The 165024-nt window shown below is 65.1% G+C and carries 147 protein-coding genes, 2 tRNA genes and 1 other RNA gene (1 of these 150 only partly in view); 84 read left to right on the top strand and 66 right to left on the bottom strand.

From position 1 onward, the window contains the following. Positions 1 to 533, top strand: partial view of an NAD(+) diphosphatase gene (gene nudC / locus Q4G14_RS02520; protein WP_303360148.1) — the 3' portion only. It extends 412 nt beyond the left edge of the window; only the last 533 of its 945 coding nucleotides appear in the window; its start codon lies off the left edge, out of view; its stop codon occupies positions 531 to 533. A 231-nt stretch (positions 534 to 764) separates the two neighbouring features. Here nudC and ffs read toward each other — a convergent pair. Further along, positions 765 to 861: signal recognition particle sRNA small type (ffs, locus tag Q4G14_RS02525), an RNA gene on the bottom strand. A gap of 40 nt (positions 862 to 901) precedes the next feature. Then, a complete protein-coding gene (locus Q4G14_RS02530; RefSeq protein WP_368661292.1) occupies positions 902 to 2797 on the bottom strand; it encodes a bifunctional 2',3'-cyclic-nucleotide 2'-phosphodiesterase/3'-nucleotidase in 1896 nt (631 codons plus the stop codon). A gap of 399 nt (positions 2798 to 3196) precedes the next feature. Between Q4G14_RS02530 and Q4G14_RS02535 the strand changes: the two genes are divergently transcribed. Continuing rightward, positions 3197 to 3652, top strand: a complete 456-nt coding sequence (locus Q4G14_RS02535) for an SRPBCC family protein (protein ID WP_303360149.1) — start codon at positions 3197 to 3199, stop codon at positions 3650 to 3652. A 27-nt stretch (positions 3653 to 3679) separates the two neighbouring features. On the opposite strand, the gene Q4G14_RS02540 is transcribed toward Q4G14_RS02535, so the two are convergent. Further along, positions 3680 to 4537 carry a prephenate dehydratase gene (locus Q4G14_RS02540; RefSeq protein ID WP_303360150.1) on the bottom strand — a complete coding sequence of 286 codons (858 nt, stop codon included), beginning with the start codon at positions 4535 to 4537 and terminating at the stop codon, positions 3680 to 3682. A gap of 136 nt (positions 4538 to 4673) precedes the next feature. Here Q4G14_RS02540 and Q4G14_RS02545 point away from each other — a divergent pair, with 136 nt between their 5' ends. The 7 genes from Q4G14_RS02545 to Q4G14_RS02575 all read left to right on the top strand — a co-directional run bounded on the left by Q4G14_RS02545 (position 4674) and on the right by Q4G14_RS02575 (position 13559). Further along, on the top strand, positions 4674 to 5192 hold the full coding sequence (locus tag Q4G14_RS02545) for a cytochrome c family protein (RefSeq protein ID WP_303360151.1): 519 nt from the start codon (positions 4674 to 4676) through the stop codon (positions 5190 to 5192). 141 nt (positions 5193 to 5333) lie between these two features. Beyond that, positions 5334 to 7217 carry an extracellular solute-binding protein gene (locus tag Q4G14_RS02550; protein ID WP_303360152.1) on the top strand — a complete coding sequence of 628 codons (1884 nt, stop codon included), beginning with the start codon at positions 5334 to 5336 and terminating at the stop codon, positions 7215 to 7217. Positions 7218 to 7244: 27 nt separating this feature from the next. Continuing rightward, positions 7245 to 7988: a ribose-5-phosphate isomerase RpiA gene (gene rpiA, locus Q4G14_RS02555; RefSeq protein ID WP_303360153.1), complete on the top strand. Its 744-nt coding sequence runs from the start codon at positions 7245 to 7247 to the stop codon at positions 7986 to 7988. Further along, positions 7985 to 9364, top strand: a complete 1380-nt coding sequence (gorA, locus tag Q4G14_RS02560; protein WP_303360154.1) for a glutathione-disulfide reductase — start codon at positions 7985 to 7987, stop codon at positions 9362 to 9364. The genes rpiA and gorA overlap by 4 nt, the downstream gene beginning before the upstream one ends. 116 nt (positions 9365 to 9480) lie before the next feature. Continuing rightward, positions 9481 to 10692, top strand: a complete 1212-nt coding sequence (gene hflK, locus Q4G14_RS02565; protein ID WP_303360155.1) for an FtsH protease activity modulator HflK — start codon at positions 9481 to 9483, stop codon at positions 10690 to 10692. Continuing rightward, the gene (gene hflC, locus Q4G14_RS02570) at positions 10692 to 11834 is read left to right on the top strand and encodes a protease modulator HflC (protein ID WP_303360156.1); all 1143 of its coding nucleotides are present in this window, start codon (positions 10692 to 10694) and stop codon (positions 11832 to 11834) included. Before hflK ends, hflC begins: the two co-directional genes overlap by 1 nt. A gap of 357 nt (positions 11835 to 12191) precedes the next feature. Next, positions 12192 to 13559, top strand: a complete 1368-nt coding sequence (locus Q4G14_RS02575; RefSeq protein WP_303360290.1) for a Do family serine endopeptidase — start codon at positions 12192 to 12194, stop codon at positions 13557 to 13559. Between the two features lie 72 nt (positions 13560 to 13631). Here Q4G14_RS02575 and Q4G14_RS02580 read toward each other — a convergent pair whose 3' ends face one another. The 4 genes from Q4G14_RS02580 to Q4G14_RS02595 form a co-directional block, all read right to left on the bottom strand. After that, positions 13632 to 14609, bottom strand: a complete 978-nt coding sequence (locus Q4G14_RS02580) for a beta-ketoacyl-ACP synthase III (protein WP_303360157.1) — start codon at positions 14607 to 14609, stop codon at positions 13632 to 13634. After that, the gene (plsX, locus tag Q4G14_RS02585) at positions 14609 to 15730 is read right to left on the bottom strand and encodes a phosphate acyltransferase PlsX (RefSeq protein ID WP_303360158.1); all 1122 of its coding nucleotides are present in this window, start codon (positions 15728 to 15730) and stop codon (positions 14609 to 14611) included. The genes Q4G14_RS02580 and plsX overlap by 1 nt, the downstream gene beginning before the upstream one ends. A 22-nt stretch (positions 15731 to 15752) precedes the next feature. Further along, complete coding sequence (rpmF, locus tag Q4G14_RS02590; protein WP_303360159.1) at positions 15753 to 15959, bottom strand: 50S ribosomal protein L32; 207 nt, start codon at positions 15957 to 15959, stop codon at positions 15753 to 15755. A 118-nt stretch (positions 15960 to 16077) separates the two neighbouring features. Beyond that, positions 16078 to 16605, bottom strand: coding sequence for a DUF177 domain-containing protein (locus Q4G14_RS02595; protein ID WP_303360160.1), 528 nt, complete (start codon positions 16603 to 16605; stop codon positions 16078 to 16080). A gap of 105 nt (positions 16606 to 16710) precedes the next feature. Between Q4G14_RS02595 and Q4G14_RS02600 the strand changes: the two genes are divergently transcribed. After that, positions 16711 to 17157: an outer membrane protein assembly factor BamE gene (locus tag Q4G14_RS02600; protein ID WP_303360161.1), complete on the top strand. Its 447-nt coding sequence runs from the start codon at positions 16711 to 16713 to the stop codon at positions 17155 to 17157. Between the two features lie 87 nt (positions 17158 to 17244). Beyond that, a complete protein-coding gene (locus Q4G14_RS02605) occupies positions 17245 to 18912 on the top strand; it encodes a formate--tetrahydrofolate ligase (RefSeq protein WP_303360162.1) in 1668 nt (555 codons plus the stop codon). On the opposite strand, the gene Q4G14_RS02610 is transcribed toward Q4G14_RS02605, so the two are convergent. Next, positions 18868 to 19830, bottom strand: coding sequence for a LysR family transcriptional regulator (locus Q4G14_RS02610; protein WP_303360163.1), 963 nt, complete (start codon positions 19828 to 19830; stop codon positions 18868 to 18870). The genes Q4G14_RS02605 and Q4G14_RS02610 overlap by 45 nt on opposite strands. 133 nt (positions 19831 to 19963) lie before the next feature. Between Q4G14_RS02610 and Q4G14_RS02615 the strand changes: the two genes are divergently transcribed. Then, the gene (locus Q4G14_RS02615) at positions 19964 to 20893 is read left to right on the top strand and encodes a ring-cleaving dioxygenase (protein ID WP_303360164.1); all 930 of its coding nucleotides are present in this window, start codon (positions 19964 to 19966) and stop codon (positions 20891 to 20893) included. A 456-nt stretch (positions 20894 to 21349) separates the two neighbouring features. Here the strand turns inward: Q4G14_RS02615 and Q4G14_RS02620 are convergent, their stop codons facing one another. Beyond that, positions 21350 to 22873: a VOC family protein gene (locus Q4G14_RS02620; RefSeq protein WP_303360165.1), complete on the bottom strand. Its 1524-nt coding sequence runs from the start codon at positions 22871 to 22873 to the stop codon at positions 21350 to 21352. Between the two features lie 157 nt (positions 22874 to 23030). On the opposite strand from Q4G14_RS02620, the gene Q4G14_RS02625 reads away from it, so the two are divergent. The 3 genes from Q4G14_RS02625 (at position 23031) to purU (ending at position 25331) form a co-directional block, all read left to right on the top strand. Beyond that, positions 23031 to 23963, top strand: a complete 933-nt coding sequence (locus Q4G14_RS02625; RefSeq protein WP_303360166.1) for a pirin family protein — start codon at positions 23031 to 23033, stop codon at positions 23961 to 23963. A gap of 57 nt (positions 23964 to 24020) precedes the next feature. Next, positions 24021 to 24344, top strand: a complete 324-nt coding sequence (locus tag Q4G14_RS02630; protein ID WP_303360167.1) for a 2Fe-2S iron-sulfur cluster-binding protein — start codon at positions 24021 to 24023, stop codon at positions 24342 to 24344. A gap of 102 nt (positions 24345 to 24446) precedes the next feature. Continuing rightward, positions 24447 to 25331 carry a formyltetrahydrofolate deformylase gene (gene purU, locus Q4G14_RS02635; protein ID WP_303360168.1) on the top strand — a complete coding sequence of 295 codons (885 nt, stop codon included), beginning with the start codon at positions 24447 to 24449 and terminating at the stop codon, positions 25329 to 25331. Between the two features lie 51 nt (positions 25332 to 25382). On the opposite strand, the gene Q4G14_RS02640 is transcribed toward purU, so the two are convergent. The 5 genes from Q4G14_RS02640 to Q4G14_RS02660 all read right to left on the bottom strand — a co-directional run bounded on the left by Q4G14_RS02640 (position 25383) and on the right by Q4G14_RS02660 (position 30232). Further along, positions 25383 to 25931, bottom strand: a complete 549-nt coding sequence (locus tag Q4G14_RS02640) for a WHG domain-containing protein (RefSeq protein ID WP_303360169.1) — start codon at positions 25929 to 25931, stop codon at positions 25383 to 25385. Between the two features lie 165 nt (positions 25932 to 26096). After that, entirely contained in the window at positions 26097 to 26732 is a 636-nt protein-coding gene (locus Q4G14_RS02645) for a TetR/AcrR family transcriptional regulator (RefSeq protein WP_303360170.1), read from the bottom strand. Between the two features lie 55 nt (positions 26733 to 26787). Then, complete coding sequence (typA, locus tag Q4G14_RS02650; RefSeq protein ID WP_303360171.1) at positions 26788 to 28608, bottom strand: translational GTPase TypA; 1821 nt, start codon at positions 28606 to 28608, stop codon at positions 26788 to 26790. 314 nt (positions 28609 to 28922) lie between these two features. Then, positions 28923 to 29690, bottom strand: a complete 768-nt coding sequence (locus Q4G14_RS02655; RefSeq protein WP_303360172.1) for a hydroxypyruvate isomerase family protein — start codon at positions 29688 to 29690, stop codon at positions 28923 to 28925. After that, positions 29690 to 30232, bottom strand: coding sequence for a DUF1285 domain-containing protein (locus tag Q4G14_RS02660; RefSeq protein ID WP_303360173.1), 543 nt, complete (start codon positions 30230 to 30232; stop codon positions 29690 to 29692). Before Q4G14_RS02660 ends, Q4G14_RS02655 begins: the two co-directional genes overlap by 1 nt. Before the next feature lie 66 nt (positions 30233 to 30298). Here Q4G14_RS02660 and Q4G14_RS02665 point away from each other — a divergent pair, with 66 nt between their 5' ends. From Q4G14_RS02665 to lpxB, 8 genes are all read left to right on the top strand, one after another. Then, a complete protein-coding gene (locus tag Q4G14_RS02665) occupies positions 30299 to 31306 on the top strand; it encodes a MoxR family ATPase (RefSeq protein WP_303360174.1) in 1008 nt (335 codons plus the stop codon). After that, on the top strand, positions 31303 to 32163 hold the full coding sequence (locus Q4G14_RS02670) for a DUF58 domain-containing protein (RefSeq protein ID WP_303360175.1): 861 nt from the start codon (positions 31303 to 31305) through the stop codon (positions 32161 to 32163). Before Q4G14_RS02665 ends, Q4G14_RS02670 begins: the two co-directional genes overlap by 4 nt. A 4-nt stretch (positions 32164 to 32167) precedes the next feature. Further along, positions 32168 to 34954 (top strand): DUF4159 domain-containing protein, encoded by a 2787-nt coding sequence (locus Q4G14_RS02675; protein WP_303360176.1) that lies wholly within the window; start codon positions 32168 to 32170, stop codon positions 34952 to 34954. After that, on the top strand, positions 34951 to 37041 hold the full coding sequence (locus Q4G14_RS02680; RefSeq protein WP_303360177.1) for a hypothetical protein: 2091 nt from the start codon (positions 34951 to 34953) through the stop codon (positions 37039 to 37041). Before Q4G14_RS02675 ends, Q4G14_RS02680 begins: the two co-directional genes overlap by 4 nt. A 159-nt stretch (positions 37042 to 37200) precedes the next feature. Beyond that, positions 37201 to 37680 (top strand): 3-hydroxyacyl-ACP dehydratase FabZ, encoded by a 480-nt coding sequence (gene fabZ / locus Q4G14_RS02685; RefSeq protein ID WP_303360178.1) that lies wholly within the window; start codon positions 37201 to 37203, stop codon positions 37678 to 37680. Continuing rightward, positions 37673 to 38461, top strand: a complete 789-nt coding sequence (gene lpxA, locus Q4G14_RS02690; protein ID WP_303360179.1) for an acyl-ACP--UDP-N-acetylglucosamine O-acyltransferase — start codon at positions 37673 to 37675, stop codon at positions 38459 to 38461. Before fabZ ends, lpxA begins: the two co-directional genes overlap by 8 nt. After that, entirely contained in the window at positions 38458 to 39252 is a 795-nt protein-coding gene (locus Q4G14_RS02695; RefSeq protein WP_303360180.1) for an LpxI family protein, read from the top strand. Before lpxA ends, Q4G14_RS02695 begins: the two co-directional genes overlap by 4 nt. Before the next feature lie 64 nt (positions 39253 to 39316). Next, a complete protein-coding gene (gene lpxB / locus Q4G14_RS02700) occupies positions 39317 to 40477 on the top strand; it encodes a lipid-A-disaccharide synthase (protein ID WP_303360181.1) in 1161 nt (386 codons plus the stop codon). On the opposite strand, the gene Q4G14_RS02705 is transcribed toward lpxB, so the two are convergent. Further along, complete coding sequence (locus Q4G14_RS02705; RefSeq protein WP_303360182.1) at positions 40455 to 40802, bottom strand: RidA family protein; 348 nt, start codon at positions 40800 to 40802, stop codon at positions 40455 to 40457. The two genes, lpxB and Q4G14_RS02705, sit on opposite strands and share 23 nt — an antisense overlap. A gap of 1 nt (position 40803) precedes the next feature. Beyond that, positions 40804 to 41559: a sulfite exporter TauE/SafE family protein gene (locus Q4G14_RS02710; RefSeq protein WP_303360183.1), complete on the bottom strand. Its 756-nt coding sequence runs from the start codon at positions 41557 to 41559 to the stop codon at positions 40804 to 40806. Positions 41560 to 41655: 96 nt separating this feature from the next. On the opposite strand from Q4G14_RS02710, the gene Q4G14_RS02715 reads away from it, so the two are divergent. Then, positions 41656 to 42453, top strand: coding sequence for a TlpA disulfide reductase family protein (locus Q4G14_RS02715; RefSeq protein WP_303360184.1), 798 nt, complete (start codon positions 41656 to 41658; stop codon positions 42451 to 42453). A 49-nt stretch (positions 42454 to 42502) separates the two neighbouring features. Here Q4G14_RS02715 and Q4G14_RS02720 read toward each other — a convergent pair whose 3' ends face one another. From Q4G14_RS02720 to Q4G14_RS02730, 3 genes are all read right to left on the bottom strand, one after another. Beyond that, complete coding sequence (locus Q4G14_RS02720; RefSeq protein ID WP_303360185.1) at positions 42503 to 43030, bottom strand: VPLPA-CTERM sorting domain-containing protein; 528 nt, start codon at positions 43028 to 43030, stop codon at positions 42503 to 42505. A gap of 313 nt (positions 43031 to 43343) precedes the next feature. Then, positions 43344 to 44942 (bottom strand): VPLPA-CTERM-specific exosortase XrtD, encoded by a 1599-nt coding sequence (gene xrtD, locus Q4G14_RS02725; RefSeq protein ID WP_303360186.1) that lies wholly within the window; start codon positions 44940 to 44942, stop codon positions 43344 to 43346. 84 nt (positions 44943 to 45026) lie between these two features. Further along, positions 45027 to 45827, bottom strand: coding sequence for a WecB/TagA/CpsF family glycosyltransferase (locus tag Q4G14_RS02730; protein WP_303360187.1), 801 nt, complete (start codon positions 45825 to 45827; stop codon positions 45027 to 45029). Positions 45828 to 45956: 129 nt separating this feature from the next. Between Q4G14_RS02730 and Q4G14_RS02735 the strand changes: the two genes are divergently transcribed. Further along, entirely contained in the window at positions 45957 to 46802 is an 846-nt protein-coding gene (locus Q4G14_RS02735) for a glycosyltransferase family 2 protein (protein WP_303360188.1), read from the top strand. A 62-nt stretch (positions 46803 to 46864) separates the two neighbouring features. Beyond that, on the top strand, positions 46865 to 48133 hold the full coding sequence (locus tag Q4G14_RS02740; protein WP_303360189.1) for a glycosyltransferase: 1269 nt from the start codon (positions 46865 to 46867) through the stop codon (positions 48131 to 48133). A 256-nt stretch (positions 48134 to 48389) separates the two neighbouring features. Here Q4G14_RS02740 and Q4G14_RS02745 read toward each other — a convergent pair whose 3' ends face one another. Continuing rightward, the gene (locus Q4G14_RS02745) at positions 48390 to 49988 is read right to left on the bottom strand and encodes a hypothetical protein (protein WP_303360190.1); all 1599 of its coding nucleotides are present in this window, start codon (positions 49986 to 49988) and stop codon (positions 48390 to 48392) included. Positions 49989 to 50252: 264 nt separating this feature from the next. Here Q4G14_RS02745 and Q4G14_RS02750 point away from each other — a divergent pair, with 264 nt between their 5' ends. The 4 genes from Q4G14_RS02750 (at position 50253) to Q4G14_RS02765 (ending at position 57063) form a co-directional block, all read left to right on the top strand. Then, entirely contained in the window at positions 50253 to 53153 is a 2901-nt protein-coding gene (locus tag Q4G14_RS02750; protein WP_303360191.1) for a hypothetical protein, read from the top strand. A gap of 122 nt (positions 53154 to 53275) precedes the next feature. Further along, positions 53276 to 54661 (top strand): oligosaccharide flippase family protein, encoded by a 1386-nt coding sequence (locus Q4G14_RS02755; RefSeq protein WP_303360192.1) that lies wholly within the window; start codon positions 53276 to 53278, stop codon positions 54659 to 54661. 72 nt (positions 54662 to 54733) lie between these two features. Continuing rightward, complete coding sequence (locus Q4G14_RS02760; RefSeq protein WP_303360193.1) at positions 54734 to 56527, top strand: monovalent cation:proton antiporter-2 (CPA2) family protein; 1794 nt, start codon at positions 54734 to 54736, stop codon at positions 56525 to 56527. Then, positions 56524 to 57063, top strand: a complete 540-nt coding sequence (locus Q4G14_RS02765; protein ID WP_303360194.1) for an NADPH-dependent FMN reductase — start codon at positions 56524 to 56526, stop codon at positions 57061 to 57063. The genes Q4G14_RS02760 and Q4G14_RS02765 overlap by 4 nt, the downstream gene beginning before the upstream one ends. Before the next feature lie 10 nt (positions 57064 to 57073). On the opposite strand, the gene Q4G14_RS02770 is transcribed toward Q4G14_RS02765, so the two are convergent. Together Q4G14_RS02770 and Q4G14_RS02775 are read right to left on the bottom strand one after the other, a co-directional pair. Next, positions 57074 to 58012 carry a nucleoside hydrolase gene (locus tag Q4G14_RS02770; RefSeq protein ID WP_303360291.1) on the bottom strand — a complete coding sequence of 313 codons (939 nt, stop codon included), beginning with the start codon at positions 58010 to 58012 and terminating at the stop codon, positions 57074 to 57076. Between the two features lie 102 nt (positions 58013 to 58114). Next, positions 58115 to 59113 (bottom strand): Fe(3+) ABC transporter substrate-binding protein, encoded by a 999-nt coding sequence (locus Q4G14_RS02775; RefSeq protein WP_303360195.1) that lies wholly within the window; start codon positions 59111 to 59113, stop codon positions 58115 to 58117. A gap of 136 nt (positions 59114 to 59249) precedes the next feature. Between Q4G14_RS02775 and Q4G14_RS02780 the strand changes: the two genes are divergently transcribed. The 6 genes from Q4G14_RS02780 (at position 59250) to Q4G14_RS02805 (ending at position 67139) form a co-directional block, all read left to right on the top strand. Then, entirely contained in the window at positions 59250 to 61064 is a 1815-nt protein-coding gene (locus Q4G14_RS02780) for an ABC-F family ATP-binding cassette domain-containing protein (RefSeq protein WP_303360196.1), read from the top strand. A 262-nt stretch (positions 61065 to 61326) separates the two neighbouring features. After that, complete coding sequence (locus Q4G14_RS02785) at positions 61327 to 62388, top strand: CaiB/BaiF CoA-transferase family protein (protein WP_303360197.1); 1062 nt, start codon at positions 61327 to 61329, stop codon at positions 62386 to 62388. A gap of 82 nt (positions 62389 to 62470) precedes the next feature. After that, positions 62471 to 63355, top strand: coding sequence for an MBL fold metallo-hydrolase (locus tag Q4G14_RS02790; protein WP_303360198.1), 885 nt, complete (start codon positions 62471 to 62473; stop codon positions 63353 to 63355). A 6-nt stretch (positions 63356 to 63361) separates the two neighbouring features. Beyond that, positions 63362 to 65101: a SulP family inorganic anion transporter gene (locus Q4G14_RS02795; RefSeq protein ID WP_303360199.1), complete on the top strand. Its 1740-nt coding sequence runs from the start codon at positions 63362 to 63364 to the stop codon at positions 65099 to 65101. 38 nt (positions 65102 to 65139) lie between these two features. Continuing rightward, a complete protein-coding gene (locus tag Q4G14_RS02800; RefSeq protein ID WP_303360200.1) occupies positions 65140 to 65745 on the top strand; it encodes a nicotinate-nucleotide adenylyltransferase in 606 nt (201 codons plus the stop codon). Beyond that, positions 65742 to 67139, top strand: a complete 1398-nt coding sequence (locus Q4G14_RS02805) for a D-alanyl-D-alanine carboxypeptidase (RefSeq protein WP_303360201.1) — start codon at positions 65742 to 65744, stop codon at positions 67137 to 67139. Before Q4G14_RS02800 ends, Q4G14_RS02805 begins: the two co-directional genes overlap by 4 nt. On the opposite strand, the gene Q4G14_RS02810 is transcribed toward Q4G14_RS02805, so the two are convergent. Beyond that, positions 67134 to 67556, bottom strand: a complete 423-nt coding sequence (locus Q4G14_RS02810) for a tellurite resistance TerB family protein (protein ID WP_303360202.1) — start codon at positions 67554 to 67556, stop codon at positions 67134 to 67136. The two genes, Q4G14_RS02805 and Q4G14_RS02810, sit on opposite strands and share 6 nt — an antisense overlap. Before the next feature lie 85 nt (positions 67557 to 67641). On the opposite strand from Q4G14_RS02810, the gene Q4G14_RS02815 reads away from it, so the two are divergent. Further along, complete coding sequence (locus Q4G14_RS02815; RefSeq protein ID WP_303360203.1) at positions 67642 to 69225, top strand: lysine--tRNA ligase; 1584 nt, start codon at positions 67642 to 67644, stop codon at positions 69223 to 69225. A gap of 138 nt (positions 69226 to 69363) precedes the next feature. After that, positions 69364 to 71658, top strand: coding sequence for a glycosyl hydrolase family 28-related protein (locus Q4G14_RS02820; RefSeq protein ID WP_303360204.1), 2295 nt, complete (start codon positions 69364 to 69366; stop codon positions 71656 to 71658). 36 nt (positions 71659 to 71694) lie between these two features. Here the strand turns inward: Q4G14_RS02820 and Q4G14_RS02825 are convergent, their stop codons facing one another. Next, positions 71695 to 72177, bottom strand: coding sequence for a HugZ family protein (locus Q4G14_RS02825; protein ID WP_303360205.1), 483 nt, complete (start codon positions 72175 to 72177; stop codon positions 71695 to 71697). A gap of 86 nt (positions 72178 to 72263) precedes the next feature. On the opposite strand from Q4G14_RS02825, the gene Q4G14_RS02830 reads away from it, so the two are divergent. From Q4G14_RS02830 to Q4G14_RS02870, 9 genes are all read left to right on the top strand, one after another. Continuing rightward, on the top strand, positions 72264 to 73817 hold the full coding sequence (locus Q4G14_RS02830) for a SulP family inorganic anion transporter (protein ID WP_303360206.1): 1554 nt from the start codon (positions 72264 to 72266) through the stop codon (positions 73815 to 73817). A 209-nt stretch (positions 73818 to 74026) separates the two neighbouring features. Next, positions 74027 to 75952: an acetate--CoA ligase gene (gene acs, locus Q4G14_RS02835; RefSeq protein ID WP_303360292.1), complete on the top strand. Its 1926-nt coding sequence runs from the start codon at positions 74027 to 74029 to the stop codon at positions 75950 to 75952. 130 nt (positions 75953 to 76082) lie between these two features. Then, the gene (locus tag Q4G14_RS02840; protein ID WP_303360207.1) at positions 76083 to 76340 is read left to right on the top strand and encodes a DUF4212 domain-containing protein; all 258 of its coding nucleotides are present in this window, start codon (positions 76083 to 76085) and stop codon (positions 76338 to 76340) included. A 10-nt stretch (positions 76341 to 76350) separates the two neighbouring features. Continuing rightward, positions 76351 to 78165, top strand: a complete 1815-nt coding sequence (locus tag Q4G14_RS02845) for a sodium:solute symporter family protein (protein WP_303360208.1) — start codon at positions 76351 to 76353, stop codon at positions 78163 to 78165. Between the two features lie 78 nt (positions 78166 to 78243). Further along, a complete protein-coding gene (locus Q4G14_RS02850; protein ID WP_303360209.1) occupies positions 78244 to 80061 on the top strand; it encodes a DUF294 nucleotidyltransferase-like domain-containing protein in 1818 nt (605 codons plus the stop codon). Further along, positions 80058 to 80564, top strand: a complete 507-nt coding sequence (locus tag Q4G14_RS02855) for a hypothetical protein (protein WP_303360210.1) — start codon at positions 80058 to 80060, stop codon at positions 80562 to 80564. Before Q4G14_RS02850 ends, Q4G14_RS02855 begins: the two co-directional genes overlap by 4 nt. Positions 80565 to 80573: 9 nt before the next feature. Continuing rightward, a complete protein-coding gene (locus Q4G14_RS02860) occupies positions 80574 to 80948 on the top strand; it encodes a response regulator transcription factor (protein WP_303360211.1) in 375 nt (124 codons plus the stop codon). Further along, positions 80948 to 82927 (top strand): 3'-5' exonuclease, encoded by a 1980-nt coding sequence (locus tag Q4G14_RS02865; RefSeq protein ID WP_303360212.1) that lies wholly within the window; start codon positions 80948 to 80950, stop codon positions 82925 to 82927. The genes Q4G14_RS02860 and Q4G14_RS02865 overlap by 1 nt, the downstream gene beginning before the upstream one ends. A 63-nt stretch (positions 82928 to 82990) precedes the next feature. Then, positions 82991 to 85012 (top strand): M3 family metallopeptidase, encoded by a 2022-nt coding sequence (locus Q4G14_RS02870; protein ID WP_303360213.1) that lies wholly within the window; start codon positions 82991 to 82993, stop codon positions 85010 to 85012. Positions 85013 to 85124: 112 nt separating this feature from the next. Here Q4G14_RS02870 and Q4G14_RS02875 read toward each other — a convergent pair whose 3' ends face one another. From Q4G14_RS02875 to Q4G14_RS02915, 9 genes are all read right to left on the bottom strand, one after another. Further along, complete coding sequence (locus Q4G14_RS02875) at positions 85125 to 85385, bottom strand: hypothetical protein (protein WP_303360214.1); 261 nt, start codon at positions 85383 to 85385, stop codon at positions 85125 to 85127. A gap of 60 nt (positions 85386 to 85445) precedes the next feature. Continuing rightward, positions 85446 to 86144: a NapC/NirT family cytochrome c gene (locus Q4G14_RS02880; RefSeq protein WP_303360215.1), complete on the bottom strand. Its 699-nt coding sequence runs from the start codon at positions 86142 to 86144 to the stop codon at positions 85446 to 85448. Positions 86145 to 86160: 16 nt separating this feature from the next. Beyond that, positions 86161 to 86601 carry a nitrate reductase cytochrome c-type subunit gene (locus Q4G14_RS02885; RefSeq protein ID WP_303360216.1) on the bottom strand — a complete coding sequence of 147 codons (441 nt, stop codon included), beginning with the start codon at positions 86599 to 86601 and terminating at the stop codon, positions 86161 to 86163. A 19-nt stretch (positions 86602 to 86620) separates the two neighbouring features. Further along, on the bottom strand, positions 86621 to 87520 hold the full coding sequence (gene napH / locus Q4G14_RS02890) for a quinol dehydrogenase ferredoxin subunit NapH (protein ID WP_303360217.1): 900 nt from the start codon (positions 87518 to 87520) through the stop codon (positions 86621 to 86623). Continuing rightward, a complete protein-coding gene (napG, locus tag Q4G14_RS02895; RefSeq protein WP_303360218.1) occupies positions 87517 to 88362 on the bottom strand; it encodes a ferredoxin-type protein NapG in 846 nt (281 codons plus the stop codon). The genes napH and napG overlap by 4 nt, the downstream gene beginning before the upstream one ends. Before the next feature lie 30 nt (positions 88363 to 88392). Then, on the bottom strand, positions 88393 to 90885 hold the full coding sequence (gene napA / locus Q4G14_RS02900; protein WP_303360219.1) for a nitrate reductase catalytic subunit NapA: 2493 nt from the start codon (positions 90883 to 90885) through the stop codon (positions 88393 to 88395). After that, positions 90882 to 91175, bottom strand: a complete 294-nt coding sequence (locus tag Q4G14_RS02905) for a chaperone NapD (RefSeq protein ID WP_303360220.1) — start codon at positions 91173 to 91175, stop codon at positions 90882 to 90884. Before Q4G14_RS02905 ends, napA begins: the two co-directional genes overlap by 4 nt. Continuing rightward, on the bottom strand, positions 91172 to 91684 hold the full coding sequence (gene napF / locus Q4G14_RS02910; protein WP_303360221.1) for a ferredoxin-type protein NapF: 513 nt from the start codon (positions 91682 to 91684) through the stop codon (positions 91172 to 91174). Before napF ends, Q4G14_RS02905 begins: the two co-directional genes overlap by 4 nt. Before the next feature lie 209 nt (positions 91685 to 91893). Beyond that, positions 91894 to 92418, bottom strand: coding sequence for an SH3 domain-containing protein (locus Q4G14_RS02915; protein ID WP_303360293.1), 525 nt, complete (start codon positions 92416 to 92418; stop codon positions 91894 to 91896). Between the two features lie 198 nt (positions 92419 to 92616). Here Q4G14_RS02915 and Q4G14_RS02920 point away from each other — a divergent pair, with 198 nt between their 5' ends. From Q4G14_RS02920 to zapE, 3 genes are all read left to right on the top strand, one after another. Continuing rightward, positions 92617 to 93624, top strand: a complete 1008-nt coding sequence (locus Q4G14_RS02920) for a D-glycerate dehydrogenase (RefSeq protein ID WP_303360222.1) — start codon at positions 92617 to 92619, stop codon at positions 93622 to 93624. A 98-nt stretch (positions 93625 to 93722) separates the two neighbouring features. Continuing rightward, positions 93723 to 94334: a DUF6778 family protein gene (locus tag Q4G14_RS02925; protein WP_303360223.1), complete on the top strand. Its 612-nt coding sequence runs from the start codon at positions 93723 to 93725 to the stop codon at positions 94332 to 94334. Positions 94335 to 94408: 74 nt separating this feature from the next. Further along, complete coding sequence (gene zapE / locus Q4G14_RS02930; RefSeq protein ID WP_303360224.1) at positions 94409 to 95512, top strand: cell division protein ZapE; 1104 nt, start codon at positions 94409 to 94411, stop codon at positions 95510 to 95512. Between the two features lie 148 nt (positions 95513 to 95660). Here the strand turns inward: zapE and rpsD are convergent, their stop codons facing one another. From rpsD to thrS, 6 genes are all read right to left on the bottom strand, one after another. Beyond that, positions 95661 to 96281 (bottom strand): 30S ribosomal protein S4, encoded by a 621-nt coding sequence (rpsD, locus tag Q4G14_RS02935; protein ID WP_303360225.1) that lies wholly within the window; start codon positions 96279 to 96281, stop codon positions 95661 to 95663. 146 nt (positions 96282 to 96427) lie between these two features. Further along, entirely contained in the window at positions 96428 to 97618 is a 1191-nt protein-coding gene (locus tag Q4G14_RS02940) for a multidrug effflux MFS transporter (RefSeq protein WP_303360226.1), read from the bottom strand. Positions 97619 to 97953: 335 nt separating this feature from the next. Continuing rightward, on the bottom strand, positions 97954 to 98574 hold the full coding sequence (locus tag Q4G14_RS02945; RefSeq protein WP_303360227.1) for a DsbA family oxidoreductase: 621 nt from the start codon (positions 98572 to 98574) through the stop codon (positions 97954 to 97956). Continuing rightward, complete coding sequence (locus Q4G14_RS02950; protein WP_303360228.1) at positions 98571 to 100073, bottom strand: class I adenylate-forming enzyme family protein; 1503 nt, start codon at positions 100071 to 100073, stop codon at positions 98571 to 98573. The genes Q4G14_RS02945 and Q4G14_RS02950 overlap by 4 nt, the downstream gene beginning before the upstream one ends. Before the next feature lie 81 nt (positions 100074 to 100154). Then, positions 100155 to 100361, bottom strand: a complete 207-nt coding sequence (locus Q4G14_RS02955) for a cold-shock protein (RefSeq protein ID WP_303360229.1) — start codon at positions 100359 to 100361, stop codon at positions 100155 to 100157. 203 nt (positions 100362 to 100564) lie between these two features. Then, complete coding sequence (gene thrS / locus Q4G14_RS02960; RefSeq protein ID WP_303360294.1) at positions 100565 to 102514, bottom strand: threonine--tRNA ligase; 1950 nt, start codon at positions 102512 to 102514, stop codon at positions 100565 to 100567. 156 nt (positions 102515 to 102670) lie between these two features. On the opposite strand from thrS, the gene Q4G14_RS02965 reads away from it, so the two are divergent. Next, complete coding sequence (locus Q4G14_RS02965; protein WP_303360230.1) at positions 102671 to 103420, top strand: carboxylesterase; 750 nt, start codon at positions 102671 to 102673, stop codon at positions 103418 to 103420. A gap of 86 nt (positions 103421 to 103506) precedes the next feature. Here Q4G14_RS02965 and phaZ read toward each other — a convergent pair whose 3' ends face one another. Continuing rightward, on the bottom strand, positions 103507 to 104856 hold the full coding sequence (gene phaZ / locus Q4G14_RS02970; RefSeq protein WP_303360231.1) for a polyhydroxyalkanoate depolymerase: 1350 nt from the start codon (positions 104854 to 104856) through the stop codon (positions 103507 to 103509). Between the two features lie 475 nt (positions 104857 to 105331). On the opposite strand from phaZ, the gene Q4G14_RS02975 reads away from it, so the two are divergent. The 4 genes from Q4G14_RS02975 (at position 105332) to Q4G14_RS02990 (ending at position 108664) form a co-directional block, all read left to right on the top strand. Next, positions 105332 to 107071, top strand: coding sequence for an alpha/beta hydrolase (locus Q4G14_RS02975; RefSeq protein ID WP_303360232.1), 1740 nt, complete (start codon positions 105332 to 105334; stop codon positions 107069 to 107071). A gap of 171 nt (positions 107072 to 107242) precedes the next feature. Then, a complete protein-coding gene (locus tag Q4G14_RS02980; protein ID WP_303360233.1) occupies positions 107243 to 107707 on the top strand; it encodes a phasin family protein in 465 nt (154 codons plus the stop codon). A 210-nt stretch (positions 107708 to 107917) separates the two neighbouring features. Beyond that, complete coding sequence (gene phaR, locus Q4G14_RS02985; protein WP_303360234.1) at positions 107918 to 108520, top strand: polyhydroxyalkanoate synthesis repressor PhaR; 603 nt, start codon at positions 107918 to 107920, stop codon at positions 108518 to 108520. A gap of 54 nt (positions 108521 to 108574) precedes the next feature. Continuing rightward, positions 108575 to 108664 (top strand) — tRNA-Ser (locus Q4G14_RS02990). 117 nt (positions 108665 to 108781) lie between these two features. Here the strand turns inward: Q4G14_RS02990 and Q4G14_RS02995 are convergent. Then, positions 108782 to 109417: a TetR/AcrR family transcriptional regulator gene (locus Q4G14_RS02995; RefSeq protein WP_303360235.1), complete on the bottom strand. Its 636-nt coding sequence runs from the start codon at positions 109415 to 109417 to the stop codon at positions 108782 to 108784. A 148-nt stretch (positions 109418 to 109565) separates the two neighbouring features. On the opposite strand from Q4G14_RS02995, the gene hpbA reads away from it, so the two are divergent. Together hpbA and Q4G14_RS03005 are read left to right on the top strand one after the other, a co-directional pair. Further along, positions 109566 to 111602, top strand: a complete 2037-nt coding sequence (gene hpbA, locus Q4G14_RS03000) for an N-methyl-L-proline N-demethylase HpbA (RefSeq protein ID WP_303360236.1) — start codon at positions 109566 to 109568, stop codon at positions 111600 to 111602. Positions 111603 to 111653: 51 nt separating this feature from the next. Continuing rightward, entirely contained in the window at positions 111654 to 112706 is a 1053-nt protein-coding gene (locus tag Q4G14_RS03005; RefSeq protein WP_303360237.1) for a proline racemase family protein, read from the top strand. Positions 112707 to 112820: 114 nt separating this feature from the next. Here Q4G14_RS03005 and Q4G14_RS03010 read toward each other — a convergent pair whose 3' ends face one another. After that, positions 112821 to 113936, bottom strand: coding sequence for a TRAP transporter substrate-binding protein (locus tag Q4G14_RS03010; protein WP_303360295.1), 1116 nt, complete (start codon positions 113934 to 113936; stop codon positions 112821 to 112823). 318 nt (positions 113937 to 114254) lie between these two features. Here Q4G14_RS03010 and Q4G14_RS03015 point away from each other — a divergent pair, with 318 nt between their 5' ends. Continuing rightward, the gene (locus tag Q4G14_RS03015; RefSeq protein WP_303360238.1) at positions 114255 to 115700 is read left to right on the top strand and encodes a PLP-dependent aminotransferase family protein; all 1446 of its coding nucleotides are present in this window, start codon (positions 114255 to 114257) and stop codon (positions 115698 to 115700) included. Positions 115701 to 115734: 34 nt separating this feature from the next. Here Q4G14_RS03015 and eno read toward each other — a convergent pair whose 3' ends face one another. The 5 genes from eno to Q4G14_RS03040 all read right to left on the bottom strand — a co-directional run bounded on the left by eno (position 115735) and on the right by Q4G14_RS03040 (position 120460). Then, positions 115735 to 117009, bottom strand: a complete 1275-nt coding sequence (gene eno / locus Q4G14_RS03020; protein WP_303360239.1) for a phosphopyruvate hydratase — start codon at positions 117007 to 117009, stop codon at positions 115735 to 115737. Positions 117010 to 117077: 68 nt separating this feature from the next. Further along, positions 117078 to 117755, bottom strand: coding sequence for an endonuclease/exonuclease/phosphatase family protein (locus Q4G14_RS03025; RefSeq protein WP_303360240.1), 678 nt, complete (start codon positions 117753 to 117755; stop codon positions 117078 to 117080). Between the two features lie 64 nt (positions 117756 to 117819). Beyond that, on the bottom strand, positions 117820 to 119220 hold the full coding sequence (locus Q4G14_RS03030) for a YdiU family protein (RefSeq protein ID WP_303360241.1): 1401 nt from the start codon (positions 119218 to 119220) through the stop codon (positions 117820 to 117822). 97 nt (positions 119221 to 119317) lie between these two features. Beyond that, positions 119318 to 120025 carry an aquaporin gene (locus tag Q4G14_RS03035; RefSeq protein ID WP_303360242.1) on the bottom strand — a complete coding sequence of 236 codons (708 nt, stop codon included), beginning with the start codon at positions 120023 to 120025 and terminating at the stop codon, positions 119318 to 119320. 93 nt (positions 120026 to 120118) lie between these two features. Continuing rightward, a complete protein-coding gene (locus Q4G14_RS03040; RefSeq protein ID WP_303360243.1) occupies positions 120119 to 120460 on the bottom strand; it encodes a multidrug efflux SMR transporter in 342 nt (113 codons plus the stop codon). A 138-nt stretch (positions 120461 to 120598) separates the two neighbouring features. Here Q4G14_RS03040 and obgE point away from each other — a divergent pair, with 138 nt between their 5' ends. Together obgE and proB are read left to right on the top strand one after the other, a co-directional pair. Next, positions 120599 to 121633, top strand: coding sequence for a GTPase ObgE (gene obgE, locus Q4G14_RS03045; protein WP_303360244.1), 1035 nt, complete (start codon positions 120599 to 120601; stop codon positions 121631 to 121633). After that, positions 121621 to 122733 (top strand): glutamate 5-kinase, encoded by a 1113-nt coding sequence (proB, locus tag Q4G14_RS03050; RefSeq protein ID WP_303360245.1) that lies wholly within the window; start codon positions 121621 to 121623, stop codon positions 122731 to 122733. Before obgE ends, proB begins: the two co-directional genes overlap by 13 nt. A gap of 21 nt (positions 122734 to 122754) precedes the next feature. Here proB and Q4G14_RS03055 read toward each other — a convergent pair whose 3' ends face one another. Beyond that, entirely contained in the window at positions 122755 to 123651 is an 897-nt protein-coding gene (locus Q4G14_RS03055) for a 1-acyl-sn-glycerol-3-phosphate acyltransferase (RefSeq protein ID WP_303360246.1), read from the bottom strand. Between the two features lie 41 nt (positions 123652 to 123692). After that, positions 123693 to 126296: an aminopeptidase N gene (gene pepN / locus Q4G14_RS03060; protein ID WP_303360247.1), complete on the bottom strand. Its 2604-nt coding sequence runs from the start codon at positions 126294 to 126296 to the stop codon at positions 123693 to 123695. A gap of 151 nt (positions 126297 to 126447) precedes the next feature. On the opposite strand from pepN, the gene Q4G14_RS03065 reads away from it, so the two are divergent. The 7 genes from Q4G14_RS03065 (at position 126448) to Q4G14_RS03095 (ending at position 132926) form a co-directional block, all read left to right on the top strand. Then, positions 126448 to 127080, top strand: coding sequence for a hypothetical protein (locus Q4G14_RS03065; protein ID WP_303360248.1), 633 nt, complete (start codon positions 126448 to 126450; stop codon positions 127078 to 127080). An 86-nt stretch (positions 127081 to 127166) separates the two neighbouring features. Next, positions 127167 to 127853, top strand: coding sequence for a D-lyxose/D-mannose family sugar isomerase (locus tag Q4G14_RS03070; RefSeq protein WP_303360249.1), 687 nt, complete (start codon positions 127167 to 127169; stop codon positions 127851 to 127853). Positions 127854 to 127931: 78 nt separating this feature from the next. After that, positions 127932 to 129506 (top strand): Re/Si-specific NAD(P)(+) transhydrogenase subunit alpha, encoded by a 1575-nt coding sequence (locus Q4G14_RS03075; protein ID WP_303360250.1) that lies wholly within the window; start codon positions 127932 to 127934, stop codon positions 129504 to 129506. 9 nt (positions 129507 to 129515) lie between these two features. Next, entirely contained in the window at positions 129516 to 131024 is a 1509-nt protein-coding gene (locus Q4G14_RS03080) for an NAD(P)(+) transhydrogenase (Re/Si-specific) subunit beta (protein WP_303360251.1), read from the top strand. Positions 131025 to 131153: 129 nt separating this feature from the next. Next, a complete protein-coding gene (locus Q4G14_RS03085; RefSeq protein WP_303360252.1) occupies positions 131154 to 132446 on the top strand; it encodes a DUF3422 family protein in 1293 nt (430 codons plus the stop codon). Further along, positions 132447 to 132575 (top strand): hypothetical protein, encoded by a 129-nt coding sequence (locus Q4G14_RS03090; protein WP_303360253.1) that lies wholly within the window; start codon positions 132447 to 132449, stop codon positions 132573 to 132575. A gap of 9 nt (positions 132576 to 132584) precedes the next feature. Then, entirely contained in the window at positions 132585 to 132926 is a 342-nt protein-coding gene (locus Q4G14_RS03095) for an arsenate reductase family protein (RefSeq protein WP_303360254.1), read from the top strand. Between the two features lie 34 nt (positions 132927 to 132960). Here the strand turns inward: Q4G14_RS03095 and Q4G14_RS03100 are convergent, their stop codons facing one another. From Q4G14_RS03100 to Q4G14_RS03120, 5 genes are all read right to left on the bottom strand, one after another. Beyond that, positions 132961 to 133389 carry a TIGR01244 family sulfur transferase gene (locus tag Q4G14_RS03100; RefSeq protein WP_303360255.1) on the bottom strand — a complete coding sequence of 143 codons (429 nt, stop codon included), beginning with the start codon at positions 133387 to 133389 and terminating at the stop codon, positions 132961 to 132963. 48 nt (positions 133390 to 133437) lie between these two features. Continuing rightward, positions 133438 to 134136 (bottom strand): HAD-IA family hydrolase, encoded by a 699-nt coding sequence (locus tag Q4G14_RS03105; protein ID WP_303360256.1) that lies wholly within the window; start codon positions 134134 to 134136, stop codon positions 133438 to 133440. Continuing rightward, positions 134133 to 134810, bottom strand: coding sequence for a phosphoglycolate phosphatase (gene gph, locus Q4G14_RS03110; protein WP_303360257.1), 678 nt, complete (start codon positions 134808 to 134810; stop codon positions 134133 to 134135). Before gph ends, Q4G14_RS03105 begins: the two co-directional genes overlap by 4 nt. Beyond that, positions 134807 to 135361 (bottom strand): thioredoxin family protein, encoded by a 555-nt coding sequence (locus Q4G14_RS03115; protein ID WP_303360258.1) that lies wholly within the window; start codon positions 135359 to 135361, stop codon positions 134807 to 134809. The genes gph and Q4G14_RS03115 overlap by 4 nt, the downstream gene beginning before the upstream one ends. Positions 135362 to 135701: 340 nt before the next feature. Further along, a complete protein-coding gene (locus Q4G14_RS03120; protein WP_303360259.1) occupies positions 135702 to 135935 on the bottom strand; it encodes a hypothetical protein in 234 nt (77 codons plus the stop codon). Between the two features lie 130 nt (positions 135936 to 136065). Here Q4G14_RS03120 and Q4G14_RS03125 point away from each other — a divergent pair, with 130 nt between their 5' ends. The 3 genes from Q4G14_RS03125 to Q4G14_RS03135 are packed head-to-tail and all read left to right on the top strand — an operon-like array spanning position 136066 to position 139138. Next, positions 136066 to 137562 (top strand): UbiD family decarboxylase, encoded by a 1497-nt coding sequence (locus Q4G14_RS03125; protein ID WP_303360260.1) that lies wholly within the window; start codon positions 136066 to 136068, stop codon positions 137560 to 137562. Further along, entirely contained in the window at positions 137559 to 138116 is a 558-nt protein-coding gene (locus tag Q4G14_RS03130; protein ID WP_303360261.1) for a UbiX family flavin prenyltransferase, read from the top strand. The genes Q4G14_RS03125 and Q4G14_RS03130 overlap by 4 nt, the downstream gene beginning before the upstream one ends. Further along, a complete protein-coding gene (locus Q4G14_RS03135; protein ID WP_303360262.1) occupies positions 138113 to 139138 on the top strand; it encodes an NnrS family protein in 1026 nt (341 codons plus the stop codon). The genes Q4G14_RS03130 and Q4G14_RS03135 overlap by 4 nt, the downstream gene beginning before the upstream one ends. A 56-nt stretch (positions 139139 to 139194) precedes the next feature. Here the strand turns inward: Q4G14_RS03135 and Q4G14_RS03140 are convergent, their stop codons facing one another. The 5 genes from Q4G14_RS03140 to cobU form a co-directional block, all read right to left on the bottom strand. Then, entirely contained in the window at positions 139195 to 141249 is a 2055-nt protein-coding gene (locus tag Q4G14_RS03140) for a TRAP transporter large permease subunit (RefSeq protein WP_303360263.1), read from the bottom strand. Continuing rightward, the gene (locus tag Q4G14_RS03145; protein WP_303360264.1) at positions 141246 to 141899 is read right to left on the bottom strand and encodes a TRAP transporter small permease subunit; all 654 of its coding nucleotides are present in this window, start codon (positions 141897 to 141899) and stop codon (positions 141246 to 141248) included. The genes Q4G14_RS03140 and Q4G14_RS03145 overlap by 4 nt, the downstream gene beginning before the upstream one ends. A gap of 121 nt (positions 141900 to 142020) precedes the next feature. After that, a complete protein-coding gene (locus tag Q4G14_RS03150; RefSeq protein WP_303360265.1) occupies positions 142021 to 142788 on the bottom strand; it encodes an adenosylcobinamide-GDP ribazoletransferase in 768 nt (255 codons plus the stop codon). After that, complete coding sequence (cobT, locus tag Q4G14_RS03155) at positions 142781 to 143734, bottom strand: nicotinate-nucleotide--dimethylbenzimidazole phosphoribosyltransferase (protein WP_303360266.1); 954 nt, start codon at positions 143732 to 143734, stop codon at positions 142781 to 142783. The genes Q4G14_RS03150 and cobT overlap by 8 nt, the downstream gene beginning before the upstream one ends. After that, positions 143724 to 144257, bottom strand: coding sequence for a bifunctional adenosylcobinamide kinase/adenosylcobinamide-phosphate guanylyltransferase (cobU, locus tag Q4G14_RS03160; protein ID WP_303360267.1), 534 nt, complete (start codon positions 144255 to 144257; stop codon positions 143724 to 143726). The genes cobT and cobU overlap by 11 nt, the downstream gene beginning before the upstream one ends. Positions 144258 to 144384: 127 nt before the next feature. Here cobU and Q4G14_RS03165 point away from each other — a divergent pair, with 127 nt between their 5' ends. From Q4G14_RS03165 to Q4G14_RS03190, 6 genes are all read left to right on the top strand, one after another. Further along, complete coding sequence (locus Q4G14_RS03165; protein ID WP_303360268.1) at positions 144385 to 145986, top strand: peptide ABC transporter substrate-binding protein; 1602 nt, start codon at positions 144385 to 144387, stop codon at positions 145984 to 145986. Positions 145987 to 146063: 77 nt separating this feature from the next. After that, positions 146064 to 146987, top strand: coding sequence for an oligopeptide ABC transporter permease OppB (oppB, locus tag Q4G14_RS03170; RefSeq protein ID WP_303360269.1), 924 nt, complete (start codon positions 146064 to 146066; stop codon positions 146985 to 146987). Positions 146988 to 146997: 10 nt separating this feature from the next. Beyond that, a complete protein-coding gene (locus Q4G14_RS03175) occupies positions 146998 to 147924 on the top strand; it encodes an ABC transporter permease subunit (RefSeq protein WP_303360270.1) in 927 nt (308 codons plus the stop codon). 1 nt (position 147925) lies between these two features. Then, positions 147926 to 149026, top strand: a complete 1101-nt coding sequence (locus Q4G14_RS03180) for an oligopeptide/dipeptide ABC transporter ATP-binding protein (protein WP_303360271.1) — start codon at positions 147926 to 147928, stop codon at positions 149024 to 149026. Further along, positions 149023 to 150051: an oligopeptide/dipeptide ABC transporter ATP-binding protein gene (locus Q4G14_RS03185; protein WP_303360272.1), complete on the top strand. Its 1029-nt coding sequence runs from the start codon at positions 149023 to 149025 to the stop codon at positions 150049 to 150051. The genes Q4G14_RS03180 and Q4G14_RS03185 overlap by 4 nt, the downstream gene beginning before the upstream one ends. After that, positions 150052 to 151911, top strand: a complete 1860-nt coding sequence (locus Q4G14_RS03190) for an ABC transporter ATP-binding protein (protein ID WP_303360273.1) — start codon at positions 150052 to 150054, stop codon at positions 151909 to 151911. Between the two features lie 73 nt (positions 151912 to 151984). Here Q4G14_RS03190 and Q4G14_RS03195 read toward each other — a convergent pair. Both Q4G14_RS03195 and Q4G14_RS03200 read right to left on the bottom strand, forming a co-directional pair. Then, positions 151985 to 152068, bottom strand: a tRNA-Leu gene (locus Q4G14_RS03195). 73 nt (positions 152069 to 152141) lie between these two features. Further along, positions 152142 to 152705, bottom strand: coding sequence for a flavodoxin family protein (locus Q4G14_RS03200; RefSeq protein WP_303360274.1), 564 nt, complete (start codon positions 152703 to 152705; stop codon positions 152142 to 152144). Positions 152706 to 152794: 89 nt separating this feature from the next. Here Q4G14_RS03200 and Q4G14_RS03205 point away from each other — a divergent pair, with 89 nt between their 5' ends. Continuing rightward, positions 152795 to 153142, top strand: coding sequence for a helix-turn-helix domain-containing protein (locus Q4G14_RS03205; protein ID WP_303360275.1), 348 nt, complete (start codon positions 152795 to 152797; stop codon positions 153140 to 153142). A 3-nt stretch (positions 153143 to 153145) separates the two neighbouring features. Here Q4G14_RS03205 and lipA read toward each other — a convergent pair whose 3' ends face one another. Continuing rightward, complete coding sequence (gene lipA, locus Q4G14_RS03210) at positions 153146 to 154111, bottom strand: lipoyl synthase (RefSeq protein WP_303360296.1); 966 nt, start codon at positions 154109 to 154111, stop codon at positions 153146 to 153148. Between the two features lie 169 nt (positions 154112 to 154280). Between lipA and Q4G14_RS03215 the strand changes: the two genes are divergently transcribed. Next, positions 154281 to 154829 carry a peroxiredoxin gene (locus tag Q4G14_RS03215; protein WP_303360276.1) on the top strand — a complete coding sequence of 183 codons (549 nt, stop codon included), beginning with the start codon at positions 154281 to 154283 and terminating at the stop codon, positions 154827 to 154829. Positions 154830 to 154864: 35 nt separating this feature from the next. Here the strand turns inward: Q4G14_RS03215 and Q4G14_RS03220 are convergent, their stop codons facing one another. Next, positions 154865 to 155767, bottom strand: a complete 903-nt coding sequence (locus Q4G14_RS03220; protein WP_303360277.1) for a hydrogen peroxide-inducible genes activator — start codon at positions 155765 to 155767, stop codon at positions 154865 to 154867. 117 nt (positions 155768 to 155884) lie between these two features. After that, positions 155885 to 156997, bottom strand: a complete 1113-nt coding sequence (locus Q4G14_RS03225; RefSeq protein ID WP_303360278.1) for a DUF6456 domain-containing protein — start codon at positions 156995 to 156997, stop codon at positions 155885 to 155887. A 217-nt stretch (positions 156998 to 157214) separates the two neighbouring features. Here Q4G14_RS03225 and Q4G14_RS03230 point away from each other — a divergent pair, with 217 nt between their 5' ends. Then, complete coding sequence (locus Q4G14_RS03230; protein WP_303360279.1) at positions 157215 to 157625, top strand: DUF6477 family protein; 411 nt, start codon at positions 157215 to 157217, stop codon at positions 157623 to 157625. Here the strand turns inward: Q4G14_RS03230 and Q4G14_RS03235 are convergent. Continuing rightward, positions 157588 to 159180: a helicase HerA-like domain-containing protein gene (locus tag Q4G14_RS03235; RefSeq protein ID WP_303360280.1), complete on the bottom strand. Its 1593-nt coding sequence runs from the start codon at positions 159178 to 159180 to the stop codon at positions 157588 to 157590. The genes Q4G14_RS03230 and Q4G14_RS03235 overlap by 38 nt on opposite strands. Before the next feature lie 494 nt (positions 159181 to 159674). Between Q4G14_RS03235 and Q4G14_RS03240 the strand changes: the two genes are divergently transcribed. The 4 genes from Q4G14_RS03240 (at position 159675) to Q4G14_RS03255 (ending at position 162772) form a co-directional block, all read left to right on the top strand. Beyond that, entirely contained in the window at positions 159675 to 160583 is a 909-nt protein-coding gene (locus Q4G14_RS03240) for an invasion associated locus B family protein (protein WP_303360281.1), read from the top strand. Between the two features lie 117 nt (positions 160584 to 160700). Continuing rightward, complete coding sequence (locus tag Q4G14_RS03245) at positions 160701 to 160865, top strand: hypothetical protein (protein WP_303360282.1); 165 nt, start codon at positions 160701 to 160703, stop codon at positions 160863 to 160865. Further along, complete coding sequence (locus Q4G14_RS03250; protein ID WP_303360283.1) at positions 160866 to 162044, top strand: VWA domain-containing protein; 1179 nt, start codon at positions 160866 to 160868, stop codon at positions 162042 to 162044. It begins immediately after the preceding gene. A 77-nt stretch (positions 162045 to 162121) separates the two neighbouring features. Further along, the gene (locus Q4G14_RS03255) at positions 162122 to 162772 is read left to right on the top strand and encodes a sulfotransferase family protein (RefSeq protein ID WP_303360284.1); all 651 of its coding nucleotides are present in this window, start codon (positions 162122 to 162124) and stop codon (positions 162770 to 162772) included. 51 nt (positions 162773 to 162823) lie between these two features. On the opposite strand, the gene Q4G14_RS03260 is transcribed toward Q4G14_RS03255, so the two are convergent. Beyond that, positions 162824 to 164524, bottom strand: a complete 1701-nt coding sequence (locus Q4G14_RS03260; protein WP_303360285.1) for a calcium-binding protein — start codon at positions 164522 to 164524, stop codon at positions 162824 to 162826. A 159-nt stretch (positions 164525 to 164683) separates the two neighbouring features. Between Q4G14_RS03260 and Q4G14_RS03265 the strand changes: the two genes are divergently transcribed. After that, positions 164684 to 165001: a hypothetical protein gene (locus Q4G14_RS03265; protein WP_303360286.1), complete on the top strand. Its 318-nt coding sequence runs from the start codon at positions 164684 to 164686 to the stop codon at positions 164999 to 165001. The last annotated feature ends 23 nt before the right edge of the window (positions 165002 to 165024 follow it).

Genomic DNA, 165024 nt, shown 5'->3' on the forward strand with positions numbered 1-165024 from the left:
ATCGGTTCTGCGCCAATTGCGGTCAGCCCAGTCTGCCGGTGCAATCGGGGTGGCAGCGGCAATGCCCGGCCTGCAATGCCGGCCATTTCCCGCGCACAGATCCGGTGGCGATCATGCTGATCCGGCGTGGCGGGCGGGTGCTGGTCGGGCGGTCGCCCGGTTGGCCGGATCGCATGTATTCCTGCCTTGCGGGATTTATCGAGCCGGGCGAAACCATTCAGGCCGCCGTCCGGCGCGAGGTGAGCGAGGAAACAGGCATTGCCGTGGGCGCTGTGCGCTTTATCGCCAGCCAGCCCTGGCCCTATCCGTCGCAACTGATGCTGGGCTGCGTGGGCGAGGCGGAAACCGATGACATCACGCTGGACCCGGCCGAGCTGGAGGACGCGCGCTGGCTGGACCCTGACGAACTGGCGGCGATGGTTGCTGGCACCCACCCGGATATATCCGCGCCCCGGCAAGGCTCTATCGCGGGCTGGCTGTTGTCGCAGCAGGCGGCGGGGCTGATCGACGAGGGGGCGTTGCCTGTCGGTTGAGACCCTGACGATGGTGCGGCCGGTGGCAGTTTGGCGCGGGTGCGTCAGGTCAGGCAGGGGGCAGGTTCGGCCCGGTATCCGGGCGCCTTATGCGGGGTTCATCGCCCGCTATGCCGGTGCGATGTGATCGTCTGCACCCTATCCGCATGTTTGGCTGCCATGGTGTTTGCTGTGGTGCGGCAGTTCAACCGGGGCTGGCCCCAAAAATTCACCGCCAGAATGTGGGAAAAGGGTGAGAGGCTGGACAGCGACCCAAGCGGATCTCGTTACGGCTGCTACCTTCCGGTCCTGACCGGGTTGGCGAGGCACCTGCCCGCGCCAACCTCTCGCCGCATTAGATAGGCAATGCGGCGGGCGGTTGCAACCCGTTACAGAAACAGCCGCATCCGGGCAAAACCGTCATCCGTCATGGCGATATGGTCCAGCCGCAGGTCGCTTTGTTCAGTTACCTGCGGCAGGTGCGGCACGGCGTCGGGGCTGGTGTCGAACAGTGCGGTCGTGCCGGGCAGGGGCGCAAAGCGCCAGCCCTGGTCCGGCTGAATATTCAGCGCGCGGTTATGGGCGATATAGCGGCGCAGCACGTCGCGGGTCAGGGTGCGGCCACCCAGCACGATGTCGGCCCGCGCGGCAACCGGGCCATACAGACCGCACGCGGCCATGCGATAGGAATTGGTTGCCATCACAAAGCGGTCGTCCGCTGCGACGGGGCGGCCCTGATAACACAGGTTGCGCACCCGCCCGCCCGAGGGGGCCAGCATATCGCCAACCGGGGAAAAACGTGGCGGCGCGCTCAGGTCGATGTCCCATGTGATGCCGTCGATGACGTCAAAGTTATAGCTGGGGAAATCCTTGTCGATCAGCGGCGCGTCACGCTCGCCGGGGGTGATCTGGCGGAACTGACCGGCGGCGCGTTCAAGCCACTCGGTCAGGTCGCGGCCGGTCAGGGCGATGGCGCGGATGCGGTTGGGAAACAGATAGATGTCGGCCAGACTGCGCAAGGTCAGAGGCCCGGCGGGCACATCGGTGTAATGCGTCGGCCCGCCCCGCCCGCCCGCCCGAAACGGCGAGGCGGCGGACAGCACCGGCAGCCCGTCCCAACGGGTGCCGCGCAGCGCCCGCCGGACGTGCCAGCGTTGCGCGCGCTGCACCAGCTTGAGGGCGCGATCCGCGCCGATCAGCGAAAAAAAGCTGTTCAGCGGCTGATCCGTGCGCCCGATCCGGCGGCGATAATGGCGCAGCGCCGCGCGGTGCAGTGCCATGGCAGGCTGCGAGACTTCGGGCAGGGCGGGGGTGCGCGGCGCAACCTGTTCAGTCCGCACCTGAAACCCTGTCACCCGCCATGGCATGGCGACGACAGGGCGCGACAGTTCAAGGTCGATGATCCCCAGATGCGACCCGCCATAGCCCGCCATCACCGCCGGTTTGCCGTGCAAGGTGCCGCGCTGCGGGTCGATGCCGTCGCGGGCGGGGAATTGTGGGCCGGGAAAGACCTGATGCGTATGCCCGGCGATGATCGCGTCGATCCCCGGCACGGCGGCCAGTGCGGCGGCGACGTTATCGCTCATCGGGCGGGGCAGGGGCGTGCCGATGCCGCTGTGCGCCAGTGCGATCACCACATCGGCCCCGGCGGCGCGCAGCATCGGCACCTCGCGCAGGGCGCTGGTCAGAATATCCTCGCAGGTCATCTGGCCGGTCAGGCTGTCGTCCCAGTCGGCGGTTTGCGGCGGCAAAAAGCCGATGATCCCGATTCGCAGCGGCGCCTGCCGCCCGTCCGGGCCGGTGCAGTCGCGGTCGAGGATCAGCCAGCGCGGTATGTTCGACCAGCGCCGGAACCGGGCATTGGCAACGGTAAAGGGAAAACCCGCCTGCGCGATGGCGCGGCGCAGAAATGTCAGCCCATAGTTGAAATCATGGTTGCCAAGCGTCGCCGCGTCATAGCCAAGCGCATTCATCGCCGCGATGGCGGGGTGCGGCCCGTTGCCATTGCCGTTGGCGACCGTTGCGGCAAAATCGCCCAGGGCGCTGCCTTGCAGAAAGTCGCCGTTATCCAGCAGGATCGCATTGGGGTGTTCGCGCCGCCGCTGCTGAACCAGCCGGGCGGTGCGGGCCAGCCCGATCTGGTTGCTGGGCCTGTCGGCCAGATAGTTATACGGCAGCACATGCATGTGCAGATCCGTCGTCGCCATGATCCGCAACGACAAGCGCGTGGCCGTGCCATGCCCTGTCATTGCGTTGGTCATCAATCTGCTGCTCCCGTCGGCCATATCAGCATTCAGTTGCCCGATACGATGACAGGTTCAATGGTGATGTCATGTCCAGCCCGGAGTTCAGAGTTTCAAGCCGTTGTCATTCCACCGTTTCCGGGCGTAACACAACCCAGAATTGTTATCCGTTGTGATCCGGGTTATTCAAGGCGTCCCGCGCGCGGGGTGTGGAATTTCCCGATCCGTATTGTTTTTGCGCCACCGTTGCGCTCGCCCGCGCATGGTCGGACGGTTCGGTTCGGAATGCCAGCAAAAAATTTGCACATAATGAAGGGGGCGGGTCAGTTTCTTACGCCAGGGCCGAACTTGTCTATATTTCCAGTTGAAAAAACAGGCGCTGCTGTCCTATGCCCGGTGAAAATGCGCTGGCCGCTTCACTTTGTGCATTGAAAGGTAAAGATGAAATTCTCGACGCGAAAAGACGCCGACGTCCCTGCCGATCAGTTGTTCGCGGCTGTTACCGACTTTCCCCGGATGGAGCGGATGCTGATGCGTCGTGGTGTGGCGGTCGCGCGAATCGACCCGGCGCAGGAACCGGGCAACAGCATGGCCTGGCGCATCGCCTTTGACTGGCGGGCCAAGCGGCGCGAGGTGCGGCTGGATGTCGCGCGCTTTGATCGCCCCGAACAGGTCGGCATCACGGGAATGTCAGATCCGTTCGAGATGGTGATAAACATGACCATCGTCGCGCTCAGCCGCACGCGGTCGCGGCTGATCTTTGAAACCGACCTGCGCCCCCGCAACATGAAGTCGCGGCTGTTGTTGCAGACCGCCCGTCTGGGCAAGGCGCAGCTTGACCGCCGCTTTGCCCGCCGGGTCGGGGAATTCATCGACGAACTGATGCTGGCGGCCTGATCTGCGCCCTGCCGGGGCGCGGTGCCGTTATCCGGCGCGCTTTTCCAGCCGCAGCGGGTCTGCCGGATAGGTGCCCAGCACGTTCAGATAGTCGGTGAACCAGTCCAGTTCATCCAGCGCCAGCCGCACATTCGGGTCGTCGGGGTGGCCTTCGATGTCGGCATAGAACTGCGTCGCGGTGAAGTTGCCGTCCACCATATAGCTTTCCAGCTTGGTCATGTTGACGCCGTTGGTCGCAAAGCCGCCCATGGCCTTATACAGCGCGGCGGGGATGTTGCGGACGCGGAACACAAAGGTCGTCAGCATCCGGTCGGACCGGCGCGACAGATCGGGTTCGCGGCCCATAATCAGGAACCGCGTGGTGTTGTGGCCGTGATCCTCGATGTCGCGGGCCAGCACCTCCAGCCCATAGATGTCGGCGGCCAGCGCGCTGGCCATCACGCCCTCGCCGGGGGTGCGGTCGCGCGCCAGATCGGCGGCGGCTCCGGCGCTGTCGGCGGCGGCATCCGCCGTGATCCCGTGGCGCGACAGAAAGCCGCGGGCCTGCGGGATCAGCACCAGATGGGCGCGCACATGGCGGATGTCATCCAGCCGCGAACCGGGCAGACCCATCAGCGCGATACGCACCCGGACAAAGGCTTCGTCCACGATATGCAGCCCCGATTCCGGCAGCATGTGGTGAATGTCGGCCACGCGGCCATAGGTCGAGTTTTCCACCGGCAGCATGGCCAGATCGGCCTTTTTGCTGCGCACGGCCTCGATCACTTCTTCGAAGGTGCGGCAGGGCAGGGGCTCCATGTCGGGGCGGGCCTTCTGGCAGGCTTCGTGGCTGTAGGCGCCCGGTTCGCCCTGAAAGGCGATGCGGTTGGTCGGGGCAGAGGTCATGGCGTTCTCGTGTCGTGCTGTCGTGCCGGGGGCGTTGCCCGGAAATTTCGGCGTCGGCAGATAACTATACCTTGATCCCTGAAAGCGAAAGCGGATAGATACGGGCGACTTCCAAGGCAAAGGACGGGCTGGACCGATGTTCAATACGATGACCCTTACCAAGGCTGCGGGCGGGTTTTTGTCTGCCCTGCTGTTTCTGCTGCTGACAAGCTGGCTGGCCAGCGGGGTGTGGCATGTCGGCACGTCCGGCCATGGCGAGGATGTGGCACAGGCTTATTCGATTCCGGTCGATACCGGCGCCGCCGCCGAAGAAGCCCCTGCCGAAGAGGTGGACCTGACTGCACTGATCGCCGCCGCTGACGTGTCGCGGGGCGAGGCCGAGTTTCGCAAATGCCAGGCCTGCCACCGTCTTGACGGCACCGACGGCACCGGCCCGCATCTGAACGGCGTGGTCAACCGCGACAAGGCTGCGGTGGCCGGGTTCAACTATTCGTCGGCGGCAACCGATATGCCCGGCGTCTGGACCCCGGAAAACCTGTTCGCCTTCATCGAAAACCCGCGCGGCTATATGCCCGGCACCCGCATGGCCTTTGCCGGTATCCGCCCGGCCGAGGCGCGGGCGAACCTGATCGCCTATCTGGAAACGCAGAACTGATCTGCATTCGGGGCTGATCCGAATGACAGGGCGCGGCCTTCGGTCGCGCCTTTTATCGTTTCCGTTACAGGTTTCACGAAAACGCGGCTTGATCCTGTCGGGCAGGCCCCCTAGCCTCTGTGAAACCCTGCGGAGAATTTCATGCGTCTTGCCAGCCTGTTCGCGTCTGTGGCCTTTGCCGCCGTGCTTGGATCACCCCTTGCAGCGCAGGAACAGGTGCCGCCCGATACCACCGCCGCTGCGGATGATGTGATCCGCAGTCATGGCATCGGTATTTTCGACGAACTGCGCCTGCCTGCCGATTTTCAGCATCTGGCCTATGTGAACCCCGACGCGCCCAAAGGGGGCGAGATGTCGCAGTCGATTCCCAACTCCAGCGGGTTCGACAATTACAATCCGTTCACCTTTCGCGGGCGGGCCGCCGCGCTGTCCTCGATCATGTTCGAATCGATCCTGACCGGCACCGCCGATGAGGTGGGGGCGTCGTATTGCCTGCTGTGCGACTGGCTGGAATATCCCGAAAGCCGCGACTGGGTGATCTTTCACCTGCGCCCCGAGGCGCGTTTCAGCGATGGCACGCCGCTGACTGCGCAGGACGTGATGTTCAGCTATGAAACGCTGCGCGACAAGGGGCTGTCGTCGTTCCGGCAGGTGATCGCCCAGCAGATTTCCGGGGCCGAGGTGATCGACGATCACACCATCCGGTTTACGTTCAACGCCGATTACCCGCGCCGTGATGTGATTCAATCCGCCGGGGGGCTGCCTGTCTTCAGCCGCAAGGATTTCACCGACAACAGCCGCGATCTGGAACAGACCCAGACGCAGCCTTTTGTCGGCTCTGGTCCATATGTCTTTGACAATGCGGATATAAACCGCCGCGTTGTCTATCGCCGCAACCCGGATTACTGGGGGGCCGATCTGCCGATCAATCGCGGGCGGTTCAACTTTGACCGGCTGCGGATCGAATATTTCGCCGATTATGACGCCGCGTTCGAGGCGTTCAAGGCTGGCGAATACGGCTTCCGTCAAGAGGTCAGCAGCATCATCTGGGCCAACCGCTATGATTTTCCGGCGCTGAACAATGGATGGGTTGTCCGCGCGACCCTGCCCAATGGCAATGTCGCCTCGGGTCAGGCATGGGTGCTGAACTTGCGCCGCCCCGACTGGCAGGACATTCGCGTGCGTCAGGCCATCGGGCTGATGTTCAACTTTGAATGGTCGAACGACGCGCTGTTCTATGGCCTTTATCAGCGCGTGGACAGTTTCTGGGGCAACACCGATCTGGCGGCCAGCGGTGCGCCCTCGGCTCAGGAACGGGCGCTGCTGGAACCTGTCGCCGCCGATCTGCCCAACGATGTGCTGACCGCCGCCGCCGTGGTGCCCGGCACCAGCGGCGCGCGCCAGCTTGACCGGGCCAATCTGCGCCGCGCCGCCGCCTTGCTGGACGAAGCGGGCTGGCTGACCGGCCCTGACGGGCTGCGCCGCAATGCCGATGGCCGCACCCTGTCGCTGGAAATTCTGAACGACAGCCAGACGTTTGACCGCGTTATCAACCCCTTTGTCGAAAACCTGCGCGCGCTTGGCGTCAATGCCCGCAACACGCGGGTCGATAATGCCGAATACGAAAACCGCAAACGCGCGGCGCAGTTCGACATGATCAGCGGCCATCTGGGGCAAGACATGATTCCCGGCGCTGGTCTGCAACAATATTTCGGCTCGGCCTCGGTCGGGGATGTGTTCAACACCATGGGGCTGGCGAACAAATCCGTTGACAGCCTGATCGGCCATGTCGAACGCGCCGAAACGCGCGATGAGATGCTGACGGCGGTTCACGCGCTGGACCGGGCCTTGCGCAGCCTGCGGTTCTGGGTGCCGCAATGGTTCAACCCGAACTATCTGGTCGCCTATTACGATATGTATGAGCACCCCGAAAATCTGCCACCCTTTACCTTGGGCGAGATGGACTTCTGGTGGTTCAACGCAGAAAAGGCGGACCAACTGCGGCAGGCCGGTGCTCTGCGCTGAGCCGCACCCCTAGACCGGAGAAATCGGATGTCTGACCTGTCCCCCTCTGACGCCGCCAAGCTGGCGGCGGCCCGTGCGGCGATTGCCTTGGTTCAGGACGGCATGGCCGTCGGGCTGGGCACCGGATCGACCGCCAGCGTCATGGTGCGCGAACTGGCCACCCGTGTTCAGGCCGAAGGGCTGACCCTGCGCTGCGCCGCCACCTCGCAGGCGACGGCGGATCTGGCCACCAGCCTTGGCCTTGCGGTCGAGGCGCTGGACGACATCGGCCATCTGGATCTGACCATCGACGGTGCCGATGAGCTGGACCCCGACCTGAACCTGATTAAAGGCGGCGGCGGTGCGCATCTGCGCGAAAAGATCGTCGCCGCCTCTAGCGACCGCATGGTGGTGATCGCCGATCCGGCCAAGGTGGTCGAACAGCTTGGGGCCTTTCATCTGCCGGTCGAGGTGATCCGTTTCGGCTGGGAAACCACGCGCGAGCGGATCAAGACCACGCTGGACGCGATGGAACTGGACGGCCGCCCCATCCTGCTGCGGATGCGCGACGGCGCGCCTTTCCTGACGGATGAGGGAAACCACATCCTTGACCTCTCGCTTGAGGCGATTCCCGATGCGGTGGCGCTGAACCGGGCGCTGAATGCGATTCCGGGGGTGGTTGAAAACGGTTTATTCATAGGTTTGTGCGATCTGGCCCTGATCGGACAGCCGGATGGCGGCGTGGTGGAACTGGCCGCGTTCCGCGAAGATGAGACAGGGGAAGACGGATGAGCTTTGATTATGATCTGTTCGTGATCGGCGGCGGCTCGGGCGGGGTGCGCGCGGCCCGGATCGCGGCCAGCGAATATGGTGCCCGCGTCGCCTTGGCCGAGGAAAGCCGCATGGGCGGCACCTGCGTCATCCGCGGCTGTGTGCCGAAAAAGCTGATGATCTTTGCCGCCAGTGCCCCCGCCGCGGTGGCCGAGGCGCGCGGCTATGGCTGGCAGGGTGCCGGTGTCGGTGAATTCGATTGGGGCGCGTTTCGTGCCACGCTGGATGTCGAACTGAACCGGCTAGAGGCGATTTACACCGGCGGGCTGGATCGCGCCGGGGTGACGATCCACCATCAGCGCGCGCGTCTGGCCGATCACCACACGGTCGAACTGGCCGATGGCAGCCGCTTTACCGCCAAGCATATCCTGATCGCCGTGGGTGGCCGCCCCAGCCTGCCCGGCATTCCGGGGCAGGAACTGGGGCTGATCTCGGACGATCTGTTCCTGCTGGACAGCCTGCCGCGCCGTGCCTTGCTGGTGGGCGGCGGCTTTATCGCCTGCGAATTTGCCACCATTCTGGCCGGTCTGGGCAGTCAGACCACGCTGGCCTATCGCGGCGATGCCGTGCTGCGCGGCTTTGACCGCGAATTGCGTGAAATGGCGGGCGAACAGATCGCGGCGCTTGGCATTGATCTGCGCCTGAACAGCAATCCGTCGCGGCTGGATCGCAATGCCGATGGCAGCATTCGCGTGTCTTATCAGGACGGCGGCACGCAGGATGTGGACGCGGTGTTCTTTGCCACCGGCCGCGCCCCCTATACCGGCGATCTGGGGCTGGGCAATACCGGCGTTCACCTGCGCCCGAACGGCGCGATCGAGGTTGACGAGTGGTCGCAGACCGCCGTCCCGTCGATCTTTGCGGTGGGCGATGTGACCGACCGGGTGAACCTGACTCCGGTGGCGATCCGTGAAGGGCACAGCTTTGCCGATACCGTGTTCGGCGCCCGTCCGCGCAAGGTCAGCCACGATCCGGTTGCCAGCGCGGTCTATCTGCGCCCGCATGAAATCGGCACCATCGGCCTGACCGAGGAACAGGCCCGCGACCGTGGCCCGGTCGATGTCTATGCCGGCAAATTCCGGCCCATGCAGTCGATGTTCGCCGGCTCGGACGCGCGGGCGCTGATGAAGCTGCTGGTCGATCCCCGCGATGACAAGGTTCTGGGGTGCCATATTCTGGCCCCCAACGCGGGCGAAATGATCCAGTTGGCGGCGATTCCCATCACCATGGGCGCGACCAAGGCGCAGTTCGATGCCGCCATGGCCGTTCATCCGACGCTGGCCGAAGAACTGGTCACGATGCGCAGCCCGGCCCGACGCTGGCCTGCCGAGGAATAAAACGACGATCATTTGACTGACCCGGCGGGCCGTAAATGCCCGCCGAGGGTTGACATTTCATGTCCTGACACCAGTTTGCACAACAACAGTCAGGACCAGTGCAGAGAGGCGGAGGCATGGCAAATCAAGGCCCATGGGGCGGCGGCGGCGGTGGCAACAACGGTGACGATGATGATCGTCGCCCGCCAAACCGTCCTTGGGGCAATGACGAGCCGCCGCGCGGCTCGAACCGTCCGGGGCAGGGCGAACCGCAGGTTCCCGAAATCGAAGACCTGATGAAAAAAGGGCAGGAACGCCTGCGCGTCCTGATGGGCGGTGGCGGCAATGGCAACCAGCGCCGCACCGGCGGCGGGGGCAGCGGCGGGCCGCAACTGCCCGGCGGGCTGGGGCTGAACCGCTCGACCCTGGGGATTGCGGGGCTGGTGCTGCTGGCCCTGTGGGCTTTTGCCAGCTTTTACCGGGTGCAGACCAACGAACGCAGCGTCGAATTTCTGTTCGGCCGCGCGGTTGCGGTCGGCACCGAAGGTCTGAACTTTGCGCCGTGGCCCGTCGTCACGCATGAGGTGCTGCCGGTCACGAACGAACGGGTGACGGAAATCGGCACCGGGCGTCAGGGCGCGATGGACAGCGGGCTGATGCTGACCAGCGACCAGAACATCGTCGATATGGAATATCAGGTGGTCTGGAACATTTCCGACCCGGAAAAATACCTGTTCAATCTGGCCGATCCGCCCGACACGATCCGCGCCGTGGCCGAATCCGCCATGCGCGACATTATCGCCCGCTCGGAACTGGCGCCGATCCTGAACCGCGACCGGGGTGCCGTCGCCAGCGATCTGCAAGAGGCGGTTCAGCGCACGCTGGACGCCTATGACGCCGGGATTAACGTGATCCGCGTCAACCTCGACCGGGCCGACCCCCCGCGCGAGGTGATCGACAGCTTCCGCGAGGTGCAGGCCGCCCAGCAGGAACGCGACCGGCTGGAAAAAGAGGCTGACGCCTATGCCAACCGCGTTCTGGCCAGCGCACGCGGTGAGGCGGCGGCCCTTGTCGAAGGGGCCGAGGCTTATCGGGCCGAAGCCGTGAACACCGCCGAGGGTGAGGCGGCGCGTTTTAATTCGGTTTATGATGAATACGTCAAGGCACCCGATGTGACGCGGCGGCGGATGTATATGGAAACTATGGAAAAAGTTCTGGGTGACGTGAACAAGGTCATTCTGGATCAGGACAGCAGCAGTTCGCAAGGCGTCGTGCCTTATCTGCCGCTGGATCAACTGCGCCCGGCTGCGGCCAGTTCGGGTAACACGACCAGCGGAGGATCGAACTGATGGCACGCCGCAACTTTCTGACCGCGCTGGCGCTGCCGGCCCTGTTCGTCGTCGGTGCCGTCGCGATGGCCTCGATCTTCATCGTGGATGAACGCGAAAAGGCGCTGGTGCTGCGCCTTGGCCGGGTCGTCAACGTGCAAGAGGAGCCGGGCCTTGGCTTCAAGGTGCCGTTCCTTGACGATGTGGTGAAATACGACAGCCGCATCCTGGGCCTGCCGACCAACCCGCTGGAGGTCACGCCGCTGGACGACCGCCGCCTGGTCGTGGATGCCTTTGCCCGCTGGCGGATCACCGATGTCGTGCGCTTCCGTCAGGCCGTCGGCACCGGCGGCATTGACGCGGCGCTGACCCGGCTCGATCCTATCGTCAACGCCGCCATCCGCGAGGTGCTTGGCTCGGTTCCCTCGACCACGGTTCTGTCGGATGACCGCACCGTGCTGATGAACCAGATCCGCGACGAAGCGCGGCGCAACTCGGCCGGTCTGGGGGTCGAGGTGATCGACGTCCGCCTGACCCGCACGGATTTGCCCGAGCAGAACCTGAACGCCACCTATGCCCGGATGCGCGCCGAACGCGAACGCGAGGCCGCCGACGAAATCGCCCGCGGGGGCGAGGCGGCGCAGCGCGTCCGCGCCGCTGCTGACAGGACCGTGGTGGAACTGACCTCCGAGGCGCGCAAGCGGGCCGAGGTGGTGCGCGGTGAGGCTGACGCCGAACGCAACGCCATCTACGCCGCTGCCTTTGGCCGCGACCCGGAATTCTTTGCCTTCACCCGCTCGATGACCAGCTATGAACGCGCGATCCGGGGCAATAACAGCAGCATTGTCATGCAGCCCGACAGCGAATTTTTCAGCTATCTCAAGTCCGACGGCGCTGCGAATGCCAACCCGGCTCCGCCGCCTTCGGTCGAACAAAGCGATGCCGGTGCTGCGGTCAGTGATGACGAAGAACTGGTCACGCCGACGATAACCGACCGCGACGGGAACGAACTGGGGGCCGCCGCTGGCGTGCGCCTGACGCCCATGCCCGAAAGCCTGACGACCCCGCCCGAAGAAGGGCCTGCCGTCACGCTGCCCGACGACGGCGCTGCGGTCGAGGACGCGCCTGCGCCTGACGCCCAGGCCCCGGCGGAAACCAACTGACCAGTGCAGTGGGGGCGGGTTGTCTGATCCGCCCCTTTGCAACAATAATCACGATCAGTTCACCACCTGCGAGCGTGATTTATTTGCAACGACCCCCTACATCCGCGTCATATAATCAGGTTTTCCGCCCGCCGGAAACGGATGACATCTGAAGGATTCTCCCGAATGAAACGCCTTTTTCCCCGCTATCTTGTGACCGCATCCGGTCTGGCTTTGGCCCTTGGGCTGGGTGTCGCGGGGGCGCAGCAGGTGCAGGATACCACCTCTGACATCTCGCCCGAGGCGCAGCAGCACGCGCAGGATGCTGCAAACGCCAACCAGCCGCTGACCGCGCCCGATGCCCCTGTCGGGCATGTCATGCCCGACACCTTTGCGAATCTGGTCGAACGCGTTGCGCCTGCGGTGGTGAATATCACCACCACCGCCGTTGTCGCGGCGCCCACCGGACGCACTGGCCCCGGTTTCCCCGAAGGCAGTCCGTTTTCCGACCTGTTCCGCGATTTCGGTTTTCCGAACATGCCGCAAGGCCCCGAAGGGCGTCGCCAGATGCCGCAGCGGTCGAACGCGCTTGGCTCGGGTTTTGTGATTTCGGCGGATGGCCTGATCGTGACGAATAACCACGTCATCGACGGCGCCGATGCAATCGAGATCGAGTTCTATTCCGGCGAGCGTCTGCCCGCCACGGTCATCGGCACCGACCCGAACACCGATATTGCCGTGCTCAAGGTCGATGGCGGCGACAAGGCGCTGCCCTTCGTCAAATTCGGCGATTCCGATGCGGCGCGCGTTGGCGATTGGGTGCTGGCGCTTGGCAACCCGCTGGGGCAGGGCTTTTCGGCCTCGACCGGGATCGTCTCGGCGCGAAACCGTGAATTGTCAGGCACTTATGACGATTACCTGCAAACCGACGCGGCGATCAACCGGGGCAACTCGGGCGGGCCGCTGTTCAACCTGAACGGTGAGGTCGTGGGCGTGAACACCGCCATCCTGTCGCCCAGTGGCGGCTCGATCGGGATCGGCTTTTCGATGGCCTCGAATGTCGTGTCCAAGGTGGTCGATCAGTTGAGCGAATACGGCGAAACTCGGCGCGGCTGGCTGGGCGTCAAAATTCAGGACGTGACCACCGATATGGCCGAGGCCTTGGGCCTTGCCTCGCAAAGCGGTGCGATGGTGACGGATGTGCCCGACGGTCCCGCCAAGGATGCCGGGATGCGTGCGGGCGATGTCATCACCAGCTTTGCCGGTGGCGAAGTGTCCGACACGCGCGAACTGGTGCGCCGTGTCGCCGACGCCCCGGCGGGCGAAGCGGTCGAGGTCGTCGTTCAGCGCGAGGGGCAACCCGTTACCCTGTCGGTGACGCTGGGCCGCCGCGAACTGGCCGAGGGCACGGCCAGCGGCGATGTCGGCTCTGGTTCGGATACGCAATCCGAGATGCTGGGCATGACGGTCGTGCCGCTGACCCCTGAAATTGCTGCGGAATTGGGTGTCAGCCGCGATATGAAGGGGCTGGCGATCCAGTCGGTCGATCCTGCCGGAGCGGCGGCCGACCGGGGGCTGGCTGCGGGCGATGTGATTACCGAGGCGGGGCAGCAGCCTGTCGAAACGCTGTCCGACCTCGATGATCGCATCAGCGAGGCGCGCGATGCCGGGCGTCGTTCGGTGCTGTTGCTGATCCGCCGCGCGGGCGAGCCGCGCTTTGTCGCGCTGCCGGTGGATCAGGGCTGATCCGGGCAATCTGAAAAGCAAAAGCGCCGTGAAAGTCATCTTTCACGGCGCTTTTTGTTCAAACCGGGCGATTTACCAGCGCAGGACGACGCTGCCCCATGACAAACCGCCGCCAATCGCCTCGGTCACGATCAGGTCGCCGGGCTTGAAACGCCCCTCGCTATGCGCAACTGACAGCGCCAGCGGAATCGAGGCGGCCGAGGTATTGCCATGGTCGGCGACCGTCAGCACCACCTTGTCCATCGGCAGTTGCATTTTCTGCGCGGTGGCGCTGATGATGCGGCTGTTGGCCTGATGCGGCACCAGCCAGTCAACGTCGGCGGGCGTCAGACCGGCCTTGTCCAGCGCGGCATGGGCTGTTTTCGCCAGCTTTTCAACGGCATGGCGGAACACCAGATTGCCCTGCATCCGCAGACAACCCGAAGTGCCCGAAGTGCTGACCCCGCCATCGACATACAGAATATCGCGATAGCGCCCGTCGCTGTTCAGGTCCGAAGACAGGATGCCGCGATCCGCGTTCGTGCCGGGCTGGTCAGACGCCTCGATCACCACGGCACCGGCACCGTCACCGAACAGCACACAGGTGCCGCGGTCGGTCCAGTCCATGATGCGGGAATAGGTTTCGGCCCCGATCACCAGCACCCGTTCGGCCTGTCCGGTGCGGATCAGCCCATCGGCATTCGACAGCGCAAAGACGAAACCGGCGCAGACCGCCTGCACGTCATAGGCAAAGCCACGCTGCATCCCCAGACCGGCCTGCACCATGGTCGCGACGGCGGGGAAGGTCAGGTCGGGGGTGGTGGTGGCAACCACGATGGCGTCGATCTGGTCCGCCGTCATTCCGGCGTTGTCCAGCGCGGCGCGGGCGGCCCGGATGGCCAGATCGCTGGTGGTCTGCCCCTCGGCCGCAAAATGCCGACGCTCGATCCCGGTGCGGTCGCGGATCCAGGCGTCGCTGGTCTCCAGCGTTTTTTCGAAATGGCTGTTTTCGACCACGCGTTCAGGCAGATAGTGCCCCACACCCCGGATCACTGAACGCCGAATCGCCATCAAACCGCCCCGCCTTCTTTGTTGTTGTTGTCACCGGGCGGCAAGGACAGGGCAGCCCCTTGGGCCACCCGCGCCGCCAGCCGGTCCTGAAAGCCGGATCGCGCCAGTTGGAACGCCAGCTTGATCGCCGCCGAAACGCCGGTTGCGTCGGACGAGCCGTGCGATTTGACCACCGTGCCGTTCAGCCCCAGAAACACGCCGCCATTCACCCGGCGCGGGTCGATCCGCTTTTGCAGACGCTTGAGCGAACTCATCGCCAGAAGGGCCGCGAATTTCGACATGATCGAGTTGTTGAACGCCTCACGCAGGAAATCGCCGACCAGCTTGGCCGTGCCTTCGCCGGTCTTCAAGGCGATATTTCCGGTAAAACCGTCGGTTACGATCACGTCAGCGCGCGCGCCGGGCAGATCGCCGCCCTCGACAAAGCCGACATAATCGAACTTGGCCTGCGCTGCGGCCTTGCCGATCAGGTCATGCGCCTCTTTCAGCTCGGCGCGGCCCTTGTGTTCTTCGGTGCCCACGTTCAGCAGGCCGACGCGCGGGCTATCCAGCCCCAGCCCGTTGCGCGCGTAGGAGGCGCCCATCATCGCATATTGCAGCAGGTCGGGGGCATCGGCGCGAATGTCGGCGCCCACGTCCAGCATGACGTTAAAGCCCTGCGGATTGCGCGAGGGCCACAGGCAGGCGATGGCGGGCCGGTTCACGCCGGGCAGCTTGCGCAGCCGCAGCATCGACAGGGCCATCAGCGCGCCGGTATTGCCGCAACTGACCGCCACCGTCGCTTCGCCCGCGCGGACCGATTCGATGGCTGACCACATGCTGGTGCCCTGCGCGTTGCGGATCACCTGGCTGGGCTTGTCGTTCATGGTGACGACGCCCTGCGCGTCGCGGATGTCGCAGCGTTCGGCCAGCCCTTTGCGGCGGGCGACCAGACGCACCAGCTCGTCCTTGGGACCGTGCAGGATAAAGCGGATTTCCGGGTTCTTGCTGGCAGAGGCAGCCATCCCGGCGATCACTGCCGCCGGGCCACGGTCGCCGCCCATTGCGTCAACCGAAATCACCACGCTGCCCCCATTTCCGAGGGCGCGTGGTGCATCTGTCTTGCCAATTTCCGCCGACATCAGGCCGCTGACGCGCGCCGGATCAGGCGGCGTCGTCGTCCAGATCGACGTCGTTTGCCTGCGCGATCACTTCGCGGTCGGCATAGTGGCCGCAGGACGGGCAAACGTGGTGCGGACGTTTCAGTTCGCCGCAGTTCGGGCATTCGTTGGGGTTGCCAGCGACCAGCGCATCGTGCGAGCGGCGCATGTTGCGGCGCGAGCGGGTCACGCGATTCTGGGGGACAGCCATGTCTCAACCTCGGGTCTGATATTGCGGGCACCTACAGGCGGCCGCCATGAAAATTCGGAACGAACCGCGCCAATACGCCAAGAGCCGCCGCCATGCAAGGGGTTGCTGACGATTCGTCTTAGTCACGCGGCTTCAGCAGATCGGCCAGCCCGGCAAAGGGGCGTTGGCGATCTTCCTGTTCCGGCTGATCCGGTTCGGGGGCCGGGTCCAGCGCGGCGTCACCCGCGCGCGGATACAGCGGCAGGGCCAGCGACAGCGCCTCGGTCATGGCGGCACCGGCGTCGATATATTGGCCAAGCGGTTCGATGTCTTCGTCGGGAATCTGGGTTTCGGCCTCGTCCGGGGTGGTGGCGTGGGGCGAATACAGGATGCGCAGATTGTCGCTGATGGCGGTTTCCACGGGTTCCAGCGTGACAACGCAGGGCTGCACCACCCGCGCGTCGATCTGCGCTGTCAGCAGCCAGGCATCGCTGCCCTCGGGGCGGATGCGGCCGGTCATATGCAGCGCGGGCAGGCCCAGCAGGCCCAGTTCCTGCGCGATGGCGGCGCGCTGATCGGCATCGGGGCGCAGGTCGAAATCGGTATTGCCGCGCGGGTTCAGATGCGCCACCCGCAGCCGGTGGGAAAAAAACGTCGGGTCTGACATGCGATGGCCTTTCTGCGCAGCGGATCGAATTTCTTGAGCGCGGATGACGAGTTTGCTAAGCGGGGCGGGCGGCGTCAACCGTCGCAGGTAAGGGACGGAAAAAGAATGGCGACCTTTCGGCAGGTTCTGATCGTTGCGCTGCTGGCCTTGGCGGCCTGCGCGCCGGTTTATCGCAACCACGGCTATGTGCCCCCGCCCGAGGATCTTGAACAGGTCGTCGTGGGGCAGACCACGCAGGATATGCTGGATGCCACCATCGGGCGCCCCTCGGCGCAGGGGCTTCTGACCGGCTCGGGCTGGTATTACGTCGGGTCGCGCTGGCGCGATTTCGGCCCCACCCCCCCGCGCGAGGTAGATCGGCAGGTCGTTGCCATCAGCTTTGCCCCCAATGGCGTGGTGACGAATGTCGAACGCTTTGGGCTGGAACGCGGGCGCGTGGTGGTTCTGTCGCGCCGCGTGACCGAGGGCAGCATCACTCCGGTGTCGTTCATCGGTCAGTTGCTGGGCAATGTCGGCAACTTCCAGGCCAGCGATCTGCTGCGCGACGAATAAGCCAGATCGGGTGTCGCCTCGCCGCGCACCCGGTGCTATCCCTTGGGAAAACGGCGCAAATCGCGCCGCCAACCGGGAGAGAGGCTTATGCAGACCGACATCGAAATCGCCCGCGCGGCGGTCAAGCGTCCGATTGGCCAGATTGCCGCCCGGCTGGGTCTGGGGCCGGATCAGTTCCTGCCCTATGGCCATGACAAGGCCAAGATCACCCATGACGCGCTGACCGCGCTGCCCGATCATCAGGGGCGGCTGATTCTGGTCACGGCGATCAACCCCACCCCCGCGGGCGAGGGCAAGACCACCACCACCGTCGGTCTTGGCGATGCGCTGAACCGCATCGGCAAGCGCGCCACCATCTGCATCCGCGAGGCCAGCCTTGGCCCGAACTTCGGCATGAAGGGCGGTGCGGCGGGTGGCGGCATGGCGCAGATCGTCCCGATGGAGGACATGAATCTGCACTTCACCGGCGATTTTCACGCCATCACCAGCGCCCATAACCTGCTGTCGGCGATGATCGACAACCACATCTATTGGGGCAACACGCTGGACATCGACACGCGCCGGATCACATGGCGGCGGGTGGTGGATATGAACGATCGCGTGCTGCGTGACATTGCCGTGGGGCTTGGCGACGTTTCGAACGGCTTTGCCCGGCAGACCGGCTTTGACATTACCGTGGCGTCCGAAGTGATGGCGATTCTGTGTCTGGCCTCTGATCTGGCCGATTTGCAGGCGCGTCTGGGGCAGGTCGTCATCGGCTATACCCGCGACCGCGCGCCGGTGACGGCCCGCGACCTTGGGGCCGATGGCGCGATGACGGTGCTGCTGCGCGATGCGTTGCAACCCAATCTGGTGCAGACGCTGGAAAACAACCCGGCCTTTGTTCACGGCGGGCCGTTCGCCAATATCGCCCATGGCTGCAACTCGGTCATCGCCACCCGCGCCGCGCTGCGCCTGTCGGATTATGTCGTGACCGAGGCCGGATTCGGCGCCGATCTGGGCGCGCAAAAGTTTCTGGACATCAAATGCCGCAAGGCCGGGCTGACGCCCTCGGCCGTGGTTCTGGTGGCGACGGTGCGGGCGCTGAAAATGAACGGAGGCGTGGCGCGCGCCGATCTGGGCGCGGAAAACGTGGCGGCGGTGCGGGATGGCTGCGCCAATCTGGGGCGGCATATCGAAAACATGCAGGGCTATGGCCTGCCGGTGGTGGTGGCGATCAACCATTTCACCGCCGACACCGATGCCGAAATCGCCGCCGTGCAGGAATATTGCGCCGCGCTTGGGGTGCAGGCGGTGGTGTCACGCCACTGGGCCGAAGGCGGTGTCGGGGCCGAGGATCTGGCCCGCGCCGTCATCGCCGCCGCTGACAGTGATGCGGCGGATTTCCGGCTGCTTTATTCCGACGAGATGCCGCTGTGGGACAAGATCGAAACCATCGCCACCCGCATCTATCGCGCCGCCCGGATCGAGGCCGCGCCGGGCGTTCAGGCGCAGTTGCAGGCGTGGGAACAGGCAGGCCATGGCCAGTTGCCGGTCTGCATCGCCAAGACGCAATATTCCTTCAGCGCCGATCCCGACCTGCGCGGCGCGCCGGTTGGCCACACCATCCCCGTGCGCGAGGTGCGGCTGTCTGCCGGGGCCGGCTTTATCGTCGCCATCTGCGGCCAGATCATGACCATGCCCGGCCTGCCGCGCGTGCCTGCCGCCGAATCAATCCGGCTGAACGATCTGGGGCTGGTCGAGGGGCTGTTCTAGGCCAGGGTCCTGCCACGGCTTGCCGCCGTCCAGTTCCGCCACCAGATGATCGACAAAGCGGCGCAGCTTGGGCGGCATCGGCTCGACCGGGGGCCAGACGGCGGCAATCGGCAGCGTGCGGGCGCTGTAATCGGCCAGCACCGGCACCAGCCGCCCTTGGCGCAGCGGCTGCGCGGCGATAAAGCCGGGCAGCATGGCGATGCCCAGACCTGCCTCGGCCATGTCGCGCATCGCCTCGCCGTTGTTCAGCGACAGGCGGCTGTGAACCGGGGCCGCGATCATCCGGTCGCCCTGCCGGAACTGCCATGTCTGCGCGTTGGGAACATGAGAATAGCCGATGACCTGATGCCGTGACAGATCGGCCGGCATCGCCGGTGTGCCATAAGCGGCCAGATAATCCGGGCTGGCGCAGGCGATGATCCGATCCTCGCACAGCTTGCGCGCTTTCAGGGCACCGTCGCGGGCCTCGCCGATGCGGATGCCGACATCGAACCCCTCGCGCGGCAGATCGCGGGCGCGGTCGTCGTAATCGGCGATGATCTCCAGTTCCGGGTTGGCGGCGGCAAAGCGGGCGATGATCGGGCCAAGATACATGGTGCCAAAGCTCATCGGGGCGGCGATGCGCAGCGTGCCGCGCAAAGGGGCCGCGCCGTCCATGCCCCAGGCGGCGCTTTCCGCCGCAGCCGCCAGTTCCGCCAGCGCGGGCCGCAGCCGTTCAGCCAGCCGCTGCGCCGCCTCGGTCGGGGTGATGCGGCCCGCATTGCGCCGGAACAGCGCCGCCCCAAGCGCGGCTTCCAGATTGCCGATCCGCTTGCTGACCACCGATTTCGCCAGGTTCAGCCGCGCGGCAGCGGCGGTAACGGTGCCATGATCCAGCACGGCCAGAAAGGTTTGCAGGTCGCTCAGCTCGTATCGCATGATCGGTGGATAGAACCGATTGCAGCCAGACACAACGCCGCCGTTCGCGAAACGCGAATGCGGCGGTCGGGGCGCGCGGCCTCGTCACGGGGGCGGCAGATGCCATATCTGTCCCCAGCGAAAGGAGATCATCATGGATCTGACCGGCATTCACCACCTGACGGCCATCACCGCCGATGCCCCCGCGAACAAACGGTTCTATACCGAAACGCTGGGGCTGCGGCTGGTCAAAAAGACCGTCAATCAGGATGACACATCCGCCTATCACCTGTTCTATGCCGACGGGCTGGCCAGCCCCGGCACGGACCTGACCTTCTTCGACTGGCCGGTGGCGCGCGAACGCCGCGGCACGCATTCGATCAGCCGCACCGGCCTGCGCATCGACGAAGGCAGCTTTGATTTCTGGGCCGCGCGCCTGCGCGCCGCAGGGGTGCAGCCCGGCAGCACCGATGGCCGCGCCTCGCTGGATTTCGAGGATGGCGAAGGCCAGCGGTTCCGCTTGACCGCCGATCAGCCCGGCACGGCGAATCCGTGGGATCGCAGCCCGGTGCCCGCGCAGCATCAGATCAGAGGGCTGGGGCCGATCACCATATCCGTGCCCGAACTGGCCCCGACCGAGGCGATCCTGACCATCGTGATGAACATGCGCCGCACCCGCGATTACCCCAGCCCCGACGGGCAAGGGCAGGTGCATGTGTTCGAGATGGGGCAGGGTGGCCCGGCGGCGGAATTGCACGTCGCGGTTCAGCCCGGCCTGCCGATGGCGCGACAGGGCGCGGGCGCGGTGCATCACGTCGCCTTTCGCACGCCCGACCCGGTGGGGCTGACCGAATGGACGGAACGGGTGCGCGAATTCCGCATCCCCTCCTCGGGCGAGGTGGAGCGCTATTACTTCCGCAGCCTCTATTTCCGCGAACCCGGCGGCAACCTGTTCGAGATCGCAACCGATACCCCCGGCTTTACGGTCGATGAACCGCTGGAAACCCTGGGCGAGCGTCTGTCTCTGCCACCCTTCCTTGAGCCGCGCCGCGATCAGATCGAGACCAACCTGAAACCACTGTAACACCGCAAACAAAGAACAAGGCCGCCCCAGTCTCCGGGCGGCCTTGCTGCTTCCTGTTTGTGGTAAATACGCATCTTGGGGCGCGACCGGCGATCCCCAAAACCGCGCCGGGTCATCAACCGCCACCCTCGGCCCACGCCACCGACGCCGCCCGGTCCAAAGTCGCGCACCCATTCCCCATACGCCTGATCCAGCACATTTTTCAGCGCCCCGATAAGCGAGTGGTCCTATTCCGACACCACAAACATATGGCCATCGAATTTACCGATTTTTGCGCCAGGCCGGATGCGCCTCACCAAGGAAGGGCAGGTTGAACTGGCGCGGCTCTCTCGGCAAAGCGCGCCTTGCGGGGTGATCCGATGATGATGGTGATGCGCGGTTCCCCTTGTGACGATACGCAAAAGCCCGCGCGTTCGCGGCAAAACGAACGCGCGGGCCATGTCGTCCCGGATCGGGTCAGGAATGTTGCGCCAGCCAGTCCCGCGCGGCATCCAGATCGCCCGGCGACAGGTTGTGCCCGCCGGGCAGGCTGTGCGCCGTCAGCGCCACCCCGGCTCCGGTCAGGCTGCGTTCCAGCGGTGGTGCCAGATGCGCGAACGGATCGCCCGCGCCCGACAGCAGCAGCGCAGCGGCCCCTTGCAGATCGGCCTGCGGCGGCTGCTCCAGCACCTCGATCCCGCGCAGCAGGATCGCGCGCCGGGCCAGCCCCGGATGCAGCCGCATCGCCGCGCCCAGCAGGTTGGCGCCGTTGGAATAGCCCAGCCACACCGCCTGCGCCGGGTCGATACCATAGGCGCGCGGCAGTTCAGCGGCGAAACCGGCCAGGGCCGCCGCCTCGGCCATGATGTCGGCCTGATCGTAGGTCACGGCGTCAAAGCGGCGGAACCAGCGGTTGATGCCTTCCTCGGTTGAACGGCCACGCAGCCCCAGCAGGGTCGCGCGCGGCGCGATCCGGGCGGCCAGCGGCATCAGGTCGGCTTCCGATCCGCCGGTGCCATGCAGCAGCACCATCACCTGCCCGTCGGGGTCATCGGGCTGGTGAAAGCGGTGGATAAAGGGCAGGTCGCGCATGGGTCTCCTTTCCGCGCCCGGCAGGGCGAATTGCGGCAGCATCACCCGCAGATCGTCGGCGCGATGCTGATCGTGGGGTGGCATGAACAGACGGCTGCCCAAGTTTTCGGCAGGCTCGTCCACGGTAAAGCCGGGGCCATCGGTGGCGTATTCCGTCAGGATGCCCGCCGGATCGCGCGCATAGAGCGACAGGAAATAGCGCCGGTCATGCACGCTGGTCGTCGCCGCAGGGCCAAGTGTCTGCCGCATCTGCCGCACCGCATCGCCATCGCTGGCCCGAAAGGCCACATGGTCGATGATGCCGGTGCCGGGAATGCCGGGGAAATAGCCCGCGGCATCGCGCAGATCGACGGCATCCGTCGCCGACAGCATCCGCCGCACCGCCCCCTGAGCCTGCGCAAAGCGATAGCCGAACCGCGCGATGAACGCCTCGGTCGCCTGCGGCTGATCGGTCAGCAGCGTGACCCCGCGCAGCCGCGTCGGCGCCATCGGATCGGGCAGCGGCACGGCGGCGGGCAGATCGGCCCCCACCAGCTTGACGATGATGCCGTCCGGGTCTTTCAGACGCAGCACGGTTTCGCCAAACTCGCGCATGGGGCCAGTGACTGCCACCCCGGCCGCCATGGCGCGGGTCAGCCAGTCGCCGATGCGATCCGCCGGCACGGCCAGCGCGATCTCGGCCACCTGACCCAGGCCGGTGCGGCCCGGCGCGCCATCCTCCCACACCAGAAAGCTGAGCAGCGATCCGGGCGAGCCAAGCGCATCGCCATAGAACAGATGCAGCTGTTCCGCATCCTCGAACCCGCCGGTGCGCTTGACCAGCCGCAGGCCCAGAAAGCCCGCATAGAAATCGACATTGGCCTGCACGCGGCGGGTGATGGCAGTGACGTGATGGATGCCGGTGGTCATGGTGGCCCCCTTTCTGTTGCCCCTCATATGGCATCGCCACGCCACCGGCCCACAGCGCCGCGCGCTGACGCCGTGTTCGCGATTGGCGAACGCATCCGGCCTTGGCAGCGCAGGGTCGTGCGCCCTACATCGAGGGCAACAGACGAAAGGACATGACATGAGCTGGAACCCGGCCCTGACCCCCGGCAGCCCCGACGCGGTTCACCCCGAGGCGATCGAAACGCTGGTCATCCCCCGTGCCCGCGATCTGGGCGGGTTCGAGGTGCGCCGTGCCTTGCCCGCGCCACAGCGGCAGATGGTCGGCCCCTTCATCTTTTTCGATCAGATGGGTCCGGCGGAATTCCTGACCGAACAGGGCATCGACGTGCGCCCGCATCCGCATATCGGCCTTGGCACCGTCACGTATCTGTATCGCGGCGTGTTCCAGCATCAGGACAGCACCGGCGCGGATCAGGTGATCGTGCCCGGCGAGCTGAACTGGATGGTCGCGGGGCGCGGCGTCAGCCATTCCGAACGCTCGCCGCAATCGGCGCGCAAGGCCCCGCACAAGCTGTTCGGCATCCAGACATGGATCGCCCTTCCCGAATCGGCCGAGGATCGCGACCCGTTCTTTGAACACCACAGCGCGGATGCCTTGCCGCTGATACAGGCGCAGGGCGTTTCCGCGCGGCTGATCCTTGGCAATGCTTACGGCGAAACCGCCCCCGCCACCCTGTTCAGCGAGGCGTTCTATCTGGACGTGACGCTGGCCGCCAACGCCCGCTTTCCGCTGCCCGACGATCACGAGGATCGCGGCCTTTATGTGACCGAAGGCAGTATCACCGTGGCCGGACAGGATTTCGCCGCCGGTCAGATGGTGGTGTTCCGCCCCGGCGATGCGATCACGGTGGCCGCCGGTCCTGCGGGCGCGCGGCTGATGGCGCTTGGCGGGGCGACGCTGAACGGGCCGCGCCATATCTGGTGGAACTTTGTCGCCTCGTCAAAGGAACGGATCGACCACGCGAAAGAGGAATGGCGCGCCGGGCGTTGGGGGCAGGGGCTGTTCGACCTGCCGCAGAACGACCGCGACGAATTCATCCCGCTTCCCTGACCTTTTCTTTGCCCGCCGGATCGCCTATCTGACGGCGCGTAGCGAAAGGAGCCACGCATGGCGAAGATCACCTATATCGAGCATAACGGCACCCGTCACGACATCGAGGTCAAGCCGGGCATGACCGTGATGGAGGGCGCGCGTGACAATGGCGTTCCGGGGATCGAGGCCGATTGCGGCGGTGCCTGCGCCTGTTCTACCTGTCATGTCTATGTCGATGACGCCTGGCTGGACAAGCTGCCGCCGCGCGACGACATGGAATCCGACATGCTGGATTTCGCCTATGAACCCGACCCGGTGCGCTCGCGTCTGACCTGCCAGATCAAGGTGACGCCGGAACTGGATGGTCTGGTCGTGCAACTGCCCGAACGCCAGATCTGAAAATCTGACGTCGCCTTTGTGTGCAAAGCTGTCGCAGGCGCGGTTCAGGGCCGCGCCGCGTTACGCTAGCGTCCGGGCATCACTTTTGCGGGAACCCTTCTGATGACCGATCTGATCCTGACCGTCACCTGCCCGTCGCGCCGCGGCATCGTTGCGGCAATTGCGAATTTTCTGGCTGATAACGGGTGCAATATCACCGACTCAGCGCAGTTCGACGATGCCAACAACGGCATGTTCTTTATGCGCGTCAGCTTTCGGTCGGAAACCGGGGCGACGGCGGATCACCTGCGCGACATTTTCCCCGAGGTTGCCGCCCCCTTTGCGATGGAATGGGCAATCCACGAATCGTCGCAGCGCGCCCGCGTTCTGCTGATGGTGTCGAATTTCGGCCACTGCCTGAACGATCTGCTGTATCGCTGGCAGATCGGCGCGCTGCCGGTGGATATTGTCGGCGTGGTGTCGAACCACCTGACCTATCAAAAGGTTGTCGTGAATCACGATATCCCCTTCCACCACATCCGCGTCACCCCCGAAAACAAGCCCGAGGCCGAGGCCCGCCTGCTGGCGCTGGTCGAGGAAACGAAAACCGATCTGGTGGTGCTGGCGCGCTATATGCAGGTGCTGTCCGATACCCTGTGCCGCAAGATGGAAGGCCGGGTCATCAACATCCACCACTCGTTCCTGCCGTCCTTCAAGGGGGCGAACCCGTATAAGCAGGCGTATGAGCGCGGGGTCAAGCTGATCGGCGCGACGGCGCATTACGTCACCGCCGATCTGGACGAAGGCCCGATCATCGAACAGGATACGGTGCGCGTCACGCACGCCCAGTCGGCGGCGGATTACGTCACCCTTGGCCGCGATGTCGAGGCGCAGGTTCTGGCGCGCGCCATCCACGCCCATATCCACCACCGCGTGTTCCTGAATGTGGACCGCACCGTGGTCTTTCCGGCCAGCCCCGGCGGCTATGCCAGTGAACGGATGGGCTGATCCAGCCGCAAAAGGGCGGCGGGGCCAACCCGCCGTCCCGCCCGCATCAGGTCACTGTGGGCGCAGATTATCGACATAGTTATCCAGCGCCTGAAACAGCACGGCGTTGAAATCGCCGCCTTGATCGGCGTTTTCCGCCACAAAACGCGCCAGCGGGTTGAAATCGGCCACCCGCGCCAGACCGTAAACAAAGCTGAAACCAGACAGCACGGTCAGGGCGGGGTCCACGCCGGGGCGCAGATGGCCCATGTCGCGGGCGCGGGTCAGGATCTTGTCCAGCAAACGGAACAGCGCCAGAATCTGGCGCGTGATCTCGGGCCGGTCAGCAAGATGCAGCACCCGCGGATCGACCAGCAGCCGCAGTTGCTCTGGGTTTTCCAGCGCCCAATCCAGAAAGCCACGCGCAAGGGCAAGCGCCTGTTCCAGCGGCTGATCCTGATCGGCCTGCACCAGCCAGCGCACGCAACTGTCGCTGATAAGCGTCAGTGTTTCCTGCACAACGGTCAGGGTCGGCGTTTCCAGATCAGGATAAAAATCCGCCAACATTGCCGGGCTGACCTGTAATTTCCCGGCCAGTTGTTCCAGCGTCGGCTGAACCATGCGCGTTTCTTCGAACAGGTTCAGCAAAGCAGCGCTCGCCCGGCTTTGAAAATGTCGGCTATCCATACCCGGCCCAGTCATGCGGCAGAAAGTGTTAACGGCAAGATAACACGGATTTGTGCGCATTAAACCGCCGTGCGACGATAACTTCACGTCACGCAAGCGTTATTGCGTTCCGGCTTTCTGCGACATCGCATCCAGATAGAGATCAAAGGATTTGCGCGCGATTTCCTGCGGGTCGGATTCGGGATTGACGGCCCATTCTTCGAAATGTCCGTCAATACTCATCCGGGCAAGGCCATAGACCAGCGCGCGGCCGGTGACGGCCATGGTGTCCAGATCGGCGGTCGGGTTCAGCCTGCCCTGAGTTTGCGCCTCTTTTATGCTGCGATGCAGCAGGTCAAGGACCGAATCGTTCAGCCGTTTCAGCGCGGCCGAGTTGCTGATCGTGACCAGATTACGGTCGGCGGCCAGCAGGAATTCATGCGGGCGCTGCATCGCCCATTCCATGAACCCTTCGGCGATGGCGCGCAGGCGTTCCAGCGCGTCGCCGGTGTCGATGGCCACCGTCCGGCGCGAGATCGAATCCAGCAGATGCGTGATCGCCATATCCGCCAGCACGTCGATCATCGCCTTTTCGTCTGGCACAATCTCTCGGGCGACCGATTCGGGCAGGCCCGCCTCGGTCGCGATCTGGGCCATGGTCAGCGGGGTGTGACGATGCTGGTCGATCAGCCGCTCTGCTGCTTCGATAAGTTCGCGAATGCGGCTGCCGCCCTGAGGGATTGTATTGTCAGACATATCGTTAAGTTAGCAGAGTTTTTCCGCGCGATGAAACGGGATTCCGGCCAGTGGGTTAACCTTCGGCCCGAGCCTGCCGTTTACGCTCATGCGGGTCTAGGTGTCTTTTTCGCAGTCTGATGTTCTTGGGCGTGACCTCGACCAGTTCGTCATCGTCGATATAGGCGATGGCCTCTTCCAGCGACATCCGCACGGGCGGGGTCAGGCGCACGGCCTCGTCGCTGCCGGATGCGCGGACGTTGGTCAGCTTTTTGCCCTTGAGCGGGTTCACCTCAAGATCGTTATCGCGCGAATGTTCGCCGATAATCATGCCCTGATAGACCTGTTCCTGCGCGCCGATGAACATCTTGCCGCGTTCTTCCAGGTTCCACAGCGCATAGGCGACGGACACGCCGTCCTCCATCGAAATCAGCACGCCCTGACGGCGGCCCTGAATCGCGCCCTTGTAGGGTGCCCAGTCGTGGAAGATGCGGTTCAGCACGCCGTTGCCGCGCGTGTCGGTCATGAATTCGCCCTGATAGCCGATCAGCCCGCGCGACGGCACATGCGCGACGATACGGGTCTTGCCGTGGCCGGCGGGGCGCATCTCGACCAGATCGCCCTTGCGATTGCCGGTCAGCTTGTCGATGACCGCGCCGGTGTATTCGTCATCCACGTCGATGATGACTTCCTCGATCGGTTCCAGACGCTCGCCGCCTTCTTCGCGAAAGATCACGCGCGGGCGGCTGATCGACAGTTCGAACCCCTCGCGGCGCATGTTTTCGATCAGAACGCCCATCTGCAATTCGCCCCGGCCCGAGACGATAAAGGCGTCACCCCCCGGCGTGTCCTCGACCTTGATGGCGACGTTTGATTCGGCCTCTTTCATCAGCCGTTCGCGGATGACGCGGGACTGCACTTTGCTGCCATCGCGGCCCGCCAGCGGCGAATCGTTGATGCCAAAGGTGACGCTGATGGTCGGCGGGTCGATGGGCTGCGCGGGCAGGGCGGTTTCGACCTCGGGCGCGCAGAGCGTGTCGGCCACCGTCGCCTTGGCCATCCCGGCCAGCGTCACGATGTCGCCTGCCACCGCCTCGTCGATGGGTTGCTGGGTCAGGCCGCGGAAGGCCAGCACCTTGGAAATGCGGAACTGTTCGATCCGCTCGCCGTCGCGCGACAGCGCCTTGACGGTATCGCCCGCCTTGGCGCGCCCGGCCTCGACCCGGCCGGTCAGCAGGCGGCCCAGAAAGTTGTCGGCGGCCAGCGTCACCGCGATCATCTGGAACGGTTCGTCCGTGCGGGTCTGCTGAGCCGGGGCAGGGACGTGTTTCAGGATCAGATCGAACAGCGCCGACAGATCCTGACGCGGCCCGTCCAGCGATTCATCCGCCCAACCGCCGATGCCCGATGCGTAAAGATGCGGGAAATCAAGCTGTTCGTCGGTCGCGCCCAGGTTGGCGAACAGGTCGAACACCTCGTTCAGCGCGTTTTCCGGGTCGGCGGCGGGTTTATCGACCTTGTTCAGCACCACGATGGGGCGCAGCCCCAGTGCCAGTGCCTTCGAGGTCACGAATTTCGTCTGCGGCATCGGCCCTTCGGCGGCATCGACCAGCAGGCAGACGCCATCGACCATGGACAGGATGCGTTCCACCTCGCCGCCGAAATCGGCGTGGCCGGGGGTGTCCACGATGTTGATGCGGGTGCCTTTCCATTCGACCGAAGTGGCCTTGGCCAGAATGGTGATGCCGCGTTCGCGTTCGATGTCGTTGCTGTCCATCGCGCGTTCGGCGACGGCCTGATTTTCGCGGAAGCTGCCCGACTGTTGCAGCAGTTTATCGACCAGTGTGGTCTTGCCGTGGTCAACGTGGGCGATGATGGCGATGTTGCGAATGTCCATGGGGCCGTTCTGTCAGGTTGCGCGTTACCGCCCCCCTATAACAGCCAGCACCGGATCGCCAGCAACAATCGTGGCGGCGACCCGGCATCCGGGGCGATGGACCGGGCCGCCAGCGTCTGTTCTCAGCGCAGGCCGAGGAACGACAGGATAAACAGCACAACCACAACGAGGCCGACGATATAGATGATCGAGTTCATGGCCTTTCCTTCCTTAATGTCTTCCCGGCGCTGCGTCATGCAGCGTCTTGACGGGTCTGAAGCGGTAACACACGGAACGCCATCCGGTTCCCGATTTTGTGAAGGGCCGGCGTCTTTTCAGACGTTTGCGGCCTTTTTCAGCCAGCCCAGCCCGGCTTCGGTCATGGTTTTCGGGGTATATTCGGCGCTGACCCAGCCGCGATAATCCGATCCATCCACCGCCGCGAAGAACGCGGCATAGTCCAGCCCGCCGCCGTCAAGCGGCTCATTGCGGTCCGGCACCCCGGCGATCTGGATGTGGCGGATCAGCGGGCGATGCGCCGAAAATGCCGCCACCGCGTCGCCGGTGATAAGCTGCGCGTGATAGGCGTCGAATTGCAGCCCAAGGTTCGGCGCGCCCAGATCGGTGATGATCCGCGCCGCCAGATCGTAATCCGACAGGAAATAGCCGGGCATCGCGGTCTGGCTGATCGGCTCGATGGTCAGGCTGGCGTGCGGGGCGCGGTTGGCGGCCCAGTCCAGATTGGCGCGGAAGGTGTCCAGCGCCTCATCGCCCTGGGCCTTGCCCGCCATGACGTGGATGTGGCGCGCGCTCAGCGCCTCGGCAAAGCGCAGGGCGCGGTCGAAATCGCGGCGAAAGCGGTCTTCCATCCCCGGCTGGGCGGCGAATCCGCGCGGCCCGCCCGCCCAGTTCGGCGGCGGGCAGTTCAGCAGCACGAAATCCAGTTCGTTCTGCCGCGCAGCGCGGGCCAGATCGCGCGGGGCCAGATCATAGGGAAACAGCATCTCGACACCCTGAAACCCGGCATCCCGCGCGGCGGCAAAGCGTGCCAGCACGGGCAATTCGGTGAACAGCATCGTCAGATTGGCGGCAAAACGCGGCATTACGGCTCCAATGGAAAGAAAGCTCCGGCCGAGGTGACGCCCATGCGCCCGTCCGGTCCGGGGGTGGCGGCATCGGCCAGCCGGTAAAAGGTCTTGCGGTCGATCAGCGCGACCATGCCGCCGCGCACATGCACATAGGGGCGCGGCTCGCCCCCGTGCGATTCGACGGTGATCGGATTGGCGGCATCCGCCACGACCTGATCGCCGACATTGGTGGTAAAGGTGATCGCGTCGCCAATATCGGCATCCGTGGCGACAAAGGGCGCGTCCACCACGCGGATGCCCACCTTTTCGACCGGAGTCACCAGATAATGCCGGTCGCCCTCGCGTTTCAGGATGGTGGAAAACAGCCGCACCATGGCCGGGCGGCCGATGGGGCTGCCTTCGTGCCACCATGTGCCGTCGGCGCGGATTTCCATGTCCATTTCGCCGCAATAGGGCGGATTCCACAGGTGAACCGGCGGCAGGCCGCCCTTGGCCGCCTTGCTTGCGGCGGCGGCAAGCCCTTCGGCGCTCACGCTTTTGTCAGGTTTATCGGCCATTCCCGGTGGTTGTCCGTTCTGCAACTGTTATAGCTAGGGGTGATACGACAGCGGGAAGGGCTTGTCATGGGTTCGCAGGAAAATCTGGTGGCCGACGTCACCGCACTGGCCGAGCGTCTGGCGCAGGCGCGCGCCAGCGTCGAACAGCGGTTCGTCGGGCAGCATGAGGTGGTGGAACAGGTTCTGGCGGCGATTCTGGCGGGCGGGCACGCGCTGCTGGTCGGTCAGCCGGGGCTGGGCAAGACGATGCTGGTCGATACGCTGGCCACCGTCATGGGGCTGGACAGTCAGCGCATCCAGTTCACCCCCGACCTGATGCCCGCCGATATTCTGGGGTCCGAGGTGCTGGATGTCACTGACTCGGGCGCCCGCGCGTTCCGCTTTATCGAGGGGCCGGTGTTCACGCAGCTGCTGATGGCGGATGAAATCAACCGCGCCAGCCCGCGCACGCAATCGGCGCTGTTGCAGGCGATGCAGGAACGGCAGGTGACGGTCGCGGGGCAGCACCGCGACCTTGGCCGCCCGTTCCATGTGCTGGCGACGCAGAACCCGATCGAACAAGAGGGCACCTATCCGCTGCCCGAGGCGCAGCTTGACCGCTTTTTGTTGCAGATCGACGTGGATTACCCCGACCGCGACACCGAACGCGGCATCCTGCTGGCCACCACCGGGCTGGACGAAGGCGCGGCGCATGCGGTGTTCGACGGGCCGGGGCTGATCGCAGCGCAGCGGCTGATCCGGCAGATGCCGGTTGGCGAAACCGTGGTGGACGCGATCCTCGATCTGGTGCGCGCCGCCCGCCCCGGCGCGGACGAGGCCGGGCCGTGGGTATCGGAATCGCTGATCTGGGGGCCGGGGCCGCGCGCGGCGCAGGCGCTGATGCTGGTGACGCGGGCGCGCGCGGTGCTGCATGGCCGCTTTGCCCCGGTGCTGGACGATGTGGCCGCGCTGGCCGCGCCGGTGCTGCGGCACCGCATGGCGCTGGGCTTTGCGGCGCGGGCGCGCGGGGAAACCGTGGATGCGATCATCGCCCGCCTGCTGGCGGGCCGCGCCGGGCTGACCCAGGCCGCATGAGCGTGAGCGCCGCCGATCTTCGTGCAAGGGCGGATGCCGCCTCGGCCCATCTGCCGCCGCTGATCCTGTCAGCGCAGCGGCTGGCGGCGCTGATCGCGCCCGGCGCGCATGGGCTGCGCCGCGCCGGTCCGGGCGAAGATTTCTGGCAATACCGCCCGGCGCAGCCCGGCGACACCGCCCGCAGCATCGACTGGCGCCGCTCGGCCCGGTCGGATGCCCGCTTTGTCCGTGACCGCGAGGCGCAGACGGCGCAGGCCGTGTCGCTGTGGGTTGCGGGCGGGCCGGGGATGGCGTGGTCGGGCGCGCCCGACCGGCCCACCAAACAGGCGCGGGCGCAGGTGCTGGCCCTGTCGCTGGCGCTGGTGCTGCTGCGCGGCGGCGAAAAGGTCGGGCTGGCGGGGGGCGATCCGGCGCGGGCCGGGCGCGCGCAGGGCGAGAGGCTGGCGCAGGAACTGCTGCTGCATCCCGCGACCGAGGCTCTGCCCGCCGAGGCCGCGCGCCCCGGTCAGCGGCTGGTGCTGATCGGCGATTTCCTGACCCCGGTGCAGCCGCTGCTGGATCTCATCGCCCGTGCCGCGGCCATGGGGCTGCGCGGCGTCGTGCTGCAAGTGCTGGACCCGGACGAGGAAACCTTTCCCTATGCCGGCTCGGTGCTGTTTCAGGCGCCGGGCGGGGCCGCGCGCCACGATACCCGCGATGCGGCGGGCCTGCGCGATGCCTATCTGGCGCGGCTGGCGCAGCGGCGGGCCGACATCCGCGCGGCCTGCGCAGCGGCGGGCTGGCGCTTTGGCACCCATGACACCGCTGCCGCACCGGCACAGGCGCTGATGTGGCTGTATCAGATGCTGGAGGAGTGATCGGGTGCTGATCCTTGGCCCGCTTGGCTTTGCCGCGCCGCTGATCCTGACCGCGCTGGTCGCCTTGCCTGCGCTGTGGCTGATCCTGCGCGCGCTGCCGCCATCACCCCGGCGGCAGGAATTTCCCGGCGCGGCGCTGCTGGCGGGGCTGACCGACCGGCACCCGGTGGCGCGGCGCACGCCGTGGTGGCTGTTGCTGCTGCGGCTGCTGGCGGTGGCGGCGCTGATCGTCGCTTTTGCCGGGCCGGTGTGGCAACCGCAGCCGCGCGACGCGCAAACCGGGCCGCTGCTGGTGGTGCTGGACGCCGGCTGGCCCGCTGCCCCCGACTGGCCGCAGCGGCAGGCCCGCGCCGAACGCGCCCTGACCGAGGCCGCCGCCGCAGGCCGGCCCGTCGCGCTGCTGATCGCCGATGGCGCGGCGGCGGGGCAGGGGCCGCTGGCCTTTCAGACCGGCAGCGATCTGCTGCCCGCCTTGCGCGCGGCACGGCCTGCGGCCTGGACGACCGCTCTGCCGGATGATGCCGATGCGGCGCTGTCCGCCACGCCGCCGGGGCAGTTGGCGACGCTGTGGATCAGCGACGGGCTGGATCATCCGAACCGCGCCGCCTGGCTGGCCGCGCTGACGGCGCGCGGGCCGGTGACGGTGGTGCCGCCCGCCGCGCCGGTGCTGTCGCTGACGCTGGAGGGCGGTCAGACCCCCGCGCTGATACTGCACAGCCTGACCGCCGGTCAGGTGCCGCAGGTCGAGGCGATCGGCCCTGACCCGCAAGGCACCCTGCGCGCGCTGGCCCGGCTGAACCCCGGCGATCCGGTGGCTCAAGGGCAACAGGGGCAGGGGCAGGGGCAGCGCCGCGCCGTGGCCATCGACCTGCCGCCGGAATTGCGCAACCGCATCACCCGCTATCAGATCGAGGGCGTGGCCCATGCGGGTGCGGTGGTGCTGGCCGATGACCGGCTGCGGCGGCACAAGGTGGCGCTGGTCGGCGATGCCGCAGGCGCGGCCGAGGGGCAGGAACTGCTGTCGCCGATGCACTATCTGCGCCGGGCACTGATCCCCGTGGCCGATGTGATCGAGGGCGGGCTGGCCGATGTGCTGGACGCCGCGCCCGATGTGATCGTGCTGGCCGATCAGGTCGGCCTGCCCGAAACCGGGCGGCTGGCGGAATGGGTGCAGGCGGGCGGGCTGCTGATCCGCTTTGCCGGGCCGCGCATGGCCGCCAGTGACCGGCTGGATGCCGAACCTCTGCTGCCCGTCGCGCTGCGCCCCGGCGGGCGCGATGTGGGTGGTGCGCTGTCATGGGGCGATCCGCGCGCCGTCGCGCCCTTTGCCGCCCAAGGGCTGTTCGCCGGGCTGACCCCGCCTGCCGAAGTCACCGTGCGCGCGCAACTGATCGCGCAGCCCTCGCCGGATCTGTCGTCGCGCACGATTGCGGCGCTGGTGGACGGCACCCCGCTGATAACCCGCATGGCCGAGGGGCAGGGGCAGGTGGTGCTGTTCCACGTCACCGCGAATGCGGAATGGTCGAACCTGCCGCTGTCGGGGCTGTTCGTGCAGATGCTGGATCGGCTGATCGGTTCGGCACGGGCCGCGCCCGGCGATGCGCCTGCGGCGGAGACGGCGGATTACTTGGTGCCGCAGGTGCTGCTGGACGGCTGGGGCCGCGCCAGCCCCGCCGCCGATCCGGTGCCGGTCGCGGCGCAGGATTTCGCGCGCGGGCCGGGGCCGGGGCAACCGGCGGGCATCTATGCGGCGGGCGAGCGCCGCGCGGCGCTGAACGCGGGCACGGCGCTGACCCCGGCGCTGTGGGATGGCGCGGCGATCGAGGATGCGGCGGCGCAATCGGGCCGCGCGCTGGCCGCGCCGCTGATCGCGCTGGCGGTGCTGCTGATGGTACTGGATGCGCTGGCCACCGCCGCGCTGTCGCGCCGCCGCCGTTCCGCCGCGACAACCACGGCGGCGGCGGCTGCGCTGCTGATGCTGCTGGCCGCATGGCCCGCCCCCCGCGCCATGGCGCAAGAGGTGCCGCCCGAAACCGCCCGCGCCGCCGATGAGGTCGCGCTGGCCTATGTGCTGACCGGGGACGAGGCCGTGGACGAGACCTCTTATCAGGGGCTGACCGGGCTGTCGCGCGTTCTGTCGCTGCGCACCTCGGTCGAGCCGGGCGCGCCGGTCGGCATTGATCTGGACAGCGACGATCTGTCGGTGCTGACCTTTCTTTACTGGCCGGTGACGGCTGGTCAGCCCGCGCCATCGCCCATGGCCTATTTGCGGCTGAACCACTTTCTGCGATCGGGCGGGATGATCCTGTTCGACACCCGCGACGGCGATGTGACTGGCGTGGGCGGGCCGGATGGCCGGGCCGATCTGGCCTCGTTGGCGGCGCCGCTGGATGTGCCGCCGCTGGCCCCGATCCCCGAAGATCATGTGCTGACCCGCAGCTTTTACCTGCTGCAAGGCTTTCCGGGCCGCTGGCAGGGCGCGCCGGTCTGGGCCGAAGCCCCGCCAGCCGGGGCCGAGGCGGATGAGGGGATGCCGTTCCGCAACCTGAACGACGGCGTGTCGCCGGTCATCATCGGCGGAAACTCCTGGGCCGAGGCATGGGCGCTGGACGATGAGGGGATGCCGGTGTTCCCCGTGGGGCGCGGCTATGAGGGCGAGCGTCAGCGCGAGATGGCCTTTCGGTTCGGCGTCAATCTGGTGATGTATGTGCTGACCGGCAATTACAAATCCGATCAGGTCCATGTTCCGGCCCTGCTGGACCGCCTGCGCATCGAGGAGATGCAGCGATGACCGCCCTGCGTTTCGACCCTGCCCTGCCATGGTGGCTGATCGCCGCGCTGGCGGCGCTTGCGCTGTTGGCGGCGGGGTTTGCGCTGTGGCGCGGCTTGCGCGGCTGGGGCTGGCGCGCGCTGGCCGGGCTGGCGGCGGCGGCGGCCTTGGCCGGGCCTGCGCTGGAAATCGGCACCCGCGCAGGGCTGAGCGACATCGTGATCCTGCTGGATGACCGCAGCGCCAGCCAGTCGCTGCCGGGGCGTGCGGCGCAGACCGATGCCGCCATCGAGGCGCTTGGCCGTCAGATCGCCGCGCTGCCCGATACGGAACTGCGCCGGGTGACGGTGGGCGATGACGGCGACGGCAGTCTGATCGGCACCGCGCTGACCCGCGCCATCGCGGCTGAACCGGAATCGCGCCTGGCCGGGGTGATCGCGGTGACGGACGGGCAGGCGCATGACGCCGCCATGATCCCGTCCGATGCGCCCGCGCCCGTGCATCTGCTGCTGACTGGCAACCCCGGCGATTGGGACCGGCGGCTGGTCATCGACGAGGCCCCGGCCTTTGGCCTGATCGGCGAACCCGCCACCATCCGCCTGCGGATCGAGGATCAGGGCGCCGTCCCCGCCGATGTGACGGCCCAGCCAGCGACACTGCGGATCAGCCTTGATGGCGGGGAAGAACAGGTCTTTGCCGTGCCGGTCGGCGCGCCGCTGGATCTGCCGGTCGTGCCTGCTCATGCCGGGCAAAACGTGGTTCAGATCGGCATCGACCCGCCCGAGGGGCAAGAGCTGACGGCGCTGAACAACTCGGCCGTGCTGTCGATCACCGGGGTGCGTGACCGGCTGCGGGTGCTGCTGGTGTCGGGGCAGCCTCATGCCGGGGAACGGACATGGCGTAACCTGCTGAAATCGGATGCGGGGGTGGACCTGATCCATTTCACCATCCTGCGCCCGCCGGATAAATTCGACGGAGTGCCGGTGGATGAACTGGCGCTGATCGCCTTTCCGACGCAGGAACTGTTCATGCAGCGGATCGACGATTTCGACCTGATTATCTTTGATCGCTATCGGGTGCAGGGCATTCTGCCCGCCGATTATTACGAAAACATCGCCCGCTATGTGGAACAGGGCGGCGCGATTCTGGTCGCCGCCGGGCCAGAGATGGCGGGCGTCGAAAGCCTGAACCTGTCGCCGCTGGGCCGTATCCTGCCCGCGCGGCCCACCGGGCGGGTGATCGACGCGCCTTTCCTGCCGCGCCTGACGGATGAGGGCGCGCGCCATCCGGTCACATCGGGCCTGCCGGGCGCGGTCGGCCCGGAGGATGCGCCTGCCGATCCATGGGGCCGCTGGCTGCGCATGGCCGATACCATCGTGTCGCGCGGGGTGGTGGCGATGACCGGCGCGGATGATCGCCCGCTGCTGGTCCTCGACCGTGTGGGGCAGGGGCGGGTGGCGCAGATGACCAGCGATCAGGTCTGGCTGTGGGGGCGCGGCTTTGAGGGCGGCGGTCCGCAACTGGAACTGCTGCGCCGCATCGCCCATTGGTCGATGCAGGAACCCGAACTGGACGAGGAAACCCTGCTGGCCGATGTCGGCACCGACCTGCGGGTGCGGCTGACCCGGCGTACGATGCAGGACACCGCCGGGCCGCTGCGCATCATCGGGCCAGAGGGGCTTGCGCTGGACCTGCCGCTGACGCCCGCCGGGCCGGGGCGCTTTGTGGCCGATTGGGTCGCGCCGGGGCCGGGGCTGTATCGGCTGGCTGACGGCGATCTGACGCGGGTGCTGGCGCTTGGCCCCGCCGCGCCGCGCGAGTTCGAACAGACGGTCGCCAGCGAGGCTTTGCTTGGCCCCCTGGCGCAGACCAGTGGCGGGGCGGTGATGCACCTGTCGGATGGCGTGCCCGATCTGCGAACCGTGCGCGCCGGGCGGCAGGCCTTTGGCGAAACCGCGCTTGGCCGCTGGATCGCCCTGACCCCGCGCGAGGCGGCAACGGTGACGGGCCTTGCCCGCCGGCCCCTGCTGCCCGGCTGGGTCTGGCTGGGGCTGATCGCTGGTCTGCTGATCGTCGGCTGGTTGGTTGAGGCGCGGCGGCGGGGCTGACGGATCGTGTAGCGCCCAAAGCCGGGGGCGCTTCGCCCCCCGGACCCCCAGAGGATATTTAGGGACCAAAGATGGGCTGCCGTCCGGTTCTGGATTACGCAACCTTGTCAACCCGACCTTTGGTTTGCTAGTCGGTTGGAAACGCGCGAAGGACGGATCATGGCCGATACAAAACCAACCCCCGCCCCCTATACCGAGGCCGATCTGGCCCTTATCAAGCGGATCATCCCGCATCGCTATCCGTTCCTGTTCATCGACAAGGTGCGCGACATCGTGCCTCATCAATCTGCGGTAGGGATCAAGAATGTCACCTGCAACGAGCCGCATTTTCAGGGGCATTTTCCAGCCGAGCCGGTGATGCCCGGCGTCACCATCATCGAGGCGATGGCGCAGACCTCGGCCGTGGTGGTGGGCATCAGCATGAACATCATCGACAAGCCGTTGTTGACCTATTTCATGGGGATCGACGCCTGCAAGTTCCGTCGCATGGTGGTGCCGGGCGATGTGCTGGAACTGCATGTCAATGCCAAGCGCGGCGGCGGCAAGATCTGGAAATTCGAGGGCCGGGCGCTGGTCGATGGGCAACTGGCCGCGCAGGCCGAGTTCACCGCGATGATGGCGCTGAAGGCCGATGACTGACGCCGTGATCCACCCCTCGGCCGTGATCGAGGACGGGGCCGTGATCGGCCCGGACTGCCAGATCGGGCCGTTCTGCGTGATCGGGCCGCAGGTTCGGCTGGGGCGTGGTGTGGTGCTGAAATCGCATGTGGTTCTGGCGGGCGATACGGTGATCGGCGACGAAACCACCGTGTTTCCCTTTGCCTGCATCGGTGAGGCGCCGCAGGATCTGAAGTTTCGAGGCGAGGACACGCGGCTGGAAATCGGTGCGCGCAACCGTATCCGCGAATATGTCACCATGAATCCGGGGACCGTGGGGGGCGGCGGGCTGACTCGTGTCGGCGATGACGGGCTGTTCATGGCCGGCAGCCATGTCGCCCATGACTGCCAGATCGGAGACCGGGTGATTCTGGTGAATAACGTCGCCGTCGCGGGCCATTGCGTGTTAGAGGACGACGTGATCGTGGGCGGTCTGTCCGGCGTGCATCAGTTCGTCCGCATCGGGCGCGGCGCGATGATCGGGGCGCTGTCGATGGTCACGGCGGATGTGATCCCGCATGGTCTGGTGCAGGGGCCGCGCGCGCATCTGGACGGGCTGAACCTCGTCGGTCTGAAACGGCGCGGTGCGGCGCGCTCTGACATTGCGGCGCTGCGCGATCTGCTGACCGCCCTGGGCAGCGGCAGTTTCCGGGAAAAGGCGCGCGGCGCGGCATCCGGCGACCTGACCCCGATGCAGCGCGAGGTGCTTGATTTCATCCTCGGCCCCTCGGATCGCAGCTTTCTGACGCCGCATCCGGGATGAGCGATATTGCCATCATCGCCGGGCAGGGGGGCCTGGCCCCCGATCTGGCCGCGCGGCTGCCCGGCGCGCCCGTCTATACGCTGGAGGGGTTCGCCCCGCCGATCCCGGCCACGCCCTTTCGGCTGGAGCGGCTGGTGCCGTTTCTGGATCATCTGAGCGATACGGGTATCACGCGGGTGATCTTTGCCGGTGCGGTGCAGCGCCCGCGCCTCGACCCCGAGATGTTTGACCCGCGCACCGCGCAACTGGTGCCGCGTATGCTGATGGCGATGCAATCGGGCGATGACGCGGCCTTGCGGGCGCTGCTGGACATCTTCGAGGAATCCGGCCTGACCATCTGCACGCTGCCCGACATCGCCCCCGATCTGGTGCCGGGGCCGGGCCTGCTGTGCGGCCAGCCTGCCCCGCAGGACAAGGCCGATGCCGAACGCGCCGCCGCCATTCTGAAAACAACCGGGCCGCTGGACATCGGGCAGGGCTGCGTCGTGACGGGCGGGCTGTGCCTTGCCATCGAAACCCTGCCGGGCACGCAGGCGATGCTGGAATTTGCGGCCCGCCATCAGGCGCTGCGCAAGACCCCGCGCGGCGGTGTGCTGTATAAGGCTCCGAAGCCGGGGCAAGACCGCCGGATCGACCTGCCGACCATCGGCCCTGATACCGTCGATCAGGCCGCTGCCGCCGGTCTGTCCGGCATCGCGTGGGAACCCTCTGGCGTGATCGTGCTGAACCGCGACGAAACGATCCGCCGCGCGGATGCTCAGGGGCTGTTTCTGTGGGCGCGGGCCGAATGATGGGCAACCCGCGTGCTTCCTGTTTGTCTAAATACGCATCTTCGGGCACCACAAGGCCACCGGCATGAGGTTTTTTCTGATCGCGGGCGAGCCGTCTGGCGATGCCTTGGGCGCGGCGCTGATGGCGGGGCTGCGCGATCTGTCGCCGGGCGCGGCCTTTGACGGGATCGGCGGGCCGCTGATGCAGGGGCAGGGGCTGACCAGCCGCTTTCCCATGCAGGAACTGACGTTGATGGGGTTGACCGAGGTGCTGCCCCGCTATTTCCACCTGAAACGCCGGATCGAGGAAACCGCGCAGGCGGTGGCGGCGGAGCGGCCCGCGGCGCTGATTACCATCGACAGTCCCGACTTTTGTCTGCGGGTGGCGCGGCGGGCGCGGGCGCTGTGGCCGGATTTGCGGGTGATCCACTATGTCGCGCCCTCGGTCTGGGCGTGGCGGCCGGGGCGGGCGGCAAAGATGGCGCCTGTCGTCGATCACGTTCTGGCGCTGCTGCCGTTCGAGCCGCCCTATATGCAGGCCGCCGGGATGAGCTGCGATTTCGTCGGCCACCCGATCGCCACGGCAACCCCGGCCAGCCCGGATCAGGCGCAGGCGTTTCGCGGGGCGCATGGCATTGCCGCAGATGCGCCGCTGGTCCTGTGCCTGCCCGGATCGCGCCGGGGCGAGATCGGGCGGCTGACCGCGCGGTTCGGCGAAACGCTGGGGCTGGTTGCGACGCAGGTGCCGGGGTTACGGGTGGTGCTGCCGACGCTGGATAATCTGCGCGCCGAAATCGAAACCCGCAGCCGCGACTGGCCGGTGCAGCCGCTGATCGTGACCGGGGCAGAGGACAAGGCGGCGGCCTTTGCGGCGGCGGATGCGGCGCTTGCGGCCTCGGGCACGGTGTCGCTGGAACTGGCGCTGAACGCGGTGCCGATGGTGATCGCCTATGACATGGCACCGATCAGCCGCTGGATCATCCTGCGTATGCTGCTGACCGATACGGTGACGCTGGTCAATCTGGTCAGCGAAACCCGTGCGGTGCCGGAATTCATCGCGGCGAACTGCCGCCCTGCGCCGATGGCGGATGCGCTGGTCGATCTGCTGCGCGACGGCCCGGCGCGGCAGGCGCAACTGGATGCCATGGCCCTGACCATGCAGCGGCTGGGCCAAGGGGGCGAGCCGCCCGGCCATCGGGCGGCCCGTTCGGTTCTGGCGGCGATTACTGCGCCGCAACCACGATGATTTCCACCTTGTAATCCGGCGTTGCCAGCGCCGATTCGCCGGTGGCGCGGGCGGGCGCATGGCCGGGGGCGACCCAGCCATCCCAGACGGCGTTCATTTCGGCGAAATCGGCCATATCGGCCATCCAGACCTGTGCGGTCAGAATGCGGGTCTTGTCGGTGCCCGCCTCGGCCAGCAGGCGGTCGATCTGGGCCAGAACCGCCTTGGTCTGGTCGGTGACGGATGTGCCCGGCTCTCCGACCTGACCGGCCAGATAGACGATGCCGTTGTGAATGACCGCCTGGCTCATCCGCTGGCCGGTCTCGATCCGTTTGATGTCGCTCATGTTATGCTCCGCTCCACAGGCGCCAAAAGAATATCGCTGTCATGCCGAATCCGACGGCGGCGATCAACAGGCGAAGCGCGGGCATCGGGATGCGCCGCGCCACCGGCGCGCCCATGGCACCGCCGATGATCGTGCCTGCCGACATGATCGCCGCCGGACCCCAGACGATCTGCCCGCCCGCTGCAAAGACGGCAAAGGCGATCACCGCCAGCGCAAAGGACAGCCAGCTTTTCAGCCCGTTCATCTGATGCAGGTCGGTCATGCCCCACATGGAAAACATCGCCAGCAGGATGATGCCCAACCCGCCGTTGAAATAGCCGCCATACACCGCCACCGGCAGCAGCGTGCCCAGCCCGAATGGCGCAACGGCGTGCCGCCAGCCCGCCGCCGCCTGCCGGATGCGCGGCCCGTTCATAAAGATCAGCGTCGCCGCCAGCAGCAGAAAGGGCACCAGCAGGGCAAACACCTTGTTCGAGCTGACCAGCAACAGGCCCGAGCCGACCGCCCCGCCGATCATCGTCCAGACCGTCACCCGCAACAGCGGCGCCTGCGAGATTGCGGCAATATCACGGCGAAAGCTGATGGTCGCGGCCAGATAGCCGGGCAGTGCCGCAACCGTGGTGGTGGCATTCGCGGCAACGGGCGGCACGCCGGTAAACACCAGCGCCGGAAAGGTGATAAAGGTGCCCCCGCCCGCGATGGCGTTCAGCACACCGCCCAGAACTCCGGCAATGAACAGCAGCAGAAAATCGGCCATGCGCCCCCCTTGATGCCCGCGATCAAGGCGACGGTTGGCGCGATTGTCAACGGGAGGGGGCTGGACTTTTGCCAGGACGCGGGCCAAGCGGGGGGTATGAACGCTGTTGCCCTTGGTCCGCTGGTCTTTTCCGCCGAACGCTTTACCGCCATCGCCGCGCTGGCGGTGTTCGTGCTGCTGTCAGAACTGCTGGCGCGGCGCGTCCACCCCCGGCTAAGCACCTGGGCGTGGCTGTCGGTGCTGGTTTTCGTGCTGGCGGCGCGGTTTGGCCATGTGCTTGAGTATATGGACACATTTTCCGCCCAACCGTGGCGCGCTCTGGCCTTGTGGCAGGGCGGGTTCAAGGTGTCGAACGGCATCGTCGCGATGATCGTGTTCACCTTTGTCTATCTGCGCCGCCACGGCAACCTGCTGCGCTGGACGGTGCCGCCCGCCGCCGCCGGGCTGGTGACGGCGGTGGCGCTGATCCTGTGGACCGGCGGCGTTCCCCCTGCGGTTTTGCCCGAAGAACAGTTCCAGACGCTGGATGGGCAGGGCCTGATCCCGGCCAGTCTGGTCGGTCAGCCGGTGGTGGTGAACCTGTGGGCGACGTGGTGCGGCCCGTGCCGGCGCGAAATGCCGATGATGGCGGATGTCGCGCGCGACAACTCTGACACGGTATTCCTGTTCGTCAACCAGCGCGAGGATGCCGCCCGGATCGCCACCTATCTGGCGACCGAGGGCATCAACCTGCCCAATGTGGTGCTGGATCGCCATGGGCGCTTTGGCCGCCATTATTCCTCTATCGGCCTGCCCGCGACGCTGTTTGTCGGGCGCGACGGGGTGCTGCGCGGCGTCCATGTGGGCGAGATTTCACAAGAACTGCTGCTGTCGCGCATGGCGGCGCTGGAATAACGAAAGGCGGCCATGACAGCCGCCCTTCCTTTTCGGGGTGGGGTTCGGATCAGGCCGATTTGCGCTTGCGACGGGCGGCAAAGCCCAATCCGCCAAGCGCCGTCACCAGCAGGCCAGCCGCAGCAGGCACCGGCACGGGGGCCGGGGCCATGGTGTCAAAGCTGACCTGAACGCCGACGCCATTCGTCAGGGCGTCGCCTGCCAGCACGTCGAACAGGATCGAAAAGCTTTCGCCCGCCTTCAGTGCAAAGCCAGACAAAAAGCCCCCGCCGAACGACACCAGACCGCTGTTATAAGGCGCGATGACCGTGCTTTCCGACGTGCCGACCAGCGTCGCGGTGATCTTGCCGACATCACTCGCCCCGCCAACGGCGCTGAGCGCGATCTGATCGACGGTCAGATCCTCGGACGCGGTATAGTCGTATTGGAACGACGTTCCCGGCGCCGACACGATGCCGCCGACGCTGAGATAGCTGTCATTGGCCACGATGGAGGTGGTCGCAGCCGAAGCCGCCGTCAGCGACGCCAGCGTTACCGCGCCGGCGACCGCAGCCGTCTTGAAGATAGAAGGAACCATTGAATTGCCCAATCTTGTTACAACAGTGGACAAGCCTGCGGCTGTCCAAGGTTAACCTAGGTTTGGGAAATTATTGCAGCAACGACAATGCGCGCGCTGCCAGATGCACAACAGAATAACGCCCCAAAACGGCACATTCCCGCCGGGCAACATTCTGCAAACAGGCATAAATCAGCCGCTGACGCACAGCGACTGAAAATTATGTGTGTTTAGACTATCCGATAAGACCGTTATGCGCAAGTCCCAGAATGAGGCAAAACAACCGGCTGCGGGTGCGAAGTGATCCGCCGCAGCCGGTGTGTGCAGCCAGCCCTTACGCTTCGGGGATATAACGCGGCAACAGCGGCAGGCTGTCTTTCAGCATTTGCTGAAGCCGCGCCTCGGCCTGCTGGTCGGTTTCGCCGTGATTGATCGGGGTGATGATCCGCACCAGCGCGCCATCGGTGCGCTGAATGGTGATCGCATCCCACAGCAGCCACATCTTGGCCGCGAAATCCCATGCGGTGCGGCGGCCATGCTGTTCGAACCAGTAATAGACCATCATTCGGGTGTTGCCCTGCTGGATGATCGCCCGGTTCAGGTTGAACGGCTGATCCAGCCCCAGTTGCGGCGCAATATCTTCGCGCTGAAGCCAGGCGATTTCCCAGCCAGAGCCGGGCAGGCAGATTTCAGGCGAATGGATGCCGCCCTTGGACTGATCGTAGTAATAGGCCGAAAAGAACTGCACCGGCGCGCTGGAATCGGGGTGGATATAAGACGCCGAGATATAGTCATCTGCCGCCAGCGACCGTGCGATGGCCGGGTCAAGCGGGGTCGGCCCGTCCGACCGCCATTCGCCGATGCGGGTCGGGAACAGCGTCAGCGGTGTGCGATCGACCTGAATGGTCTGCACTTCGGGGCGCATCTGAACCGCAACCGCCCCGGCGATCAGCAGCGCGGTGGCGGCGATCAGCGCCTTGGACGGTTCGATCAGGCGCAGGCGGCTGAATTGCGTGCCCAGACCGGCGGTGTTCAGATCCAGCGCGTCCACCAGGCTCAGCCGGTCGCGGCGCAGGAACAGCAGCACCCATGCCAGCAGGAACAGCATCAGCACACACAGCAGAAACACCACCCAGCCTTCGAAAAAGTGGGTAAAGCCTTCCAGATGTTCCAGCCCGACATAGTTCACGATCCAGCCCGCAAAGGCGATACGGACCGAGTTCATCAGCACCGTGATCGGCGCGGCGGCCAGCAGCAGCACGGCCTTGTGCCAGACCGGGCCGCGATACAGCACCGCAAAGATATAGCTGAACGACAGGATCGGGAACAGGTAACGCAGGCCGGAACAGGCCTCGGCCACATGCAGTTTGTAAACGCCAAGGTCGATGATATTGCCTTCAAGGAACACCGGCACGTCGATCAGGCGCAGGAAAAACACGCCCAGTTCCGACGAAATCAGCTGAAGCCAGGTGGACATCTTGAAATACAGCACACCCGGCAGCGGCAGCATATAGACCAGATGCAGCACCGGCGGCCAGAATGCCTTGCCCTGCGACCATCCAAAGGAAATCAGCAGAACGGCGCCAACCCACAGGATCAGCGCATAGGCCACCAGATCGTCGATCCCCGACAGGGTGCCAAGCGCGCCAAACAGCATCGCCACGATCAGCAGCACCACCCCCGGCCAGCGGTCCGTGACCGGGCCATCGCGGACGGGTTCCTCTTTAAGCTGGCGCAGGAACAGCAGCGCCGACAGCACCGGGATCAGCGGCCCGTGGCTGTATTCCGGCAACTGCCACGCACGCAGCAGCGCCGTCACCCCATCGCTGAAAAAGGCGAGGGCTGCGACGCAGGAAATGGCCAGCCAAAGCAGGCCGGGGCGCAGCCAATCAGACAGGGCAAAGCTGCTGCGGGGGGCGGTGGTCTCGGTCATCTGGGAACTTTTCCGGCACTCTGAAACGCGGACTATATAACCCTTTGGCCCGATAAAATACAGCGGCAAATCCTGAAAATGCGATCAAGTTTCCTTTTGTGCCGCCATCCGGCTGCGGCGCGCGCGCAAGGCCAGCCCCGGCAGAATCGCAAAGCAATCGGCATAGCGGCGCGCCAGCCTGCGCGGGTTGCTGGCCATGCGCCACGCCCATTCCATTGCAATCGACTGCACCCATTTCGGCGCGCGGACCTGACTGCCGGCAATGAAATCCAGCCCCGCCCCGACCGAGGCAAAGCCGCATTGCAGCGCGGATTGCGCGGCATAGGCGGCGAAAATTTCCTGTTTGGGCGCCCCAAGGGCCAGAAAGCACAGGCCGATATCCTGTTCGCGCAGCAGGTCGATGGCGTGATCCGCCGCAGGCCCCCGTGGATCGAATCCAAAGGGCGGCGCGTGACGCAGCGCGACGTTCAGGCCGGGATGAGCGGATTCCAGCCGCTGCGCCGTCAGCGCCAGCACCTCATCCGTCGATCCCAGCAGGCCGACCCGTGTGCCGGTCCGCGCGGCCAGCGCGGCCAGCGGCTGCACCAGCTCTGATCCGGGAATCAGCTCGACCTGCTGCCCGGCCAGCCGCGACAGCCAGATGATCGGATTGCCATCGGCGACGACATGGCTATGCGCCTGATAAGCCCCAAGAAAAGCGGCATCCTTGCGCAGCTTGACCAGATGATCCAGATTCAGCGTTGCCAGCGTAAAGCCCTGCCGCGCTGCCATTTTCTGTTCCAGATCGGCCAGCAAGCCCGCGCGCGTGGGGGCGGTGATATGGATGGATTCGGGCCGATTATTGGCAAAAACGGGAATCCGCACGGATTCTTGCCGCTGATTCATCACTTGGTTACCCTTGACGTTTACAGATCAACACAGACAGCAACTGCCTTGCATCCTCAGATAGCATGATCCATGGCAACGGAAAATATGTGTAACTGACGCATCGGCGGTAAAGTGAGGTTATGATAAATGGTCCCTGGTGCCCCTGATCTGACGGTGATTATCCCGGCCAGCAACGAACAGGATTACATCGACCCCTGTCTGGCCGCGCTGCTGGCGCAGGATCAGGCGGCGGGGCGGGTGCAGGTGATCGTCGCCGCCAATGCCTGCAAGGACGCGACCGAGGATAAAGTGCGCGGCTGGACCGGGCGCTTTGCGGATCGGGGCTGGGATCTGCGGCTGCTGTCGATTCCCGAACCGGGCAAGGTGAACGCGCTGAACCGGGCCGAGGCGGTGGCAGACCCGGCTGCGCCGCGCGTGTTTCTGGATGCCGACGTGATCTGCGAACCGGCGCTGTTGGGGCAGTTGCGCGATGCTTTGGCCGTGCCGCAGCCGCGATACGCGACCGGCACCTTGCAGGTTGCGCCTGCCCGCACCGGCACCACCCGGCGCTATGCCCGCATCTGGACGGAACTGCCCTTCGTCAAGGGCGGGGCGGTCGGTGCCGGGCTGTTTGCGATCAACGCTGCCGGGCGGGCGCGATGGGGGGCGTTTCCCGATATTATTTCCGATGACACCTTTGTGCGCCTGAACTTCACCCCGGATGAGCGGGTCGAGGTGCCCGCCCGCTATATCTGGCCCATGATCGAGGGGTTCGGGCCGCTGGTGCGTGTGCGGCGGCGGCAGGATGCCGGGGTCACGCAACTGGCCAAGCACTGGCCCGACCTGCTGCAAAACGAAGGCAAGGCCAGCGTCACCCCCGGCCTGCTGATGCGGCTGGGGCTGACCCGGCCTGCGTCGATGCTGACCTATCTGGCCGTCCACTTTGCCACCCGCATGGACCGTGGCGACGGCGGGTGGAGCAGGGGGCGCTAGGGTTGCGGGGCAGGTGGCAAAGGCGCTACAGCCCGTGCGTGTTCAGGTAAATGGTGGCCGCGATGACAGATCAGACCGAAACCCCGACAATCGCCTATCTGACCGGCGATTATCCCAAGGTGTCGCACACCTTTATCCAGCGCGAGGTCGCGGCGCTGCGGGATCTGGGGCTGGACATCCGCACCTGCTCGATCCGCCGCCCCCCCGCGCACGAGGTTGCGGGCGATGCCGAACAGGCCGAGCTGGCGCAGACCTTTTATGTGCTGTCGCAGGCCAAGCGTCCGCTGCGGCTGATCGGCGCGCATCTGGGCGCGCTGCGGCGCAATCCGGGCGGATGGGCGCGGGCCTTGGGTCTGGCGTGGCGCACCCGTTCGGCCGGGGTAAAGGCGGCGCTGTGGCAGATGTTCTATTTCCTCGAAGCGGGGGTTCTGGCCGATCACCTGCACCGCATTGGCGCGCGGCATCTGCATAATCACTTCATGGATTCAAGCTGTTCCGTGGCAATGCTCGCGTCGGAAATCAACGGCACGCCGTTCAGCTTTACCCTGCACGGCCCGACCGAACTGTATGAGCCGCACCGCTGGCGGCTGGATGAAAAGATCGCCCGCAGCGCCTTTTCTGCGTATATCAGCCATTTTGCGCGGTCGCAGGGGATGCTGTTTTCTGACCGCGACCACTGGAACCGGATGCGGATCGTGCATTGCGGCATCCAGCCCGAACGCTACGCCGGGCCGCGCGCGACGCCGCCGGGCAAGACGATGGTGTTTATCGGGCGGATGTCGGGGGTCAAAGGCGCGCCGTTGATGATCGAGGCGCTGGCCGCCCTGCTGCCGCAGCACCCCGATGCGCGGCTGGTGATGATCGGCGACGGGCCGGAACGCCCCGCGCTGGAAGCGCAGGCCCGCGCCTTGGGGCTTGGCGATGCGGTGACGTTTACCGGCACGCAGACGCAGGATCAGGTCGCCGCGCATCTTGCCAAGGCCGACCTGCTGGCGCTGCCCAGCTTTGCCGAAGGTGTGCCGGTTGTTCTGATGGAGGCGATGGCCGCAGGCTTGCCCGTCGTTTCAACCCGCATCGCAGGGATTGCCGAACTGATCGAGGATGGCGCATCGGGCTATCTGGTGCCGCCGGGCGATCTGGATTCGCTGGTTGAACGGCTGGATGCCCTGCTGAACGACCCGGAACTGCGGGGGCGTATGGGGCAGGTCGGCCGTGCCAAGGTCCGCGCCGACTATGCCATTACATCCGAAGCGGCCTGGCTGGCCGATCTGTTCCGGGGCAGTCTGGCAGGCGATCTGCCCGCGACCCTGCGTCCGCCTGTGGCTCGGTAACGGTCCGCGTCACGACAAATGCCCCGTGCGCACCCTGATTGCGCGGCGGCAACCCGCGGGCTGATGAAGCAGGCCCGCACGCGCGGGGGCGGCGCGACAAGCGAAAAGTGCCGGACGCGGCTGATCCGGATGCCCTTGGACGCGCGGGGGCAGCCTATGCCTCATGGTCGTTGATAAACTCGGCGTCTGAATGCCTGCGCGCATGGAAAACCGGACTGCTGCCGGTGAAAACTGCGCTGCGCCAACCTTGGCGCGCTCAGGCCACAGCCCTCCGCCCTCGTTCGGCACCGGCAACGGCTGCTGCGGCGCGACGGGATGGTGCGGCAACGCGCGAGGTAAACTCGACCCGCCCGGCCAGCGATCCGGCGATCAGCCATGTCAGCGGCGTGACGTTGGCATTGGGGATCGTGTCGATCATATTGGCGATCAGCATCAGCGACAGCGCCGCCGACGCTGTGTCAAGATCCCCCCGGCGCCGCCGCGCCAGCAACACGACCGGCAGGATCAGCAAGCCGTAATAAGACAGATAACCGACCCAACCGGACGACCCCAAGGCCATGATCCAGCCGCCATCGGTTACGCTGACGTCTTGCCCGGTTTCCTGATCGCGGACCCGGTTGCGACCCCAGCTGCCCCAGCCGAAAAGCGGGCGTTCATTGGCCTTGTCCAGCAGCATATCCTCATTGCGGATACGATAAGCCAGCGAGTCGGCGCGCTGTTCGTTAATGCTGCTCGACCATTCCAGCACGGTATCCAGCGGCACCAGCCCGGCGCTGCGCATCATCGGAAAGGTCAGGATGAACAGGCCGATCAGCGCCGCGACCATCAGTTGCAGGCGAACGCCGCCGAAGATGATAAACGGCAACAGCGCCACAGCAATGGCCGTCGCCCCCATGTTGCGGCTGATGAAGGTGATGAACAGCAGCCACATCAGCGTCAGCACCCAGCGGGTCGGGTTGCGCAGCGGATCGCGTGCCTGTTTCACCCCGCGTCGCGGTGCCGCCTGCCGCCCCGATGGTGCGGCGGGTTCCTGAACCGCTGTGGTGTTGTCGGTTGCGTCCAGCGCGGCGGGCCTGCGCCCGCGCCGCGTCTGCGATGCCTGCTTCAGCCGATCCGACGACACGCGCCACAGCGCCGCCGTGGCCAGACAGCACATCGCGCAGAAAATGCCGACCGCCAGCCCGTGCGACATGAACACCATCGGGCGATAGCCATCGCGCACATGCTGAACAAAGCTGTGCTGGTGATAGCCGTAAGTCAGCCGGTGCAACTGCGGGCTGAACCGGGCCTCCCACAGCATGAAGGCGGAATAGATCAGCACGGCGGTCACAAGGATGCGCAGAAAGGTGATCTGCGCCTCGGGCGTGCCCAGAAAGCGGCGGGCCAGAAAGAACGGGATCAGGGTCATGATCGCGTCCTGCATCAGTGAAAAGCCGTCGAACATGGACATCGGCAGCACTGTCACCGGGCCGACGCGGAACGCATCCATATTGGTAAAGGCGACGGCCAGCGGCGTCAGCACGAAGGTCAGCATCAGCATTAGAAAGACAGGATGCCGTTTGCGATGCGCCAGCTTGCCCGCCACCGTATCGCGCACCGTGCCTGCCGCCCGCACCGTTGCCCGCGCTGCACGGCGCATTTCGTCACGCGACCGGCCAAGCGCCAGCACCAGCGCGCAAAAGGCCGGCATGGTGGCTTTGTCCAGATCGGGCAGCAGGGGGATATTGATGACAAACCGCTGCGGCAGAAACATCTGGCCCAGCAAAAACGTCCAGATCAGCGCCGGAACAAGCTGCATCCGCCGGAACAGCAGGATGGCCACCAGCGGGTAGCTGAACAAGGCAATATAGACCATAAAGATAAACCCAAGCGCGACAATCGTGACGGCAGATGCCGTATCATGTCATCAAATCCCGTCAAGGCGAAGAGTTTGCCTGCAAATTTACGCGATTTTAAGCCACGGCAGGGCATGTTGCGGCAACAAACCGCCGCCGTGGCAAGACAGCGGCGGGTGACTATGCTAGGGCAGCGGGCGCATGACCAACCTGACAGAGAAGGTCTGATGGTGTTTTATTCTCGGTTGCGCGCGGCTGGTGTCTGGCGCGTTTTTTCCTTGCTGATGGTTGTTGCCGCAGGTGCGGCCTCGGCTGGTCCGGTGCGGTTTTCCGTCAGCGATCAGGCGGTTGCGCCCGCCGCGCGCGGGGTGACGGTGACAATCGACAGCGTGGGCGAGGGGTCGTCGTTTTTCCCCGGCGGCGATTTCGAACCGATCATCCATCGCGACTGGCTGTATGCTTCGGACGATTCGCCGGACGATCAGCCGGGGCAGATCGTGGTCGGCGCGCAGGATGTCAGCCGCTGGGATGTGCTGCGCGATGGCGCGCTGGATGGTGCTGATGTGCAGGTGCTGCGGATTGAAAACGGTCAGTTCCGCGAGGTGCGCAGCGGCACTCTGGCACCCGGCGGCCATGCGGTTTCCGGGTGGTTTCCGCTGACCACCGGCATCGTTTCGCTGCATCCCGGCCTGACCCGCGCAACCGTCAGGATCAACGATTGGGAACGCCCCGGCGTGCCGCGCTGGTTCACGGTGCGCGCCTATGACAACCGGGGCCGCCTGTCGGATTACGCCGTCCCCGCGCGGGTCGAGGTGCCGCAGGAACTGCAACAGCAAGCCAAGCGCGACGATGCCGACCGTCCGTCGCAGCCGCCGCCCTCGGTCGATGATCCGTCAGCCGACGCTGACCCGCGCGGGCCGCTTGCGCCCCAAGGGGTGACGGCGCAGATGGCCCCCGGCGCCGTTGTCAATCTGAATTGGGAACTGCCCGCCGATGACGACGACATCGTGGGAGTTGTGATCTATCAATCCTATGTCGCGCCTGAACAGATGCGCGGTTTCGGCCTGACCATGACCGACGCCACCTCGGGCGAGCCGGTGCGGCGCGGCGATCTGATCGTGCTGCGCAAGGTCATAGATCAGCCTGACCGCACCAAATTGTTGTCGGACCGGGTGTGGACGGCGGGTGTCGCCTCTGGCTGGCTGCGCCGCATGATGCCGGATTTCAACGACATGCCGGGCGACGCGTCATGGTCCTATCGCCCGCACGATCCCGACCCGGCGCGCGCATGGGGCGGGCGCAGTTATCTGCATGTCGAATTGCCGGGGCGGACGCGCTTTTCTTTTGGCGTTCATAATCACGCTGGCACGGAACAAAACTGGTATGAGGTGCTGCGCCCCGGCGTGGAATATACGGTTTCGGCACGGCTGCGCGGCCAGCGCGCCGGAAGTGCGCGGTTCCGCCTGCTGGGCACTGATTATCAAGATTTGCCTGCCCTGTCGTTGGACTACGGCACCGAATGGGCGAATGTCAGCGCCACCTTTACCGTGCCCGAGGTGCTGACCGGGGCGCGGCCCATCGGGCAGATGGTGCTGGCCTTTCAGGGGCCGGGCTGGGTCGATGTGGATGATGTGCGCGTTCATCGCAGCGACACGCCCTTTCTGGCGCTGAACGCCGATGAAAGCGCCGCCTTGCGCGATGCGGGTGTTTCGGCGCTGCGGTTTCACGGGATGGTGCGCACCGGCACCGATACCTATGATCTGCCCGCGCTGCTGCGCCGTGGCGGGTTCCGTCTGAAAAGCCGGCAAATGGCCGGGATGCCCGATTCTCTGGGCTGGGCGCAGGACGCGGCGGCGGACCCGTGGCTTCAGATCGAACCGCATCTGAGCGATGAGGAATGGCGCGGGCTGATCGAATATCTGGCCGCGCCCTTTGATCCGGCGACCGATGACCCGGCAGATAAGCCTTGGGCCGCGCTGCGGGTGGCGCAGGGACAGGCCGCGCCCTGGACCGATCAGTTCGACCGCCTGTATTTCGAGGTCGGCAACGAAACCTGGAACCCGATTTTCCGCCCTTGGGTCTTTCGCGGCATGACTGATGCGGCCACCGGCACCGACTATGATAACGGGCAGGTTTACGGCCTGTTTCAGGCGCGCATCGCGCAAATCCTGCGTTCCAGCCCGTGGTGGGATGCCGCCGGGCTGGAAGACAAGCTGGTCTTCGTGATCGGTGGCCGCGCGGGCTTTGATTTCACCACCAGCGCGGCATCGACCGCCGGGCCTGCCGATGCCGCGGATCTGCTGACCATTGCGGCCTATAACGGCGGCTGGGACGAAAACGAAGGCCCGCCACGGCGCAACCGGGCCAGCTTTGTGAACCTGCTGAATCAGGTGCTTCAGGTGGTGCCGCAGCGCATCGAGCAGATGTCCGGGGGGGCGGAAACGCTTGCTGCCCGAACCGGGCACCGTCCGCTGATCGGCACATACGAAGCCGGGCCGGGCTATGTCATGAACGGGTTGAACGGCGCCAGGCTGTCGGGCGAACAGCAGCAGGAACAGGAACAGGTGATGAAAAGCCGCGCCGCCGGAGTGGCGACGCTGGACACCTTTCTGATGCAACGGCAGTTGGGCATGACGGTGCAGAACTTCTTTACCTTTGGACCGGGCGAATATTGGCGCTCGCACCAGCAATGGTATAACGGCGGCGAACCCTATCCGGCGTGGAGCTTGCTGGCCGCAATGAACCGCCATGGCGCGGGCGAAATGTTGGCGGTAACGGCCTCGGGCGATATGCCGACGCAGCGTCTGCACAAGGCCGAAAGGCGCGCTGCCGTGCGCCGTGCGCCGCAGGTCGCCGTTTACGCCGCCCGGCAGGATGACCGGCTGACGGTCTTTGCCCTGTCGCGGCAGGTGCCCGACACGCCCGATGGCCGCGATGCCTGCACCCCGGTCGAGGTTGCCGTGCCCGTGACCCGCGCGCAATCGCTGCGTCTGATCCGCACCGGCGGGGCTTATGACGATAACTTCACCACCGGCCCCGCCCCGGTGATCGAGGATGTCGCGCTGGACCCGGCCCTGATCCGCGACGGGTTGCTGAGGATCGGCGGAGCCGACAGCGGCGCGCCGGACTGCGGGCTGCCGGGCGCGTCGGCCTATATCTATGTGATCGAGGGGGCCGCGCCGTGATCCTGCGCAGAGGTTCGCCCATCGTTCATACAGCTGTGCGATGGGCTATCGACTTTGTTCGGCAAAGGCGGCACAAGCTGCGCCGGAAAGCTGTTTTCCTATAGTTTGTGCGTTATCGTTTCATGCAGAATCCATCGTTCTTGCGCCGTCTGACCGGCGATTCCGGGTCTTTACGCGCGCGCAGCATCCGTGCTTCGGCCATTACGGCCGGCGGCATTTTCGCACAGCGCGGCCTGAGTCTGGTCAGCAACCTCATCATGACCCGCCTGCTGGTGCCCGAGGCGTTCGGCCTGATGGCGATGGTGGTTGTGGTGCATATTCTGGTCACGATGCTGTCCGACATCGGCATCCACCAAAGCATCATCCGGTCCGAACGCGGCGATCAACTGCATTTCCTGCGCGCGGCATGGTCGGTGCAGATCGTCCGAAGCACGCTGATTACGGCGGCGGTGGTGACGGCGGGCCTGGGTGTCGGGGTGCTGGGGCCGCGTCTGGCCGCGCCCGACAGCGTTTATGCCGATCCGCAACTGCCCTGGCTGATCGTGGTGTCGGCACTGGCGATGCTGTTCAAGGGCTTTGAATCGACCGGGATCGCGCTGGCCAAACGACGGCTGATGCTGGGCAAGATCACCCAGATCGAGATCGGCAATCAGATCATCGTCATCATCCTGATGGTGCTGCTGGCGCAATGGCAGGCCACGGTCTGGGTGCTGCTGCTGGGGATGATGCTGGGCGCGCTTCAGCGGATGATCTGGACCCATATCGCCTTTCGTGACACGCCGATGGGCTGGGTCTGGGATCGCGAGATCGCGGCGGATCTGTGGCAATTCGGGCGCTGGCTGATCGTGTCGTCTTTGTCAACCTTTGTCGTCAATCAGGGCGACCGGCTGATTTTGGGCGCTTTCTTGGATAAGACCACCTTCGGTATCTACGTCATCGCGGCGCTGTGGATCGACGCGGGCGCGAACCTGATTTCCATGGTCGGATCGCAGATCGCGCTGGCAGGGTTCGCCGAAAAGCTGCGCACCGCCCGCGATCAGTTCGCTCTGGTGTTCCGCAAGGTCATGCGCGTCTTTGCCGTGCTGGTCGTTGCCACATTTCTGGGCGGGTTCTTTATCGGCCCGCTGCTGATAAAGGTGCTGTATACCCCCGAATACCACGCGGCGGGCTGGATGGTTGCGCTGCTGTCGTTCCGCTTTCTGTGCGCGCGCACCACGCCCTATGCCATGTTCCTGCTGGCCGAAGGGCAAAGCCGCACCGTGGCCTTTGTCTCGATCGTCTCGGCGGCGATCATGATGCTGGGGCTGCCGCTGGTTCTGACACAGTTCGGGGTGACTGCGGCGATCACCATGATTGCGCTGGCACCGATCTGGGCCACGCCGCTGCTGGTCATGCAGGCGCGGCGGCGGATGCCCGACCTGCCGCCCTTTGGTTTGGAGCTGGCGCTGATCGCCGCCACGGTTGCTGTGGCGATTCTGGTAGCAGTGACGGGGCTTTATGGTGGCTAGGGGGCGCCGGATGCCCCCTTGCGGCCAGCCCGGAATTGGCGTCTGATAACGCAAACAACCGTGGGGACACAGATGGCAGAGGCAGCGGGGCTGGCCCATACAATCGGACCTTTCGTCGTTCTGATGGGCGCGGCGGTCACGGCCGTGCCGCTGTTCCGGCGGCTGGGGCTTGGGTCGGTGCTGGGGTATTTCGCGGCAGGTGCGCTGGTCGGGCCATCGGTCTTCGGGGTGTTTTCCGACCCCGCCTCGATCCTGCATTTCGCCGAACTGGGCGTGGTGATGTTCCTGTTCATCATCGGGCTTGAGCTGCGGCCGCAGACCTTATGGCGGATGCGTGGGCAGATTTTCGGCCTTGGGCTGGCGCAGGTCGTCACCTGCATCACGCTGCTGACTCTGGGCGGAATGCTGATCTTTGGCATGACGCCTGCCGTGGCCTTTGTCGGCGCATCGGGCTTTGTGCTGTCTTCGACGGCCGTCATCATGTCGATTTTGCAGGAACGCGGCGAAATCGCCAGTGTCGAGGGGCAGCGCGCCGTCTCGATCCTGCTGTTCGAGGATCTGATGATCGTGCCGCTGCTGGCCTTTGTCGCCATGCTGTCGCCCGTGACCAGCGGCGAAAGCGGGGCCGGCGGCATCCTGATCGCGCTCGGCGCCCTGGCGGCGCTGATTGCGGCGGGGCGATGGCTGCTGGACCCGTTCTTTGCGCTGCTGGCCCGCGTCCGCACGCGCGAGGTGCTGACGGCGGGCGCGCTGCTGGTCGTGCTGGGCGCGGCGCTGCTGATGGAGTGGGCGGGGCTGTCGATGGCCATGGGCGCGTTTATTGCAGGCGTCATGCTGTCGGGGTCGAGCTATCGCCACCAGATCGAAACCGATATCGAGCCGTTCCGCGGCCTGCTGATGGGCCTGTTCTTCATGGCCGTGGGCATGTCGCTGGATCTGCGCGTGGTTGCGCAAGACTGGCCGCTGCTGCTGGCGATGCTGCTTGCCGCCGTGATCGTCAAGGCCGCCGGGATCTATGGCGTGGCGCGGCTGTTCGGCTCGACCAACCGGGCGGCGCTGCACCGGACCTCGATGTTTGCGCAGGGCGGCGAGTTTGCCTTTGTGCTGTTTCTGGGCGCGGTGTCGGGGCAGGTCATCACCGAACACCAGAACGCGCTGTTTTCCAGCGTGGTGATCCTGTCGATGGCGCTGACGCCGCTGGTCCTGATCGCCGCCGACCGCCTGTTGAAGGCCGAGGCCCCCTTGATGGACGGCATCGACGCGCCGCGCGATCTGCACGGGCAGGTGCTGATGATCGGCTTTGGCCGCTTTGGGCAGATCGTGTCGCAGATGCTGCTGCGGCAGAACGTGGATGTGTCGGTGATCGAAACCGACCCCGATCTGATCCGCATCGCCAACGAAGCGTTCGGCTTCAAGATCTTCTACGGCGACGGCGCGCGGCTGGACATCCTGCACCATTCGGGCGCCAGCGATGCCGAGGTCATCATCGTCAGCATTGATGACAGCGCCACTGCCAGCCGCATCGCCGAACTGGTGCGGCACGAATTTCCCATGGCGCGGCTGCTGGTGCGATCCTATGACCGCCGCCACGCGGTTGAACTGATCCGTGCGGGCGTCGATTTCCAGATCCGCGAAACGCTGGAATCGGCGCTGGTCATGGGCGCGCAGGGCCTGCGCGAACTGGGCCTGTCCGAGGCCGAGATCACCCTGACCACCGAAGACATCCGCCGCCGCGACGCCGAACGCCTGACCATGCAGATACAGGGCGAGATGCGCGATGGCCTCGACCGTCTGGTCCGGCCCACGCCAGAACCGTTGACTGCCCCCCGCCCTCGTTCCACCCCCACGCAGGAGAACCCCGCATGACCACCATCCTCGGCCTGTCCGGCAGCCTGCGCCGCGCCTCGCTCAACACGGGCTTGCTGCGCGCGGCGGCTGAAACCGCGCCCGATCACGTCACCGTCGAAATCGGCTCGATCCGCGAGGTGCCGTTGTATGACGGCGATCTGGAATCCGCCCATGGCCTGCCCGCAGCGGTGCAGCAGTTGCAGAAACAACTGGGCGCGGCGGACGGGCTGTTGCTGGTGACGCCCGAATATAACAACGGCATTCCCGGCGTGTTCAAGAATGCGCTGGACTGGATGTCGCGCGGTCCGGGGCTGGATCTGTTCGCCGGAATGCCGGTGGCGGTGATCGGTGCCTCGCCCGGCGGGTTCGGCACGATCATGGCGCAGGATCACTGGCTGCCGGTGCTGCGCACATTGCGCACCCGCCCGTGGTTCGAAGGCCGGATGATGGTGTCGCGCGCAGGCAACCTGTTCGACGATGACGGCAACCTGACCGACGACAAAACGCGCGAGACCCTGGCCGGGTTCATCGCCGGTTTCGCCGCCAGCCTCTAGGTTGCGCGGCTCAGGGCAGGCGGGCGATCCGCTCGGTCAGCAGATCAAAGAAGCCCGCCGCATCCACATCGCGCATGAACAGCGCATTGGGCGCACGCTCGCTGACCCGCCACCAGTCGGCCACGGTCATGCCAAGGGTGAATTCGCCTCTGGTCTCGATCTCGACGTTGATCTCGCGCCCGGAAAACAGCTCGGGCCGTAACAGCCAGGCGATGGTGCAGGGGTCATGCAGGGGCGCGCCCTCGCTGCCATATTTCTCGCGGTCATAGCGTTCAAAGAAATCGGTCCAGCTTGCCACGGCAGGCCCGCAACGGTTGGACAGGGCGCGCATCCCCTCGACCCACGCCCGGTTGGTCAGCGCGGCATGGGTCACATCCAGCGGCATCACGACCAGCGGAACGCCCGCACCAAACACGATCGCGGCGGCCTCGGGATCGACATAGATGTTGAACTCGGCCGCAGGGGTGATGTTGCCCACCTCGAAATAGGCCCCGCCCATCAGCACGATCCGCTGAACCCGCGCCACAATATCCGGCGCACGCTGAAAGGCAGTGGCGATATTGGTCAGCGGCCCGATGGGCACCAGCGTAACCGTGCCCGCCGGCTCGCGCCGCAGCGTGTCGATGATAAAATCAACCGCATGCTGATCCTGCAAAGGCAAAGATGGCTCGGGCAGTTCGATCCCATCCAGCCCGGTCTTGCCGTGAACATGCTCTGCCGTGACCAGCCGCCGCTGCATCGGCGCATCGCATCCGGCAAAGACCGGCACATCCGCGCGCCCCGACAGCTCGACCACCTTGCGCGCATTCAGCGCCGTCAGCGGCAAAGGCACATTGCCCGCCACCGCCGTCACCCCCAGAACCTGCAACTCAGGCGAGGCCAACGCCAGCAGAATGGCCACCGCGTCATCCTGCCCCGGATCGGTGTCGATGATGATCTTTTGTGCCATGTCGTCCCTCATGAAAAAGGGCGCAGCCAGACCCGCGCCCATCTTTGGTCTTTAAATATCCTGGGGTCCGGGGCAAGGCCCCGGTCCGGCCGTGCCGCCGGATTAACCGTCGAAATTGACTTCCTCGATCAGCCGCAGCGCCTGCGGACGCAGGTTCGACACCTCGGGCAGGGCCAGAGCGTCGGGGGCGAAATCGCCCCAGCTTGCCACCAGATCCGAACGCGGCACGCCGTCGATCACCGGGAATTCATTGTTCGATTCGGCATAGATCCGCTGCGCCTCGGGGCTGACAAGGAACTGCATGAACTTCAGCGCCGCATCGCGGTTGGGGGCGGCCCTGGTCATGGCGACGCCGGAAACGTTCACATGCGTGCCGCCATCCTCAAAGGCCGGGAACACGATCCGCACCGATTCCGCCCACTCTTTCTGTTCGGGATCGTTCAGCATCACACCCATGTAATAGGTGTTGCCGATGCTGATGTCGCATTCGCCCGCCCAGATGGACTTGACCTGAGCGCGGTCGTTCCCCTCGGGCTTTTTCGCAAGGTTTCCGCGCAGGGCGGTCAGCCATTCGCGGGTCGCTTCTTCGCCGTGATGGGCCATATAGGCGGCGGTCAGGGCGATGTTGTAATCATTGCCGAAGGTGCGCGAACAGATGCGGCCCTGCCATTTCGGATCGGCCAGATCCTCATAGGTGGTGACGTCGCCATCGGCCACGCGATCCTTGCTGGCATAGACGATACGGGCGCGGGTGGTGACGCCGAACCATTCGTTATCGGCATCGCGCAGCCCCGCCGGGATCGCCTCCAGCGCCGGGTCTTGGACCGGCTGCAACAGCCCGGCATCCTTGATCTGCCCCAGCCGGGCAATATCGACGGTCAGAACGATGTCGGCGGGGGAACGGTCGCCTTCGGCCTGCAACCGCTCGACCATGCCCTGATTGATATAGGACGAATTAACCTTGATTCCGGTTTCGGCGGTGAACGCCTCGATCACCGGGTCGATCAGCATCGGCTGACGATGGGAATAGATGTTCAGCTCTTCAGCCAGCGCGGGCAGGGCGGTGCCGGCGATCAGGGCAGCAAGGACGACAGAACGCATGATTGACTCCTCCAGTCGGACACGGGCCGAATCTTGGCACCACGGGTCTTGGGCGTCAATGCCGACAAAAAAACTTTGGAATTATTCCGCACCGACCCGCATTGACCCCGCCGCGCCGCCGCGCTAACGCCCGGCCATGGCGCGCGCTCCCTTGTTACAACTGACCGGCATTTCGCTGACCTTCGGCGGCAATCCGGTTTTCGATGACCTGTCCTTGACCGTTCAGCAGGGCGACCGGGTGGCTTTGGTCGGGCGCAACGGCTCGGGCAAATCGACGCTGATGAAGGTGATGGCCGGGCTGGTCGAACCCGACAGCGGCGCGGTGGTGACGCCTGCGGGCACCAGCGTCGGCTATATGGAACAGGAACCCGACCTGTCGGGCTTTGCCACGCTGGGCGATTTCGCCCGTGCCGCTTTGCCCGAGGGTGAAGGCTATCGCGTTGAAATGGCGGCGGAAGGGCTGGGGTTCGACCCGTCTGCTCCGGTTGCCACGGCATCGGGCGGCGAACGGCGCCGCGCCGCACTGGCGCGGCTGCTGGCCGAGGCGCCCGACCTGATGCTGCTGGACGAACCGACCAACCATCTGGACATTCAGGCCATCGGCTGGCTGGAATCGCATCTGGCCGAAACCCGCGCCGCCTTTGTGCTTATCAGCCACGACCGTGCCTTTCTGCGGGCGCTGACCCGCGCGACGCTGTGGATCGACCGCGGCGAGGTGCGGCGTCAGGACAAGGGGTTCGACGGGTTCGAGGACTGGCGCGAAGAAACATGGGCCGCCGAGGACGAGGCCCGGCACAAGCTGGACCGCAAGATCAAGGCCGAGGCCCGCTGGGCGGTCGAGGGCATCAGCGCCCGGCGCAAGCGCAATCAGGGCCGCGTCCGCGCTCTGGCGGCGTTGCGGGCCGAACGCGCCAGCCAGATCCGGCGGCAGGGCGCTGCGGCGATGGCGCTGGACGCCGGGCCGCAATCGGGCAAGCGCGTGATCGAGGCCAAGGGTATCAGCAAGGCATTCGGCGACCGGGTGATCCTGCGCCCCTTTGACCTGCGCGTGCTGCGCGGCGACCGGGTGGCCTTCGTCGGCCCGAACGGGGCAGGAAAGACCACGCTTATCAAGATGTTGACGGGCGAAGTTGCGCCCGATACCGGCTCGGTCGTGCATGGCACAAACCTTGAAATCGCGGTCTTCGATCAGGCCCGCGCGGCGATTGATCCCTCGGTCAGCCTGTGGGATGCGCTGACCGGCGATCCCTCGATGCGGGTGTCGGGGCGGGCGGATCAGGTGATGGTGCGCGGCAATCCCCGCCATGTCGTTGGTTATCTGAAAGATTTTCTGTTCGACGAGGCGCAGGCCCGCGCGCCTGTCGGCAGCCTGTCGGGCGGCGAAAAGGCGCGGCTGCTGCTGGCGCGGATCATGGCGCGCCCCTCGAACCTGCTGGTGCTGGACGAACCGACCAACGATCTGGACGTGGAAACCCTTGATCTGCTGCAAGATATTCTGGGCGAATACCAAGGCACCGTGCTGCTGGTCAGCCACGACCGCGACTTTATCGACCGGGTGGCCGATACCACCGTCGCGATGGAAGGCGATGGCCGCGCCGTCATCTATCCCGGCGGGTGGAGCGATTACCGCGCCCAACGCCCTGCCGATGCGGCCACGCCCGTTGCCGCACCCGCCCCGGCAGGCGCGACCCCGACCGCCCCCCCCGCGCGCCCCAAACCCGCGCGCGAGGGGTTGAGCTTTACCGAAAAGCACCGGCTCGACGCGCTGCCGGCGATCATGGAACGGCTTGAGGCAGAAATCGCAAAATTGTCGGAATTTTTGTCCGACCCCGAGTTGTTCACCTCGGCCCCGGCGAAATTCGCCAAAGCATCCGAGGCTTTGGCCGAACGGCAGGCCGCGCTGGCCGCTGCCGAAGAAGAATGGCTGGAACTGGCTGAACGGGCAGATTGACCTCTGTTAAATCTATCGTAACATTTTCATGTCAGGCTAACCCAAACGGAGGGCTGATATGCTGATGATTTCTGTTCTTGCCACCGCTGGCCTGTTGCTGGTGCCTGTCATTTTGCCGCGCGTGCGCCCGCGCAGGCGTGCGCTGGTGCCGGGGCTGCGCCGCTGGCTGCACTGACCGGGGCCTTGCGCCCGGCCTGCCTCTGCCCCCAAACTGGCAGCGGCGCTGCGGAGCACGGCGAACCGCCGCCGGTAAGGGGGGCAGATGACGGTTCTGGATGGTTTGCGCGTGGTGGAAATCGCGGGCCTTGGCCCGACGCCATTCGCGGCGATGTGGCTGGCTGATCACGGGGCCGATGTGATCCGCATCACCCGCCCCGGCGCCCGGCATGTTCTGGGGCTGGACCGGGATGTGCTGGACCGGGGCCGCGACTGGCTGGAGCTGGACCTCAAATCCCCGGCAGGCTTGTCCACCGCCCGCGACCTGATCGCCCGCGCCGATGCCGTGATCGAGGGGATGCGCCCCGGCGTGATGGAACGGCTGGGCCTTGGGCCGGGGGATTTTCCCGACAATCCCCGGCTGGTTTACGGGCGGATGACCGGCTGGGGGCAGCACGGGCCTTTGGCGCATTCCGCCGGGCATGACCTGACCTATATCGCCATCACTGGTGCGCTGCACGCTATCGGCCCGGCGGATCATCCGGTGCCGCCGCTGAACCTGCTGGGCGATTTCGCGGGCGGCTCGATGTATCTGGTCGCGGGGATGCTGGCGGCGATCTGGCGCGCGCAGCGGACCGGGCAGGGGCAGGTGGTGGATGCGGCGATCAGCGATGGCGTGGCGCATCTGATGGCGATGATTTCCGGTATGAGGGCGGCGGGTGCGTGGCACGACCGGCGCGGCGCGAACCTGCTGGACGGGGCCGCGCCCTATTATACCGTCTATGAATGCGCCGACGGGCGGCATCTGGCCATCGGCGCGATCGAGCCGCAGTTCTGGGCCGAGTTGCTGCGCTATCTGGAAATCGACCCCGCCAGCCTGCCGGACCGCGCCGACGCGGGCAACTGGCCCGCGATCCGTGCGCGTCTGGCCGGGGTCATCGCCACCCGCCCGCGCGACGACTGGGCCGCGCTGTTCGAGGGCACCGATGCCTGCGCCGCCCCGGTTCTGTCGATGGACGAGGCGCCGCATCACCCGCATATGGCCGCGCGCGGCAGCTTTGCCGGGGCCGAACCCGCGCCCGCGCCACGCCTGTCGGCCAGCCCGGCGGTGCTGCGGCAGGGGCAGGCGATTGACGCCGCGCGGGCCTTGGCCCGCTGGCAGGGTTGACATATTGAATTTTGAATATGGTATAGAAAAGCCGAGGATAAATATTCCGAAAAACCGGGGCATTCAGGAACAAGAGGTCAGGATGAGCCGCTATCCCGTGAACATGAATCTTCACCCCGAGGTCAGCGGCTTTTTCGATCAGGCGACCAATACCATCAGCTATATCGTCAAAGACCCCGGCTCGGACGCTTGTGCGATTGTCGATTCGGTCATGGACATCGACTATGCCGCCGGGCGGATCACCCATGACCATGCCGACCAGTTGATCGCGGAGATTCAGGAACGCGGCCTGCGGGTCGAGTGGATCATCGAGACCCATGTCCACGCCGACCACCTGTCCGCCGCGCCCTATCTTCAGGATCGGCTGGGCGGCCGGATCGGTATTGGCGAGAACATCCTGATCGTGCAGGAAACTTTTGGCAAAATCTTTAACGAAGGGACCGGGTTTCAGCGCGACGGCAGCCAGTTCGACCGGCTGTTCGCCGATGGAGACAGCTATCAGATCGGCGGGATGAGCTGTTTCGTTATTCACACGCCCGGCCATACGCCGGCCTGTATGACTCATGTCATGGGGGACGCGGCCTTTGTGGGCGATACGCTGTTCATGCCCGATGGCGGCAGCGCGCGGGCCGATTTTCCGGGCGGCGATGCCGGGGTGCTGTATGACAGCATTCAAAAGGTGCTGGCGCTGCCCGACGACATGCGGCTGTTCATGTGCCACGATTATGGCCCCGAGGGGCGCGATTTCGCATGGGAAACCACCGTTGCTGCGCAAAAGGCCCATAACATCCATGTCGGCGGTGGCCGCGCCCGCGCGGATTTCGTGCAATTGCGTCAGTCGCGGGATGCCACGCTGGACATGCCGCGGCTGATCCTGCCCTCGTTGCAGGTGAACATGCGCGCGGGTGAGGTGCCGACGGATGCGGACGGGCGGCCCATGCTCAAGGTGCCGGTGAACGGGCTGTAGGCGGTAATGCGGGGGCTGTCGCGCTATCTGCCGGTGCTGGAATGGGGGCGGCGCTATGACCGGCGCAAGCTGGCGGGCGATCTGCTGGCGGCGCTGATCGTGACGATCATGCTGATCCCGCAGTCGCTGGCCTATGCGATGCTGGCGGGGCTGCCGCCGCAGGCGGGGATCTATGCCTCGATCCTGCCGATCATGCTGTATGCGCTGTTTGGCACCAGCCGGGCGCTGGCCGTGGGGCCGGTGGCGGTGGTGTCGCTGATGACGGCGGCGGCGGTGGGGCAGGTGGCGCAGGCCGGGACCATGGGCTATGCCGCCGCCGCACTGACGCTGGCGCTGTTGTCGGGGCTGATGCTGCTGGCTATGGGTCTGTTCCGGCTGGGTTTTCTGGCAAGCTTTCTGTCGCATCCGGTGATTGCGGGGTTCATCACGGCTTCGGGCATTCTGATCGCGGTGGGGCAGGTGCGGCATCTGCTGGGGATCGCGGGCGGAGGCCAGACCCTGCCCGAGATGCTGCCGCCGCTGTGGGCCAATCTGGGGCAGGCGAACCCGTGGACGGCGGCCATCGGCCTGCTGGCGCTGCTGTTTCTGGGCTGGGCGCGCAAGGGGGCGCGCCCCGCGCTGCGCCGCATCGGTCTGCCCGAGGTTCCGGCGCGTGTGCTGGCCCGCGCTGTGCCGGTTGTGGCGGTGGCGCTTGGCACGCTGGCGGTGGTGCTGTTCGATCTGGGTGCGCGCGGGGTTGCGGTGGTTGGCGCGGTGCCGCAGGGCCTGCCGCCGCTGACCCTGCCGGATCTGTCGCCCGCCCTGCTGGGGTCGCTGCTGCTGCCTGCGGCGCTGATTTCGGTGGTGGGCTTTGTCGAGTCGATCTCGGTTGCGCAGACGCTGGCGGCGCGGCGGCGCGAGAGGATCGACCCGGATCAGGAGCTGATCGGCCTTGGCATGGCCAATATCGGCGCGGGATTCACCGGCGGCTATCCGGTGACGGGGGGCTTTGCGCGCTCGGTGGTGAATGATGATGCGGGGGCGGAAACGCCGGCGGCGGGGGGCTTTGCTGCTGTGGGGCTGGCGATTGCGGCGCTGCTGCTGACGCCGCTGATCGCCGATCTGCCGGTGGCGGTTCTGGCGGCGACGATCATTGTTGCGGTGCTGGCGCTGGTGGATTTCGGCATTCTGCGCCGGGCGTGGCATTACAGCCGCGCCGATTTTGCCGCCGTTGCCGGAACGATTGTGGTGACGCTGATGCTGGGCGTGGAAACCGGGGTGATGGCCGGTGTGGGGCTGTCGATGGCGCTGCATCTGTTCAAGACCTCGCGCCCGCATATCGCCGAGGTGGGGCTGGTTCCCGGCACCCAGCATTTCCGCAATACGCTGCGCCACGAGGTGCTGACCAGCGCGCATCTGCTGACCATTCGCATCGACGAAAGCCTGTATTTCGCCAATGCCCGTTTTCTTGAGGATTACCTGCTGGATCGAGTGACCGCCGATTGCGGCATCCGGCATGTGGTGTTGATGTGTTCGGCGGTGAACGCCATCGACCTGTCGGCGCTGGAAAGCCTTGAGGCGCTGAATGCGCGGCTGGTTGAAATGGGCGTGACGCTGCATTTGTCCGAGGTGAAAGGCCCGGTCATGGACAAGCTGCGCCGCTCGCAATTTCTGGGGGAACTGTCGGGCCGTGTGTTCCTGTGTCAGTTCGATGCGATGCGGGCTTTGGTGCCCGAAGGTGCGTATTTGGGCAAACAGGAAGCCTGAGCTTTCCTTGGCGCTGCGGCTGTTTTAGACCCGGCGGCATGGACAGGGATTTTCCTTTTGCGCTGCGCGGGCAGCGGATCGGTTTGCTGGGCGGGTCGTTCGATCCCGCGCATGACGGGCATGTGCGGATCACCGAAGAAGCCCTGCGCCGTTTTGGGCTGGATCGGGTCTGGTGGCTGGTCAGCCCCGGCAATCCGCTAAAGCAGCGCGGGCCGGCGCCCTTGCCGCAGCGGGTGGCGGCGGCGCGGGCGATCATGCGCAATCCGCGGGTGACGGTGACGGGGATCGAGGCTGCTTTGGGCACGCAGATGACGGCGGATACCATTGCCGCCTTGCAGGCGCGTTATCCGGGGGTGCGTTTCGTGTGGCTGATGGGGGCTGACAATCTGGTGCAGTTCAGCCGCTGGGATCGCTGGCGCGAGATTGCGGCGCGGGTGCCGATTGGGGTGATTGCGCGCCCCGGATCGCGTTTGCGGGCGCGTCTGTCGCCTGCGGCGCAGATCATGGCGCGCTGGCGGCTGCCCGAATCGCAGGCGCGGCGGCTGGGGTCGGCCAAGGCGCCGGCCTGGGTGTTGGTGAATGTGCCGATGTCGAATCTGTCCTCGACCGCCATTCGGGCGCAGCGGCGCGGGGTCGTGACATGAGGCTGGGGCGGCGGGGTTTCCTGCTGGGGGCGGCTCTGCTGCCTTTGGCCGCGCGGGCCGAGGGGTTGGCGATGCGTCCCTTGCCGCGTCCGCTGCCGGGCAGCGCGGCGATCATCGGGCGCGCGGGGCTGGCCGGTGTGGTGGAATATGCCGTGCTGGATGCCATCAGCGGCGAGCTTCTGGACAGCAGCGGTCAGCAGGGCGCTGTGCCGCCGGCCAGCACGCTGAAATCGTTGACGGCGATGTATGCGCTGGATCGGCTGGGGGCGCAGCATCGGTTCCGCACGCGGGTCATTCGTGCGGGGGATATGCTGGTGCTGGCGGGCGGCGGTGATCCGCATCTGGATACGGACGGGCTGGATGCGCTGGCCGCCGATCTGGTGGCGGCGGGTGTGGACAGCCCGGCGCGCTTTGCTGTCTGGGGCGGGGGATTGCCGCGGCTGGCGCAGATCGCGCCGGGGCAGGCGCCGCATCTGCCCTATAACCCGGCGCTGTCGGGGGTGATGCTGAACTTTAACCGCGTGCATCTGGGATGGCGGCGCAGCGGGGCCGGGTATGACATGCAGGTGCAGGCCCGCGCCGCGCGGCATTCGCCCCGCGCCTATACCATCCGGGCCGAGGTGGCGGAGCAGCAGTCGGTGTTCCGCTATCTTGGTGAAGGCCCGCCCGAGCGGTGGCAGGTGTCGCGCGCCGCCCTTGGGCAGCAGGGCAGCCGCTGGTTGCCGGTGCGCTTGCCGGAACTGTATGCGGGCGACGTGTTTCAGACGCTGTGCCGGGCGCGCGGGCTGGTGCTGCCCGCGCCCGAGGTGATCGACGACCTGCCTGCCGGGGGGGCCGAGGTGGCGGGTCTCGACAGCGCGCCCCTGGTCGGGATCGTGCGGGATATGCTGCGCTTTTCCACCAATATCACTGCCGAGGCCATCGGGCTGGCGGCCAGCGGGGCGCAATCGCCCGAGGCCAGCGGGGCGGCGATGGCCGAATGGCTGCGCGGGCAGGGGGTTACGGGCGATCTGCGGTTTGCGGATCATTCCGGCCTGTCGGATGTCAGCCGCATCGCGCCGCTGACCATGGCGCGGGCCTTGGCCGGGCCGGGCCTGCGGTTGGGCTTGCCCGATCTGTTGCGCGACCGGCCGCTGGCCGACGATCTGGGGCGCGAGGCCGATCTGCCCGCCGCGCTGCGCGCCAAAACCGGGACGCTGAATTTCATCTCGAATCTGGCGGGTTATGCCGATGTGTCGCAGCGGGGCCGGGTGGTGTTCGCCATTGCCTGCGCCGATCCGGCGCGGCGTGCCAGTGCCGCCGGGCGTGAACAGGTGCCGGGCGTGGCGGCGTGGACCCGTTCCGCGAAACGGCTGCAACGCGACCTGATCGCGGGCTGGATGGCGCGGCTATAGCACGCGGTGACGGACCTGCGCCGACAGCTCGATCGCGGCGGCGTGGAGGCGCGGGATGTCCAGCTCGTGCCGGATTTCCAGCAGCATTTCGGCCTCGGTCTCGCCCAAAAGACCATCGGCGGCGGCAACGTCGCAGGCCAGCGCATAGGCGGTTTCATACAGCCGTTGCGGCAGGGCATCGCGGATCAGGCCGAACAGGGCGTCAAGGCCGTCTTCCTCTTCGAACAGGGTCAGAACGGTCTGGCTGACGGCGCGGATGCGGTCGGTATCATAGCTGGCAAAGACCGGCGCATGATCGACCATGCGCTGAATCGCCACCATTTCGGATGTGCGCATCGTCTCATCCGAAAAGGAAACGGCGACCATGACGGCCACCAGCGCGTCGCATTCGGAAAAACCGGGGTGTTCGAGGGTCATCAATCGCTCCTGCGTTTGGTGTGAAATTATTGACCATTGCGCGCCGTTTCAATAAGCCGCGCCGCAACACCCAAGGAGAAACGTGATGACCACCCTGCGCGATGCTGCGATGAAGTCGAAGGCCTGGCCGTTCGAGGAGGCGCGCCGGGTGCTGAAACGCTATGAAAAGAAAGACCCGGACAAGGGTTATGTGCTGTTCGAAACCGGCTATGGTCCGTCGGGGTTGCCGCATATCGGCACCTTTGGCGAGGTGGCGCGCACCACCATGATCCGCCGCGCCTTCCAGATCATCAGCGACATTCCGACCCGGCTGTTCTGTTTTTCCGACGATCTGGACGGGATGCGCAAGGTGCCCGACAATGTCCCGCAGCAGGACATGTTGCGCCAGCATTTGCAGGAACCGCTGACCTCGGTGCCCGATCCCTTTGGCGAATACCCCAGCTTTGGCGATCACAACAACGCCATGCTGCGGCGGTTTCTGGATACGTTCGGGTTCGAATATGAATTCTTCAGCGCGACCGAATTTTACCGTTCCGGCCAGTTCGATGAAACGCTGCTGAAGGCGGCGGAAAAATATGACGAGATCATGGCGGTGATGCTGGCCTCGCTGCGCGAGGAACGGCAGCAGACCTATTCCTGTTTCCTGCCGATTCACCCGGAAACCGGGCGGGTGCTGTATGTGCCGATCAAGCATGTGAACGCCAAAACCGGCGAGATCACCTTTGACGACGAAACCGGGCGCGAATGGGTGCTGCCGGTCACGGGTGGCAACGTCAAGCTGCAATGGAAGCCGGATTTCGGCGCGCGTTGGGCCGCGCTGGACGTCGATTTCGAGATGTATGGCAAGGATCACAGCACCAACACGCCGATCTATGACGGCATCTGCCGCATCCTGGGCGGGCGGGCGCCGGAACATTTCACCTATGAGCTGTTCCTTGACCAGCACGGGCAAAAGATCAGCAAATCCAAGGGCAACGGGCTGAGCATCGACGAATGGCTGACCTATGCGGCCACCGAAAGCCTGTCCTATTTCATGTATCAAAAGCCGAAAACGGCCAAGCGGATGTATTTCGATGTCATCCCCAAGGCGGTGGATGAATACCATCAGCAACTGCGCGCCTACCCGGATCAGACGCCAGAACAGCAACTGGCGAACCCGGTCTGGCATATTCACGGCGGCAATGTGCCGGCCAGCAATCTGGTGGTGCCGTTCCAGATGCTGCTGAATCTGGCCTCGGTCGCGGGGGCCAAGGACAAGGACGGGCTGTGGGGCTTTATCCGCCGCTATGCGCCCGAGGCCAGCCCGGAAACGCATCCCGATCTGGATCAGGCGGCGGGCTTTGCGCTGCGCTATTTCAACGATTTCGTCGCGCCGACGCGGCAGTTCCGTCTGCCGGACGATCAGGAACGCGCGGCCATTCAGGATCTGGCGGCGCGGCTGGCGGTCTGGGATGGCCCGGCCGACCCCGAGGCATTGCAGTCGATGGTCTTTGCCGTCGGCAAGGACCACGGGTTCGAGCCGCTGCGCGACTGGTTCGGGGCGCTGTATCAGGTGCTGCTGGGGGCGGATCAGGGGCCGCGCTTTGGCGGCTTCATCGCGCTGTATGGCGTGGATGAAACGCAGGCGTTGATTGCCAAGGCTTTGGCGGGTGATCTGGTAAAGGGCTGATCTGACAGGCGAAAACTGGCTGTTGCGCCGCCTTGTGTTGCAGGGCGCGCGCTGCATTCAGCGGTTGTTAACCTTTTGGCAACTATTTCTTCACGCATTGCGGGGGCCGCGGTCCCTTTGCTGCGTGGAGAGAGACGGATGAACATTGCCATCACCAACGGCCTGACCCTGATGCCACCGGATTTCAGCGCGGGGCTGAATGTCTGGTCGCGCACGACCGGCCGCCCCGGAACGCCGCTGTGGTCGGCGGCGACGAATGCGGCCATCGTGCCAGCCGATCAGGATTTCGGCACCTGCATGGAAATCATCAAGACGGAATCGGTGACGCGGCTGCGCTTTGTCGGGGAAACCCCCATGATTCCGGGGGTTTATCTGCGCATTTCCGCGCGGGTCAAGGCGGTGGCCGGGCCGCTGCCCAGTGTGCGCATCGGCGCATGGGCGGGGAACGGGTCGCGCGCGAATATCAGCAGCGTCACGCAGGTCGGCCCGGCGCGCGCGCTGACCGGCTATGGCCGCGTGGTCGAGGTCAGCGCGATTGTCGGCGTGGGCACCCGCCCCGGCGTTGACATGAGCTGGGGCACCAACGCCGTCTTTGGCCATTTCGGCATCGACCTGACCGGCGCGAACGGCGGCGCGGTGCGCATCGAATCGATCCGGGTCGAGGATGTGACGGCGGCCTTTGTGCCCAGCATGATCGACTGGGTGGACGTGCGCGACTATGGCGCGCGCGGCGACGGGGTGACGAACGACCGCGCGGCCTTTGTGGCGGCGGACCGGGCGACGCAGGGCGGCTCGATTCTGGTGCCCGAGGGGACGTATCTGATTAACAGTGACCTGTCGATCGGCTCGCCCATCCGGTTCAAGGGGCGGCTGAAGGCGCCGGTGCGGGCGCGCATCGTGTTCATGCAGAACTTTGATTTCCCGACCTATGCCGATGCCTTTGGCAGCGAAACGCTGGGGTTCAAAAAGGCGTTGCAGGCGCTGTTCGGCTATACCGACCATGTGTCGCTGGACCTGTGCGGCCGCCGCGTGGACCTGACCGAACCGATGCTGATGCACGAAATCATGCCGGGCCTGACCGCGTGGTCGAACCGCCGGGTGATCTGCAACGGTCAGATCATGGCCGCCGAAGGGGGCAAGTGGACGACCGGCGTGGCCACCAGTCAGGCGACCTATAACGTCAACGCGCCCTATCGGCTGAGCAACGTGGCGAATGTCGCCGCCATCGAGGTGGGCAGCCGTGTGAGCGGCAACGGCGTGGGCCGCGAGGTCTATGTTCAGGCCAAGGACGTCGCGCGCCGCACGCTGACGCTGTCGCAGCCGCTGTATGGCGGGGCGGGCACGCGCAGCTATCGCTTTGAACGCTATCGCTATCTGCTGGATTTTTCGGGGATGCAGGGCTTTGACCGGGTGAATTTCACCGACATCGAATTCCAGTGCAACGGTCTGTCCAGCGGCATCATGCTGGCCCCTACCGGGTCGATGTTCGCCATCCGCGACTGCTATATGACCCGCCCGCGCGACCGGGGCATCACCTCGATCGGGCGCGGTTGTCAGGATCTGCTGGTGGACCGCTGCCAGTTCCTGTCGAACGAGATGGACAAGCTGGCGCAGAACCGCAGCTCGGTTGCGATCAACGTCAACGCCAATGACGTCAAGATCCGCGACAACCGCTTTGTGCGCTTTGGGCATTTCATGGTGGCGAATGGCGGCGGCCATATCATCACCGGCAACCACTGGTTTCAGGGCGACGGCGCGGCGAACGGGCTGCGCTATGCCGGGCTGGTGCTGACGCTGGAAAACGTGCAGACGACGATCACCGGGAATTATGTCGATAACTCGTCCATCGAGTGGACGAACGAACATTCGGCCACGCCCGATTTCACCGGCAACCAGTTCAGCTTTGGCGGGCTGACCATTACCGGCAACACATTCTTGTGCAGCAACACCGCGTCGTGGTTCACCTGGCTGACGATCAAGCCCTATGGCAAGAACCACTTTATCCACGGGCTGACGGTTTCCAGCAACGTGTTCAAGGCGCTGGACGGCAATGTGGAACGGGTGGACCGGGTGGACACCACCTTTGCCGATCTGGATCACAATCAGGCGCGCAACGTGCATTTCACCGGCAACATGTTCAACGGCATCAACACCTATGTCGCCAACCCGCTGCTGATCCGGTATACCCAAAGCACCGCATCGGCGACATGGACCTTGCCCGCCGCGACCGGCCTGCCGTTCCAGGGCTGGACCAAGACGGTCGAGTCGGTGACGGCGGAAACCGCGATCACCAATGCCAGCAATGTGCAGGTGGCGGAAATGCCATGGGTGCGCAGCCGCGCGGGTAACAACAACCGCCGTATTCAGCTGAACTGGCGTTCGGCGGTCAAGGGGCGGGTTGCGGTTCTGGCGCGGATGGATTCGCCGCACTGATCTGTTCTTATTGCCAAAACAAGCGCCGCCGCAGGGTTATCCTTGCGGCGGTGTTGCCATATCGGCGGGTGTCAGCCGGAACGCCGCGCCAAAGCCCGCGTTCAGCAGCGCCGATTGCGGCGTCAGGTGCCAAAAGCGAAAGTCGGGCAGGTCGATGAACACCGCCGCGCGCGGATGCGCCGCCAGCCAGCGGGCGCGCATCTCGGGCGCGGCATCGTCAAGGCGGCGGGCGATCACCTGAACCGACAGGCGCGGATGGGTTAACGGATCGCCCTTGCCCGGCGGTGCCTCGACCAGCAGGGCGGCGCGGGGATCGGTGCCTAGCGCGCGGCTATGCACGGCAAGGCCGGACAACAGCGCCAGCGGCGCGCCATCCGGCCCGATCTGGCAGGCGATGCGCGACAGATGCGGATGGCCGCTGTCCGGGTCCAGCACGGCCAGAGTTGCGTGGCGCATATCGGCCAGCAGGTTGCGGGCAAGGTCGCGGGCGCTGTCGTCGGTCTGGCGGATCGGGTTCATGGCGCGATCCTGCGCGCAAGTCGGGGCGTTGACAAGACGGGGCGCGCGCGAAACTGTGGCGGCATTCCAAGCCCTGTGACAGCCCGATGTTCTATCGCCCCGCCATTCTGGACCTCCGCTTTCGCCGGGCCGACCTGTCGGCGGGCCTGACCGTTGCCATCGTCGCGCTGCCTTTGTCGATGGCGATTGCCATTGCCAGCGGCGTCGGGCCGGATCGCGGACTGGTGACGGCCATCGTCGGCGGGTTTCTGGTCAGCGCCATGGGCGGCACGCGGCATCAGATCGGCGGGCCGGCGGGGGCGTTCATCGTGCTGGTGTCGGCCTGCGTGGCGGCCATCGGCGTGCAGGGGCTGATTCTGGCCACGATGATGTCGGGGGTGATGCTGGCGCTGCTGGGGCTGTTCCGCATGGGCGGGACGATCCGCTATGTGCCCTATCCGGTCATCCTTGGCTTTACCGCCGCCATCGGCGTCATCATCCTGACCAGCCAGATGAAAGACCTGTTCGGCCTGCAATTGCCGGGCGCCGAGCCGGGGCCTCTGATCGAGAAAATCCCGGCGCTGCTGGCGGTGCGGGATACGGCCAGTTGGGCCAGCCTTGCCATTGCGCTGCTGACCATCGCGACGATCCTTGGCTGTCAAAGATGGGCGCCGCGCCTGCCGTCGCTGCTGATCGCGGTGGCCGTGGCGACGCTGGCCGGGCTGGCGTTGCCGGTGGAAACCGTGGCCGACAGGTTCGGCGCGCTGCCTGCCGGGCTGCCGATGCCCGAACTGCCCATGCTGTCGCCTGAAACGATGCGGGCGGCGCTGCCCTTTGCGATCAGCTTTACCCTGCTGGGCGCGATCGAATCGCTGCTGTCGGGGATCGTTGCGGATCAGATGGCCGGCACGCGGATGCGCGCGGATGATGAACTGATCGGGCAGGGGATCGCCAATATCGGCGTGGGGCTGTTCGGCGGGTTCTGCACCACCGGCACCATCGCCCGCACCGCGACGAATGTGCGCGCGGGATCGGCGGGGCCGGGGTCGGGGATGATCCACGCCGCTATCTTGCTGATAACGCTGATGATTGCTGCGCCTTTGGCCGGGGCGATTCCGCTGGCGGGCTTGGCGGGGCTGCTGACCGTCGTGGCGTGGAACATGGTCGAGATCCACGCCATCACCGCCCTTGCCCGGATCAGCCGCGGCGATGCGATCACCATGGCGGTGACATTCCTCGTGACCATCTTCCGCGACGTGACCGAGGGCATCATCATCGGCATGGCCCTGGGGGGGGCCGTGTTCATCGCCCGCATGGCGCAACTGTCGCAGGCCGTGCCGGGCGAGGGGTTCAGCGCGCGCGATCCCGATATTGTCACCTGCCATCTGGGCGGGCCGGTGTTCTTTGGCTCGGTCGCGCGGATGGAATCCCTGCTGCACCGGATCGTGGCGCGGCCGCGTCTGGTGGTGCTGGATATGAGCGGCGTCACCTTTCTGGACACGACCGGCGCGCAGATGATCGCCGATTTCAGCCGCCGCCTGTCGCAGCGCAAAACCGCGCTGGTGGTAACGGGCGCATCGCCACGGGTGCGCGCCACGCTGAGCGGCGATCTGACCTTTGCCGCCACCCCCGACGAGGCGCGGGCGATGACGGGGTTGTGAATAATTTACAGGTCGTCGCTGGTTTTCGTCAATAAATTTACAAAATTTTCCTTTCAAAAAAAGTGTTTACGCGCGCCGCCCCGGTGTGATTAACATGGTGCGAGGGATGTTGTTTCCGATTGCGATCTGCGCCGGATCGGAAACAATGGAAGGAGTTTCAGACGAGAGGAGGGGGTCTCGTGACCGATCAAGCTACTGAAAAGCATCCGATTCCGCCGGGTTTTGAAAACGCGCATATCTCGCCCGAGAAATACCGCGCGATGTATGACGAATCGATTGAAGATCCCGAAGGGTTCTGGGGCCGCGAAGGCAGGCGGCTGGACTGGATCGAGCCTTATACCAAGGTCAAGGACACCGATTTCACCTTTGGCAAGGTCAAGATCAAGTGGTTCGAGGATGGCGTTCTGAACGCCTGCTATAACTGCGTGGACCGGCATCTGGCCGACCGCGCGCTGCAAACGGCGATCATTTTCGAACCCGATGATCCCGCGACCCCGGCGCAGCATATCACCTATAAGGAACTGTCCGAAAAGGTGAACCGGATGGCCAACGTGCTGCTGTCGCAGGGCGTGATGCGCGGCGACCGGGTGGTGATCTATCTGCCGATGATCCCCGAGGCGGCCTATGCCATGCTGGCCTGCGCGCGGATCGGGGCGATCCACTCGATCGTCTTTGCCGGGTTCTCGCCCGATGCGCTGGCGAACCGGATCAACGATTCCGGGGCCAAGCTGGTCATCACCGCCGACACCGCCCCGCGCGGGGGCCGCCGCACGCCGCTGAAATCCAACACCGACGCCGCCTTGCTGCATTGCAGCGACAAGGTGCGCTGTCTGGTGGTCAAACACACCGGCGATCAGACGACATGGGTGCAGGGCCGCGACGTGGACGTGCTGTCCCTGATGGAGCAGGTCAGCCCCGAATGCCCGCCGCGCCCGATGGGGGCCGAAGACCCGCTGTTCATCCTTTACACCAGCGGTTCCACCGGCAAGCCCAAGGGCGTGGTGCATACCACCGGCGGCTATCTGGTCTATGCCTCGATGACGCATCAGCATGTCTTTGATTACAAGGACGGCGATGTGTTCTGGTGCACGGCGGATGTGGGCTGGGTCACGGGGCACAGCTATATCGTCTATGGTCCGCTGGCCAATGGCGCAACCACGGTGATGTTCGAGGGCGTGCCGACCTTCCCCGATGCGGGCCGCTTTTGGGAGGTTTGCGAAAAGCACGGCGTCACCCAGTTCTATACCGCGCCGACCGCCATCCGCTCGCTTATGGGCAAGGGCGAGGAATGGCCCGCCAAATACGACCTGTCCAGGCTGCGCGTGCTGGGTTCGGTGGGCGAGCCGATCAACCCCGAGGCCTGGGTCTGGTATGACAAGCACATCGGCAAGGGCAAATGCCCTATCGTCGATACCTTCTGGCAGACCGAAACCGGCGGGCACATGATTACCGCGCTGCCCGGCGCGACCGAAGCCAAGCCGGGGTCCGCGACCAACCCCTATTTCGGGGTCAAGCCGGTGGTGCTGGATGCGCAGACGGGCCGCAAGTTGCAGGAAACCGAAGCCGAGGGCGTGCTGTGTTTCAGCGACAGCTGGCCTGGACAGATGCGCACACTGTGGGGCGATCACGACCGCTTTCAAGAGGCGTATTTCCAGCAATACAAGGGCTATTACTTCAGCGGCGACGGCTGTCGGCGCGACAGTGACGGCTATTACTGGATCACCGGGCGGGTGGATGACGTCATCAACGTCAGCGGCCACCGCATGGGCACGGCCGAGGTGGAATCGGCGCTGGTCGCCCATGCCAAGGTCGCCGAGGCGGCTGTGGTCGGCTATCCGCATCCGATGAAGGGGCAGGGCATCTATGCCTATGTCACGCTGATGAACGATGTGGAACCGTCCGAGGAACTGCGCGCCGAACTGGTGAAATGGGTGCGCACCGAAATCGGCCCCATCGCCAGCCCGGACCTGATCCAGTGGTCGCCGGGCCTGCCCAAGACCCGTTCCGGCAAGATCATGCGCCGCATCCTGCGCAAGATCGCCGAGAATGATTTCGGCAGCCTTGGCGATACCTCGACGCTGGCTGAACCCGGTGTCGTGGACGAGCTGATCGAAAACCGGATGAACCGGGGCTGAAGCAAGACGGGGCGCCATCGTGCGCCCCTTTTTGCCCCGGCAAACGCACCCGGCAAACCGCCGCGCACCGGGTGCGACTGACCAGCGCGGCAGGGTGGGACATGTCTAAAAGGGAGGGAACCATAAAGACATGAGCGACAAGCATTCATCAAATGCCTATTGGCAGGCAAACGTGCGGATCATCTGGGTCTGCCTTGCCATCTGGGCACTGGTTTCGTTCGGCTTCGGGATTCTCCTGCGGCCGGTGTTGTCAGGTATTCCTGTGGGAGGCAGTGATCTTGGCTTCTGGTTCGCGCAGCAAGGCTCGATCCTGGTCTTTATCATCCTGATCTTCTGGTATGCGTGGCGGATGAACCGTCTCGACCGTGAACACGGCGTGGACGAATAAGGGGCGGATCATGGACCAATTTACGCTTAACCTGATCGTCATCGGGATTACCTTTGCGATCTATATCGGCATCGCCCTGTGGGCGCGGGCCGGTTCTACCGCCGAATTCTATGCCGCAAACCAGGGCGTTCATCCGGTGATGAACGGCATGGCGACGGGCGCGGACTGGATGTCGGCGGCCTCGTTCATCTCGATGGCGGGTCTGATTGCCTTTGTGGGCTATGACAACTCGTCCTATCTGATGGGCTGGACCGGCGGCTATGTGCTGTTGGCGCTGCTGCTGGCGCCTTACCTGCGCAAGTTCGGCAAGTTCACCGTGCCGGAATTCATCGCGGATCGTTTCTATTCGCAGACCGCGCGTCTGGTCGGGGTGATCTGTCTGATTACCATTTCGACCACCTACGTCATCGGCCAGATGACCGGCGTGGGCGTGACCTTTTCGCGCTATCTTGAAGTGTCGAACGCCACGGGTCTGTGGATCGGTGCGGGGCTGGTGTTCGCCTATGCGGTGCTGGGCGGCATGAAAGGCATCACCTATACGCAGGTGGCGCAATATGTCGTGCTGATTATCGCCTACACCATCCCGGCGGCGTTCATCTCGCTGCAACTGACCGGCAATCTGCTGCCGCAGCTGGGCCTGATCGGCACGCATACCGGGTCGGACATGCTGTTCCTGCAAAAGCTGGATCAGGTGGTGACGGATCTGGGCTTCCGGTCCTATACCGGGCACCATCTGGGCACGCTGAACATGCTGCTGTTCACGCTGTCGCTGATGATCGGCACCGCGGGTCTGCCGCATGTCATCATCCGCTTTTTCACCGTGCCGAAAGTGTCTGACGCGCGTTCGTCGGCTGGTTGGGCGCTGGTGTTCATCGCGCTGCTGTATACGGTCGCCCCGGCGGTCGGTTCCATGGCGCGCCTGAACCTGTCCTCGACCATGTGGCCGGGCGCGGAAACGGGTCAGACCTTCAGCCAGCCCGCCGTGTCGCTGGCCGACATCGAAACCGCGCCGCATCTGCAATGGATGCGCACCTGGCAGACCACCGGCCTGCTGGCGTGGGAAGACAAGAACGGCGACGGCATGATCCAGTATTACAACGAGGCAGGCGTGGCCAATTCGCCCGAGTTGCAGCGTGTGATCGAGGAACAGGGTCTGGTCGGCAACGAACTGACCACCGTCAACAACGACATCATGGTTCTGGCCAACCCGGAAATCGCCAACCTGCCGGGCTGGGTCATCGCCATCGTGGCGGCCGGTGCGCTGGCGGCGGCGCTGTCCACGGCGGCGGGTCTGCTGCTGGCGATTTCGTCGGCGGTGTCGCATGACCTGATCAAAAAGACGCTGAATCCGAACATCTCGGAAAAGCAGGAACTGCTGTATGCGCGGATCTCGATGGCGGTGGCCATTCTGATCGCCACGCTGCTGGGTCTGAACCCGCCGGGCTTTGCGGCGCAGACCGTGGCGCTGGCCTTCGGGATCGCGGCGGCTACGATCTTCCCGGCGCTGATGATGGGTATCTTCAGCAAGACCATCACCGGCAAGGGTGCGGTCTGGGGCATGATCGTCGGTCTGGTTTCGACCTGCGTCTATATCTTCATCTACAAGGGCTGGTTCTTTATCCCCGGCACCAACCAGCTTGAGGATATTCCGGCCAACTGGATCATGGGCGTCGGTCCGCAGTCCTTTGGTGCCATCGGCGCGCTGCTGAACTTTGTGGTCGCTTATCTGATCTCGAAGTCTGACAAGCCGGTGCCGCAGGATGTGCAAGACCTGATCGACTCGGTCCGCGTGCCGCGCGGCGCGGGTGCGGCGCAGTCGCACTGATCTGACAACCGCCGCGCCCCGGTGCAGGGGCGCGGCATCCGAAACGGGAACCGACCCGTGTTTGCGAAGGGGCAAGCGATGGAACAGATCACAGCCTTTATCGGAACGGTCCACCCCTATGACAGCCTGTCGCGGGACGAGCTGGCGCGCGTCGCCGGTTCCTTCAGCCGCAGGGATTATGCCGCCGGCGAACCGATTTATGCGCAGGGCGATCTGCTGCCCGGCCTGTATCTGATCGAAAGCGGGCAGATCGCCGTGACCGATGCAAATGGCGATTCCGTGTCGGAACTGGGGCCGCGCAACTCTTTTGGCGAACGCGGCCTGCTGCGTGACGGGGTGGCGGTGACGAATGCGACGGCGGCGACGGCCAGCACGGTTCTGATGCTGCCGCGCGACACGGTGCTGGAACTGATCGCCAGCACCCCGGCGGTGGCGCGGTTCTTTGACCGGGGCAAGGGGCCTGCCGATCGCGGCGCGCCGATTGCCACGCTGAAAGTGTCGGAACTGCTGGGTCAGGGCGAGGGCGGGCTGTCCTGTTCGCCCGATACCACGGTGGTTCAGGCGGCGCAGCAGATGCGCGATGCTCATGTCAGCAGCCTTGGCGTGACCGATGCGGGCGGGGCGCTGATCGGGATCGTCACGATCCGCGACATGTCGAACCGGGTGGTTGCCGACGGGATGGCGGGCGATACGCCGGTTCATGCGGTGATGACCGCCAATCCGATCACGCTGTCGCCCGCGTCGCTGGGCTATGACGTGCTGAACCTGATGCTGGAACGGCGCATCGGGCATCTGCCGGTGGTGGAAAGCGGCCGCTTTGTCGGGATGATTACCCAGACCGATCTGATGCGGGTGCAGGCGGTGTCGGCCTCGGTCCTGATCCGCGAGGTAGCGGATGCCCGCAACGTGGCCGAGATGGCTTCGGTCACGCGGCGCATCCCCGAATTGCTGCTGTCGCTGGTCGCCAGCCATCAGCGGCACGAAGTCATCACCCGGATGATAACCGACATCGCCGATGCGGTGACGCGCCGCCTGCTGCGGCTGGCCGAAGACCGGCTTGGCCCGCCGCCCGCCGCCTGGCTGTGGGCGGCCTGCGGGTCGCAGGGGCGGCAGGAACAGACCGGCGTTTCGGATCAGGATAATTGCCTGATTCTGGCCGAGGGGGCCGATGCCGATGATCCCTATTTCGCCGAACTGGCGCGGATCGTCAGCGACGGGTTGCATGAATGCGGCTATGTCTATTGCCCCGGCGATATGATGGCCACGAACCCGCGCTGGCGTCAGCCCTTGCCGGTGTGGCGCAGCTATTTCCGCGGCTGGATCGACAAGCCCTCGCCCGAGGCGCAGATGCTGGCCTCGGTCATGTTCGATCTGCGCGCCATCGGCGGCGATGCCAGCCTGCTGGACGGGCTGCACACGGAAACGCTGGATATGGCGGCGCGCAACTCGATCTTTGTGGCGCATATGGTGTCGAACTCGCTGAAACATCGCCCGCCGCTGGGGCTGATCGGCGGCTTTGCCACCGTCCGGTCCGGCGAGCATCGCAACGAAATCGACATGAAGATGAACGGCGTCGTGCCGATTACCGATCTGGCGCGGGTCTATGCCTTGCAGGGGCGGCTGACGGCGGTGAACACCCGCGCCCGGCTGGAGGCCGCGACCGAATCCGGGGTGGTGTCGCAGACCGGCGGGCGCGATCTGATCGCGGCCTATGACCTGATCCAGACCATGCGGCTGGAAGGGCAGGCGGCCGAGGTGCGCGCGGGCAAAAAGCCCGACAACTATCTGGCCCCGGCGGCGCTGCCCGATTTCGAACGCAGCCATCTGCGCGATGCCTTTGTGGTGGTGCGCGGGATGCAATCGGCCATTGGCCACGGCAAGGGGATGCTGGGATGAACAGTGCGGCTGACGGCATTGCCGCCGATATTCTGGGCGTGATCGGAATCGCCATCGGCACGGCGGCGCTGCTGTTTGCACTGATGCACGGGCTGCGCAAGGCCGGGGTCGATCTGCCGCGCTGGCTGCTGCCCGCCGGGATCGGCGCGGCGATGATCCTGTATTCCGTCTGGAACGATTACGCCTGGTATGGCCGCATGGTGGACCGTTTGCCGCCCGAAAGCGAAGTTCTGGTCAGCGGCAAGACCAGCTTTCCCTGGGCGCCGTGGTCCTATGTGGTGCCGATGACGGTGCGCTATGCGACGCTGGACCGGGGCAGCGTGACCACCGGCGATGATGGCGTGCGCCACGCGCAGATCACGCTGATCGAACGGCGCGGGCCGGGATATGTCATCCGGCAGGATTTCGATTGCGCGGGCGGGCGGATGCGTCTGCCGCAGGGGGAATGGCAGGCGGCTGCGCCGGAAGACCCGGCTTTTGCCGCCGTATGCAAGGGGGGATAGGGAAAAACCATGGCGCGCATCATGGTGATCGAGGATGAGGATAACATCGCCATCGCGCTGGATTATCTGCTCAGCCGCGAGGGGTATGACCATTCCCGGCTGGCGACCGGGGCGGGCGCGGTCGATGCCATCCGTGCCGAACGCCCCGATCTGGTGCTGCTGGATGTGATGCTGCCCGAGGTCTCGGGCTATCAGATCGTGCAGGATTTGCGGGCCGATCCCGATCTGAAATCGGTGCGGGTGCTGATGATGACCGCGCGCGGGTCGGTGGTGGAACGGCGCAAGGGGCTGGCGCTTGGGGCCGACGGGTTCATCGCCAAACCGTTCGAGCTGTCAGAACTGCGCGCCGAAATGACCCGGCTGCTGGAACAGGGGGCCGCCTGATGCTGACGCGCCTGTCGCTGCGGCTGCGCGTTCTGCTGATCTTTCTGGGCCTGTCGGCGGGCGTTGCGGCGATGTTTGCCCTTGGGCTGATGCTGGCCGGGAGGCGGCTGGCCGAGGCCAACCTTGGTTATCTGGGGCAAAAGGTGCCGGGGGCCTCGGCGGCGCTGACGGCGGCGGGCGTGGTTGGCGTCTTTGGCGCGGCGGTGCTGATCGTCGGGGTCTGGTATCTGTTCGATCGCAACGTCGCCAAGCCGATCGAAGCTCTGGCCGGGGGCCTTCGCACCGGCGCCGCCCCCGATCTTGAGGATTCGCGCTATCTGGCCGATCTTGGCCCCGCCGCCCGCGATGCCGCCGAGGCGCGCGCCCAACAGGCCGAGCGGCTGGCGGCGGCGATTCAGGAACATGCCTCTGATCTGGCACGCGAAAAGACCACGCTCGAGGCGATCCTGTCCGATTTCGGCGCGGGCGCGCTGATGACCGATGCCGCCGGGCGGGTGCTGTTCTATAACGCATCGGCGGCGCGGCTGCTGCCCGGTCTGGGGCTGGATCGCCCGCTGGACCGCTTTGTCCGCTCGGGCGCGGTCGATGCGGCGCGGGCGCGGCTGGCGGCGGGGGCCGAGGCGACCGATCTGACCTGCATCACCACGCGGGGCGACAGCCTGACCGGGCGGATGCGGGCGCTGGACGGGGCGATGCTGCTGATCCTGCGCGACCGTCCTGCCGACCGGCCCTTGTCGCGTTCGGCGCTGGAATCGCTGCGGCGGCATTCGGCGACCTTGGTGCCGATGCTGGAATCGCTGGACGGGCCGATCCCGCCCGCTCTGGCCAGTGCCTTGCGGGCCGAAGGGCAGGGGCTGGCCCGTGCCATGCGCGATCTGTCGCAAGCCATGGCCGAGGCGGCCCCGGTGGCGCGTGCCTCGCTGCGGGAACTGGCCACCGGGCTGGATCTGGCGGATGACACCCCCGCCGTCGATTTTCTGGCCGACGCCGGGGCGATGAATGCGCTGCTGGTGATGCTGAACGACCGCCTGCGGGCCGAGGGGCATGATCCGCGCCTGACTGTCGAACCCGGCGAAACCGGCGCGGACGAAGCGTATCTGGTGCTGCATTGGCAAGGCAAGGCGCTGCCGATGGACCGGCTGGAGGCGTGGCTGGAAACGCCACCCGACCCCGACCTGCCCGAACGCACCGGCGCGGAAATGCTGTCGGCGCAGGGCACCGGCATCTGGGCCGAGGCGCTGAACGGCGATGGCCGCCTGATCCTGCCCCTGCCGGTGGCGCGGGCCGGAGGTGGCGGCGGCGGGCTGACCTATGACTTTGCGCTGGCCGGGCGCGGGGCGGCATCAACCCGGCTGGCGGATCTGACCTGCGTTGTGTTCGATACCGAAACCACCGGCCTGTCGCCCTCTGACCGCATCGTGCAGATCGCCGGGGTGCGGATCGCGCGCGGGCGCCTGACCGGCGAACGCTTTGATACGCTGGTCAATCCGGGCCGCGCGATCCCGCCCGCTTCGACTGCGGTGCATCACGTCACCGATGAAATGGTGGCCGATGCCCCCGATATGACGGCGGCGCTGAACGCCTTTCACCACTTTGCCGAAGGCGCGGTGCTGGTGGCGCATAATGCGCCGTTCGACATGGGCTTTCTGCGGTCGGCGGCACCGGAAACCGGCGCGCATTTCGACAACCGCGTGCTGGATACGGTGCTGCTGTCGGCAATGGTTTACGGGCAATCGGCGGTGCATACGCTGGACGCGCTGACCGACCGGCTGGGCATCGTCATTCCACCCGAAGACCGCCACACAGCCATGGGCGACACGGTGGCCACCGCTCAGGCATTTCTGCGCCTGATCGAAGCCCTGTCCGCCAAGGGGCTGGACCGGTTCGAGGATGTGCTGGAAGAGGCCAGGAAACACCGCCGCCTGATCGAGGATGCCAATATCATCGCGCATCCAGCGATGGAGCGTGACAAGGCGTAACCGCTGGTTGCACCGGCGCAGAGGCGGCGCTAGCCTGTGCCTTTCGCTGGCAAGAGGTGTGCGATGAACCGAGAACTGGTGCAATGGTCCGGCCCTCAGGGGCTGCCGCGTTTCGACCTGATCGCGGATGGTGATTTCGCCGCCGTGGTCGATGCCGAACTGGCCGCTGCCCAGGCCGCGCACGAGGCCATCGCCACCAATCCCGCCCCGCCGGATTTCGTCAATACGATGGCCGCGATGGAGCGGGCCGAGGATGGGCTGAACCGTGTGCTGGCGGTTTTCTACACGCTGGCGGGCGTCGATTCGAACCCCGCGCGCGAGGCATTGCAGCGCGATCTTGCCCCCAAACTGGCCGCCTATGGCAGCAGGATCAGCATGGATGCGCGGCTGTATCAGCGGGTGCAGGCGGTGGCCGATGCGGGTGGCCTGTCGCCCGAGGATGCGCGGCTGGTCGATCTTGGCCTGCGCGGGTTCCGCCGCTCGGGCGCGGGGCTGCAAGGCGCGGCGCGCGACCGCATGGCCGCGATCCGCAGCCGGCTGGCCGTGCTGACGACGCAGTTTTCGCAAAACGTGCTGACGGATGAACGGGATTACATCTTGCCCGTGCCGGATGCCGGGCTGGCGGGCTTGCCCGACTGGCTGCTGCGGTCAATGGCGGCGGCGGCGCGCGAACGCGGGCTGGATGGCCATGTCGTCACGCTGTCGCGGTCTCTGATTGTGCCGTTTCTGGAATATGCAACCGACCGCGCGCTGCGGGAAACAGCCTTCCGCGCATGGGTGGCGCGTGGGTCGGGGCAGGGCGCGGGCGGCGCGGATACCGATAACGGCGCGATTGTGGCCGAAATTCTGGCGCTGCGCCACGAACGCGCGCAACTGCTGGGCTATGACGATTTCGCGGCCTACAAGCTGGAACCGGAAATGGCCGGGTCGGCGGGCCGGGTGCGCGATCTGCTGATGCAGGTCTGGCACCCCGCCCGCGTCCGCGCCGAACAGGATCAGGCCGCGCTGACGGACATGCTGCACGCCGATGGCGTCAACGGCGCGTTAGAACCGTGGGACTGGCGCCACTATGCCGAACGCCGCCGCCGCGCCGATCACGATCTGGATGAGGCCGAGATCAAGCCCTATCTGACGCTGGACGCAATGCTGGGGGCCGTGTTCGACACCGCCAACCGCCTGTTCGGGCTGGAGTTTCAGCCGTTTGACGCCCCCTTGTGGGATAAATCGGCACGGGCATGGCGGGTGATGCGCGACGGGCAGCTGATGGCGGTGTTCATCGGCGACTATTATGCCCGGCCCGGCAAGCGGTCGGGCGCATGGTGCTCGGCCATGCAGATGCAGCACAAGATGGACGACGGCCAGCGGCCCATCGTGGTAAACGTCTGCAACTTTACTCCGCCCGCCAGCGACGGCGCGCCCGCCTTTCTGTCGTGGGACGATGCCAAGACGCTGTTCCACGAATTCGGCCATGCAACCCACCATATCCTGTCGGATGTGACCTGGCCTTCGCTGGCGGGAACCTCGGTCGCGCGTGACTTTGTGGAACTGCCCAGCCAGCTTTACGAACATTGGCTGGATCAGCCGCAGGTGCTGCAAGCCCACGCCCGGCATTTTGAAACCGGCGCGCCGATGCCCGATGCGCTGCGACAGCGCATTCTGGATGCCGACCGCGCCGGGCAGGGCTTTGCCTCGATGGAGTATCTGCAATCCGCGCTGGTCGATCTGGATTTCCACAGCGGCCCCCCGACAGATGATCCGATGGCGCGTCAGGCGCAATTGCTGGCCGAGCTGGACGCGCCGCCCGCCATCCCCATGCGCCACGCCACGCCGCATTTCAGCCATGTATTTTCGGGCGACGGCTATTCTGCCGGATATTACAGCTATCTGTGGTCCGAGGTGATGGACGCCGACGCCTTTGCCGCATTCGAGGAAACCGGCGATGTGTTCGATCCGGCGACGGCCAAACGTCTGGAAGACACGATCCTGTCACGCGGCGGATCAGCCCCGGCCGAAGACCTGTGGCTGGCCTTTCGCGGCAAGATGCCGGGCGTTGAACCCCTGCTGCGCGGGCGCGGTCTGATCTGAAACCAAGGCGCGCCCGGCTTCCTGTTTGTGATAAATACGCAAAGAAACGGCGGGCCGACCTGCCCGCCGATACCAGGGCCGCCGCTGTTTCCCGCCCGGAAACGCCCCGGTTTCAGATCGTCGCGCCCTTGTGACGCAGCGCGCAGCCCATCAGGCCAAAGACGATGCCGACGGCGATGGCGATGCTCATTTCATAGGTGAACAGAACCGTCCGGTCGGTGAAAAGAAAGGTCTGGATCACGCCGACCACGGCCCCGGCCAGCGCGGCAATGATCCAGTTGCGGGTCATCATGCCAAAGGCAAAGCCAAGGATACCCGGAAAGCCGATGACATTGCTGCCCAGAGTGCCAAGAAAATCAAGAAAGCTGAGCATCTCAAAGCCCTTTCCTGTTGGCAGACCGCTGCGGTCGCCCCGCATGGTCCGCATAAGCGGTTAATGCGAGGCGGTGCTGATCCAGGATTCGACCGCGGCGACATCGCTGCCGGATGCGGCAATCACGCCCTGTTCGGTCAGTTCGTTGACAACGCGGCGGTATTCCTCTTGCGAGCCGGGTGCCAGCCTGTGCGCGATGCCCTGATGGCAGTCGATGCAGGTCATGTTTTCGTCGATGGCGCGCTGGTGTGAATCGCCTGCGCGGCGTTCCTGCATGGTGAAATCCATGTAATCAAAGGCATGGCAGTTGCGGCATTCGCGGCTGTCGGATGCCTTCATCTTGCGCCATACGGCGGATGCCATGGCCAGACGATGTTCCTCGTATTTTTCGGGGGTGGAAATGGTGCCGGCCACTTCGTGATAGACGTCCTTGACCGCCATGATCTTGGCCTTGATCTTGTGGCTCCACTCATGCGGGACGTGGCAATCCGAACAGATCGCGCGCGCGCCGGAACGGTTGTTATAGTGGATGGTGTCCCGGTATTCGCCCAGGTTCACCTCCATCGTGTGACACGAGGTGCAGAATTCCTCGGTGTTGGTCATTTCCAGCGACCAGTGGAATCCGCCCCAGAACAGGATGCCGCCGATAAAGCCCGCTATCAGCAAAAAGCCGACGCTGAGAACCGAAGTCGGGCTGAAAAAACCGTCCCACAGTCTGCGCAGAAAGCTGCGCCGGGGTGCGCCATTGGGTTCAGACATGGGAAACCTCTGCCTTTCAGTTGCCGGTGGACGGCTGGAATACGTTGCGCACCAGATCGGGCGCGTTCACCTGCGGAACGTGGCAGGCGTTGCAGAACCAGCGCGTGCCGGGGATCTGGTCCAGCTGATTGCCTTCGCGGTCCTGATAATGCGTCATCGACAGCGTGGGCGCGCCACGTTCGCCGGCATTGGTCCAGTCGTGGCAGGCAAGGCACTGGTTGGTGCGCATGTCGATCTGATACTGGTCGATGGTATGGGGCACCAGCGGCGGCTGCTGACGATAATTGCGCGACATCCGCCCTTCCATCTGGCGGTGAGTTTCGTCGGCAGGCAGCACCTGCTGAACATCGGCGCCGCGCAGGGTGCGAACCTCGCCCGAGGATTGGGCGGTCGCCAGACCCGTCAGGGACAGCAGCAGGGCGGTTGCGGAAATTCCGGCAAGGACCACGGGCTTCATCTTGGTTCTCCGTTGCATATCAGGCGGCTTTTGGGGCGGGGGCATCGGCCGTTGGGCTGACGCGGTGATCGAAACGATGGGTGAAGTTAAAGACATTGACCGAACAGACGTCGATGCAGCGTCCGCAATTGGTGCAGTCGGGCGACAGGATCAGCGGCGAGTCATCGCCCTTGCCGCGCAGCGCGGGCGAGATCACCTGATTTTCCGGGCAGACGGCAAAGCAATCCATGCAATCGTCGCAGGCCACGCGGTTGCGGGCGCTGACGCGCAACAGGCTTTTGCTGCCGACAAGGCTGTAAAACGCGCCGACGGGGCAGATATGGCCGCACCAGCCGCGCCGCGATACCAGCAGATCGAACAGGAACACGGCGGCGACCATGGCCCAGACAAAGCCCATGCCAAACACCAGCCCGCGATGCAGCATGGTCACGGGGTTCACGATTTCCCATGCGATAGCGCCCGTCAGCGCAGAGACCGCCAGCACCGTGCCAAGCAGCCAGAACCGCGTGCTGCGCTTGGGTTGCCAGCCTTTTTGCAGGCCAAGCCGGTCGTGCAGCCAATGCGCCGCATCCGTCACCGGGTTGATCGGGCAGACCCATGAACAATAAACCCGCCCGCCGATCAGCGCATAGGCCGCCAGCACGATCACCCCGCCGACCAGCGCGGTCAGTTCGGGCCAATGCCCCGCGACGATGGCTTGCAGCAGGATCAGCGGGTCGGTCAGCGGCAGCACGTCCAGCGTGCGCGACCCGGCCAGATTGCCCGCGACCCACCAGATGCCGAACCACGGCCCCAGCAGGAACAGCAGCAAAAAGAACGCCTGGCTGATCCGCCGCAGGATCAGAAAGCGATGCGCGCCGATCCAGCCTTTCGCCTCGATCGCTTCGGCGCCGACGGGGGCTTTGGTGGCCGGTTTCATTGGCCACCTCCGCCCGGCAGTTGAAAGCTGGGCACAAACGCGCCGCCGTCCACGGGGTTCAGCGCCGGGTCCAGCGAGGGCAGCGCGGGTGCGCCTTCGGGCAGGCGGGCAGGCAGGCCGCGAATACCCTCGACCACGGGGCCGCCAAGGCGTTCCTGTTCTTCCCAGCCTTTCAGGTAATGTTCCGCCGAAGATCCGCGCGCCAGCCGGACCGGCAGCACCTTGATCGCGGCTTCGGGCAGGACGCAGGCTTTTTCGCAGACGCCGCAGCCGGTGCAATGGTCGGCATGGACGGTGGGGGCAAAGATCGCGTGATGCCCCGAACGCGGGTTATGCGACATTTCCAGCGTGATCGCCTTGTCGATGACCGGGCAGACGCGATAGCAGACATCACAGCGAAGCCCCAGAAAGTTCAGGCAATTTTCCTGATCGACCAGAACGGCGGTGCCCATGCGGGCGTCGTCGATATTGGTCAGCGCCGGGTCAAGCGCGCCGGTGGGGCAGGCGACGACGCAGGGGATGTCGTCGCACATCTCGCACGGGACATCGCGGGCGGTGAAATAAGGGGTGCCGGTGGCGGGGCCGTCGCTGCCCAGTTCGGCCAGCTTCAGCGTGTCATAGGGGCAGTCGCGCACGCACAGCCCGCAGCGGATGCAGGCGGCCAGAAAGTCACGCTCGGCCAATGCGCCGGGGGGGCGCAGCGCTTCGGCGGGCAGGGCGCGGGCATCGCGCGCCAGCCACGCCAGCCCGGCCCCCGCCACCAGACAGCCGCCCGCCATCCGCGCGGTGTCCATCAGGAACCGGCGGCGGTCGGGGTGGGCTTGCTTGGCGGCGGGTCGCATGGCTGGCGTCTTTCAATGGCTGGCCACGGATCAGGCGCGTTCGACCTTGCAGGCGCATTTCTTGAAGTCTGTCTCTTTCGACAGAGGACAAGTCGCGTCCAGCGTCAGCATGTTGATAAGCTGGCTTTCGTCAAAGAACGGCACGAACACCAGCCCGCGCGGCGGTTTGTTCCGCCCCCGCGTTTCCAGACGGCTGAGCATTTCCCCGCGCGGAGACGAGATGCGGATGTCCTGCCCGCGACGCAGGCCACGGTCGGCGGCATCGTCGGGGTGCATGAACACGACTGCCGACGGGAAGGCCCGGTGCAGTTCCGGCACACGCCGCGTCATCGAGCCGGAATGCCAGTGTTCCAGCACCCGCCCGGTGCACAGCCACAGGTCGAATTCTTCGTTCGGTTCCTCGGCCGCGGGTTCGTAGGGGGCAAAGATCAGCTTGGCCTTTTTGTCGGGGTAGCCATAGAACTGCACGCCCGAGCCGGCCTCGACATAGGGGTCATAGCCTTCGCGGAAACGATACAGCGTTTCCTGACCATCCACGACCGGCCAACGCAGACCGCGCGCCTGATGGTAGGTTTCAAAGGGCGCCAGATCATGCGCATGGCCACGACCGAACTGGGCGTATTCCTCGAACAGGCCCTTTTGCACATAAAAGCCGAAATCCGCGCTTTCCTGGTTGTCAAAGCCCTCGGCCACCTCGGTCACGGGGTATTTGTTCACGGTGCCATTGGCGAACAGCACCTCGAACAGCGTCTTGCCGGCCAGTTCGGGTTTCTTGGCGATCAGATCGGCGGGCCAGACCTCTTCGACGGTGAAGCGTTTGGAAAACTCCATCACCTGCCACACGTCCGAGCGCGCCTCGCCCGGAGCCGAAACCTGCTGGCGCCAGAACTGGGTGCGGCGTTCGGCGTTGCCATAGGCGCCCTCTTTTTCCACCCACATGGCGGTGGGCAGGATCAGGTCGGCGGTCATGGTGGTGACGGTCGGGTAGGGGTCCGACACGACGATGAAGTTGTCCGGGTTGCGATAGCCGGGCAGACCTTCCTCGTTCATGTTGGCGGCGGCCTGCATGTTGTTGGTGCATTGCACCCAATAGGCGTTCAGCACCCCGTCTTTCAGCTTGCGATGCTGTTCGACGGCGTGGAAACCTGGCTTTTCCGGGATCGTGCCTTCGGGGAGCTGCCACAGTTCTTCGGTATGGCGGCGGTGTTCGGGGTTGGTCACGACCATATCGGCGGGCAGACGGTGCGAGAACGTCCCCACCTCGCGCGCGGTGCCGCAGGCCGAGGGCTGGCCGGTCAGCGAGAAGGGCGAGTTGCCCGGCTCGGAAATCTTGCCGGTCAGCAGGTGGACGTTATAGCACAGCGAGTTCACCCACGATCCGCGCGTATGCTGGTTAAAGCCCATGGTCCACAGCGACATGACCTTGCGGTTCGGGTCGGCATATTGCTGGGCCAGACGTTCCAACTGATGCGCAGGCACGCCGGACAGTTCGGCGACCTTATCGACAGTATATTCCGCCACGGATGCGGCATATTCGTCGAAATCAATCGGCGTCATCGTGCCGTCATTGGGATTCGCCGCCTCTTGTTGCAGCGGCACCTCGTCGCGCAGGCCATAACCGATGTCGGTCGCGGTCTTCATCAGGTTGACGTGGTTGTTCAGGAAATCCCAGTTCACCGCGTCGTTCTGGATGATGTAATTGGCGATATAGTTCAGGATCGCCAGGTCGGTCTGCGGTTTGAACACCATACCGTTATCGGCCAGTTCGAACGAACGGTGTTCATAGGTAGACAGCACATGCACCTGCGCGCCCGGCTTGGTCAGGCGGGTGTCGGTCAGACGCGACCACAGGATCGGGTGCATCTCGGCCATGTTGCTGCCCCACAGGACAAAGGTATCCGCCGCCTCGAAATCGTCATAGCAGCCCATCGGTTCGTCGATGCCAAAGCTGCGCATGAAGCCGACCACGGCAGAGGCCATGCAGTGCCGCGCATTCGGGTCAAGGTTGTTGCTGCGGAAGCCCGCCTTCATCAGTTTCGATGCGGCGTAACCTTCCCAGATGGTCCACTGGCCGGAACCGAACATGCCGACCGCTTCGGGGCCTTTGGTGCTCAGCGCCTGTTTCCATTTTTCGGCCATAATGTCAAAGGCTTCGTCCCAGCTGACCGGGGTGAAATCGCCGTTCTTGTCATAGACGCCATTGCGCTTGCGCAGCAGCGGCATGGTCAGCCGGTCCTGACCATACATGATCTTGGACAGGAAATAGCCCTTGATGCAGTTCAGGCCACGGTTCACCGGCGCATCCGGGTCGCCCTGCGTGGCGACGACGCGGCCATCCTTGGTGCCGACCAGCACCGAACAGCCGGTGCCGCAGAACCGGCAGGGCGCCTTGTCCCAGCGGATGTCGGGGGTGCGCACCTGCGCCATGGCCGGGCCGGTCGCCAGCGGAATACCAGCCGCTGCGGCGGTGCTGGCGGCGGCGGTTGCCTTGATGAACGTGCGGCGGGATTGCGAGATGGTCATGCGTCGGTCCTCTGGCTTTCGGGGGCTGGCGTCGGCGCAGCCTTAGCTTGAGCTTGGGTCAGGTCTTCGAAATGGTGATAATTCAGGGTCAGCGACAAAACGCCCGGCACCTGATGGACGGCCATAATGATGTCAGAGGCGCGTTTGTCGGCCGTATCCTCGACCACCACGACCAGACGGCCATCATCGCTGGCGCCATGAATTTCCACGCCATTCATGGCCGCAATTTCGGCTTTGGCCGAATCGATCAGGCGCGGGGCGACATGGACAAGGCAGCCACAGATATTCATGCTGAAACAGTGTCCTTTTCAGGCTGGTGGCGAATAAAGCTGATAGCCAGACTTGGACAGATGCTAGAGCAAGCGCCGCAGCCCGTGCATTGACCGAAGTCAATTACAGGAAAAGAACGCCCGCCGGTTTGCAGCCGAAAGCGGATGGCCAGCGGATCGCAGCTATCCTCGCAGGCGCGGCAATAGACGCCTTGCGCCGACAGGCAGGCATCCGAAACCGTCGCGCGCCACGGCCAGTCCAGCGGTTGTTCGGGGTCAAGCGCGCCGGTTTCGCAGGCATCGGCGCAGGCGCGGCAAAAGGTGCAGGCGTCGCGGCGGAAATCGACCACGGGCCGCCGGTCATCGTCGGGCACAATGATCGCCTGCGGGCAGGCCCGTGCGCAATCGCCGCAGCCCGAACATAAATCCGCCATCCCGGCCACCGCCCATGGCGGGCGCATCGCGTCATCATCCAGCCGCTGAAAACGACCTCTCAGGAAATTGCGACGGGCGGATGGCGTGGCTGACATTGGCTGCGCGACCGGATATATGGATTGCCCTATATTATAGCAAAACCATTCCGTTGACGAGGGTGTGCGCAGAATAAATGGATGTGTTTAGATAAACATATCGAATTACCGCTGAAACAAAGATCAGCCGCAGCCCTGATGGCGGCTGCAAACAGACCGTATTCAAGCCGGATGTCGCCCGGCGGCCCTATAGGGCGGTCGGCTGCCGGTCAGTCGCGCACCTCGTCCGGGTCCACGCCCCAGATGTTGGCCTTGCTGATCCAGCCACGCTGGCCGCCGCCGGTGACGCGGCACCAGTCGGGGTTGCATTCACCCAGGCGGACGATGGCCCCCGCCTCGGCCCGCGCGACGACCTCGGCGTTTTCGTCGGGGCGGGAATGCAGCGCGGCCATGTCGGTTTCGATCAGCGCCGTGCGCACGCCCGACAACAGCGCGTAATGCACCCAGCCGCCGGCGCCGTCACGATCCTCGACCCGGCGCCAGTGACCGAATTCGGCCACCACGCGCAGCGGCATCCCGGCATGGCGGAACACCCAGTCGATGCGATGCGACAGGCTGGGGCCGCGCCGGGCGTTCCCCTCGGACCCTTTCAGGCTGACATAGCGCGGCAGCGGCAGGTTCGTGACCGCCCCCCGGTCGGGCGCGGCATTGCGCGAGATCTGCGCATCGGCACTGACCGCCTGCGCCAGAACCAGCGGCTGTGCCGCATCCTCGGCCCAGACCATCGTTCCCATCACCGCAAATCCGATTGCGGCCAGCCCGGCCATCAGCCCTGTGCGCATCTTTTTCCTGTCCTTCTTGCGACGATCTGCCGCGATCCTGCCCGCCCCTTGTGCCGGGGGTCTTGTGCCTTTGGCTTAACGCGGGCAGTTTGCCAAAAGCTGCTGCGCTTGAAAAGGGTGCGGCCCGCCCGTCCACCAGAAAGTGAGGTCATGATGATCGCCTCTGCCCCCAGTTCCCGCCCCCGGCTGAAGGTCGCCGTCACCCGTCGTCTGCCCGAAGCGGTGGAAACCCGGATGAAGGAACTGTTCGACGTTTCCCTGCGCCCCGACGACAGCCGGATGTCGCGCGACGAACTGGTTGCCGCGATGCGCGACAGCGACGTGCTGGTGCCCACGATCACCGACCGGATCGACGCCAATATGCTGGCCCAAGGCGGCGAGCGGCTGAAACTGATCGCCAACTATGGCGCGGGGGTGGATCATATCGACGTGGCCAGCGCACGTCAGCGCGGCGTGCTGGTGTCGAACACCCCCGGCGTCGTGACCGAGGACACCGCCGACATGACCATGGCGCTGATTCTGGCCGTCACCCGCCGCATCCCCGAAGGGCTGGCCGAAATGCAGGCTGGCCGCTGGAAGGGCTGGTCGCCGGTCTCGCATCTTGGCGGCCGGGTTGGCGGGCGCAGGCTGGGCATTCTGGGCATGGGCCGCATCGGGCAGGCCGTCGCGCGCCGGGCCAATGCCTTTGGGATGCAGGTGCATTACCACAACCGCAAGCGCCTGCGCTCCGAAACCGAGGCGGAATTGCAGGCGACCTATTGGGAAAGCCTTGACCAGATGCTGGCGCGGATGGACATCATCAGCATCAACGCTCCGCATACCCCCAGCACCTTTCACCTGCTGAACGCCCGGCGGCTGAAACTGCTGAAGCCCTCGGCGGTGATCGTCAACACCTCGCGCGGCGAGGTGATCGACGAAAACGCGCTGACCCGGATGCTGCGCGCAGGCGAAATCGCCGGGGCAGGGCTGGATGTGTTCGAACACGGGCATGAAATCAACCCTCGCCTGCGCGAACTGCCCAACGTGGTGCTGCTGCCGCATATGGGGTCGGCCACGGTCGAGGGGCGGGCCGAAATGGGCGAAAAGGTCATCATCAACATCAAGACCTTTGCCGATGGCCACCGTCCTCCGGATCTGGTCGTGCCGGGAATGATGTAACCGCCTGATATGCGCTAACGTCTTGTGCATATTGATCTTATGTGGTTTTCCTGATCGGGCAAACGCCCGGATCAGGGCGACCAGAAAGGAATATGCCAATGCTGAAACCTGTTGCCCTTGCCCTTGCCCTGACGCTGGGTGTTGCTGGCTGCGCCCATAACAGTTGGGAAACCCAATATGAACAACTGAACCCGGTGACGACAGCCAACTGGCGGGTCGCCGATGTTCGCGTCAGCGCGCCGCAGACCCTGACCACGACCGAGGTCAACAGCTATGTCCCTGATGCCGATGTCGTGTGGCACGGCGATCCGCAGGGCGATCGCCGGGCGCAGGCCGCCGCCATCGTGGCGCAGGGGATTCGCGATGGCGCTTCGGGGCTGCGCGGCGCTCGGCCGGTGGTCATCAACGCGACCATCAGCCAGTTCCACGCGCTGACCCCCAAGGCCCGCGGGATGGAAGGCAATGTCGGCGTTCACGACATCCGCTATACCGTCACCGTGACCGACGCCCGCACCGGCGAAACGCTGGCCCCCGCGCAGGACATCCGCGCCGACAAGGCGGCGCTGGTCGGCTCTGCCGCAGCCGATGCCGATGCGCGCGGCTTTACCCAAAAGGTTGAAATCACCCAGCATCTGGCCGCTGTGACCCGCCATTGGCTGGGCCTGCCTGCCACCGATCCGCGCGGCGCCTTTAACCGCACCGGCCGCTGATCCGAACGGGCAGGGGCGGGCCAGATGCTGATCCGCCCTTGCACCCCTCTGGCCGCCTGTGGCATCGGCAAAACATGAGCCGCGTTTCCGATCTTTACCGCCAGCGTATCGCCCAGGGCCGCATCACCGCCGACCCGGCCCAAGCTGCCGTTCTGCCACAGCTCGACCGCGTGGTGGATGCCGCCAGCAAGGCTCCGCCACCACCCGCCGCTGCCAGCGGCTGGCGCAGTTGGCTGGGTCGCGCCCCGGCCGCTGCACCCACCGCCGCCAAGGGGCTGTATCTGTGGGGCGGCGTAGGGCGTGGCAAATCCATGCTGATGGATCTGATCGTCGATGCCGCCGATACCGTCACCAAACGCCGCGTACATTTCCACGAATTCATGCAGGAAATCCACACAGGGCTGAACGAAGCCCGCAAAAACGGCGAATCCGATGCCGTGCGCCCGGTCGCGACCAGGGTCGCCGCCGAAACGCGCCTGCTGTGCTTTGACGAAATGCAGATCACCGACATCGCCGATGCGATGATCGTGGGGCGGCTGTTCCAGATCCTGTTCGAGCAGGGCGTGACCATCGTCACCACCTCGAACCGCGTGCCCGAGGATCTGTATAAGCACGGCCTGAACCGCCAGCTTTTCCTGCCCTTCATCACCCTGATCCGCGACAGGATGGAGGTGGTCGAACTGGTCAGCGAAAACGACTGGCGGCAGGGCCGCGTCGGCGGCGGACAGGTCTGGTTCGCGCCGGTGAACGCGCAGGCCACCACTGAAATGGATGAAATCTGGAACGACCTGACCGGCCACGCCGAAGGCCAGCCGCTGATCCTGCCGGTGCAGGGCCGTCAGGTGGAACTGCCCGCCCATGCCGACGGGGTGGCGCGGGCAGGCTTCTGGGATCTCTGCGGCAAACCGCTTGGCCCCGCCGATTACCTTGCCATCGCCGCCGCGCTCGACGTGCTGATGATCGACGCCATCCCGCGCCTTGGCCAGTCGAACTATAACGAGGCGAAACGCTTCGTCACCCTGATCGACACGCTCTACGAAGCCCGCGTCCGCCTGATCGCCAGTGCCGCCGACGAACCCGAACGCCTGTATATCGAAGGCGAGGGCAGCTTTGAATTTGAACGCACAGCCAGCCGCCTGCGGGAAATGCAGGATGCCAACTGGGGCAAACCGGCCTGACGCACCGGCCTCATCTTTGGTCTGAAAATATCCTCAGGGGGTGAATTGGCCGTCAGGCCAAGAGGGGGCGCGAGCGCCCCCTTTGCAACCGCGCCAAATAAAAAGGCCGCCCCATAAGGGACGGCCCGCAAAACGCGATCCAGAGGGATCAGTTTTTCGCGTAATATTCGACGACCAGGTTCGGCTCCATCACCACGGCGAAGGGCACATCGCCCAGGGCGGGGGTGCGCACGAAGGTGGCGGTCAGCTTGTTGGTGTCAACGTCCAGATAATCCGGCACGTCACGCTCGCCCGAGGCGACGGCTTCCAGCACCAGCGCCATCTGGCGCGAGCGCTCGCGCACGGACACAACGTCGCCTTCCTTGACGCGATAGGACGCGATGTTCACTTTCTTGCCGTTCACCTCGACATGGCCGTGGTTCACGAACTGACGGGCGGCAAAGATGGTCGGCACGAATTTCGCGCGATAGACCACGGCGTCCAGACGACGCTCCAGCAGGCCGATCAGGTTTTCGCCGGTGTCACCGCGCACACGCTCGGCCTCGGCATAGATGCGGCGGAACTGTTTTTCGGTCAGGTCGCCGTAATGACCCTTCAGCTTTTGCTTGGCGCGCAGCTGGGTGCCGAAATCCGACAGTTTGTTCTTGCGGCGCTGACCGTGCTGGCCGGGGCCGTATTCGCGGCGGTTCACCGGGGATTTGGCGCGGCCCCAGATGTTTTCGCCCATGCGGCGGTCGATTTTGTATTTGGCAGCGGTGCGTTTGGTCATCGCTGATCTCCTTCATTGCGGTTACAGAAGGGCGTTGTCCTTTCCCTTGGCCGCAGGGGCCGCAGGCGACAGGCATCCCCTTGCGGGGGCCGCCAACACCAAAGAAGCCGCGCTTATAGCTGCGTCAGCCGCGCTGTCAACCGCGATCAGTCATGCAGGCGGCGCATCAGGATCAGCGCCAGCGTCGAGCAGATCAGCGTGGCCGCCACAACCGGCAGCGGCGTGCCGTCATACAGCAGCCCGACCGGCGCGGCGATCGCGACCGAGGCCAGCGTCGAAACCGCCGCCACGATCGAGGCCGCCATCCCCGCGATATGCCCCATCCGCTGCAAGGCCAGTGCGTTCAGGTTGCCGAACGTCACCCCCGCCATAAAGAACACGCTGACCGCCCAGGCAAAGAACAGCGGAAAGGTCAGCCCGCCCGACAGCAGCAGAATCAGCGCCAGCAGCGATGACCCGATCTGCATCGCATAGGCCCATGTCGCGATCCGCCGCATCCCGTAACGCATGACAAAGCGCGCGTTCAGGATCGTGCCCGACCCCGCCAGCAGCGCCATGGCCGCGAACCACATCGGAAACTGATCGCCTTTGCCATAGGTCTCGCCGAACAGTTGCTGCGCCGAACTGAGCAGGCCGAACATTTGCGCAAACCCCAGCGTCAGAACGACGGTGCACAGCATCACCTGCCGGTCGGTCAGCACCTCGCGCGCGCCAGCCACCAGTGTTTTCAGCCGCAAGGGGCGGCGCTGCGCGGGGGGCAGGGTCTCGGGCTGGCGGATGTTCAGCCACAGGCTGCCGATCAGCGCGAACAGCACAAAGGCGCCGAACACGCCATGCCAGCCCGCCAGCCAGATGATCCCCTGACCAAGCGCCGGGGCCATCGCCGGGATGATGATGAAGATCATCATCACGAAAGACGAAATCCGCGCCATTTCACGCCCTTCATACAGGTCGCGCACCAGCGCCAGCCCGACGATGCGCGGGGCAGCCGCGCCCAGACCCTGAATGAACCGCGCGGCCAGCAATGCCTCTAGCGAGTTGGCAAAGATCGCCGCAATCGCCGCCGCCGCATAGATCGCGAACCCCAGCGTCATGGCGCGCTTGCGGCCGATGGCGTCCGAAATCGGCCCGGCGAACAGCGTGCCAAGCCCCATCCCGCCGACGAAAGCGGTCAGGATCAGTTGCGCGCGGTTGATGTTATCGGGCGTCACCGCCTGCGCGATCTCGGGCAGGGCGGGCAGCATCGCGTCGATGGAAAAGGCGACGGTGGCAAACAGAAAAGCCAGCATCGCAATGAATTCAGGCAGCGGCAGGCGCGGCGTCGGGGCTTGGGTCATGTCGGGATCTTTCGCGTCATCATTCGCGTTGTGGCCCCGGACTTGAGCCGATTGCGACCAAGTTTCAAGGGGCAGATGGTTTTTGCGGTAACAAATTGAAAAAGTCAGGGATTTTTGGCGCTCTGAAAAAGGATCATTCCATACGATTTGCCCTTTGCGCTGACCCTTGCTGCGCGCTGCTTTTGCCCATGCCGATCTGGCCGAAATGCCCGCCATCGCGCGCGAAGGGCATTTCTGCCGTGTTACCCTGTCGGGCGAAAGCCTGCATGTGTTCATCTTCAGCCAAAAGGGCGACCAGCCGTTGCAGGGTGTCGTCGAATATCCGCTGGATTCGGTCAGACTTCCTGACCAAGGTCGTCGATCACCCGCAGCCACAGATCGGCGGGCTGCGCCCCCGCGACCGCGTGCTGATCGGCGACGATAAAGGTCGGAACCGAGGAAATGCCCCGCTCGCGCGCGTGGGCTTCGCGCGCGGCCACGGTGTCGCGGTCGGCGTCGGATGCCAGCAGGCGGGCGATCAGGTCGCGGTTCATTCCGGCATCGGCGGCGATTTCGGCCAGCACGCCAGGGTCGCCGATGTCGCGCGCCTGTTCCCAATGGGCGCGCAGCAGCCCCGACATGACGGCGGATTGCGCGCCCTCGACCCCGGCCCAGTGCATCAGCCGGTGGGCGTCGGTCGTGTCGGGTTCGCGCGGCGAGGGGTTCAGGTGCAGCCCGATGTCGGCGGCGCGGGCGGCCATCGGGGCCTCGATCTCGGCCACGCGGTCGCCGAATTTGGCGCGCAGGTAATCGGCCCGGTCCATGCCGCCGCGCGGCATCTGCGGGTTCAGCCGGAACGGGTGATAGGCGATGCTGAACGGATGATCCGGGCGGCTGTCCAGCGCGCGCGACAGCTCGGCCAGCCCGATCCAGCACCACGGGCACACCGGGTCAGCAAAAATATCAAGACGGATCATGGGGTTTCTTTCGACAGTTGAGGCCAGTTCTCGCGCAGGGCGCGGCGGTTGATCTTGCCGGTCGGGGTGCGCGGCAGCGCCGGAATGCCGACAAAGGCGCGCGGCTGTTTGTAGCGCGCCAGCCCGGTTTCGGCCAGAGCGCGCAGCTCGCCTTCGGTCGCCGGGCCGGTCCAGAAGGCGGCGATAAAGCTGGACCCCGAAGGCGTGGCAATTTCCGCCGCCGCCACATCGCCCGCGCCGGGATGGGTGGCCAGAAGCTCTTCAACCTCGGCGGGGGCGACGCGATAGCCGCCGGCGTTCATGATGTCATCGGCGCGCCCGTCCAGCGTGATGGCACCATCCGGGCCGATCACCGCCTGATCGCCGGTCAGAAACCAGTCGCCACGAAATTTCGACGCCGTTTCATCGGGTTGCCCAAGGTATCCCAGAAACAGCCCCGGATCGTCGCGCCGCACCGCCAGCGCACCGGCCTGACCGGGCGGCAGAGGCGTGCCGTCATCCCCCAGCACCGCGACATGACGGCCCGGCTGCGGATAGCCCGCGGTGCCCGTCGGGGCCGGGCGCGCCGGGCTGCCCGACAGAAAGGTGGAACATTCCGACATGCCCATGGCTTCGTGCAGGTCGGTGCCGGTGCGATTGGCCCATGCAAGGCGCAGCGCCGGGGCCAGCCGCTCGCCCGCGGCCAGCCCGTGACGCAGATCGGGCCATGCGGACCAGTCGGCGCGCAACATGCGCCGGAACACGCCGGGCGCTGCGGCCAGAATGCTGGCCCCATGCCGCCGCGCCAGCAGCGGGATCTGTTCCAGCGCCACGCCCTGCGCCGGGATCAGCGCGGTGGCGCCTATCGTCCACGGGTCCATCAGGCCGGTGCCCAGCGTAAAGGTCCAGTTAAAGGCTCCGGCGTGCAGCAGCCGGTCGGCCGGGCGCAGCCCATACCAGCCCTCGAACATCATCTGCCGCGCCAGAATTGCACGATGCGCATGGGCAACGGCGCGCGGCTGGCCGGACGAACCCGAGGTGTAAACGATATAAGCCAGCCGATTCGGGTCGCCTTGTGCGAAATCGGCAGGGGGCAGGGTGGCGAATTGGGTGATCTGTGATTCGTGCAGCACTGGCAGATCGCGTTCAGGCAGCGCCACGCCGTCGCCCATCACCACCATTGCCGGGGCGATCTGATCGGCGATCCGCGTCACCTCGCGCATGGTCAGCATGGCCGAGGTCGGCACGGGCACGATCCCGGCGGCAATCGCGCCCAGATAGACCACGGGAAAGGCGGGCGTGTTGCCAAGCCGCATCAGCAGCCGGTCCCCCGGCACCAGCCCCGCGCTGAGCAGGCCGGTGGCGCAGCCCAGCACAGCGGCCCGCAACCGCCCGTGCGACCAGCGATCCGCGCGCGTGGGGCCGATCACCGACATGGCCAGCTTATCTGGGCAGTCCAGCCCCGCCCGCAGCACATATTCAGCCAAATTCAGGGGGTTATGCCGGTCGATGTCTTTCATCCGATGATGCCCGAAACAGGGGTTCCCAAATGAAAAACGGCCCGCAAACGCAGGCCGTTCCCGTTGGCCTGACGGCCAGGATCAGAGCAGTTTCAGGTCCGAAGCCGAGGCGCGGCCATCGCGGCCCGACTGCAGTTCGTACTCGATCTTCTGGTTGTCTTTCAGGCCGGTCAGACCGGCGCGCTCGACCGCAGAAATGTGAACGAACACATCTTTGCCGCCATCATCAGGGGCGATGAAACCATAGCCCTTCGTCGTGTTGAACCATTTGACCGTTCCGGTGGCCATGTCCGTCTCTCCTTCAAATCATCCCCTTGCGTCATGCACGGGGCCGTGCAGCCTGTCTTTCGGTCGTCCGGCTGCCCCGTATCGGAGGAGGCGGTAGAAAGTTTGCTCACGCCACAGAAGCATGAACGATTCGTTAATAAAGGCAAGCGAAAACGGTGCCCGCACCGTCTGCGGGCACCCATCTGTCACGTTTTAGGCACCATTCAGCGCAGATCTGGCGGCGTCGCCTCGGCCACGAGCTCGGCGATGGCCTGATCCAGCGGCAATGTGCGGCTGCCCTGCTGGTCAAGGCGACGGATGGAAACGCTGCGCTCCTCGACCTCTTTCATGCCGATGGCCATGATCGCGGGCACCTTGCCGACGGAATGTTCACGCACCTTGTAGTTGATCTTTTCGTTGCGCGTATCCGCCTCGGCCCGGATGCCGGCGGCGCGCAGCGCGGTGACGATTTCCTGCACATAGTCATCCGCCCCCGACACGATCGAGGCCACCACCACCTGACGCGGAGCCAGCCACAGGGGCAGCTTGCCGGCATAGTTTTCGATCAGGATGCCGATAAAGCGTTCGAACGACCCCAGAACCGCGCGGTGCATCATCACCGGGCGGTGTTTCGCGCCATCCTCGCCGATATATTCGGCATCCAGACGCACGGGCAGGTTGAAATCGGCCTGAAGCGTGCCGCATTGCCATTCGCGGCCGATGGCGTCGGTCAGTTTGAAATCCAGCTTGGGACCATAGAACGCGCCATCGCCGGGGTTCACCTCGTAGGGATAGCCCGCGCTTTCGATGGCGGCGGCCAGTGCGGTTTCGGCCTTGTCCCATACCTCGTCCGAGCCGACGCGCACTTCGGGGCGGGTGGACAGTTTGATGTCGAATTTCTCGAACCCCAGATCGCGATAGACCGAGGACAGCAGCGCCAGAAAGCCCGCTGTTTCGGATTCGATCTGATCCTCGGTGCAGAAAATATGCGCGTCGTCCTGCACGAACCCGCGCACCCGCATCAGCCCGTGCATCGACCCCGAGGATTCGTAACGGTGGCACGAACCAAACTCGGCCAGCCGCAGCGGCAGTTCGCGGTAGGATTTTAGGCCCTGATTATAGACCTGCACATGGCAGGGGCAGTTCATCGGTTTCAGCGCGTTGGTGCGTTTTTCGCGCGCACCTTCCTCATCGACTTCGACGAGGAACATGTTTTCGCGATACGCCTCCCAGTGGCCGGATTTTTCCCACAGGATGCGGTCCACCACCTGCGGCGTCTTGATTTCCTTGTAGCCCGCGCGCGTCAGGCGGCGGCGCATGTAGGATTCCAGTTCGCGATAGATGGACCAGCCGTTCGGGTGCCAGAACACCATGCCCGGCGCTTCTTCCTGAAAGTGGAACAGTTCCATTTCGCGGCCCAGCTTGCGGTGGTCGCGTTTGGCGGCCTCTTCCAGCATGGTCAGATGCGCCTTGAGGTCGTCGCGGTTGCGGAAGGCGACGCCGTAGATGCGTTGCAGCATCGGGCGCGAGGCATCGCCCAGCCAATAGGCACCCGCCACATGGGTCAGGCGGAAGGCATCGGCGGGCACCTGCCCGGTGTGTTGCAGATGCGGGCCGCGGCACAGATCCTGCCAGTCGCCGTGCCAATACATCCGCAGATCCTCGCCCTCGGGGATGCGGTTGATGAGTTCGACTTTGAACGGCTCGCCCCGGTCGGTGTAATGGGCGATGGCCCGGTCGCGGTCCCAGACCTCGGTGCGGACGGGATCGCGGGCGGCGATGATCTGTTTCATCCGCGCCTCGATCTGGCCGAGGTCTTCGGGGGTGAAGGGCTCGGCGCGGTCGAAATCGTAGAACCAGCCGAAATCGCGCACCGGGCCGATGGTGACTTTGACATCGGGCCAGATGTCCTGCACCGCGCGGGCCATGATATGGGCCAGATCGTGCCGGATCAGTTCCAGCGCCGGTTCGGCGTCTTTCATGGTGTTGATGGCGATGCTGCCGTTTTCGGCAATAGGCCAGGCCAGGTCGATGTGCCGGCCGTTCAGGCTGGCGCTGATGGCGTTCTTGGCCAGGCTGGGTGCGATCGAGGCCGCGACCTGCGCCGCCGTGGTGCCGACGGGGTAATCGCGCGCATTGCCATCGGGAAAGGTGAGGGAAATCTGGTCGGCCATCATCGGCTCCTCGTCGGTTTGGCGCCCACGGAACGCCCGGTTGCGGGTATGTGCTTGCCTCTTGCGGGCTGCTGCGGGGAAAGTCAACATGGGTGCCCAAAGCCGGGGGCGCTTCGCCCCCCGGACCCCCAGAGGATATTTGAGGACCAAAGATGGATGGCTGAGTTTTTCGAGGGGCCGCAGGGGCGGCGGATTGCGTATCAGCGGCTGGACGGGCAGGGGCCGGGCGTGGTGTTTCTGGGCGGGTTCCGCTCGGATATGACCGGGACCAAGGCCGTGGCGCTGGAGGCATGGGCGCGGCGTGAGGGGCGGGCGTTCCTGCGGCTGGATTATTCCGGTCATGGTCAGTCGTCGGGGGTGTTCGAGGATGGCAGTATCGGCGACTGGTTCGAGGATGCGGCGGCGCTGATCGAGGCTGTGACCGAGGGGCCGCAGGTTCTGGTCGGCTCATCCATGGGGGGCTGGATCGCGTTGCTGCTGGCGCGGCGGATGCCGGGGCGGATTGCCGGGATGGTGACGATTGCGGCGGCGCCCGATTTCACCGAGCAGGGGTTCTGGGCCAGCTTTGACGAGGCGCAGCGGGCGCGGCTGATGCAGGATGGCAAGGTGGCGCTGCCCAGCGGCTATTCCGACGATCCTTATGTCATCACGCGCCGCTTGATTGTGGACGGGCGCGATCATCTGGTGATGCGTCAGCCGCTGGCCTTGCCGTTTCCGGTGCGGTTTCTGCAAGGGACGGCGGATGCGGATGTGCCGATGCAATGGGCGCTGGATCTGCTGGATCATGCCGAGGGCGAGGATCTGCGGCTGGTGCTGGTCAAGGGGGCAGATCACCGCTTTTCCAGCGATGACTGTCTGCGGCTGATCGAGCAATCGGTGGCCGAGGTTCTGGCCCGGATCGGCTGATCGGGCGCAGGGCAGGGGCCTTGGGCGCAAAAGCAAGGGCGCGGTTTTGCCGCGCCCTGTTTCGTGTTGTGTCTGTTGCGGTCTGGTCAGACGGCGATCTTGCCGTCGTCGTCCAGCGCGTGGCGGTCGCCGACATCGGCGGCTTTGTCGCCCATGCCGCGACGTTTCTTGCGGCCGACCTCGGGCTGGAGGCTGCTGTGTTCGTCGATGAAATCCAGCACCAGCGGGCGAATGTTCAGGCGCCAGCTTTTCCCGGCGAAGATGCCGTAATGGCCCGCGAAGGGTTCAAGATGCTGTGCCTTTTTGCTGTCCGGCACGCCGGTGCAAAGGCGCAGCGCGGCGACGCATTGGCCGGGGGCCGAGATGTCGTCATTGGCCCCTTCGACCGTCATCACGGCCACATCGGTGATCTTGCCGATGTCCACGGCGCGGCCGTTCACGGTAAATTCGTTCCGGGCGATTTCCAGATTCTTGAAAATGCGTTCGACGGTGGACAGGTAAAATTCCGCCGTCATATCCAGCACGGCCAGATATTCATCGTAGAATTTGTTGTGCTTGTCGCCTTCGCTGGCCTCGCCCCGCGCCTCGGCAAAGATCTTGTCGATGAAGGCCTTGGCGTGGGTTTCGCTGTTCATCGCGATGAAGGACGACAGTTGCGCCAGCCCCGGATAGACCATCCGCCCCGCGCCGCGATATTTGAAGCCGACCGACTGGATCATCAGGTGTTCCAGCTCGCCCATGGTGATGCGGTTGCCAAAATCCGTCACCTCGGTCGCGGCGGCGTCGGGATCGACCGGGCCGCCGATCAGGGTCAGGGTGCGCGGCTGTGCCTTGGGGTCGTCCTCGGCCAGGATGGCGGTTGCGGCCAGCGTCAGCGGGGCGGGCTGGCAGACCGCGATCACGTTCAGATCGGGGCCAAGGTGGCGGATGAAATCGACCAGATAGGTGGTGTAATCCTCGACGTCGAACTTGCCCTCGGACACGGGGATGTCGCGGGCGTTGTGCCAGTCGGTCACATAAACCTCGCAGTCGGGCAGCAGCGAGGTGACGGTGGACCGCATCAGCGTGGCGTAATGGCCCGACATCGGCGCGACCAGCAGAACCTTGCGCGGCTTGACGGCGCGGCGGGCGACGCGGAAATGGATCAGATCGCCGAAGGGACGCTGCACTTCCTTATCGACATAGACCATGTGGTCCTGCCCGTCGTCGCCGGGGATCGGGGGGATGTTCCAGTCGGGCTTGATGACCATGCGGGCAAAGCTGCGTTCGGTGACGCGGCCCCACGCGCTCATCAGTTTGAACATGGGGTGCGGGATCAGCGCAAAGGCCGGGTAAGACGCAAGCGCGCGGGCACTGGCCCCCATCCATTCATAGCTGTTCCGAATCGATTCCATCGCATCATAGGAAATGATGCCCTTGACCCCTTTATACGCCATTTTCTTCAGCCTTTTTCTGCGCCGCAGCACGGCAGACAAGCAAGTGCGCCACTGTGGCGAAAGGGAAAACCCGGCTTTACCCATCGGCAACGATGCGCGTATGATCGTATTGTAATAGGGGGGAAATCACGTCATGGCAAGCAATCCTGAAGCGCCGGGTCGCAAAGTTGCGCGCGGCAGGGGTGTTCGCGCAACATCCGCAAAGGCTGACAGCACGGGGGGAGAGGCGTCGGTGCCGCCGAAAAAGCCGCGCCGCAGCAGCGCAAAACCAGCCGCCGCCAAGGCCGAACCTGCCGCAGCGGCGCCGCCAAAACCGGCGGCCCCGAAACCTGCGGCACGGCGCAAACCGGCGGCCAAGCCTGCTGCGAAAGCCGCTGTGGCGGAAAAAAGCCAGCCTTCACCCGCAGCGGTTGCGCCGGAGCCTGTCGCGGACAAGGCTTTGTCAGTCGCGCACACCCTGCCGGTGCCGCAGCAGATGGCTGAAAACATCGACCGGATCGAGGTGCTGAGCCATCGCCTGATGGCCGCTCTGGCCAGCCGCGCCATGCCCAACCCTGCGGTTGACGGGCCGGGACCGGAATTTTTCATGGCCACCGCCGGGGCATGGATGAAGATGCTGGCCGAACAGCCCGCGCGGGTGATCGAACAGCAGGTGAATTTCTGGGGCGAGACGCTGAAACACTACGCCCGCGCCAGTCAGGTGCTGGCGCAGGGCAAGATCGCCGCGCCCGAGGATGACGGCCCGCAGGACCGGCGCTTTGCCAATCCGCTGTGGCAGACGCATCCGTTCTTTAACTATGTCAAGCGGCAGTATCAGATCAACGCCGACGCCATGCGCGCGGCGGCCTCGGATCTGGATATGCCCGATGACGTGGCCAAGCGCCGGATGAGCTGGCTGACCAGCCAGATCATCGACATGATGGCGCCCACGAATTTTCTGGCCACCAACCCCGACGCGCTGGAAAAAGCCCTTGAGACCGAGGGTGAAAGTCTGGTTCGCGGGCTGGAGAACCTTGTCCGCGACGTGGAACAGAACGGCGGCGAATTTCTGGTGTCGCTGGCCGATCGCGATGCCTTTACGGTCGGCGAAAACATCGGCACCACGCCCGGCACCGTGGTTCACCGCAGCGACCTGTTCGAACTGATCCAGTATCACCCGGCGACGGACAAGGTTCACGCCATGCCCATCGTCATGTTCCCGCCGTGGATCAACAAGTTCTATATCCTTGATCTGAAACCACAAAACAGCCTGATCCGCTGGGTTGTGGAACAGGGGCACACGCTGTTCGTGGTGTCGTGGAAAAACCCCGATGCCAGCTATGCCGACAAGGGCATGGGCGATTACGTCTCGGCCTATATCGAGGCGATGGACAAGGTGCTGGAACTGACCGGCCAGAAAAAGCTGAACGCCGTCGGCTATTGCATCGGCGGCACCACCCTGACCGCTACGCTTGGGGTGCTGAAAAAGCGCGGCGATGATCGGGTCAACACCGCGACCTTCTTTACCACGCTGACCGATTTTTCCGAACTGGGCGAATTCACCACCTTCTTGCAGGACGATTTCATCACCGGCATCGAAGAAGAGGTCGCCCGCAAAGGCGTGTTCGGCGCGGTTCTGATGTCGCGCACCATGTCGTTCCTGCGCGCCAACGATCTGGTCTGGGGACCGGCGATCCGCAACTATATGCTGGGCGAAACGCCGCCCGCCTTTGACCTGCTGTATTGGAACGGCGATTCCACGAACCTGCCGGGGCGGATGACGCTGGAATATCTGAACGAGCTGTGCCGCCAGAACTATCTGGTGTCGCAAGGGTTCGAGGTTCTGGGCGAAAAGGTCACGCTGGCCGATGTAACCGTGCCGCTGTGCGCGGTGGCCTGTGAAACCGACCATATCGCGCCGTGGAAGGATTGCTGGCGCGGCTTTGCGCAAACGGCGTCCACGGACAAACGCTTTATCCTGTCGGAATCGGGCCATATCGCGGGCATCATCAACCCGCCCAGCAAAAAGAAATATGGCCATTACCTGAGCAATGCCGGTTTCGGCGGCACCTGGCAGGACTGGAAACACGACGCCAGCTTTCATCAGGGCAGTTGGTGGCCGGTCTGGGGCAAGTGGCTGGAGGAATCGGCGGGGCCGATGGTGGCTGCGCGCGATCCGGGGCAGGGGCTTGGCCCGGCACCGGGAACCTATGTTCACCAGCGCGCCAACGGCTGACATGCAGCCGCCCGGTCTGGCAAACCGGGCGGTTCATAAATTTTTGCTGCACTGCAGAAAAAATACTTGAAATGCTGCGGCGCAGCATCCATCTTGGCCCTACGGAAACAGATTACCACGGCAGGGTAACGGGGACATGACCTCACCTGCCCCCTTGATGGAGATAGAGACATGGCCAAGGCCCCTGACTACACCAAAACCTTCCAGGACATGATGGCGCAATTCCCGGTTGACACCTCGTCGGTGACCGAAGCCTTCAAATCGCAAACCGCTCTGGGCGAAAAACTGGCCCGCGTCGCCCTGACCGCGGCCGAGCGTTCGACCGAGATTTCGGCCCAGTGGACCAAAGACGCTCTGGCCCGCGTGGGTGAGCTGTCGACCGCCAAAGAAGAGCCGACCGAATACGCCAAAGCCGTTTCGGACTTTGCTTCGGCTTCCGCTGAACTGGCCGCTGAACACATGTCCGCCTTTGCAGAAGTCGCCAAGAAACTGCAAATGGACACCGTTGACCTGATGCTGACCGCTGGCAAAGACATCGCCTCGGACGCGCAGAAAGCCGCTGAAAAAGCGACCAAAGACGCGCAGGCCGCTGTCAAGAAAGCCACCACCGCTGCGACCAACGCGACCAAAGCCTGATCGCACCGCATCGGTGAACTGACGGAAAAGGGGCGGGCGACCGTCCCTTTTTCATGTGCGCGCCGCCGATACTGCGCTGCGGCACCGGCCGCGCGCTCGCGCATCGGTTGTATATTGCCCGCGACTGCGCCTTGGGGCGCTTTTCCTTTGCGTTTTGCAGGTCAAGGTCGCAGAATGCCGCAACTGCATCATTTCAACAGGGGCTGCCCCATGACCGACGCCAAAGCGCCACTGCTGATTAAACGCTATGCCAGCCGACGGTTGTATAATACCGAAACCAGCGACTATGTAACGCTGGACGACATTGCCGCCTTTATCCGTCAGGGCCGCGAGGTGAAGATCGTCGATCTGAAATCCGGCGACGACCTGACCCGCCAGTATCTGCTGCAAATCATCGCCGAACACGAAAGCCGCGGTGAAAATGTGCTGCCGATCGACGTGCTGACCGATCTGGTGCGCAGCTATACCACGCAGGCGCAGTCCGTCGTGCCGCATTTTCTGGCCGCCAGCTTTGAAATGCTGCGCGAGGGGCAGTCGAAGATGATGGAAAACATGGCGCGCGTGCCCAACCCCATGGCCTCGATGCCGGGCTTCGAGGCGATGCAGCGCCAGCAGCAGATGTTCCTCAAGGCGATGATGGGCGGCTGGGTGCCGCCCGGCGCGCAACCCGCCGACGAAGGCACCACCGACGCCGCCCCCGCCAAGCCCAAACGCGCCGAACGCCGCCCCGCCACCTCGCCCGAGGATGAAAAAGACATGGCCGAAATCCGCCGCCAGCTTGCCGAGCTGCAAAAGCGCATTTCCCGCCTGTAACCCCCGCACCCGGTCTTGCACAGCCCCGCCGCGCAGGTTACAGGTGACGCCCACGGACGGTTGGCCGAGTGGTCGAAGGCGCACGCCTGGAAAGTGTGTAGGCGGGGAACCGTCTCGGGGGTTCGAATCCCTCACCGTCCGCCATTATTCATTACAAGTTCGAAGATATTTTCCCTTGAAGGGGTTTCCCCTTTGTATACTAAAGGGCTTTGTCGGCACCATCCCCTTAAAACGTGCCTCTAAACACCAGCCGGGCCGCATTCACCCCGCCATCCCGCCCTGAACCTTCGCCATAAATCTGGCGATTTCGCGTGGTTCGGGTGGGGTGCCGGTGTAGATTTCGACATAGGTCGGGATGCGGGCCAGGCGGGTGGGCATGTCTTCCTTGGCGCGCATCGAGATATAGCCGATTTGCGTCAGATAGATCGTGCGGGCGCGGATGTCGGCTTGGGGGGCGGGTTGGCCCCAGCGGGTCAGCATGTTGCGCAGCGTGGTCAGGCGGGCCTGGTCGGCGGCCTGCACGCGGTCGGCCACGCTGGCATCCTGCAAGGCCCAGCTGCGGACGGCGAATTCCAGTGGCGCGTCAAAGCTGCCCGACAGAAAGGCGGCCAGCACGTTCAGCATCGCCTCGGCCAGCGTTTCGGCATAGTCCTGCGCGGCGCGGATCAGCGGGTCGGTGGTGCGGGCGTCCCAGCCGTCGATCAGCGCCCCCAGCAAGGCATCGCGGTCATCGAAAAACCAGTAAAAGCTGGTGCGCGACAGGTTCAGCCGCTTGGCCAGCGGCTGGATTTTGACGGCATCGACACCGCCCTCGATCAGCGCGTGGTAGCCGGCCTCCAGCCAGCCGTCGCGCGATCCACGCCATCCTGTCTCTGATGTGTCCTGCGGGCTTTCCATACACCAGCCCTAGCCGCCAGCCGGGGGCAGGGCAAGAAAAATGTCCTGTAATGCCCCTATAATGTGCACTGGCGATTTTTTTAATTGACACAGGTGAACATTCCTCTGATTTTGAGACGCGACTCTCCACCTTTCACAGGCAGATCCGATGTCGAACGATCCCCTCTTGCAGCCTTACCAGTTGAAACATCTGACGCTGCGCAACCGTATCATGATTACCAGCCACGAACCGGCCTACCCTGAGGACGGGATGCCCAAGGATCGTTACCGCGCCTATCATGTCGAGCGGGCCAAGGCCGGCGTGGCGCTGACGATGACCGCCGGATCGGCCTCGGTGTCGCGCGACAGCCCGCCGGTGTTCAACAATATCCTGGCATGGAAGGATGAAGTGGTCGGCTGGATGAAAAAGCTGGCCGATGAATGCCACGACCACGGCTGCGCGGTGATGATCCAGCTGACCCATCTGGGACGCCGCACACGCTGGGACAAGGCCGACTGGCTGCCCGTCGTTTCGCCTAGTTTTGAGCGCGAGGCGGCGCATCGCTCGTTCCCGAAAAAGCTGGAAGACTGGGACATTGCCCGCATCATCACCGACTATGCCGATGCAGCCGAACGGATGAAGGCGGCGGGGCTGGACGGGCTGGAATTGCAGGCTTACGGCCATCTGATGGACCAGTTCTGGTCGCCGCTGACCAATGATCTGGACGGGCCGTATGGCGGCGATCTGGACAACCGGCTGCGGTTCACCTTCGACATCCTGCGCGAGATCCGCAAACGCTGCGGCGAGGATTTCATCGTCGGCGTGCGCTATACCGGCGACGAAACCCTGCCGGGCGGCATCACCGAGGGCGAGGGGCTGACCATCTCGCAAAAGCTGAAAGACAGCGGGCTGGTCGATTTCCTGAATGTGGTGCGCGGCCATATCGACACCGACGCCGGGCTGACCGACGTGATTCCGGTGCAGGGGATGCGGGGCGCGCCGCATCTGGATTTCGCGGGCGAAATCCGCAAGGCGACCGGCTTTCCCACCTTCCACGCCGCCAAGATCCCCGATGTGCCGACTGCGCGCCACGCCATTGCGGCGGGGCTGGTGGATATGGTCGGCATGACGCGGGCGCATATGGCCGACCCGCATCTGGTGCGCAAGGTGATCGAGCGGCGCGAGGATGACATCCGCCCCTGCGTCGGCGCGAATTACTGCCTCGACCGTATCTATCAGGGCGGCATGGCCTTTTGCCTGCACAATGCCGCCACCGGGCGCGAGGAAACGATGCCGCACTCGATCCCTGCCGCCGGGGTGAAAAAGCGCGTCACCATCGTCGGTGCCGGTCCCGCCGGGATGGAGGCGGCGCGTGTCGCCGCCGACCGTGGCCATGCCGTCACCGTGTTCGAGGCCGCAGACCAGCCCGGCGGCCAGATCCGCCTGACCGCGCTGGACGAGCGGCGGCGCGAGATGATCTCGATCATCGCCTGGCGGATGGCGCAATGTCAGGCGCGCGGGGTCGATTTCCGCTTTAACACCTTCGCCGAGGCGGATGACGTGCTGGCCACCACCCCGGACGAGGTGATTATCGCCACCGGCGGCCTGCCGCATACCGAGGTGCTGGGGCAGGGCGATGATCTGGTCTGTTCGGCATGGGACATCCTGTCGGGCGACGTCAAGCCGGGCCGGAATGTGCTGATATTCGACGACGCGGGCGATCACGCCGCCTTGCAGGCCGCCGACCTGATCTCGGCCACCGGCGCCGCGGTTGAAATCGTCACCCCTGACCGCAGTTTTTCGCCCGAGGTGATGGCGATGAATCTGGTGCCCTATATGCGCAACCTGCAAGGGCGCGATGCGACCTTTACGGTGACATGGCGGCTGAAATCGGTGGCGCGTGACGGCAATCAACTGCGCGCGACATTGGGCAGCGATTACGGTGATATGACGCGGGATCGGCTGGTCGATCAGGTGGTGGTGAACCATGGCACCCGGCCGCTGGATGAGCTGTATTTCGACCTGAAGCCGCTGTCCTCGAACCTGGGCGAGGTTGATTATCAGGCGCTGACCACCGGCGCGGCGCAAGCCGTGCGGGCCAATGCCAATGGCAACTTCCGCCTTTACCGCATCGGCGATGCCGTTGCCGCACGAAACACCCATGCCGCGATCTACGACGCGCTCAGGCTGGTAAAGGATTTGTAAAGGGCAGGGGCCACCTTGCCCACCCATATCGTATAAACAGGAGACATCGCCATGGCCTTCAAGCGCATGATCCACGCCGTCGATACCCACGCCGGAACGCCGATGCGGGTCATTACCGGCGGGGTGCCGCATATTCCGGGCGGCTCGGTCTATGAAAAGATGAAATGGCTAGAGGCAAATGACGATCAGCTGCGCAAGCTGATGCTGCGTGAACCGCGCGGCTATCCGGCGCATTGCTGCAACCTGATCGTGCCGCCCTCGCATCCCGAGGCGGACGCCGGATATATCATTATGGAGCAGATCGAATATCCGGTCATGTCCGGCGGCAATACTATTTCCGTTGTCACCGTGCTGCTGGAAATGGGCCTGCTGCCGATGAAAGAGCCTGTCACCGAACTGGTGCTGGAGGCACCGGCAGGGTTGATCCGGGTTCGCGCCGAATGCTGCAACGGCAAGGTGAACAGCGTGACCTTTCGCAACGTGCCGGCCTTTGCGGCCCATCTGGACGCCGAAATCGAGGTGCCGCATCTGGGCAAGGTCCGGGTCGATGTCGGTTGGGGCGGCATGTTTTATGTCATCGCGGATGTGCGGCAATTTCCGGGCCTTGCGTTAATCCCCGAACATGGCCGCGAAATCACCCGCATTTCCTCGATGATCCGGCAGGCCGCGATCGAGCAATTGCCGGTTGCACATCCCGATTATCCCGGCGTGGGCATCACCATATCGCAATTGTCGGGACCGGCGGATGACCCAAAGGCAGACTGGAAGAATGCCGTCACCATGGCCTCGGGCGAATTTTCATGGGATAATCCGGCAAGCTGGACCGGCGCAATCGACCGCTGCCCCTGCGGAACCGGCACCTGCGCCAAAATGGCCGTGCTGCATGCCAAGGGCGAATTACCCCTGCACAGGGATTTCCGCCATCAAAGCATCCTTGGTAACGTCTATACCGGTCGGCTGGTCGAGGAAACCACGATAGCAGACCGTCCCGCCGTGGTGCCGGAAATATCGGGGAAAAGCTGGATTTACGGGCTGAACACTTTGGTGCTGGATCACGACGATCCATTTACGGAAGGGTTTACCGTGGGGGATACCTGGGCGTAGGCGGTAATTGCCGCTGAAAAATGATAGGAAAAATCAGAGGGGATATGTAACTGCCCCAATAAAGCCGCCGCCCGAAACACAGGCGGCGGCTGAATTTCATGGCTAAACCTGCGATCAGGTCGGGTTCAGCTTGCCATTACGCTGTTGCAGCATCATGAAATAGTCATAGGTGAACTCGGCCGTTTGGGCGTATTGATACCAGTTGTTCAGGAAGGTTTTTTGCGCATCCCACTGGCGCTTGAACCATTCGTTCTGGGCCGAAATCTCGTCATAGACCTGACGCGAGGCGTCAAATGCGGCGGACATGATTTCTTCGCTGAACGGGCGCAGTTGTGCGCCGGATGCAGCCAGTTCTTGCAGCGCGGTCGGGTTCTTGTAGTCGTAGTTCGCCAACATGCTTTGATCGACGGCCTGGCAGGCCGTGCGCAGCAGCGACTGATACGAGGAGGGCAGTTCATTGAACTTGGCCTTGTTAAAGAAAAAGCTGACCGTCGGCCCGCCTTCCCAAAAACCGGGATAATAATAATACGGCGCGACCTGCTGGAACCCCAGCTTGGCGTCGTCGTAAGGGCCGACCCACTCGGCAGCGTCGATGGTGCCGCGTTCCAGCGATGGGTAGATGTCGCCACCGGCGATCTGCTGCGGCACGACGCCCAGCTTTTCGACCACCCGGCCCGCAAGGCCCGAGATGCGCATCTTCAGCCCCTGAAGATCGGCCAGCGTGTTGATTTCACGGCGATACCAGCCGCCCATCTGAACGCCGGTATTACCGCCGGGGAACGAGACAAGGTTATATTGGTCGAGGAATTCGTTATACAGTTCGATGCCGCCGCCAATATAGGCATAGGCCGATTTCGACCGCGCGCTGAAGGTGAACGGCAGGTCCGCGCCGCAGGCAAAGGCCGGATCGCGGCCCCAGTTGTAATAGCCGACCGAATGTGCCACCTCGACCGTGCCGTCGCCTGCGGCGTTGATGGCGTCCAGACCGGGGACGATCTCACCGGCGGCCAGCACTTGCAGGGTGAACTTGCCGTCGGTCGCCTCGCTGATGCGCTTGGACAGTTCTTCGCCGCCGCCATAGATGGTGTCCAGCGATTTGGGGAAGGACGAGGCCACGCGCCAGGTGATGCTGGGTTGTTCCTGTGCGATGGCGGGGGCGGCCAGCACGGTGCCTGCGGCTGCGGCAGCGCCACCGACTGACGCGCGGGTCAGAAAGCTGCGGCGGTCCAACGATTTCGAATCTTTCATGTTTTCTCCCTAAGAACAGGATCGGGTGAGTCGTTCCGACCCGCAAGTGACCGCCCTGTATGCCGCGCAGTTTAGTGCGCGGGATCGGCCCGTCCAGTAGGCAGAAGGGTCAAATGACGTTGAAATCAAATGACGTTGAAAAATGCCGGGGCGATGCCCCGGCCAGGTGGTGCCGGGGGGAACCGGCCAATGGATGACCGCACAATGGCGATCAGACCAGCACAGATTGTATCGCTACAAATCCGCTGCTAGACAGGCGGAACGATACAATTGCGCCATGCGCCGTGAAAGAAAAACATTGTGACCGATACAAAGTGGCTGCCGACATTATCTGACGTGGCAGGGCCGAAATTCCGCGCATTGGCCAATGCGCTGCGTGACGCGGCGCGCTCGGGCGAGCTGCCGCCTGGCACGCGCCTGCCTGCGGTGCGCGATCTGGCATGGCGGCTGGGGATCACACCGGGCACCGTCGCGCGCGCCTATCAGATCGCCGCCGCCGAAGGGGTGCTGGACAGTCATGTCGGGCGTGGCAGCTTTATCGCGCAGCCGCGCCCCCGGATCGGGCCGCTGCAACCGATGCTGACGGATCGCGTCGATTCACCGGCTCATGGCCGGGCGACCGTTGACCTGCGTATCCCGCAACTGCCCGACTGCGGCCAGACCGAGGCGATCCGCAGCGCAATGATCCGCGCGGCGCAGCGAATCGGTGATGAGGTGCTGGATTATCCGTCGCTGACCCGTGATCGCACTTGCCGCGCCGCGCTTTGCCGGTGGCTGTCGGAACGCGGCCCCGGCAGCTTTGGCCCTGATGATCTTGTGCTGACGCATGGCGGGCAGAACGCCATCGTTCTGGTCATGTCGCTGTGCCTGTCGGGCGAGCGTCCGCGCGTCTTGTGTGAATCGCTGGCCTATCCCGGCCTGCGCCACGCCGCGCGCCTGTTAAGGGCCGATATTCAGCCCGTCGCGCTGGATGAACAGGGCATGGTGCCGGACGATCTGGACCACGCTGCCCGCAGCAGCGGCGCGCAACTGGTTTGCCTGACGCCCTCGGCGCAGAACCCGACGGTTGCGCGGATGGGGGCGGCCCGTCGGCACGAACTGATCGCCGTCGCCCGCCGCCACGATCTGCAAATCATCGAGGACGACTGCTTTTCCGGCCCGCTGACCCCGCGCGCCAGCCACGAAGCCTTGCCCAGCCTGCGATCGCTGGCGCCGGAACGGGTCTGGCAAGTGTCCAGCCTGTCCAAGATCCTGTCCGCAGGGCTGCGCTTTGGCTTTGTCATCTGCCCCGAGGGGATGGGCGCAGCCGGGCGTCTGGCCGCGCAGCACAGCCACTTTGGCCTGTCGCTGCCGCTGGTGGGGCTGGTGACGGAACTGATCGAATCCGGCACCGCCTGCGATCTGGCGCAAAAGGTGCAGGCGGTCTTTGATGATCGCGTCGCGCTGGCCCAGCAGGTGCTGGCCGGCACCTCGTTCGTCAGTCAGCCGGGGGTGCCGTTTCTGTGGCTGAATTTGCCGATGGGGTGGCGCGGCTCGACCTTTGCCACCCGCACCGCCGAAAGCGGCGTTCTGGTGCGATCGGCGGACGAATTTTCAGCCCTGGGGGATCGCGGCGGGGCGGCCCCGGCAATGCCCAATGCGGTGCGGATCGCGCTGCCGTGCAAGATCGACCGGGCATTGCTGTCTGACGGCCTGAAAACCGTCGCGCGGCTGTATCACACCCCGCCGGGCGATCTGCCGGTATAGGGGAAAGGGGGGCGTTGCGCCCCCCCTTGATCTGTCAGCGCAGGATCGAGCGCCCCGCATATTCGGCGGTTTCACCCAGCATTTCCTCGATGCGGATCAACTGGTTATACTTGGCCAGCCGGTCCGAGCGCGCCAGCGAGCCGGTCTTGATCTGGCCGCAGTTGGTCGCAACCGCCAGATCGGCGATGGTCGCATCCTCGGTCTCGCCCGAGCGGTGGCTCATCACGCTGGTATAACCGGCGCGGTCGGCCATGCGCACGGCGTCCAGCGTTTCCGAAAGGGTGCCGATCTGGTTCACCTTGACCAGCAGGCTGTTGCCGCAACCGCGCGCGATGCCTTCGGCCAGACGGTCGGGGTTGGTGACGAACAGATCGTCGCCGACCAGTTGCACCTTGCCGCCCAGACGTTCGGTCAGCAGCGCCCAGCCGTCCCAGTCGTCTTCGGCGCAACCGTCCTCGATCGACAGAATCGGATAATCGGCGCACAGCGCGGCCAGATAATCGACGTTTTCGGCGGCGGTCAGGGTTTTGCCCTCGCCCGACAGCACATAGCGGCCATCCTTGAAATATTCGGTCGAGGCGCAATCCAGCGCCAGCATGATGTCATCGCCCGGCTTGTAACCGGCCTTTTCCACCGCGCGCAGAATGAAATCCAGCGCATCGCGGGTGCTGGACAGGTTGGGGGCAAAGCCGCCCTCGTCGCCCACGCCGGTCGCCAGACCTGCCGCCGACAGCTCCTTTTTCAGGGTGTGGAACACCTCGGACCCCATGCGCACGGCGTCACGGATGTTTTCCGCGTTGACCGGCATAATCATGAATTCCTGAATATCGATGGGGTTATCGGCATGTTCGCCGCCATTGATGATGTTCATCATCGGCACCGGCAGCAGCCGCGCGCCCGTGCCGCCGACATAGCGATACAGCGGCAGTTCAGCCGCCGCCGCCGCCGCCTTGGCCACGGCCAGCGACACGCCCAGAATGGCATTGGCCCCCAGACGGCCCTTGTTGGGCGTGCCGTCAAGGTCGATCATCATCGCGTCGATGGCCTGCTGTTCGGCCGCATCCTCGCCGATCAGGTTTTCGGCGATCTCGCCATTGACGGCGGCCACGGCCTCCAGCACGCCCTTGCCCAGATATCGGCCCTTGTCGCCGTCCCGCTTTTCCACGGCCTCATGCGCGCCGGTGGATGCGCCCGAGGGCACGGCGGCGCGGCCCATGGTGCCGTCCTCCAGCATCACATCGACCTCGACGGTCGGGTTGCCGCGGCTGTCCAGAATCTCACGGGCGAAAATGTCGATGATAGCGGTCATGATACGCTCCCTTTGGCTTGCCGCCTTTTAGCCGGATCGCACAGCAGGCGAAACGGAAAAATACCCGCTCAGGGCAGGGCGATATCCGCCCAGATCGGCAAATGATCCGAGGCCTGCCGCGCGGGCATGTCGTGAAACACGCCGCTGTCGCGCAAATGCAGGTCGCGGGTCAGGGCAAAGCGATCCAGCCGCAGCCGGGGCAGGGGGGCGGGCCATGTCGGCCCCGGTGCGACGACCTGCCAGCCCGACAACGGCTCTAACCCGCGTTCGTCATGCCATTCGTTGAAATCCCCCATCAGCGCCACCGGCCCGGCCCCCAGTCGCCCGGCCTGCGCCACCAGCCGCGCCAGTTGCGCCCGCCGGGATGAACGCGCCAGCCCCAGATGCACCGCCACCACGGTCAGCCCCGGCAGACGCAGCGCAATCGCGCCGCGCGGCTCGATCCCCGGCAAAGGCAGCCGCCGCACCTGCGCCGCTGCCGCCAGATCGGGCCGCAGCAACAGCGTCTGCCCATGCCAGCCCAAAGAGTTCTCGCCGGTGCCGGTAAAATCCGCCGGCACCAGCCCGGTCGCCTCTTGCACCAGCGCACGCGGCAAGGCCTCGGGCCGGGCGCCATAGCGGAAATCCACCTCTTGCAGCGCCACGACATCGGCCTGCAACCCCGCAATCACCGCCAGATTCCGCTCCGGCGCATGAGGTCCGGTCATCCCGCGGCATTTATGCAGATTGTAACTGGCCAGTCGCATCTTTGGTCTGAAAATATCCTCTGGGGGTCCGGGGGGCGAAGCGCCCCCGGTGCTGCCCGCGCCGTTATGTCCCGCAGAATGTGCGGGGAACAACCTCATCTGGCAAGGGCGGGCGGGCCAGATCGTCCCATTCCGGGCGATCCTCGAACGGGTGAACCACGGCATCCGCCAGCCGCTCGAACGGGGCGCGATCGCCGGCAACCGCGGCCTGAATCGCCTGCTCGATCCGGTGATTGCGCGGGATGCGGCGCGGATTGGCCACAGCCATCCGCGCCGGATCGGGATGGCGCGCCTGCCAGCGGTGCGCCCAGCCGTCAAAGGCGGCGCGGTCGGTGAATTCATCGCGGGCGCGATCCTCGGTCAGCCCGGCAAAAACGCGGGTGAAATCGGCGCGCTGTGCCGCCATCAGCCGCAGCAGATCCTCGATCAGCGGCTGATCCTCGGGGGTGGCGTCGATCCCCAGCTTGTCGCCAAAGCGGGCCAGCCACTCTGCCTGATACAGCGCCGGGAACCGATGCACCGAGGTCGTGGCCGCAGCCACGGCGGCATCCTGTTCGCCCATCAGCGGGATCAGACAAGTGGCAAGCTGCGCCAGATTCCACACCGCGATCTGTGGCTGTTCCGACCAGCGATAGCGGCCCCTCTGGTCGATGGAGGAAAACACCGTGTCGGGGTGAAAGCCGTCCATGAAGGCGCAGGGACCGTAATCAATCGTCTCGCCCGACACCGCCATGTTGTCGGTGTTCATCACCCCATGAATGAACCCCAGCGCCATCCAGCGCGCAATCGTGCCCGCCTGCGCCGCGATGACCGCATCCAGCAGCCCCAGCGGACCCTCCGCACCGGGATAGTGCCGCGCGATGACATGATCGGTCAGCGCGGCCAGAGCCTCGGTATCGCCGCGCACCGCGAAATATTCGAACGTCCCCACCCGGATATGGCTGGCCGCCACGCGGGTCAGCACCGCGCCGGGATAGACCGTCTCACGGATCACCCGCTCGCCCGTGGTGACGGCGGCCAGCGCGCGGGTGGTCGGCACCCCGGCGGCGGCCATGAACTCGCTGACCAGATATTCACGCAGCACCGGGCCAAGCCACGCCCGCCCGTCGCCCCGGCGCGAAAACGGTGTCTGGCCCGCGCCCTTCAGTTGCAGGTCAAAGCGCGCGCCGTCCGGGGCCAGCACCTCGCCCAGCAACAGCGCGCGGCCATCGCCAAGCTGCGGGACAAAGCCGCCGAACTGGTGCCCGGCATAGGCCATGGCCAGCGGCGCGGCCCCATCGGGCACCGCATTGCCAGCCAGCATCGCCACGCCATCGGCCCCGGCCAGCCAGTCGGCATCCAGCCCCAGCCGCTCGGCCAGGGGACGGTTCAGCGCGAACAGGGCCGGATCGCGCACCGGAACCGGTGGCTGGCTGGCAAAGAACCGCGCGGGCAGGCGGGCATAGCTGTTGTCGAAACGGATCATGGTGCCTCCTGTTCTCTGTCGATCTAGGGGGGCGCGGCACCAATAAAAAGGGCCGCGCCGGAATCCGGCACGGCCCAAGGCGTCAATTCAATGCGGCTCAGCGCGATTTGCGCGGTGCGGCGTGGGGCGAACGGGTGATACCCGCGCCATGCAGAATGCCGGCCAGCGCACCGCCTGCCAGCGGGGCGGCGATGAACAGCCACAGTTGCGACAGCGCCTGACCGCCCGCGAACAGCGCCGGACCGATCGAGCGTGCCGGGTTCACCGAAACGCCGGTCACGTCGATGCCGACCAGATGGATGCCCGCCAGCGTCAGACCGATGGCCAGCCCGGCAAAGCCCAGCGGCGCGTCGGATTGCGTCGCGCCCAGAATGACCGTCACGAACAAAAAGGTCGCGACGAATTCGAACACCAGCGCCGCCGTCAGGCTGTAGCCGCCGTTATAGCCGGGGCCAAAGCCGTTCTGGCCCAGACCGTTGGTGGCCACCGAATAGTCGGCCTTGCCCGAGGCGATCACATAGATGACAAAAGCCGCCGCAATCGCACCCGCGACCTGCGCGATGACATAGGTGATGAAATCACCCATCTCTTGCCGGCCCGACAGCAGAAAGCCCAGCGACACCGCCGGGTTCAGCTGCGCGCCCGAAATCGCGCCAAAGCCATAGGCGGCGGCGACGATGGACAGGCCAAAGGCCATGGCGATGCCGTGGAATCCGATATGCGCGCCCATCAGCACGGCCGAGCCGACACCAAAGAACACGAGGATGAACGTGCCGAGAAATTCGGCAATTGCCTTGGAGGACATGGGATTCTCCCGATATGGTTGTGCTGCCTCAGAACGCTTTGGATTGACATAAGTCAATCATTTTCACCGCAAATCGCCAAATGTGACCCAGCGTCAATGCGTGGCGCTGCCGGAAAACAGGTTCAGAACCACCACCCCGGCAACGATCAGCGTGATGCCGATCATGCCCGCGGTATCTATCTGTTGGCCAAAGACAAATCGTCCGATCAGCGCCACGCAGATCACGCCAAGCCCCGACCAGATCGCATAGGCAACCCCAAGGGGAATAACCCGCAGCACATGCGACAGCAGATAGAACGACAGCGCATAGCCAAGCCCCATCAGCACCGTGGGCAGCAGCCGGGTGAACTGTTCCGACCGCTGCAACATGCTGGTGGCAAAAATTTCGCTGACGATGGCGGCGGCAAGGATGCCGTAGGTAAGGATGCCGGGCATAAAGCTCTCCTGCTTGGGACTGGTTTCGGTCTATGATCGGAATGATGGCCTGTCACGCTCAACCTTTCCGTGACGGGGCGGACTTGAACCGGGCGGCGCGCTGACGTATCGCGAAAGCCTGCAAAACAGGACGATGCCATGAAATTCCTCGACCTTGCCAAAGTCTATATCCGCTCGGGCGGGGGTGGGGCGGGCTGCGTCTCGTTCCGGCGGGAAAAATTCATCGAATACGGCGGGCCGGATGGCGGCGACGGCGGGCGCGGCGGTGATGTCTGGGCCGAGGCGGTCGAGGGGCTGAACACGCTGATCGACTTTCGCTATCAGCAGCACTTCTTTGCCAAATCCGGCCAGCACGGCATGGGCAGCCAGATGACCGGGAAATCCGGCGACGACATCGTGCTGCGCGTGCCGGTCGGCACCGAAATCCTTGAGGAAGACGAGGAAACCGTCATCGCCGACCTGACCGAGGTGGGGCAGCGGGTTCTGCTGGCGCGCGGCGGCAACGGCGGGTTCGGGAACCTGCATTTCAAGACCTCGACCAACCGCGCCCCGCGCAATGCCAACCCCGGCCTGCCGGGGATCGAGCGCACCATCTGGCTGCGGCTGAAACTGATCGCCGATGCCGGGCTGGTCGGCCTGCCCAATGCCGGGAAATCGACATTTCTGGCCGCCACATCCAACGCGCGGCCCAAGATCGCCGATTACCCGTTCACCACGCTGCACCCCAATCTGGGTGTTGTCGGGGTCGATGGGCGCGAATTCGTGGTCGCCGACATTCCCGGCCTGATCGAAGGCGCATCCGAGGGGCGCGGCATCGGCGACCGTTTCCTTGGCCATATCGAACGCTGCGCCGTTCTGCTGCATCTGGTCGATGGCACCTCCGAGGATGTGGCGACGGATGCGCGCACAGTCCTGACGGAACTGGAAAAATACTCGCCCATCCTGATGGCGAAACCGCGCGTCACCGCCCTGAACAAGATCGACGCGCTGGATGACGACACGCTGGCCGAGCGCCGCGCCGCACTGGAGGCCGAAATCGGCGGGCCGGTGATGCTGATGTCGGGCGTGTCGAAAACCGGCGTGACCGAGGTGCTGCGCGCGCTGTGGGCGCAAGTCGCCACGCATCGCGCCGATCAGGCCCCGAAACAGGCACCCGACACATGGCAACCCTAAGCCCGGATCTGGCGGCAGCGCGTCGTCTGGTGGTGAAAATCGGCTCGGCCTTGCTGGTCGGGCCGGATGGCCTGCGCGGCGACTGGCTGCGGGCGCTGTGCGATGACGTTGCCGACTGGCGGCGGCGCGGGGCCGATGTGGTGCTGGTGTCATCGGGGTCCATCGCGCTTGGCCGCCGGGTTCTGGGCCTGCCGGATACTGCGCTGCCGCTGGAACAGGCGCAGGCGGCGGCGGCGGTCGGGCAGATCCGGCTGGCCCGTGCCTATGAAGAGGCCTTGGCTCCGCATGGCGTCACCACGGCGCAGGTGCTGGTCACGCTGGAGGACACGCAGGATCGCCGCCGTTACCTGAACAGCCGGGCGACGATGCAGACTCTGCTGGGCCTTGGCGCGGTGCCGATCGTGAATGAAAACGATACCGTCGCCACGGACGAGATCCGCTTTGGCGACAATGACCGGCTGGCGGCGCAGATTGCCGTGACCTGCGGCGCGGATCAGTTGCTGCTGCTGTCGGATGTGGACGGGCTTTATACCGCGAACCCCAAAACCGACCCCGCCGCCGTGCATCTGCCCGTGATCGAGCGGATCACGCCCGAAATCGAATCCATGGGCGGCGATCCGGTCAGCGGGCTGTCCAGGGGCGGGATGAAAACCAAGCTGCTGGCGGCCCGGACGGCGGTGGCGGGCGGCTGTGCGATGGCGATTGCCGAAGGCTCGGTGCTGCATCCCTTGCGTGCCGTGGCCGGGGGCGCGCGGTGCAGCTGGTTCCTGCCCGAAGGCGATCCGCAGGCCGCGCGCAAACGCTGGATCGCGGCGATGAAGCCGCGTGGCACGCTGGCGGTCGATGCGGGTGCGGCGGCGGCGCTGGCCACGGGAAAATCGCTGCTGCCAGCGGGGGTCCGCGCCGTGACGGGCGAGTTTGGACGCGGCGATCCGGTGGCGATCACCGGCCCCTTGGGCGAAACGCTGGCCCACGGGCTGGCGCGCTATACCGCGGCGGAATCGCGCGCCATCGCCGGGCATCGCACCGCCGAGATCGAAACGATCCTTGGCTATCCGGGGCGGGCGGTCATCGTTCACCGCGACGATATGGTGGTATAGGCCGGGGCGCGGCCCGTCCGGTCAGGCGATGCCCTGCCGCTGCGGCGATACGACCGGGCGCACGCCGCCACGGGCCAGCCGCTGCGCGCCTTGCCCCGGTTCGGGCAGCGACAGAACCGCCTGCCGCAGAACCTCGATCCCGTCGTCGCTGTTGCGGGGCAGGGTGGCCGGGTCAATCGGCGCGCCGATGGTCAGGCGATAGGGCTGGCTGGCCTTGTTCAGCACCTCGTTGAACAGGGTCACGTCGCGCAGGGTCGGGTGGATCGCGTCCAGCAGGTAAAACAGCGCCGAGTTTCGCGCCCGGATGCGCAGCGGAATGACCGGCGCGCCGAATTTGCGCGCGATCATGGCGGCACTGGCCATCCACGGCCGTTCGTGCAGCGTCAGCCCGCGCCGCTTGGCCAGTCGCCCGGACGGAAAGATCAGCCCGATGCGCCCGGCCCCCAACGCCTCGCGCGTGTAGTCCATGGTGGCGCGGGTTTTGGCGTGACTGCGCTTGTCCTGACGCCACTCGACCGGAGCGATCAGGCTGACCATCTGCGGCAGCACCCGGATCATGTCCTGATTGGCATAGATGAACAGATCGCCGCGCAACTGGCTGATGACCGCGTGCAGCACCAGCCCGTCGGCGATGCCGGTGGGGTGGTTGGCCACGATCAGCGCCGGGCCGGTGGCGGGAATGTGTTCCAGCCCCTGCACCGTGACGTCGCGCACGATCAGCGATTCCATCCGGCGCACGATTTCGGGCGTGGGCAGATCGCGGAATTCCGCCGCCAGCCGGATCGTTTCGGGATAGCGCAGCAAACGCATCATCACGCTGCGGGCCAGCGCATGATGCGGGCGGCCCGAAAAGAACCATGGCGCGCGTTCCGCGATCAGCGGGTCCAGCCGGGCCTGCATGTCAGTCTTGGCGTTCATGACAGCACTATCACCGTTTCGTGTCGCCGGGCCAATAGGCATCAATCACCTGCGGCAATGATCCGCGTGACCATTTCAGAACTGTTGCGCGAAAGGCCCGGCAGCGCCGCGATCCGGTTCAGCGCAGCGCGGGCGCGCGCCCGCCGGTCGGGGTCATAGCGGTGCCAGGTGTCGAACACGGCCGATATGCGGGCAGCGATCTGCGGGTTCACCGGGTCCAGCCGGATCAGCCAGTCGGCAATGAAATCATAGCCCGAGCCATCGGCGGCATGGAACGCGGCATGGTTGGCCGCCAGCCCGCCGATCAGCGCGCGGAAGCGGTTGGGGTTTTTCCAGTCGAAATCGTCGCGCGCAGCCAGAGCGCGGGCGATTGAGGCGGCGCGGGCGGGCGGCGCGGCCATCGGCTGAACGGCGAACCATTTGTCCATCACCAGCCGGTTGCCGCTGAACAGGCCCAGCATCCGGTCAAGCGCCGCATCGGCGCGATCTGCGCGGACAAGAGCGGTCAGCGCGCCCATCTGCTCTGTCATGTTCCCCGCCTTGTCGAACAGCGCCGCTGCCCGCGCGCCGCCGTCCAGCCGCGACAGCAGCCCAAGCGCCGCCAGCCGCAGCGCGCGCCGCCCCGCCGGTTCGGCATCGGGGGTATAAGGACCGCCGGTCTCCATCGCGTCATACAGCGCGGCCAGGGCCGCCTGATGCGCCTGTGCCAGATCAGCGGCCAGCGATTCGCGCGCCGCGTGGATCGCGTCGGGATCGGGCGTCACCCCGCGCGCGGCCAGCAGGCTGGCCACCTCATCCTCGCCGGGCAGGGTCAGGCACAGCGCGCGAAAGGCCGGCTCTGCCGTCTGGTCCGCGATCAGGCGGCCGATGGCGTCCAGATGCCCCGCCGCCGCCGTCCCGCCCTGCGCCATCGCGGTCAGCGATGACAGGGCAAGGCCGTGCCCCGCCTCCCACCGGGCAAAGGGGTCGCGGTCATGGGCCAGCAGAAAGGCCCGGCCCGCGTCATCCAGATCGCGCGACAGCGTGACGGGCGCGGAAAAGCCGCGCAGGACCGAAACCACGGGCCGCGCGCCAAGCCCGTCGAAACGGAACGCCTGCTGCGCCTGCGTCATTTCCAGCACCTGCGTTTCGCGCAGCTCGTCGCCGTTCTGGCCGATCAGGCCGACGGCGATGGGGATGACACGCGGCGGCTTGTCCGGCTGACCGGGCGTCGGTGCGGTTTCCTGCGTAAAGGTCAGGGTCAGGCGGCCATCATCGGCAGCCCAATCCTCGGCCATGGTCAGATGCGGCGTGCCCGCGTCGGTATACCAGCGTTTGAACTGCGTCAGATCGCGGCCGGTTGCATCCTGAAACACCGCCAGCCAATCCTCGATCGTGGCGGCGTCGCCATCGTGGCGGGTGAAATACAGATCCAGCGCGGCCTTGTAACCATCATCCCCCACAAGCCGTTTCAACATGCCGATCACCTCGGCCCCTTTTTCATAAACGGTAGCGGTGTAGAAATTGTTAATTTCCTGATAGCGGTCGGGCCGGGGCGGATGCGCCAGCGGCCCGGCGTCTTCGCGGAACTGGCGGTCGCGCAGGGTTTTCACATCCTCGATTCGCTTGACCGGGGCCGAGCGCAGGTCCGAGGTGAACTGCTGGTCGCGGAACACCGTCAGCCCTTCCTTCAGGCAAAGCTGAAACCAGTCGCGGCAGGTGATGCGGTTGCCGGTCCAGTTGTGGAAATATTCATGCGCGATCACCGCCTCGATCCGTTCGTAATCGGTGTCGGTGGCGGTGTCGGGGCTGGCCAGCACCAGTTTCGAGTTGAAGATGTTCAGCCCCTTGTTTTCCATCGCGCCCATGTTGAAATCGTCGATGGCAACGATGTTGAACTCGCTCAGGTCATATTCGCGGCCATAGACCTGCTCATCCCACTGCATGGATTTCACCAGCGATTCCAGGGCGAAACCGGCGCGATCCTCGTCACCCGGACGAACCCAGACGTTCAGCGCCACCTCGCGGCCCGACATGGTGGTGAACCTGCCGCTGACCGCGCGCAGATCGCCGGCGACCAGCGCGAACAGATAGGCGGGCTTGGGCCATGGGTCGATCCACAGCGCGCCGATTCGCGTTATCGCACCGTGCCGCTCCTCGCTTGGCACGGCGCGGTCGCCGTTTGACAGCTCGACCGGCTGATCGGAATGGATCGTGACCTGAAAGGGCGCCATCACATCGGGGCGGTCGGGGTAAAAGGTGATGTGGCGGAAGCCCTCGGCCTCGCATTGGGTGCAATAGATGCCGCCCGACAGATACAGCCCTTCGCAGGTGGTGTTGGCGGCGGGGTTGATCTGCACATCCGCCGACAGGGTGAACGGACCGTCGGGCAGGGTGGCGGCGGGGATGGTCAGCGTCTCGTCCTTGCGGTCGTAATCGGCGGGCGACAGGTCGCGGCCGTCGATGGACAGCCGGTGCAGGATCAGCGCGCTGCCCCCGTCCAGCACCAGATCGGCCCCCTGGGCGAGTGGGGTGAAATCCAGTTCCGATTGCACCCGCGTCGCATCGGGCGACAGGTCGAACACCAGCCGGGTTTCGCGCAGGTGAAACGGGTATGGGCGATAATCTGCCAGATAACGGGTTGTTTGTGCGGAATTTTGCGTCATAAGCAGACCTGCCTGAAAAAGCCAGCGGGCGTGGGGAACCTTCACATCCGGCAAGTGTTATTCGGGAGAGTGTCGGGCCGCAAGGTCATCGGCCCTGCATATGCAGGGCAATGGGGCCAGACCAGAATATTAGCCAGGAGGGCAATGAAACATGACCTATGATCCGAACGATCCGAACCGCTCGGCCCCTGCCGAGGAACCGCGCCGTGAAGCCTATGTCGAGCCGGTGGAACGCCGCGCCTCGGCCATGCCGCTGATTATCGGCGTGCTGCTGGCGCTTGCGCTGGCCTATTTCGTTCTGACCCGGTTCATGGCCAGTGACGAAGTTGTCGTCGAAGGCGACACCACCACCGTCACCACCACGACCGAGGCCCCCGCCGCGACCGATCCGGTGGCGACGGCCGAACCTGTTTCGCCCGTGACCGAGGCGGAAACCGCTGTCGAAGGTGCCGCAACCGAGGTTGAAAGCGCCGTCGAAGGTGCCGCCGCCGAGGCAGAGGCCGCAGCCGATGAGGCCGCCGCCGCCGCTGATCGCGCCGCCGATGCCGCCGCGACCGAAACCGAAGCCGCGGCCGGTGCCGCTGCCGATGCGGCGCAGGATGCGGCCAGTGCCGCGCAGGACGCCGCTTCGAGCGCCGCGACCGCCGCTGAAGGCGCGGCCAGCGATGCCGCTGATGCCGCCGCCCGCGCCGCCGACGAAGCGGCCCGTGCCGCTGGCGAAGCTGCGGATGCCATCGGCGATGCCGTGACGGTCGAGCCGACCACCCCCGCGCCGACCAACTGATCCGGCGATCTGCCACAATCCGGCCGCGCGAGGGCTTGCCCCCGCGCGGCCTTGGCGTTTCATGGGGCCGGAAACAGGGGGCGCGGATGAAACGGTCACGGATCAATGACATCATGGGCGACGCGATCGAGGTGATCGCGCGGTCTGGCCAGCAACTGCCGCCCTTTGCGTGGTGGACGCCGCGCGAATTCATCGACCGCGCCACCCCGGCCATCGTCGCGGGCCGTCTGGGCTGGGATATAACCGATTTCGGCGGCGGCGATTTCGACCGCAGCGGGCTGTTTCTGTTTACCCTGCGCAATGGCAGCCTTGCCGAACTGGCGGGCGGGGCAGGGCGCGTCTATGCCGAAAAGCTGTTGGTTGTGCAGGACGCCCAGCTTGTGCCGCTGCACACGCATCTGTTGAAAACCAAGGATCTGGTGAACCGCTGGGGCGCCACGCTGGCCCTGCGGCTGTGCGGATCGGATGCGCAGGGCGGCATCGACACCCGCAAGGGCGTGACCGTGGAATGCGACGGCATCGCACGCTGGGTGGAACCGGGCGGCGTGATCCGGCTGGAACCCGGCGAATCCGTCACGCTGCGCCCCGGCGACTGGCACGAATTCCGCGCCGAGGGCGGCACCTGCCTGATCGGCGAGGTGTCCAGCGTGGCCGACGATCAGACCGATACGCTGTTCGCGATCCCGCCCGGCGCGCCCCTGACCATCGCCGAGGACATGCCGCCCCGGCACCTTTTGGTCGGCGACTACGACCATTTGCCAAGGAACAGATAGTCGCGGCAGGCCCTCGCAGCCTTGTGAAATGTCGATTCGCGGTGCTAGACATTTGCCGACGTTGAACAGGGGGTGCCCATGAAGATCGGCGCGTTGAAGGAAACTCAGAGCGGCGAGGCGCGGGTCGCGATCACGCCGTCATCCGCAGGTCATCTGCAAAAGCTGGGCCATCAGGTCTTTGTCGAATCCGGTGCCGGATCGCAGGCAGGCTTTTCCGATGAGGATTATCGCGCCGCTGGCGTAACGGTCGAACAGACCGCAGCACAACTGACCGATGCGGTCGATGTGGTCGCCAAGGTGCGTCAGCCGTCTGATGCCGAAGTGGACCGGATGCGTCAGGGCCAGACGCTGATTTCGTTCTTTTACCCGGCGCAGAACCCGGATCTGCTGGAAAAAACCCGGCAGCAGGGTGTGACCGCGATTGCGATGGACATGGTTCCGCGCATCAGCCGGGCGCAAAAGATGGACGCGCTGTCCTCGATGGCGAATATCGCCGGTTATCGCGCCGTGATCGAGGCAGCGGGCAACTTTGGCCGCTTTTTCACCGGGCAGGTGACGGCGGCGGGCAAGGTGCCGCCGGCCAAGGTGCTGGTCATCGGCGCGGGTGTGGCCGGTCTGGCCGCCATCGGTGCCGCCGTGTCACTGGGCGCGCAGGTCTATGCCTTTGACGTGCGCCCCGAGGTGGCCGAACAGATCGAATCCATGGGCGCGGAATTCGTGTTCCTCGAATTCGACCAGCCCGCGCAGGACGGCGCGGCGACCGGCGGCTATGCTGCGCCCTCGTCGCCCGAGTTCCGCGAAAAACAACTGGCCAAGTTCCGCGAACTGGCCCCGGAAATCGACGTGGTTATCACCACCGCGCTGATTCCGGGCCGCGATGCGCCGGTGCTGTGGACCGCCGACATGGTGCAGGCGATGAAGCCGGGCAGCGTGATCGTGGACCTTGCCGCCGAAAAAGGCGGCAACTGCGAACTGACCGTGCCGGATCAGCGTATCGTCACCGAAAACGGCGTGGTCATCATCGGCTACACCGATTTCCCCTCGCGCATGGGCACGCAGGCGTCGGAACTGTATGGCAACAATATCCGCCACTTTATGGCCGACCTGACGCCGGGCAAGGATGGTGTCGTCGTTCACAACATGGAAGACGACGTGATCCGCGGCGCCACCGTCACCCATGACGGCGACGTGACATGGCCACCACCGCCGCCCAAGATCGCCGCCATCGCGGCGCAAAAGCCCAAGGAAAAGAAAAAGGAACTGACGCCCGAAGAACGCCGGGCGCAGGAACTGGCCGACTTCAGGGCGCAGACGAAATCGCAGGTCACGCTGCTGGCCGTGGGCGCGCTGCTGATGCTGCTGGTCGGCTGGATCGCACCGGCCAGCTTCCTTCAGCACTTCATCGTCTTTGTGCTGGCGGTGTTTGTCGGCTTCCAGGTGATCTGGAACGTCAGCCACTCGCTGCACACGCCCCTGATGGCGATCACCAACGCCATTTCCTCGATCATCATCGTCGGCGCTTTGCTGCAGATCGGGTCCGGCTCGGCGCTGATCGTCATTCTGGCGTCGCTGTCGGTGCTGATGGCGGGCGTGAACATCTTTGGCGGCTTCATGGTCACGCGGCGGATGCTGGCCATGTTCCAGAAATCGTAAGAGGGCGACATGGAACATTCGAATTTCACCCCGCCCGTGATTGTGTCCGACACGCATGGCGCACTGGCCGCGCTGCCGGCCTATGGCTTTACCACCGCCGCTTATGTGGTGGCGGCGGTGCTGTTCATCCTGTCGCTGGGCGGCCTGTCCGGGCAGGAAAGCGCCAAGCGCGCCGTCTGGTATGGCATCGCCGGTATGGCGCTGGCCGTGGTCGCCACGCTGATGGGGCCGGGCTATGGCAACTGGCTGTTGTCGCTGGTGATGATGGCCATCGGCGGCGTGGGCGGCGTCTATGTCGCCAAGCGCGTGCAGATGACGGAAATGCCGCAACTGGTCGCCGCCATGCACAGCCTTGTCGGTCTGGCGGCGGTGTTCGTGGGCTTTAACGCGCATTTCGAAATGATGCGCGTGCTGCGCGCCCGCGCCGAAGGGCTGCTGACCGAATTCACCGGCTTTGCCGCCGTTCTGGCGCACAAAACCCCGGCCGAGCTGACCATGCTGAAAATCGAGGTCGCTCTGGGCATCTTTATCGGTGCCGTGACCTTTACCGGATCGGTCGTCGCCTATGGCAAGCTGGCGGGCAAGATCGACGGCAAGCCGAAAAAGCTGCCCGGCGGTCACATGCTGAACGCGGGTGCGGCGGCGCTGTCGCTGCTGATGGTGGTGCTGTATTGCGCCTCGGTCGGGCCGGGCACGCTGTGGCTGCTGGTGATCGCGCTGGCGGCGTTCTTCATCGGCTATCACCTGATCATGGGCATCGGCGGCGCCGATATGCCGGTGGTGGTGTCGATGCTGAACAGCTATTCCGGCTGGGCGGCGGCGATGATCGGCTTTACCCTGTCGAACGACCTGCTGATCGTGGTCGGCGCGCTGGTCGGGTCGTCGGGTGCGATCCTGTCCTATATCATGTGCAAGGCGATGAACCGGCACTTTGTCAGCGTGATCCTTGGCGGGTTCGGCGGCGAGGCTGGCCCCGCGATGGAGATCGAGGGCGAGCAGATCGCCATCGACGCCGATGGCGTGGCCGCGGCGCTGAACGACGCGGACGAGGTTATCATCGTCCCCGGTTACGGCATGGCGGTGGCGCAGGCGCAGGGCGCGGTCAGCGAACTGACCCGCAAGCTGCGCGCGCGCGGCAAGAACGTGCGTTTCGCCATCCACCCGGTCGCGGGCCGTCTGCCGGGGCACATGAACGTGCTGCTGGCCGAAGCCAAGGTGCCCTATGACATCGTGATGGAAATGGACGAGATCAACGACGATTTCCCGTCCACCGACGTGGTGATCGTCATCGGCTCGAACGACATCGTGAACCCTGCCGCGCAGGAAGACCCCAACAGCCCCATCGCCGGGATGCCGGTGCTGGAGGTGTGGAAGGCCAAGAACGTGTTCGTGTCCAAGCGCGGGCAGGGGACCGGCTATTCCGGCATCGAAAACCCGCTGTTCTACAAGGAAAACACGCGGATGTTCTATGGCGATGCCAAGGACAGCATCAACAAGCTGCTGCCGCTGATCGACTGATCGCAGGGCAGGGCGCAAGACGGGGGCGGGCCGCTGGGTCCGCCCTTTTTCTGTCGGCGTGGCGGAATATTCGTCTGATGCGACCTCTGGCCGATGGCGCGGCGCGCGCTTGTTGGCCATGATGCCGCCATGAAACCCGATGACGATCACCCGCTGCGCTATGCGCTGGTTAATGAACTGCACGCGCGGCCTTCGCCTCGGGTAATGCCGCCGGCGACGGTGGCCTATCTGGCCATCAAAGAGCCGCGCGATGCCGTGGGCCGCAACCGGGCGCGCGATTACGATCACCTGTCGGCGCTGGTCGCGCGCCATGGCGGGCCGCGCCCCGACCCGGACGGCAGCCATTATGCCGGGCAGCTTGGCCGCCATCATCTGCGATGGGAAAGCCATGCGGAGTTCGTGACCTATGCCGCCTTTACGCCGGGCCTGCCGCCGCATCCCTTTGACCCCAAGGCGGGGGCGGTCTTTCCCGCCGACTGGCAGGCGGGTGCGCCGGGCAAGCGGGTGGCGGCGGTTCTGGTGCAGGTTCAGTGGCTGCCCGATGACATCTCTGAACTGACCGCCCGCGCGGCGGAATGGTTCGCCCCCGACAGTCTGGCCATGTCGTGGATCCTGGAAGAAGCCGCCGTTGTCGCCAGCGATTTCCGCATCGATTCAACCGGATGGATGCGCTTTGCCGTTTTCGTCCGCCCCGGCGAAAGCGATGCCCGCGTCGGCCGCATCGTGCAGCGCCTGACCGAGCTGGAAACCTATCGCGCCATGTCCATGCTGGGCCTGTCGCGCAGCCGCAGCCTGATGCGGCAGTTGAACGGGATCGAGGCGCGGTTAAGCGAGATCGTCGATCACATGTCCGCCGACCAGCCCGCGGACGCCTTGCTGCACGAACTGCTCAAGGTCTCGAACCAGCTGGAAACGCAGGCCACGCAGAACTTCTTTCGCTTTGGCGCAACCGCCGCCTATGAGGCCATCGTGGCTGAAAGGGTGAAGTCGCTGCGCGAGACCCGCTTTCAGGGGCGGCAGACGTTAAGCGAGTTCATGACCCGCCGCTATTTACCCGCCATGCGAACGGTGAAATCCGCCGAACATCGCCTGAACGCCGCGCTGGAGCGGGCGACGCGGGCAGGGGATCTGCTGCGCACCCGCGTCGATGTGGAACGGTCGGCGCAAAATCAGGCGGTGCTGAACAGTATGGACCGCCGCGCCGATCTGCAATTGCGGCTGCAACACACGGTCGAGGGGCTGTCGGTGGTGGCCATCAGCTATTACGCGGTGGGGCTGGCGGCCTATGCGCTGGCACCGCTGGCGGGTGCGGTCGGGCTGGACAAGGCGGCGCTGCTGGCGCTGCTGGTGCCGCTGGTGGTCGGTGCCGTCTGGCTTAGCCTGCGGCGGATCAAGGCGGGGCTGCACCATGACGATCCCTGATTGCGCAAGCGTGGCCTGTCGGGCGATACTGGCCCTGATCTGAAAGGAGCCATGATGAAGCTGATCCTGTCCCTTGCCGCCGTGCTGGCCCTGGCCGGTTGCGGCGTGCCGTTCGTGCCCCTTATCTAAAGGCTGAAAATGTCGAAAAAACTTGAAATGTTTGGTCTTGCGCATTGCTCTACCTGTCAAAAAGCGCAGGCCGCGCTAGAGGCTGCGGGCTGGCAGGTTGCCTTCCGCGACGTGCAGAAAGACCCGCTGTCCGAGGTTGAGCGTCAGCGGTTGGCCGATGAATGGGGCGAAAAGATCATCAATCGCGCCAGCCTGACATGGCGTGGCATGTCTGATGCGGAACGGGATTTGCCGCCGGTTCAGATGATGGGCGAAAAACCCAGCGTGATGAAGCGCCCGGCCATCGCCGCTGATGACCTGCGGCTTTTGGGCTGGACTGCCAACGTCAAGCGCGCCCTGGGGGCAGAGTGAAATCAACGGGTTAAGGGCGATTCCTGACCAACCCTCAACGCCTGTTTCCGGCCAGCGAGGCGATCAGCGGGCGCACCGGGGTCAGATCGTAACCGGCGCGCAAGGCCGTTTCGACGATCTCGGCTTCGGGCAACCGCCCCGCCTGCGTCAGCGCCCACAGTGTCGTCGAGCGGTTGCCAGAGCGGCAATAGGCGATCACCGGCTTGGCCCCGGAAATGGCCACCTCGTAATCGGCGATCATGTCGGGGGTGATCCGGCCGGGCGTAAAGGGGATCTCGTGATACTGCATCCCGGCCGCCTCGGCCGCCGCGCGCATGGTATGGCTGTCGTGATCCGGCGCGGTTTCGGCATCAGGGCGATTGTTCACCAGCACCTTGAACCCCGCAGCGGCCAGTGCCGGCACTTCGTGGGGCATGATCTGGGGCGATACCGCAAGATCCGGGGTCAGTTGGCGCAGGTCCATCGCACTCTCCTTTGGCTAAGGGGATTTCGTGCATCCGGGGTGGCGCTGTCAAGCCACACGATGCCGCGCCGTCAGGCAGGCCAGCGGATCGGGCAGGGGGGCGGTCAGATCGGGCAGAACCCAGTCTGCTGCTGAAAAATCGGTGTCGCGCGCATATTCCGACGGCGTTATCAGCACCCGCAGCCCGGCAGCCCGCGCGGCTGTCATCCCGGCCTGACTGTCCTCGATCACGATGCAGTCGCTGGCGGGCAGGCCCAGCCGTTCAAGCGCCAGCAGAAACACATCGGGCGCGGGCTTAGGAACCCGCACCTCGTCCCCGGCGGCGATGACCTGAAATACCTCGGCTGCGGGGCGTTCCAGCGTGGCGGCGATCAGGGCCTCGACATTGGCGCGGCTGGTGGTGGTGGCGATCGCCTGCCGCACACCGTGGCGCTGCGCGGCCGCGATCAACGCCGCCACGCCGGGCCGCAACGGCGCCCCGCCGCGTTCCAGTAATCGCACATAACGATGTGTTTTATCAGCATAAATACGCCGCAGCAGGTCATCCGGCAGGGTGTTGCCGGTTTCATCGGCATAGGTTCGCAGGCGATCAATGCCACCGGGGGCCAGCAGCAGGCGTTTATAGGTCAGGCGATCCCAGTTCCAGTCGATGGCAAAGGCGCGAAACGTCTCGTTAAAGGCGCAACGCTGGGTTTCCTCGGTCTCGGACAGGGTGCCATCGACATCCCAGATCAGCGCGCCGATCATGCTGACAGCCCCTCGACCAAGGCGGGCAGGGCGGCGAAATCGTCGAATGCGGCGGCATGAGGCAGCTCGCCCACGGGCTTTTGCCGATAGCCGCGGGTGAACAGCAGCAAGGGCACCGGCACGGCGGCGGCGCAATCGGCATCAAATTCGCTGTCACCGACATAGAGCCCCTTGGGCCGGACCGGACCGGCACCCAGGGCGGCAAAGGCTGCGCGCAGGGGCGCCGGGTCAGGTTTCTTTTGCGGCAGGGAATCGCCTGCAATAACAACGCGGAACAGCGCATCTATGCCAAAATGCTGCAAGATGGCCTGCGTCGGTTGTGCGGGCTTGTTGGTGCAAATCCCCAAGGGATGACCGCGATCCGCCAGAACGCCCAATGTTTCAAGGACGCCGGGATACAGCCGGGTCAGCGCCGTTGCGTGATGATAGCGGGTCATAAAGGCCGCAACCAGATCGCGGTGCAGATCCGCGCGGGCACCAACTGCCGCAATGATGCGTGTCCACAGCAGGTCAACACCGCCGCCGACAAAGCTGCGGATCGTGTCCAGCGGCAGCGGACGCAGGCCGTTCTCGCGCAGGACGGCATTGGCGGCGCCGTGAATATCGGGCACGCTGTCAATCAGGGTGCCATCCAGATCGAACACCACCGGACAAGGGGCAAAATAAACGCTCATGCGGTTTTCCATTTGATCGAACAGCCCATCGAGGGCACCTGATCCTGCGGCCCTTGGCCCGTTTCCGCGATTTGCATCATCGCCTGAAACAGATCGCGGCGGGCATCAGGCGCGCCGGCAGTGCGGCCCGACGCATCCAGCCGCCCGCGATACTGCAACGCGCCTTCGGCGTTATATCCAAAGAAATCAGGCGTGCACTCCGCCCCGAAAGCCCGTGCAACATCCTGATTTTCATCGTAAAGATACGGGAAAGGAAAGCCGTGCCTCCGCGCCTCTGCCTGCATCTGTTCGGGGCCATCCTGCGGATAGCTGGCCACATCATTCGACGAAATCGCCACAACGCCAACGCCCGCCGCCATCAGGTCACGCGCATCGCGCACGATCCGGTCCATCACCGCCTGCACATAAGGACAGTGATTGCAGATAAACATGACCAAGGTGCCGCGCGCACCGCGAACATCGGCCAAGCTGTAGCTGCGCCCATCGGTTCCGGGCAGCGCGAAATCAGGCAGCGGCGCGCCAAAGTCGCAGACGGGGGGTGATACGGCCATCAGAATCTCCTGCTTGTGCCAGATGTGCCGCAGGGCGCAAGCTTCGGCAAGATGGTCAAAAGTAGCAGATTTTGGGGATTGCAATGCATTTATGTTCCATAATACGGATTATCACTTAAATACAATGTCCAGTTGACGCGCAGCGTTGGTTGTGGAGCTGTAGCCGCGTGGAGATTGGCTTGATGACCAGGATTTGCGCTGCACATGGCGCGAAACACTGTGTGGCCATGATCGTCCAAAGTGGCGGCGGCCGTGGCCGGGTGACGGTGGTGGCACCAAGCGCCCGCTGTAAACGCCCTGCCCCATCGCCCCGCCATGCCTGTCGCATCTGCGGCGCAGGTCATCGCCCCACATGTGGCGTGAACTCGGCCCCGCTGGCGCCGGTCAGAAAGCCGTCGGACAGCCGCCCCAGCGGGACCGAGCCGCGCAGGTGTTCTGTCAGCGTCTGCGCATCGGTCTGCCCGGCCAGCAGGTCGTCATAGCCGCGCACCACCCCGACGAAATCGCGGCTTTGTGGCGACAGGCGCAGCGCGGCAACTCCGGCCTGACGCAATGCGTCAATGTGGTGGGCCATCGTCGCGGTGGACTGGCTGAGCGTCTGGGTCAGGCTAGCCGCCCGGCGCGGGGCGGAACTTGACCGAAGGCAAATCTTCATCCCCCGCCCGCATGTTAGCCATGAGGCAGGCTGACACAGGATAACCGGCGTGCGGAGTTTACCCATATTCACCGATCTGCGGGCATTTCTTGAATGGAATCAGCGGTGCGGACAGGTTTTGCGCCTGCCTGACCCCGTGTCGGTCCGGCACGAGATGACGGCGGTGCAACTGGCCGCGCTGCGCGCCGGCGGGCCGGTGCTGCAATTTGACGCAGCCACCCTGCCCGATGGTCGCCCCGCCGGAATGCCGGTCGTCACCAACCTGTTTGCCACCTCGGAACGGGTTGCGGCGGGCATGGGGCTGACGCTGGATCAGGTGCCCGATTTCGGCGCTTTTCTGGCCGCCCTGCGCAGCCCGCCCCCGCTTGAAGGGATGCGCGACGCCCTGTCCCGCTGGCCGATGCTGCGCGCGGCGCTGTCCACCCGGCCCCGCATGTCGCGCCACGGCCCGGTGCAGCAGAACGTGACCGAAACGCCCGACCTGACCGCCCTGCCCGTGCAGGTGCCGTGGCCCGGTGATGGCGGGCCGCTGATAACTTGGCCGGTCGTCGTTACCCGCCCGCATGACAGCCGGGCCGAAGATGTGATGCGCTATAACCTTGGCGTCTATCGCGCGCAGGTGCCTGGCCCCGACCGGCTTATCATGCGGTGGCTGGCACATCGCGGCGGAGCGGCTCATGCCCGGACATGGGCGCGGGCAGGCGAGCCGATGCCGGTGGCCGTGGTGCTGGGGGCCGACCCGGCGACGCTGCTGGCCGCCGCCCTGCCCCTGCCGGAAACCGTGTCCGAGATGACCTTTTCCGGCGTACTGCGCGGCGCGCGAACCGAACTGATCCCCGCCCGCACCGTGCCGCTGATGGTTCCCGCCCGCGCCGAAATGGTGATCGAGGGCTGGATTCACCCCGGCGAAACCGCGCCCGAAGGCCCCTTTGGCGACCATACCGGGTATTATAACGCGGTCGAGCCGTTCCCGGTGATGCGCGTCAGCGCCCTGACCCATCGCGACGATCCGATCTATCTGACCACCGTCACGGGCCGCCCGCCCGACGAACCCTCGGTCATCGGCGAGGTGTTCAACGATCTGGCCCTGCCGGTGATCCGGGCGCAGATCCCCGAAATCCGCGATCTGTGGCTGCCGCCCGCCGGCTGTTCCTATCGCATCGCGGTCATCGCCATCGACAAGCGTTATCCCGGTCAGGCGCGGCGCGTGATGATGGGCGTCTGGGGGATGCTGCCGCAGTTCAGCTATACCAAGCTGCTGATCGTGGTGGATGACGACATCGACCCGCGCAACTGGGATGACATCGCATGGGCCTTGGCCACGCGGATGGACCCGTCGCGCGACCTGATGGTGCTGGAGCGCACACCGATGGACTATCTGGATTTCGCCTCTCCCGAGGAGGGGCTGGCGGGCAAGCTGGGCATCGACGCCACCACCAAGATCGGGGCCGAAACCAACCGCGAATGGGGCAAGGTGATGGCGCTGAACCCCGACCATCAGACGCGCGCGGCTGAAATCCTGTCACGCGCGGGACTGGCGCGATGAGAGTGGTTCTGGGGGTATCGGGCGCATCCGGCGCGGCGCTTGGGCTGGCCTGCGCGCGGCATCTGCGCGATGCGGGGGCGCGGGTCGATCTGGTCGTGTCGCGCATGGCCGAACGCACCCTGACGGATGAAGTTGGCCCGGATGCGCTGAGTGAACTGCGCGATCTGGCCGACCGCATCCATCCCGTCGCCAATCTGGGGGCGACCATCGCGTCAGGCTCGCACCCGGTGCGCGGCATGATCGTCGCGCCCTGTTCGATGCGCAGCCTTGCGGCGATCGCGCATGGGCTGGACGACACCCTGCTGACCCGCGCCGCCGCTGTGCAGCTTAAGGAACGCCGCCCGCTGATCCTGCTGACGCGTGAGGCGCCGCTGACGCTGGCCCATCTGCGCAACATGACCGCCGCAACCGAAATGGGCGCGGTGATCCTGCCCCCCGTCCCCGCCTTTTACCTGCGCCCCGCCAGCGTGGACGAGATCATCGGCCAGATCGCCGCCCGCACGGTGGACCTGCTGCGCCTTGGCCCGCCGCGCGCCGCAGGCTGGGTCGGATGACTTCCTTTGCCCTGCTGGCAACGCCATGGCGAGCATTTCTGCCGGTCATGGCGATCCTGTCGGCAGCCGTGCCGCTGGCTGTGCTGCACGGCTGGCAGGCCCCGGCCGGGCACGGAGGGCTGATGCTGCTGGTCATGGTTCTGGGCGCGATCTGCGGCTATGCGCCCTCGGCTCTGCCCGGTTGGGATGGCGGGCCGGTGCCGTCGCCTGCGGTAACGGCGGCGCTGCTGGTGCTGTGGCTGCTGACGCTGGCCGGGGCGGCGGCGGGGGTGCTGTGGCTGATCTGGGCGCTGCCGGTCGGCCTGTCGCTGTTGTTGCTGCGCCGCAGGCGTGGCAGCGCCAAGCGGTGGGTGGTTTCAGGCGCGGCGATGACCATCAGCGCGCTGATCGTGGCCGGGCAACCGGCGGATGCGGTGCTGATTGCCGCCGCATTGGTGGCAGGCATCGGTGCCCGCGCGGTTCCGGCATTTCTGGCCGGGATCACCGGTCAACGGGCGGCTGATATGCCCCGGATTTGGCCGATTTCTACGGCGCTGCTGGTGGCGGCGGCGATCCCCTGCCCGCCCGCGGCCCTTGCTGCCGCAGGCTGCGTGCTGGCGCAGATGCGCGCGTGGTCCTTGTCAGCCGTGCAACGCCCGGCAGGTGCGATGCTGGTTGCGGCATGGATCGGGCTTGCGGCAGGATTGGCGGCGCACGGGTTCGGCCTGACCACCGCCGCCCTGCATCTGCTGACCATGGGCGCCATCGCCCCGATGATCGCCGCGATCTCGACCCGCGCGGGGATGCGGCGCAGCGGTAGAGCGCCCGTCGCCAGCCCTGCCGCCATGACCTCGGTCACGCTGCTGATGGCCTCGGCCTGCTTGCGGTTGGCCGCAGCGGCAGGTCAGGTGCCGCTTGGCGCGGCATATGCGGTCTGGTGTGCCGGATGGGCCGCTTATCTGACCGCCCTGGCCCCGGCCTTGCACGGCCCGCCGCTACGCCCGGCGTTTTCGGGGCGCAGGTCGGGGCGATCTGCGGATTAGGCGTTTCGTCGCAGCAAAAGGGGGCGGAAAGTCACCTCTCTGCCCCCTTGCATGTGTCAATTGCCAGTCAGGCCGGGCGGCGGCGCGCCAAAGGGCGACAGGCCGCCGGGGGCCGGAGCGGTTGGCGCGGTTGCGCCAGAATCGCCGCCGGGGGCTGCGGGTGTTGCCGGCGCACCAAAGGGCGATGCGCCCTCAAAGCCGATGCCACCGCCCGATGTGCCCCCCGCTGGTGCGCCAAACGGTGACGACAATCCGCCGCTGCCGCTGGGAAATGCGCCGGGGATCTCCATCTGGGCGGCGGGTCTTTCGACCGGCTTGCCCTTGTAGTGCATGACCATGCCCGGAAAGGCGATCACCACGCCGATCATGATGACCTGAATCACCACAAACGGCACCGCCCCCCAATAGATCTGCGCCGATGTTACCGGCGCCATCATCCGGCCGGTGACGCGATCCTTGTAGGGCACCCTTGGGGCCACGGATCGCAGATAGAACAGCGCAAAGCCGAATGGCGGGTGCATAAAGCTGGTCTGCATGTTCACGGCCAGAATGACGCCGAACCAGATCAGGTCGATCCCCACCGCCTGCGCCGCAGGGGCCAGCAGGGGAACGATGATGAAGGCCAGTTCGAAGTAATCCAGAAAGAACGACAGAAAGAACACAAGGATCGAGACGACGATCAGGAACCCGTATTCCCCGCCGGGCAGCGACACCAGCAGATGTTCGACCCAGATATGCCCGTTCACGCCGTAAAAGGTCAGCGAGAACACCCGCGCCCCGATCAGGATGAACATCACGAAGGCCGCCAGCCGCGTCGTCGAGGTCAGCGCCTGCGAGACCACATCAAAGGTCAGCCGCCCCTTGGCCGCAGCCAGCACCAGCGCGCCAAGCGCGCCCATGGCCCCGCCCTCGGTCGGGGTGGCCCAGCCAAGAAAGATCGTGCCCAGCACGAAAAAGATCAGCGCCAGCGGCGGCACCAGAACGATGATGACCTGCTGTGCCAGACGGCTCATGACGCCAAGACCGCGTTCCGGGACGAAGGAAAAGTCGATAAAGCCCGACACGGCACGGAACAGCGCCCAGAACACCGCAGCGGCGACGCCTGCCGACAGGTAAAGGCTGACAAGCAGCGATCCGGTGCCGTGACCGCCGAACAGCGGTTCGACCATGCGCCCGATCAGGTTGCTGCCAAACAGCACCCAGCCCGCATAGGCGGCAATACCGGCGATGACGGCCTTGACGATAAAGCGCCAGCCCTCGCGCTCGGTCATGGCGACCAGATACAGCGCCATCACCGCAACCGCGCCGCCCAGAATATCGGCGTTGTTGCCCTGCGTCGGATACAGGTAATGATGCGCGGCATACATGATGCCCGCTCCCGCAGCCAAGGCCAGAATCAGCGAGGTGACGCCCGACCCCAGAGTCCGCGCCTCTTTCGGCAGGGCGGGCACGTCGTTGGGGCGAATGATCGACAGCAGAAAGACATAGCCCATATACAGCCCGGCCAGCACCAGACCGGGGACCATCGCGCCCTTGTACATATCGCCGACCGACCGGCCCAACTGGTCGGCCATGATAATCAGCACCAGCGACGGCGGGATGATCTGCGCCAGCGTGCCCGACGCCGCGATCACGCCCGAGGCGATCTTGCGGTCATAGCCATAGCGCAGCATGATCGGCAGCGAGATCATCCCCATCGCGATCACCGAAGCCGCGACAACGCCCGTAGTCGCCGCCAGCAGCGCGCCCACGATCACCACCGCATAGGCCAGCCCCCCGCGCACCGGGCCGAACAGCTGGCCGATGGTGTCCAGCAAATCCTCGGCCATGCCGGATTTTTCCAGCACGATGCCCATAAAGGTAAAGAAGGGCACCGCAAGTAATGTCTCGTTCGAGACGACGCCGTTGAAAAAGCGATCCGGCAAGGCCCGCAGCAGGTTCCAGTCCAGCGAGATATTGCCGCCCGACAGCGGTGCCAACTCGACCCCGATGACAAAGAACAGCAGGCCATTCGCCGCCAGTGCAAAGGCCACCGGATAGCCGAACAGCAGAAACACGATCAGCGAGACGAACATGATCGGCGCCATGTTCTGCGCAATAAGTTCCATCATTTGCGCGTGTCTCCTTGCGGGTCGTGCAGCGGGTTGTCGATGTTCAGATCGGCAGCCGGATGGTTCGGGCTGGCCATGTCTGCGGCCAGTGCCTCGCCCTCGGCCAGGGCGGCTTCGTGATGGCTGACGAAGGGGGTTGGATCTTCGATCAGGCCGCGCATTACTGCGATTTTCTTGATGATTTCCGAAATGCCCTGCGCCAGCAGCAGGATGAACCCGGCCAGCAGCAGCGCCTTGGCCGGCCACAGGATCAGCCCGCCCGAGTTCATCGACATTTCCTGATAGCGATAGGAGCGCTGGAACCACGGGATGATGAAATACAGCGACACGATGACGAAAGGCGTCAGGAACAGCGTGTGGCCGATCAGGTCGATCCAGTGCTGGGTGCGCCTGCTCCACCGTCCGTAAAGGATGTCGATGCGGATATGTTCGTTTTCCTTCAGCGCATAGGCCGCCGCCAGCAGAAAGGCGCCGCCATACAGATACCACTGAAGCTCAAGCCACGCATTCGACGAGATGTTATACATCTTGCGAATGATCGCGTTGCCGGCGCTGACCAGAACGGCGATCAGGATCAGCCACGAAACCATGCGCCCGATCACCGTGTTGATGCGGTCTATGCCGCTGGAAAGGGCCAGAAGGCCACCCATTTTCGTCTCCCCCCTCAGGCTGGCTTGCCATCGGCAATGCCCGGTCAGCTTTCCTGACCAATTCGTATCAAACGGATATGAAGGAACGGTCAATTCCGGTCAAGAAAAATGCCGCCCTGCCTTAGGTCAGCGCGGGGCTGGTCAGGGCCATCAGCGCGATCAGGGCTGCGATTTCGCCGGTCTGCTGGATGGTGCCCAGCACGTCGCCGGTCTGTCCGCCGATCAGCCGGACGGCCCGCCATGCGGTCAGCGCCTGCATGGCCAGACAGATCAGCGCCAGCAGCGCGCCCTGCCCGCCCGTGGTCAGCAACAGCCCGGCCAGCCCCAGCAGCAGCGCCGCCGCGACGGCCCCGCGCGGCGGGCGGCGGGCGGCATGGCCCAGCCCGTCGGCGCGGGCGGGCGGCAGGGCGCGCATGGCAACCACCATGCCCGCGCGCGAAATCATCGCCACGCCGATCAGCGCCAGCGGCGCGACCACGGCCATCGCCGCAACCCGCAGCCCGACCGAGATCAGCAGCGCCAGCACGCCATAGCTGCCGATCCGCGAATCGCGCATGATTTCCAACCGGCGTTCGCGCGTGGTGCCGCCGGTTGCATCGGCGTAATCGGCCAGCCCGTCTTCGTGCAGGCCGCCGGTGGTCAGGATCATCGCCGCCAGCGCCAGCAGCGCCGCCGCCAGAGGCGACACCCCGGCGGCCACCGCCAGCGTCAGCGCCAAGGCCCCTGCCCCGCCCACCAGCGCCCCGGCCAGCGGAAACGCCCATGCCGCCGAAGACAGCGGGATGATCTGCGCGGGCAGCCAGCGCGCCACCGGCAGCCGGGTCAGGAAGGCGACGGCCAGCAGGGCCTGATGCCACCAACCGCCAAGGCGTGTGCGCGGGTCAGCCAATGCCTGCCTCGGCAAAGGTGGCCATGCCGTTGTGGCATTCCAGCGCCGCGCGCAGCACCAGCAGCGCCACGGCGGCGCCGCTTCCCTCGCCCAGCCGCATGTCCAGCGACAGCACCGGCGTCTTGCCAAGCGCGGCGATCAGGCGGCGGTGGCCCGGCTCGGCGCTTTCGTGGCCGATCAGGCAATGGTCCAGCGCGGCGGGATCATCGGCGGTCAGCACGGCGGCGGCGGCGGTGCAGATGAACCCGTCGAGGATCACCGGAATCCCCCATTCGCGCGCCTGACGGATCGCGCCGCAGATCGCCGCCTGTTCGCGCCCGCCGTAACAGCGCAGCAGTTGTTCGGTGCTGTGGGCGTCCTTGTGCAAGGCCAGCCCGGCATCGACCGCGCGGATCTTGGCCGCCAGCGTCTCGCCCGCCGCGCCGGTACCGGGGCCGACCCAATCCGCCGCCGCCCCGCCAAAGCGCGCCGCCGCCAAGGCCGCCGCCACGGTGGAATTGCCGATCCCCATTTCACCCAGGATCAGAATGTCGGCATCCCGGCTGACGGCCCCTGCCCCGGCGGCCATCGCCTCGATCACCTGCCCGGCGCCCATGGCGGGGCCTTGGGTGAAATCGGCGGTCGGGCGGTCCAGTTCCAGCGGCACGACCGACAGATCGGCCCCCGCCTGCCGCGCAAGCTGGTTGATCGCTGCGCCGCCTGCGTTGAAATTCTGCACCATCAGCGCGGTGACGGCGGCCGGAAACGGGTTCACGCCCTGCGCGCAAACGCCGTGGTTCCCGGCAAAGACGATGGCCTGCGCACGATCAATCCGGGGGCGGTCGCGGCCCTGCCAGCCGGCCATGAACACGGCCAGATCTTCGAGCCGGCCCAGCGATCCGGGCGGTTTGGTCAGGCTGTCCTGCCGCGCGCGGGCCAGCGCCGCGCTGTCCTTGTCAAAGCTCATCGCTTTCCCTTCCCGGTTTGATCCGCAGCGGCTGGCCGCAGACCGCCAGCCAGACCTGATCCGCCACATCGGCCACCGCCTGATTCATCGCCCCATGCGCATCGCGGAACGCACGCACCGCCGCATCGGCAGGCACGATGCCGCCGCCGATCTCGTTCGTGACCAGCACAACCGGCCTGCGCATCGCCGCCAGCCGCGCACACAGCGCATCCAGCGGCGGCACGCCGTCGCAATTGGCCAGCCACAGCGTCAGGCAATCGACCAGCACCGCGCCAAAGCGGCCGCTGTCATCCGCCCGCGCCAAAGCGCCGTCCAGATCGCGCGGTTCCTCGACCGTGTGCCAGCGGTCGCCGCGCCGGGCCTGATGGGCAGCGATTCGCGCCGACATTTCGCCATCCCCCGCCCATGCCGTCGCGATATACAAAAGCGGGCCGGAATGGCGCAGGGTCAGACGCTCGGCCAGGGCGGATTTGCCCGACCGGGCGCCGCCAGTTACCAGAATGATCCGCGCGCTGTCCCTCATGCCGGGGGATCATTTCATGGCCGTGCCGCAGGGGAAAGTGTGAAATATGCTGGACGCTGCGACATAATGGAATAAGCATCCACGACATTTCGGTAACAAACCGACCCACACTAACCAGAGGTTGACCATGACCCGCCTGTTTCTGTCCACCGCGCTTGTCACCGCGCTTGCTCTGCCCGCATTGGCGGTCGAGGTGCCCGAGGGCACCAATCTTGCCGCGAACCAGAACTATACCTTCTGGCTGCTGGACGCGATCAAGACGCTGGATCCGGGCAAGAACACCGATGTCGAAGGCTCGGACGCGCTGCGCAACCTGTTCGAAGGGCTGATGAACGAAGACGTGCATGGCGCGATGGTGCCCGGCGTCGCCGAACGCTTTGACGAATCGGATGACAAGCTGACCTATACGTTCCACCTGCGCGACGCCAAATGGTCGAACGGCGAACCCGTGACGGCAGGCGATTTCGTCTATGCGTGGCAGCGGGTGGTGAACCCGGAAACGGCATCCGAATATGCGTGGTTCATCGAGCTGATGAACGTCGCCAACGCGTCCGAGATCGTCAAGGGCGAGGCCGCCCCCGATACGCTGGGCGTGCGCGCCATCGACGACAAGACGCTTGAGGTCACGCTGACCACGGCGACCCCCTATTTCATCAAGATGCTGTCGCACGCGACCACCTTCCCGGTGCCGCAGGCCGTGATCGAGGCCGAGGGCGACAACTGGACCCAGCCGGGCAAGCTGGTCGGCAATGGTGCCTATACGCTGCAAAGCCACAACCTTGGCGTTGACATCACGCTGGTCAAGAATCCCCAGTATTGGGATGCCGGCAATGTGGTGATGGAAACCGTGCGCGGCGTGACGGTGAACGACAACAACGTGGCGCTGACCCGCTATCTGGCGGGCGAGCTGGACCGGGTGCAGATCCCCGCCGGGCAATATCCGCGCCTGTCGGCGGAATATCCCGATCAGGCGATTTCGCTGCCCTATGCCTGTTCATACGCCTATGTGATGAACCTGTCCGACAAAGGCCCCGAGCCGCTTAAGGACGTGCGTGTGCGGCAGGCGCTGCACCTGGGTCTGAACCGCGATGTGATCGTGGATCAGGTGCTGCAAGGCGGCCAGTCCGCCGCCTATTTCTGGACCCATGCCGCGATCGAGGGCTTTGCCGCGCCCGACCTGCCGATCATGCACATGACCCAGCAGGAACGCACCGCCGAGGCGCAGCGCCTGCTGACCGAGGCGGGCTATGGTCCCGACAATCCCGTGCGGCTGACGCTGCAATACAACACCGACGAAAACCACCGCAAACTGGCCATCGCCGCGCAACAGTTCTGGCGTCCGCTTGGCGTGGAAATCACCCTGAACAACGTCGAATGGAAGGTTCACACCGACCGGCTGCAAAATCAGGATTTCGAGATCGCCCGCTATGCGTGGTGCGGTGATTATAACGAGGCGTCCACCTTCCTCGACTGGTTCCAGACGGGTGGTTACAACTCGGGCAAATGGTCGAACGCGGAATACGATCAGCTGATGGCCGATTCCAAAACGGCGGATGACGCCGCGCCGCTTTATACCCGAGCCGAGGAAATTCTGGCGGCCGAGGTGCCGGCGATCAACGTCTATCACTATGCCAAGGTGGATATGGTCAGCCCTAAAATCAAAGGCTTGCCCACCGATAACGTGCTGAACACCTGGTATGCCAAGGATCTGTATCGCCTGGCCGATTGATCCATATCGCCGGGGCGGGCTTGACCTGCCCCGGCATTTCGTCGAAATGCCCACCCGTCTTCACAAAAGGGTGTCGGATGTTCGGTTATATTCTGCGGCGGCTGGCTGTGGCGGTGCCCACCCTGCTGTTGCTGATCGTGTTTTCCTTCCTGCTGATGCATATGGCACCGGGCGGCCCGTTCACGCAGGAACGCGCCCTGCCGCCGCAGGTTCTGGCGAATCTGAATGCCAAATACGGGCTGAACGACCCGCTGTGGCTGCAAATCTGGAACTATCTGACCAGCGTGGTGCTGCATTTCGATTTCGGCCCCAGCTTTGTCTATCCCGACCGGACGGTGAATCAGCTGATCGCGGCGGGCTTTCCTGTGACGCTGACCTATGGCGGGCTGTCGTTTCTGGTGGCGGTGGTCGTGGGCGTCGGCCTGGGCGTGGTGGCGGCGATCCGGCATAATTCCTGGCTGGATTATCTGGCCGTCGGCATCTCCATCGGCGCGCAGGTGCTGCCGAATTTCGTGATGGCGCCGATCCTTGTGTTGCTGTTCACGCTGACATGGGGGCTGTTGCCGGGCGGCGGCTGGTCGTTCAACGATCCGAAATTCTGGATCATGCCGGTGATCGCGCTGTCCACCAGCTATATGGCATCCATCGCGCGGATCACCCGGTCATCCATGCTGGAGGTGTTAGGCTCGAACCACATCCGCACGGCCCGCGCCAAGGGGTTGCCGGAATCCAAGGTTATCCTGCGCCACGCGCTGCGGCCTGCGATGCTGCCGGTCATCAGCTATCTTGGCCCGGCCTTTGTCAGCATGATTACCGGCTCGGTCGTGGTGGACATCTATTTTTCCACCGGCGGCATCGGCAAAGCCTTTGTCGATAGCGCGCTGAACCGCGACTATGCGGTGATGATGGGCGTCACCATTCTGGTGGGCGCGCTGACGATCCTGTTCAACCTGGTGGTCGATGTGCTTTACGCATGGATCGACCCGAAAATCCGGTATTGAGGGGCGCGCCATGGTCATCGAACAAGACAAGATGCGCGCCCTGGCCGACCGGCTGGTGCAGGACGAAGTGAAAGGCCGCAGCCCCTGGGCCGATGCCCGCAAGCGGTTCTTTCGCAACAAGGCGGCGATGGCGGGGCTGCTGATCCTGATCCTTGTCGCGCTGTTCGCGGCTTTGGGCAATTATTTCGCCGTGTGGTCCAATCAGGATCTGGATTTCGCGGTCATGGGGCAGGTGCGCGAACTGGGCCGCCCCTCGTTGCAGAACGGGCATTACTTCGGCACCGACGATCTGGGCCGCGACCTGTTCGCCCGCACGGTGCAAGGCACGCAGATTTCGCTGATGGTCGGCATCGTCGGCGCGGGCATCGCGGTGATCGTCGGCACGCTTTACGGCGCGACGGCGGGCTATGTCGGCGGGCGCACCGATCAGATCATGATGCGCACGGTCGATATTCTGATGTCGATTCCCTACATGTTCGTGCTGATCCTGCTGCTGGTGATGTTCGGGCGATCCATGTCGATGCTGTTTCTGGGCATCGGGCTGATTTCGTGGCTGGACATGTCGCGCATCGTCCGCGGCCAGACCCTGTCCCTGAAGAACCGCGAATTCATCGAGGCCGCCCGCGCCACCGGCGTTCCGGCGTGGAAGATCATCCTGCGCCATATCGTCCCCAACCTGCTGGGCGTCGTTGCCGTCTATGCCACGCTGCTGGTGCCGCTGATGATCCTGACGGAATCCTTCATCAGCTTTCTGGGCCTTGGCGTGCAAGAGCCGCTGACATCATGGGGCGCGCTGATTTCCGAAGGCGCGGGCACGATGAACTATGGCACGCTGTGGCAACTGGCCTTTCCGCTGTTTTTCTTTGTCATCACGCTGTTCGGTTTCTTTTTCGTAGGCGACGGGCTGCGTGATGCCCTTGACCCCAAGGATCGCTGAGATGGCTTTACTGGAAATTCGCGATCTGAACGTGAACTTTGCCACCAATGACGGCACGGTTCACGCGGTGAACGGCGTCGATCTGACCATGAACGCGGGCGATACGCTGGGGATCGTGGGCGAATCCGGCTCGGGCAAGTCGCAACTGGCGTTTTCGATCATGGGTCTGCTGGCGCGCAATGGCAGGGCAAGCGGCAGCGTGATCTTTGACGGGCAGGAAATCCTGAACGCGCCGCCCAAGGTGCTGAACAAGGTGCGCGCCGAACAGATCGCGATGATCTTTCAAGACCCGATGACCAGCCTCAACCCCTATATGCGGGTCAGCGACCAGATGGCCGAGGTGCTGGTGCTGCACAAGGGCCTGTCGCGGCGCGATGCGGTGGCGGAATCGGTGCGGATGCTGGATGCGGTGAAGATCCCCGACGCCCGGGGCCGCATCCGCCTGTATCCGCACGAATTTTCCGGCGGGATGCGGCAGCGGGTGATGATCGCCATGGCGCTGCTGTGCAAGCCGCGCCTGCTGATCGCGGATGAGCCGACGACGGCGCTGGACGTGACGGTTCAGGCGCAGATCATGCAGTTGCTGGCCGATCTGCAACGCGATCTGGGCATGGCGATGATCCTGATTACCCATGATCTGGGTGTGGTGGCCGGGTCGTGCCGCGATGTGGTGGTGATGTATGGCGGGCGCATCCGCGAAACCGGGCCGGTGCTGCCGCTGTTCGATATGCCCGCGCATCCCTATACACAGGGGCTGCTGTCGGCGATCCCGCGCGTTGACCAAAAGGGCGACCGCCTGTCGGCTATCCCCGGCAGCCCGCCCAACATGTCGCGCCCGCCCCAAGGCTGCGCCTTCGAGCCGCGCTGCACCTATCGCATGGACCGCTGCGCGTCCGAGGGGCCGGAACTGGTCGAATTCGCGCCCGACCGCCGCCGCGCCTGCTTTGCCGCGCTGGAGGATGTGACGGCGCATCGCAAACAGGCTGATCCCGGTGGCGATCCGGTTGCCTCTGGCGACAGCCCTGCCCTGCAACCCATCCCGCGCGGCGCCGTTGCCGGTGCCGGTATGGCCGGAACCCCGACCGAGCGAGGCCGCCCATGACCAAGCCCCTGCTGGACGTGCGCGATCTGCGCGTCACCTTTCACATCCGCCGCGAGGGCGACATGCCCTGGACCGCGCCCCGGCAATTGCACGCCGTGGGCGGGGTCGATTTCACCTTGCGTCCCGGCGAAACGCTGGGGGTCGTCGGTGAATCGGGCTGCGGAAAATCGACGCTGGCCCGTGCGCTGATCGGGCTGGTGCCTGCCTCTGGCCGGGCAGAATGGATCGACGGTGCCGACCTGATCGGCCTGTCGCCCCGCCAGATGATGAAATACCGCCGCGACATCCAGATGGTGTTTCAAGACCCGCTGGCCAGCCTGAACCCGCGCATGACCGTCGGCCAGATCATCGCCGAACCGCTGGTCACGCATCATCCGGGGCTGAGCCGGGCCGAGGTGAAAACCCGCGTCAAGGACATGATGGAGCGGGTGGGCCTGCTGCCCAACCAGATCAACCGCTATCCGCACGAATTTTCCGGCGGCCAGTGTCAGCGCATCGGCATCGCCCGCGCGCTGATCGTGGAACCCCGGCTGATTATCTGCGACGAACCCGTATCGGCGCTGGACGTGTCGATTCAGGCGCAGATCATCAACCTGCTGGGCGATCTGCAACGCGATCTGGGGCTGGCGCTGATCTTTATCGCGCATGACCTGTCGGTGGTGAAACATATCAGCGACCGGGTGATGGTGCTGTATCTGGGCCGCGTGATGGAGATCGCGGGCGCGGATGATCTGTATGCCAACCCGCAGCATCCCTATACGCAGGCGCTGCTGTCGGCCGTACCGGTGCCCGACCCGCGGATCGAGGCGGAAAAGCAGGTGATCCCGCTGACCGGCGATCTGCCCTCGCCGATGGCGCCGCCCTCGGGCTGTGTGTTCCGCACCCGCTGCCCGCGCGTGCAGGATCTGTGCGCCCGGCAGGTGCCGGTGCTGACGGGCGATCAGGCGGGTGACGGCGGGCATCGCTGGGCCTGTCATTTCCCCGGTCCCTTGACGGCGGCTGAAATTGCTGCCAACTCCCGCTGAATGCCACCTCCCCCACAAAAAGAACCGCCGCGCAGCTTTACCGCCCGTTGGGCCGCGCTGAAGAATATCCCGCCGTTTCTGGTGATGGTCTGGCGCGCCGCGCCGCATCTGACCATTGCCACCATGGTTCTGCGCGCCATCGGGGCCTTTGTGCCGGTGGCGATATTGTGGATCGCCAAGCTGATCCTGGACGAGGTGGTGCGGCTGGCCGCCCTGCCCGATACGCCGGACGGGCTGGCGGGCTGGTGGCATTCGGGGCTGGCCGATCATCTGATAACGCTGGTCGCGCTGGAACTGGGCATCGGGATCGCATCCGACATCATCGGGCGGCTGTTGCGGCTGGTCGATTCGCTGTTGCAGGAACGGCTGGTCATCGACCTGTCGATGCGGCTGATGGATCACGCCGCCGCGCTTGACCTTGAAGATTTCGAGGACGCCGGCTTTCAGGACAAGCTGGAGCGCGCGCGCCGTCAGGCCGCCGGCCGGATGAGCCTGATGGGCACCATCTTTGAACAATTGCAGGACAGCCTGACCATTGCGACGCTTGGCGCAGGGCTGATCGTCTATAACCCGTGGCTGATCCTGATCCTGCTGGTCGGGCTGATCCCCGCCTTTCTGGCCGAGGCGCATTTCAACGCCCGGTCGTATAACCTCGATTTCCGCCGCACGGCCGAACGGCGCGAGACAGACTATCTGCGCCAGACCGCCGCCAGTGCGGAAACCGCCAAGGAAATCAAGATATTCGACCTGCACCGTTTCCTGTCGGGGCGGTATCTGGACCTGTCGCGCAAATTCTATGCCGAGGCGCGGCGCATTGCGCAGGCCCGCGCGGCTTGGGGGGCGCTGTTTTCGGCGCTTGGGTCGCTGGCCTATTACGCCGCCTATGCGTGGATCGTGGTGCAGACGCTGACCGGCGATCTGTCTATCGGCGACCTGACCTTTCTGGCCGGGTCGTTCATGCGGGTGAAGGGCATCATCGAACGGCTGCTGTCGTCCTTTGGCTCGACCGCCGCGCAGGCGCTGTATCTGGAGGATCTGTTCGACTTTTTCCGCGAGGTGCCCGAGATCGCCTCGCGGCCAGATGCGATCCCGGTGCCGCGCCCGATCCGTCAGGGCTTTGTGTTCGAAAACGTCGGGTTTCGTTACCCGAATACGGAAAAATGGGCGGTGCGCGGGTTGTCGTTCACGCTGCACGCCGGGGAAACGCTGGCTTTGGTGGGGGAAAACGGCGCCGGCAAGACCACGCTGGTCAAGCTGCTGGCGCGGCTTTACGACCCGGACGAGGGGCGCATCCTGCTGGATGGGCGCGATCTGCGCGATTATGATCTGGACGATCTGCGCGCGGCGATTGGCGTGATCTTTCAGGACTTTGTGCGCTATGCCATGACGGCGGCCGATAATATCGCCGTGGGCCGGATCGAGGCGCGCGAGGATCGCGGGCGCATCGAGGCCGCCGCCCATAGCGCGCTGGCCGATCAGGTCATCGCCCGCCTGCCCGCCGGATACGACCAGATGGTCGGCAAACGGTTCGTGCAGGGCGTCGATCTGTCGGGGGGCGAGTGGCAAAAGCTGGCCATCGCCCGCGCCTATATGCGCGATGCGCAGGTGCTGATTCTGGATGAACCCACCGCCGCGCTGGACGCGCGTTCCGAATTCGAGGTGTTCCAGCGCTTTCGCGAGCTGATGGCCGGGCGCACCGCCGTGCTGATCTCGCACCGTTTTTCGTCGGTGCGGATGGCCGACCGGATTCTGGTGCTGCATCTGGGCCGGATCGAGGCGCAGGGCACGCATGTGGAATTGCTGGACCAGCCGGGGCGTTACCGGGAGTTGTTCGAATTGCAGGCGGCGGGTTATCGGTAAGGCCGCAACCGGGGGCGCTTCGCCCCCCGGACCCCCAGAGGATATTTATCAGACCAAAGATGGGGTTCGGCGCTGGTACCCGAGGTCGGACTCGAACCGACATGCCTTGCGGCGGCGGATTTTGAATCCGCTGCGTCTACCATTCCGCCACTCGGGCGCCGTTCGGTGCTGATAGCGGCCTTCGGCGGGTTGGGCAAGGAGGATTGACGCCTCTCTGCCCGTCGATGTGTTTACAGCTTGCCTGCTAGTTTAGCGATGCGGGTGCCATAGTGGCGCGCGGCGGCTTCGTCACCGGCGGCCAGTGCGTCAGCCGGGGAATCAGCCCGCTTGATCGCGGCAAGGGCAGAGAAATTGCCGGTCCAGTTGATGTCGGCATCGGTATTGGCCAGCGTGCTCGACGGGGGCAGGCCAAGGCTGATCCAGATCTGGCCTTGCTGATTGGCCAGCGTCTGGAAATAGTTCAGCGTCTCGCCCTTGTCGCCCATGGTCGAGGCCGAAACGGTAAAACCACCGGCCAGCTTGTCGGCCCATTTCCGCTCGAACCACGCTTTCGAGCTGGCATCGGCAAAGCGTTTGAACTGCCATGCCGGGCCGCCCATGTAGGTGGGGCTGCCGTAAACGATGGCATCTGCGGCATCGAGAGCCGCCCAATCGGCATCACCGATCTGGCCGTCTTCGGAAATGCGGATCACATCGACCTGCGCCCCCGCCTCGCGCGCGCCGGCGGCGATGGCATCGGCGGCGAAAACGGTGTGGCCATAACCGGAAAAGTAAACGATAGCGATTTTGCTCATGAGGCAGTCCTTTTCAACTCTGAGATGCGGCGTATAAACTACAGCCGCTTTCCAAAGCAAAGTAGTTACCTAAAGGAAAGTAACGTGCCATGAGCGCAGAAACGCACGATCACAAGATTTGTCCGGTTGAAAATCTGTTCTCGGTGGTGGCTGGGCGCTGGACGCCCTACCTGATTTTTTCGCTGGCGACACAAGGGCCGCAGCGATTCGGCGCGTTGCAGCGGCATATGCCGCGCATCTCGACCAAGGTGCTGACCGACCGGCTGCGAATGCTGGAACGCAGCGGGTTGGTGCATCGTGAACAGGCCGCGACGATCCCGCCGCAAGTCACCTATTCCCTGACCCCGCGCGGCGAGGAATTGCACAAAGCCATGAAAATGCTGGGCGATATTGCGCAACGCTGGGCCGCTGAGGGCTGGACACCCGACGCTGCCTGAAAATCAGGCTTGCCCCAGCTTTTCCAGCCGTGCGGCGCGCAATTGGGCGAAATCGTCGCCGGCGTGATAGCTGGACCGGGTCAGCGGCGTGGCGGACACCATCAGGAAGCCCTTGCCGTAGGCCGCCTTTTCGTAGCTGCCGAATTCTTCGGGCGTGACAAAGCGGTCAACGCGGTGGTGTTTCGGCGTCGGTTGCAGATATTGGCCGATGGTGATGAAGTCGATGTCGGCGGCGCGCATGTCGTCCATCACCTGCAACACGCCCTGACGATCTTCGCCCAGGCCGACCATGATGCCGGATTTGGTGAACAGGGTCGGGTCCAGTTCCTTGACCCGCTGAAGCAGGCGCAGGCTGTGGAAATAGCGCGCGCCGGGGCGCACGGTCGGGTAAAGGCCGGGGACGGTTTCAAGGTTGTGGTTGAACACATCCGGGCGCGCCTCGACCACGGTTTCCAGCGCCCTGGGGCCGCATTTCAGGAAATCGGGGGTCAGCACCTCGATGGTGGAATCCGGGCTGCGGTGGCGGATGGCGCGGATGGTCTGGGCGAAGTGATCGGCACCGCCATCATCCAGATCGTCGCGATCGACCGAGGTGATGACGACGTGGCGCAGCCCCAGTTTCTGCACCGCATGGGCGACGCGGCCGGGTTCGAACACGTCCAGCGCGTTGGGCTTGCCGGTGATGACGTTGCAGAAGGAACAGCCGCGGGTGCAGATTTCGCCCATAATCATCATGGTCGCGTGGCCCTGCGACCAGCATTCGCCGACGTTGGGGCAGCCCGCCTCTTCGCAGACGGTGGACAGGCGGTTCTTGCGCAGGATGTCGCGCGTGTCCTTGTACCCCTGCGAGGTTGGCGCCTTGACCCTGATCCACGAGGGCTTTTTCGGCTGCGCCTGATCGGCGCGGTGCGCCTTTTCGGGATGGCGCAGGCGCGGCGGCTGATTGTGGCCGGCGGGGGGCGGGGGCATTTCGGTCATCGACGTGCTTTCGCTGGTTTTTCCCTAGGTAATGCCAAACCGCCCTGCAATCAACGACCTGCTGCCATGTCCGGGGTGCAACCCTATGCCGCAGCGCAGCGATACGTTATAGTCCCCGCGCGGAGGAGATGATGTATCACCAAAGAACAGGAGCAAGTCCATGAAAATTGGCGACAAAATCCCTCAGGTCACGTTTCAGACCCGCGTCCGCGACGAATCGGTCGGCGGGCCGAACCCGTTCCGCTGGCAGGAAATGACCTCGGACGATTATTTCAAAGGGAAACGGGTGATCCTGTTTTCGCTGCCCGGTGCGTTCACGCCGACCTGCTCGACCTATCAGCTGCCCGGCTTTGAAAAGTCGTTCCAGCAGTTCCGCGATCTGGGCATTGATGTCATCTATTGCATGTCGGTCAATGACAGCTTTGTGATGAACCAATGGGCGAAATCGCAGAACCTGCAAAACGTTTCCGTGATCCCCGATGGTTCGGGCGCGTTCACGGAACAGGCAGGGATGCTGGTGCGCAAGGATAACCTGGGCTTTGGTGCCCGGTCGTGGCGCTATGCCGCCGTGGTGAACGATGGCGTGGTCGAAGCGTGGTTCGAAGAGCCGGGCCGCTGCGACGATTGCGCGGATGACCCTTATGGCGAAACCTCGCCCGAAAATCTGCTGAAATATCTGCAAAACGCGCAGGTTGCCGAACCGGCATGACCCGTCAGGGCCGCCCCCGCCGGGCGGCCCTTTTCTTATGCCGCGCCCCCTGCCCGGCGCAGGATCGCGGCCAGTTCGTGGAACCACCCGCCCGCCGGGGTGGAAATGCGGCGCACCAGAACGATGTCGCGCGCGGGCTGCGGTTCGGCAAAGCGGATCAGCCTCAGCCCCGGTGCCGCCGCCGTTTCCTGCGCCACGGCGATCTGCGGCACGAAGGTCAGCCCCATGCCCTGCGCCGCCAGCCGGCACAGAGTCGCCAGCGAGGCCGCCCCCAGATCCAGCCGCCCGCTGTGGCGGGTCAGCCCGCAGACCTCAAGCGCCTGATCGCCAAGGCAATGGCCTTCGTCCAGCAGCAGCAACTGGCCGGGGTCCAGCGAGCGGGGGCGCAGAGCCTCGGCCCGGTCGGCCAGATCGGCGATGCGGGCGGCGCTGCCGCCCAGCAGGAACGGGTCGGTGAACAGCGTCAGCGCCGCCAGATCGGGGTTGTCGGGCGGGCTGGCGATCACGGCGGCGTCCAGATGGCCTTGCAGCAGTTCGGTCAGCAAACGGTCGGTCGTCGCCTCACGCAGGTGCAGGTCGCGGCTGATGTCGCCGCTGCGCAGTTCCGGCAGCGCGACGGGCAGCAGATAGGGCGCGACGGTGGGAATCATCCCCAGCCGCAGGCGTCCGCCCTGCCCCGGCTGGCGCGCGATACGTTCCAGCGTCGCCATTTCCGCCAGGACCCGCGCGGCCTGATCGGCAAAGGTGCGGCCCTGCGGCGTCAGGTGAACGCCGCCGGATGTGCGTTCGACCAGCACCGCCCCGACCTCGGCCTCTAACGCCTTGATCTGCATCGACAAGGCGGGCTGAGTCACATGCACCGCCTCGGCCGCGTTGCCGAAATGGCCGTGGCGGGCAAGGGCCATCAGATAGCGAAGCTGTCGCAAGGTAATGTTCATCGGCTATCCCACGCGGGCCATCGCTGCCCATGTGGTCTAGCCCGCGCCCGCAGAGGCCGCAAATGGAAAGGGCGCCCCATGGGCGCCCCGTCATGGCTGGACCATCCGATCAGCCCATCAGCCGATCAGCGGCGATCCCTTGCCGTAGGTTTCCAGATAGTGCCGTTCCAGCCGCAGCAGAGCCAGCCGCAGCACGATCTTGCCCGACCGCGCCGACCAGCCAAGGCGGCGCTCGGTCTGTTCGATCCCTTCCAGAAAGCAGCAGACGCGCAGCACGATGTCGCCCATGCCCGGCCCCAGATCGCGCAGCGCCCCGGCCACCCGGTCGCGCGCCGATTCCGACCCGCCGCGATAGCCGCCCGCGCTGTGGCTGACATCAATGCCCGAAGTCATGAAACCGTCCCAGTTCTGGGTCACACGCGGCCCCATCTGGGCCAGTTCGAAATCTTCGCGCAGCCGTTCGCCCGCCGCGACCTGACCGGGGGTCAGGAACGGCTGGCCACCGGCATCACGACGCCGGGCCAGCACCAGCAGCGGGCTTTCGGCGATGTTCACGCGGGCGCGGCGGCGGCGGTCGTCCTCGGGGTCGCGGATGACGCGATCTTCCCAGATGCGGTGGCTCTGAGCCGCGCGGGGGCCCTGGTCGCCATGGGGGGCATCACCCACCGGCTGGGCATCGTCGAAATCATCCTCGCGCGGCAGGGCGCGGCCCGGCGCGCGGTTCAGCATGGATCGCAGCGCCTCGCGCCCGGCGGGGACGATGGCATAGCTCATGATCCGGCCGCTGCCGATCTGGGCCACCCAGCCGTTCAGCGCCATGCTTTCGGCCAGACGGCGTTCGATGATGGCGGTGCGCATTCCGTCGCGGGTGACGATGGCCTTGTCCATCCCCTCGGCCACGGCCAGCACCGCACCCGATTCCGCCAGACGGCGCAGCGCGCGCAGAATCTGCGCTTCGTCCAGCCGCGATCCGTCGTGCCCGCGGTCCAGCGCACGGTCGATCAGCGGATCGTCGCGTCGGGCCTCGAATTTGCGGATACGGCGCAGGATGGTCGAGGCGTGACAGCCCAGTTCCCGCGCCAGTGAGCGGATGGATTCGCCCTTTTCCACATGGCGCAGATACAGGCGCGCATCGTCCGGCATGTCGGCCGGACGGCGGTCGGCATCGGTGTCCGGGCAGTGACCTGCGACGGCAGAGTCGTGGGGAAAGTCACCAGACAGCATGGTCATTCTTTTTCCTATCAGTCAGTTATCGGGGAATGGCAGTTCCCCCTGGGGTTGCGAATTGAGGTCTCGTTAACCGGAACCTCGTCAGATAGGCGCAACATTCCCTAATAATCCTTAAAGGTTCTTAAGTGTTGCGCGCGGCGCAGTTCGGTGGTCGGCAACACCCGCCTTGATTGTGTGATGTTGTGTCCACGGATCAGACCAGAGCCAGGAGGCCACCATGCACACCACCACCAACGTCATTGCTTTTCCTCCCCGCGCCGCAACCGGCCTGCGGCGGCCGCGCGTGTTGATCCGCGCCGCCCGCGAAGGCCAGTCGGGCTGGAAGCGCGACCGCGACCTGCCCAAGCTGCTGCGCAGCGATCACTGCCCTGCCCCCGGCGTCGCCCTGCTGCGCCTGCGGGCCGAGGAAGAACAACAGAACACCGCCCGCCTGTCAGGCGCGGCAGAATACGATATGCGCCGTCACGTCATGCTGATGATCGCGATTCTGGCGGAAATGCGTGCGGCGGTGACGGCGACACCGGCAGCCGGTCAGACCCAGACCGCCCCGGTCCGCCCGCGCGTGGCCGCCGCCGCGATGAACATGGGTGTCAGCGTCCGCGGAACAGCGATCCAAGCACGCCTCTGACCAAAGCCTGCCCGGTCTTGGTCCCCAACTGCCGCGCAAGGCTTTTGCCAAAAGCGTCCACCACGGAATCGCTGCGCGATGCTGAGGACCGCGAACCTGCCCTGCTGGTCTGCTGTTTTGGTGCCGGAATCTGAAGATTCGCATCATAGCGGCGGGCACGGGTAAATTCGCGGTCCATTTTCCACAGATCGTCATCCTGCCCCTCGGCCCCGGCTGCCGCGCTTTGCTGTGCGGCCTGTTCGGTGCGGGCGGCCAGAATTTCATATGCCGATTCGCGGTCGGTCAGCTTGTCGTATTTCAGCGCCATCGGCGACGCGGCCATCACCGCGCTGCGTTCGGCATCGGTGATCGGGCCAAGCTGGCTGAAGGGCGGGCGCACCAGCGTCCGCTGCACGACACCCGGCACGCCCTTGAGTTCCAGAAACGAGGTCATCGCCTCGCCCGTGGCCAGTTCGGTGATCGCGGTGGCGGTGTCGAAATCGGGATTCGCCCGGTAATTTTCCGCCGCCTGCCGCAGTGCCCGCTGATCCTTGGCGGTAAAGGCGCGCAGCGCGTGCTGCACCCGGTTGCCAAGCTGCCCCAGCACGGCCTCGGGCACATCGGCGGGGTTCTGGGTGATGAACCAGACGCTGACCCCCTTGGACCGGATCAGCCGCGCCACCTGTTCCACCTTGGCGATCAGCGCGCGCGGGGCATCGTTGAACAGCAGATGCGCTTCGTCGAAAAAGAAGGCGACCTTGGGTTTGTCGGGGTCGCCCACCTCGGGCAGTTGCTCGAACAGTTCCGACAGCAGCCACAGCAAAAAGGTCGCATACAGGCGCGGCGCGTGCATCAGCCGTTCGGCGGCGATGATGTTGATGACGCCCTTGCCCGACGCATCCAGCCGGATGATGTCGGCCAGATCCAGCGCCGGCTCCCCGAACAGCCGGTCGCCACCTTCGTTTTCCAGCACCAGCAAAGCGCGCTGAATCGCGCCGACGCTGGCGGTGCTGACATTGCCGTAACGCAGCGACAGTTCCGAGGAATTTTCACCGACCCACCGCAGCATGGCCTGCAAATCCTTCAGATCATACAGCGCCAGCCCCTGTTCATCGGCCACGCGAAAGGCGATGTTCATCACCCCTTCCTGCACATCGGTCAGCCCCAGCAGACGCGACAGCAGCAGCGGCCCCATATCGGCGGGGGTGGTGCGCACGGGGTGGCCCTGCTCGCCCCAGATGTCCCAGAATGTGACCGGAAACTGGTCATAACGCAGCGTCACACCGATCTGTTCAGCGCGTGAGGCAAAGGCCTGGTGCAGTTTCGCAGATTCGCTGCCGGGTTTGGCCAGCCCGGCCAGATCGCCTTTGACATCGGCCAGAAATACCGGAACCCCGGCAGCCGAGAAACTTTCGGCCAGCACTTGCAGGGTGACGGTTTTGCCGGTGCCGGTGGCCCCCGCGATCAGCCCGTGACGGTTGGCATATTTCAACAGCAAGTGCTGCGGCTCGGCATGATTCGCCCCGCCGCCGCCCACGATGACCGTGCCTGCCGCCAGATCCAGCGCCTCTGCCATGTTTGCCCCCTTCGCCCGGAAAACCTGTTCGTTGCGCCCTGTTCGCGCGTTGCGACAATACTATTTTAACTTTGTCATGCCAGTATCAGTTTCATCCGGGGTCCACTGCCTGTGATCCCGGACCTTCCTCCCTGTTGAACTGGCCGCGCCTTCGGGCGCGGCTTTTTTATCATCCGGTCAGATATTTCAAAGTGATCGCATTTTTGCGTCAGGACTGTTGACGGATAAAAAGCCCGATACTAGCGTGCGGCCTAATGATGACCGGCCAGTCCGGCAGGGAGAGTCGCGGGTCGCTGTGCCGCCCGCGCGAAACGGGGTCGCAGCCTTGGTTGCGGCCCCTTTTTCACGGCCTTTTTCCGGATCGCCCGCCCCTTTCACGGCGTGTCATCGCCGGTTCACGCGAATGCGCAGGGCCGGGCGCGGTTGCGCGCTGACAACAGCCGCGCGGCGTGATATTCCACCCCAAAGGTCTGAACCGAAAGGAAAGAGAGATCATGGTTATCAAGGCTTCCCCGGCCCTCGTCGCGGCCATGCTGCTGATCGCAGCGCCCGCCGTCGCACAGGACACCGCAACGACCGACACCGATCAGGCCAGCGAATCGACCAGCGCGGCGGACGTTCAGGGTGCCGAGGGCACGCAATCGGGCGCCGCAACAGACGCGCCCGCCGATGCCGCCGCAAAAACCCCGGCAGAAACTCCGGCAGAAACCGCCCCGGCGGGCGATGCTGCCGCAGGCGCCGAAGGCGCGGCGGGCACTCAGTCGGGTGCCGCACCCCAAGCCGAAACCACCCCGGCGGAAACGGCAGAACCCGCCGCCCCGGCCGAGACCGATCAAGCTGCCGCCCCCGCACCCGAGGCCGCCCCGGCTGAACCGCAACTGGGCGCCTATTATGTGAAATCGACCCAGACCGACTGGACGGTGCGCTGCATCAACACCGAAAACCCGGTCGATCCCTGCGAAATGTATCAACTGCTGCGCGACGAAGGCGGCAATTCCGTGGCCGAAGTCACCATGATTCCGCTGCCCCAGGGCGGGCAGGTTGCCGCGGGCGCGACCATGGTTGCACCGCTGGAAACCGACCTGATCGCCGGGCTGACGGTGCGCGTCGATCAGGGCCAGGCGCGAAGCTATCCGTTCAACCTCTGCACCTCGATCGGCTGCGTGTCGCGCATCGGCTTTACGCAGGCGGAACTGGATCAGCTGCGCCGTGGCCGCGCCGCGACGATCAGCCTGGTGCCCTTTGGCGGCGACCCGCGCAACCCGGTCAGCCTGAACATGTCGCTGTCGGGCTTTACCGCCGCGATCAACGAACTGGCCGAAAACGCCAGTGCCGCCGAAGCAGCCAACGCCGCCGCCCCCGCAGCCGAAGCCCCCGCCGAGGCCGCACCGGCGGGCAACTGATCCGCTGCATCACCGCCAAGGCCGCGCCACCCGCGCGGCCTTTTCCTTTGGCCGCGCCGGTTGCACGCACCGGGCCGCGCCGCTATCCCTGCCTGACAGGCAGAGCAAGGGCAAAGCATGATCGTTATCGCCGCCATCGTGATCGGTGCGCTGTTGGGCTGGCGCCGCGCCGCGCAAATGGGCGGCGCTCTGCGCGACCGCGCCCAATATGCAGCGGTTTTTGCCATTGCATTTGCCATTCTTGGCCTGTTCGCCACGGTCTTTATCGAACGGTCGCTATAGATGTTCACCCGCTTTCTTGACAGTCTGCGCCGCAATGGCGTGCCGGTCAGCCTGCGGGAATATCTGGATCTGTTGGGCGGCCTGCAAGCGGGCGTCAGCGGCTGGTCGGTGGACGAGTTTTATCATTTTGCCCGCGCGGCCACGGTCAAGGACGAACGCCATATCGACCGCTTTGACCGCGCTTTTTCCGAAACCTTTTCCGGCATGGAAACGGTTGCGGTGGAACAATTGCTGGAATCGCGCGATCTGCCGCGTGAATGGCTGGAAAAACTGGCCGAAAAACTGCTGACCGATGCCGAAAAGGCCGAGGTTCAGGCCGCAGGCAGCTTCGACGAATTGATGAAGCGGCTGGCCGAACGGCTGCGCGAACAGCAGAGCCGTCATCAGGGCGGGAATAAATGGATCGGCACCGCAGGCACCAGCCCCTTTGGCGCTTATGGTTATAATCCCGAAGGTGTCCGTATTGGCCAGCATGAATCGCGTCATCGCCGCGCCGTCAAGGTCTGGGACAAGCGCGAGTTTCGGGATTTTGATGATAATGTTGAACTGGGCACCCGCAATATCAAAGTGGCGCTGAAACGGTTGCGGCAATGGGCACGCCATGGTGCCGCCGATGAGCTGGACCTGCCCGAGACAATCCGCGCCACCGCCGATCACGGCTATATCGACGTAAAAACCCGGCCCGAGCGGCGCAATGCCGTGAAAGTGCTGCTGTTTCTGGATGTGGGCGGGTCAATGGATGACCATATCCGCATCGTCGATGAATTGTTCAGCGCCGCCCGCGCCGAATTCAAGCATATGGAGCATTTCTATTTCCATAACTGCCTTTATGAAGCTGTATGGAAAGACAATCACCGGCGCTGGAACGAACAAATCCCGACATGGGATATTCTGCACCGTTTTGGCCGCGATTATAAGTGCATTTTCGTCGGCGATGCCAGCATGTCCCCTTACGAGATCGCCATTCCGGGCGGCGCGAACGAACACTGGAATCCCGAAGCGGGCGAAACCTGGCTACGCCGTGCCACCGAGGCATGGCCCGATCACGTTTGGTTGAACCCCGTGCCCGAGGCGCACTGGCCGCGCACTCAATCCATCAATATGATCGGGCATATTTTTGAAAATCGCATGATGCCCATGACTCTGGACGGGCTGACACGCGCCATGCGGGTGCTGTAGAAACGACATAGCACTTGCGGCTGCACCCCCAATATGCTTAACGTATTGTCTGGTTCGGTGACAGGCAGGGAAACAAGATGTCCTCAATCGGCGCGAAAATTTACAAACGTCTGGCGTATCAATTGTTGAACCGGATGCCCTATGATCGACCCTTCGTATTCGGGGTCGGCCTGTCTAAAACGGCAACCACCACGCTGGCCGAAGCGCTGAATATTCTTGGTTACAAGGTGCAGGATAATCCGCCGATCGCAAAGGTCAAGGACGGGCGCATCGTAATGGATTGGCCATGGTGGCTGCGTGACTGTGACGCCATGACCGACCTACCCGTGGCGGCAGTAATGCCCAAGCTTGTCGAGAAATTTCCAAACGCACGCTTTATTTATACGACGCGCGCGATGGAGCCATGGCTGAAAAGCTGCAAGAGCCATTTTTCGCCCAAACTGCGCGCGATGCGGGTGCAGCAGGGCAATCAATGGATGACGGATCTGTCGGCAGCTGTCTATGGCCATCACAGCTTTACCGACCCCGAACCTTTCCGTCAGGCTTATCTGCGCCATGATGAAATGGTGCGTAAAACCGTTCCATCGGATCGGTTGCTGACGATTGATTTCACCACCAACCCCGGCTGGGAACCTCTATGTGCCTTTTTGGGTAAGCCGGTGCCAATGCAGCCGTTTCCTCATGCAAATGTGGGGACTTATGCGAAGGCCGAAGCAAGTTCAGTTTAGACTGCGACGGCAAAAGGAAACCGTGATAAATTATTGAACCGCCCGAGTTCCTCAATAAAATGGCAGCAGGATAACAATATCAATATAGGGGATATCCGTCACCCCCTCGATCAGCAGTTCGAAGTCGGCTACGGCATCGCCATCCACATCGGCGGCAATGATGGTGTTGCCCGCCTCGTAGTGATACCAGATTGCATTTGCAGACGGCCCGTCTTGGGTCAGGCTGCCGAAAAGCTGCTTGCCGGGCTGGTTTATATCGGCATCCATCTCGATGGAAACCCTGTCTTCATCAATATCGAAGTTGCGAATAATATCCCGCGCCGCGCCCGCCCGACTGTCCGAGGCGAAGTGAAACAAAAACAGATCGGCAGATTCACCAACAGGGCCGCCGGTCATAATATCGCGGCCCGAGCCGCCCACGAACAGCGCGCCCCCTTTACCACCGATCAGCGTGTCATTTCCGGCCCCGCCGTAAAGGCTGTTCTTCGTGAAACTGTCTGAATCGCCCGCCACCAGCCTGTCATTACCCGCGCCGCCATATAGGTTGTTAACGCCCGCACCGCCGATCAGCGTATCATTCCCGGCATTGCCATGCAGCGTGTCGTCGCCCCGGCCGCCGCGCAACAGGTCGTTCCCGCCGCCACCGTGCAGCACGTCATCATCCGCGCCGCCGTCCAGAGTGTCGTTGCCATCGCCGCCAAACAGCGTGTCCTTGCCCGCATTACCGCTCAGCACGTCATTGCCCGCACCGCCGGCAAGACGGTCGCTGCCGGTTCCGCCCGACAGGCTGTCATCGCCCGCACCACCCAGCAAAGTATCGTTCCCCGCACCGCCGCGCAGCGTGTCTGCGCCTTTGCCGCCCTCTAGCCGATCGTCGCCGTTATCGCCTTGCAGCAGATCGTTTTCGTCACCGCCGAACAGGCTGTCGCGCCCATCCCCGCCGATCAGAGTGTCGTTGCCCAGCCCGCCGATCAGCCGGTCATTGCCGCTGCCGCCGTCCAAGAAATCGTTGCCGCGCCCGCCGTCCAGCGTGTCATTCCCCAGGCCACCCTTGAGCCTGTCATGGCCCTGACCGCCGCGCAGCAGGTCATGCCCCGCCCCGCCATACAGCAGGTCATTGCCATCGCCGCCGATAATAATATCATCCCCACCAAGCCCGCGAAATGTGTCATTCCCCGCCAGTAGTTCCACGACATCGGCATAGTTCGTTCCGCGCGCCGAATTGGCCCGGTCGTTATACTGAAAGGCCGACACCTTATAGCTGGCTTTCAATCCGGCATAGGCATTATCCATCGGAATAAATGCCGGATCTACCAGAGCACTGCCGCTTTTGACGCTGTGGCTGCCAGTAATACTGACCTGCACCGAAAAGCCCCGTGCAATCTGCTGGCCGGTCAGTTCGATTGGCTTGGACAAAACCGACGCCTCGGACATCGGATAGCCGGTGAAAAAACTGCCCATAATCGGATAAGCGCCCGAGTCGGCTGCCACCATCTGCCCCCGCAACCCCTTGGGCGCAGACGCCGCAGGTCGAAAATCAACCTTCATCTGCGTGTCAATCGTCGCCAATGTCGCGCCACCGGGAATATTGGGCACATGGGCCATGGCGACAAATCCGATCTCGCGCTGGACGCTGGCGGAATTGACCGTGCCAAGCCCCTTCCACAGCGGCAGCGTAACCTGACCGCTGATGCCCCCCGCCTTTAATTGGCCGGAAATCGTATTGCTGATCTGGACCGTATATCTTGCCATGCCAGCCCCCTGCCGCATCCTGAACCCCGGATTGCCGGATGGCACCGGTTTGTAAATATTTCGCAACAGAATGGCGGGACCGTTACGAAACAGACCATCCTGCGCGTTTTTTTGCCTGTCACCGTTGACGCCGCCGCCGGCCCTGCCCAATTTGCAGATATGCTGAAACTGACACCGATCCTGCTGATCCTCGCCTATGCCGCCGTGATGTGGTTCTTTTCCGCCTGGCGGCTGCGGGCCGAGCTGAACGAGCGGTCAACGCCGCTGGACCATCCGCAGCTGAACCCTCTGCTGGATCGTCTGGGGCACGCGATGGACATGCCGCCGATCCGCGCCCACATCTATGAGATCGAGCCGATCAACGGCCTTGCCGCCCCGGATGGCCGTATTTTCCTGACGCGCGGCTTTATTCGCAAGCTGGATGCCGGTCAGGTCACGCCCGAGGAACGTAACGGCCCGATTGGGACCGCCTTTTGATCCTGGTCTCAGATCTTAAGCTA

It is taken from the genome of Paracoccus sp. (in: a-proteobacteria) (assembly GCF_030538755.1).
Taxonomy (GTDB): Bacteria; Pseudomonadota; Alphaproteobacteria; order Rhodobacterales; family Rhodobacteraceae; genus Paracoccus.

What these genes read in the sequence shown, in the direction of transcription:
- Q4G14_RS02530 (WP_368661292.1), bottom strand. Translation starts at nt 2,797, where the DNA reads ATGGCCGACGGGAGCAGCAGATTGATGACCAACGCAATGACAGGGCAT.
- Q4G14_RS02535 (WP_303360149.1), top strand. Translation starts at nt 3,197, where the DNA reads ATGAAATTCTCGACGCGAAAAGACGCCGACGTCCCTGCCGATCAGTTG.
- Q4G14_RS02540 (WP_303360150.1), bottom strand. Translation starts at nt 4,537, where the DNA reads ATGACCTCTGCCCCGACCAACCGCATCGCCTTTCAGGGCGAACCGGGC.
- Q4G14_RS02545 (WP_303360151.1), top strand. Translation starts at nt 4,674, where the DNA reads ATGTTCAATACGATGACCCTTACCAAGGCTGCGGGCGGGTTTTTGTCT.
- Q4G14_RS02550 (WP_303360152.1), top strand. Translation starts at nt 5,334, where the DNA reads ATGCGTCTTGCCAGCCTGTTCGCGTCTGTGGCCTTTGCCGCCGTGCTT.
- rpiA (WP_303360153.1), top strand. Translation starts at nt 7,245, where the DNA reads ATGTCTGACCTGTCCCCCTCTGACGCCGCCAAGCTGGCGGCGGCCCGT.
- gorA (WP_303360154.1), top strand. Translation starts at nt 7,985, where the DNA reads ATGAGCTTTGATTATGATCTGTTCGTGATCGGCGGCGGCTCGGGCGGG.
- hflK (WP_303360155.1), top strand. Translation starts at nt 9,481, where the DNA reads ATGGCAAATCAAGGCCCATGGGGCGGCGGCGGCGGTGGCAACAACGGT.
- hflC (WP_303360156.1), top strand. Translation starts at nt 10,692, where the DNA reads ATGGCACGCCGCAACTTTCTGACCGCGCTGGCGCTGCCGGCCCTGTTC.
- Q4G14_RS02575 (WP_303360290.1), top strand. Translation starts at nt 12,192, where the DNA reads ATGCCCGACACCTTTGCGAATCTGGTCGAACGCGTTGCGCCTGCGGTG.
- Q4G14_RS02580 (WP_303360157.1), bottom strand. Translation starts at nt 14,609, where the DNA reads ATGGCGATTCGGCGTTCAGTGATCCGGGGTGTGGGGCACTATCTGCCT.
- plsX (WP_303360158.1), bottom strand. Translation starts at nt 15,730, where the DNA reads ATGTCGGCGGAAATTGGCAAGACAGATGCACCACGCGCCCTCGGAAAT.
- rpmF (WP_303360159.1), bottom strand. Translation starts at nt 15,959, where the DNA reads ATGGCTGTCCCCCAGAATCGCGTGACCCGCTCGCGCCGCAACATGCGC.
- Q4G14_RS02595 (WP_303360160.1), bottom strand. Translation starts at nt 16,605, where the DNA reads ATGTCAGACCCGACGTTTTTTTCCCACCGGCTGCGGGTGGCGCATCTG.
- Q4G14_RS02600 (WP_303360161.1), top strand. Translation starts at nt 16,711, where the DNA reads ATGGCGACCTTTCGGCAGGTTCTGATCGTTGCGCTGCTGGCCTTGGCG.
- Q4G14_RS02605 (WP_303360162.1), top strand. Translation starts at nt 17,245, where the DNA reads ATGCAGACCGACATCGAAATCGCCCGCGCGGCGGTCAAGCGTCCGATT.
- Q4G14_RS02610 (WP_303360163.1), bottom strand. Translation starts at nt 19,830, where the DNA reads ATGCGATACGAGCTGAGCGACCTGCAAACCTTTCTGGCCGTGCTGGAT.
- Q4G14_RS02615 (WP_303360164.1), top strand. Translation starts at nt 19,964, where the DNA reads ATGGATCTGACCGGCATTCACCACCTGACGGCCATCACCGCCGATGCC.
- Q4G14_RS02620 (WP_303360165.1), bottom strand. Translation starts at nt 22,873, where the DNA reads ATGACCACCGGCATCCATCACGTCACTGCCATCACCCGCCGCGTGCAG.
- Q4G14_RS02625 (WP_303360166.1), top strand. Translation starts at nt 23,031, where the DNA reads ATGAGCTGGAACCCGGCCCTGACCCCCGGCAGCCCCGACGCGGTTCAC.
- Q4G14_RS02630 (WP_303360167.1), top strand. Translation starts at nt 24,021, where the DNA reads ATGGCGAAGATCACCTATATCGAGCATAACGGCACCCGTCACGACATC.
- purU (WP_303360168.1), top strand. Translation starts at nt 24,447, where the DNA reads ATGACCGATCTGATCCTGACCGTCACCTGCCCGTCGCGCCGCGGCATC.
- Q4G14_RS02640 (WP_303360169.1), bottom strand. Translation starts at nt 25,931, where the DNA reads ATGGTTCAGCCGACGCTGGAACAACTGGCCGGGAAATTACAGGTCAGC.
- Q4G14_RS02645 (WP_303360170.1), bottom strand. Translation starts at nt 26,732, where the DNA reads ATGTCTGACAATACAATCCCTCAGGGCGGCAGCCGCATTCGCGAACTT.
- typA (WP_303360171.1), bottom strand. Translation starts at nt 28,608, where the DNA reads ATGGACATTCGCAACATCGCCATCATCGCCCACGTTGACCACGGCAAG.
- Q4G14_RS02655 (WP_303360172.1), bottom strand. Translation starts at nt 29,690, where the DNA reads ATGCCGCGTTTTGCCGCCAATCTGACGATGCTGTTCACCGAATTGCCC.
- Q4G14_RS02660 (WP_303360173.1), bottom strand. Translation starts at nt 30,232, where the DNA reads ATGGCCGATAAACCTGACAAAAGCGTGAGCGCCGAAGGGCTTGCCGCC.
- Q4G14_RS02665 (WP_303360174.1), top strand. Translation starts at nt 30,299, where the DNA reads ATGGGTTCGCAGGAAAATCTGGTGGCCGACGTCACCGCACTGGCCGAG.
- Q4G14_RS02670 (WP_303360175.1), top strand. Translation starts at nt 31,303, where the DNA reads ATGAGCGTGAGCGCCGCCGATCTTCGTGCAAGGGCGGATGCCGCCTCG.
- Q4G14_RS02680 (WP_303360177.1), top strand. Translation starts at nt 34,951, where the DNA reads ATGACCGCCCTGCGTTTCGACCCTGCCCTGCCATGGTGGCTGATCGCC.
- fabZ (WP_303360178.1), top strand. Translation starts at nt 37,201, where the DNA reads ATGGCCGATACAAAACCAACCCCCGCCCCCTATACCGAGGCCGATCTG.
- lpxA (WP_303360179.1), top strand. Translation starts at nt 37,673, where the DNA reads ATGACTGACGCCGTGATCCACCCCTCGGCCGTGATCGAGGACGGGGCC.
- Q4G14_RS02695 (WP_303360180.1), top strand. Translation starts at nt 38,458, where the DNA reads ATGAGCGATATTGCCATCATCGCCGGGCAGGGGGGCCTGGCCCCCGAT.
- lpxB (WP_303360181.1), top strand. Translation starts at nt 39,317, where the DNA reads ATGAGGTTTTTTCTGATCGCGGGCGAGCCGTCTGGCGATGCCTTGGGC.
- Q4G14_RS02705 (WP_303360182.1), bottom strand. Translation starts at nt 40,802, where the DNA reads ATGAGCGACATCAAACGGATCGAGACCGGCCAGCGGATGAGCCAGGCG.
- Q4G14_RS02710 (WP_303360183.1), bottom strand. Translation starts at nt 41,559, where the DNA reads ATGGCCGATTTTCTGCTGCTGTTCATTGCCGGAGTTCTGGGCGGTGTG.
- Q4G14_RS02715 (WP_303360184.1), top strand. Translation starts at nt 41,656, where the DNA reads ATGAACGCTGTTGCCCTTGGTCCGCTGGTCTTTTCCGCCGAACGCTTT.
- Q4G14_RS02720 (WP_303360185.1), bottom strand. Translation starts at nt 43,030, where the DNA reads ATGGTTCCTTCTATCTTCAAGACGGCTGCGGTCGCCGGCGCGGTAACG.
- xrtD (WP_303360186.1), bottom strand. Translation starts at nt 44,942, where the DNA reads ATGACCGAGACCACCGCCCCCCGCAGCAGCTTTGCCCTGTCTGATTGG.
- Q4G14_RS02730 (WP_303360187.1), bottom strand. Translation starts at nt 45,827, where the DNA reads ATGAATCAGCGGCAAGAATCCGTGCGGATTCCCGTTTTTGCCAATAAT.
- Q4G14_RS02735 (WP_303360188.1), top strand. Translation starts at nt 45,957, where the DNA reads ATGGTCCCTGGTGCCCCTGATCTGACGGTGATTATCCCGGCCAGCAAC.
- Q4G14_RS02740 (WP_303360189.1), top strand. Translation starts at nt 46,865, where the DNA reads ATGACAGATCAGACCGAAACCCCGACAATCGCCTATCTGACCGGCGAT.
- Q4G14_RS02745 (WP_303360190.1), bottom strand. Translation starts at nt 49,988, where the DNA reads ATGGTCTATATTGCCTTGTTCAGCTACCCGCTGGTGGCCATCCTGCTG.
- Q4G14_RS02750 (WP_303360191.1), top strand. Translation starts at nt 50,253, where the DNA reads ATGGTTGTTGCCGCAGGTGCGGCCTCGGCTGGTCCGGTGCGGTTTTCC.
- Q4G14_RS02755 (WP_303360192.1), top strand. Translation starts at nt 53,276, where the DNA reads ATGCAGAATCCATCGTTCTTGCGCCGTCTGACCGGCGATTCCGGGTCT.
- Q4G14_RS02760 (WP_303360193.1), top strand. Translation starts at nt 54,734, where the DNA reads ATGGCAGAGGCAGCGGGGCTGGCCCATACAATCGGACCTTTCGTCGTT.
- Q4G14_RS02765 (WP_303360194.1), top strand. Translation starts at nt 56,524, where the DNA reads ATGACCACCATCCTCGGCCTGTCCGGCAGCCTGCGCCGCGCCTCGCTC.
- Q4G14_RS02770 (WP_303360291.1), bottom strand. Translation starts at nt 58,012, where the DNA reads ATGGCACAAAAGATCATCATCGACACCGATCCGGGGCAGGATGACGCG.
- Q4G14_RS02775 (WP_303360195.1), bottom strand. Translation starts at nt 59,113, where the DNA reads ATGCGTTCTGTCGTCCTTGCTGCCCTGATCGCCGGCACCGCCCTGCCC.
- Q4G14_RS02780 (WP_303360196.1), top strand. Translation starts at nt 59,250, where the DNA reads ATGGCGCGCGCTCCCTTGTTACAACTGACCGGCATTTCGCTGACCTTC.
- Q4G14_RS02785 (WP_303360197.1), top strand. Translation starts at nt 61,327, where the DNA reads ATGACGGTTCTGGATGGTTTGCGCGTGGTGGAAATCGCGGGCCTTGGC.
- Q4G14_RS02790 (WP_303360198.1), top strand. Translation starts at nt 62,471, where the DNA reads ATGAGCCGCTATCCCGTGAACATGAATCTTCACCCCGAGGTCAGCGGC.
- Q4G14_RS02795 (WP_303360199.1), top strand. Translation starts at nt 63,362, where the DNA reads ATGCGGGGGCTGTCGCGCTATCTGCCGGTGCTGGAATGGGGGCGGCGC.
- Q4G14_RS02800 (WP_303360200.1), top strand. Translation starts at nt 65,140, where the DNA reads ATGGACAGGGATTTTCCTTTTGCGCTGCGCGGGCAGCGGATCGGTTTG.
- Q4G14_RS02805 (WP_303360201.1), top strand. Translation starts at nt 65,742, where the DNA reads ATGAGGCTGGGGCGGCGGGGTTTCCTGCTGGGGGCGGCTCTGCTGCCT.
- Q4G14_RS02810 (WP_303360202.1), bottom strand. Translation starts at nt 67,556, where the DNA reads ATGACCCTCGAACACCCCGGTTTTTCCGAATGCGACGCGCTGGTGGCC.
- Q4G14_RS02815 (WP_303360203.1), top strand. Translation starts at nt 67,642, where the DNA reads ATGACCACCCTGCGCGATGCTGCGATGAAGTCGAAGGCCTGGCCGTTC.
- Q4G14_RS02820 (WP_303360204.1), top strand. Translation starts at nt 69,364, where the DNA reads ATGAACATTGCCATCACCAACGGCCTGACCCTGATGCCACCGGATTTC.
- Q4G14_RS02825 (WP_303360205.1), bottom strand. Translation starts at nt 72,177, where the DNA reads ATGAACCCGATCCGCCAGACCGACGACAGCGCCCGCGACCTTGCCCGC.
- Q4G14_RS02830 (WP_303360206.1), top strand. Translation starts at nt 72,264, where the DNA reads ATGTTCTATCGCCCCGCCATTCTGGACCTCCGCTTTCGCCGGGCCGAC.
- Q4G14_RS02840 (WP_303360207.1), top strand. Translation starts at nt 76,083, where the DNA reads ATGAGCGACAAGCATTCATCAAATGCCTATTGGCAGGCAAACGTGCGG.
- Q4G14_RS02845 (WP_303360208.1), top strand. Translation starts at nt 76,351, where the DNA reads ATGGACCAATTTACGCTTAACCTGATCGTCATCGGGATTACCTTTGCG.
- Q4G14_RS02850 (WP_303360209.1), top strand. Translation starts at nt 78,244, where the DNA reads ATGGAACAGATCACAGCCTTTATCGGAACGGTCCACCCCTATGACAGC.
- Q4G14_RS02855 (WP_303360210.1), top strand. Translation starts at nt 80,058, where the DNA reads ATGAACAGTGCGGCTGACGGCATTGCCGCCGATATTCTGGGCGTGATC.
- Q4G14_RS02860 (WP_303360211.1), top strand. Translation starts at nt 80,574, where the DNA reads ATGGCGCGCATCATGGTGATCGAGGATGAGGATAACATCGCCATCGCG.
- Q4G14_RS02865 (WP_303360212.1), top strand. Translation starts at nt 80,948, where the DNA reads ATGCTGACGCGCCTGTCGCTGCGGCTGCGCGTTCTGCTGATCTTTCTG.
- Q4G14_RS02870 (WP_303360213.1), top strand. Translation starts at nt 82,991, where the DNA reads ATGAACCGAGAACTGGTGCAATGGTCCGGCCCTCAGGGGCTGCCGCGT.
- Q4G14_RS02875 (WP_303360214.1), bottom strand. Translation starts at nt 85,385, where the DNA reads ATGCTCAGCTTTCTTGATTTTCTTGGCACTCTGGGCAGCAATGTCATC.
- Q4G14_RS02880 (WP_303360215.1), bottom strand. Translation starts at nt 86,144, where the DNA reads ATGTCTGAACCCAATGGCGCACCCCGGCGCAGCTTTCTGCGCAGACTG.
- Q4G14_RS02885 (WP_303360216.1), bottom strand. Translation starts at nt 86,601, where the DNA reads ATGAAGCCCGTGGTCCTTGCCGGAATTTCCGCAACCGCCCTGCTGCTG.
- napH (WP_303360217.1), bottom strand. Translation starts at nt 87,520, where the DNA reads ATGAAACCGGCCACCAAAGCCCCCGTCGGCGCCGAAGCGATCGAGGCG.
- napG (WP_303360218.1), bottom strand. Translation starts at nt 88,362, where the DNA reads ATGCGACCCGCCGCCAAGCAAGCCCACCCCGACCGCCGCCGGTTCCTG.
- napA (WP_303360219.1), bottom strand. Translation starts at nt 90,885, where the DNA reads ATGACCATCTCGCAATCCCGCCGCACGTTCATCAAGGCAACCGCCGCC.
- Q4G14_RS02905 (WP_303360220.1), bottom strand. Translation starts at nt 91,175, where the DNA reads ATGAATATCTGTGGCTGCCTTGTCCATGTCGCCCCGCGCCTGATCGAT.
- napF (WP_303360221.1), bottom strand. Translation starts at nt 91,684, where the DNA reads ATGTCAGCCACGCCATCCGCCCGTCGCAATTTCCTGAGAGGTCGTTTT.
- Q4G14_RS02915 (WP_303360293.1), bottom strand. Translation starts at nt 92,418, where the DNA reads ATGGGAACGATGGTCTGGGCCGAGGATGCGGCACAGCCGCTGGTTCTG.
- Q4G14_RS02920 (WP_303360222.1), top strand. Translation starts at nt 92,617, where the DNA reads ATGATGATCGCCTCTGCCCCCAGTTCCCGCCCCCGGCTGAAGGTCGCC.
- Q4G14_RS02925 (WP_303360223.1), top strand. Translation starts at nt 93,723, where the DNA reads ATGCTGAAACCTGTTGCCCTTGCCCTTGCCCTGACGCTGGGTGTTGCT.
- zapE (WP_303360224.1), top strand. Translation starts at nt 94,409, where the DNA reads ATGAGCCGCGTTTCCGATCTTTACCGCCAGCGTATCGCCCAGGGCCGC.
- rpsD (WP_303360225.1), bottom strand. Translation starts at nt 96,281, where the DNA reads ATGACCAAACGCACCGCTGCCAAATACAAAATCGACCGCCGCATGGGC.
- Q4G14_RS02940 (WP_303360226.1), bottom strand. Translation starts at nt 97,618, where the DNA reads ATGACCCAAGCCCCGACGCCGCGCCTGCCGCTGCCTGAATTCATTGCG.
- Q4G14_RS02945 (WP_303360227.1), bottom strand. Translation starts at nt 98,574, where the DNA reads ATGATCCGTCTTGATATTTTTGCTGACCCGGTGTGCCCGTGGTGCTGG.
- Q4G14_RS02950 (WP_303360228.1), bottom strand. Translation starts at nt 100,073, where the DNA reads ATGAAAGACATCGACCGGCATAACCCCCTGAATTTGGCTGAATATGTG.
- Q4G14_RS02955 (WP_303360229.1), bottom strand. Translation starts at nt 100,361, where the DNA reads ATGGCCACCGGAACGGTCAAATGGTTCAACACGACGAAGGGCTATGGT.
- thrS (WP_303360294.1), bottom strand. Translation starts at nt 102,514, where the DNA reads ATGGCCGACCAGATTTCCCTCACCTTTCCCGATGGCAATGCGCGCGAT.
- Q4G14_RS02965 (WP_303360230.1), top strand. Translation starts at nt 102,671, where the DNA reads ATGGCTGAGTTTTTCGAGGGGCCGCAGGGGCGGCGGATTGCGTATCAG.
- phaZ (WP_303360231.1), bottom strand. Translation starts at nt 104,856, where the DNA reads ATGGCGTATAAAGGGGTCAAGGGCATCATTTCCTATGATGCGATGGAA.
- Q4G14_RS02975 (WP_303360232.1), top strand. Translation starts at nt 105,332, where the DNA reads ATGGCTGAAAACATCGACCGGATCGAGGTGCTGAGCCATCGCCTGATG.
- Q4G14_RS02980 (WP_303360233.1), top strand. Translation starts at nt 107,243, where the DNA reads ATGGCCAAGGCCCCTGACTACACCAAAACCTTCCAGGACATGATGGCG.
- phaR (WP_303360234.1), top strand. Translation starts at nt 107,918, where the DNA reads ATGACCGACGCCAAAGCGCCACTGCTGATTAAACGCTATGCCAGCCGA.
- Q4G14_RS02995 (WP_303360235.1), bottom strand. Translation starts at nt 109,417, where the DNA reads ATGGAAAGCCCGCAGGACACATCAGAGACAGGATGGCGTGGATCGCGC.
- hpbA (WP_303360236.1), top strand. Translation starts at nt 109,566, where the DNA reads ATGTCGAACGATCCCCTCTTGCAGCCTTACCAGTTGAAACATCTGACG.
- Q4G14_RS03005 (WP_303360237.1), top strand. Translation starts at nt 111,654, where the DNA reads ATGGCCTTCAAGCGCATGATCCACGCCGTCGATACCCACGCCGGAACG.
- eno (WP_303360239.1), bottom strand. Translation starts at nt 117,009, where the DNA reads ATGACCGCTATCATCGACATTTTCGCCCGTGAGATTCTGGACAGCCGC.
- Q4G14_RS03025 (WP_303360240.1), bottom strand. Translation starts at nt 117,755, where the DNA reads ATGCGACTGGCCAGTTACAATCTGCATAAATGCCGCGGGATGACCGGA.
- Q4G14_RS03030 (WP_303360241.1), bottom strand. Translation starts at nt 119,220, where the DNA reads ATGATCCGTTTCGACAACAGCTATGCCCGCCTGCCCGCGCGGTTCTTT.
- Q4G14_RS03035 (WP_303360242.1), bottom strand. Translation starts at nt 120,025, where the DNA reads ATGTCCTCCAAGGCAATTGCCGAATTTCTCGGCACGTTCATCCTCGTG.
- Q4G14_RS03040 (WP_303360243.1), bottom strand. Translation starts at nt 120,460, where the DNA reads ATGCCCGGCATCCTTACCTACGGCATCCTTGCCGCCGCCATCGTCAGC.
- obgE (WP_303360244.1), top strand. Translation starts at nt 120,599, where the DNA reads ATGAAATTCCTCGACCTTGCCAAAGTCTATATCCGCTCGGGCGGGGGT.
- proB (WP_303360245.1), top strand. Translation starts at nt 121,621, where the DNA reads ATGGCAACCCTAAGCCCGGATCTGGCGGCAGCGCGTCGTCTGGTGGTG.
- Q4G14_RS03055 (WP_303360246.1), bottom strand. Translation starts at nt 123,651, where the DNA reads ATGAACGCCAAGACTGACATGCAGGCCCGGCTGGACCCGCTGATCGCG.
- pepN (WP_303360247.1), bottom strand. Translation starts at nt 126,296, where the DNA reads ATGACGCAAAATTCCGCACAAACAACCCGTTATCTGGCAGATTATCGC.
- Q4G14_RS03065 (WP_303360248.1), top strand. Translation starts at nt 126,448, where the DNA reads ATGACCTATGATCCGAACGATCCGAACCGCTCGGCCCCTGCCGAGGAA.
- Q4G14_RS03070 (WP_303360249.1), top strand. Translation starts at nt 127,167, where the DNA reads ATGAAACGGTCACGGATCAATGACATCATGGGCGACGCGATCGAGGTG.
- Q4G14_RS03075 (WP_303360250.1), top strand. Translation starts at nt 127,932, where the DNA reads ATGAAGATCGGCGCGTTGAAGGAAACTCAGAGCGGCGAGGCGCGGGTC.
- Q4G14_RS03080 (WP_303360251.1), top strand. Translation starts at nt 129,516, where the DNA reads ATGGAACATTCGAATTTCACCCCGCCCGTGATTGTGTCCGACACGCAT.
- Q4G14_RS03085 (WP_303360252.1), top strand. Translation starts at nt 131,154, where the DNA reads ATGAAACCCGATGACGATCACCCGCTGCGCTATGCGCTGGTTAATGAA.
- Q4G14_RS03095 (WP_303360254.1), top strand. Translation starts at nt 132,585, where the DNA reads ATGTCGAAAAAACTTGAAATGTTTGGTCTTGCGCATTGCTCTACCTGT.
- Q4G14_RS03100 (WP_303360255.1), bottom strand. Translation starts at nt 133,389, where the DNA reads ATGGACCTGCGCCAACTGACCCCGGATCTTGCGGTATCGCCCCAGATC.
- Q4G14_RS03105 (WP_303360256.1), bottom strand. Translation starts at nt 134,136, where the DNA reads ATGATCGGCGCGCTGATCTGGGATGTCGATGGCACCCTGTCCGAGACC.
- gph (WP_303360257.1), bottom strand. Translation starts at nt 134,810, where the DNA reads ATGAGCGTTTATTTTGCCCCTTGTCCGGTGGTGTTCGATCTGGATGGC.
- Q4G14_RS03115 (WP_303360258.1), bottom strand. Translation starts at nt 135,361, where the DNA reads ATGGCCGTATCACCCCCCGTCTGCGACTTTGGCGCGCCGCTGCCTGAT.
- Q4G14_RS03120 (WP_303360259.1), bottom strand. Translation starts at nt 135,935, where the DNA reads ATGGCCCACCACATTGACGCATTGCGTCAGGCCGGAGTTGCCGCGCTG.
- Q4G14_RS03130 (WP_303360261.1), top strand. Translation starts at nt 137,559, where the DNA reads ATGAGAGTGGTTCTGGGGGTATCGGGCGCATCCGGCGCGGCGCTTGGG.
- Q4G14_RS03135 (WP_303360262.1), top strand. Translation starts at nt 138,113, where the DNA reads ATGACTTCCTTTGCCCTGCTGGCAACGCCATGGCGAGCATTTCTGCCG.
- Q4G14_RS03140 (WP_303360263.1), bottom strand. Translation starts at nt 141,249, where the DNA reads ATGATGGAACTTATTGCGCAGAACATGGCGCCGATCATGTTCGTCTCG.
- Q4G14_RS03145 (WP_303360264.1), bottom strand. Translation starts at nt 141,899, where the DNA reads ATGGGTGGCCTTCTGGCCCTTTCCAGCGGCATAGACCGCATCAACACG.
- cobT (WP_303360266.1), bottom strand. Translation starts at nt 143,734, where the DNA reads ATGAGCTTTGACAAGGACAGCGCGGCGCTGGCCCGCGCGCGGCAGGAC.
- cobU (WP_303360267.1), bottom strand. Translation starts at nt 144,257, where the DNA reads ATGAGGGACAGCGCGCGGATCATTCTGGTAACTGGCGGCGCCCGGTCG.
- Q4G14_RS03165 (WP_303360268.1), top strand. Translation starts at nt 144,385, where the DNA reads ATGACCCGCCTGTTTCTGTCCACCGCGCTTGTCACCGCGCTTGCTCTG.
- oppB (WP_303360269.1), top strand. Translation starts at nt 146,064, where the DNA reads ATGTTCGGTTATATTCTGCGGCGGCTGGCTGTGGCGGTGCCCACCCTG.
- Q4G14_RS03175 (WP_303360270.1), top strand. Translation starts at nt 146,998, where the DNA reads ATGGTCATCGAACAAGACAAGATGCGCGCCCTGGCCGACCGGCTGGTG.
- Q4G14_RS03180 (WP_303360271.1), top strand. Translation starts at nt 147,926, where the DNA reads ATGGCTTTACTGGAAATTCGCGATCTGAACGTGAACTTTGCCACCAAT.
- Q4G14_RS03185 (WP_303360272.1), top strand. Translation starts at nt 149,023, where the DNA reads ATGACCAAGCCCCTGCTGGACGTGCGCGATCTGCGCGTCACCTTTCAC.
- Q4G14_RS03190 (WP_303360273.1), top strand. Translation starts at nt 150,052, where the DNA reads ATGCCACCTCCCCCACAAAAAGAACCGCCGCGCAGCTTTACCGCCCGT.
- Q4G14_RS03200 (WP_303360274.1), bottom strand. Translation starts at nt 152,705, where the DNA reads ATGAGCAAAATCGCTATCGTTTACTTTTCCGGTTATGGCCACACCGTT.
- Q4G14_RS03205 (WP_303360275.1), top strand. Translation starts at nt 152,795, where the DNA reads ATGAGCGCAGAAACGCACGATCACAAGATTTGTCCGGTTGAAAATCTG.
- lipA (WP_303360296.1), bottom strand. Translation starts at nt 154,111, where the DNA reads ATGCCCCCGCCCCCCGCCGGCCACAATCAGCCGCCGCGCCTGCGCCAT.
- Q4G14_RS03215 (WP_303360276.1), top strand. Translation starts at nt 154,281, where the DNA reads ATGAAAATTGGCGACAAAATCCCTCAGGTCACGTTTCAGACCCGCGTC.
- Q4G14_RS03220 (WP_303360277.1), bottom strand. Translation starts at nt 155,767, where the DNA reads ATGAACATTACCTTGCGACAGCTTCGCTATCTGATGGCCCTTGCCCGC.
- Q4G14_RS03225 (WP_303360278.1), bottom strand. Translation starts at nt 156,997, where the DNA reads ATGACCATGCTGTCTGGTGACTTTCCCCACGACTCTGCCGTCGCAGGT.
- Q4G14_RS03230 (WP_303360279.1), top strand. Translation starts at nt 157,215, where the DNA reads ATGCACACCACCACCAACGTCATTGCTTTTCCTCCCCGCGCCGCAACC.
- Q4G14_RS03235 (WP_303360280.1), bottom strand. Translation starts at nt 159,180, where the DNA reads ATGGCAGAGGCGCTGGATCTGGCGGCAGGCACGGTCATCGTGGGCGGC.
- Q4G14_RS03240 (WP_303360281.1), top strand. Translation starts at nt 159,675, where the DNA reads ATGGTTATCAAGGCTTCCCCGGCCCTCGTCGCGGCCATGCTGCTGATC.
- Q4G14_RS03245 (WP_303360282.1), top strand. Translation starts at nt 160,701, where the DNA reads ATGATCGTTATCGCCGCCATCGTGATCGGTGCGCTGTTGGGCTGGCGC.
- Q4G14_RS03250 (WP_303360283.1), top strand. Translation starts at nt 160,866, where the DNA reads ATGTTCACCCGCTTTCTTGACAGTCTGCGCCGCAATGGCGTGCCGGTC.
- Q4G14_RS03255 (WP_303360284.1), top strand. Translation starts at nt 162,122, where the DNA reads ATGTCCTCAATCGGCGCGAAAATTTACAAACGTCTGGCGTATCAATTG.
- Q4G14_RS03260 (WP_303360285.1), bottom strand. Translation starts at nt 164,524, where the DNA reads ATGGCAAGATATACGGTCCAGATCAGCAATACGATTTCCGGCCAATTA.
- Q4G14_RS03265 (WP_303360286.1), top strand. Translation starts at nt 164,684, where the DNA reads ATGCTGAAACTGACACCGATCCTGCTGATCCTCGCCTATGCCGCCGTG.